We start from the raw sequence: 230686 nt of genomic DNA, 5'->3' as shown, positions 1-230686 counted from the left end.
CGGCCGCCCCCCGCGACCGCTACCGTTGGCTAGGTACGCTCGGGTATAATTTTTGGTTGACGCGAATCTATCTTGATTTCTCACCCTGGGGTCTTGAATGAGTGACCAGCAAAACGTGGACAAGGGTCGCCGCAATCTGTTGATTGCGACGTCCGTGGCTGGTGGTGTGGGAGGGGTTGCAGTTGCGGCCCCTTTCGTTTGCACATTCGCACCATCTGAAAAAGCCCGTGCAGCGGGCGCGCCCGTAGAGGCGGACGTGAGCGACCTGGCCCCGGGCCAGATGAAGGTGGTGGAATGGCGCGGCAAGCCCGTCTGGCTGCTCAAACGCACGCCCGACATGCTGGAGTCGCTCAAGAAGACCGATAACGAAGTCGCCGACCCCAAGTCCGACGTGCCCTTCACCATGAAGACGCCGGACTATTGCAAGAACGAAACCCGCTCCCGTGCCGAGCACAAGGACCTGCTGGTCGTGGTCGGCATCTGTTCCCATCTCGGCTGTTCCCCATCTGGTCCGTTTCCCGCAGGTGCCAACGTGCAGCTCGCGGGAGACCCCGGCTTCGTCTGCCCGTGCCACGGCTCCACGTTCGACCTGGCTGGCCGCGTGTTCAAGAACAAGCCGGCACCCCAGAACCTCGACGTTCCGCCGTACATGTTCCTGTCCGACACGAAGCTCGTGATCGGTAAAGACGAGAAAGGAGAGGCTTGATCATGGCCGAGAAGAAGGTGGAGACAACCGGGCTGCTGGGCTGGATCGATGCACGCTTCCCGGCATCGGACCTGTGGAAGGCGCATCTGTCGGAGTATTACGCGCCGAAGAATTTTAACTTCTGGTATTTCTTCGGATCGCTGGCGCTGCTGGTGCTGGTGATCCAGATCGCCACGGGCATTTTCCTGGTGATGAACTACAAGCCGGACGGCACGCTCAACGCGGCCGGTATCCCCGTCGCCTATGCGAGCGTGGAGTTCATCATGCGCGAGGTGCCGTGGGGCTGGCTGGTGCGCTACATGCACTCGACCGGCGCTTCGGCGTTCTTCATCGTCGTGTATCTGCACATGTTCCGCGGCATGCTGTACGGCTCGTACCGAAAGCCGCGCGAGCTGGTCTGGATCTTCGGCTGCCTGATCTTCCTGTGCCTGATGGCCGAGGCGTTCATGGGCTATCTGCTGCCGTGGGGCCAGATGTCGTACTGGGGCGCGCAGGTGATCGTCAACCTGTTCTCGGCCATTCCGCTGATCGGCCCGGACCTGTCGCTGTGGATTCGCGGCGACTACGTGGTGTCGGACGCGACGCTGAATCGCTTCTTCTCGTTCCACGTTATTGCGGTGCCGCTAGTGCTGCTGGGCCTGGTGGTGGCGCACATCATCGCTCTCCACGAAGTGGGTTCGAACAACCCGGACGGCGTCGAGATCAAGGCCAAGAAGGACGAACGCGGTATCCCGCTGGACGGCATTCCGTTCCACCCGTATTACTCGGTGCACGACATCGTGGGCGTGGCGGTGTTCCTGTTCATCTTCAGCGCGATCGTGTTCTTCGCGCCCGAAATGGGCGGCTACTTCCTCGAAGCCAACAACTTTATCCCGGCAGACTCGCTGAAGACGCCGCCGCACATTGCGCCGGTCTGGTACTTCACGCCGTTCTACTCGATGCTGCGCGCGACCACGTCGGACTTCCTGCCGTGGCTGTGGGGCTTCATCGCAATCATGCTGGGTCTGCTGTTCGTGCGTTCCAAGAGCATGAAGGTCAAGGGCGTGGCGGTGGCTGTTGCCGTGATTCTGGCGCTGGGCTTTGCCTTCATTGACGCGAAGTTCTGGGGCGTGGTCGTGATGGGCGGCTCGGTGGTGATCTTCTTCTTCCTGCCGTGGCTGGACCAGTCGCCGGTCAAGTCGATCCGCTATCGCCCGGGCTTCCACAAGACGCTGCTGATCGTCTTCGTGATCGCCTTCGCGGTGCTGGGTTACCTGGGTATCCAGCCGCCGAGCCCGGTTGGTTCGATCATCTCGCAGATCGGCACCATTCTGTACTTCGCGTTCTTCCTCGCGATGCCGATCTGGAGCCAGATCGGGACGTTCAAGCCAGTGCCTGAGCGCGTCACGTTCACGCCGCACTGATAGAGCCCGCGCACAAGGACCCATGAAGGACACAAGAATGAAAAAGCTGCTTGCGATTTTCGCCTTGGCCGGTCTCGTGTTTGCCGCGCCCGTGATGGCCAATGAGGGCGGCGTCCCGCTCGATCCGGCGCCCAACCAGTCCAGCGACACGTCTGCGCTGCAGCGCGGCGCCAAGCTGTTCGTCAACTATTGCCTCAACTGCCACGGCGCCAGCGCCATGCGCTACAACCGTCTGCGCGACATCGGTTTGACCGAGGAGCAGATCAAGCAGAACCTGCTGTTCTCGTCGGACAAGGTCGGCGACACGATGCACATCGCCATGGACCGCGAGGACGCCAAGAAGTGGTTTGGCGCCGTGCCGCCGGACCTGTCGGTGATTGCCCGGGCACGTGGCAGCGACTGGCTCTACACCTACCTGCGCACGTTCTACCGTGACGACACGCGTCCGACCGGCTGGAACAACCTTGTCTTCGACAAGGTCGGCATGCCGCATGTGCTGTGGGAGCTGCAGGGTCAGCAAGTGCCCAAATACGCCGAAGTGAAGTCCGAGCACGGCGAGGCCGAGAAGAAGCTGGTCGGCTTCGAGGTGTCGGTGCCGGGCAAGATGAACAAGGTCGAATATGACCAGGCAGTCGCTGATCTGGTCAGTTATCTGGACTGGATGGCTGAGCCCGCCGGCAACCTGCGCAAGCGTCTCGGCGTCTGGGTATTGTTGTTCATTGGCGTGTTCTTCGTGCTGGCCTGGCGCCTGAATGCGGCCTATTGGAAGGACATCAAGTAAAATCCGTGTTTTCCGGGCAAGGGCTAGGCCGGTGGGGAACTGGTCCTAGCCCTTTGCCTTTTCGCAGTTTGTGCCGCGGAGACGCCGTTTGTCGCCGCGGTTGTACCGTCATCGGGCCGCCCCCGGCCCATGCGCCAAGGAACTACAACCATGATGGTCTTGTACTCGGGCACCACTTGCCCGTTCTCGCAGCGTTGCCGCCTCGTCCTGTTCGAAAAGGGCATGGATTTCGAGATTCGCGACGTCGATCTCTTCAACAAGCCGGAAGATATCGCGGTGATGAACCCGTACGGCCAGGTGCCCATCCTGGTTGAACGCGATCTGATTCTGTACGAGTCGAACATCATCAACGAATACATCGACGAGCGCTTCCCGCACCCGCAGCTGATGCCAGCTGATCCGGTGCAGCGCGCCCGCGCCCGCCTCTTCCTGTTCAACTTCGAAAAGGAACTGTTCACGCACGTTTCCGTGCTTGAGAACGAGAAGGGCAAGGCTGCCGAAAAGAATCACGAGAAGGCCCGTGCGGCCATCCGTGACCGCCTCACGCAGCTCGCTCCGATCTTCCTCAAGAACAAGTACATGCTGGGCGAAGAGTTCTCGATGCTCGACGTGGCGATCGCGCCGCTGCTGTGGCGTCTGGACCACTACGGTATTGAGGTCTCGAAGAATGCCGCCCCGCTGATGAAGTACGCCGAGCGTATTTTCAGCCGTCCGGCGTATATTGAAGCGCTGACGCCGTCGGAAAAGGTCATGCGCCGCTGATCGCCGCCGGGTCGCTCCTTGTGCCAGGGCTCGGCCCGCGCACGGCCGCGCCCCACGGTCACTGATTTCATCATGTCGGAAACCTCCACCAAGCCCTATCTGATCCGTGCCATCTACGAATGGTGCACGGACAACGGATTCACGCCGTACATCGCTGTCTTCGTCGACAACAGCACCAACGTGCCGCGCGAATTCGTCAAGAACGACGAGATCGTGCTGAACGTGAGCTTTGACGCGACCAGCCAGCTCGACATGGGCAACGAGTGGATCACGTTCCACGCGCGGTTCTCGGGCGTGTCGCGCAAGATCGAGGTGCCAATCGAAAACGTGCTCGCCGTGTACGCGCGCGAGAACGGTCAAGGTATGGCATTCCCGGTGGAGCGCAGCAACCCGACGACACAGGCGGCGACCGAACGCGAGAACAACCCGCCGCCCAAGCTGGCTGCGGTGGATTCGGAATCGGCATCTGCATCCGTCCCTGCCGAAGCGGAAACGGGCCCGGAGGACGAGCCCACCCCGCCAAACGTGCCACGCATCGGTGGAAAGCCTGCGCTAAAGGTCGTCAAGTAACGCGTGTTAGGTTAGAATCGCGATTCTTTGCCGGCTTAGCTCATCTGGTAGAGCAGTTGATTTGTAATCATCAGGTGGCGGGTTCGAGTCCTGCAGCCGGCACCAAATACAGAAGCGGCTTCCGAAAGGAAGCCGCTTTTTCTTTGTCCGTTCACAATGCCTCGCGGCGGGGGGGGAAACCTCAACCCCGCCGCACCCAAATCACCTTGCCGTTCTGGATACCCAGATTCCGGCGTTCTTCCCGATAGTCCATCGTGCCCGGCAACGCGTTGCCGTCCCGTTCGCTGACGCGCCACAGGCAGCCGTTCAGCAGCGTCGATGCGTCCTGCTCGGATTTGCCGATGAGTGTGTCGTCTGGAACCGAGGCGGTCCGGCATGTGCCTGCCGGTGGGGTGTATTGAGCCATGGATGCCTCGCCTCCGTTCTCGATTTGTTCTCTGCCGGTCGACGAGCATCCGGCCAGGTTTGCAAGGGCGACAACCGCCATGAGCATCGATGCAATGCGCGTCATACAACCTCTCTTTCGATGTTTGAAGTGGTGTGCAGCCGAGTGTGATGCGTGAGCAGCGCGGTGCGCTCGGTTTGTCGCGGAAGCCGGTCTACAGGGTTAGTTAAGCAGGCGCGGCAGCCGGGTGCGAATGCCCACGACATTTGTTCAGTACATCCCAAAAAGGCACGTGCATTGTGTGGTTACGATCGTACTAGGGGGGAGTATTTTCTGATGTGACCAAGATGCTTGCAAATGGCGCGGGCAAGCCAATTCCGCGCCAGTCGTGGGTTTGCGGGGTATGCGCGTGTTGCCGGCGCGCAAAGCGCCTTTCACCCCCTCCAAAAAACGCTTGCCGAGTCCGAGAACACTTTGTTACTCTGCGCCCCGTCATCACTACGGAGATGTTCTCCATGGACAGTTGTTCTAGTCGATCTTCGATCGCACTCTGAACGGCTAGACAGTCTCGGCGCATGGTTTTCGCTTTGCGCCATCCACTGCCTAGCCGCATTGCACGGCGGGTAGTGGCACTTGTGCGGGTTCTCCGTATAAGCCCATTCCCACAATTCGATTGTTTTACCGACACGGCCATGTGGCTGCGTGCGCGTTCGCGTTCGTGGTCTCCTGGGAGGATCGTGGTCGGCTCATGCCTACGTTCGTCATAGAAACGAACGGGGGAGGTCTCATGCTGTTTCTCTCGATGCTGCAATACGTTTGGGTCGCAGTGCGTCCGCTCGTTCTGGTGCGTGCCGCAGCACTGCGTCCGTTCCGTCGTCCGGCCCTGCTGGCCGCGATGACCTCGTTCTCTGTTTTCACCCATGCAGCGCAAGCGCAAGAAGCCCCGGCTTCCGCGCCGGCTGCAGATGCACTGCCGATTGCTGGCGGTGAACTGGATGACCGCTTCGGTTTCCACGGTCAATCGACCTGGGTTTGGCAAGCCAAGCCCGCGTTCAAGTCTCCGTACAGTGGCGACAACAGCCTGACCGGCGACCGCGCGATCAGCTACTCGTTCAGCACCACGCTCGATCTGGGCATGCGGTTGTGGAAGGGCGCCGAGGTCCACTTCAATCCAGAAGTCGTGATGGGCAAGGCTTTCTCCGAACTGCACGGGCTTGGCGGCCCAACCAACGGGGAACTTGCCAAGGTCACCGGCACCGACCCGACGCTCTACCGCGCCCGCGTGTTCCTGCGCCAGACCTGGGGTCTGGGTGGCGACACCGAAAAGGTCGACGCCGATTTCAACCAGTTCGCCGACGTGGTGGACAAGCGTCGCGTGGTACTGACCGTGGGCAATTTGCCCGTGCTCGACGTGTTCGATGCGGTGGAGTACGCCCACGATCCGCGCACGCAGTTCCTGAACTGGTCGTTCATGACGCATCCGTCGTTCGACTATGCAGCGGATGCTCGCGGCTACAGCTGGGGGCTTGCACTCGAGTACATCGATAGCGAGCTTGGCTGGGCCGTGCGCGCGGGCCGCTTCCTCCAGCCGGTGGAGTCCAACGGCTTGCCGCTCGACACGCGTCTTCTGAAGCATTACGGCGACATGCTCGAACTGGAGAAGAGCTACACGCTGCTCGGCCAGGAGGGCAAAGTCCGCCTGCTCGGATGGCGAAACTTCGCCCGTATGGGCCGCTTTGACGATGCTCTTGCGCTCGGTCAAGCCACTGCGGGCCAGCCCGATTTGAGCCTGGTGCGGCGTGAGCACGCCAAGGTGGGCGTGGGTTTGTCCTTCGAGCAAAAGGTGGGTGAAAACTTGGGCCTCTTCACCCGATTGAACTGGTCGGACGATAAGACGGAGACCTATGCTTTTACCGAGGCGGGGCGCAACGTGTCGTTCGGCGGTCTGCTCAAGGGCACGGCCTGGGGTCGCCCCAATGATGTGGTGGGTGCGGCATTTTCGCTGAATATGCTAGGCCCGGATCACCGCGCCTACCTGGCGGCGGGCGGCAGTGGCGCGTTCCTGGGAGATGGCGCGTTGAACTACGGCCACGAGCGCGTACTCGAATTGTTTTACAGCTTTCAACCGGTCAAGGGCCTTATGCTCAGCCCCGATTTTCAATTGATCCAGAACCCTGGCTACAACCGGGACCGCGGCCCTGCCAAATTTTACGGCATGCGCGTCCACGCCGAGTTCTAAGACTTACGGAGGACCCATATGGACAGTCCGAGTCGACCTTATCCGACATTTCTTTCCTACTAGGCGAGTCCGCCGCACGGTTGTTCCCTGCTGCTGACTTGCCGCCCCGGCAAGGCAGCGGTGTCTGCATCGCTCCTTGATTGTCTGAATCTGCCGCCTTGGGTACGAAGCCCATGCGCGGCGATTGCCGCATGCCGCGCACGCGTCGCGCCCATGCGGTCAGGAGTTGTTATGCGCAAATTCACCATTCCCGCCCGTCGTTTCTCGGCCATTGCGCTGCCGTTCAGCTCGCCGTTCGTGCAGGTCCGCGCTGGTGCGCCGGAGCGTGCCAACACTGCGCCGGCCACGTCGGACCGCCGTGCTGATGACGGCGGCCAATCGCTCTCCAACCACGGCTACGCAGCAGCTGCCATCCGGCTGTCGCGCACCTACTGGTAATCCAACGACAGGTAATCCCTTACCCAATAACAAAGCGGAGGTCGATATGACCCAAATTGCTACTGGCATCGACGCACCACCACGTCATGCCGCGCTTGATGAGGCACATGTGGGCGACATTCGTGGCGCGCTCGGCACCATTGCGCACCACGATACCGGCGCGCGTGACGGCTGGCGGGCACGCTTGCGCACGTTGCTGGCCATCCTCGGCCCTGGCCTGATCGTGATGGTCGGCGACAACGACGCCGGCGCCTTCGGAACGTACACGCAAGCCGGGCAGAACTACGGCACCACGCTGTTGTGGACGCTCATGTTGCTCATCCCCGTGCTGTACGTGAACCAGGAGATGGTGCTGCGTCTGGGCGCCGTCACACGCGTCGGGCACGCGCGGCTGATCTTTGCGCGCTTCGGCAAGTTCTGGGGCAGCTTTTCCGTCATCGATCTGTTTCTGGTGAATGCGCTGACGCTCGTGACCGAGTTCATCGGCATCAGCCTGGCGCTGGAGTACCTCGGCATCCCACGACATTGGGGCGTTTGCGCAGCGGCGGCGCTGGTGATGTTGGCCGCGTCCACGGGTGACTTCCGACGGTTCGAGCGCTTTGCACTTGCGCTGGTGGCGGGCAGTCTCACGCTCATTCCGATCTTTCTGATGGTGCATCCGCCGATGGGGCAGGTGGCGCGCGATTTCTTCGTGCCTGCTCTACCGGCCGGTGCACCGCTGGCGGAAGTGATGCTGCTGATCATCGCCATCGTCGGGACGACCGTGGCGCCGTGGCAATTGTTCTTCCAGCAGAGCTACGTGATCGACAAGCGCATCACCGCGCGTTTCATCCGCTATGAACGCGCGGATCTGTGGCTGGGCATCGTCCTCGTGATTGCCGGCGCGGTGGCGATGATCGCCTTCAGCGCGCAGGCCTTTCACGGCACGCCGGAGTTCGGCAACTACACCGATGCGCTTGGCACGGCGCATGGCCTGGAGCGCCACTCGGGCCGCTGGGCCGGTGTCCTGTTTGCGATTGCGCTGCTGGACGCCAGCATCATCGGCGCCTGCGCGGTGTCGTTGTCGACCGCGTATGCGATTGGCGATGTGTTTGCCGTACGGCATTCGCTGCATCGCAAGCCGACGGAAGCGAAAGGCTTCTATGCCGTGTACTTCGGGCTGACGTTGCTGGCCGCGGGGCTCGTTCTGACGCCCGGCGTGCCGCTAGGTCTGTTGACCAATGCGGTGCAATCGCTGGCAGGTGTGCTGCTGCCGAGCGCCACAGTGTTCCTTCTGCTGTTGTGCAACGACAAGGCGGTGCTCGGCCCATGGACGAACGGCCGCGCAATGAACATCTTCACCGGTGGGGTGGTGGCTGTGTTGGTCATGCTCTCGGTCATCCTTACAGCCGCTGTGCTGTTTCCGGGCATCGGCGAGTTCGAGATCGGCGCGATCCTTATCGGTGGTTCGCTCGTCGCCATCGTGATGTCGCTGGTGCTATGGCGCATCGAGCGACGCAGTCATCGCCCCCAGCATCCGCTGCGCGTGAGCGTGCTGGATCGCAATCACTGGACGATGCCGCCGCTTGAGCAACTCACTCCTGCACGCTGGACGCCGCTCAAGCGCACCTGGATGTTCGTGCTGCGCGGCTACCTCGTGGTGGCCGCCGGGCTGGTGCTGGTGCGGATTGCCGGGCTGGTGACCCAATGACCGCATGAAGAGCCCTTCGACCGGGTCACCTCGTTGGCCCGGTCAACATAAGAATGGCGCTCATTGCCGATTGCATTAGCGCGCACATTCCGACGCAACCTCGGCTGCGCGCCACTGTGGCTGATTGTCGCAGTGCAACAACAGGCACTTTCGATTTGCTTACCCGCAAAGCCACGTAAACCCTAGGCGTACGGCCAGGGCATCATTTGTCAATCGACGTCGCTTTCTACCTGCCTGAGCAGATAGCGCGATCTGAAGCGCCGTCTGGCAGTAAGATCGCGCCCGCATTCCACTTCCAACCGCGCTCCCCAACGGGCGCATGACGTAGTGCCTGCTCCGACCTTTTACGCCCCCGATCTGTCGTCCGCCGCTTTGTGCGACGCGGCGGAGTTCGACTTCGCCCATGCCCGGCATGAGCGAAGTCCGCCTCGCGAACTGAGGGCGTTGGGTTCAGCTTCTCCCTGACCGGCGCCTGATGTGATCGAAGATCCGCTGCCGCACCCCCAGCCGTATTCGGGGCGCCGGTGGTTTGGTCTTCTCTCATTTCCCGCGTTTTTCCGCCTGTGGCTGCTGTTGGGCTGCTTGGCTCCCGTGATGTCCGGAAGCATCGCCGGCGCAATTGTGCAAGACATGAAGAACACACTCGTTCCACATATGAAGCGGCTCCTCGCCGCAAGCCTCCCGCTCATGCTGGCGGGCTGCAACCTGACGGTCCTGGACCCGAAGGGGATGATTGCGGCTGAAGAAAAGACGCTGATCCTGGTGGCGACCGGCCTGATGCTGCTGGTGGTCATCCCCGTGATCGTGTTGACGCTGGTGTTTGCGTGGAAGTACCGCGCGTCCAACACCAAGGCCCGCTACGAGCCGGACTGGTCGCACTCCAACGCCATCGAAGCCGTGGTGTGGCTGATTCCCTGCCTGATCATCATCGTGCTGGGCGTGATCACCTACAAGTCCACGCACGCGCTCGATCCGTACAAGCCGATCGAATCGGATGTGAAGCCCATCACCGTCGAGGCCGTGTCGCTCGACTGGAAGTGGCTGTTCATCTATCCGGAGCTGAAGATCGCGACGGTGAATCAGCTCGCTTTCCCGGCCAACACACCGATCAACTTCAAGATCACGTCCGACACGGTGATGAACGCGTTCTTCATCCCGCAGCTCGGCAGCCAGGTGTACGCCATGGCGGGCATGCAGACCAAGCTGCATCTGATCGCCAACGAGACCGGCGTGTTTGACGGCATGTCGTCGAACTACAGCGGCTCGGGCTTCACCGGCATGAAGTTCAAGGCCACGGCCATGACGAACGAAGAGTTCGACGCCTGGGTCAAGCAGGTACGCGCCTCGTCGCAGAACCTGACCAAGGAAGGCTACGCCGAGCTGTCTAAGCCGAGCGAAAAGGTGCCGCCGGCGGCGTATGCATCGGTCGACCCGACGCTGTATCACAGCATCCTGCACAAATACATGGACAAGATGGGCGAAGGGCAGAAAGTCCTGACGCTCGACGAGGCGCTCGAAGGCGCCAACTGCACGACGGCCACGGCTGAGGCGGCAACGCGTCCGCTGCCGGTGCAGTCCGCCCTGCCTGCGCCCAAGAGCGCGGCCAAGAATTCCTAGGAGTTGACGATGTTTGGCAAGTTGAGTCTGGAGGCCATTCCGCTGCACGAGCCCATCGTGGTCGTGACGGTGTCGGCCATTCTGCTGGGTGGCGCGGGCCTGTTCGGCCTGATCACCTATCTCAAGAAGTGGACCTACCTCTGGAATGAGTGGATCACCTCGGTCGATCACAAGAAGATCGGCGTGATGTACTGCATTCTGGCCATCGTGATGCTGCTGCGCGGCTTTGCCGACGCCATCATGATGCGCTCGCAACTGGCGGTTGCCTCGGGCGGCGGTGCCGGCTATCTGCCGCCCGAGCACTACGACCAGATCTTTACCGCGCACGGCGTGATCATGATCTTCTTCATGGCCATGCCGTTGATGACGGGCCTGATCAACCTGATCGTGCCGCTGCAGATTGGCGCGCGCGACGTGGCCTTCCCGTTCCTGAACACGCTGTCGTTCTGGTTGGCTGCTGCAGGTGTGGTGCTGATCAACGTGTCGCTGGGCGTGGGCGAATTCGCTCGCACCGGCTGGCTGGCGTACCCGCCGCTGTCGGAGCTGGCCTACAGCCCGGGCGTGGGGGTCGATTACTACATCTGGGCCTTGCAGATATCGGGCCTCGGGACATTGCTGACCGGCGTGAATTTCGTCGCGACCATCTTCAAGATGCGCGCGCCGGGCATGACGCTGATGCGCATGCCGATCTTCACCTGGACCGCCCTGTGCGCCAACATCCTGATCGTGGCGGCGTTTCCGGTGCTGACCGTTGCACTGGCGCTGCTGGGTGCCGACCGCTACCTGGACATGCACTTCTTCACGAACGACGGCGGCGGTAACGCCATGCTGTACGTGAACCTGATCTGGATCTGGGGCCACCCCGAGGTGTACATCCTGATCCTGCCGGCCTTCGGCATGTTCTCGGAAATCGTCTCGACGTTCTCGCGCAAGAAGCTGTTCGGCTACACATCGATGGTGTGGGCGACTGCCGCCATCACCGTGCTGTCGTTCCTGGTGTGGCTGCACCACTTCTTCACCATGGGCTCGGGGGCGAACGTCAACGCGTTCTTCGGCATCGCGACGATGATCATCTCGATCCCGACGGGCGTGAAGATCTTCAACTGGCTGTTCACGATGTACCGCGGCCGCGTCGAGCTGAACTCGATGATGCTGTGGACGATCGGCTTCATGATCACCTTCGTGATCGGCGGCATGACCGGTGTGCTGCTGGCTGTGCCGGGCGCCGACTTCCTGCTCCACAACAGCCTGTTCCTGATCGCTCACTTCCACAACACCATCATCGGTGGCGTGGTGTTCGGTTACCTCGCAGGTATCACGTACTGGTTCCCGAAGGCCTTCGGCTTCAAGCTGGACGAGAAGTGGGGCAAGCGCGCCTTCTGGTGCTGGTTCGTGGGCTTCTACACCGCCTTCATGCCGCTGTACGTGCTGGGCTTCATGGGCATGACGCGTCGTCTGAACCATACCGACAACCCGGCATGGCAGCCGTGGCTGATCGTCGCCGTGATCGGCGCCGCAATCATTGCCTGCGGTATCGCTTCGCAGCTCATCCAGATCTTCGTGAGCGTCCGCAACCGTCATGCGCTGGCTGATCTGACCGGTGATCCGTGGGGCGGCCGCACGCTGGAGTGGGCGACGTCGTCGCCGCCGGCGCACTACAACTTCGCTCGCGTGCCGGTCATCCGTGACATCGACGCCTTTGCCGACATGAAGGCGCGTGGGGAAGTGTCGACGCAGGTCGCACCGAGCTACGAGAAGATCCACATGCCGAAGAACACCGGCGCCGGCTTCTTCATCGGCATGTTCTCGATCGTGATGGGCTTCGCGCTGATCTGGCACATCTGGTGGATGGCCGTGCTGGGTCTGGTCGGCATGATCGGCAGCTTCATCCTCCGCAGCAACAACGACGACATCGATTACTACGTGCCCGCTCACGAGGTTCACGAGACCGAGTCGGCCTACTTCCAACGTATCGGTTCGCAGGCTTAAACCATGGCTTCCAATGTTCTAGACGGTCACGCCGCGCACGGTCACGCGCACGGCCACGACCACGCGCATGACCATGCGCACCACCACGATGCCGCAGACACCAAGGTCTTCGGCTTCTGGGTGTACCTGATGAGCGACTTGATCATCTTCGCGTCGCTGTTCGCCACGTTCTGCGTCCTGCGCGGTGCGACGGCGGGTGGCCCGACGGGCAAGGAGCTCTTTGACCTGTCGTACGTGGCGATCGAAACCGGCATCCTGCTGGTGTCGTCCATCACCTACGGCATGGTGATGATCAGCCTGCAGAACGGCCGCAAGGATCAAGTGATGCTCTGGCTGGGCATCACGCTGCTGCTGGGCGCCGCGTTCGTCGGCATGGAAATCAACGAGTTCCATCACCTGATTGCTGAAGGCGCAGGCCCGAGCCGCAGCGCATTCCTGTCGTCGTTCTTCCTGCTGGTCGGCACGCACGGCCTGCACGTGGCGAGCGGCATGCTGTGGATCATCGTCCTGATGTGGCAGATCAGCCGCAAGGGACTGACCCCGACCCAATCCACCCGCCTGTCGTGCCTGAGCTTGTTTTGGCACTTCTTGGACGTCGTGTGGATCGGTGTGTTTACGGTCGTGTATCTGCTGGGAGCGATGTAAATGGAACAGACCAACGTTTCGACGGGCATTGCCCACGATGATGCCCACGGTCATTCGGCCGGCGGCGCTGGCCATGCCACGGTCAAGGGCTACCTGATCGGCTTTGTGCTGGCGGTGATCCTGACGGCCATCCCGTTCAAGATGGTGATGGACGGCGGGTACTCGCACCAGACGGTGCTGGTGACGGTGATGGCCCTGGCGGTCGTGCAGATCGTTGTGCACCTGATCTATTTCCTGCACCTGGACGGCTCGTCGGCCCAGCGCTGGAACGTGATGGCTTTCCTGTTCACGCTGCTGATCCTGGCGATCGTCGTTGTCGGCTCGCTGTGGGTCATGCATAACATGAACGCCAACATGATGACGATGTAACGAGGCCCAGCCTCCACAGCATCGGAAGGGCGCCCCTGGTGGGCGCCTTTTTTATTGCCCGAAGCGGATGGTGTGCGCGGCGCAATCCGCTGCGGCAAAAGCCAGCAGTTGCGCGCCTTCCTCCTCCAATGCCTGCGTGTCGGATTTGGCGAGCTTTGAAAAAGGCCGCAGCGTGAGCGTGGCCTGCTCGCGGGCCACGTCCAGCTTCCAGGTGCCGGCAACAAAGCCGTCGATCAGTAGCGTCGGCGGCAAGATGCCGTTCTTGGTGTAGATCGCCTTGCGATGGCCATCGTCAAGAATGCGTGCCCGGTCGGCATGTGCCAGCAGCGCGCAGTCCAACTCGGGAAGAAAGCGCACCGGCGCCGGTGTGTCGGCGTCGGGCCGTGCGGCGCGCGGCAGGTCGAACAGCTCGACGCCATGTTGGTCGCGGAACGTCTTCAGCCGGGGGCGTAACGCCTCGAACACCGCCGACAACCGGGTGAGCCCCGACCACGCCTGCATATCGGCCACCGAGGCGGGGCCGTAGCCGGCGAGGTAGCGCAGCACCAAGGCCTCGGCCGTGGCGGCGGGTTCGATGGCCTCGCCCAGCCAGTCGGCGACGGTGGTCAGCGTCGCTTGCCCAGAGCCACGCCACAGGCCGCGTGGTGGTACCTGCACGAGCGGTTCCAGCAACGGAATGGCACGCGCGAGCGCGGTCGCATCATGCCTGGGCCACAGCGATTGCAGGCGTTCACCTAACTGCACGGCGGTCAGCGGGCCATCCGCCAACGCGGCCCGGCCCGCCGCACGCAATGCTGCGGGGTCGATATCGGCGATGCTCTTGCCCGCGTTGCTGAAGGCCATGCGCTGCATCTGCGGCTCCAGCAGCGGGCGCAGCGCATGGCAGTCGCGTGCGCTGGCCAGATGCAGCGTGCAGCGGATCATCGTGCCGCGCACGGCTTGGCGGCTGGTCAACAGCTTGTCGAGCGCCTCGGTGCGAAACCCCTCGAGCCGTGACCACAAACCGTAGTGCGGCGCCTGGGGAATTTGCGATTGCATCGCCACCAGCCGCTCGATCGCCGCCAACGGCGTCATGCGACCGCGACGCAGAAGCAACTGGCGGTCGAGTAGCGCACGGTTGAGCGCGCGGCGGGTCAGCAGCGGGGCGAGCGGCGATGAGCGAGGCATGCCGTTATCTTGCACCGGATCGCGCCGATTGTGCCGCAAACGCCGCGCCGCCTATCCGCGATTCGCACCCGGCGCGGGCTGTGCCTTTGCTACACTCCGCGGGTTCCCAATTTCACGCGCTTTCCCCCGCTTTTACGCCATGTCACAGTACGTTTTCACCATGAACCGCGTGGGCAAGATCGTTCCGCCCAAGCGCCAGATCCTCAAGGACATTTCGCTGTCCTTCTTCCCCGGCGCCAAGATCGGTGTGCTGGGCCTGAACGGCTCGGGCAAGTCGACCGTGCTCAAGATCATGGCCGGCCTCGACAAGGACATCGAAGGCGAAGCGACGCCGATGCCCAACCTGAATATCGGTTATCTCCCGCAGGAGCCGCAGCTCGATCCCGCCAAGACGGTGCGCGAAGAAGTCGAGAGCGGCCTGGGCGAAGTGATGGATGCGCAAAAGCAGCTCGAAGCCATCTACGCGGCATACGCCGAGGAAGGTGCCGACTTCGACAAGCTCGCCGAAGAACAGGCGCGCCTGGAAGCGATCATCGCCGCCGGTTCCGGTGACAACGTTGAGCTGCAGCTTGAAATTGCCGCCGACGCACTGCGCCTGCCGCCGTGGGACGCCAAGATCGAGCACCTCTCGGGCGGTGAAAAGCGCCGCGTTGCGCTGTGCAAGCTGCTGCTGTCGCGCCCAGACATGCTGCTGCTCGACGAGCCGACCAACCACCTGGATGCCGAATCGGTGGACTGGCTTGAACAGTTCCTCACGCGCTTCCCCGGCACCGTGGTGGCCGTGACCCACGACCGCTACTTCCTCGACAACGCCGCCGAGTGGATTCTCGAACTCGACCGTGGTCACGGCATCCCCTGGAAGGGCAATTACAGTTCCTGGCTCGATCAGAAAGAGACGCGCCTGAAGCAGGAAGAGTCGAGCGAATCGGCGCGCCAAAAGGCGCTGAAGAAAGAACTCGAATGGGTGCGCCAGAACCCGAAGGGCCGTCAGGCCAAGTCGAAGGCGCGTCTGGCCCGCTTTGACGAGCTGAACAGCCAGGAATACCAAAAGCGCAACGAAACGCAGGAAATCTTCATTCCGGCCGGCGAGCGCCTGGGCAATGAAGTGATCGAATTCACCAACGTCAGCAAGAGCTATGGCGATCGCCTGCTGATCGACAATCTCAGCTTTTCGATTCCGCCCGGTGCGATCGTCGGCATCATTGGCCCGAACGGCGCCGGCAAGTCGACGCTGTTCCGCATGATCACGGGCAAGGAGCAGCCGGATTCGGGCACCATCAAAATCGGCCCGACGGTGAAGCTGGCTTACGTTGACCAGAGCCGCGATGCCCTCTCCGCAGACAAGACCGTCTTTGAAGAGATTTCGAACGGCTCTGACATCCTGACGGTGGGCCGGTATGAGACGCCATCGCGCGCCTACATCGGCCGCTTCAATTTCAAGGGCGGCGATCAGCAGAAGCATGTTGGCACCCTGTCGGGCGGTGAGCGCGGGCGTCTGCATCTGGCCAAGACGTTGATCTCGGGCGGCAACGTGCTGCTGCTCGATGAGCCGTCAAACGACCTCGACGTCGAAACGCTGCGTGCGCTGGAAGATGCGCTGCTCGAGTTCGCCGGCTGCGTGATGGTGATCTCGCACGATCGCTGGTTCCTCGACCGCATCGCCACGCACATCATCGCGTTCGAAGGTGATTCGCACGTCGAATTCTTCCCGGGCAACTACCAGGAATACGAAGCCGACAAGAAGAAGCGTCTGGGCGAAGAAGGCGCGAAGCCCAAGCGTATCCGCTACAAGCCTGTCACGCGCTAAGCGGCGACGCGCGGGTCTTTCGGCCCGCGCTTCCGCTTACGGTGACCGGTCCGCCTCAATCGGGGCGGGCGCGTCGAGATTGCTGTCGAACTCGACGCGCTTGTGCGAGCCGTCACAGAACGGCTTGTTCAACGAGTGTCCGCAGCGGCACAGCCAGGCCTGGCTTTCCTCCACCGGCAATTCTCGTCCGCCCTGGGTGACGATCCGGAAGTTTCCCTTGATGTGACAAGGTCCGTTGTTGCGGACCGTGACGACGACATCGTCGGCCATGTCGGTCTCCTCAGAAGAGGATGCCCTGCATGCGATACGCGAAGTGCGCGGGCTTGGCGTCGCGCATCAAGGCCATGAACTGGTCCATGTCCATATGCACCACGTTTTCGTGGTCGCCGGCTTCGAAGTAGACGTCACCGTGGGCCATCAGGCTGCTGTCGATGTAAGTCGGCATGCCGTACGCCATGCCGACGGGCGGGACGGCGCCGGCGTCGCAGTCCCGGAAGACTTCGCGCAACTCCGATTCATCGGCCAGCGTGAGGTTCATGCGGCCCGACTCTTTTTGCAGCTCCGCCAGATGCAGGTGATATGTCGATGGCAACACGGCCGCGACATAGCCGAGCTTGTCTTCAAGCAGCAGCGTCTTGGCCAGGCGGTCGCCTGGGACGTGTGCTGCGCGCGCAGTTTCGGTGCTGGTATGGGTATGCGGATGACGAATCACCTCGTAGAGGCAACCTTTGCTGCGCAGGCAGCTGTCGAGGGTGCTGGAGATCGACATGGCGTCCTCCCATGGGCTGTACGGCCGGCGGCGGGATTGCAGGGGCCGCTACGTCAGCATAGGTCGGTTTGCGGATTGCGCAGGCATTCAAGCGTACAAAAGCAACGGCCGCTCGTCTGAGCGGCCGTTGCCGATGCAGCTGCCTCGTCAAGCGAGACGTTAGCGGTCCCAGCCGCGGTGCCAGCCGTGATCGTGATGTCCTTCGTGTTCGTGTTCGTGCCATTCACGTTCACGCCACTCGTGGCGACGCCATTCGCGCTCACGCCAGTCGTCGCGGTCGCGATAGTAGCCGTAGCCGCCATAAACCACCGGAGCCGGGGCATACACCGGGGCAGGGCGATACACCACGGGCGGCGGGGCATAGACAGGGGCCGGTGCGACATACACGGGTGCAGCAGGTACGCCGATCGCAACGCCGACATCCACATGCGCCAGCGCCGCCGTCGAGGCGCACAGCGCGGCGCCACCCAGAACGAATGCGAGCAATGTGCGTTTCATGTTGCTTCTCCTTACGGTTGCGAGGCCGGGGCCGAGGTGCCGGCGACTTCGTGTATCAAGTTCGTGATGCCATTCTATGAACCGCCGGACGCTTCAGGTGATACGTAAATCCTACGGATGTAACGGGAAGTAAAACGCCCCACCGGCAAGACGCGGGTGGGGCGCGGTATTTGAAGGCAGGCCTCTCCGCTCAGTGTTGAGCGGCCTCCCAGACCGCACGCTGTTCAGGGGACGACCACACCGCCAGATGCAACGCCGATAGCGAGAATGGGTCCGACAGCAATACCAGCTTCTGCTTGCCCGTGAGCCGGTCAGGGCCGACCTCAAGCGCGTGACGCACCTGTGCTTCACGGACGGCCAACAGGCGCCGGTCTTGCGGAAAGCGCGCCGTGCCAATGGCGCACATCAGCGCGTTGGTGACGGGATCGACGACGGCTTGGCGGAAGTCCGGCATCGGCGGCGCATTGCGCAGGTGTTTGCGCGTGGCACGCAGTTCGCGCGGCGGGCGCACTTCCTCCGGGATCATGAACAGGCGCAGCCGCCGCATGCCACGGCCCAGGCTCACGCGGCTGGAGAAGACCGACAGCGGGATGGACACGATCAGGGCCCCCACGACTGGCGAAAGCCACCAAAGGAAGCTCGGATTCAGCCAATACACGATTGCAGCCCAGACGAGGCCAATCACGGTGTGCAGGCCGTGGCGGCGTACGGCATCGCCCCAATGTGTTTGCGCGTCTTCGCGCGGCGGCGATTTCCAATGCACCTTCCAGCCGAGGAATGCCGCCGTTACAAAGCGCGTGTGGAACAGCATGCGCACAGGCGCTGCCAGCACCGAAAACGCCGCCTCGATCACCATCGACAGCGCCAGATGAATCGCCCCGCCAAAGCGCTTCGGCCCCTGGGCCCACAAGACGAGCACGCTCAGGATCTTCGGCAGGAACAGCACCGTGGCCGTGGCGGAAAACAGCGCCGCGGCCTTTTCGGGATGCCACTCCGGCCAGATCGGGAAGAGCTGGCGCGGCTGCGTGAAGTATTCGGGCGCGATCAGCGTGTGCTTGGCCAACAGGGCCGTCGACAGGAGCAGGAACAGGAACCACAGCGGCGCGGACAGATAGGCCATCACCCCGGTGATGAACACCGCGCGGTGCACACGGTGGAAGCCCGGTGCGCCGAACAGGCGGAAGTTCATCAGGTTGCCGTGGCACCAGCGGCGGTCGCGGCCCAGCTCGTCGAGCAGGTTGGGCGGCATTTCTTCGTAGCTGCCGTCGAGGTCGTAGGCGATCCACACGGCCCAGCCGGCGCGACGCATGAGTGCGGCTTCGACAAAGTCGTGCGACATGATCTCGCCGGAAAGCGAGCCCTTGCCCGGTATCGGCGCCAGCGCGCAGTGCTTGATGAACGGGTCCAGCCGGATGATGGCGTTGTGGCCCCAGTAGTGCGATTCGCCGAGTTGCCAGTAGTGCAGGCCGGCGGTGAACAGCGGCCCGTACACACGCGTGGCGAACTGCTGGATACGCGCATACAGCGTGTCGCGGCCGGCGGCGCGCGGTGCGGTCTGGATGATGCCCGCGCTGGGCGCGCCTTCCATCAACTGCACCAGGCGCGTCAGGCAATCGCCGCTCATCACGCTGTCTGCGTCGAGCACGATCATGTAGCGGTACCGGCCGCCCCAGCGCCGGCAGAAATCGTCGATGTTGCCGCTCTTGCGCTTCACGCGGTGGCGGCGCCAACGGTAGAAGATACGACCGAAACCATCGAGTGCGCGGCAGATGTGCAGCCAGGCATCGGCTTCTGCCGTGCGGATGTCCGGGTCGCCGGAGTCCGACAGTACGAAAAAGTCGAAGTGCTCCAGATGTCCCGTGCGCTGCAACGATTCGTACGTCGCGCGCAGCCCCGCGAAGACGCGCTGCACGTCTTCATTGCAGATCGGCATGACGATGGCCGTGCGTGCGTCGTCGGGAATCGTGGCGTCGGGCGTGGCGCGGCGCGAGATGACGAAGCGGTCGCCGTGGAAGGCCAGCAGCAGGAAGCCGGTGATGGCCGTCCAGAAGCCCGCCGACACCCAGCAGAACAGCACCGCAAACAGCACGATGATGATGGCTTCGAGCCAGTCGGCGCCGTGGTACGGCAGCACCGTGCTCATCGCCCAGGTGGCAGCCATGGTCTGCGCGATCATCAGTGCGAGCAGCGTCAGGCGGCGGCGCGCGCCGACGAAGCGCCAGATGCCTTTCGGGTCCGGCGAGTCAGGCGCTTCGTACGGAACCGGCTTCTTGCCGCCATGCATCCAGCGGTCGACGGCCTTGCGCGCGCGCCAGATCGGCCCGAGCACCCATGGCCACGGCACCATCGAACGGCGCGCAGGGGTGGGGCCGGTATCCAGGTGGATGCGGCCCTGGCTGTCGTGCTCAACGGGTGGGGCAGGTTGGGCGGAGAGCTCGGTCGATCCGGCACCGGCGCGCGTGGCGCCATAGGCGGCGTCCAGACGCGAGCCTACGGAGGCGTAGGCCGGCGCATCGGCATCCAGCGAGGTCGTTTGCGCCGGGTCAAGCCGGGCGAGCGCACGATGCAGCTTGGCAAGCGCTGCTGCATCGTCGTCGCCGGCCGTGATGCCCGCATTGCGCAGCAGCGCAGCACGCGCATCGGCCCCCAGCGGCAGCGCATCAAGGTAATGGTCGGCCACAGACTGCGCTGTGGCAGGGCTGGTGGAGGGGGCGGTGCCGGCAGCACCGACAGTCTGGGCTGTCGTCACGTTCAGCCCGGAGGTAACAGGTAGCTCCACGTCTCGGAGAGTCCGGTGCCGCCGCTGCGCAGGTAACCGCGCAGTTCAACGGGTTTATCGTCGTCGACCCGCTTGAGGCGCACGGTCACGCGCCAGCCGCCGGTCGCGGTGTTGGGTTGACCGAAGATCGATTCGATCTTGCCGTTGGCATCTGCCGAAAACACGGGCTCAACCGGTGCATTCGGCGCCAGCTTGGCCAGCGCCGGGCCTTCAAAGTCGACCACAAAGGCGATCGTATCGTCCGGCTTGCGCTCGTCGGGGCGCTTGGTGGTCCAGCCGTGCGAGCGGCGCGTCTGCGCAACCCAAGCCAGCGCCGGTTTCTTGTCGGCGTCCTTCTGCCACAGCAGGCGGTATTCGAGATTGAACGGCTGCTGCGGTTTGGGCGGATTCTCGGGCACCCAGTAGGCGACCACGTTGTCGTTGGTCTCATCGGGTGTCGGAATCTGCACAAGCTCCACGCGACCTGCACCCCATTTGCCGACGGGCTCGACCCACGCGCTCGGGCGCAGTTCGTAGCGGTCGCCGATTTCCTGGTAGCTCGAGAACGCGCGGTCACGCTGCATCAGGCCAAAGCCGCCGGGATTGGTCGTCCCGAACGAGCTGACCAGCAGGCGCTTGGGGTTCGTCAGCGGTCGCCAGATCCATTCGCCCGTGCCGGACAGCACCGACAGGCCGTCGGAGTCGTGCACCTCGGGGCGGAAATCCAGCGCAGGCGCCGGTTGGTTCTCGCCAAAGAAGAACATGCTGGTGAGCGGCGCAATGGCCAGCTTGCTCACGTTCTCGCGCATGTACACCTGCGCCTTCACGTCGACCGCCGTATCGCTGCCCGGCTTGATGACGAAGCGGTAGGCACCCGTGGCGCGGCGCGAGTTCAGCAGCGCGTAGATCGTCAACTCCTTGGCGTTGGCGGCGGGGCGTTCGATCCAGAAATCGGTGAAGCGGGGGAACTCCTCGCCCGAATTGAGCGCGGTGTCGATGGCGAGGCCGCGCGCGGACAGGCCGTAGACCTGCCCCTTGCCGATGCCGCGGAAGTACGACGCGCCCAGGAACACGATGACCTCGTCCTTGTATTTGGGCGTGTTCATCGGATAGTGCACGCGGAAGCCGGCAAAGCCGAGCTTCTGTACCTGTTTCGGATCGAGCTTGACCGGGCCGTAGTCGAACAGGCGTGGATCGAACCGGATTTCGCGCACGCCGGCGGGTGACACCTCGTTGATCTTCACAGGCTGGTCGTAGTACGAACCCTCGTGGAAGAAGCCGAGTTCGAACGGCAGCTTGTCGCGGCGCCAGTAAGCCTGGTCAGACTTGAAGCGGATTTCGCGGTACTGGTCGTAGCGCAGCTCACGCAGTTCGCGGGGCAGGGTATCGGCGGGCGCTTGGTACGGTTTCGCGGCCAGTTGCTTGGCGCGTGCGGCCACATCGTTGAAACCGAAGGCCAGCGCCGCATGCGCCGAAGCCAGCGCCAGCAGGCCGACGGCGAGCCGCGCATAGCCGGCTACCGAACGGGTGCGTGCCGCGCGAGCGGGTCCCGGCGTGCGGGAAGAAACAGCGGAGGGAATGTTCAAAATGAGATCGCGTCTATGCGGCGGGCCGAGGAACGTGACGCTTCGGTCCTGCCGGTCATTCGTCTGTGCCGCCGAGATTTTACCCGCCGTACCTTTACGAGATCAAAACCGGCAACATTTTGATAATGTTTCTGGCCGCATCGGGCTGGTAACCGCGTCAAATGGCGTGTAACCAGGCGGTTTCGAGGCGCTCAGCCATTCGGTTGACGGGAACGCGGGCCGCCTGCCGGCAGTCAGACCCCCTTTCCTGTGCGCCGGGATTCCCGCGTGGCACACTTTCGGCTCTTTTCTCACTGGAGTTCGCATGACCTGCTGGACGCGACGCGCCACTGCAACTGCTGCGCTTGCCATCTCGACCTCGTTGCTCGCGCCCGTGGCGTTTGCCGCACCCGCAGCCAAGGCTGCTCCCAAGGCCGCAGCACCCGCCAAGGCGGTGCGCGACCCTGGCGACGTGGCGGTGCTGCTCGATGCCTTTCCGCTTGGCAAGCCGCTGCGCAAGCTGCCGTCGTGCGAAGACGTACGCGCGAATGGCGGCAAGGACGTCGCCGAATACTGCTCCGACGCGCTGGAATCGCATGGCCGCACCCGATCGCTCGGGATACCGCAGGCATCGCGCCCGGAGCTGATGGATGGCCCGCAGGCCGTGGTGCTGATCGACCAGGACGGCAACATCGCCGGGATGTTCGTGCCCACGCGGGGCGTGGATACCGAGCAGCGCGTCTTCCAGGCCCTGTCCGACCGCTACGGCAAGCCCGCGCAGGAGGGCAAGGCGCCCCTCAAGCTCAAGTCTGGCAAGACGGTTGATTCGCTTCGCGCACGTTGGGCGGGCCATCAGACCATCATCACGATGTATGCGATTCCCGAAGAGCCGCAGAACGGCACGGTGGAATTCCTTTGGGCGCCGCGCGCCGGGGCGGTCATGGACCAGATGCGTGCGGAAGTCGATCCGAATGCGCCGATACCGGCTGCAGGCTCCGGTGAGGCTGCATCTGCGCCCGCCGCGATCGCCGTGCCAGCCCCGGGCAAGTCGAAGCCCAAGCAGTAAAGTTACGGACACACGCTCGTAGTCTTCGGTTACAACGCTTACACCCGCATGACGCCGACGTCGCCCGCGCCGGCTTATAACGTCCACACGGCCTCACTAGGCGAGGCCAAAGGACGCTAATCATGAAAATCGTGGCTCTGGCCTTGTTGGCCGCGACGCTTGGGGGTTGTGCCGTGTATCCGGCACCGGTGGCTGTGGCGCCTGCGCCGGTCTATGCGGCACCGGCTTATCCCGCCTACTACGGCGGCTATTGGGGTGGGCCGTCGGTGTACTTCAATTACCACCACCGCTGATCGGCGGGCGGCTGATCGGCGCCTAGTCCGTTGAACGCAAGCCTGGCCAGCCCGGCGCCAACGTCTGGGGCAAGCCGAGCAGATCCAACACGCGCCCGACCGTGTGGTCGACCAGATCGTCGATCGTTTTGGGACGCTGGTAAAAGCCTGGCACGGGTGGAAATACGATTCCGCCCATCTCCGTGACCGCCGTCATGTTGCGCAGATGCGCCAGATTCAACGGCGTTTCGCGCACCATCAGGATGAGGCGGCGTCGCTCCTTGAGCGTGACGTCGGCTGCGCGGGCAATGAGATTGTCCGACAGGCCATGCGCAACGGCCGCCAGCGTCTTCATCGAGCAGGGCGCCACCACCATTGCTTCCGCCGCAAACGAGCCGCTGGCGATGGTCGCGCCGACGTCGCGCACGTTATGCACGACGTGCGCGAGCGCTTCCACTTCTTCGCGTGCCATGTGCAGCTCGTGCTGCACGTTCATCAGCCCTGCGGGCGACATCAGCAGGTGCGATTCCACCCCCGCTGACTCACGCAGGCTCTGCAGAATCTGCAGCAGCCGCACGCCGTAGATTGCCCCCGACGCCCCCGTGATCGCCACGATGATGCGGCGCACAGGTGGCGTCTGGGTCGCTGCGTTCGAGGTTGAGGTCACGCTGAAATGAGAACGCGGCTCAGGCTGCCAACAGCGGCTGCAATTCGCCGCTCTGGTACATCTCCATCATGATGTCCGAGCCGCCAATGAATTCGCCGTTGATATACAGCTGCGGAATGGTCGGCCAGTTGGCGTAGTCCTTGATGCCCTGGCGGATTTCGTCGTCTTCCAGCACGTTGACGGTGTGCGGACGGTCCACGCCGCAGGCCTTCAGGATCTGGATGGCGCGGCCCGAGAAACCGCACATCGGGAATTGCGCCGTGCCTTTCATGAAGAGGACGACGGGGTGGCCTTTGACGATCTGGTCGATCTTTTCGTGCGTGGTGCTCATGGGGAGACTCGATTGGGTGAGGGATGGCAGCAGGGTTTCAGAGCTGCCGTCCACATTGGAAAACCAGACTATTTTAGCGAGGAACGCGCAGCGGCGTTTTCATCAGGCCATTGCCCGCCGCTGCACCGGTCGTGGCCGGCCAGGTCTTGTGCGGTGAAGACGTTGGCGAAGCCCCTGCCGCTCAGCAGCGCCCGCACCGGTTCACCCTGGTCGTAGCCGTGTTCGAGCAGCAGCCAACCGCCGTCGCCCAGCCATGCAGGCGCCCCTGCGACGATGCTGCGCACGTGGCGCAGGCCGTCGTCGTGGTCGGTGAGGGCGCCGGCGGGTTCGAAACGCAGGTCGCCCTGGTGGAGGTGCACGTCGGTGGCGGCGATGTACGGCGGGTTGCTGACGATCAGGTTGAAGGCGGGTGGCGCATCGGTTCCGGCCAGCGCGCCGTACCAGTCGCCCAGCACAGCCTGGACGTTGGTGGCACCGAGCGCCTTGGCGTTGTCGATCGCCACGGCCAGCGCATCGGCGGAGGCGTCGGTGGCCCACACGCGCGCGTCGCGCCGCGCCAGCGCAATGGTGATGGCGATGATGCCGCTGCCCGTGCCCATGTCGAGCACGGCGGGTGCATCGCGTTCTTCAAGGCGGTCCAGCGCCTGCTCCACCAGCAATTCGGTGTCGGGGCGCGGAATCAGCACGGCGGGCGTCACTTTGAACGTGCGGCCGAAGAATTCACGTTCGCCCAGCAGATAGGCCATCGGCTCTCCCGCCAGGCGGCGCGCCGCCAGTTCGCTGATTTGCATGCGAACAGGTACGGCGATGGCGCACGTGTCTTGCGTGATGAGTTGCACACGCGACAGGCCCGTCACATGCGAAACCAGCATGCGCGCTTCAAGCGCAGGCAAGCCGGCGCGTGCCAGCGCCGTCAGCGCGTCGGACACGCGAGCCAGGTTTTCGGGCGGAATGACGGGGGAAGACGACACGGCAACAGACCAGCAGCGAAGATCGGGCGCACAAAATAACACGGGCCCGGCCGATGTGGCGCGGGCCCGCGAGCGGGTCGGTGCGGTTAAGCAGCGCTTATTGCTTGGTTGCGTCCTTGACCTTGTTGGCTGCTTCCTTGGTGGCGTCAGCGGTTTTGTCTGCAGCAACCTTGGCGGCATCGGCCGTCTTGTCGGCTGCGGTCTTGGCAGCTTCCTTGGCCTGCGCCAGCGCGCCCGAAGCGGAGACCTGCGCATCTGAAGCCGCTTGCGAGAGTTCCACCTTGGCAGCGTCCGCGGCCTTGCTCACGGCGGTGCCGGCATTGTCGAGCGCTTGCTTCGCGGCGTCTTTCGATTGTTCCATTGCGCTCTTCGCGGCCTGGTCGGTGGCGTCGTCTTTCTTGCCGCAGGCGGCCAAGCCGAGTGCGAGGGTGGTAGCGACAGTGATGGCCAGCAGTTGGTTACGCATTGCGATTCTCCTAATCGTGATGTTGCCGCGCTTGTTGGTGAGTGCGCCCCCGATGCGACCGGCGACGCACTCGGCGTGATCGAGTTCGATTATAGGAACGCGAGGCCGGGCCGCCATCGCGCAAAGCTGTATCAAACGCAAGCGGATGTTACTAAGCGCGCGCCTTTTTAACGATTGAGAGAGTCAGGCGTCGTCACCCAGCGCCGCAAGCTGCTCGGCTTGGTGCTCGGCCGCCAATGCGCCGACGAGTTCGTCGAGGTCGCCATCCATGATCGCGTCGATCTTGTACAGCGTCAGGTTGATGCGGTGATCCGTCACGCGCCCCTGCGGGAAGTTGTACGTGCGGATGCGGTCGGAGCGGTCGCCCGAGCCGATCAGGCTCTTGCGTGCGCTGGCTTCCTTGGCTTGCGCCTCGCGCTCCTGGCGGTCCTTCAGGCGCGCAGCCAGGACTTGCATGGCGCGGTCCTTGTTGCGGTGCTGGCTGCGGTCGTCCTGGCACTCCACCACCAGGCCGGTCGGCAGGTGGGTGATGCGCACGGCCGAATCCGTCTTGTTGATGTGCTGGCCACCCGCGCCGGACGCGCGGAACGTGTCAATGCGCAAATCCGCCGGGTTGATTTGGATCTCGGCCAGCGCGTCGGCCTCGGGCATGATCGCCACGGTGCAGGCTGACGTGTGGATGCGCCCCTGTGCCTCCGTGGCCGGCACGCGCTGCACGCGGTGGCCGCCCGATTCGAACTTCAGGCGCGAGTACGCACCTTCGCCCACCAGCCGCGCGATCACTTCCTTGTAGCCGCCCAGGTCCGACGCCGATTCGCTGACGATCTCCACCTGCCAGCGCTGCCGTTCGGCGTAGCGTGTGTACATCCGCAGCAGGTCGCCGGCAAAGAGCGCGGACTCATCGCCGCCAGTACCGGCACGGATTTCCACGAAGATGTTGCGATGGTCGTTCGGGTCTTTCGGAAGCAGCAGGCGTTGCAGCTCGCCTTCGAGAGACTCCATGCGCTCACGCGCGGCGCGCAGTTCGTCTTCGGCAAACGCCTTCATGTCAGGATCGGCCGCTAACTCCTGCGCGGTGGTGATGTCTTCCTCCGCCTGCTTCCATGCGGCAAATTGCGCGACCACCGGCTCCAGCTCGGCATGTTCGCGCGTGAGCTTGCGGTATTGGTCGAGGTTGGCGGTGGCGTCTTCACGCGCAAGCAGCGCGTTGATTTCGACGATGCGCTCGGCCAGTTGGTCGAGCTTGGACAGCATGCTGGGCTTCATTCGGGCAGTCGCGGAGGGAAACGCTGGAAGCGAAGGCGGCGCATGATACCGCGCCAGAGGTTGCGTGCCGGAGTGAAAGCGGGCGGCGCGCGAGCGAAGCGCTGGCCGCTAGCGCTCGGAGTGGCTGGACTGGCGGAACAACGCCGGCAACAGGTCGATGAGCTGTTCGCGGCCTTCGCCCTGCGCATGGTTCAGGGCATGCGTCGGGCCGTGGAGGAATTTCTTGGTGAGCGCCTGCGACAGCGCTTCGAGCACCAGCGCCGGATCGTCGCCACGCGCGAGCATGCGCTGAGCGCGTTCCAGTTCACCTTGGCGCAGCGTTTCAGCCTGCGCGTGCAGATCTCGGATGATCGGCACCACGCTGCGCGCATCGAGCCAGTGCATGAAGTTCAGCACGCGCGTTTCGATGATGGCCTCGGCCTGCGCCACGGCGGCCTGCCGCAGCGCGTTGCCTTCGCGCACGATGGCGCCCAGGTCGTCCACGGTGTAGAGGAACACGTCGGACAGACGTGCGACTTCGGGTTCGATGTCGCGCGGCACCGCCAGGTCGACCATGAACATCGGGCGGTGGCGGCGCTGCTTGATGGCGCGCTCAACGGCGCCCAGGCCGATGATGGGCAGCGTGCTGGCGGTGCACGAGACAACGATGTCGAACTCGGCAAGCTTGGTCGGCAGTTCGGCCAGACGCACGGCGCGGGCGTTCAAGCCCTGGTTCGACAGCGATTCGGCCAGCTTCTCGCCGCGTTCCAGCGTGCGGTTGGCGATCACCACTTCGCGTGGCGTCTGCGCGGCGAAGTGGGTGGCGCACAGCTCGATCATCTCGCCGGCGCCAATGAACAGGACGCGCTGGTCCGCAATCGATTCGAAGATGCGTTGCGCCAGGCGCACGGCGGCGGCGGCCATCGACACGGAATGCGCGCCGATCTCCGTCGTGCCGCGCACTTCCTTGGCCACGGCAAAGGTGCGCTGGAACAGCTGATTCAGGTACGTGCCCAGGGCGCCCGCCTCGGTGGCGGTGCGCACGGCGTCTTTCATCTGCCCGAGGATCTGCGTTTCACCCAGCACCATCGAATCGAGCCCGCTGGCCACGCGAAACGCGTGGCGTACCGCCAGCGACTGGCCGAGCGAATACACATGGGGCGCAAGTTCGCCGGGGTCGATGTTGTGGTGCTGTGCCAACCAGCGAATCGCATGCTCGTGCGCTGTCTGCTCGGGCAGGTTGCCGTCGGTGGCGCAGTAGATTTCGGTGCGATTGCAGGTGGAGAGAATGGCGGCTTCTGCCGTGCTTCGGAGGTGCGGCAAATGCTGGCGCAGCGTGCCCAGCGCGGGCTTGAGCTGCTCGAGCGGAAACGCCACCTTCTCGCGCAGAGAAAGCGGCGCAGTGTGGTGGTTGATTCCGAGCGTCAGCAACTGCATGTGGGGCGGCCGGTTAAAGAACGGCACGAATTTTGAGCACTCTGGATTATAACGCCCGGCCCCCGGATGAGCAGGCGACAGGTCAAATCCGGTGATATGTATTGAGGAATGTCGATTATTCGTCACGCGCGACGTGCAGTGCGATCGTGGCCTTCTGCACCGTCCTGCGCTAAGGTACGCGTCCAGTTGAATCGCTCAAGGGCAATACGGAGAACAGGCATGGGGTGGATCGGGCCGTTTTGGATCGGGCTGGCGGTGGGCATCGCGGCGCGCTGGCTGCATCCCGCAGGCAAGCGCCTGGGATGGGTGGCTGCGCTGCTGACGGGCGGGATTGGCGCGTTGCTCGGTTACTACAGCGGCCAATTCGCCCACCTGTATGCCGATGGCCAGATCATGGCGTGGACGGCCGCCGTGGTGGGCGCCATGCTGCTGCCGGCGGCATGGGGTCTGTCGCGCCGCTAGGGCGACGACCGCCACTGCGGCATTCTGGCGCGGCTAGCTTGCGTCCACGCCCGCGGTCCGCGCGTCGCGCGCGGCCAGATAGCCGGCCAACAGCGTTTCCAACCGCTTGAAGTCCACCGGCTTGGTCAGGTGATCGGTAAAGCCCGCGTCCCGGCACCGGGCAATATCGTCTTCCATGCCGTAGCCGGTGATGGCAATCGATGGGGCAGCTTGCCGCTCGGCAAACACGCGCACCACGTCGAGGCCGCTGCCATCCGGCAGTCCAATATCGCTGATCAGCAGATCGAACGCGCCCGATTCCGCCGCTTGGATGGCCGTACGCGCGCCATTGGCCACGGCGACGCTGTGGCCCAGGATCTCCAGCATCTGCGACATGGCTTCAGCCGTATCGGCGTTGTCTTCGACCAGCAGCACATGCAGGCCGCGCGACGGTTGCTTGCGTGGAATGGGTGGGGCGGGCGGTGTCTCAGGTTGCGCCATCTCGGTGGCCAGCGGCAGGGTGAGGGTGAATGTGGCGCCCTCGTGGCGGCCGGCGCTTTCGGCAATCAGCGAGCCTTCATGCTTCTGCACCAGCGCATAGGCAATCGCCAAGCCCAGGCCTAGCCCGCCAAAGCGCTGCGTGATCGATGCATCGGCCTGCTCGAACGCCGAGAAGATGCGCGGCAGTGCATCGGGTTCGATACCGATGCCGTTGTCCTTCACGGCCACGGCCACGGTGGAGGCCGACGGGTTCCAGACGCGCACCTCGATGGCGCCGCCTTCGGGCGTGAATTTGACGGCATTGCGCACCAGATTCCAGATTACCTGCTGGATGCGTGCGCCGTCGGCGTACAGCCGGCTGCGTCCGGCCTCGAAGCGTGTTTTGAGCGAGAGCCGCTTGGCCTGCATGTCGTTGCGCGACATCTCCAGCGTGCTCTCCAGCAGCGGGTACAGGTCGACCAGCGCAAAGCTCACCGCCAGCTTGCCGCGCGCAATGCCGGTGATGTCGAGCAGGTCGTCGATCAGGCGCGCTTCCAGCTCGGCATTGCGGCGCACGACTTCGAGCTGCGCGACCACATACGCCGGCAGGTCCTGACGCAGTTCCAGCAGATGCACGGCGGTCAGGATGGGCGTGAGCGGCGTGCGCAGCTCATGCGAGAGCACCGCCAGGAAGTGGTCCTTGGCGTGGTTGGCAGTCTCGGCTTCTTCCTTGGCACGGCGCAGGGCGTCGGCCGCGATGCGCTCTTCCGTCGAGTCGCGGATGATCTTCGAGAAGCCGACCAGTTGCCCGGTCTCGTTGTGGATGGCGGTGACCACGCTTGATGCATAGAACGGCGTGCCGTCCTTGCGCAGCATCCAGCGGTCGTCGGTGAGGCTGCCTTCGCGGCGCACGCGTTCGAGCTTGCGCTGGAATTCACCGGCCTCGCGCGCGGCTTGCGGGTAGAGAATCTCGGCCGATTTGCCGAGGATGTCCTCGCGCGCATAGCCGAGAATGCTGCGCGACGCGGCGTTCCAGGTGCGTACGATGCCCTGCGGGTCAAGCGAGAGCACGGCGTGCTCCTTGAGCGCATTGATCAGCAATCGGAAGTGCGTTTCCGCTTCGCGCAGGGCAGCTTCCGCGGCGATGCGCTGGCGGCGTTCGGCTGCTTCGGCCAGCGCCCGCAGTAGCACCACGGGCAGGCGTTGCAGTCGCTGCTTGATGACGTAATCGGTGGCGCCACGCTTGAGCATGTCCACCGCGTGCTCCTCGCCCAGCGCGCCGGATACGAAGATGAACGGCGTTTGCGGCGCCATGCGGCGCGCAATGTCGAGCGCCTCAGCCCCCGTGAACTGCGGCAGCATGTAGTCGGCCAGGATGGCGTCGAAGGTCCGCGCGCTCAGTTGGGCGATGAAGTCGGTCTCGTTGTCGACCAGCGTGGTGTCGGCTTGCAGGTTGGCCGTTTCCAGCCGTGCGCGGGTCAACTCCGCGTCGAGCGGATTGTCTTCGACCAGCAGCAGTTGAAGATTGGGCATGAGGGCGAATGCTCCGGATGGGCGGCTAGTTCGCCGGGGGGGACGTGCGGCGTGCGCGGGTTGAACCGGGCGGTGGTTCATTGAGCACCGCCCAGAATACGCCCAGGTCGGCAATCGCATCGACAAAGGCGCGGAATTCCACCGGCTTGACGACATAGGCGTTGACGCCGAGTTCGTAGCTGCGCAGCAGGTCGGTTTCTTCGCGTGATGAGGTGAGCATGACCACCGGCAGGCTCTTGAGCGCGGGTGTGGCACGGATCTCGGCCAGGACTTCCAGCCCGTCCACCTTTGGCAGCTTCAAGTCGAGCAGCACCACGGCCGGGTTACCAGGCACGCGCTGCGCGTAGAGGTTGCGCGCGTGCAAGTAATCCAGCGCTTCTGCGCCGTCCCGGGTGACGACCACATCGTTGGCAAGCTGGCTGCGCTCCAGTGCCAGCAGGGTCAGCTCGAGGTCGTTCGGATTGTCTTCAACGAGCAGGATGGGTTTGAGCATGGTGACAATGAACGTGGAAAGAACAATCAGGCATCGCGGGTCACGGGCGTGCGGAGGCCTGCCCCGGATGCCGCCAGCGAGTGGGGCGCGCGCGGCAGCGCAAAGTAGAACGTGGCGCCGCGATCAAGCTCGCCCTCAGCCCAGGTGCGGCCGCCGTGGCGATCGATGATGCGCCGCACATTGGCCAATCCGATGCCGGTGCCCTCGAATTCGTCCATGCGATGCAGCCGCTGGAACACGCCGAACAGCTTGGCCACGTATTCCATCGAGAACCCCACGCCGTTGTCGGCAATGCGCACGATGGTTTCGGTGTCAGTCTGTTCGGCGTCGATATGGATGCGCGCCGGCTCGCGGCCGCGTGTGTATTTGATGGCGTTGGAGAGCAGGTTGCGCATCGCCAGTTGCAGGAACGCCGGGTCGGCGCGCACCACGGGCAAGGCGGCGATGTTCCATTCGATGTGGCGCCGCCCCTGGTCTACCGTCAGATCGCGCACCACGCCGCGCACCAGCAGGGCAAGGTCGACATCGGTCAGGTGAAGCGCGCCGCGGCCCATCTGCGAGAAGGTAAGCAGGTCGTCGACGAGCTTGCCCGCAAAACGCGACGACTCGGAAATCGTCTGCAGAAAGTGCCGCCCCCGCTCCGAGACGTGCTGGCCCTCCATCTCGTCGAGCAGTTCGGCGTAGCCGGCGATGTGGCGCAGCGGTGCGCGCAAGTCGTGCGATACGGAATACGAAAATGCTTCGAGTTCGTGGTTGGCGCGGCGCAGTTCGCTGGTCAGCTCCGCGGCTTCTTCAGCGCGGCGCAGCACGATGTTCAGCACGGCATAGCGGAACTCCGCTGCAGTTTCCACTTCGCTCGTGCGCCACGGCCGCGATGTGTGTGCGATGTGCTCCTGCCAATGGCGCGTGCGACCCAGAATGTGGTGGCTGTCGTCATTGATGCTCACGTGCGGTGCGTCGTCGCCCGCCCAGCGCACCGTGTGCGGGGTTTCGGGGCGGAACCACAGCACGTAGTGACGATGCAGCTGCGAAACCTGCACGGCCAGCACGCCGCTGGCCTGCGGCAGCAGCGCGGCGCCGTCCGGATAGGTACTGGCCAGCCGGTCGGTGTGGAACACCTCGCCGGGGTGCTCCTTGGCAAGCCATTCGGTGAGCCGCAGGATGCTGGCCTCATCAGGCGCTGCGCCGATGCGCACGCATTCGCCCTGGCGCACGATGGCCGCGCCGCTGGCGGAGGCAAAGCGCAGCAGATCGGCGGGATGCTCGATCAGGCCATCCTCGAAATGGTCGCGGTCGGACATCGCAGCCAGCAAGCGCACCAGGATGCGCCGCAGTTCCAGCCGGTGGGCGATTTCTGCGCGGTCTTCCTTCGCTTCGATCTGCAGCGACAGGATCTGTGCCAGGTGCTCACATGCCGTGCGCACTTCGAAGGAGAGCGAACAGGGCGTGGCATGGTGGCAGGCGATCAGGCCCCAGAGACTCCCGCGCACGGTCAGTGCCAGCGTGAGGGACGCCCTCGCGCCCATGCCGCGCATGGTTCCCCGCTGCGCTTCGGACGCGGCGCGCAGGGCTGCATAGGCCAGGTCGGTGGCCCGCCCGGTGGACGGATGCAGTGGCGGCACCAGACCTACGGGCGTGTCGTCCACGTCAGCCACCAGACGCAACGGGTTGTGGCTGTACAGGCTGCGCAGTTCGGGCGCCATGCCGTCGCCGCGCCAATGCGTCCCGACCAGCGTGTCGTAAGCGGCGTCACGCGCTTCCGCCAGCGCCTGCAAGGAGCCGTCGCTGTCGATCCGGTAGATCGTCACGCGGCCAAAGTTGGTGAGGCGGCGAACCTCGCGTGCAGCCAGGTCGGTCAGGGCATCGATCGTGCCTGCGGCTTGCAGGCTGCCGACGAACGTCCGGACCAGCGGGTACATCGACACAAACGCGCCGTCGGCGGCATGCACGGCAGGTTCGAGCTCAAGAATGAGCGTCCCTTTGTGACGGTGCACCACCGCGTCGAGCGCATGACCGTGCGGCGTCTGCAGCGTACCGATGTAGAGCGGGTGGCCGTCGATGCTCTGCGTGGCCAGCGCGCGCTCCAGCACCTCGCGGCCCGCGGCACCCGTCACATGGTCGACCGGCGCCTGCAGCGCGGCGTCCAGCGGTGTTCCCAGCGCGGTCTCGAGGTTTTCGCTGACCTGTTGGATGCGTAGATCGGGTTCGGACAGGCACAGCAACACTCCGCGCGGCTGGATGGCAGCGTTGCTGCCAATTCGGGGCGAGGCGTCGATGTCGTCAACTGCAGACAAGGGCGGGGGCGATTGCGAACTCATGGCGTCGGGCGAGTGCGCCGTCCCAAGCGCCTGATCCAATGCGCCAGGCGGGGGCGGCGGGCTGCCCCGGGCGTCGGGCCTGCCGGGGTTCAGCGTATCGGGTCTGGGCTACGCAACCGGCGTGCCAGAGGCGGCAAAATGGCTCGGCGGCGGGCGTTGGCGAGCGCCAGCGCCGTCCGGTCGATTGCGCCGGCGTGTAAAAAAGTGATGCGGAGTCGCCTCAACGTTACAAGCGCGGGGCGGCATCCGCGAGGCGCGGGGCCGCGTCTTCGGGATTCGGCCATGAAAAAAAAGCCCCGCGTCGCTTGCGGGGCTTTTCGGGCACTTCGTGCGGGGTCAGACGTTGAACAGGAAGTGCAGTACATCGCCGTCTTTGACAATGTATTCCTTGCCTTCCGCGCGCATCTTGCCGGCTTCCTTGGCACCCTGTTCGCCCTTGTACTGGATGTAATCATCGTACGAGATTGTCTGGGCGCGGATGAAGCCGCGTTCAAAGTCGGTGTGGATGGCCGCGGCTGCGCGAGGGGCTGTGTCGCCGATATGGATCGTCCAGGCGCGCACTTCCTTCACGCCGGCGGTGAAGTAGGTTTGCAGGCCGAGCAGCTTGAAGGCCGCGCGGATCACGCGGTTCAGGCCGGGTTCGTCCATGCCGATGTCGGCCAGGAATTCGGCCTTGTCGGCGTCATCCAGGTCTGCGATTTCGGCTTCGATGGCGGCGCACACGGCCACCACCGGCGAATTCGTCTGCGCAGCGTAGTTGCGCACGGCGTCCAGATGCGGGTTGTTTTCGAAACCGTCTTCGCGCACGTTGGCCACGTACATGGTCGGCTTGGCGGTGATCAGGCACAGCGGCTTGAGCGTCGCCCACTCGTCCTCGGTCAGGTTCAGGCCACGCACGGGTTTGGCTTCGTCCAGCACCTTCTGTGCTTTTTCCAGCACGGCGACCAGCTTGGCGGCTTCCTTGTCGTTGCCCGACTTGGCGGCCTTGGTGTAGCGCTGCAGCGCCTTGTCCACCGTACTCAGATCAGCAAGGGCCAGTTCGGTGTTGATGACTTCGATGTCAGCGATCGGGTCGACCTTGCCGGCAACGTGGATCACGTTTTCATCTTCGAAACAGCGCACCACGTGCGTGATGGCATCCGTCTCGCGGATGTTGGCCAGGAACTGGTTGCCGAGGCCTTCCCCTTTGGAGGCGCCCGCCACCAGGCCCGCAATATCGACGAACTCGACCACCGCCGGCAGCACCCGCTCGGGCTTGACGATGTCGGCCAGCGCCTGCAGGCGGGCGTCCGGCACTTCCACCACGCCGACGTTGGGCTCGATCGTGCAGAACGGGTAGTTCTCGGCGGCGATGCCGGCTTTGGTCAGGGCATTGAACAGGGTCGACTTACCGACGTTCGGCAGACCGACGATGCCGCATTGGAGGCTCATGGTGAAAAAGGCTCTGAATCAAGGGGTTGCGTGACGCGGGAGGCTGCAGCAGCACAGTGGAATCCGGGCTGGGCGCGTCGTTCACGGAAAGGCGTGATTGTAACCGCTCTGGGTGGGGTCCAGCCCTGCAATGCCTCCGTCGGCGGATAGTTGCGGGCCGGGGAGCTGCCGCCCGCCCAGAGAGCGTTACGACCCCGTTACGCGTTACGTTCCAGAAACGTAACAACTTCGACTCGCAAGGCTATGTTTCAGGCCTGCGTTGCCCGTTGCTGCACACCCTCCGTATTCTGTAAAACCAAGCCAGGAAAGGGTTTGGCGGCATTTCCGGGTGGCTGGGAAACGGCTGGGCATCCCCGGGCACGCCTATTGCACTGCTTGCCACAAACAACACATCTAATATCGGAGCACAGCATGTCCTGGACCGTCGCCACCGCCGCCCGCCCGATCCATACGGTTTCCGACAGCGCCGGCCTGTTCGCCTGCTACGAGGCCATCGCCAGCCTGTCCGAAGACATGGTGGATGCTGCAGAACGCGGCGACTGGGACGAAGTGAGCTTGCTGGAGCGCGAATGCGCGGCGCACATGGAGCGCTTGGGCCACGGTCTGCGCCCGGCCTTGTCGCACGAAGAAATACAGCGCAAGCGCGACCTGATGATGCGCATTCTGGCCAACGACGCCCGTGTGCGTGCGCTGGTCTGTCCGCGCCAGGATGAATTGATGCGCCTGGTCAGCGGGGAGCGCCGCGCCATCGGCGCACGTCAGGCCTACGCCGCCGTCTCGTACTACTGAGCGGCAGCCGGCTTCCGGGTCCGGACTCGATTCAGCGGTCGGCCCGCAATTCCCCCCACGACATCAGCACCCGCTGGATGCTGCGCGCATAGGCGTCGCGGTGGGCGGGCGTTTCGGAGTGATACGCGCCGATGGCCCGCCATGTGTTTCCGTGGCGAACCATTTTTTGCTTGAGCAGCCAGGCCGCCACGAATACGTTCACGCAAGCGTCGGTCAGCGCGTGGCGCGGCACGCCATAGCGCGCCAGCGTGCCGAAGTGGATCGAGTTGATCTGCGCCTGGCCGATGTCGACCGAGCCGTCAGCGTTGCGATGGATGGCGCCCGCATCGCCCTTCGATTCAAACCACACGATCGCGCGCAGCACCGTCGGGTTGACGCCCTGATAGGTCCCGGCCTGCTCGAAGCAATCACCCGAGGCGGCGTGCGCTGCAACGCTGGAAGCAGCTAGCAAAAGGGCTCCGGCAAGGCGGCACCAGTTCAAGCAAAGAAGGCGGGCGAGGGGCATGACGGCTCCGGCGGAGATCGTGGATTACTTCTGCAGGGCCACTTCAAGCTGTCGCTCGATACCGGCCAGATACGTGTGCGATGCCTCCGACACCACCATGCGCGGTACCGGCTCGGTCGCCTTGCGCCACTGCGTTGTCACAACCTTGCGCTTGCTGCCACGCGCGTGTGCGGCCGGCGCAGCCTCGATTTCGGCACCGCCGCTGGGCGGCAGCATCGCCAGCGAGGGCAGGGGCGGATAGACGCGGTCGGGCGCGGCGGCCGTCGCCGGCATCAGTGCATCGGGCGGCGCGGCAAAAGCCGAGGCGGCCGGTACCGTCAGCAGGCCGACGGTGAGCGGGAAGAGCAGATGGGTCATACGCATGACGTTCCTCTTAGTCCTGCATGCGGATCGTCACGCTGTAAGGCTGGCTGGCGCTGACGGTGAGGTTTTCCAGGCGGACAGAGCCGGCGCGCTGGGCCGGCACGCCGTTCCACAGCGCCTGGTTGAGATAGCGGAAATCCTGTGCCAATGCGGCCACCTGGATCGTCGCCGGGCGTTTTTGCGCTGCGGCCAACGCGCCGGCCTTGGTCAGCACAGCGGTCAATTGCGGATCGTGCGCGCCCAGCGCATCGGGCGGGATGACGAACGTCATGACTTCACCCGTGGGTGCGGAGCGGGCCACCGGGGCAGGCGTCTGGGCGGGCATTTGCGCACAGCCGGCCAGGGCCAGCAGCGCGGCCAGCGTCAAAGATGCGGCGGAGCGTTCGGAAAAAGTCCACATGGCGATGAGAAATGCGTGGATCGGACCCGCACTGTATCGGCGGCCCGAGCCCTTCAAAACGTCGAATTGCCCGGCTTTTATCGTCCATCCCGGCGTATGACTTGAGCGCGGGAAGCCGAGGTGAAAATGGCGTCACTTCGCGGGTTTGCAGATAGCGACGTCATTCGCACATATGCGGCGCACATGGCACATATGTGCAGCCGATATGCTTCGGACACGCGAAGGATTTGAAGTGACTTTCCCGCCTCTTCAGGGGCGAGATTCATCCACACCGAGCCCGTATGCGGCGGCGCCCCTATCTGTCGCGACACTTTTGCGCGCCCGCAAGGCTGCAACACCCCCCGCCGCTATAATCGGCCCACCATGAATACACCCGCGTTTTCCACTTCGAAGGCGGCTTCCCGGGAGGCAGCGCCTTACCACTTGGCCGTGGTGGGCGGCGGCATCGTCGGGCGCGCCTGCGCGCTGCGGCTGGCGCAGATCGGCTTGCGCATTGCGCATATCGCGCCACCCGCCCCAGCCGCCACACCCGCCGGGCCGGACGCGTGGGACGCGCGTGTTTACGCGTTCTCGTCCAGCTCCCAGGCGTTGCTCGAGCAATTGCGCATCTGGCCGGCGCTCGACATGACCCGCGTGCAGCCGGTGCTCGACATGCGGATCTTCGGCGACGATGCTGCCGCACGCGGCGAGCACGCCCACCCGGACCTGCATTTTTCCGCCTACGCGGCCGGCACGCCGCAGCTGGCATGGATTGCCGAATCTTCGCTCGTGGAGCGCGCGCTGGAAACTGCGCTGCGCTTTGCCCACACGGTGCAGTCGTTCCCGCATGCCGCCACCGGTTTCGAAATGGAAGCCGACGCCGTAAAGCTGACGCTGGCCGACGGCCAGACGGTCCGCGCGGAATGCGTGATCGGCGCCGACGGCAAGCATTCTTGGGTGCGCGAGCAGGCAGGCATTCAGGCTGAAGCGAAACCGTATCGGCAGCTTGGTGTGGTGGCCAACTTCCAGGCCGAGCACTGGCATCAGGACACCGCGTGGCAATGGTTCCTCGGTGCATCCGCCGAGCAGGCCGCAGCGCCGGGTGACGACCCCCCCGTACGCGGCGAGATCCTCGCGATGCTGCCGTTGCCCGATCGGCGTGTGTCGATGGTGTGGTCTGCCAGCGAAGAGCACGCCCGCGAATTGCTCGCGCTGTCGCCCGAGGCGCTGTGCCGTGCCGTGGAAGCCGCGGCGGGTGGCGCCGTCGCCGCACGCTTCGGGCGCTTGTCGAACATCACGCCTGCGCAGGGTTTCCCGCTCGTGCTGCAGCACGCCAGCCGGGCCGTCGCCCCGCGCGTGGCGCTGGTGGGCGATGCGGCCCATGTGATCCATCCGCTCGCCGGGCAGGGCATGAACCTCGGGCTTCGGGATGTGTCCGAAATCGGCCGGGTAATGGCGGAACGTGAAACCATGCGCGATCATGGCGATCTGAGGTTGCTGCGCCGTTACGAACGTGCCCGCCGCGAAGACCTGCTTTCGCTCACGGCCGCCACCGACGGTCTGCATAAACTGTTCGCCCTGCCGGGGGCGCTGCCGCGCACGGTACGCAACGCGGGGATGCGCATGGTGGGCATGACGCCATTTATCAAACGCTTGTTGATCAAGCACGCACTCGGCTGAGGCAATCTCAGCGGATTTGTGGTTTTTCGGGGTTCCAGGAGTCGTTATGTCGTTTCGTATTCGGGTGGCGGCCATCGCCTCTGCGGTGGCCGTGGCAGCCATTGGCGCGGGCTATGTCTTGAGCGCCGGTGCCGCCGAGCCCGCCTTGGACAAGGTCAAGGCCACCGTACAGAAGGCCCTGGGCCCGAACGTGGAGATCAAGAGCGTCGCCAAGTCGCCGCTCGCGGGCCTGTACGAGATCAACCTCGGCAGCCAGGTCGTCTACAGCGATGCCACCGGCCGTTACGTGCTCAACGGCGACCTGCTCGATACGCAGACCGCCACCAACCTCACACAGGAGCGCCTGGCCGAGCTGAACCGCGTGAAGTGGTCCGACTTGCCGCTGGACCGCGCCGTGAAGTGGGTCAAGGGCAACGGCGCGCGCAAGATCGCCGTGTTCTCCGACCCGAACTGCCCGTACTGCCACAAGCTGGAACAGATGCTGACGCAGGTCGACAACGTCACGGTCTACACCTTCCTGTTCCCGATCCTGTCGGAGGACTCGAACACCAAGGCCAAGCAGATCTGGTGCTCGGCCGACCGCGCCAAGGCTTGGCGCGACTGGATGACCGCCAAGACCGCCCCGGGCGGCGCCGGCACCTGCGATACACCGCTCGAGGCCAACCTGAAGCTCGGCCAGCAACTGAACGTGACCGGCACGCCGGCCATCATCTTCCCGGATGGCTCGCGGGCGCCGGGCCTGATCGATGCGGCCACGCTGGAGCGCAAGTTCGCCGCGCTCAAGAAGTCGTAATTCGCACGCAGGAAGCGCCGGTCGATCCGGCGCTTTTTCTTTGGGCGCTTGCATTGAACTCACCTTTGGAGACCTGGTATGTCGTTTCGCGCGCTGATGCTTGAAAAGCAGGATGGCGGCCCGCTGGCCCACATCGTCGACCTCGATGACGCGGCGTTGTCCACGTCCGAAGCGCTTGCCAACGACGTGACCGCTGGTGACGTGCTGATCCGCGTGGACTGGTCGACCATCAACTACAAGGACGGCCTGGCCATCACCGGCAAAGGCCCCGTTGTACGCAAGTGGCCGATGGTGGCCGGTATCGACGGCGCGGGCGTCGTGCTCGAATCCACGCACGCGGATTGGCGGACCGGCGATGCGGTCGTGCTCAACGGCTGGGGCGTCGGCGAGACGCATTGGGGGTGCCTCGCCCAGCAGGCGCGGCTTTCCGGCGATTGGCTGGTGGCATTGCCGGCGGGGCTCGATGCGCGGCAGGCCATGGCGATCGGCACGGCAGGCTACACGGCGATGCTTTCCGTGCTGGCCTTGGAGCGTGCCGGCGTGAAACCGGGCGACGGCGAGGTGCTGGTGACCGGCGCGTCGGGCGGCGTGGGCTCGATCGCCATTGCGCTGCTCGGCAAGCTGGGCTATCGCGTGGTGGCGTCGACCGGGAAGACCAATGAGGCCGATTTCCTGCAGGCGCTGGGCGCGACGGATGTCATTGACCGCGCCGAGCTTTCCGCCCCCGGCAAGCCGTTGCAGAAAGAGCGCTGGGCGGCGGTGGTCGATTCGGTGGGCTCGCACACGCTGGTCAACGCGTGCGCACAGGTGCGCTATGGCGGCGTGGTCACGGCTTGCGGGCTGGCGCAGGGCATGGATTTTCCGGCCACCGTCGCGCCGTTCATCCTGCGTGGCGTGACCCTGTGCGGGATCGACAGCGTGATGGCGCCGCGTGCGCTGCGCCAGACCGCGTGGCAGCGCCTCGCCGCCGATCTGCTGCCGGACCGCCTGGCCGCCATCACGCGTGAAGTGACGCTTTCCGAGGCCATCGACGCTGCACACGACATCGTGGCGGGCAAGATGCGCGGGCGGGTCGTGGTCGACGTCAACCGATAGGCTGGCAAGCCGGTTTGCGGACGATTTGCCTTCGGCAGCATGGGACGGCAACGCTACAATGTCCGCCATGAAGCCGATCCGCTACACCATCGCCCCCGCCGCGCCCGAGGCGCACGTTTTCACCGTCACCGTCACGGTTGACGCGCCCGACAGCCAAGGCCAGCGATTTTCGCTGCCGGCGTGGATTCCGGGCAGCTACATGATCCGCGAGTTCGCGCGCAACATCGTGCGGATCGAGGCGTCATCCGCCCACAGGCCGGTGCGCCTGACCAAGGTCGACAAGCACACGTGGTGGGCCGCGCCCTGCACCGGGCCGCTGACGATTTCCTACGACGTCTATGCGTGGGACTTGTCGGTGCGCGCCGCGCATCTGGATACCACGCACGGCTTCTTCAACGGCACGTCGGTGTTCCTGCGTGTCGAAGGCGCGGATGACCAGCGTTGCCTGGTCGACATCCAGCCGCCCGCCGGAGATGCCTACCGCGGCTGGCGCGTGGCCACCGCGCTGCGCGAGGCCACTGGGCGCATCGCGGGCAAGGCCGGCGCCAAGCGCTACGGCTTTGGCTGGTACGAAGCGGCCAATTACGATGAGCTGATCGACCACCCGGTGGAGATGGGCACGTTCGAGCTGGTGTCGTTCGAGGCCTGCGGTGCACAGCACGACGCCGTCTTTACGGGCCGCGTGCCGAATCTTGATCTGGAACGCATCGCCCGCGACTTCAAGCGCATCTGCGAAGCGCAGATCCGCCTGTTCGAGCCGCAGACCGCCACGGCGCCGTTCCTCGACAGCAACCGGCGCTATGTCTTCATGACGATGGCCACCACCGACGGCTACGGCGGCCTCGAGCACCGCGCCAGCACCGCATTGATGTGCGCGCGCGCCGATCTGCCCGTCACTGGCCGCGATGAGACCACCGAGGGCTATCGCACCTTCCTTGGCCTCGTCAGCCACGAGTATTTCCACACCTGGAACGTCAAGCGCATCAAGCCGGCCACCTTTGTGCCGTACGCGCTCGATCGCGAGGTCCACACGCCGCTGCTGTGGCTGTTTGAAGGCTTCACGAGCTATTACGACGATCTGATGCTGGTGCGCTCGGGGCTGATTTCCGAAGCGCAGTATCTGGAGATGCTCGGCAAGACGTGGAACGGCGTGCTGCGCGGCAGCGGCCGCCTGAAGCAGAGCGTGGCCGAAAGCTCGTTCGACGCCTGGACGAAGTACTACCGCCAGGACGAAAACGCCCCCAACGCCATCGTCAGCTACTACACCAAGGGCTCGCTCGTGGCGCTGGCGCTCGACCTCACGATCCGCACGCAGACCCACGGCGAACGCTCGCTCGACGACGTGATGCGCGCCCTGTGGGTGACGTACGGCCGCGATTTCTATGCCGCGGGCCACGCGCAGCGTGGCGTGACCGAAGCCGGGCTCATCACTCTGATGGAAGAGACCACCGGTGTGCGCCTGCGCACGCTGGTCCGCCAGTTGACCGAGGGGCGCGACGACCCGCCGCTGCCGGCGCTGTTCAAGGCGATGGGCGTCAGCGCCACGCGCAAGGCGGCAGACCCCGCGCTTGCCCTGGGCGTCAAGATCGGCGCCGAGAACGGCTACGTCAAGCTGCAGCAGGTCTTCGACGACAGCCCCGCGCAGCAAGGCGGTCTGTCTGCAGGCGACCTGGTCGTCGCGGTAGACGGCCTGCGTGTGCCGACCGGCCAGCTCGACAAGATGCTTGCGCGCCACCGCGCCGGCGACACCGTTCCCGTGCACGTGTTCCGTCGCGACGAATTGATGCAGCTTGACGTAACGCTCGCTGCCGACGCCACGCCGCAGTTCACGCTGGCGCTCGCGTCCGAGCCGTCGCCGCTGCGCTCGGCATGGCTGGGCAAACGGGCAGCCGCGCGCAGCACGCGCGCGGCACGCGGTAAGTCAGCCTGACGCGTCGCCCGATGGACTACGTCCACGATCCACGCACGTTCCTCTACAGCCATTACGTCTCGCGCGGCATCCGCACCGCCACCGGCGTGATCGGCCTGACGCTGCTCGCACTGCTGGTGATGGACCTGCAGGGCGCGATGGTGGTGTCCATCGGCGCGCTCTGCACGAGCCTCATGGACTTGCCCAGCCCACTGCGGCACAAGTTCAACGAGATGTTGGCCTGCGTGCTGCTGACGACGGCCGTCACGTTTCTCGTGGCGGTGGCGACGCCATACGCGATCCTGCCGGCGGTGATCGTGGTGGTGAGCTTCCTGGCGGGGCTCATGGTGGCGTACGGCAACAAGACGATGCCGCTGCAGTTCGCGGCGCTGTTCGTCATGACGCTTACGTTTACCGAGGAATTCGCCTTCCGCGAAGCCGTGGAGCACACGCTGCAGTTCTTCCTCGGCGCCATCGGCTACATGGCCTTTGCGATGGCGGTAGCGTGGGGCCAGCGCCGCCGCATCAAGGAGCAGGTGCTGGCCGAATGCCTGTACGAACTGGCCGTGTACGTGGAGTGCAAAGCCGGCTTCTACGACGCATCCAAGGATTTCGACGAGCAGTTCAATGCGCTCGTACGCCAGCAGATTTCGGTGGCGGACAAGCAGCAGGTGGCGCGCGATTTCGTTTTCCGGGACAACCGCACGGCCAGCGACGGCCGCCTCGTGCAGATCCACATGCGGATGCTCGACATCTACGAGTATCTGCTGTCGTCCAATACCGATTACCCGTTGCTGCGCCAGTGGCTGGCCGACGCCGAGGTGATGCGTCTGCTGCGCGACGTGATCGAACGCATGCGCATGGACATCGAAGGCGTCGCCTATGCCGTCGGCCGCGACCGTCCGTCGCCCACGCCGCTGTCATACGACCACGAGATCGCAGCCATTGAAGCCGCGCTGCACGAACTGCAGCACAACCATCACGGCGTGCCCATCGAGGCGATTGCCGCGCTCGAAGAGTCGGTGGCGACGGTACGGGGCGCGATTCGGCTCATGGCACAACTGCACGCGGCCACCGCCACGCCGATCGAGTTGTCGCAGGTGCTGCTGCGCCCCGACATGACGCCGTTTCTCACGCGTCAGAAGTACGAGCTGCGGCTGGTGCTCGAAGAGCTGACGTGGCGTTCACCGGTGCTGCGCTTTGCACTGCGTATTTCGATGGCCGTGGCGGCGGGGCTGTGGATTGCTGATCACCTCCCGTATAGCTCGCACGGCTACTGGGTGTTGCTGACCATTGTCGTGATCCTCAAGCCGACGTTCAGCTTGACGCGCCAGCGCAACCTCGACCGGGTGCTGGGTACGCTGATCGGCTGCGTCATTGCCGCCGTGATCCTGCGGTATACGCATTCGACGTGGATCCTGATGGGCGTGCTGTACCTGTCCACTGCCGCCAGCGCCGCGTTCGTTACCGTGCGCTACCGTTACACGGCCATTGCGGCGTGCGTGCAGGTGCTGATCCAGATCAACCTGCTGCTGCCTGGCAGCAAGGGCGCGATTGGTGAACGGCTGGTCGACACGCTGATCGGCGCGGCCATCGCCACCGCGTTCAGCTACGTCTTGCCGAGTTGGGAATACCGCAACCTGCCCAAGCTCGTGGACGATGTGCTGCGCACCAACTGCCGCTTCATCGAGGCCGCGCGGGACCTGCTGCTCGGCACACTCAAGGACGACTTCGCCTACCGCGTGCAGCGCAAGCAGTTCATGGAATCGCTCACAGGGCTCATCGCGGCGTTCGCGCGCATGCTGGACGAGCCCAAGAGCCGGCACCGCGCCGTCGACAACCTGAACCGCTTCATCGTGCAGAACTACCTCGTGGCTGCGCACGTCGCGGCGGTGCGCATTCTCGTGCGGCAACGGGCGCAGGAACTGGACGAGGCGGATACGCGGGCGCTGGTCGAGCAAACGGCTGCGGCCGCGCTGGAAAGCCTGACCCGCGCCAAGGAGCGCTTTGACCAGGCCGTGCACGAAGGCGGCTGGGGCGTACGCCCACGCGACACACAGGAGTTGGGCGCGGCCGACTTCGCCGATCAGTCGGCACGCTCGCGCATGGTCGATGCGGCCGCCGAATCCGAATCGCTGTCGGCGATGCACCTGCTAGAGCGGCGCCTGCAAGCGCTGCGGGCTGATACGTCCAAGATTGCATTGCGCTGTGGTGCGCTCGGACGCGCGCTGCGTATTTCGAAAGATTAGACGCGGCCGGCGGCTGAAAGGCTTCGCAGGGGCGGCGATCTTCCTCCGCAGCGCTGAGCCTTGGACCCTCGACGACGGGGCTCAAGGAGCCGACGTCCAGCGTCGGACCGTCGACTCCCAGTATCCGAGCGTCAAAGGTCAGCCTCTGAGGGCCGAAGCCGAGTCTCGGAGGGTCGAAGCCGAGCCTCGGAGGGTCGAAGCCGAGCCTCGGAGAGTCGAAGTCGAGTCTCGGAGAGTCGAAGTCGAGCCTCGGAGAGTCGAAGTCGAGCCTCGGAGAGTCGAAGCCTGGCCTCAATGATTCAACGTTGAGTCCTGGAGCACCGAACTCGTCTCTCAGACGGTCAAGGCCGACGCTTTGGGGCTCGTCGATCGGGCCGCCTGGCCCGCGCCGTTCAAGCGGCCTGCGGTTTCAGCCAATCGATGGTCGGCTGGTGCTGCGCCGCCAGCCAATCATTGGCCGTCTTGAAATGCCCGCATCCCAGGAACCCGCGATGCGCCGACAGCGGCGAGGGGTGCGGCGCCTCCAGCACGAGATGCCCGTCCGACAGCAGCGCCCGCTTGGCTTGCGCGTGGCTGCCCCACAGCATGAACACGCGCTTGTGGCCGACACGCGCCAGTTGCTCCAGCAGGCAATCGGTAATGCGTTCCCAGCCGCGCTTGGCGTGGCTGGCGGCCTGGCCTTGTTCGACGGTGAGCACCGTGTTGAGCAGCAGGACACCTTGCTGTGCCCAGCCCTCCAGGTTGCCGGAGGCGGCTGGCAGCTTGCAGCCGAATTCCTCTTCGATTTCCTTATAGATATTGCGCAGGCTTGGTGGGACGCGCACGCCTGCAGGCACCGAGAATGCCAGCCCGTGCGCCTGCGGAATCTCGCGGCCATCGACGTTGCCCGTGCCGTGATACGGATCCTGGCCGAGGATGACGACGCGCACATCATCCACCGAGGTCAGGTGCAGCGCACGGAAAACGTCCGTCGGGAAGATCGGCTTGCCAGCCGCGCGTTCGCCGTCGACAAAGGCACACAGCTCGGGCCAGTTGGTCTGCGCGATACACGGCGTGAGCAGCGTCTTCCAATCGGCGGGCAGGGCGTCGAACTGCTCGGCCAGCGGGGTGAAACCCACAGCGATCGTGTCCGTCGCCGGGTCATCGAAGAGAGCGGCTTGCGCCGGATTGGCGCGCCGCGTCACGGCTGGCCCCCAATGGTTTTCTCGCGCAAGCGGTAGCCGCGTTGCGCCTTGCTGATGTCGAGCGGCGTGAGACCGGCCACGGCGGCGCGCAGCTTTTTCGTCCAGGCGTGCAGACGCTCGGCAATCGTGTCTTCGCTGAGCGTGCTGCCGGCAGCGGGCTTCCACTCCAGTTCCAGCTCGTCGATCTGCTCGCGCGCCTGGGTGCCGGGGATGAGGATGGCGCCGGCATCCAATGCAATCTCGATCTCGCCGCCCTCGGACTTCACGTGCCACAGGCGGCGCGTGAAGTCCGTGCGGAACAGCGGGACGAGCGCCGCCGCGTGGGGCCGAACATAGTCGGCTGCTTCACTGGCGTTGTTGGCGACGAAGGCATCGACGGACAGCGCATCGTTCTGCAGCGGCACCTCCCATTCGTGGCGGGCGCTCAAACCGGACGTACTCACTGCTGCGGTCTTCAGCGTCTGCAGCCATTGGCTGCCTTGACGGCGCACGCGCAGCGCGGCGCGGTTGCGTGCCAGCGCCTGGTCGGGCGTGTCGTAGTAGACGTTTGCCAATTCCACCGAGCCGGCGCTCTGTGCGTGCGCATCCAGCCAGTGGACGAGGGCGTCGTGTGCGCCGGCCGATACGGCCAGCTTCAGTTCAATCTCGCGGGCCATGGTGTGGCGTTCAGGTAAACAGGCGGGCCAGTTCGGCGCCCGGGTCGTCTGCACGCATGAAGGCTTCGCCGACGAGGAACGCGTTGACCGCGGCGGCGCGCATCTTGCGCACGTCGTCCGGCGTGAGGATGCCGGATTCCGTGACGACGATGCGATCGTCCGGCATGTGCTTGAGCAGGCCGAGCGTGGTGTCGAGCGTGGTTTCGAACGTGCGCAGGTTGCGGTTGTTCACGCCCACCAGCGGTGTTTGCAGACGCAGCGCGCGGTCCAGCTCATGGCCGTCGTGCACTTCCACCAGCACGTCCATGCCGAGTTCCAGCGCGCACGCCTCGAGTTCTTCCATCAGGCCCTGATCCAGCGCGGCCACGATCAGCAGGATGCAGTCCGCGCCCCACGAGCGCGCTTCGTACACCTGGTACAAGTCGACCATGAAATCCTTGCGCAGCACCGGCAGCGTGCAGGCGGCGCGCGCCTCGCGCAGGTAGTCGGCGTGGCCTTGGAAGAACTGCTCGTCGGTCAGCACCGACAGGCACGCGGCGCCGTGTTCCGCATAGCTGCGGGCGATGTCGGCGGGCTTGAAGTTCGGGCGCAGCACGCCTTTGGACGGCGACGCCTTTTTCACTTCGGCGATGACCGCCGCGTTGCCGGCGGCGATCTTGTCGCGCATTGCCTTGGCAAAGCCGCGGGCGCCGAGCGTGCTGTCGGTGCGGTTGGCTTCGGCTTCGGCGCGCATGCTGGGCAGGTCGCGGTGCTTGCGCGCGACGGCCACTTCTTCGGCCTTCACGGCCAGGATTTTCTGCAGGATGTCGGACATATCAGGCTTTGAACTGGTTGGTGACGCGCACGAGTTCGTCGAGCTTGGCGCGCGCGGCGCCCGAGGCGATCGCTTCGCGGGCCAGCTTCATGCCGTCGCCGATCGAGCCGGCAATGTTGGCCGCGTACAGTGCCGCACCGGCGTTGAGCGAGACGATCTCGCGCGGCGTGCCCGGCTTGTTTTCCAGCGCTTCGATCAGCATGGTTTTGGATTCGTCGGCGTCGGCCACCTTCAGGCTGCGGTTGGAGACCATCTGCAGCCCAAAGTCTTCCGGATGGATTTCGTATTCGGTCACCACGCCGTCCTTCAGTTCCCCGACCAGCGTGGCGGCACCCAGTGACACCTCGTCCATGCCGTCCTTGCCGTAGACGACCACGGCGTGCTTCGCGCCCAGCCGCTGCATCACGCGCACCTGAATGCCGACCAGGTCCGGATGGAACACGCCCATCAGAATATTCGGCGCGCCGGCCGGGTTGGTCAGCGGCCCAAGGATGTTGAAGATCGTGCGCACGCCCAGCTCCTTGCGGATCGGGGCGACGTTCTTCATGGCCGGGTGGTGGTTGGGCGCGAACATGAAGCCGATGCCGACCGTTTCGATCGATTCGGCCACCTGCTCGGGCGTGAGCATGATGTTCACGCCCAGCGCTTCGAGCACATCGGCACTGCCCGACTTGGAGCTGACGCCGCGTCCGCCATGTTTGGCGATGCGCGCGCCCGCGGCCGCCGCCACGAACATCGAGGCGGTGGAGATGTTGAAGGTGTTGGCGCCGTCGCCGCCCGTGCCGACGATGTCGACAAAGTGGTCGGACACCTCAGCGGGCACGTCGACCTTGGTGGCGAATTCGCGCATGACGGTGGCAGCGGCCGCGATCTCGCCGATGGTCTCTTTCTTGACGCGCAGCCCCATGGTGAGGGCGGCAGCCATGACGGGCGACATCTCGCCGCGCATGATGAGCCGCATCAAGTGCAGCATCTCGTCGTGGAAGATTTCGCGGTGCTCGATGCAGCGCGTCAGCGCTTCTTGCGGTGTAATGGTCATGGTCGTTTCGTATTCAGTTGGGCGCTGCCGGAGCCGCAGCCGGGGTGGCCGGCTGTGCGGCGTCGCGCAAGGCGCCGATGCGCTCGCGCGACAGATCGGCCTCGCACGCGGCTTCAGCCAGGTCGGCATCAGGCGTGTTGCGGGCCAGGCGGCGGGACAGGTCGCATTCGGCCTGTCGATAGAGTTGGTGTGCGCGCACGGTGCGGTCGAATGCCATGGCGGCGCCGCGGTCCATGCTTTTGTTGGCAGCGATGCGGGCGCGTAACGCAGTGCGGCGTGTCGATTCGGCAGATGCCAGTTCCGTTTGCGCCGCCTTGCGTGCGGTCTGCACGCATTGGGCGACGTTGCCGACCTCGGGCTGGGCGGCGCGGCAGGCTTCGAGCGTGCCGGCCATCGCTGGCAGGCTTGCCATCAGCGCCAGCGCCAGCGGCATGGCAATCGCGCACGCGCCGCGCATCAGACGCGTTCCTTCAGGAAGTTGCCGAGCAGCGCGTGGCCGTGTTCCGACAGGATCGATTCCGGGTGGAACTGCACACCTTCCACCGGCAGCGTCTTGTGGCGCACGCCCATGATTTCGCCGTCTTCGGTCCAGGCGGTAATTTCCAGGCAGTCGGGCAGTGTCTCGCGCTCGATCGCGAGCGAGTGATAGCGCGTCACCTTGAAATGCCGCGGCAGGTTGGCGAACACGCCCACGCCGGTGTTCTCGATGGTGCTGACCTTGCCGTGCATCACCTTCTGCGCGCGGATCACCCGCCCGCCAAATGCATCGGCAATGGCCTGGTGCCCGAGGCACACGCCCAGGATGGGCATGCGTCCCGCAAAGTGCTTGAGCGCCGGAACCAGGATGCCGGCTTCCGTGGGCGTGCACGGGCCGGGCGACAGGCAGATGCGCTCCGGATTCAGCTTTTCGATCTCTTCGATCGTGATCTCGTCGTTGCGCACCGTGTGCACGTCCTGGCCGAGTTCGCCGAAGTACTGGACGATGTTGTAGGTAAAGGAGTCGTAGTTATCGAGCATCAGCAGCATGGTGTTCTCCTTGACCTCAGAAATCGGCGTCGAGGCCGTCTTGCACTTGCTCGGCCGCACGCAGCACGGCGCGCGCCTTGTGTTCGGTTTCTCTCCATTCGGCATCCGGGTCCGAGTCGGCCACCACGCCGGCGGCGGCTTGCACATAGAGATTGCCGTCCTTGATGATGCCGGTGCGGATGGCGATCGCCAGGTCCATCTCGCCCGAGAACGAAAGGTAGCCCACCGCGCCGCCGTAGATGCCACGCTTGACCGGCTCCAGCTCGTCGATGATCTCCATCGCGCGCACCTTGGGCGCACCCGAGAGTGTGCCCGCCGGGAAGGTCGCGCGCAGCACGTCCATGTTGGTCATGCCGGGTTTCAGGCGCCCCTCGACCGAGCTGACGATGTGCTGCACGTGCGAGTACTTCTCGATGACCATCTGGTCTGTCACCTTGACGGAGCCGATTTCGGCAATGCGGCCGATGTCGTTGCGCGCCAGGTCGATCAGCATGACGTGCTCGGCGATTTCCTTCGGGTCGTTGAGCAGTTCGGTGGCCAGTTCGGCATCGCGTTCCGGGGTGCTGCCGCGCGGGCGGGTGCCGGCCAGCGGGCGGATCGTGACGATGCGGGCGGATTCGTCGGTGCTGTTGCCATTGGTTTCAGCAGCCGGCACACGACGCTCTTCCTGACGCACCAGGATTTCCGGCGATGCCCCGACGATCTGCATGTCGCCGAAATTGTAGAAGTACATGTACGGCGACGGGTTCAGCGAGCGCAGCGCGCGGTACAGCGACAGCGGCGCGTCGCGGAACGGCTTGACCAGGCGCTGGCCGATCTGCACCTGCATCATGTCGCCGGCGGCGATGTATTCCTTGGCCTTGAGTACGGCGGTGATGTAGTCCGTCTTGTCAAACTCGCGGATGGTGTCGGTGCGCACCGACGGCGAAGTCACGGGCACATCCACCGGCTGGTGCAGCTTGGTGCGCAGCGCGCGCAGGCGCTGCTTGGCACGGGAATACGCCTCGGGCTTGGACGGATCGGCGTAGACGATCAGGTAAAGCTTGCCTGACAGGTTATCGATGACGGCCAACTCTTCGCAGAGCATGAGCTGGATGTCGGGCAGTTGCAGATCATCGGGCGGGGCGGTTTCAGCCAGGCGCGGCTCGATGAAGCGCACGGCGTCGTAGCCAAAATAACCGGCGAGGCCGCCGCAGAAGCGGGGCAGGCCCGGGCGCAGAGCCACTTTCTGGCGGCGCTCGAACGCCGCAATGAAGTCCAGCGGATTGCCTTCGTTCGTTTCCACCACCTTGCCGTCGGTGACCACTTCCGTGCGATTGCCCTTCACGCGCAGCAGCGTGTGCGCATGCAGGCCGATGAAGGAGTAACGCCCAAAGCGCTCGCCGCCCACCACCGATTCCAGCAGGAACGTATGCGTGCCGCGATCGTGCGATTGCGCCAGCTTCAGATACAGCGACAGCGGCGTCTCCAGGTCGGCCAATGCCTCGGCAATCAGCGGAATGCGGTTGTAGCCCTGGTCGGCCAGCGATTTGAATTCGAGTTCGGTCATGAGCGGTCGGGTCGATTTGCCGAGCGGGCAGGTGCGCGCCCGCCGGCATGCGTTCGCTCCACGGCAAACGCAAGAGCGTCAATGATGCCGTCGGAACGTTAGCAGAACATCAGGGATGGGAACGCGCGAACGTCGTAAAAGCGACTGTGCGATCCCGCAAGGGTCGCCCGCAGCCGATAGCGGGCCAGCGGAAGACCGGCGGGCGGTCAGCGTTTGGGGCGGGAGACGCGGGGGGTGGTTTGGGCGGCGCGCTCGTGACGCGCCGAAATGCCGAAACCGAGGAAGAACGATCAGCAGCCGTGCAAACGCTTACGCCCGGACGAGGGCGTGCCAGGGCCGCCAGGGCCAAGCCCCCCGGTCACCACCAGCGTCGACGCGTTTGCGATTCAGGAACATGGATCGTCAGTTGGAAGCGGCAGAGACGGCGTTGTGTGGCTCTGCATAGGGCCGGATCAACTCGGCTGCCGCAAAAAGTGTGTCGACTATAGCATCGGCTCCCGCGCCCTGTATAGGCTGGCCGTGGTTGTAGCCATACGGCACCGCCAGCACGCGCATGCCGGCGGCACGGGCCGCGCGGGCGTCGTTTTCGGAGTCGCCGATGGCCACGATTTCAGCCGGCGCCACGCCAAATGCCTCGGCCACCCGCAGCATGGGGTACGGATCGGGCTTGCGATATTGGAAGGCGTCGCCTGGGTAGACCAGGTCGAAATACGTGTCCAGGCCGAGTTGTGCCAGAAGCGGCTGCGTAAAATCGTGTGGCTTGTTCGTCACGCACGCGAGGGAGAGACCCATGTCGCACAGCGCAGCCAGCCCCTCGCGCACACCTTCATACACGTTCACGTATTGACCGTTGATGGCGATGTAGGCGCGTTGGTACGCGTCCAGCCCTTCGGCAAAGCGGCTGTTGGCCTGGGCGGGTGGCAGGCGCGCATCCAGCACGCGCCGCACCAGATTTTCCGAGCCCTTGCCGACGTAGCCGACCACTTCCTCGGCCGGCATGTCCGGGGTGGCGCCAAGCGCCTCGAGCATCGCATTGATGGCGGCGTGGAAGTCGCCCGCCGTGTCGACCATCGTCCCGTCGAGGTCGATGATGACGGCGCGAACGGGGCCGGCGGGTAGCACGCCCGTCGTCATGCCAGGGAGGCCAGCGCTTGGCGCAACGCCCCCACGGTGCCCCGGTAGCCGCCATCCGCATCCGGCTTGCCGAAGACGGCCGAACCCGCGACGAAGGTGTCGGCGCCGGCCTTGGCAATCTCGGCGATGTTGTCGGCCTTCACCCCGCCGTCAATCTCAAGCAGGATCTTTCGGCCGGTCTTGTCTTGGTATGCGTCAAGCTTCTGGCGAACGGCGCGCAGCTTGTTCAGCGCCTCCGGGATGAACGACTGGCCGCCAAAACCCGGGTTGACCGACATGATCAGCACCATGTCCAGGCGATCCATCACGTGGTCAAGATAGTGCAGCGGCGTGGCCGGGTTGAAGACGAGGCCGGCCTTGCAGCCGTTGTCGCGGATCAGCGCGAGCGAGCGGTCGATGTGCTCGGAAGCTTCCGGGTGGAACGTGATCAGGTCGGCGCCGGCCTTGGCAAAGTCCGGAATGATGCGATCAACCGGGCTGACCATCAGGTGCACGTCGATCGGCACCGGCTTGCCGTCCTTTTGCGCGTGTGGGCGGATCGCCTCGCAAACCAGCGGCCCGACAGTCAGGTTCGGCACATAGTGGTTGTCCATCACATCGAAGTGAATCCAGTCGGCGCCCGATTCGAGCACGCGGCGCACTTCTTCGCCCAGGCGGGCAAAGTCGGCGGACAGGATGGACGGGGCGATGCGGAAACCGGACGGATCGATGGCTGCGGACATGATGGGAGACGGATAAGGCGCGCGAACTTTCACGCGAATGCGCAAAGAAGGGCGCTATTTTAGCCGGATCGGCTGTCTGCCCGCGCCTTGCCGCTGCCACGGCCATGCCGCACAATGGGCGCCAATTCTGATTGTGGATCGACATGCCCAGCTACGAACTCACCGTCCAGGTCCGGACGCGCTATCTGCCGGAGCAATCCGAGCCCGAGCAGGGCAACTACGCCTTCGCCTACACCATCACCATCCGCAACACCGGCGACGTGCCGAGCCAGCTCATTTCCCGCCACTGGGTGATTACCGACGCCGACGAGCGGGTGCAGGAAGTGAACGGCCTGGGCGTGGTCGGCCACCAGCCGCTGCTGCCGCCGGGCGAGTCGTTCGAATACACGAGCTGGGCGACCATCAAGACGCCCGTGGGCACGATGCGCGGCGAATACTTCTGCGTGGCGGAAGACGGCCACCGTTTCGAGGCGCCCATCCCCGAATTTGCGCTGGTGATGCCGCGCATGCTGCACTGATCGGGAATCAGGGCGCGTCGGAATTGGCGGCTTGAGAATCTTTTGGCGCCGCTTCGGTCGATTGCGAAGGCTTGGCTGCGTCGCTGTGGCGCGACGGGTGGTCGGGAGGCGCACGCAGCGGGCGCGGATGCTTCTTGGCGCCCGACATGGTCCAGATCACGATGAAGATCAGCAGGAACAGCGCCACGCCGGCCTCCAGGCCGAACAGCATCATCGGATGGTTTTCAAAGAATTGGCTCATGGTCGACGGTGGGAAGCTCGGGTGCGAGGCATTGTAGCCAAGCCCGCAGCCGCACCGGACAGGATGAAACACGCATGACAGCAGCAACCTTGGACGCATTGACACCAGCCCGCAACGCTCTGCGCCGCCGATGGGCTGCCCGGTTTGGTTCCTTTGCCGCAGCCCTGGTCGCCGCAATGCTGGCAGCCTGCACGAGCGGGCCTCCGCCGCGCGTCGAAACGCCGCAAGCGCCCACCGGCACGCTCGGCGGGCATCTGGCCCCCGCCACCTGGGCCGATGTGGCCGGCTGGACCGCCGATGACCTCGCCTCTGCCTGGCCCGCGCTCCAATCCAACTGCCAGGCGATGAAGCGCCGCGCCGATTGGTCGCGCGTGTGCGCCGCTGGCCTGATGGTCGATGCCGGCGACCCGATCGCCATGCGAGTCTTCTTTGAAGACAACTTCACGCCGTATCGCGTGGTGAAAGAGGACGGCACCGACAGCGGCCTCATCACCGGTTACTACGAACCGCTGCTGCGCGGCTCGCGCACCCGCCACGGGGTCTATCAGACGCCGCTGTACCGCATGCCCGCTGCATGGCGCGGCAAGACGCTGCCGGCGCGCGCGCAATTGATCCGCAGTCCGGCGCTTCAGGGGCAAGAAATTGTCTGGGTGGACGATCCGGTCGAAGCGGCGTTCCTACAGATCCAGGGTTCGGGCCAGGTCCAGTTGGAAGAGGGCGGCATCATGCGCCTGGGCGTGGGTGGTACGAACAACCAGCCGTTCCGCTCATTTGCGCGCTGGCTGCTCGACATGGGTGAGATCACACCCGTACAGGCGACCATGCAGGGCATCAAGGCCTGGGCGCGCGCCAATCCAAGTCGTGTGGAAGAGATGCTCAACATCAATCCGCGCTACGTGTTCTTTGCCGAGACGCCCGGCAACACGGGCGGCCCGATCGGCAAGCTGGGCGTGCCGCTCACGGACGAACGCTCGATCGCCGTTGATCCGACCTACATTCCGCTGGGCTCGCCGGTATTCCTGTCGACGACCAAGCCGCTGTCGACCGATCCGATCCAGAAGCTCGTGTTTGCGCAGGACGTGGGATCGGCCATTCGCGGTGCCGTGCGAGCCGACTATTACTTTGGCCATGGCGATGCTGCCGGCGATCTGGCCGGGCGCATGAAGCAGGCGGGGCGCCTGTGGGTGCTCGTTCCGAAGGGCGGCAGCGTCGGCGTCGCCACCCGCTAGGACGGACACGGACTAACCGCGCCGCAAGTCCACCACGCGGCGCGCCTTGCCGACTGACCGCTCGATTCCGCCGCTGGCGAGCGTCTCGATCGCGGCGGTCACCCCAATCAACGATTTGATGTCGTGCGCCAGTTGGCTGCTCGCCGACTGGGCCGCGTCAGCCGGCACGCCCAGCGCCGCCTCGATCCGCACCGTCAGCGTATCCAGCGGTCCTTCCTTGCCGAGCACGCATTGATAGTGCGGTGACAGCGCCGCGTGCTTGAGGATCAATTCCTCGATCTGCGATGGGAACACGTTCACACCGCGCACGATCATCATGTCGTCGCAGCGGCCGGTGATTTTTTCCATGCGCCGGAAGCCCGGGCGGGCGGTGCCCGGCAATAGACGCGTCAGATCGCGCGTGCGATAGCGCACCACGGGCATCGCTTCCTTGGTCAGCGACGTGAAGACCAGTTCGCCGAATTCGCCGTCGGGCAGCACCTCGCCGGTTTCCGGATCGATGATCTCTGGATAGAAATGGTCTTCCCAGATGGTCGGGCCGTCCTTGGTTTCGGCGCATTCGCTGGCGACGCCGGGTCCCATCACTTCTGACAGGCCGTAGATATCGACCGCTGAAAGCCCCATGCGCGCTTCGATGGCGCTGCGCATCTCGGGTGTCCATGGTTCGGCGCCGAAGATGCCGATCTGCAGGCTTGACGCCGCCGGGTCCATCCCCTGGCGCTCGAACTCGTCGGCAATCGCCAGCATGTAGCTGGGCGTCACCATGATGATCTGCGGCTGAAAATCGTTGATGAGCTGCACTTGCCGCTCGGTCTGTCCGCCGCCGAACGGGATGGCTGTCAGCCCCGCACGCTCCACGCCGTAATGCGCGCCCAGGCCCCCGGTGAACAGGCCGTAGCCGTAGCTCACGTGAACCTTGTCGCCGCGCCGGGCGCCCGCCGCCCGGATCGAGCGCGCCACCAAGCCGGCCCATGTATCGATGTCCGCCAGCGTGTAGCCGACGACCGTGGGTTTGCCGGTCGTACCCGACGACGCGTGGATGCGTGCGATCCGGTCCTGCGGCACCGCAAACATGCCGAACGGATAGTTGTCGCGCAGATCGGTTTTGGTGGTGAACGGAAACCTCGCCAGATCGGCAAGCGATCGCAAGTCCGACGGATGCACGCCCGCCGCGTCGAACTTGGCCCGGTAGGCGGGCACGTTCTCGTACGCATGCGCGAGGCTGCGCTTCAGGCGTTCAAGCTGCAGAGCCTGGATGGCGTCGCGGCTGGCGGTCTCGATCGGATCGAGCGGCAGGTCGGTCGAGCGGGGGCGCATGTGGTCTCCTCGGGGCGCCGTCGTGCGAACCTGCTCACGATCTTACTGCGCGTCCCGATCTTGGCCCTGCGATGCTCACCGTACCCATGTACGGTTGCGCTTCTCGGGCCAACCTCGGGCCGCTCGCTACGGATCGTGAACAGGTTCTGAGGCGTCCTCTAATGGTGAATGCGGTTTTGTGGGAGGCTTTATATCGAAGTCGAACTAGGGTTCTGCGCTGCCAGTGACCGGAATGACTGGGCCGCGAATCTGCGCGGACTTCCCTCGAAACATGGCGACCACCTCGCCGGCTTGGTTTGTTACGCGTACGTCGTAGATACCATGGCGACCGGATAACACCTGCTCGGTTGCCTCGGCGACGAGCACATCGCCGCCATGTGCCGGGCGCAGGAATTCGACGCTGCAACCAGCCGCCACCGTGTTGTGGTTGTGGCTGTTGCAGGCAAACGCAAAAGCCGAGTCGGCGAGCGTGAAGATGAGCCCACCATGGCAGGTGCGATGCCCGTTGAGGAATTCAGGCCGCACCGCCATGGACAGCCGTGCATAGCCGGGCGCGACCGCCTCCACGCGCATGCCGAGCCAGCGGGTGCAGGCATCAGCGTCGAACATGCTTTTGCAGGCCGCTTCGGCCAGGGCCTGCGCATCGTGGAGGGTCGTTTCTGTCACGCTGATGTCCTTATTCGCCGGTGAAATGCGCCACGCGCTTGTTGAGGAACGCGTCGACCCCCTCTGCATAGTCGCGGGAATTGCCGAGTTCGCGCTGCAAGTCGCGCTCCAGATCAAGCTGGGCGTCCAGCGACTGTGTGGGCGCCGCATGCATGGCGCGCTTGATGGCGGCCAGCGCCCGTGTCGGCTGCTTGGCCAGGTGGTCGGCCATGCAGTTCACCTCAGTCATCAGAATTTTTGCGTCGTGATAGACGCCCCAGATCAGCCCCCAGGCGAGCGCGGTCTTGGCGTCGAGCTTCTCCCCCAGCATTGCCAGCCCCATCGCCCGTGCCACCCCGATGCGCTGCGGCAGGAACCACGTCCCGCCCGAATCCGGCAGCAGGCCGATCTTTACGAAGGCTTGTAGGAAGCACGCGTTCTCGGCCGCCATCACGATGTCGCACGCCAGTGCCAGGTTGGCGCCCGCGCCGGCGGCCACGCCATTCACGGCGGCAATCACGGGCAGGGGCATGGCGCGCAGACGGCGCACCAGTGGGTTGAATTGCTCGTCGATGAGCTGGCCCAGGTCGGTCATCTGCCCTGGCGTGACATTGAGTTCCGAGAGATCCTGCCCCGCGCAGAAGCCGCGGCCCGCACCGGTCAGGATCAAGGCGCGGGCGCGCTGGCGCTCCACCTTGTCCAGCGCGTCGCGCAGTTCCCGGTGCATGCCGGCCGTGAAGCTGTTGAGCTGATCGGGCCGGTTCAGCGTGATGGTGGCCACATGTTCATGCCAGTCAAGCAGAATGGTCGGGCTGGTCATCTTGTCTCCTCCTCGGTCATCGGTTCATTGATTAACCGACCGGTTGGTCGGCTAATATTACATCCATTCCAACTGGAGCTTCCATGTCCTACGAAAACATTCTGGTCGAAACGCGCGGTCGCGTCGGTCTTATTACGCTCAATCGTCCGAAGGCGCTCAATGCCCTCAACGATGCGCTGATGGATGAACTTGGCGCCGCGCTGCTTGCCTTCGATGCCGATGCCAATATCGGGGCGATCGTCATCACCGGCAGTGAAAAGGCGTTTGCCGCGGGCGCAGATATCGGCGCCATGGCCGACTACGACTTCGCCACCGTCTATAAGAACGAATACATCACGCGCAACTGGGAAACCATCCGCCGCATCCGCAAGCCGGTGATCGCCGCGGTGGCCGGCTACGCGCTCGGCGGCGGCTGCGAACTGGCCATGATGTGCGACATCATCCTCGCCGCCGATACCGCCAAGTTCGGCCAGCCGGAAATCAAGCTCGGCACCATGCCCGGCGCAGGCGGCACGCAGCGCCTGCCGCGCGCCGTCTCCAAAGCCAAGGCCATGGACCTCTGCTTGACGGCCCGCATGATGGGCGCCGAGGAAGCTGAGCGCGCGGGCCTGGTCTCGCGCGTCATCCCCGCCGACAAGCTGCTCGACGAAGCCATCCAGGCCGCAGAGACCATTGCCGGGTTCTCGCTGCCCACGGTCATGATGATCAAAGAGTCGATCAACGCGGCCTACGAGACTTCGCTTAGCGAGGGCGTGCATCTGGAGCGCCGACTGTTCCATGCCACGTTCGCCACGGAAGACCAGAAGGAAGGCATGCGCGCGTTCGTCGAGAAGCGTGCGGCCACGTTCAAGCACCAATAAGGACAGTCCAGCCGGGTGACCTCGGGAATACCCGAGTAATGACATCGGGTATCTCGGGCCGTGTGTTGCGAGTCTTTTGCGGCCGCAATCCCATGCGTAGACTGGGCTGGCGGCTATTCTTCATGAAGTCGTCATCAACCCGTCACGACAAAGGTGTTGCCAAGCAACGGGAACCCGCCTATAGTTCGCCCCTCGCTGCAAAACACAGCGCCGAAACGTAAGTGACGGTGGTGGTGTTGGGTGGTGGAGAAGCAGGAGTGGAGCGGGTTTGCGGTCGATTGGGTGGTTGGCGATTGGCTGGGGATTCGGTGGTGGTTGGCGGCGCGTTGGTGGATAAAAAATCTTCGACGAGTTGTTGACAGCGACGAAAAAGCTCTGCATAATCTCGTTTCTCTGCTGCAGACAACGCAGCGACGCGGTGAACAAAGTTGATCGCGAAGTTCTTTAACAAGCAAACAGCCGATAAGTGTGGGCGCTTAATACTGGGTGCGGCGGATTTCGATCCGCTAGCTAACAAGTAATGAAGTGCTCGCACAGAAGTAAGGTTTGAACGAAAGTTCAAGTCAGATTCTGAGAGTGAGCGACCGCTCGTAAAGAGCGAAAACAGCAGATTGAACTGAAGAGTTTGATCCTGGCTCAGATTGAACGCTGGCGGCATGCCTTACACATGCAAGTCGAACGGCAGCATGATCTAGCTTGCTAGATTGATGGCGAGTGGCGAACGGGTGAGTAATACATCGGAACGTGCCCTGTAGTGGGGGATAACTAGTCGAAAGATTAGCTAATACCGCATACGACCTGAGGGTGAAAGTGGGGGACCGCAAGGCCTCATGCTATAGGAGCGGCCGATGTCTGATTAGCTAGTTGGTGAGGTAAAGGCTCACCAAGGCGACGATCAGTAGCTGGTCTGAGAGGACGATCAGCCACACTGGGACTGAGACACGGCCCAGACTCCTACGGGAGGCAGCAGTGGGGAATTTTGGACAATGGGCGAAAGCCTGATCCAGCAATGCCGCGTGTGTGAAGAAGGCCTTCGGGTTGTAAAGCACTTTTGTCCGGAAAGAAATGGCTCTGGTTAATACCTGGGGTCGATGACGGTACCGGAAGAATAAGGACCGGCTAACTACGTGCCAGCAGCCGCGGTAATACGTAGGGTCCAAGCGTTAATCGGAATTACTGGGCGTAAAGCGTGCGCAGGCGGTTGTGCAAGACCGATGTGAAATCCCCGAGCTTAACTTGGGAATTGCATTGGTGACTGCACGGCTAGAGTGTGTCAGAGGGGGGTAGAATTCCACGTGTAGCAGTGAAATGCGTAGAGATGTGGAGGAATACCGATGGCGAAGGCAGCCCCCTGGGATAACACTGACGCTCATGCACGAAAGCGTGGGGAGCAAACAGGATTAGATACCCTGGTAGTCCACGCCCTAAACGATGTCAACTAGTTGTTGGGGATTCATTTCCTTAGTAACGTAGCTAACGCGTGAAGTTGACCGCCTGGGGAGTACGGTCGCAAGATTAAAACTCAAAGGAATTGACGGGGACCCGCACAAGCGGTGGATGATGTGGATTAATTCGATGCAACGCGAAAAACCTTACCTACCCTTGACATGCCACTAACGAAGCAGAGATGCATTAGGTGCTCGAAAGAGAAAGTGGACACAGGTGCTGCATGGCTGTCGTCAGCTCGTGTCGTGAGATGTTGGGTTAAGTCCCGCAACGAGCGCAACCCTTGTCTCTAGTTGCTACGAAAGGGCACTCTAGAGAGACTGCCGGTGACAAACCGGAGGAAGGTGGGGATGACGTCAAGTCCTCATGGCCCTTATGGGTAGGGCTTCACACGTCATACAATGGTGCATACAGAGGGTTGCCAAGCCGCGAGGTGGAGCTAATCCCAGAAAATGCATCGTAGTCCGGATCGTAGTCTGCAACTCGACTACGTGAAGCTGGAATCGCTAGTAATCGCGGATCAGCATGCCGCGGTGAATACGTTCCCGGGTCTTGTACACACCGCCCGTCACACCATGGGAGTGGGCTTTACCAGAAGTAGTTAGCCTAACCGCAAGGAGGGCGATTACCACGGTAGGGTTCATGACTGGGGTGAAGTCGTAACAAGGTAGCCGTATCGGAAGGTGCGGCTGGATCACCTCCTTTAAGAGCGTGCATCCGACGTTAGGCGTCCACACTTATCGGTTTGTTTGATGTTACAGCCAAGGGTCTGTAGCTCAGGTGGTTAGAGCACCGTCTTGATAAGGCGGGGGTCGTAGGTTCAAGTCCTACCAGACCCACCAAGTTACGGACGGTGGAAGAAGTTCTCTGCCGTGACTGGGGGATTAGCTCAGCTGGGAGAGCACCTGCTTTGCAAGCAGGGGGTCGTCGGTTCGATCCCGTCATCCTCCACCATTACCTTTTGGTTACCAAACGCAAGCATCGACGCGGTGTCGATGGTGTTTGCGTTTGGCCTAGCCAAGACGAGCGTAAAAGTTCGGCTGTTCTTTAACAATATGGAATGTAGTAAAGGTGTCGCGGTGCGTTGATGAGGCGCACATATAAAACGCGACACTGGGTTGTGATTGTATCAACCAGTATTACCAGAGCAATCGATGAGATTGTCTTGGAATACGGCACAACGCGAGAACTCAGCCTATAGCGAGACATACTCGTTATAGGGTCAAGCGAATAAGTGCATGTGGTGGATGCCTTGGCGATTACAGGCGATGAAGGACGTAGTAGCCTGCGAAAAGCTGCGGGGAGCTGGCAAACGAGCTTTGATCCGCAGATATCCGAATGGGGAAACCCGGCCCGTATGGGTCATCTGTTACTGAATACATAGGTAACAGAAGCGAACGCAGTGAACTGAAACATCTAAGTAGCTGCAGGAACAGAAATCAACCGAGATTCCCAAAGTAGTGGCGAGCGAAATGGGATCAGCCTTGTACTCTTTAGCAGTATTGTTAGCAAAGCGGAATGGAAAGTCCGGCCATAGTGGGTGATAGCCCCGTATGCGAAAACAGTATTGTGGAACTAGGTGTACGACAAGTAGGGCGGGACACGTGAAATCCTGTCTGAAGATGGGGGGACCATCCTCCAAGGCTAAATACTCGTAATCGACCGATAGTGAACCAGTACCGTGAGGGAAAGGCGAAAAGAACCCCGGGAGGGGAGTGAAATAGATCCTGAAACCGCATGCATACAAACAGTCGGAGCCTGGAAACGGGTGACGGCGTACCTTTTGTATAATGGGTCAGCGACTTACATTCAGTGGCAAGCTTAACCGATTAGGGAAGGCGTAGCGAAAGCGAGTCCGAATAGGGCGTTCAGTCGCTGGGTGTAGACCCGAAACCAAGTGATCTATCCATGGCCAGGTTGAAGGTGCGGTAACACGTACTGGAGGACCGAACCCACTAACGTTGAAAAGTTAGGGGATGAGCTGTGGATAGGGGTGAAAGGCTAAACAAACTTGGAAATAGCTGGTTCTCTCCGAAAACTATTTAGGTAGTGCCTCGTGTCTCACCTTCGGGGGTAGAGCACTGTCATGGTTGGGGGGTCTATTGCTGATTACCCCGCCATAGCAAACTCCGAATACCGAAGAGTGCAATCACGGGAGACAGACATCGGGTGCTAACGTCCGGTGTCAAGAGGGAAACAACCCAGACCGCCAGCTAAGGTCCCTAAATATTGCTAAGTGGGAAACGAAGTGGGAAGGCTAAAACAGTCAGGAGGTTGGCTTAGAAGCAGCCACCCTTTAAAGAAAGCGTAATAGCTCACTGATCGAGTCGTCCTGCGCGGAAGATGTAACGGGGCTAAGCAATATACCGAAGCTGCGGATGCACGTAAGTGCATGGTAGGAGAGCGTTCTGTAAGCCTGTGAAGGTGTCTTGTAAAGGATGCTGGAGGTATCAGAAGTGCGAATGCTGACATGAGTAGCGATAAAGGGGGTGAAAGGCCCCCTCGCCGTAAGCCCAAGGTTTCCTACGCAACGTTCATCGGCGTAGGGTGAGTCGGCCCCTAAGGCGAGGCAGAGATGCGTAGCTGATGGGAAGCAGGTTAATATTCCTGCACCGTCGTATGATGCGATGGGGGGACGGATCGCGGAAGGTTGTCCGGGTGTTGGATGTCCCGGTCCCTGCATTGGAGATGGCACTTAGGCAAATCCGGGTGCGTGATTCAAGGGTGTGGGGCGAGCGACTTTAGGTCGCGAAGCAATTGGAAGTGGTTCCAAGAAAAGCCTCTAAGCTTCAGTCATACGAGACCGTACCGCAAACCGACACAGGTGGGCGAGATGAGTATTCTAAGGCGCTTGAGAGAACTCGGGAGAAGGAACTCGGCAAATTGGTACCGTAACTTCGGGATAAGGTACGCCCTTGTAGTTTGACTGGCTCGCGCCAGAAGGACGAAGGGGTTGCAATAAAATGGTGGCTGCGACTGTTTAATAAAAACACAGCACTCTGCAAACACGAAAGTGGACGTATAGGGTGTGACGCCTGCCCGGTGCCGGAAGATTAAATGATGGGGTGCAAGCTCTTGATTGAAGTCCCGGTAAACGGCGGCCGTAACTATAACGGTCCTAAGGTAGCGAAATTCCTTGTCGGGTAAGTTCCGACCTGCACGAATGGCGTAACGATGGCCACACTGTCTCCTCCCGAGACTCAGCGAAGTTGAAGTGTTTGTGATGATGCAATCTCCCCGCGGCTAGACGGAAAGACCCCATGAACCTTTACTGTAGCTTTGCATTGGACTTTGAACCGATCTGTGTAGGATAGGTGGGAGGCTTTGAAACCGGGACGCTAGTTTCGGTGGAGCCGTCCTTGAAATACCACCCTGGTTTGTTTGAGGTTCTAACCTTGGCCCGTGAATCCGGGTCGGGGACAGTGCATGGTAGGCAGTTTGACTGGGGCGGTCTCCTCCCAAAGTGTAACGGAGGAGTTCGAAGGTACGCTTGGTACGGTCGGACATCGTACCTAAAGTGCAATGGCAAAAGCGTGCTTAACTGCGAGACCGACAAGTCGAGCAGGTGCGAAAGCAGGACATAGTGATCCGGTGGTTCTGTATGGAAGGGCCATCGCTCAACGGATAAAAGGTACTCTGGGGATAACAGGCTGATACCGCCCAAGAGTTCATATCGACGGCGGTGTTTGGCACCTCGATGTCGGCTCATCTCATCCTGGGGCTGTAGCCGGTCCCAAGGGTATGGCTGTTCGCCATTTAAAGAGGTACGTGAGCTGGGTTTAAAACGTCGTGAGACAGTTTGGTCCCTATCTGCCGTGGGCGTTGGAATCTTGACGGGGGCTGCTCCTAGTACGAGAGGACCGGAGTGGACGTACCGCTGGTGTACCTGTTGTCTCGCCAGAGGCATCGCAGGGTAGCTATGTACGGAAGAGATAACCGCTGAAAGCATCTAAGCGGGAAACTTGCCTGAAGATGAGGATTCCCTGGAGACTTGATCTCCCTGAAGGGTCGTTCGAGACCAGGACGTTGATAGGCTGGGTGTGGAAGCGCAGTAATGCGTTCAGCTAACCAGTACTAATTGCCCGTGCGGCTTGATCCTATAACCGGTATGTTTCCGGCTGGGTCCGCCTTGTGCCTGATACACATCACTCACAACCCCAAATCTACATTCCCATATTGGTCGCGTTGACCCCGTCAACGTGGCAACAAGTCATAGCCTGGTGACCATAGCGAGTCGGTACCACCCCTTCCCATCCCGAACAGGACCGTGAAACGACTCCGCGCCGATGATAGTGCGGATTCCCGTGTGAAAGTAGGTCATCGCCAGGCTCTCCCCATACAACACCCCAGCTCAATCTTTGCGCTGGGGTGTTTGTCTTTGCGCGCTCAGCTTCGATACCCGGCTTCTCCTGGCACATCTTGGTCCGGTGAACCAGATCGGCTCATTGCTGCGTGGAACGAGCCTCCGTTGCTCAATCGGTTCGTATTACTGATGCAAGCGGCTGACTAGCTACGTGCCAAAAATTTCTCGACAAGACGAACCCAATAGGTGGCGCCAAGCGGCAGCAATTCATCATTGAAATCGTAACTGGGGTTGTGCAGCATGCACGGCCCGAGCCCATGCCCTTGCTCGCGGTGGTCCCCATCGCCGTTGCCGATGAAGGCGAAGCAACCCGGCTTCTCGATCAGCATGAACGAGAAATCTTCAGCGCCCATGGTCGGGTCGATATTGGCGTCAACGTTATCTGCGCCCACGAGCTCGCGCATGACTGCCGCTGCGAACTGCGTTTCGGCTTCCGTGTTGACGGTCGGGGGATAGTTGCGATGGAAGATGAAGTCGACAGTGCAATCGTATGCGGAGGCGATGCCCTTCGAGACTTCTTCCATGCGACGTTCGATCAAGTCGAGGACCTCTGTCGAGAATGTGCGTACCGTACCGCCAATCCACGCTTCGTCCGGGATGATGTTGGTCGCATCGCCAGCGTGGAACTGGGTGACAGAAAGGACTGCCGTGTCGATCGGCCGCTTGTTGCGGGTGATGATGCCCTGTAGCGCAGAGACCACCTGAGCGCCCACAAACACCGGATCGTTGCCGTTGTGTGGCAGCGCGGCGTGCGCACCCTTTCCCTTGATCGTGATGCGGAATTCGTTGCTCGATGCCATCAGGGCACCAGCGCGTGTACCGAATGCGCCGACCGGCACGCCCGGCCAGTTATGCAGGCCGAAGACGGCATCGCACGGGAATCGATCGAACAGCCCGTCCTTGATCATCTCGCGTGCGCCGCCGCCGCCTTCTTCGGCGGGCTGGAAAATCAGATTCACGGTGCCGCTGAAATTGCGGTGCTTCGCCAAGTAATGTGCTGCGCCGAGCAGCATTGCCGTGTGGCCGTCGTGGCCGCACGCGTGCATCTTGCCGTCGTGCTTTGAGCGATGCTCGAACTGGTTGGCTTCCGCAAGCGGCAGGGCGTCCATATCGGCGCGCAGGCCGATGCTCTTGCCTTCACCGTTGCGGATCACACCGACCAGGCCGGTTTTGCCAAGGCCCCGATGCACTTCGATGCCCCATTCGGCGAGCTTTGCGGAGACCAGATCGGAGGTGCGCTGCTCTTCGAAGCAGAGTTCTGGGTGCGCGTGAATGTCGCGGCGCAGCGCCTGGATCTCAGGCTGCGCGGCTTGGATTTCTGGGATCAGCTTCATGGGATGCTCGTATTCAGGCTGAAAGTTCGGAGTCACGTCCGATGATACGCCGAAGGGCGATCTCCGACCGGCTGTCAGCCAATTGCTTGATCTGTCCATGCACCTGCGTATGGTTTCCTCACGCCGCAGTTCGAGCGCCCCCGCGTACCGATGAAGATATGCCACCGAAACGCCTACACTGGAGGTTCGCCCATTGACCGAGCGGCCGATGCCGGCTTCCCGCCGCGGTTTTGCCCGCTTTGTGAACGACTCTGAGCCCATCATGTCTGCTGACATTATCGCTGCTGCATCGCAGCCCTCCGATGAAGTCCAGCAATTGATCCGCACGCTGGTGGCATTCGACACCGTTAGCCGCAATTCGAACCTCGGATTGATCGAGTGGGTGCGCGATCGCCTGCGGGCGCAGGGCGCGGATTGCCGGCTCACATATGACGCGACGGGCGGCAAGGCGAATCTGTTTGCGACGCTGTCGCCGGGTCGCAAGCCGGGGCTCGTGCTGTCGGGGCATACCGATGTGGTGCCCGTCGATGGCCAACCCTGGGATACAGACCCATTCGACGCACAAATCCGCGATGGTCGCCTGTACGGGCGTGGCACGGCCGACATGAAGAGCTTCATTGCCGTTGCACTCGCAAATGTGCCGGCGTTCATGGCGGCGGAGGGCGACGCCAGTTTTCATCTTTCGCTATCGTACGACGAAGAGATCGGCTGCGTCGGCGTGCGCAGCCTGCTGCGTGACCTCGAGGCGGGCGGCATTCAGCCTGCCGGTTGCATCGTCGGCGAACCCACGTCGATGCGCGCCATCATTGCGCACAAGGGCAAGCGTGAATACCGATGCTGCGTGCGAGGCAAGGAAGCGCATTCCGCGTTGACGCCCCAGGGCGTGAACGCGATCGAGTTTGCTGCACTGCTGATCGCCCATATTCGTTCGCTGGCTGCGCGGCTGGCGGCAGAAGAGGCACGCGACGTTGATTTCGTCGTGCCGCACACGACGCTGAATACGGGCACGATCAAGGGCGGCATTGCCGCCAACGTGGTCCCGCGCGATTGCGAATTCACTTTCGATTTCCGCTATCTGCCGGGCACCGATCCGGACTGGCTTTTCGGCGAGGTGGAACGTTATGCGCACCAGACGCTGTTGCCGCAGATGCGCGAGATTTCTGCTGACGCCGACATCAGCTTCATGATGAAGGCCAACACGCCGGGGCTATCGAGCGCGCCGTCGCACGAGCTGGTGGCGCTTGCGCAAGCGTTGGCCGATAGCCGCGGCGCGGTTGGCAAGGTCGACTATGGGACGGAAGCGGGACTTTTCTCCCGCGCAGGCATTCCGAGCGTGGTCTGCGGCCCCGGCAACATCGAGCAGGCGCACAAGCCGAACGAGTACATCGAACTCGCGCAGATCGCGCAGTGTGAAGCGTTCATGCGGCGCCTCGCTCAGCAACAGCCACAAGTGCAGCCGGCCTAAACGAAAAAACCGGGCACAAGGCCCGGTTTCTTTTTGGTCGCGATGCCCGTTCAGCGGATGACTTGGCCGTTCGAGTTGATGATGGTCATCTCAACAAACTTGGAGCCCACGTGGTTGGAGGGCGAGAAGTTGACGTTGAACCCTCCGACGTCGTAATTGCCCATCGACTCCAGCGCCCCGATGAACTTCTCACGCGTCAGGTCGCGCCCAGCACGCTTGAGACCTTCAACGAAGACGCGCGCCGCGACGTAGCCTTCAATGCTTCCGTAGTCGAAATCGGTAATGCCGTCGGACTTGAGCAGCTTCTGGTAGTCGCGCACTAGTGGCGACGCACCGCTATACGGATACGGCATCACCTGCGAGATGATCACGCCGCCGCCGGCCTTGCCCAACGTATTGGCCAGCGCCTTGGTGCCAACGAACGACACGTTGTAGAACTGCCCCGCGTATCCCTGTTCCTGCGCCCCTTTCACCAGCGCAGCCACCGTCTGGTAAGCGCTGATGAGGACGATCGCGTCCGGTTTCTGCGCGAGCACGGTCCCGACAGCGCCTTTCACATCGGTGGTGTTGCGCACCACGCTCGCCTGTGCGGCCAGCGACACGCCCTGGTTGGCGGGAAGTTTCAGCGCGCGCTGCACGCCATCGAGCCCCGCCTTGCCGTACGCATCGTCGTTGTAGACCACGGCAATGCGCTTGAGGCCGGTCGTGCGGATCTGCTGGACGATGGCGGCGGTTTCGTCGTTGTATCCGGCGCGCACGTGGAACACGTTGCGCGCGAAGGGCTCTCGCAGTGCTGTTGCGCCCGAGTACGGTGCAAAGAACGGCACGCCTGCGGGGTTGGCGATCTTCAGCGCCGCCAGACTGGTCGGTGTGCCGACATAGCCGAACAGTGCAAAGACTTTTGTGTCGTCGATCAGTGTCTTGGTGTTGCGGGCCGTCGCATCGGGCTCGTAGAAATCGTCGAGCACCTTCAGCTCGATCTTGCGACCGTTGACGCCGCCTGCCGCATTGACGGCGTTGAAATAAAGCTGGGCGCCACGGTTCATCTGCTGGCCAAGCTGTGCTGCCGGGCCGCTCATCGGGGCCGATTGGCCGACGATGATTGCGTCGTTGGTCACGCCCGTTTCAGCGTGTGCGCCGCTCCAAGTCATGCCGATGATGCCCGCTGCGAACATGGCCAGCAGCGCGGTGATTCTGCGAGATTGCATTGCTCTCCCCCGAGAGTTGATTTGCCCGGCATCATAGCTAAACGGGCAGGGGAGGCAAACAGAATCGGGCGGGTTGCGTCGCTTTTGAGCGTTTTTGAGACAGAGAAGCCGCGCGATGTGCACGGCATTCTTCACAAGAGGGCCGTTTCAGGCCGCGTCAGCAACCCGGCGCTTCATCAGCGCGAGCAGCAAGGCGGTGACGACGGTGCCGGCAATCAGCGCCGCCACGTAGCCGCCGAGATGCGTTACCGCGTTCGGGATCGGCAGCACGAATGCCCCGCCGTGCGGCACGCGCAGTTCCACCCCGAACAACATTGACAGGGCACCCGCGCACGCGGAACCCGCCACCAGCGCGGGAATCACGCGGAACGGGTCGCGCGCGGCATACGGGATTGCCCCCTCGCTAATGAAGGCCAGGCCGAGCACGGCGGTGGCGCGCGCCGCCTGGCGCTCGTCCCGCGTGAATCGCGACGGGAAGAGCCATGCCGCCAGCGCGATACCCAACGGCGGCGTCATGCCTGCGGCCATCGTGGCCGCCATCGGCGTGTAGACCTGCGCGCCGATCAGCCCGGTGCTGAAGGCATACGCAGCCTTGTTGATGGGACCGCCCATGTCAAACGCCATCATGCCGCCCAGCAGCGCGCCCAGCGGGACCGCGTTGGCGCCTTGCATGCCGCGCAGCCAGGTCGTCAGGGATGCAAGCAGCGCGGCAACCGGCGCGCCCACCACATACAGCATCACCAAGCCCGTCAAAAGGCACCCGAGCACGGGCAGGATCAGCACCGGTTTCAGCCCTTCCAGGTTGCGCGGCAGCTTCAGCCAACGGTTGAGCGCCTCGGTGCCATAGCCAGCGACAAAGCCGGCCACGATGCCGCCAAGAAACCCGGCGCCCAGGCTGGCGGCCAACATGCCTCCGACCATCCCGGGTGCGATGCCCGGCCGGCTGGCGATCGAATACGCGATGTATCCGGCGAGCACGGGCACCATCAAGGCAAACGCTGACTTGGCACCGATCTGGAACAGCGCGCCGCCCAGCGTATGGCTGGCCGAGGCGTCGGTGACGTAGATGCCGCCGAGGGCAAACGCCAGCGCAATCAGGATGCCCCCCGCCACCACGAAAGGCAGCATGAACGACACGCCGGTCATCAGGTGCTTGTACGGGCCGGTGCGCTGCTGTTCAGCGGTGGCGGCCGCGGCGTGCGCGGATTGCGCCGTCGCGGCACCTTCCACGGCGGCCTCGTCGAAGGCGCGGCGGATCAGCGCCTGCCCGTCGTGGATGGCGGCCTTGGTGCCGGCGCGGAAGACGCGCTTGCCGGCAAAGCGCGACAGGTCCACCTGCGTGTCCGCGGCGATCAGCACGAGATCCGCACTGGCGATGGCGGCGGCCGACAGCGTGTTCTGTGCGCCTACGGAGCCTTGCGTCTCGACGTGGATCGTGTGGCCGAGCGCGCCGGCGGCCTGGGCGAGCGCCTCGGCGGCCATGAAGGTGTGCGCGATGCCGGTCGGGCACGACGTGATGGCGACAATGCGTTGAGCTTGCGTACCGGATTCTGGCGCGGGCGAGGCGCCATTCATCACGCGGGCCAGTACGGCGCGGGCGTCGGCGAGAACCTCGTCAAGTGTGACTTCAAGCGTACGCGGATTGGCGTCACGAGCCGCGGCATCTGGCGACAGGCCCGCCCAGACGACGGCTTTGGCGGTGGCCAGGGCCGCCGTGTCGACGACCGAGGCGGTGTCCGGGCTGCGCACGTCGACGTCGAGTTTGTAGCCGGATTCGCGCGCCGCGTGGCGCAGGGCCGCGCCGGCGAGCATCGCGCGGGTGGTGCGGCCGTCCGCACCGAGAATTGCCAGCAGGTTTGCCATGATCGGCTCCTTGAATGCGTTGAGCGTGTGGCGATGCGATGTGATGGTCGGGGCTTCAGGCCACGCGCTGCATCTGGACGGCGGCGGCGCGTTCGCGCACTTCGCCCGGGGCGGGGAGGTGAGGCCCCAGGCGCTGCAGCTTGCACGCGGCAAAGGCCACCGAAAGGCGCACGGTCTCTTCCGTGCCGGCACCGGCGTGCCAACCGGCCAGCACGCCGGCCACCATGGCGTCACCCGCGCCGACGGTGCTGGCGGCGCGCACCGGCGGCAGACTCGCCTGCCAAGTGCCGTCTGCCGTGACGAACAGCGCGCCTTCCTCGCCGAGCGACACGATGACCTGCGCCACGCCCCGCGCATGGATGGCGCGCGCCACGTCCGCCGTTTCAGCCAGCGTCGGCAGCGATGTACCCGCCCACAGTTCCAGTTCGTGCCGATTGGGCTTGATGGCCGTCGGCAGCTCGTCCCGCGGCGCGGCCAGGACCTGTGCGAGCGGGGCGCCGCTCGTGTCGACCAAGGTCGGTACGCCGCGGCGATTCAGCCGCGCCAGCAATCTCACGTAGGTATCCGGCGGCAAACCTCCCGCCAGGCTGCCGCACAGCGCAGCGCCGGCAATGTCGGCAAGCGCGTCAATGCGGTCGCACAGCGCGTCGAAGTCGGCGGGCGTGGCGTCAATGCCGGGCAGATTGATGTCGGTGGTCTGCCCGTCTGCCTGGTCGCTGATCTTGATGTTGGTGCGATTGGTGCCGGGCACGCGGCAGAAGCCGTCGACCACGCCCTTGCGCGCAAACAGCGCCTCGAACAGTTCGGCATTGGCGTCGCCGAGGAGCCCCGTGGCAATCACCGGCACCTCCCAGTCGGCGAGGCAGGCAGCGACGTTGACGCCCTTGCCGCCGGCCTGTTGGGCGACGCTGCTGCCGATGTTGACGCGGCCGCGTTCGAGGCGCTCCAGCCCGACGGTCATGTCGATGGCCGGGTTGAGCGTGACGGTGACGATGCGCGACGGGCGGCTCATGCGGCCTTCTCCTCGCCACCGCCTTGCATCGGCAATGAGGTTTCCAGGGCGCGCACTTCCTGGGCGGAAGCGCAGGCCAGCGCGCGTTCTGCGAGCTGCGACAGCGCGCGGAGGTGCGCCTCGCGCAGCCGCGCCTTGACCGGCGCAATATCGCGGGGGCTCATCGACAACTCGTGCACGCCAAGTCCCGTCAGCAGCAATGCTCCGAACGGGTCTCCGGCGAGCCCGCCGCATACGCCGACCCAGCGCCCGTGGCGCGCGGCGCCTTGCACCGTCTGCTGGATCAGACGCAGCACGCTCGGGTGCAGGCTGTCGGCCTCAGCGGCGAGGTCGGGATGCTGGCGATCGATCGCCAGTGTGTATTGCGTGAGGTCGTTCGTCCCGATGGAGAAGAAGTCGACATGCTCGGCCAGCCGATCGGCCAGCAGTGCGGCGGCCGGCACCTCCACCATGATGCCCAGCGGCACCGTGGGCGCGTCGAGTTCAGCGCGGATGCGTTCGCAGGCGGCGCGAAGGGCGGTCACCTCCTCCAGCGAGGTGATCATCGGAAACATGATCGACAGGGCGGCCGGCTCGCCGACATCGCGGGCGGCTCGATAAAGCGCGCGCAATTGCGGCTCCATGAGGTCGGGCCGGCGCAGCAGCAGCCGCGCACCGCGCACGCCGAGGAACGGGTTCTCTTCCGTCGGCAGATTCAGATGCGGGACCTGCTTGTCGCCGCCGATGTCCAGCGTGCGCACGATCAGCGGACGGCCGCCAAGGGCCTTGAGCATGGCGGCGTAGACCGCGTATTGCGTGTCTTCGTCGGGCGCATGATCGCGTTCGAGGAACAGGAATTCGGTGCGCATCAGGCCCACGCCTTCCGCGCCGAGCGAGAGCGCTTCGACCGCCTGTGCGGGCAGGTTGACGTTGGCGGCGATCTCCACCGTGTGGCCGTCACGCGTGCGGGCGGGCAAGCCGCGCTCCGCCTCCTCGCGCTGCGTGCGTGCGGCGTCTTCCTGCAGCCAGGCGCGGGCGCTCGCGATGCTGGCGTCGTCGGGATCGAGCACCAGACGGCCGCCCGTCCCGTCGATGATGGCCTGCGTGCCCGTCGCCACATCGAGCACGGCAGGGCCGGCGGCCACGACGGCCGGTATGCCGAGCGTGCGCGTCAGGATGGCCGTGTGCGAGGTCGGACCGCCTTGCGCCGTGACGATGCCGATGATGCGTCGCGTGTCGAGCGCCGCCGTATCCGAAGGCGACAGGTCCGCCGCCACCAGGATGCAGGGCGTGTCGGGCAGCGTTTGCGCTGCACTGCGCAGCGACGGATCGATATGGCCGAGCACGCGGCGCCCCACGTCGCGCAGATCTGCCGCGCGTGCTGCGAGCAGCGGGTTGCCAAGCGCGCCCAGTCGTTCGGCCAGACGCTCGACGGCCTGATGCCAGGACCACGCCACGCCGTGGCCTTCGACCATGGCTTGGCACGTCAGCGTCATGAGGTCGGTGTCGCCCAGCAGTTCGGCCTGCGCCTTGAAGATGCCTGATTCGGCTTCGCCCAGGCGAGCGGCGGTGTCGCGTGCCAGGGCTTCCAGCTCGGCGCGCGTGCGGGCCAGCGCCGCGTCTAGCAGATCGCCACCGGTGGTCAGTGCGATGGGATGGTCGGGGACGGTCGACGCACCGTGCTGCAACACGTGGATGGGGCCGATCGCCAAGCCAGGGCTCGCCGCAATGCCGCCGATGGCGGGCAACGCCGCGTCGGCTTGCCAACCGTGCGCGGTCTGTCGGGTGCGGGCTGCCTGCGTGTCGCGCGCCGCCTGGGCACGTTCCTGCGCCGTCAGACCTCGGATGGTCAGCAGCAGCGCGTCGAGCGCGGCCCCGGCGTCGGGGCCTTCCGCAGAGAGGCTGAGCTTGGCGCCGGCCGCCAGCCCCAATTGCAGCAACGCCACGAGATTCTTGGCATCGGCGGTTTCGTCGCCATGGCGGACTTGCACCCGCGCGGCAAAGCGACGCGCGGTTTCGACCCACTGCGCGGCCGGGCGGGCGTGCAGGCCACTCGGGTATTCCAGCGTCAAGGTGCGCTGCTCGGCGAGGTCGGTGCCAGGAGTGTCGGCGGCGGGCGCGGGTGCGTCGCTGGAGAGTGCGGCGACAAGTTCTTCAGCATTCTGCGTGGTGAAGAGATGCCGTAGGCGCGCGTCGTCATTCAGCAGCCGCGTCAGTCGGCGCAGCAGCGTGATGTGTTCGTCCGACTGCGCGGCAATGGCAAACACCAGGTGCGTCGTTTGGCCCGGGTGCCACTCCAGCCCGTCAGGAAACTGCAGCACCGCAATGCCCGTCTGGCGGATCAGGTGGCGGTCCTCGCCCATGCCGTGCGGAATGGCGACGCCGTGGCCGAGAAACGTGTTGGCCACGGTTTCGCGGCGCAGGAGGCTGTCGATATAGGCGGGATCGATGCAGCCGGCGTCGGCCAGCAACTGGCCGGCAGCGCGGATGGCGCTTTCCTTGTCGGTGGCGCGTTGCTGCAGACGGATGCGTTCGGCGCAGATCAGGGCGGAAGCCATGCGGCGGGGGTCTCCTGCGGCTGCCGTGCTCGAAGGCCCGGCATGCGTGTCGTCAATGATCGCGAATTGAAATCGATTACAGTGCGGGTGTCAATGTGCGGCGCGATACAAAGTGACGTCTGCCCCAGTATTCAAAGGGTTTTCCCTAGGTGGGCAAGACGTTGGTGACGATGCGGCCATTGGATATGATGGCAACTTTTATGGAAACGATTTCAGCATGACGGTTCGAATCAAGGACGTGGCGGCGGCAGCGGGTGTGTCGGTGGCAACCGTGTCGCGCGCGCTCGCGGGCGGCCCCGTCAGCGCGGAGCTGCGCCGACGCGTCGATGCGGCGGTGGCGGCGTCCGGGTATCGGCCGAACCTGTCAGCGCGGCGGCTGCGCTCGCAACAGGCGCAGACGGTCGGGCTGATCGTCTCAGACATCCGCAATCCGTTTTTCACCAGCGTCAGCCGGGCGGTGGAAGACGCGGCCTATGCCGCCGGCCTGCGCGTCATCCTGTGCAATTCCGATGAAGACCCGGAGAAGGAAGCGATGTACCTGCGCCTGATGGAAGAGGAGCGCGTGACCGGCGTGATCCTCTCGCCAACGCGCGGCATTGCCGAAGCGCAGCAACCCGTAGATCTCGGGTACCCGGTCGTGCTGATCGACCGTGCCGGCCCGACATGCGGCACCGATGCCGTCGTGCTCGACAACCAGCAGGCCGCGCAAGCGCTGGCCGAACACCTTGCAGCGCAGGGTTACCGGCGTATCGGTGGCCTGTTCGGGCGGACCAGCAGCACAGGCGCCGAGCGGCAGGCCGGATTCGCGACAGCGCTGGCACGCCACGGCATCACCGCCGAGGCACGCTTCATCCTGCCGACGGCCGAGGCGGCGGAGGCCGAGACGCTGGCGTGGCTGTCCGGCGCGGAACGTGATCGCCCCGACGCGCTGGTCGCGAGTAACGCGCAATCGCTGCTGGGCGTGCTGCGGGCGTTGCGGCGGCTGTCGCTCGATGTGCCGCGTGATATCGCCGTGGCGGGCTTTGACAACGAGCCCTGGACCGAACTCGCCGGCCCGGGCATCACCGTGATCGAGCAACCGGTCTACGACATCGGCCGCATGGCAATGGCGATGCTGCAGGAGCGCCTCGGGCAGCCCACCTTGCCGACGCGCCGTGTGCTGCTCACGGGGCGGCTCGTCCCGCGCGGCTCTACGCCGCTGCGAAGCCCCTAGCGGGCGATTACAATTTCCGGATACCCGCGGCGGTGCGTCGACACCGAATGCACCCGCCGCCCCCCCCACTCCGGAGCCCCCCTGATGTCCACCCAAGTCATCCGTGCCGCCTGCCCGCACGACTGCCCCGACACCTGCGCCTTGCTTGTCACCGTCGAAGATGGCCGTGCCACCCGCGTGCAGGGCGATCCGGACCACCCGACGACGGCCGGCGTGCTGTGCACCAAGGTCAATCGGTATGCCGAGCGCACGTACCACCCAAACCGCCTGTTGACGCCGATGAAGCGTGTGGGCGCCAAGGGCGAGGGCAAGTTCGAACCGATTTCGTGGGATGAGGCCATCGACACCATCGCCACGCGCCTGGGCGAGATTGCGGCACGCAACCCGGAGGCCATCCTCCCGTATAGCTACGCCGGCACGATGGGCCTGGTGCAGGGCGAAAGCATGGCGGCGCGCTTCTTCCACAAGCTGGGCGCGTCGCTGCTGGATCGCACAATCTGCGCATCGGCCGGCGCGACGGCGCTGCGCTACACGTATGGCGCGAGCCTCGGCATGGACATCGAGCACGTGCAGGACGCCAAGCTGATCCTGATCTGGGGCGCCAATCCGATCGCATCGAACCTGCATTTCTGGACGCGCGCACAGGAAGCCAAACGGCGCGGCGCCACGCTGGTTGCCATTGATCCGTATCGCTCGCTGACGGCCGAGAAGTGCCATCGCCACTTGGCGGTGCGCCCCGGTACCGATGCGGCGCTGGCATTGGCGATGATCCACGTGTTGATCCGCGATGACCTGCTCGACCACGACTACATCGCCAATCACACGCTCGGTTTCGAGGCGCTACGTGAGCGTGCGCAGCAATACACGCCGGAATATGCGGCCACGCTGTGCGGAGTAGACGCGGCGGATATCGAATGGCTCGCCAAACTGTATGGCACGACCGTCGTGCGCGATAGACAGCCGGCGGCCATTCGCCTGAACTACGGCATGCAACGCGCGCATGGCGGCGGGCAGGGCGTGCGCGCCGTCGCATGCCTCCCGTCGCTGGTGGGCGCGTGGCGCGATGCTGCGGGCGGCCTGCAACTGTCCACGTCAGGCTTCTTCCCCATCGACACCGCGAAGCTGCAGCGCCCGGATTTGCTCCCGACGTGGCCCCGCATGCCGCGCACGATCAACATGAGCACCATCGGCGATGCGCTGCTGCATGCGGGCGACGCATCGTTCGGCCCGAAGGTCGAGGCGGTGGTCGTCTACAACAGCAACCCCGTGGCGGTGGCACCGGATTCGCGCAAGGTCGCCGCAGGCTTTGCACGTGAAGACCTCTTCACCGTGGTGCTGGAACACTTCCAGACCGACACCGCCGACTACGCCGACATCCTCCTGCCCGCCACCACGCAGCTCGAACACGTCGATGTACACAAGGCGTATGGCCACACTTACGTGCTGGCCAATAACGCTGCCATTGCGCCGATGGGCCAGTCGCTGCCGAATACGGAGATCTTCCGTCGCATTGCCCGGCGCATGGGTTTTGACGACGCCTGCTTTGCCGACTCGGACGACGATATCGCCAGCCAGGCCGTGCGCCGTGATGATCCGGCCGCCGCGCACATCGATTGGGCCACGCTCAAGCGCGACGGTTGGCAGAAGCTGGCGCACCCGGCCGCGCCGCTGGCACGTGGCGGCTATCGCACGCCGTCAGGCCGCTGCGAGTTCTATTCCGAGCAGATGGCCAACGACGGACTCGACCCGCTGCCCGGCTATGTGCCGCCGTACGAATCGGCAATCAGCACGCCCGAGTTGGCCAAGCGTTATCCGCTGTCGATGATTTCGCCGCCGGCGCGCAACTTCCTCAACTCCACCTTCGTCAACGTCGACAGCCTGCGCAGCACCGAAGGCGAGCCGCATCTCGACATCCACCCCGACGACGCGAATGCACGCGGCGTCGTCGATGGCGAGCTGGTCCGCATCTTCAATGATCGCGGCACTATGCAGGCGCGCGCCCGCGTGACCGACCGTGCGCGGCGTGGGGTGGTCGTCGGCCTGTCGATCTGGTGGAAGAAGCTCGCGCCCGACGGCACCAACGCCAACGAGCTGACCAGCCAGCGCCTGACCGACATGGGCCGTGCGCCCACCTTCTACGATTGCCTGGTCGAGGTCGCGCCGTTGGCTCAGGCCGCCTGACGGAGCCATCATGCGTGCCGCACGCGCGCTGTGCCTTGCGCTGTCGCTTGCCGGTTCGGCGTTGCTGGCCGGCTGCGACACCGTCGGTTATTACTTCCAGTCGGTCAGCGGACATCTCTCGCTGATGGCGCAGCGTGAGTCGATCGACCAGGCCATCGACAATGCTCGGCAAGCCCACAACGACAAGCTCGCCAAGCGGTTGGAAGATGCGCGGAGCATTCGCATCTATGCCTCGCGCGAGCTGGGCCTGCCCGACAACGGCAGCTATCGCGTCTATGCCAATCTCAAGCGCCCCTTTGCGGTGTGGAATGTATTTGCCGCGCCTGAGTTGTCGGTCAAGCTCAAGGAATGGTGTTTCCTCGTCGTCGGCTGCGTGACGTATCGCGGGTACTACGACCGCAACGCCGCCATGGCCTATGCTGACACGCTGCGTGCCCAAGGCCTGGACGTGGATGTGGCCGGCATTCCTGCGTATTCCACACTGGGCTATTTCGACGACCCGCTGCTCAATACCTTCGTCGGCCTGCCGGAAGGCGAGTTGGCGCGGCTGATTTTTCATGAGCTGGCGCATCAGGTTGTCTACGCCAAGGGCGATACCGCGTTCAACGAATCGTTTGCCACCGCCGTCGAAACCATCGGCGTCGAACGCTGGCTGGCGGATGCCGCGACGCCCGAAATTCGCGCGGAATACGCCACGTACGACGCCCGCCGCGTACAATTCCGCGCCCTGCTGCTGGAGTACCGCAACCGGCTCGAGGCGCTGTATGCCAGCCCAGTGTCGGACGACGAGAAGCGCGCCGGAAAACGCGCCATCTTCGCGAGCCTGCAGGCCGATTACGCCAAACTGAAAGCAAGTTGGGGCGGTTATACCGGTTACGACCGCTGGTTTGCGCAGCCACTGTCGAACGCGCATCTGGGGGCCGTCGCGAGCTACCTGGAATGGGTGCCGGCGTTCACGGCGCTGTATCACCGTGATGGCGGCGACTGGGCGCGCTTCTATGCCGATGTCAAAGCCATGGCACGCGAATCCAGACCGCAGCGCGAGGCCGCTCTGCGATTGATGGCGCCTCCCGCGATGGCGACGTCGGCAAGCATCATGCAAAAGTGATGCCAACAGCGGTTTAGGCGTCCGTTTCAAGCAGGCCCGGCAGGCTGAGGGAACTGTCTAAGTTATTGTTTTGACACGCACATCCGCGTAGGATGCCGAAAAAAACGAACGACCATTCGAAAAAATCGACAATCGCCAGGAGACACACCCATGGATAAGCCGTGGCTGAAGCAGTATCCCGCCGGGGTGCCGGCCGAGATCGATGCATCGCAGTATCGATCGCTGGCCCATCTGCTTGAGGATTCCTTCCAGAAGAACCGTAACCGCCGTGCATTTGAATGCATGGGAAAGGTGCTGACCTACGGCGAGCTGGATACGCTTTCGCGCCAACTGGCGGCGTGGCTGCAATCGCGCGGCCTGGCCCCTGGCGCCCGTGTCGCGCTGATGATGCCGAACGTGTTGCAGTACCCCGTGGCGCTGGCCGCCGTGCTGCGTGCCGGCTATGTGGTCGTCAACGTCAATCCGCTTTACACCCCGCGCGAACTGGAACACCAGCTCAAGGACAGCGGCGCCGAAGCCATCATCATCCTTGAGAATTTCGCGACGACGCTGCAGCAGGTGCTGCCCAATACGCCGGTCAAGCACATCGTGGTGGCCAGCATGGGCGACATGCTCGGCGGGCTGAAGGGCATGCTGGTCAATTTCGTCGTGCGCAGCGTGAAGAAGATGGTGCCGGCGTGGGAACTGCCCAACTGCATCCGCTTCAACACCGCGCTGGAGGAGGGCGCCAAGCAGACGCTCAAGCCGACGTCCGTCGGCCCCGACGACGTGGCCTTCCTGCAATACACGGGCGGCACGACCGGCGTGTCGAAGGGTGCGACGCTGCTGCATCGGAACATCGTCGCGAACGTGTTGCAATCGGAAGCCTGGATGAACCCGGCGCTCACCAAGCCAGGCCGCGATGGCCGCATGCTGGGCGCCGACGAAGAGATCGTCACGATCACCGCGCTGCCGCTGTATCACATCTTCGCGCTGACGGTGTGTTGCCTGCTGTCGATGCGCAAGGGCGGGCTGGCGGTGCTGATCCCGAACCCGCGCGATATCCCGGGCTTCATCAAGGTGCTCAAGCAGTACCGCTTCCACATGTTCCCGGCCGTGAACACGCTCTACAACGCGCTGCTGAACAACCCCGAATTCAAGGATGTGGACTGCTCGAACCTGCGCGTGGCCAACGGTGGCGGCATGGCGGTGCAAGAGGCCGTGGCCAAGAAGTGGCTCGAGGTGACGGGGTGCCCGATCATCGAAGGCTATGGTTTGTCGGAAACCTCGCCGTCTGCCATCTGCAACCCAACGGATACCGATAAGTTCTCGGGTACCGTCGGCCTGCCGATTCCGGGCACGGAAATCGCCATCCGCGACGACGAAGGCCGCGACCTGCCGATCGGCCAGGCGGGCGAAATTTGCATCCGCGGCCCCCAGGTCATGGCTGGTTACTGGAAGCGCCCGGACGAGACCGCCAAGGTCATGTACGCCGACGGCTTCTTCAAGACCGGCGACGTCGGCGTGATGGACGAGCGCGGTTACACCAAGATCGTCGATCGCAAGAAGGACATGATTCTGGTGTCGGGCTTCAACGTGTACCCGAACGAGATCGAAGGCGTGGTGGCGATGTGCCCGGGCGTGCTGGAAGTGGCCGCCGTGGGTGTGCCGGACGTGCATTCGGGCGAGGTGGTGAAGCTGTTCGTGGTGCGTCGCGATCCGTCGCTCACGGAGCAGAAGCTGCAGGAGTTCTGCAAGGACCAGCTGACCGGCTACAAGCGCCCGAAGTTTATCGAGTTTCGCAACGAGCTGCCGAAGACCAACGTCGGCAAGATCCTGCGCCGTGAACTGCGCGACGAGGCGATGAAGAAGCGCGCCTGAGTCTGCGTCGCTGCAAAGAAAAGGCCGCGATTCGTCGCGGCTTTTTTTTGGCGCACCACAGGAACGTATGGCCGGGGTCAACCCACGTACAGGAGGATGCTGACGAACTGGCACGCACTGCCGGCCAATACGAACAGGTGCCAGATGCCGTGGAAGTGCCTCACCTTCTCGTCAAAGAGAAAGAAGGCGATACCGGCCGTATACAGCGCGCCACCGGCTACCACCCACCACAGGCCCGGTGCGGGCAGCGCTGCCGCCAGCGGCCCCATGGCAATCAGCATCAGCCAGCCCATCACCACGTAGATCAGCAGGGAAAACAGGCGCGTGCGGCGGCCGATCCAGAGTTCCTGCGCAATCCCGATGGCCGCCAGTGCCCAGTTGATGCCGAACAGCGCCCAACCCCAGGGGCCGCGCAGCGTGACCAGCGCAAACGGCGTGTAGCTCCCGGCGATCAGCAAATAGATGGCGCAATAGTCGAGGCGCTGGAACAGGCTCTTGGCCGGCCCGCGCAGGCTGTGATACAGCGTGGAGATCGTGTAGAGCAGGACGAGCGTCGTGCCGTAGACCACGGAACTGACGACCTTCCACGCGTCGTGGTGCAGGGCGGACGACGTCACCAGAACGGCCATGCCCCCGGCGGCAAGGATGGCCCCGGCCAGGTGGCTGAAGCCGTTGAAACGTTCTCCGCGATACATACGTTGATCTCCAGGAAAAGCCGGTTCTCCCTACAATGCTCCAATGCCCGGCACCGATCTCAAAATCACCCCCCAATTGTCTATTCCGGAGTCCGAGCTGGTCGAGCGCTTTGTGCGCGCAAGCGGAGCGGGTGGGCAGAACATCAACAAGGTATCGACGGCGGTGGAGTTGCGCTTTGACATCGCCCAATCGCCGTCGTTGCCGGAGGCATTGCGGGCTCGCTTGTTGGGAAAGCACGACCGCCGCTTGACCGACGAGGGCGTGATTGTGATTGATGCTCAGCGGTTTCGCACGCAAGACCGCAACCGCCAGGATGCCCGTGAACGTCTGATCGCGTTCATCGCGACGGGGCTTTCGGTGCCGAAGTCGCGGATCGCCACCAAGCCTACGCGCGCTTCCAAGACGCGCCGTCTGGAAGGCAAGCGCGCGCGCGGCGACGTCAAGCGTGGTCGCTCCGGCCGCCACTCGTGGGATTGAGCGCGTTGCTATGCGTGGTCCTTACATCAGCCGGGTATCCCGCGTTTCACGCATGCAAAGCACGCCGATCAGGCTGACCACCGCGGCCGCCGACACATACATGCCCACCCAGCTCAGGCCGCCTTGCTGAGCCAGCTTCTGCGCGATATACGGCGCAATCGACGCCCCCAGAATGCCGCCCAGGTTGTACGACACGCCGGCCCCGGTGTAGCGCACGTTGGTCGGGAACAGCTCCGGCAGCAGCGCGCCCATCGGAGCGAAGGTCACGCCCATCAGGAACAGTTCGATGATGAGGAACAGGGCCACCAGCGGTGTCTGCCCGCTCCCCAGCAGCGGCGCCATCGTGAAGCCCGACAAAATGGCGGCGATGATGCCGACGATCAGTACCGGCTTGCGCCCAAAACGGTCCGACGCCCATGCCGACAGCGGCGTCGCCAGCCCCATGAAGACCACGGCCAGGCACAGCAGACCCAGGAAGCTCGGGCGCGAGAAATGCAACGTGCCCACGCCGTACGACAGCGAAAATACCGTCGAGATATAAAACAGCGTGTAGCAGACGACCATCGCCAGTGCGCCCAGCAGCGTCGGCCACCAGTGGTGCGCCAGCAGCGTGGCGACCGGCACCTTCACGCGCTCCTGCCGATCGATGGCTGCCTGGAATGCGGGGGTCTCGGCGATCTTCAATCGCACATACAAGCCCAGCGCCACCAGCACTGCGCTGACCAGGAACGGCACGCGCCAGCCCCAGCTGCGGAACTGCTCATCGGACAGTGCGATCGCCAGCCCGAAGAAAAGACCGTTCGAAGCCAGGAAACCGACCGACGGGCCGAGCTGCGGAAACATGCCGAACCAGGCGCGTTTGCCCGCTGGTGCATTCTCCGTGGCCAGCAGCGCCGCGCCGCCCCATTCACCACCCAGGCCGATGCCCTGGCCGAAGCGCAGGATGCACAGCAGGATCGGTGCGAGCGTGCCGATGCTGTCGTACCCCGGCACGAGTCCGATCAGCGTGGTCGAAATGCCCATCACCAGCAGAGACGCCACCAGCGTCGACTTGCGCCCGATGCGATCACCAAAGTGGCCGAACAGAAACGAGCCGATCGGCCGCGCGATGAACGCGATGCCAAACGTGACGAACGCCGACAGCGCTTGTGCCGTGGCGGACCCATGCGGAAAGAACACGGGGCCGATGACCAGCGCCGCGGCTGTCGCATAGACGTAGAAATCGTAGAACTCGATAGCCGTGCCGATGAAGCTCGCAAAGACGATGCGCGAGCGGCTGGCGTCGGCGGTCCCATCCGAAGTGGCGGACGCCAGGGTTGGGGAAGTTGATGAGGACATGCTGGTCTCCGGTGAGGTTCGTGTTGTTGTCGTTATGAACCGCGTCGCGCGATGTGGTGCTGGGGCCTTGCGGTCCGGCGGCGGGTTCGATCGCAGGAGCATAGCGCGCGGCCATGCAAAAAGGCACCCGAAGGTGCCTTCCTGCGCCCGCCAAGGAGAGGGACGGCGGGCAAAACCGAAGCGTGCGTCAGAACTTGTGGCGCACACCCACTGCGACACCGACTTGGTTGTTCGAGTCAGGCGTGATGAAGTACGTCTGCGATGCGGCCGGCAGGTAGCCTACCGATGTCCCCGTCGGCGTGTAGCCAATCGAATCCCAGTTCAGCGAGCCATTGCGCGAGTACGCTGCTGTCAGGTACACGTCGGTGCGCTTCGAGAAGTTGTAGTCCGCGATGAAGTTCCACTGCTGCGGCTTGCGCGGGTTGACCGTGGTACCCGCGATCGTCGCTTCCTTGATGTTGTCGTAGTAGTACGACAGCGTCAGGCCCAGCGCAGTCGTGGCCTGGTAATTCACACCCAGCCAATAGAGATCGTCGCGGTGCGGTGTCAGGGCCGGCGTGCCAGTGCTCGGTGCGGCGGTATTGCCGTAGCGGTAACCGCCCATCACCTTGACGGGGCCGACGGTGTAGCTGGCGGCGACTGCGGCGCGCTTGTCGCGGCCGTAGTCGTTGCCCGGCGCACCACCGATCTCCTGTGCCGACAGCACCTTCACTTCGTCATATGCGACACCCAAGCCGAACGGGCCTGCGAAGTAGTTGGCGCCGATGCCGTATGCCGAGTTGGCGGTGTTGCTGCCTGCACGCTCGCCGAACGACCAGTGGCCTTCCACGGTCAGCGGGCCGAACGCACCCGTGTACTTGATCACGTTGTCTTCGCGGAAGTTCGCACCTAGCAGGCCCACCACCGGCTCCCACTGCGTGGCGTAACCGCTGGGCGAGAAGTTGGCCATCATGTCGAAGATTGTCGTGTACTGGCGGCCCAGGGTGATCTTGCCCCAGTCGCCTTGCAGCCCGACGAAGGCTTGCCGGCCGAACAGGCGGCCGCCTTGCTGCAACTTGCCGTCATCCATCGAGAAGCCCGACTCCAGAACGAACAGGCTCTTGAGCCCGCCGCCGAGGTCTTCGATGCCGCGCAAGCCCCAACGGTTGGAAGACAGGCCCCCTGCCTGCATCGCAAGGCGCGAACCGCTGCTGCCCGGAATAGCGGCACCAGCCGCCGTTACGTTCTGCTCATGGTTGACGTATTCGACGTTGGCGTCGACCACGCCGTACAGCGTCACACTCGACTGAGCCTGCGCGACACCTGCAAATGTGCCCAGCACTGCCAATGCCAGCAGCGATTTCTTCATCGGTCGGTCTCCAGATCTTTATTTATTGAGTTCAGTGGCGGGCAGACCCTCCGTTCTTGTCTTTCCGCCCCATGACTTTCAAACGAAGTCGCTGACTAATGTAGCAATGCGCTGCAGCAGTCGGTCGAAATTTGCGAACGAATGTTCGCAAACGCGCGTTTGCTGTCTGATCTCGGCAACAGGCTGTTTCCGAATTTGAAATAGATGGAGGTTGTCCGCCGTCGATTCCTTGCGGTTTCAGATGCGATCCCCGCCCTCGCAGGGTTATCCCGTACAGTACTGTTTGGTCGGCACTGTTCTGACGGTACGCAAAGTCCCGCGTCGTGTCGGCCTTACAATGGCAACTGCGCCGCACGCCACTGCCGACGGCGCCTGTACTCATGCTCGACCGTTTCCTCTCCGAATTTGACCGCGCCTTGCGCGCTGTGGCGGGCGTCACCCGCGCCAGCCGACCGAATCCTGCCGATGCCGTCATCGCCTCCGCCGCCTCCGCGGATACGGCCGATGCTATGGCCAAGCTTCCCGAGGCCGACCGCCGCCATGCCGCCGGCCTGATGCGCGTGAACCATGTCGGCGAGGTCTGCGCCCAGGCCCTGTATCAGGGGCAAGCCCTGTTTGCGCGGGATCCGGCCATCCGCGCCCAGCTTGACGAGGCCGCACGCGAAGAAGAAGACCACCTTGCTTGGTGCGCCCAGCGCTTGCAGGAACTGAACGACCGCCCCAGCCTGCTGAACCCCCTCTGGTATGCCGGCGCATTCGCGATCGGCGCGGTCGCGGGGCGCCTCGGCGACAAGATCAGCCTCGGTTTCGTTGCAGAGACCGAGCGCCAAGTCGAGCATCACCTGGACGGTCATCTCGACAAGTTGCCCGAACAGGACTCCCGCTCGCGTGCCATCGTCGCCCAGATGCGCGACGACGAAATCCGCCACGGCGATAACGCGCGCCAAGCCGGTGGCATCGACCTGCCTGCGCCCATCCGCCAGGCCATGCGCGCTGCATCGCGTGTGATGACCGCCACCGCCTACCGCATTTGACAGGCCTGTCGCGCCGCGCGGCCCGACGACAAACCGCACGCTCCTCCATTCGCCGGAGCATGACCATCAGCGCTCTGCCCGCCTCCAGCGAGGGCGCTGTTGCCTGCCGTTCTCTCACGTGGTTTCTGCATAAACCGCGCTATCTCCTTCATTTGATTGGGAAAAGTCGCGCACCGTTCTTGGGCGGGTGCGCTAAGTCATTGTTCTGATTGCAAATTTTCCGCCTCACAGGGCTGTGCAAGCCTTGACCGCCTAAAGTCGTTCCTCTAAAGTGGGAAACAGTGTCAGAAAGTGTAGTTTTGTGGTTTGAAAGGGCCGTTTGCGGGCCAGTTGACGACAAGGTGAGTGGCGAACAAGTCGCCGCGCGGAGAGAGAATCCAACGTGTTCCAGGGTGCGTCGGCGCTGACGCTGGATGCCAAAGGGCGGATGTCCATTCCGTCGCGGCACCGCGAAGCGCTTCAGCTGCAGGCCGAGGGCCGGGTGACTGTGACCAAGCACCCGGACGGTTGCCTCATGCTGTTTCCGCGCCCGGAGTGGGAGCGTTTTCGCGAGCGCATCGCTGCACTCCCGATGGAGGCCCACTGGTGGAAACGGATCTTCCTGGGTAGCGCCGCCGACGTCGAACTCGATACCGCCGGCCGCGTCCTCATCACCCCCGAACTGCGCGCGGCCGCCTCCCTTGAACGTGACGTGATGCTGCTCGGCATGGGCAGCCACTTTGAAGTCTGGGATGCCGCCACGTACACCGCGAAGGAGCAGGCCGCCATGGCGCAAGGCATGCCCGACGCCCTCAAGAATTTCTCCTTTTGATGACGCGCGATGACTACCCAAGCCAGTACGGCACTGCGCCATCAAACGGTGCTCTTAGAAGAAGCGGTCGATGCGCTTATCTGGCGCGACGACGGCATCTATATCGATGGAACCTTCGGGAGAGGCGGGCACAGCCGGCGCATCCTGGAACGGCTGGGGCCCGGCGGCAGACTTGTCGCCTTCGACAAGGACCCGGCAGCAATCACCGAAGCGGGCACCGTAGAGGATGCCCGCTTCGCTATTGAGCATGACAGCTTCGCGCAGATGGCCCAGTGCCTGGATGCGCGCGGCATTGAACGGGTGGCCGGCGTGCTGCTCGATCTCGGCATCAGTTCGCCGCAGATTGACGAAGGCGCACGTGGCTTCTCGTTCCGGATGGATGGCCCGCTCGACATGCGGATGGACACCACGCGCGGCATTACCGCAGCCCAATGGCTGGCCGAGGCTGATGAGCGCGACATTGCGAGGGTGATACGGGACTATGGGGAAGAACGGTTTGCTGTACAGATTGCAAAGGCGATTGTTGCTCGCCGGGGCCAATCCGGGGATCGAGGTCCTCTCGATCGCACATCCGAGCTTGCCGCGCTCGTGGCGCAAGCCGTCAAAACACGCGAGAAGGGCCAAGACCCTGCGACCCGCACCTTTCAAGCTTTACGGATTCACGTCAATCAAGAGCTTGCGGACCTCGAAACCGGTCTGAAGGCCGCCTTTGAACGTCTGGAACAGGGGGGACGTCTCGTCGTGATCAGCTTCCATTCGCTGGAAGACCGCATCGTCAAGCGCTTCATGCAGGCCCTGGCGCGTCCGGAGCAATCCGCCGCGCCGGAACTGCGTCGGGCGCCGCTGCGTGCGCATGAGCTGCCGACGCCGCAGTTGCGTCTGCTTGGCCGCGTGAAGCCGTCGGAGGCCGAAGTGTCGGCCAACCCACGCGCGCGCTCGGCCATCATGCGCGTGGCAGAGCGTTGCTGACGGCTGCCGACTCGCGGAGACCCACGCCATGAACCGCCTGAACATGTTCCTGCTGACTGCGCTGGTGCTGTGCGCGCTGTCACTGGTCAACGCACAGCATCAGGCGCGGCAACTGTTTGTCGCGCTGGATCGCGCGCAGGCGGAAGAAAAGCAACTGAACACCGACTGGTCGCGCCTGCAATATGAGCAGAGCGCGCTGGGCAAAAGTGCTCGCATTGCCGACATCGCGAGCAGGCAATTGAAGATGTCGCCCGCGCAGGCGGGTCGCACGCAGTATCTGCAGGGGTTTGCCGACTTGCCGGCGGGTGGAACGTCCTCCATGGCGTCTTCGGCCGCGGCCAGCGCGCCCACGGCTTCCGGAGTCCAGCCATGAGCGGCGCCCGCAAATCCAACGGCACCACGGCGCGCGCGCGCCTGGGCCAATTCTCCGCCAGCCCGGTGCTGGGCCTGCGCCTGCCGATGTGGCGCTCGAAACTGGTCGTGTTCTTGATGTTCGCGGCGTTTCTGGCGCTGATCGGCCGCGCGCTGTGGATTCAAGGCCCCGGCAACCGCTTCTACGAGGCTGAAGGCAAGAAGCGCTTCCAGCGCACGCTGGAATTGCCCGCCACGCGCGGCAAGATTCTGGACCGCAATGGTCTGGTGCTGGCCACGAGCCTGCCGGTGAAGGCCATCTGGGCCGTGCCCGAAGACGTGCCCAACAACGTGCCTGGCGAGGACATGATGAAGCTCGCCAAGCTGCTGGGCATGAGCAACAAGGAGCTTTCGGGCAAGCTCGGCGAAGACAAGGGGTTCGTTTACCTCAAGCGTCAGGTGCTGCCGGATGTGGCCGACCAGATTGCAGCACTCAAGATCGAAGGCATCTATCAGACGCGTGAGTACAAGCGCTTCTACCCGGAAGGCGAGGCGATGGCGCACATCGTCGGTTTCACGAATGTGGAAGACAAGGGCCAGGAAGGTATGGAACTGGCACGGGAGTCCGACCTTGCAGGTGCTGCCGGTCAGCGCCAGGTGATCAAGGATCGACTGGGTCGCGTGGTGGAAGACGTGGGCGTGCTCAAGGCGCCGCGTGACGGGCATGACCAGACGCTGTCGATCGACGCCAAGATCCAGTACCTAACCTTCAACGAACTGAAGGCCGCCATCGAGCGTACCCACGCCAAGGCGGCCAGCGCGATCGTGCTGGATGCTCAGACGGGCGAGGTCCTGGCGCTTGCCAACTACCCGACCTACAACCCGAACGACCGCAGCCGCCTGTCGGGCGAACAACTGCGCAACCGCGTGCTGACCGACACCTTCGAGCCGGGCTCGATGATGAAGCCGATCACCATCAGCTTGGCGCTGCAGCTCAAGCGTGTGACGCCCAACACGCTAGTGCAGACCAACGGCAAATACAGCTTCGAAGGCGCGACCATTTCCGACACCGGCAACTACGGTACGTTGACGGTCGCCCAGGTCATCCAGCACTCCAGCAACATCGGCACGACCAAGATTGCGATGACGCTCAAGCCACAGGAAATGTGGGACATGTTCACGAGCGTTGGACTGGGGCAGGCACCGAAGATCGGCTTCCCGGGCGCGGTGGCGGGGCGGCTGCGGCCGGCCAACAAATGGCGCCGCATTGAACAGGCGACGATGTCGTATGGATATGGCCTGTCGGTATCGCTGTTCCAGATCGCGCACGCCTACACCATCTTCGCGCACGATGGCGAGCTGATCCCGATCACGATGTACCGCACCAATGGGCAGCCGCCCCAGGGTGAGCGGGTGATCTCGCCGGAAGTGGCGCGGCAGGTTCGCCAGATGCTTGAGACAGTTACGGCGCCCGGGGGCACGGCCCCCCAGGCGCAAGTGATGGGCTATCGCGTCGGGGGCAAGACCGGTACGGCGTGGAAGCACACCGGACGTGGCTATGACCGTTCCAAATATCGCGCCTCGTTCATTGGTCTGGCGCCGATGTCGAACCCGCGCATCATCGTGGCGGTGAGCGTGGATGAGCCCACGGTGGGTAACCGCTATGGCGGTGGCGCGGCCGGCCCGGTGTTCTCGCAGATCGTGGGCGGCACTCTGCGCGCGTTGAACGTGCCGCCGGATTCGCCGGTGCGCCAGCTTGTGATGACGCCGGACGTGCCGGAAGAGCCCGTCGGGGGCCTGCAATGACGGTCCAGCCCACCTCCGATCGTCCGGCCATCGCGGCGCGCCTCGTGCCCGTGGTGGACTGGCTGCGCGTACAAGCGCCGGCTGGTGCCGACCTCACGAGCGACACCCGCAAGCTCAAGACCGGCGATGTGTTCGTGGCCTACGTGCTCGGCAATGTGCGTCAGCATGGCGATGGCCGTCCGCATATTCCGCAGGCGATCGAGGCTGGCGCTTCCGCCGTGCTGGCCGAAGCGCATGGCTACACGATGCCCGCAGACGCGCCCGTGCGCATCCTGCCCGTGGACGGCCTGGCGGAACTGGCCGGGCCTCTGGCCGCGCAGTGGTACGGCGTGCCGGGCCCGGAAGCGCTGCGTGTGATCGGTGTAACGGGCACCAACGGCAAGACGTCGTGTTCGCAATGGATCGCGCAGGCGCTGACCAAACACGGCGAGCGTTGCGCAGTGGTGGGTACGCTCGGCACGGGGTTTGTCGATGCGCTGGCCGTGACAGGCTTCACCACGCCGGACGCCATCCAGCTCCAGCGCAGCCTCGCCGATCTGCATCGCGCGGGCGCCCGCGCCATCGCCATGGAAGTCTCGTCGCACGGTTTGGAGCAGGGCCGCGTGGATGGCACGTGTTTCGACATCGCGGTGTTCACCAACCTGACGCAGGATCACCTCGACTACCACGGCACGATGGCCGAGTACGAACTTGCCAAGGCGCGTCTGTTCGGCTGGCCAGGCCTGCGTGCGGCGGTCATCAACCGCGACGATGCGGCCGGAGTGCGGTTGCTGCAGAACGCCCGCGCCGACATCGAGAGCATTGAATACGGCATCGACGGTGAAGCCGCTGCGCAGCACGGCGCCAAGCAATGGCTGCGCGCCAGTAACGTGCGCGCGCACCGCACGGGTACGACGTTCGACGTGGACGGCAGCTTCGGTCACGCGACCGTCCATGCACCGACTCTCGGCCTGTTCAACGTGTCGAATCTGCTGGCTGTGCTGGGCGCACTGCTGGCGGCTGGCGTGCCGTGGCCGGACGCCCTTGCGCACCTGGAAAAGCTGCAGCCGGTCAGCGGCCGCATGGAGCGTTTCGGCGGTGAAGATGGTCCGCTGGTGGTAGTGGATTACGCTCACACGCCCGACGCGCTGGAGCAGACGCTACGCGCGCTCGCACCGATTACCGAGGCGCGGGGCGGCAAGCTGTGGGCTGTGTTCGGCTGCGGCGGCGACCGCGACCCCGGCAAGCGGCCGCAGATGGGCGCCATCGCCGAGCGCCTGGCGCCGCACGTGGTGCTCACCTCCGACAACCCGCGCAGCGAAGATCCGCAGCACATTCTCGACGAGATCGCCGACGGCATGGACAACCCGCGCGCCGCCACCCAGATCGAAGACCGCGCCGCTGCCATCCTGCATGCCGTGCGGCACGCCGATGCGCTTGACGTGATCGTCGTGGCTGGCAAGGGACATGAATCGACCCAGGAGATAGCCGGTCGCAAGCGGCCGTTCTCCGACCAGGAACACGTGCGCCTGGCGCTCGCCGCCCGCGGGGTGATTGCATGAGCGCTGCGACCGTGATGATGCACGCCACCGACGCCGCCGCCTGGATGGCCGGCGCCCATCTTGCCGGCCCCGATGCAGCCATCCTGCGCGTGACGACCGACAGCCGCTCCGTGCAGCCCGGCGACCTGTTCGTCGCGCTCATCGGCGAGCGCTTCGATGCACACGACTTCCTGCCCGAAGTGGTGGCGCGTGGCGCTGCTGCCGTGCTGGTGTCACGCCCACCGGCCGCAACGCTGGATATGACCAACGTGGCCGTGCTGACCGTTGCCGATACGCGCATCGGGCTCGGGCAGCTTGCCGCCGGCTGGCGACGCCAGTTCCCGATCCCGGTCGTCGCCGTGACGGGCAGCAACGGCAAGACCACGGTCAAGGAGATGATCTCCGCGATCTTCGCGCAGGCTGTCGGCGAAGACGCCCGCCTGGCGACTGCCGGCAATTTCAACAACGACATCGGCCTGCCGCTCACGCTGTTCCGCCTGAACGCGCAACACAAGCTCGCCGTGCTCGAACTCGGCATGAACCATCCGGGCGAGACGGCCATATTGGCCGCCATTGCGCAGCCTACCGTCGCGATGATCAACAACGCCCAGCGCGAGCATCAGGAATTCATGGTCAGCGTGGAAGCCGTGGCTGAAGAACACGCCGCCGTGCTGGCCGCGTTGCCGGCCGATGGCGTAGCGGTGTATCCGCGCGACGCGGCCAACGGGGGCGAATACGCGCCGGTGTGGCAAGCCGCGGCCGGTTCGCGCCGCGTGCTCGACTTCGGCATCGAGGCCGGGGCCGTGACGGGCACTGTGGCGGACACCGCCGAGGGCCAACGCATCGACGTGCAGGCTCCGGGCCAGCGCTTCGCCATCACGCTGCCGCTGCTCGGGTTGCACAACGCACGCAATGCGCTCGCCGCGACGGCGTGCGCGCTCGCGGCCGGAGTCGCTCCTGAGGTGATCGCGCAAGCGCTGGGCAACTTTGCTCCGGTCAAGGGGCGGTTGCAGCGCAAGCAGGGCACGCACGGCGGCCTCGTCATCGACGACACGTACAACGCGAACCCGGACTCGATGCGCGCGGCGATCGATGCGCTCGCCACGCTGCCGGCGCCGCGCTGGCTGGTGCTGGGTGACATGGGCGAGGTCGGCTCGCAGGGTCCGGCATTCCACGAAGAAATCGGCGCCTATGCGCGCACGCGCGGCATCGATGCGGTGCTGGCAACCGGTGAGCTTGCGCGCCACACGGTCGACGCATTCGGCGCAGGCGCGCAGCATTTTGCGTCCGCGGAAGAGTTGATCGAACACGGCCTTGGCGCCATTGCGCCGGCCGCGACGGTATTGGTGAAGGGCTCGCGCTTCATGCGGATGGAACGCATTGTGGAAGCGCTGGTCTTGAAAGACCCGGTAGCGGATTTGCCGACCGGTTCCAACACACAACAGCAGCATTAAGGGAAGCAAGAACCCATGTTATTGGCATTGGCGCAATGGTTGCAGAACGACTACGGCTTCCTGCGCGTCTTCAACTATCTGACGTTCCGCGCCGTGATGGCATCGCTCACGGCGCTGGTGATCGGCCTCGGGTTCGGGCCGTGGGTGATCCGTCGCCTGACCGAGCTGAAGGTCGGCCAGGCTGTGCGCAGCTACGGTCCGCAAACGCATCTGGTCAAGGCCGGCACGCCCACCATGGGCGGCGTGCTGGTGCTCATCGGCATTGCCGTGTCGACGCTGCTGTGGGCCGACTGGGGCAACCGCTTCATCTGGATTGTGCTGCTCGTCACGCTCGGCTACGGCGCTGTTGGCTGGGTGGATGACTACCGCAAGGTCGTGCACCGTGACCCAAAGGGCATGTCTTCGCGTGAGAAGTTTTTCTGGCAGACCGTGATCGGTCTGTTCGCAGCGGCGTATCTGGCGTTCTCGGTGTCCGAGACGAGCAACATACGCGTGCTCGAGCTCTTCATGGAGTGGGTGCGCAGCGGCCTGTCGCTGAACCTGCCGGCCAAGTCGCACCTGATCGTGCCGTTCTTCAAAGAGATCAGCTACCCGCTCGGCGTGTTCGGTTTCATCATCCTGACGTACCTCGTGATCGTCGGCTCCAGCAATGCGGTGAACCTGACCGATGGCCTCGATGGCCTCGTCATCATGCCGGTCGTGCTGGTGGGCAGCGCGCTGGGCGTGTTCGCCTACGTGATGGGTAGCGCGGTCTACAGCAAGTACCTGCTGTTCCCGCACATTCCGGGCGCGGGTGAGCTGCTGATCTTCTGCTCGGCGATGGCCGGAGCGGGGCTTGCCTTCCTGTGGTTCAACGCGCATCCGGCGCAGGTGTTCATGGGTGATGTCGGCGCGCTGGCGCTGGGCGGGGCGCTGGGCACCATCGCCGTGATCGTGCGTCAGGAAATCGTGCTCTTCATCATGGGCGGCATCTTCGTGGCCGAAACCGTCTCGGTGATGCTGCAGGTGACGTGGTTCAAGTTCACCAAGAAGCGTTATGGCGAGGGCCGGCGCCTGTTCCGCATGGCGCCGCTGCATCACCATTTCGAGCTTTCCGGCTGGAAAGAAACGCAAGTGGTCGTGCGCTTCTGGGTCATCACCATGATGCTGGTGCTGATCGGCCTGTCGACCCTCAAGCTGCGGTGAGCACGGACATGATCGACGTGACCGAATCCATCGCCCCGGACGACGAGTTGGCAGCCACGCAGCCGGAAGCTGCCGTGGACGCCGTTGTCGCAACGCTCGATTCAGCCGAGCCGATGCCCGCCGCTGAAACCGCACAGGCGCCGCGCATGTTCGGCGAGTTCGAAGCGCCGGTGGTGCTGGTGCTCGGCCTCGGCGAATCCGGCCTCGCCATGGCACGCTGGTGTGCCCGTCATGGCGCGCGCGTGCGCGTGGCCGACACGCGCGAGGCACCGGCCAACCTGCCGGCGCTGCGCGCCCATGTGCCGGACGCAGAATTCGTGAGCGGCCCGTTTGCCGTGTCGCTGCTGGACGGTGTGACGCTGATCGCGATCAGCCCGGGCCTGTCGCCGCTGGATGGCAACGTTGCGGCGCTGCTGAACGCAGCCAATGCGCAAAGCGTGCCGGTGTGGGGCGAGATCGAATTGTTTGCCCGCGCGCTGGCCGGCCTCAAGGCCGCGCAAGGCTATGCGCCGCGCGTGCTCGCCATCACGGGGACGAACGGGAAGACCACCACCACGGCGCTCACGGGCGCCCTGGTCCAGCGCGCCGGCAAGACGGTCGGCGTGGCCGGCAACATCAGCCCGTCGGCGCTGGACAAGCTCAGCGAATGCGTCGACGCAGGCACGCTCCCTGACGTGTGGGTGCTCGAGCTTTCCAGCTTCCAGCTCGAAACCACGCACACGCTGGATGCCGATGCGGCCACCGTACTGAACATCACGCAGGACCACCTCGACTGGCACGGCACCATGGAGGCCTACGCTGCAGCGAAGGGCCGCATCTTCGGTGCCAACACCGTGCGCGTGCTGAATCGTCAGGACGCGGCCGTGATGGCATTCGCGAGCAAGAACGGCGGCGATATCACCTTCGGCATCGATGAGCCGGGCACGCCCGATGCGCTCGGGCTGCTGCGCGATGGCGGCATGCCGTGGATCGTCTTGGCCGAAGCCGATGAAGAAGATCTGCCGAAGCCCACGCGCCGCAAGAAGGGCGACAACGCGGCCGCCGCCCCGGTGCCGGTGCGCCTGAAGCGCCTGATGCCTGCCGACGCACTGCGCATCCGTGGCTTGCACAACGCGACCAACGCGATGGCTGCCCTGGCGCTGTGCCGTGCGATCGGCCTGCCCGTGAGCGCGCTGCTGCACGGCCTGCGCGACTACGCCGGCGAGCCGCATCGCGTCGAGCTGATCGCCGCGTTTGACGACATCGAATTCTTCGATGACAGCAAGGGCACCAACGTCGGCGCGACGGTGGCTGCGCTCTCGGGGTTGTCCAAGCACGTTGTGCTGATTGCCGGTGGCGATGGCAAGGGTCAGGACTTTTCGCCGCTGGCCGAGCCGGTCGCGCAGTACGCGCGCGCCGTGGTCCTCATCGGCCGCGACGCGCCGCTGATTCGTGAGGCGCTGGCCAATACCGGTGTCGCGCTGATCGATGCGCCGACGCTGGAAGCCGCCGTGCCGCAAGCTGCCGCGCAGGCGCAACCGGGCGATGCTGTGCTGCTGTCGCCGGCCTGCGCAAGCTTCGACATGTTCCGCAACTACGAACACCGCGCGCAGGTGTTCCACGAGGCCGTGGTGGCGTTGGCGGCAGACCGAGGAGTCCTCCTATGAGCGACACCCAGATCAAGCGCAGCGGCTTCATCGGCGCGACCATCGGCAATGCGTGGGGCGGGCTGCGTGATGCGGTTTCAGGCGTCAAGCCCACGCGCTCCAAGATGATGGAGTACGACCAGCCGCTGTTGTGGGTGGCGATCGTGCTGCTTGGCCTCGGGTTGGTGATGGTGTATTCGGCGTCGATCGCGTTGCCGGATTCGCCCAAGTACGCCAACTACAGCAACGGGCATTTCCTGATCCGACATATCTTCTCGCTGGTCATCGGGCTGATCGGTGCGATCGTCGCATTCCAGATTCCGGTCAAGTTCTGGGACAAATACGCACCGAAGCTCTTCATCATTGCGCTGGTCCTGCTGGTGATTGTGCTCGTGCCGCACCTCGGCAAGGGCGTGAATGGCGCGCGCCGCTGGCTGCCGCTGGGCGTCATGAATTTCCAGCCGTCCGAGCTGATGAAGCTGGCGGTGGTGCTGTACGCCGCCAACTACACCGTGCGCAAGCAGGACTGGATGCAGAGCGTGCGCAAGGGCTTCCTGCCCATGGGCGTGGCCGTGGCGTTTGTCGGCTCACTCCTGCTGTTGGAGCCGGATATGGGCGCGTTCCTGGTGATCGCGGCCGTGGCCATGGGCATCCTGTTCCTGGGCGGCGTGAACGGCAAGCTGTTCGGCGGCCTCGTGCTTACCGCGGTTTCAACCTTCTCGCTGCTGATCGTGGCGTCGCCCTGGCGGCGAGAGCGGATCTTCGCCTACCTGAACCCGTGGCAAGAGGAATACGCACAGGGGAAGGCATACCAGCTCACGCACTCGCTGATCGCTTTCGGCCGTGGCGAGTGGACCGGCGTTGGCCTGGGCGGCAGCATCGAAAAGCTGCACTACCTGCCCGAGGCGCATACCGACTTCATCCTGGCGGTGATCGGCGAAGAGCTGGGCTTCGTCGGCGTGCTGATCGTGATCCTGCTGTTCTACTGGATGGTGCGCCGCGCATTCGAGATCGGCCGCACTGCGCTGCAGCTCGACCGTACGTTCGCCGGCCTCGTTGCCAAGGGACTGGGAATCTGGATCGGCTGGCAGGCCTTCATCAACATGGGCGTGAACCTGGGCCTGCTGCCGACCAAGGGCCTGACGCTGCCGCTAGTCAGCTACGGCGGCTCCGGCATCCTGATGAACTGCGTGGCGATCGCGGTGCTGCTGCGTATCGACTATGAAAACCGCGTGCTGATGCGTGGGGGCAAGGTATGACGGCGGGCAATTCGGCCGGTCTGGCGCCGCGCACGCTCCTCGTCATGGCCGGCGGTACGGGCGGTCACATCTTCCCCGCGCTGTCGGTGGCCAAGCTGTTGGCCGCGCGTGGCTGGAAGGTGGTGTGGCTCGGCAATGCGAACGGCATGGAAGGCCAGCTTGTGCCCAAGCACGGTTTTCCGCTCGAGTCGGTGCAGTTCGGTGGTCTGCGCGGTAAGGGCCTCGTCACCAAGTTTCTGCTGCCGCTCAACCTGCTGCGTGCCTTCTGGCAGAGCCTCGGTGTGGTGCGCCGTGTGCGCCCGAACGTGGTGCTGGGCATGGGCGGCTATATCACCTTCCCGGGCGGCATGATGAGCGTGCTGCTGGGTCGCCCGCTGGTGCTGCACGAACAGAATTCGATTGCAGGGCTCGCCAACCGCGTGCTCGCGCGCGTGGCCGATCGCGTGCTGTGCGCATTTCCGAATGCGCTGGCCGGTGCTGAGTGGGTGGGCAATCCGATCCGCGCCGACCTCGCCACGCTGGCTTCGCCGCAAACGCGCTACGCCGAGCGAACCGGCCCGCTGCGCGTGCTTGTCGTGGGCGGCAGCCTGGGCGCAGCAGCGCTCAACGACGTGGTGCCCAAGGCGCTGGCGTTGCTGCCGGCCGATACGCGTCCCATCGTCATCCATCAGGCGGGCGCCAAGCAGATCGACACGCTGCGCGCCAACTATGCCGCTGCCGGTATTGACGATACGCACGCGCAGCCCGTGCCCTTTATCGACGATATGGCAGCTGCGTATGCGCACGCCGATCTCGTCATCTGCCGCGCTGGCGCCATGACCGTCTCAGAAGTGGCCGCGGCGGGTGTCGCGGCGCTGTTCGTGCCGTTCCCGCATGCCGTGGACGATCACCAGACCACCAATGCGCGCTTCCTCTCCGAACGCGGTGCGGCGCTGTTGGTGCCGCAGCAGGAACTGAGTCCGGCATCGCTGGCAGATACACTCGCGTCCCTGACGCGTGCGCAATTGGCCGATATGGCGGCTAAAGCACGTGAGCAGGCACGGCCCGAAGCGGCCGAGCGTGTCGCCGACGTGTGTGTAGCGGTGGCACGGGCATAGGGAACGAATCGATATGAAGCACATCGTCAAGAACATCCATTTTGTAGGCATCGGCGGCGCGGGCATGAGCGGCATCGCGGAGGTGCTGCTGAATCTGGGCTACCGCGTGACGGGCTCGGATCTGGGCAGCAGCGCGACCACGCAGCGTCTGGCAACGCTGGGCGCGACGATCATGCAGGGCCACGCGCCGGAACATGTGATCGGCGCCAATGCCGTGGTCGTCTCCACCGCCGTGCGCGGCGACAACCCGGAAGTGCTGGCCGCCCGCGCCAAGCGCATCCCCATCGTGCCGCGTGCAGTGATGCTGGCCGAGCTGATGCGCCTGAAGCAGGGCATTGCGATTGCCGGTACGCACGGCAAGACGACGACCACCAGTCTGGTCGCCTCCGTGCTGGCCGAGGGCGGCCTGGACCCGACGTTCGTGATCGGGGGTCGCCTCAATTCCGCGGGCGCCAACGCGCGCCTGGGCACGGGTGATTTCATCGTCGCCGAGGCCGACGAATCCGATGCGTCGTTCCTCAACCTGTTCCCCGTGATCGAAGTCATCACCAATATCGATGCCGATCACATGGACACCTACGGGCACGACTTCGCGCGCCTGAAGCAGGCGTTCATCGAATTCACGCAACGGCTGCCGTTCTACGGCATCGCCGTGCTGTGCGTGGACGACCCGAACGTGCGCGAAATCCTGCCGTTCGTCTCCAAGCCGGTCGTGCGCTACGGGTTTGCCGAAGACGCGCAGGTGCGTGCCGTCAATGCGCGCGCCGTCGATGGCCGCATGGAATTCACCGTGATCCGCCAGCTCAACGGCCATGCCGAGCCGCCGCTGTCGATCACGCTCAACCTGCCGGGCCTGCACAACGTGCAGAACGCGCTGGCCGCCATCGCCATCGCCACCGAACTGGAAGTGCCGGACGAAGCCATCGTCAAGGCGCTGGCCGAGTTCAACGGCGTGGGCCGCCGCTTCCAGCGCTACGGCGAAGTGCCGACCGCTGACGGTAAGGGTCGCTTCACGCTGATCGACGACTACGGCCATCACCCGGTCGAGATGGCGGCCACGCTGGCTGCGGCGCGCGGTGCGTTTCCCGGCCGCCGCCTCGTGCTGTCGTTCCAGCCGCACCGTTTTACCCGCACGCGCGATTGCTTCGAAGATTTCATCAAGGTGCTCGGGACCGTCGATGCGCTGTTGCTGGCCGAGGTGTATGCCGCTGGCGAGCCGCCCATCGTCGCCGCCGACGGCCGCGCCCTGACGCGTGCGCTCCGTGTGGCCAACAAGATCGAGCCGGTCTTCGTGGAACAGATTGAAGACATGCCGCAAGCGATCATCGATGCGGCGCAGGACGGCGACGTGGTGATCACCATGGGCGCCGGATCGATCGGGCAGGTGCCCGGTCAAGTTGTTGCGTTGCAGGCCCAGGCGCGCACCGGCAATGTCGTGGATCTGAACGGAGGTGCCGCAGCATGACGACCGGTCCGTTTGTTCCCAATCCGACGATCGATCCGAAGTCCCTCGGCAAGGTGGGCGTGCTCATGGGCGGTCGTTCGGCCGAGCGCGAAATCTCGCTGATGTCCGGCAACGGCGTGTTGGCTGCGCTGCGCGCGCGCGGCGTCGATGCGCACCCGTTCGACCCGGGGCTGCAGCCCGTGGCCGATCTAGCCAAGCAAGGGTTCGACCGCGTGGTGATCTCTTTGCACGGCCGCTTTGGCGAAGACGGCACGATCCAGGGCCTACTGGAGCAATTCGGCATTCCGTACACCGGCAGCGGCGTACTCGCATCTGCGCTGGCGATGGACAAGGAAGCCACCAAGCGCCAATGGCAGACCCACGGCCTGCCCACGCCCGATTTCGTGATGTTGCATGCCGGCGCCGACTGGCAAGCCGTGGCCGACCGCCTGGGCCTGCCGCTGATCGTCAAGCCCGCGCGTGAAGGTTCGTCGATCGGTCTGACCAAGGTCACGAGTGTTGGCGAGCTGCCCGCCGCCTACGAAAAGGCCGCGCGCCTGGACCGCGATGTGATGGCCGAGCAGTTCATCGAAGGCGACGAGCTGACCTGCCCGATCATCGGCGAAGGCGAAAGCGCAACCGCGCTGCCGCTCATCCGCATCGTCGCGCCGCAGGCCAACTACGACTACCAGAACAAGTACTTCACCGACGACACGCGCTACGAATGCCCGGCACCGATTGCCGTCGACGTGGCCGCGCGCGTGCAGGCGCTGGTGGTGCAGGCGTATCGCGGGCTGGGCTGCCGCGGCTGGGGTCGTGCCGACATCATGCTGCGCAAGTCCGACAACGCGCCGTTCCTGTTGGAGATGAACACGTCGCCGGGCATGACCGGCCATTCGCTGGTGCCGATGGGCGCGCGCGCCGCCGGCATCAGTTATGAAGATTTCGTGTTGCAACTGGCGGCGAGCGCGTCGCTGGAGCTGCACGCGAGCACCGATTGGAAACCCGAATAATCGACGCAACGTCAGCGAAACCGGACAACCCAACGTTATGTGGCACAACACCCGTCTCCTCAACGCCGTCGCGAGTGCGCTGTATGCGCTGCTCGCGCTTGGCGCGTTGGGCGTTGGGGCGGTCTGGCTGATGCAGCGACCGATGTTCCAGCTGCAACAGGTGCGGGTGATGCCGATGGCCGGCAGCGAGTTGCGCCACGTGAATGTGCCGAGTCTGCGCGCCAATGCGCTGCCCAAGCTGCGCGGCAATTTCTTCTCGCTGAATCTGGACGATGCACGCGCCGCGTTCGAATCGGTGCCGTGGGTGCGGCGCGCGAGCGTGCGCCGCGTGTGGCCCAACGGGCTGCTGGTGGAAGTGCAAGAGCACGAAGCGCTCGGCACCTGGGGCGGCAATGAGTCCGGCAAGCTGGTCAACACGTATGGCGAAGTCTTCGTGGCCAACCTGGCCGAAGCCGAGGACGACACGGATTTGGTGGCGCTGGCCGGCCCCGAGGGCACTGAGCAGGACGTGGTCGACAAGCTGGAGACCATGACCGAGTGGTTCAAGCCGATGAATGTCGAGCCGTTGAGCGTGACGCTCACCGACCGCTACGCCTGGCGCGCGCGGTTGTCCAACGGCACGGTCATCGAGTTGGGCCGCGAACTGAATGACGATGACCGCGCCGCGCTGGCCGCGCGTGCCCGCCGCTTTGTGCGTGCGTGGCCGGAGGTGACCAAGCGCTGGGGCGGTCAGATCGAATACGCCGATCTGCGGTATCCCAACGGATTTGCAGTTCGTGCGGCGGGTGTGCGCTTCCTGACCGATGCGCAGGCTGCGGTGCTGGCCAAGGGGGGCAAGTTACCCGGCACCGCGAGCGGCACCAGCGGTGCTGCAAAGCCGAAAGCCACGCTGGGGGGTAAGCCGGCGGCCAACAACAAAGCAACGCGAAGCACAGAGAAAACGCGATGAGCAAGGAATACAAGGATCTTCTGGTCGGGCTGGATATCGGCACCTCCAAGGTGGTGGCGGTGGTGGCCGAGCTACGCCCTGACGGCGCCTACGAGGTCATCGGTATGGGCCAGACCGAATCGAAGGGGCTCAAGAAGGGCGTAGTCGTCAATATCGAGGCGACCGTCCAGTCGATCCAGAAGGCGCTCGAAGAAGCGGAGCTGATGGCCGACTGCAAGATCGGCGAGGTCTTCACGGGCATTGCCGGCAGCCACATCCGCAGTTTCAATTCGAGCGGCATGGTGGCGATCAAGGACAAGGAGGTCACCTCCACCGATGTGGCGCGGGTGATCGAGACCGCCAAGGCCGTCAACATCCCGACCGATCAGCAAATCCTGCACATCCTGACGCAGGAATTCATCATCGACGGTCAGGAAGACGTGCGCGAGCCGATCGGCATGAGCGGTATCCGGCTCGAGGTGAAGGTGCATATCGTGACCGGCGCCGTAAGCGCGGCACAGAACATCGTCAAGTGCGTGCGGCGTTGCGGGCTGGAAGTGCACGACCTGATTCTGCAGCCGCTGGCATCAAGCCTGGCCGTGCTGACCGAAGACGAAAAGGAACTCGGCGTGGTGCTGGTGGACATCGGCAGCGGCACGACCGACATCGCCATCTTCAGCGAAGGTGCGATCCGCCACACGGCCGTGATCCCCATCGCCGGCGACCAGATCACCAACGACATCGCCATGGCCCTGCGCACGCCGACGCCGGACGCCGAGGACATCAAGATCCAGTACGGCATCGCCAAGCAGGTGCTGGCCGATCCGGACGAGATGATCGATGTGCCGGGCGTCGGCGACCGTGGCCCCCGCACATTGAGCCGTCAGGCGCTGGCCGCCGTAATCGAGCCGCGCGTGGAAGAACTCTTCTCGCTGGTGCATCAGGTGGTGCGCGAATCCGGTTACGAAGAACTGCTCTCCAGCGGCGTGGTCCTCACCGGCGGTACTGCAATGATGCCGGGCATGGTCGAGCTGGGCGAAGACATGTTCTTGAAGCCGGTGCGCGTGGGCGTACCGGAGTACCGCGGCAACCTGCACGAAGTGGTGAAGAGCCCGCGTTACGCCACGGTGATGGGCCTGCTGCAGGAGGGTCGCGTGCAGCGCGTGCGCGGCCGCAAGGTCGTGGTGCAGTCCGGATCGGCCAAACAGATCTGGACGCGCATGAAGGAATGGTTCATCGGCAACTTTTGAGCACGCATGTGCCGGGTGTTGAAGATGTGCTCCCTTGGGGGGAGCAAGTTGAGTTTCTTGTTTTGATGTTTTTTGTTCAGGAACCAGGAGTTGCGGCGGGGAGGCTGCATCGTCTGGGACTGATCACTTCTGGAGGCAATGATGGACTTCGACATGATTGAAACGGAAATGCAGGACGGCACCATCATCAAGGTGGTCGGCGTCGGCGGCGCGGGTGGGAATGCCGTGCAGCACATGATCAACCGCGGCGTGCAAGGCGTGGAATTCATCTGCATGAACACCGATGCGCAGGCGCTCAAGCGCTCGACCGCATCGCGCGTGCTGCAGCTCGGCAGCACGGGCCTGGGCGCTGGCGCCAAGCCGGAAGTCGGCAAGCACTGCGCAGAGGAAGCCCGTGAGCAGATCGCCGACGCACTGCGTGGCGCGCACATGGTCTTCATCACCGCCGGCATGGGCGGCGGTACGGGCACGGGCGCAGCACCGGTGGTTGCACAAGTCGCCAAGGAAATGGGCATCCTGACCGTGGGCGTGGTCTCCAAGCCGTTCGACTTCGAAGGCGCACGCCGCTCGAAGGTGGGTGAGCATGGCGCGAACGACCTGGAAGGGAACGTCGATTCGCTGATCGTCGTGCTGAACGAAAAGCTCTTCGAAGTCATGGGCGATGATGCCGAGATGGACAAGTGCTTCCAGTGCGCTGACGACGTGCTGCACAACGCGGTTGCCGGCATTGCGGAAATCATCAATGTCGATGGCCTGGTGAACGTCGACTTCGAAGACGTGAAGACGGTCATGGGCGAGCAAGGCAAGGCGATGATGGGCACGGCCACCGTGTCCGGCGTCGACCGTGCGCGTCTGGCCGCTGAGCAAGCCGTGGCCAGCCCGCTGCTGGAAGGCGTCGACCTGTCGGGCGCGCGTGGCGTGCTGGTCAACATCACGGCCAGCCGCTCGCTGAAGCTGTCTGAGACCAAGGAAGTGATGAACACCATCCGCAGCTATGCCGCGGAAGATGCGACCGTCATCTTCGGTACGGTCTACGACGACGCCATGGGCGACGCCCTGCGTGTGACCGTGGTGGCCACGGGTCTGGGCCGCGCTGCTCGCAACAAGCAACAACAGCCGCAGACGATGACGCTGCTGAAGACCGGCACCGACAACCAGCCGGTGGCGTTCGGCGGTGGCGCCGGTCACTCGGTGGCAGCTGCACCGGACTACAGCAACTTCGACACCCCGGCCGTGTGGCGCAGCTCGCGTGAGTCGGCGTCGGCTCACGTGGCGGCACTGCAAGAAAAGGGCGTCGACACGTACGACATTCCGGCATTCCTGCGCAAGCAGGCGGACTGATCGGGCCTGCGCAGGTTCGATAGCGCTCGCGCACGTCCGACTGCCTGGGGCACCGCACGCCGCGCGCGGTTCACGGCTCCCCTCCCGTGATCGCCGTTGTGTGATGGCCGGCCGCTCGTCAGTCGACAGCGCTCGACGAACCGGACACAGTCGTTGCCGCCGGGCAGGTTGGCCTCTGGCCGCCTCCCCGGAAGGGTTCACCCCGCCCGGCGGGTGTGTCCGTTCGTTGTGCCGCGCGCGGTGCGTTCCGAGCCAAGCGGCCTGATGGTGTTGTCTCCCAAGACCGCCCGCGTGATTCGTTCACGCGGGCGGTCTCGTTTTAAGAACCGGCTGCGCGCTCGCTCGCCAGGTTCTATGATCGCGATATCCACGCAACCGCCTCCTGACGATCATGATCCAGCCCGGTCAACCGCTTCCCGACGCAACGCTCTACGAGTTCTTTGAAGTGGAAAAGGACGGCTGCGCGCTGGGCCCCAATGCTTTCTCCGTCCAGCATCTGGCCGAGCGCAAGACGATCGTCATCTTCGGGCTGCCCGGTGCGTTCACGCCGACCTGCTCCGCGCGGCATGTGCCAGGCTACCTCGCCAACTACGACGCACTGCGCGCCAAGGGTGTCGACGAAATCTGGTGTGTGTCCGTCAACGACGCCTTTGTGATGGGCGCCTGGGCCCGCACGCAGGGCACCGACGACAAGATCCGCATGCTCGGCGACGGCAGCGCAGAGTTCACGAGCAAACTCGGCCTCGACCAGGATCTCTCCAAGCGCGGCATGGGCGTGCGTTCCCAGCGTTATGCGATGGTCGTGAAGGATGGTGTGGTAACAGCGCTACAGGTCGAAGCACCCGGACAGTTCTCCGTCAGCAGTGCCGAATCGATCCTCGCGGTACTCTGACGCCACGTCGCACACCCCACCAAATGGCGGAGTACCGCCGCCATCCCGCCCTGCTTCAAGGCTGAGGCGACGGTGGCGCCGAACCTGCGTGCCCTAACGTTGGGTCAATTCCGTGCACCCCTAACATCCCGATACAAAAGTCGTTTTGAAGGCAGGGATGTGAAAATGGTATGCTCAGGGTTATCACCTATGCGGACTGCATAGATAAAAACAATCGTACGACTTTTGTGAGTTGAGGGCGGCCATGTTGAAACAACGCACCATCAAGTCCCTCGTCAAGACCGTCGGCATCGGGCTGCACTCGGGCCGCAAGGTGACGTTGACGTTGCGCCCGGCACCCGCAGGCACCGGCATCGTGTTCACGCGTGTGGACCTCGACCCGGCCGTCGAGATTCCCGCTACCGCAAGCGCCATTGGCGACACGCGCTTGGCGTCCGTATTGCAAAAAGACGGCGCCCGCGTGTCCACCGTCGAACATTTGATGTCTGCGTGCGCGGGCTTGGGCATCGACAATCTCTATGTCGACGTCGACGCCGAAGAAATTCCGATCATGGACGGCAGCGCGGCTTCGTTCGTGTTTCTGCTGCAGTCGGCAGGCATCGAAGAGCAGGGGGCGGCCAAGCGGTTCATCCGCGTGATGAAGCCGGTGGAAATCCGCGAGGGCGACAAGCTTGCCCGGCTCGATCCCTACTTCGGCTTCAAGCTGTCGTTCACCATCGAATTCCGCCACCCGGCCGTCGATAAGACCGGCCAGACGTTCGAGATCGACTTTGCCGATACGAGCTACACGCGCGAAATCGCCCGCGCCCGTACGTTCGGTTTCGCCCACGAAGTCGAGATGCTGCGCGAGGTCGGCCTGGCGCGCGGCGGCAGCCTCGACAACGCCATCGTGCTCGACGAGCACCGCATGCTGAACAACGACGAACTGCGCTACGGCGATGAGTTCGTCCGTCACAAGATCCTCGACGCGATTGGCGACCTGTATGTGGTCGGCCACCCGCTGATCGCTGCATACACCGCGCACAAGTCGGGTCATGGCCTGAACAACGCGCTGCTGCGCGCGCTGCTGGCCGACGAAACGGCTTACGAGATGGTGACGTTCGACAAGGTGGAAGAAGCGCCGCGCGCGTTCCTGCCGCAGTTGCAACCGGCCTTCTCGTGATCGGCTGAGCGGTCGTTCGTATAAAAAAAGCGCCCTGCGGGGCGCTTTTTATTTGGGCTTCGCTGCCGGTGCAACGTGCCGCGCAACCATTTCGGCCAACGCTTGCCGAAGCGGCGAATCGGGCAGTTCATTGGCCAGGGCCGCCAGGCTGTTGACTCCAACTGCGGTCATCTTGGCGCGTTTAGGCGGCTTTTGGGTCTCTTGTGGCCATAAACTGTCATTGCCGCCCTGCGGTTGTACCCGTACACGAATTGCGGTAATCTGCGATCCCCGGCGCTGCAGACGTTCCAGCAAGGTGGGTACCACCTGCCGCAAGCGCGCCGCAGCCGCACTGTGTGCGGCGAGCAACACCAGAGTCGCTTCGCGGCTGTCGCGCGCATCGTTCTTGATGCCACCGACGGCCACCCCGCCGCCCAGACCGGGTGGCAACAGCGACAACACCTCCGCTTCCAACGACGCCAATTGCCTGGCCGCCTGCATCAGCGGGCCGACCGAACCGGCACCCGAGAGCCAATCCTGAACGGGTTTAGCCACAGGCGTCTTGAGAGCGGGATGAACAAAGATTCGCATGCCGGCATTGTAGGGCGCTTCATCGCGCTTTCGTGCCGGTGGGCAGCTTTTTTGTCCGGAAAACGAGCGATGCAGATCATCCTGATTCACCCGCGCAAGGCCGGCGCAACGCATCTGTCGAGACGCGGCGTCTTCGTGGCTATCGGCGCGGCACTGCTGGCCGTGGCGGCCCTGTCCGTCGGTGCGACGTGGCTGGCGGCCAAGCAGGGCCTGCTGCCGGGTGCAGCCGCTTCGGAAGTTGCCGGCGCGGACCCGCGTGTCACCCGCGAGAACCTCAACCTGATGGCCGCGCGCATCGGCGAAATGCAGGCGCAAATTGCGCGCCTGGATGCGCTGGGCGCCCGGGTCTCGGGCTTGGCGGGTGTGCCGCCCCGCGAGTTCGATTTCAAATCCCAGCCGAGCCGAGGCGGGCCGGCGGGTGCGTTTTCGCGGCCGATGTCGATGCCGGAAATTCAGTCCGAGCTGAATCGCCTGACGCGCTCTGCCGACCAGCGCACCGATTACCTCAGCGTGCTAGAGAGCACCCTGATGGACCGCCAGATCCACGCGAAGATGATGCCCACCGTGCGCCCGGTAGCGACGGGTTACGACTCCTCGGGGTTTGGCACGCGGATCGATCCCTTCACGGGCCGCCGCACGCAGCATGACGGCGTCGACTTTGTGGGCCCGGTTGGGACGCCCATCGTAGCGGCCGCCGGCGGCGTGGTCGTCGCCAGTGAATTCCACCACGAATACGGCAACATGATCGATATCGATCATGGCAATGGACTGAAGACGCGCTATGCCCACGCGTCCAAGGTTTTCGTGAAGGTCGGCGACATCGTGAAGGCCGGCGAGCGCATCGCCCTGATCGGCCGTACTGGCCGCGCCACAGGCCCGCACCTGCACTTCGAGGTGCACGTCAACGACGTCCCGCAGAATCCGGTGGCCTTCCTGGAGAACGCCGGCCAGCCCAAGATGGCAGCCAACAAGGCGCCGGCGAAGGTTGCAGCGGCCGATGTCGGCAAGAGCATGACCGCTGCGGGCCATTGAACCCGCCCGGGTTGCAATCAGTGGCGCCCGTCCCCAATTCAGCGTGAGTGTGTGCCTGCGCGCACGACGTTCCGCGCGGCTCTAAAGTGCGGCGTTCCTGCCACATCCCGCCGGTCTGCTGCCATCAAGCGGGTGTTTTGCACATGCTAAACTCCCGCCTTTGCGCCAACCCTTTCCGGGCCGTTGTGCTGCCTGTGTTTCGCGGTCTTTCTTGACGCGCTCCCCGGGTGGCTCGCCGGCCCTAGCCATCGATGATCACGGGCCTTCTCAAGAAGATTTTCGGCAGCCGTAACGAACGGCTGATCAAACAGTACCGCCGCAAGGTGGCGCAGATCAATGCGCTCGAGCCCAAGTTCGAAGCGCTCACGGATGCCGAGCTGCAGGCCAAGACCGAAGAATTCCGCCAACGCTTTGCCAAGGGCGAGACGCTCGACGCGCTCCTGCCCGAGGCGTTTGCCGTGTGCCGTGAGGCCAGCAAGCGTGTAATGAAGATGCGGCACTTCGACGTGCAGCTGATCGGTGGCATGGTGCTGCACGACGGCAAGATCGCCGAAATGCGCACGGGTGAAGGCAAGACGCTGACGGCTACGCTTGCTGTGTACCTGAACGCCATCTCTGGCCAGGGCGTGCACGTCGTGACGGTCAACGATTACCTGGCACAGCGCGACGCCGAATGGATGGGCCGCCTGTACAACTGGCTGGGCCTGTCGGTGGGGGTCAACCTGACCACCATGGACCACGACCAGAAGCAGGCCGCTTACGCATCGGACATCACCTACGGCACCAACAACGAGTTCGGCTTCGACTACCTGCGCGACAACATGGTGTACGACGCCGGCCAGCGCGTGCAGCGTCCGCTGAACTACGCGATCGTCGACGAGGTGGACTCCATCCTGATCGATGAAGCGCGTACCCCGCTGATTATCTCCGGCCAGGCGGAAGACCACACCGACCTCTACCGCCGCATGAACAGCATCCCGGCGCAGCTCACGCGCCAGATCGGCGAAGAGAAGTCGGATGGCACGGGCGTCGAGAAGCCGGGCGACTACTATGTCGACGAAAAATCGCACCAGGTCTATCTGACCGAATCCGGTCACGAGAAGGCCGAGCAGATCCTGCTGCAGGCCGGTTTGATCGGCGAGGGCGAATCGCTCTACGCGCCGCAGAACATCACGCTGATGCATCACCTGTACGCCGCCCTGCGCGCGCACAGCCTGTTCTTCCGCGATCAGCACTACGTGGTGCAGAACGGTGAGGTGGTGATCGTCGATGAATTCACAGGCCGGCTGATGGCGGGCCGTCGCTGGTCCGACGGTCTGCACCAGGCGGTGGAAGCCAAGGAAGGCGTGCAGATCCAGCAGGAAAACCAGACGCTGGCGACCATCACGTTCCAGAACTACTTCCGCATGTACAACAAGCTGTCGGGCATGACAGGTACGGCGGACACGGAGGCGTACGAATTCCAGGAGATCTACGGCCTGGAAACCGTGGTGATCCCGACCAACCGCACGCCGCAGCGCAAGGACTTGCAGGATCAGATCTACAAGACTTCGAAGGAGCGCTACGACGCCGTCATTCGCGACATTCGCGATTGCTACGAGCGCGGCCAGCCGGTGCTGGTGGGCACGACGTCCATCGAGAATTCCGAACTGCTGTCGAACCTGCTGAACCAAGGGAAGCTGCCGCATCAGGTGCTCAACGCCAAGCAGCACGAGCGCGAAGCCGCGATCATTGCGGAAGCAGGCCGCCCCAAGGCGATTACCATTGCGACGAACATGGCCGGCCGCGGTACCGACATCGTGCTGGGCGGCAACGTGGAGAAGCAAGCGGGCTTCGTAATGGCCGACGCGTCGCTCTCCGACGAAGAAAAGGCCGCGCGCGTGAAGCAGTTGCAGGACGAATGGCAATCGCTGCACGAGCAGGTGAAGGCGGCGGGCGGTCTGCACATCATCGGCACCGAGCGCCACGAGTCGCGCCGGATCGACAACCAGTTGCGCGGCCGTGCTGGCCGTCAGGGCGACCCCGGTTCGTCGCGCTTCTATCTGTCGCTGGACGATCAACTGCTGCGCATTTTCGCGGGTGACCGCGTGCGCGCGATCATGGATCGCCTGAAGATGCCCGAAGGCGAGCCGATCGAAGCCGGCATCGTCACACGCTCCATCGAATCGGCGCAGCGCAAGGTCGAAGGCCGCAACTTCGACATCCGCAAGCAGCTGCTGCAATACGACGACGTTTCCAACGACCAGCGCAAGGAACTCTACAAGCTGCGTAACGAGATTCTCGAAGCGCAGGATGTGGGCGATCTCGTCAAGAACCTGCGTGAATCCGTGTTCACCGAGCTGTTCCGCACGTACGTGCCGGCGGAGACCATGGAAGAGCAGTGGGATGTTGCCGGTCTGGAAAAGACGCTGCGTGAAGACTGGGGCGTGGATCAGCCGCTGGTGAAGACGCTGGAAGCCGCCCAGTCGATCGAAGACGAAGACCTGCTCAAGATGGTGCTGGACGCCGCTGAAGCGGTGTACGAAGGCAAGGTGGCGCAGGTTGGCCGTGAGTCCTTCGCCGGCTTCGAGCGTTCGGTGATGCTGCAAAGCCTCGACACGCACTGGCGTGAGCACCTGGCGGCGCTCGACATGCTGCGTCAGGGTATCCACCTGCGCGGCTATGCGCAGAAGGACCCGAAGCAGGAGTACAAGCGCGAGTCGTTCGAACTCTTCGGCCGCCTGCTCGACACCATCCGCAACGAGGTCACGCGTATTGTCTTCACGGTGCGCATCCAGTCGCAGGAAGAGCTGGAGCAAGCCTCCGAACAGATCGAAGAAGATCTTTCCGCGCTAAGCAACGTGCAGTACAAGCACGACGAGTTCAGCGAACTCGCCGAAGTGGCTGCCGGCGATGCCGAGATTCATGGCGCAACGCCGGCCATGGCCGCACCGCGATCGGTGGCATCGGCTGCTGCCGCCGCACTCGCCGGCGAAGTGCCGAAGGTTGGCCGCAACGACCCGTGCCCATGCGGTTCGGGCAAGAAGTACAAGCAGTGCCACGGCAAACTCGCCTGACGCTGCTTCGCTCCGTTTTCTGTTGATTCACGATGCCCGCACTGCGGGCATCCTCATTTGAAAGGTGTGCTCCATGGCTGTGAATCTCGTCGCCCCCGCCGCTGACTCCCTGTTGCCGATCGACGGCGTGGACCTCGGCTGGGCCGAGGCCGGTGTGCGCAAGGCCAATCGCAAGGACGTGCTGCTGGTTCGTATCGCCGAGGGCGCGACGGTGGCCGGTGTGTTCACGCAGAACCGTTTCTGCGCGGCACCAGTGCAGGTGTGCCGCGAGCATTTGGCGAGTGGCAAGGGCGCACGTGCGATCGTCGTGAACACGGGCAATGCGAACGCCGGTACCGGCGCACCTGGCCTCGCGCATGCGCGCCAGACCTGCGATGCCGTGGCCCAGCTGCTGGGCGTGTCGCCGGAGCAGGTGCTGCCGTTTTCCACGGGCGTGATCCTGGAGCCGCTGCCAGTCGACCGCATCATCGCCGGACTGCCTGCTGCTGAGGCGAACGCCAAGCCGGACAACTGGCTGGCCGCCGCCGAGGCCATCATGACCACCGACACCGTACCCAAGGCAGCGTCGGCCACGTGCACGTTGTCGGGCAAGACCGTGCGCATGTCGGGCATCAGCAAGGGTGCGGGCATGATCCGTCCGAACATGGCGACGATGCTCGGCTTCATCGCGACCGATGCCAATGTGGATGACGCGGTGCTTCAAGGGCTGGTGCGCCATGCCGCCGATCACTCGTTCAACAGCGTGACGGTGGACGGCGATACCTCGACCAACGACTCGTTCGTCGTCATCGCCACGGGCCGGGCGGGCACGCCGTGCATCGATTCGGAATCGCACCCCGACTACGCCGCGCTGCGCGATGCGCTGACGGGTCTTGCACAAGAGTTGGCGCAGAAGATCGTGCGCGACGGCGAAGGTGCGACGAAGTTCATGACCATCCAGGTCGAGGGCGGCCGCAACGTCGAGGAGTGCCGCTTGATCGCTTACGCGGTCGCGCACTCACCGTTGGTCAAGACCGCGTTCTATGCGTCGGATCCCAATTTGGGCCGCATCCTGGCGGCTGTCGGCTACGCCGGGGTGACGGATCTCGATGTGAACGGCGTCAACCTGTGGCTCGACGACGTATGGGTCGCGCGTGACGGTGGCCGCAATCCCGAGTACCGCGAAGAAGACGGTCAGCGCGTGATGAAGCAGGCGGAGATCACCGTGCGTATCGCGCTCGGTCGCGGCGACGCCAGCGCCACCGTGTGGACGTGCGATTTCTCGCACGACTACGTGTCGATCAACGCGGACTACCGTTCGTAATCCGGAGTCCGCTGCCATGTCGTCCGATCTTTCCGCACGGCTCGACCGCTTTCTCGGGCGGCTTGAGCAATGGCTGCCGCCTGAACTGACCGAAGCTGACTGGAACGAGGCTGTTGCCTTTCGCTGGCGCAAACGCCAGAGCTTGTTCGGCAACATCGGCTATCTCGCGCCGATCCGGCAACTGCCGCCGATCCATCTGAGCGATCTGCACAACATCGAGCGCCAGAAAGACGCCATCGTCGCCAACACGCGTCAGTTCGTGCGCAAGTTGCCGGCCAACAACGTGCTGCTGACGGGCGCGCGGGGCACCGGCAAGTCGTCGCTCATCAAGGCGTGCCTGAACGAGTTCGTGAAGGACGGCCTGCGCCTGGTCGAAGTCGACAAGGACGATCTGGCGGACCTGGGCGATATCGTCGAGCGCCTCTCGGCGCGCCCGGAGCGCTTCGCGATCTTCTGCGATGACCTCTCGTTTGAAGAGGGTGAATCCGGCTACAAGGCGCTGAAGTCTGCGCTGGACGGTTCGGTGGCGACGCAGTCGGACAACGTGCTGATCTACGCGACGTCCAACCGGCGCCATCTGTTGCCGGAATACATGAAGGACAACGAGACCTACCAGCACACATCGGATGGCGAAATCCATCCGGGCGAGGTCGTAGAAGAGAAGATCTCGCTGTCGGAGCGCTTCGGGCTGTGGCTGTCGTTCTACCCGCCCAAGCAGGACGAATACCTGACCATCGTCGGCCACTGGCTCAAGCATTTCGGCTGCAGCGACGAGGACATCGCCGCTGCGCGTGGCGACGCGCTGGTTTGGGCGCTCGAGCGTGGGTCGCGCTCTGGGCGGGTGGCATGGCAGTTCGCCCGCGACTGGGGCGGCAAGCATGGACGGCAGCATGTCGACTGACAATCTGGTGCAAGTGCCACCGACACACACGCCTGACGGCCGCAAGATCACCGAAGTGGCCGTCGGTGTGCTGGTGCAGCCAGACGGCCAGTTCTTGCTGGCGCAGCGTCCAGAGGGGAAGCCGTATGCGGGCTACTGGGAATTCCCGGGCGGCAAGCTTGAAGCGGGCGAATCGGTCGAGGCCGCGCTCACGCGTGAGCTGAAGGAAGAGCTGGACGTCACGTTGCGCACCTGCGTGCCGTGGCACACCATCGAGCACGACTACCCGCACGCATACGTGCGCCTGCACTTCTGCAAGGTCACGGCCTGGGACGGCACGTTGCGGGCGTTGGAAGGCCAGGATTTCGCTTGGCAGACGTTGCCGATCAGCGTGGATCCGGTGTTGCCGGCAACGTTGCCCGTCTTCGAATGGATGCGCGAGGAAGCGACGGCTAGTTGAGCCTGCCGCTCGTATCGTTGCCCGGCGCGTCGGGCAGATCGTCTTCTTCGACTACGGGGATGGTGTACTGCTCCGCGGCCCAGGCACCCAGGTCGATCTGCTTGCAGCGCTCAGAGCAGAAGGGGCGATAGCGGCTCTCCGGCACCCAAGGCACAGGCTTGCCGCAGCTGGGACATTTGACGGTCTTCACATTCATGATGCGGCTCAGAAATTACAGAGCTTCAGCTGGAACGGGATATCCGCATCGACCGGCTTGGGTCGCAGGTCGCCATCCTGCTGGGTAAAACGCACCCAGAGCATGTATTTGTTGGCGCTGATTTCGGGAATGAACCCCAGCGCCGACTCATCCAGGCGCACCTGCATCAGCTGGTACACGCGGCCCGACAGCATCTGCTGATAGCTCCCAGCGTTAGCAATCACCTTGCCACTCTGGCCCGACTCGCGCAGCAGCCGCAGCACGATCATCGTGGCGTCGCGCAGCGGTACCAGCGGTTGGGCCCATTTGACGATATCGGCACGGCGGCGCTCGGCGGGATGATGCTGCCATGCAAAATACGCTGGCAGATCAAATTCACATGTCCCACCTGGAATGATGGCGCGGCTGCGGATGCTCGTCAGCCACTCGTTGTCGGCAATCAGCTGGCCGGCCTTGCCATGAGTGGCAGTGAGATTGCCCGAGGCCGTTTCCAATTCGCTGATGACGGCATCGAGCGCGTCTTGGTCGATCTGCGGATTGGCGCGCAGGGCGGTGAGCGTCTGGCGCTGGCGATCGAGTTCTTTCAGCAGATCGGATTTGAGGTCGGCACGCCCGGCCACGTCGACCACTTCGAACAGCGTGGTCAGTGCCACGTGGTGTTGCAGCGGGTGCTCCTGCACGAGAAAGAAATCCAGCCGCTCGAACAGGTCTTCGAGGCGCAGCAGCGTCCGAATGCGTTCGTTGAAGGGATATTCGTACAGGATCAAAACTTGGGTGCCCAGTGTACTGGCCTGCTGGCATATGCGGCCCCGAAGCCCATTTGGCCTCGATCTGCCCGCATTCTATGCGAGACCCTCGTTCATCACAATGCAAAGGGATGTGACCGCAACTTTCAGTGTGTTTCAGTTCGACCGGTAGGTTGGGTCCAGACGGTCGATCTGCGGCAGGAGGTCGGCCAGCGTGCCGCTGTTGTCGATCACGTCGTCGGCGGCGGCGAGGCGGGCTTCGCGTGAAGCCTGGCGGGCGATGATGGCTTCCACCTGCGCGCGGGGCAGCCCGTTCCTTGCCATCACGCGGGCGATCTGCGTGTCAACGGGGCAGTCGACCACCAGAATGCGATCGACCAGCGAGCGCCAGCTGTGATGCCCGGCCAAGGATTCCACCAGCAGCGGGACGACGTAGACGAGGTACGGATGCGCGCCCGATGCCTGCGCAGCGGCCCCGCGCGACAGCGCAATCTCGCGGATGAGCGGATGCGTGATCTGCTCCAGTCGCGATTTGGCCGTAGCGTCCGAAAAGGCGAGGGCGCGCATGGCGTCGCGGTCCATGGCGCCGTCACTGCGTAAGATGCCGGCGCCGAACGTTTCGACCAGCTTGGGGATGGCGGCGCCGCCCGGTGCGGTGATCTCGTGGGCGATGGCGTCGGTGTCGACAATGGCGGCGCCGCGCTCCGCAAGGCGGTCTGCCACGTAGCTCTTGCCGCTGCCGATGCCGCCGGTCAGGCCGATCACGCGCATGCTGACGATGCTCTTATGGCGCTAGCAGCGGACCGAGGCCCGCCATCACCAGCAATTGCGGGCCGGCCAGCAGTGCGATCACGCCGGCCCCGGCAATGAACGGCCCGAACGAGAACGGCGATTCGCTCTTCGCGCCGCGCGCAATGCGCACGAGCCCAAACACCAGCCCCACGACCGACGACAGCAGCACCAGCAGCGGCAGCGCCTGCCAGCCGAACCACGCGCCGAGCGCCGCCATCAACTTGAAGTCGCCGTAGCCCATACCTTCACGGCCGCGCAAGAGCTTGTAGGCCCAATAGATCGACCACAGGAACAGGTAGCCGGCCATCGCGCCGATCACCGCATCCTGCAGGTGCGTGAACATGCCAAACAGGTTCACGCCCAGCCCCAGCCAGAGCAGCGGCTGGGTGATCGCGTCGGGCAACAGCTGCGTGTCGGCGTCGATCATTGTGCCGGCGATCAGGAACCACAGCAGCACCGCCGATGCGACCGCTACCCACGTGGGGCCGAAGTGCCAAAGGCAGGCCGCCGTCAGCAGACCGGTGACCAGTTCCACAGCGGGATAGCGCCAAGAGATGGGCGTTTTGCACGCGCTGCAACGGCCACGCAGCGCAAGCCAGCTCAGCACGGGGATGTTTTCGATCGCCTTGATCTGATGGCCGCACGACGGGCACGCCGAGCGCGGCACGATCAGGTTGTATGCCTCCGGGTGAGGCAACGGTTCTTCGCGCAACTCGGCAATATAGTTGGCTTCCTCCCGCTCGATCATGCGTGGCAGGCGGTGAATCACCACGTTGAGAAAGCTGCCGACCAGCAAGCCGACAAGCCCGCCGGTCGCAATCACAAACCACGCCGGTAATTGCGCCAGCGTGGGGATGACAAACAACTCCGGCATCAGACCACCTGACCCAGCTTGAAGATCGGCAAATACATCGCAACGACCATGCCACCGATCAGCACGCCCAGAATCACAATGATGATCGGCTCCATCAGCGTAGAAATGTTCGCCACCGCTTCATCCACTTCGCGCTCGTAAAACTCGGCCACCTTCAACAGCATGTTGTCCAACGCGCCGGATTCCTCGCCGATCTGCGTCATCTGCAGCACCATGTTGTCGAACACGTGCGTGGCCTGCATGGCGTTTGTCAGGCTGGTACCGATACGCACGGCTTGCTGAATTTCCAAGGTGGCATCGTGGTAGGTCCAGTTGCCTGCGGCACCCGCGACGGATTCCATCGATTCCACCAGCGGTGTGCCCGCGGCGAACATTGTCGCCAGCGTGCGCGTCCAACGCGCAATCGTTGCCTTGCGGATAATGTCACCAAAGATAGGAATCCGTAAAATCCATCGATGCGTGGAGCGCTGGACGTTTTCCGAGCGCTTGAACGCCCGGACGAAGAGCGTAATGGCAACGATGGGCGCGAAGACAATGATGTACCACCACTGCACGAAGAAGTCGGAGATGCCCATCACGAACAACGTCGGAGCGGGAAGCGTGGCGCCAAAGCTTGAAAACACGCTTTTGAACGAGGGCACTACGAATACCATCAGCACCACCGTCACAAGGAAGGCCACCGTCAGCACCGAAATCGGGTAAATCATCGCCGACTTGATCTGCGCCTTCAGCGCGATCGATTTTTCCATGTAAAGCGAAAGCCGCTCGAGCAGGGCGTCCAGAATACCGCCCTGTTCGCCCGCGTCGATCAGGTTGCAATACAGCGTGTCGAAGTACTTCGGGTGACGACGGAAGGCTTGCGCCATGCTGCTGCCCGATTCGATATCGACGCGGATTTCCGTCAGCAGCTGCGTGAAGTTCGGGTTGGCGTGGCCCTTTGCGATGATGTCGATCGACTGCAGCAGCGGCACGCCGGCCTTCAGCATGGTCGACAGCTGGCGCGTGAAGTAGGCGATGTCCTTCGGCGTGATCTTCTTGCCGCGGGCCGCGCGGCGGCGCTTGGATTTGGTGATCGACAGGCCTTGCTTGCGCAGGATGGCATTCACCTCGGTGATGCTCTCGGCGCGCATCTCGCCCTTGAAGATCTTGCCTTTCCGATCTTTGCCTTCCCACTCGAAGATGTACTGCGTGGGCGCCTTGGTCTTGGCGGTCTTTCGTGCCGGCGCGGCAGCGCGGTTTGCGGCAGGTGCTCGTGTGGCCATGGTTGGTTCCTACCCCCCGGTATGGGAACGATTGATCGAGAAGGTTATTGGTTCGTTGTGGCCAGCACTTCCTCTAGGGAAGTCAGCCCCTGCTTCACTTTTCGCAAGCCGGATTCGCGCAGCGACAGCACGCCTTCCTTGCGCGCTTGCTCGGCGATCTGCAGCGCCGTACCGTGTGTGAGAATGATTTCCTGGATCGCTTCCGTAATCGGCATGACCTGGTAGATGCCGACCCGTCCCTTGTAGCCGCTGCCGTTGCAGATCTCGCAGCCGACCGGGTGATACGGCTGCCATGAGCCGTCTAGATCGGCGTCGGTAAAGCCTGCATCGAGCAGCGTTTCCTTGGGCAGCGGACCGGGCTTCTTGCATTCCTTGCACAGCCGTCGCGCCAACCGCTGTGCCGTGATCAAGAGCACCGACGACGCGATGTTGAATGGCGCAACCCCCATGTTCATCAAGCGGGTCAGCGTGGTCGGCGCGTCGTTGGTGTGCAGCGTGGAAAACACCAAGTGACCGGTCTGCGCGGCCTTGATCGAGATATCGGCCGTTTCCAGATCCCGGATTTCGCCCACCATGATGATGTCCGGATCCTGCCGCAGGAACGACTTCAGCGCTGCCGCAAACGTCAGCCCCGCCTTGTCGTTCACGTTGACCTGGTTGATGCCGGGCAACTGGATTTCAGCGGGGTCTTCGGCGGTCGAGATATTGATGTCGCCCTGGTTCAGCCGGTTCAGGAAGGTGTACAGCGACACCGTTTTGCCTGAGCCCGTCGGGCCGGTCACCAGCACCATCCCGTACGGGCGCTTGATCACGTCGAGCAGCAGCTGCTTCTGCTCCGGCTCGTAGCCGAGCTGGTCGATATCGAGCCGCTCGGTTGACGACTCCAGAATCCGGATCACGATCTTCTCGCCGAACAGCGTCGGCAGCGTCGATACACGGAAGTCGATGGCGCGCTCGATGGTCTCTTTATTGTCCTTGTCCTTGCGGTCTTTCGGGACAGTGATCAGCAGCTTCATGCGGCCGTCTTGCGGCACACGCTTTTCCGAGATGTCGAGGCGCGACAGCACCTTGATGCGGGTCGCGATCTTGTCGCGGATGTCCAGCGGCGGTTGCGCGACCTGCGCGAGGATGCCGTCAATACGGAAGCGCACGCGGTAAAACGTTTCAAACGGCTCGAAATGCAAGTCCGACGCGCCGCGCAACAGGGCTTCGGTAAAGAGCTTCTGCAGGAAGCGCACCACGGGGGCATCGTCGATGCCGTCGGGCGTGGTACGACGGGTAGCAGCAGCGGCGCCCGGGTCGTACTCGATCTGCGTGGCTTCCTGCTTGGGGAAGAGCGACTTGATCTCGGCCGGCGCCTCGTTGGCGAGGCTCAGTTGGCGCACCAGCTTGTCGTGCTCGACGACGACCGTTTCAATGGCCACGTTCATCTTCTGACGCAGCTCTTCGATCGGCTTGGGATCGCTCGGGTCTGACGTGGCGAGGATGAGGCGGTTTTCGCGGCGGCCCAGCGGCAACAGGCGCAACTGGGCAAAGTGCTTGTTGGCTGACAGCACGGCCGGCACAGTGTCGAGCTTGTATTGCGCAAGGTCGAGCAGCGGCATCTGATACTTGCCGGCAACGAACACGGCAAGGTCGTGCGCACTCATGATCCCGCTGCCCACCAGTTCGTCGATCAGTTGCGTGCGCTTTTCACGCGCGCTCTGTTCGAGCTGAGTGAGTAGCGTCGGCGCGATCCGCCGGCTCTGCGCTAGAGCGAGTCCGAGTGTCATGAGTCCAGTCCGTCAGGCTGAAGCTGACCATTTCAGCGCGCGCCGGGCCCCACCGCCTCCAGCGCTCGCTCGCCCCCCAAGGCGATTGTTCTAGGTTCTGCAACCGGTACCCCACCCATTCGTGGGGGGTGGTGCCCGGAACCGGGGCAGTTTGCCGACCGCCCCTGCATTTGTAAAGCGCACATCAAAGCGCAGCTTGCATTTGTGCCACATCGGCAGAAAACCGCTCCAACTGTAGCGTCGGACGCGGGTGTGGCGTTAACTGCGCTTGGGTTGTTGCGGCTGATGCAGCCGTACCCTGCGAATCGACTGGTTGTCCATCTGGACGATATCCATCACGCAATTCGCGATCTTCACGCTGACTGTCGCCTCCGGAATCTCTTCCAGCACTTCCAATAACAGTCCGTTGAGCGTCTTCGGTCCGTCGGTCGGCAGGCTCAGGTCCAGGCGGCGGTTCAAATCACGCAACGACATCCCCGCGTCCGCAAGATAGGTGCCTTCCTTGTCCCAGGCCAGCTTGCCGGCATTGGGCAGCGTGGTGGTGAACTCGCCGATCATCTCTTCGATGATGTCTTCGAGGGTCACCAGCCCCAGCATGTCGCCGTATTCATTGACGATCAGGCCGAGGCGGCGGCGGTTCTCCTGAAAGTACTGTAGTTGGCGGAAAACGGGCGTGCCGCTCGGTACGAAATAGGGCTCGGCCAGCAAGCTGCGGAAATCGTCGTGCGTGAGGTCGGTGTGTCCGAGCAGCGACAGCGCCTTGCGCACGTGCAGGATGCCGATCACCTGATCGCTGTCCTGCTCGAACACCGGCAACTTGTTGTGATAGCAGGTCTCGAGCTGCTGGATGACCTCTTCGATCGGGCGCGACAGATCGAGCGATTCCACCCGCGCGCGCGGCGTCATCACGTCGTCCACGGTGATGGCGTCCAGGTCGAACAGGTTGAGCAGGATACTGCGGTGCTTGTGCGGGATGAAGTTGCCGGATTCCAGCACCAGCGTGCGCAGTTCCTCGGTCGACATGCGCTGTTCCGGCGCCTTGCGCGTATTGATGCGCACCAGCCGCAGAACCCCCATGGCAAACGCGTTGACCACCGCGACCAGCGGCGTCGAAACCTGCATCAGGGGCTTGATGATGAAGCTGGCGGGAAACGCAACGCGTTCGGGGTAAGTCGCGCCCACGATCTTCGGGGCGATCTCGGCGAACACGATGATCAAAAACGCGACGATGGCTGTGGCAATCGACAGCGTGGTTCCGTTGTTGCCGAAGTAGTGGATCGCCAAGGTGGTGATCAGCACCGGCACGGCGGTATTGATCAGGTTGTTGCCGATCAGGATGAGCGAGAGCAGCTTGTCGGTCTGACCAAGCAATTGCTGCGTATTGCGCGCGCCGGATACGTTGGACTTTGCAAGATGGCGCAGGCGATGGCGATTGAGCGCCATCATCGCGGTTTCGGAAATCGAGAAGAAGGCGGAGCAACACAACAGCAGCACGACGGCGCCGATTTGTGCCCAGAGCGGCCAAGAGTCCAAAGCGGGAGAGGGAGGACGGCGAAGCGCCCACTATAACAGAGGGGTTTGGCGCTTCTGCGCACGCGGCCGTTGGTTGCGCGGACAGCGCAACACCCCGCTGAACTGAGCGGTCGATGCCGAAAAAAGCTTGGAATTGCTGTGCGGCGATGCTGAAAACCGTGCCGCAGAAATGATTGGAATACGAGAAACTGGTCGGGGTGAGAGGATTCGAACCTCCGGCCTCTACGTCCCGAACGTAGCGCTCTACCAGGCTAAGCTACACCCCGATGCTTCTTCGCAGATCTCGTGCGTGTCAGGACTGACGTTGCAGCGAGAAAGCACACAAGTCTATCAGCGTCTGACGGAAAAGGGAAGGGGGTAATGCGTTTGCTGCAGCTTCGGCTGCTGCGGCTTCGCGCTCGGCGGCCTGACGCGTGTACTCCAGCGCGCCAGAAGCCTGGATCGCAGCGAAGATGGCGTCGAAATGTTCCGTGCCGCCTTGCTCGATGGCCTGGCGCACCAGCGCGCGCTGCTCTTCCGTGCCGTTCGATAGCAGATGGATCAGCGGCAGCGTCGGCTTGCCTTCGCGCAGGTCGTCACCGGCGTTCTTGCCCATCTGGTCGGCGGTGGAGGTGTAGTCGAGCAGGTCGTCGATGATCTGGAACGCGGTGCCGATGCGGCGGCCGTATTCAGCAGCGGCTTCTTCAATGGCGGCGCCCGCGCCCGAGAGCACCGCGCCGATCTGGGCGGCTGCCTCGAACAGTTTGGCGGTCTTGTAGCGGATGACCTGCAGGTAACGCTCTTCCGTCACGTCCGGGTCGTGCATGTTCAGCAGTTGCAGAACTTCGCCTTCGGAAATGATGTTGGTTGCGTCGGCCAGGATCTGCATGATGCGCATGCTGTTCGCCTGCACCATCATCTGGAAGGCGCGCGAGTACAGGAAGTCGCCCACCAGCACGCTGGCCGCATTGCCGAACACGGCGTTGGCGGTCTTGCGGCCGCGGCGCAGGTCCGATTCGTCAACCACGTCGTCGTGCAGCAGCGTGGCGGTGTGGATGAACTCGACCACGGCGGCCAGCTCATGCTGATGTTCACCCTTGTAGCCCAGCGCATTCGCCACCAGCAGCAGGATGACCGGACGCAGGCGCTTGCCACCCGCGCTGATGATGTACTCGCCAATCTGGTTGATCAGTACCACCTCCGAGCCAAGGCGGCGGCGGATCACGGCATCGACGGCGCGCATGTCTTCAGCGACAGGGGCGAGCAGGACGGAGGCGGAGGACTGGGTCAAGGCGAATTCCGACAGAAAACGTGTGGCTGATGGTCGACTTGCGCGCGGACAAACAGCGCAAAAAACCGCGAGATTATAGAGCAACAAGCCGGTTTGCCCGATGGTTGGGCGCCCCAGGCTTGACGTGGCGGGCCGTTGCGCAGGCGCAGCACACGTGCCAGGGTATTAGTCTTTGATTTGCTTGGGTTTTTCTTGTATAGTTGCGAGTTCTCTGTGTCCGTTGTCCGCGCATGTGGGCGGCGAGTGGCACAAGAGTCACGTTTTAGTTCTTTTATCGAGGTCCGACAATGTACGCGGTCGTAAAAACCGGCGGTAAGCAATACAAGGTTGCTGCTGGCGAAAAACTGAAAGTAGAACAGATACCGGCGGACGTTGGCGCAGAAATCACGCTTGACCAGGTGCTCGCAGTGGGCGCCGGCGACCAACTCAAGGTTGGTGCGCCGCTGGTGAGCGGGGCTGCCGTCAAAGCCACCGTCATCTCCCACGGTCGTCACGACAAAGTGCACATCTTCAAGATGCGCCGTCGTAAGCACTATCAAAAGCGCCAAGGGCATCGTCAAAATTACACCGAGTTGCGTATCGACTCGATCGTGGCCTAAGGCTGCGTCGTCTACGTAACCGGATAGGAGTTCAGTCATGGCACAGAAAAAAGGCGGCGGTTCCACACGGAACGGCCGCGATTCCGAGTCGAAGCGCCTGGGCGTGAAGGTGTACGGCGGTCAAGCCATCAACGCTGGCGGTATCATCGTCCGCCAACGCGGCACCCGCACGCACGCTGGCGTGAACGTGGGCATGGGCAAGGACCACACCCTCTTCGCGCTGGTCGATGGCCACGTGAAGTTCGCCACCCGCGGCGAAGGCAAGAAGCAGTTCGTCGACGTTGTTCCGGCGGCCTGATTCAGCCTTGTAGTAGAAAGGCCCCGCACCCGTGCGGGGCTTTTTCGTTTCTGGCTGCTAACAAAACGCGACCTTGATCCTGGGCGGTACGCAGCTTCTTGGTGCGTGTTTCCAGGCGCGTTCTGTTAGCAATGGCGCGAGTCGCGCCGATTTCTTTTTTTACCTGCCGTGCGCACGCCGCACGGGCGGAGACCTCCATGAAGTTCATCGACGAAGCCCGCATTGAAGTGATCGCTGGTGACGGCGGCAACGGCAGCGCCTCGATGCGCCGCGAGAAATTCGTCCCGTTCGGCGGGCCGGATGGCGGCGACGGCGGGCGGGGCGGCAGCGTGTGGGCCGTGGCTGACCGCAACATCAACACCCTCATCGACTACCGCTTCGCCAAGAAGCATCTGGCGCGCAACGGCGAAAACGGCCGGGGAGCCGACTGCTACGGCGCTGCAGGCGAGGACATCACGCTGCGCATGCCCGTGGGCACGGCCATTTACGATGCCGACACGGAGGAGCTGATCGCCGACCTGACCGTCGACGGCCAGCGCCTGTGCCTCGCGCAGGGCGGCGAAGGCGGCTGGGGCAACATCCACTTCAAGTCGAGCACCAACCGCGCGCCGCGCCAGAAGACCGACGGCAAGGCCGGTGAGCGTCGCAACCTGCGCCTGGAGTTGAAGGTGCTGGCCGACGTGGGTCTGCTTGGCATGCCGAATGCCGGCAAGTCGACGCTGATCACGGCCATCTCAAACGCGCGCCCGAAGATTGCCGACTACCCGTTCACGACGCTACACCCGAACCTGGGCGTGGTCCGGACGGGCCCGTCGAAATCGTTCGTGGTGGCGGACATTCCCGGCCTGATCGAAGGTGCCGCGGAAGGTGCGGGTCTGGGCCACCAGTTCCTGCGCCACCTGCAACGCACGCGCGTGCTGCTGCACGTCGTGGATCTTGCGCCGTTTGATGAGAGCGTCGATCCGGTGGCTGAAGCCAAGGCGATTGTCGGCGAGCTGAAGAAATACGACGCTGAACTGTTCGATAAGCCGCGCTGGCTCGTCCTGAACAAGCTCGACATGGTGCCCGAGGACGAACGCGAAGCGCGCGTGAAAGACTTCGTGAAGCGCTTCAAGTGGAAGGGCCCCGTGCACCGCATTTCTGCGTTGACGCACGATGGCACGCAGGCGCTTGTTCATGCGATTCAGGAATACCTCGACGAGCTGCGCGCCGAAGAGGATGCAGCCGCCGCCGCGCCCGACCAGCGTCTGGACCCGAGCCTGCACAACGTCGGCCACGACGATCAAGCGTAAACACAACAAACTTCCTTCGGAGACACGCCCACCATGGCCCTGCATTCGCTGATCGCCGATGCGCGCCGCCTTGTCGTCAAGGTCGGTTCCAGCCTGGTTACCAACGACGGCCGTGGCCTCGACCAGGCCGCCATTGCCCGCTGGGCTGCGCAGATCGCGGCGCTACGGGCGGCGGGCAAGGAAGTTGTGCTGGTCAGCTCCGGTGCCATCGCCGAGGGCATGCAGCGCTTGGGCTGGGCCAAGCGTCCGAAAGAAATTCATGAGTTGCAGGCCGCCGCCGCCGTCGGGCAGATGGGGCTGGCACAGGTGTACGAATCCGAGTTCGCGCGACACGGCATCCGCACGGCGCAGGTGCTGCTCACGCATGGCGACCTGGCTGATCGCGAGCGCTATCTCAATGCACGTTCCACACTGCTCACGCTGCTGAGCCTCGGTGTCGTGCCGATCATCAACGAGAACGACACCGTCGTCACCGATGAAATCAAGTTCGGCGACAACGACACGCTGGGAGCACTCGTCACCAACCTGATCGAGGGCGACGCGCTGATCATCCTGACGGACCAACGCGGCCTGTACACCGCCGACCCGCGCAAGGAGCCGGGCGCGCGCTTTGTCGACGAGGCGCAAGCCGGCACGCCGGACCTTGAGCAGATGGCCGGCGGTGCCGGTTCGAGCATCGGCAAGGGCGGCATGCTGACGAAGATTCTGGCGGCCAAGCGTGCTGCAAAATCGGGCGCGCACACCATCATCGCGTCGGGTCGCGAGGCTGACGTGCTCGCGCGGCTGGCAAGCGGCGAGGCCATCGGCACCCAGCTCCGCGCCCCCACCGGGCGAATGGCGGCGCGCAAGCAGTGGATGATCGACCACCTGCAGTTGCGCGGTCGCGTGGTGCTCGATGCCGGCGCGGTCGACAAGCTCACGGCCGGCGGGAAGTCGTTGCTGCCGATCGGCGTGACGGAAGTGCAAGGCGAATTTGCGCGCGGCGAAGTGATTTCCTGCGTGGACGCGGCGGGCCGCGAGGTGGCGCGTGGTCTGACGAACTATTCCTCCGCCGAGGCCCGGCTGATCGCGCGCAAGGCATCGTCCGAGATTGAGGCGGTGCTGGGCTACGTCAGCGCTGCCGAGCTGGTGCATCGGGATAACCTGGTGCTGCTCTGATCCAGCCGCTCGGCGTGCATGCAAACAAAAGGCCAACCTCGCGAGGTTGGCCTTTGTGTTTGGGGCGTGCATACAGCACGCCGGTATCTGCCGCTCAGGGCCCGTAATACCTTCCGCCCTGCCCGCCGAGCCGCCGCACCAGCGTCGAGGCTTTCCCGTCCCCCGCGACTGACCGGACGTCGCAGAAGTACGAGCGCATCAGTGCCGACGCATAGTCCGTCGGCCCGCCATTGCCAACGCGTTGCCAATCGGTCGCGGGCTTGTAGGCATTCATGCTTGCCGATTCGGCATTCGCTGTTTCGTTCATATCGACCGCGCGGTTGCCGACCCACTGGTTGGTGTCGTTGCGCAACGTCGCATAGATGCGTCGTTCCGCCGTGTCGCAGCGCAGGCCTTCATAGTTGACGTTGCGCGCGCCGGTCTTGCTGGTGATCAGCACCGTGTAGCGCACCACGTTGTCCTTGCCGATCGACACCGATTTCGGATCGATTGCAAAGCGCAGCGGCGATTCATCACGGCCGCCCACATCGAACGGCACGGCATCACGATCGACCGGCGGGGCCGGGAAAGTCACGGCGTCTTCCGTGAAGGGCTTGTCGATGAACGGGTCCATCAACAGCTTGTCTTCGAGGTCGCCGGTGCGGTTATGGCCACATGCCGTCAACGCCAGCGCAGCTGCCAGCGCGAGCGGCACGAGAGCGCCGCGCGCTCCACGTGTCGTCATCAGATTCACGAATTGTCCTTGGGAGACGTGTCGTCGGGGTTGGGAGAGGAAGGGGCCGGTGCGGATACGCTCGCCGTCTCGACGATGACCGTCGTAGTGGTGACGGCCAGGGCCGGCTGGGCATACTGCTCGTTCCGGCCGCCTTGGCCGCCGGATCGCTCACGGCTCTCGCGTCCATCGCGTCCATCGCGCTCGCGGTGCTGGCCGCCGCGCCCGTAGGGTGACAGCGGCGCACGGGTCTGACGCTGCACGAAGCGGGAAAGCTCCGACAGCGCCAGCTGATACACCTCGCGCTTGAACTCGATGACGGCTTCGAGCGGCACCCAGTACTGGCTCCACCGCCACGCATCGAATTCCGGATGCTCAGTGGCACGCAGCTGGATGTCGCAGTCGCGACCGACCATGCGCAGCAGGAACCAGATCTGTTTCTGGCCCCGATAGTGGCCGCGTATTTCGCGGCGGATGAACTTGTCCGGCACCTCATACCGCAGCCAGTCGCGCGTGCGACCGACGATCCGGACGTGTTCTGGCAACAGGCCGACTTCTTCGTGCAGTTCGCGGAACATCGCTTGTTCGGGCGTTTCGCCGTATTTGATGCCGCCTTGTGGAAACTGCCAGGAGTGCTCGCCAATGCGCTTGCCCCAGAACACCTCGTTTCTTGCGTTGATGAGGATGATGCCGACGTTCGGGCGGAAGCCTTCACGATCGAGCATGACTGCACCTCGAATACTTTAGAATTACGCCGATTATAGAGCGGCCCGTCGCTCGGCTGTCACAGAAGCCGAAATGTTGCCGCTCACTCGCGCCTCCTGGGGGAGGGGTGCCGATTGCGCGAATGTGCGCCTGGCGCCTCGTCTCATCTCCTGATTCCGGTGGCTTTTGCCCTTGTTTTCGCGGCTTTGATTGGCCGCGTCATCCCTTATTGTCAGTCGCATGAAAGCGTCCCAATTCTTCATTTCCACGCTCAAGGAAGCGCCCGCTGACGCGGAGATCGTCTCGCACAAGTTGATGATGCGTGCTGGCATGATCAAGAAGCTCGGCGCGGGCCTCTATACGTATATGCCCGTGGGTTTGCGCGTGATCCGCAAGGTCGAGCAGATCGTGCGTGAGGAAATGAATGCCGCCGGCGCGGTGGAAGTGTTGATGCCGGTGGTGCAGCCGGGCGAGCTGTGGCAGGAGACCGGCCGCTGGGACAAGATGGGCGACGAACTGCTGCGCTTCAAGGATCGCCACGAGCGCGATTTCGTCATGCAGCCGACGTCGGAGGAGGTGGTGACCGACATCGCCCGCACCGAAATCCGCTCGTACAAGCAGCTGCCGGTCAATTTCTACCAGATCCAGACCAAGTTCCGGGACGAGCGCCGGCCGCGTTTCGGCATCATGCGCGGCCGCGAGTTCACGATGAAGGATGCGTACTCCTTTGATCGCGACGCCGAAGGCCTGAAGCTGTCGTACCAGAAAATGTACAACGCCTACACGCGCATCTTCCAGCGTTTCGGCCTGGAATTCCGCGCCGTGGCGGCTGATAACGGCGCCATCGGCGGCTCGGGCTCCCACGAGTTCCACGTGATTGCCGATACGGGCGAAGACGCCATCATCTACTGCCCAGATTCCGACTACGCCGCCAACATCGAGGCTGCGGAAGCCGTTGCCCCGGCCGCGCCGCGTGCCGCTGCCACCGAGGCCCTCACCAAGACGCATACGCCTGGCCGCTCCAAGTGCGAGGCTGTGGCCGAGCAACTGGGTATTCCGCTGCAGCGCACGATCAAATCCATCGTGCTGGCCACCGAAGTCGAGGGCGGCGAGCCCCAGATCTGGCTGCTGCTGCTGCGCGGCGACCATGAACTCAACGAGGTCAAGGCATCGAAGGTGCCGGGTCTGGCCGACTTCCGCTTCGCAACCGAGGGCGAAATCCTCCGCGCGTTCGGCACGCGCCCTGGCTATCTCGGCCCGATCGGCACGAAGCTGCCCGTGAAGGTGGTGGCAGACCGCACGGCAGCCGCCATGAGCGATTTCGTGGTCGGCGCCAACGAAGAGGACTACCACTTCACCGGCGTGAACTGGGGCCGCGACCTGCCCGAGCCCGAGGTCTACGACCTGCGCAACGTGGTGGCCGGCGACCCCTCGCCGGATGGCAAGGGCACGCTGGCCGTCTGCCGCGGCATCGAAGTCGGTCACGTCTTCATGCTGGGCACGCGCTACTCCGAGGCGATGAATGCGACGTTCCTCGACGAGAACGGCAAGACGCAGCCGATGGTGATGGGCTGCTACGGCATCGGCATCACGCGGATCCTGGGTGCGGCCATCGAGCAGAACTACGATGCGCGCGGGATCATCTGGCCCGCATCGATCGCGCCGTTCCAGGTGGTGATCTGCCCCGTGGGCTACGACCGCTCCGACGCCGTGCGCGAAGAAGCCGATCGCCTGCACGCCGAGTTGGTTGCCGCCGGCATCGACGTGATGCTGGACGACCGCGGCGAGCGCCCCGGGGCGATGTTTGCCGACTGGGAGCTGATCGGCGTGCCGTTCCGCGTCGTGGTGGGCGACCGCGGCCTCAAGGAAGGAAAGCTGGAATTTCAAGGCCGCCGCGACGAAGCCGCGACCGCTGTGGCCCCGGCCGATGTGTTGGCCACGCTGAAGGCGCGTCTCGCGCAATAACGCAACAACAGGACCGACCCCGCATGCGCCGCTTGTATTCAGCCCGCCTGATCGCCACTGCGCTGTGCGCGGGGACGTTGCTCGCGGGCACGCAGGCGGCGTGGGCGGGCGCCCAGAAAGAGGAATATCTGGCGGACTCTGTGCGCAGCGCGCTGTCTGCCGCCGTGGCCGACAGCCGCCCGTTGCGCCCGGTATTTGCCAGCAACGACGAGCAACTCGGCTACCTGCGCTGGCTGGCCGAGATGTCTGTGCGCATGTCCGGCAAGATTCCGCAGGCGTCGGTACGTGTCGAACTGATCGAGACGGCGTATTACGAGGCCAAGCGCGCCGGCCTGGACCCGGCGCTGGTGCTCGGCCTCATCCAGGTGGAGAGCGGTTTCCGCAAGTACGCCATCAGCAGTGCCGGTGCGATGGGCCTCATGCAGGTGATGCCGTTCTGGACGCGCAGCATCGGCGACAACGACTCGCGCAAGCTCTTCCATCTGCAAAGCAACCTGCGGTATGGCTGCACGATCCTGCGTCATTACCTCGACATGGAAGGCGGCAATCTGTACCTGGCGCTAGGCCGTTACAACGGCAGCCGCGGCCAGCCCCAATATCCGAATGCCGTGCTGGCCGCCTGGAAGCGCTGGCAATATCAGGAGTCGAGCGCGATGACGGTATCGGCGCCGGTGCCTGCGGAATCCACTGCTCCCACGCCCCGTGCCAAAGCGCTGCCGGAAGTGCCGGCGCGCAATCCGTTCTCGCCGCTGCGTATTGCTGGCGGTCCGGCTGGCGGTTCGTGATCTTCCGTCGGCGAACCGTCGGCCTACAATAGGGCCATCTTTCCCTCGCCCGCATCTCCATCCCGCATGTCCACCACCCAACCGTACGCGACCATGTCTGACGCGCTGCGCGACTGGCTGCAGCGTCACGTGACCGAAGGTTTCGAGGCCGAATCCCTGGTGGCTTCGATGGTGCAATCCGGCTACGACCGCGCGTTCGCGCGCCGTGTCGTCGATGAGGCGCTGACTGCCCGCGCACCCGCCCCCGTCGTGGCGCCCGCGCCGACGCCTGCCGCCGACGAGGCGGTCGAAAACAGCAATGCCGTGCATACCGCCGATGGTGACATCCCGATCCTGTTCGCAATCGAGACGCCGCGCATCGTGCTGTTCCAGCACTTTCTGTCGGACCAGGAGTGTGACGAGCTGATCGCGATCGGGCGCAACCGCCTCAAGCGTTCGCCCGTCGTGAACCCCGATACGGGCGAGGAAAACCTGATCTCGGCCCGGACCAGCCAGGGCGGGATGTTCCAGGTCGGCGAGCATCCGCTGATCGCCAAGATCGAAGCGCGTATCGCGCAGGCCGTGGGCGTGCCGGTCGAACACGGCGAGGGCTTCCAGGTGCTGAACTACCAGCCCGGCGGCGAATACCAGCCGCACTTCGATTTCTTCAACCCGGGGCGCAGCGGCGAGGCGCGCCAGCTTGAAGTCGGCGGTCAGCGCGTGGCGACCATGGTCATCTACCTCAACAGCGTGCAGGCGGGCGGCGCGACGGGCTTTCCGAAGCTCGGGCTGGAGGTGGCACCCGTCAAGGGCAACGCCGTCTTCTTCGTCTACAAGCGGCCCGACGGCACGCTGGATGAAGACACGTTGCACGCCGGCCTGCCGGTCGAGCGCGGCGAGAAGTGGATCGCCACCAAATGGCTGCGGGAGCGCCCTTATCGTCGCGGCGCCTGATCGACGTCAGGCGATGGAATATACATTCCTCTCGGCGACCGTCCTGCTGGTGCTGATCACCGATCCGCTCGGCAACATTCCCATCTTCATCTCGGCGCTGCGGCCGGTGGCGCCCGAGCGCCGCAACCGCGTCGTGCTGCGCGAGGTCGGCATTGCGTTCGTGTTGCTGCTCGTCTTCATGTTCTTCGGCGAGAGCTTCCTGCGCATGATGAGCCTGACCGACATGTCGCTGCAGATCGCGGGCGGCATCGTGCTGTTCCTGATCGCCTTGCGGATGATCTTTCCGCGTGAAGGCGCTGCCGAGTCGCAGCCCACCGGCGAGCCCTTCATCGTGCCGCTGGCGATTCCGGCCATCGCGGGCCCGTCGGCGATGGCCACGGTGATGCTCCTTGTATCGCAGGCGCCGGGGCGCATGTGGACCTGGGTCGGCTCTTTATGCGCGACGATGGCCGTGTGCGCCGTGGTACTGCTGAGCGCCACGCACATTCAGCGCCTCGTCGGCGAACGCACGGTGATGGCGTTCGAGCGGCTGATGGGGCTAATTCTGGTGGCGATTTCGGTGGAGATGCTGCTCAAGGGCATCCGCACATTCGCGCATCAACTCTGAACCACGCGCGGGCAACAAAAAAGGGCGACTGAGGTGTCGCCCTTTTTGCTTGCCGCGGTGCTGCGTCAGGTGTTCTTGAGCGCGCGGATGGTCGGCAGGTTGCGCCAGTAGCCCTTGGCGTCCATGCCGCAGCCGAATACGTAGCGGTCGGGCACGTTGAACCCGCAGAAGTCGGGGTACAGAGGCTTGGACTTGCTGAGCGTCTTCTCGCACAGCACGGCGGAGTAGAACTCGGCGGCGCCCATGTCGATGATGCGCGAGCGGATGGCGGCCATCGTCTCGCCTTCGTCGAGGATGTCGTCGAGCACTAGCACCGTGCGGCCCTTGACCGACTCGCGCGGCGCCACGCGCCACTGCATCTCGCCGCCCACCGTCGTGTTGTTGTAGCGCGAGAGGTGGATGTAGTCGAACTCCAGCGGGAAGGCCAGCTTGGGCAGCAGCATGCCGGTAAAGACGGCCGCGCCGCCCATCACCGACAGCACCATCGGGAACGTGTCGCCGATCTTCTCGGTGATCTCTTCGGCCATGCGGTCCAGCGAGCCGCGCACGGCGTCTTCGCTGACGATTTCTTCGGAGTTGGCCCAGAGTTCGCGGGCCTGTTCTGCGCTCAGCATCGTGTCAGTTCGGTGAAACGGTTCGGTGTGTCGATCAAAGGTGCGATTCAGAAAGGAGGGTAGCCCGCTCAGCGGCCGCCGAACAGCCCCTTCATGCCGCCTTTCATGCCGCCCATGGCGCGCATCATCTTCATCATGCCGCCGCCTTTGAGCTTTTTCATCATGCCTTGCATCTGCTCGAATTGGTTGAGCAGACGGTTGACTTCCTGCACCTGCACGCCAGCCCCCGCGGCAATGCGGCGCTTGCGGCTTGCCTTGATGAGCTCAGGCTTGGCACGCTCGGCAGCCGTCATGCTGTTGATGATGCCTTCCATGCGGCGAACCTGCTTTTCAGCTTGGTCCATGTTGGCACCCTGCGCCTGTTGCGCCAGCTGGGCAGGGAGCTTGTCCATCAGGCTGCCCAGGCCGCCCATCTTTTTCATCTGGCCGATCTGGGCCTTGAAATCTTCGAGGTCGAAGCCGCCGGTCTTCTTGATCTTGGCCGCAAGTTTTTGCGCCTCTTCCATGTCGACACCGCGCTGGGCTTCTTCCACCAGCGCAAGGATGTCGCCCATGCCCAGAATCCGCTGGGCCATGCGATCGGGATAGAACGGCTCCAGCCCGTCGAGCTTTTCGGCCACACCGACGAACTTGATCGGCTTGCCAGTGATGTGACGCACCGACAGCGCCGCGCCACCGCGCGCATCACCGTCGAGCTTGGTCAGCACCACGCCGGTCAGCGGCAGGGCGTCGTTGAAGGCCTTGGCGGTGTTGACGGCATCCTGGCCGAGCATCGCATCGACCACAAACAACGTTTCGGCCGGCTTGAGGCGGGCGTGCAGCGCGGCGATCTCCTGCATCATCGCCTCGTCGATACCGAGGCGGCCGGCCGTATCGACGATCAGCACGTCGTGGTAGTGCTTCTTGGCCCAGTCGAGCGCCGCGGCGGCAATGTCTACCGGCTTCTGGTCGGGCTGCGAGGGGAAGAAGTCAGCGCCGACCTGCTCCGAAACGGTCTTCAGCTGCGCGATGGCGGCGGGGCGATACACGTCGCACGACACCGTCAGCACTTTCTTCTTCTTGTTCTCTTTGAGCCACTTGGCGAGCTTGCCGACCGTGGTGGTTTTACCCGCGCCCTGCAGACCGGCCATGAGGATGATCGCAGGCGGCGTGACGTTGAGATTCAGCTCCGCCGCCCGGCCACCCAGGATGTTGTTGCCGACGCCTTCCAGGGCTTCCTGGCCGCCGATGATGGCCGTCAGCTCGCGCTGGACGATGCCGACCAGCGCCTGGCCTGGCGACAGGCTCGTGATGACGTCTTCGCCGAGCGCTTTTTCTTTGACGCGGGCAATGAATTCGCGCACAACCGGCAGCGCCACGTCGGCTTCGAGCAGTGCCATGCGAACTTCGCGCAGCATCTCGGCGGTGTTGGCTTCGGTCAGGCGCGCTTCGCCGCGCATGGTCTTGACCACGCGCGCGAGCCGTTGGGTCAGGTTATCCAGCATGACAGTGACAGGGATCCGGAATTGGGGACGGGATGAAGATGAGACCGGCGCGCACGTGGCACGCACCGGCTGGAAATGTGCTTAATGCGCCCATGTTGCGTTGCCGCCCGACGAGGCTTTCGACGGGGGGCGTGCCCCAGCCAAAACCGGGGTGCGCTGCGGTAAACTGTGCAAATGGCAATTGTACTGTATGCGCTCACGGCGCTTCTCTACGGCATCCTCGCTTCGGTAGCGTGGGCGCGACGCGGTGGACTGGGTGCCCAGGCGCCGGCGGGCGCCATGGCGGCAGGTGGTCAATCGCCAGGCGCCACGGTGCTTGTCCCGCCGCCTCCAGGCGCCGCAGACACCGTCCCGGCCTGGTGGCGCTGGGCTTTGCTGGCCGCTTTGATCGCGCACGGGTTTCTGTTGCACGAGACGATTTTCCCGGCCAGCGCCATGGTGTTTGGCTTTGCCTATGCTCTCTCGGCCATGCTCTGGCTCGGCGTCGGCATTTTCTGGATCGAAAGCCTGTTCTTCTCGCTTGCAGGCCTTGGGCTTCTGGTGATGCCGGTGGCGCTGGTCGGCAGCCTGTTGCCCTTGGCCTTTCCGGGCACGCAGATTCTCGGCTATGCGGCCAGCGCGCTTTTTAAGCTGCACTTCGCCATTGCCAACGTCGCTTACGGACTGTTCACGCTGGCGGCATTCCACGCGATCCTCATGCTGGCCGCCGAGCGCCGCCTGCACACGATCAACCGCCCCGCCCAGGCAACCTGGTTCAGCCGATGGCTGGACCTGCTCCCGCCGCTGCTGACGCTTGAAAAACTGCTGTTTCGTCTGATCGGCGCGGGTTTTGTTCTGTTGACCCTGACCATTGCGTCGGGCGTGCTGTTCTCCGAACAGCTGTTCCACAGCGCCTTCCATTTCGATCACAAGAACATCTTTGCGGTGCTGTCGTGGGCCATGTTCGGCGGCATCCTGCTCGGTCGGCGTTTTCGCGGCTGGCGCGGCCGCGTGGCGCTGCGCTGGGTGATGGCGGCCTTTGCGGTTCTGCTGCTAGCTTACGTCGGCAGCCGGTTCGTGCTCGAGGTCATCCTGCACCGCGCCTAGCGCAATCCTGGCGCTTGCGCCGTTACTTGTCTCTGTCTGTTCTCCATGTCCCGTCCTGTTTTGCTGATTCTGATGCTGCTCGCCGGCTGGTGGTGGTTGAGCCGCCTTGGGACGCGCTCATCCCGCGCATCGGGGCAAGGGCAGGGCGCTTCGCGTTCACAGGGCACCGGCAAGCCCGCCGCCGAGTCCCAGGCGTCGCAGCCCATCGAGCAATGTGCCGTGTGCGGCGTGCACGCGCCCCGCACCGGCATGATCGCGCTGGCGGGCGGCCGCTACCGCTGCCCCGAGCATGCTGACCGGGGCAGCGCATGACGCCCGAAGCGTCGGGTGCCGCGCGGGCAACGCCGTCCGGCGCGCGGAGCGTGCTCTCGCGCCTGAACGCTTGGCGCGCCTTGCGATCGGTCTGGCTGGAGCCCGATCCGCCTGAATTCCAGTGGCGCCTGCTGCGCTACTTCGCTTTCAGCCGCGCCGCCGTGGCGCTGGTGCTGCTGCTCTTTGTGATGGTGCCGCGCGAACGCAATGAGGCCGTGGGCCTCCCCAATAGCGACACGCTGCTCAGCCTGACCCTGCCGTATCTGGCGATGGCCTTGCTGATCCTGGCAGCAGCCGGCTGGTGGCGCACGCGATTCCAATTCCGTGTGCGGCTGGACGTGGTGCTCGATCTGCTGTTCCTCGGGCTGGCGTATGCCACGCTCTCGCGCCTGTCGGCCAGCGTGGCGATGGTTCTGCTGATGCCGGTGCTGGCTGCCGGCGCGCTCACCAGCCTGCTGTTTGCGCTGTTCACGGCGGCTGTGGCATCGATCGTGGTGCTGGCCGATCCGTTCCTGCAGATGCTGAACGACGGCGTGATTGCGCCGGGCCTGGCATCTGCCGGGCTGTACGGCCTGGTGTACATGATGGCCGCGTCAATGATGTACGGCCTGTCGCACCGCCAGATCACGCAGGAACGATTGACGATGGCGCGCGAGCGCGAATTGCGCCTGCAGCAGCTCGTCAATCGCCTGATGGTCTACGACATGCAGGACGGTGTGATGCTGGTGCGTGCCGACGGTCGCGTCGTGGCTGCCAACCCGGCTGCCGCCATGCTGCTGGGCGTGCCGCAGAGCGCCTTTGTCAGCAGCGGCGCGATGCTGTTCGACTTGAAGGACGTGCCCCACCTGCGCCCGCTGCTCGAAACGCTGCGCCAGTGGCTGCGCCGCAAGAGCCGTCCCACCGACGGCACCGGTGACAACGATGCGCCGCGCATCCTCGACCTGCTTCCCATCAGCTCGAGCGGCCGGGCCGGCCGCGCCATGTTGAGCGCCCGCCTGCGCCTGCGCTTCATCCTGCCGAGCCTTGCCAATCTGCGCAGCGTCTATATGGATAGCCTCGTCAGCTCCATCGGCCTGGGCTTGCCGGGCGAGGGCGGCGAGATGCGTCAGCGCATGCCCTCGGCGGACGCCATCACGCAAGGCTGGTCGGCGGACGATGAAGCGTTTCTGCGTCACGAGTTGCATGACACCGTGCTGGTCCACGTGGAAAGCTGGGAGCGTGTGGCGGAGCAGGCGCAGCAGGAAAAGCTGGCCTCGATGGGGCGGCTGGTAGCCAGCGTCGCGCACCAGATCCGCAACCCGCTGGCCGCAATCAGCCAGGCCGCGGAACTGCTCGACGATCCAGGCGACGGCCACGATGACGGCGCCCACCCGCGCCCGGAAAGTTCCGGCGTGGAGACACGCCTGCTGCGCATCATCCGCGACAACGTGCGCCGGCTCGATCAGGTGGTTGCCGACGTGCTGATGCTTTCGCGCCGCCCGCGCGGCGAACGCGTGCGCGTGCAACTGGCGCAGGTGCTGCCGGAGGTCGTGGACCGCTGGCGTGCCGAGGCCGTGCGCCGCGCAGGCGAGGCCACCGAGATCAACCCGAACCTCGTGCGCGTGGCGGTCGACCTGGACAAGCCCGTGCTGTTCGACCCGGCGCAGTTGCAGCAGGTGGTGGGCAACATGCTCGACAACGCGTTGCGTTATTGCCGCCGCGTTCCCGGCTCGATCCAACTGGCCGCCTACGCGCTTGACGACGCCCACGCCGAACTCGTCATCTGGAACGACGGCCCCGAGGTGCCCACCGAGCAGCAGCGCAGCCTGTTCGAGCCGTTCTTCACGAATGACGCACAAGGCACTGGCCTCGGGCTCTACATGGCCCGCGAGTTGTGTAGCGCCAACGATGCGCAGATCCGTTACGGCGCCATCGCACTGGAATCCTTGCTCGATCGCACCGGAGCGTTGACCATGGAGGCGCGCGGCACCTTGCCACGCCGCGCCTTCGTCATCACCCTGATGTTTGACCAACCTGCCGGGCCGATCGCGGAATGATCCGCCGGCCGTGAATTTCCGCCGATCTTCTGCTGATCCATGCCTAAAGCCGCCATCGTTCGCGAACCCATTCTCGTCGTCGATGACGAAGCCGACCTGCGCGAGCTGCTGGAGATTTCCCTGCGCCGCATGGGGCACGACGTCGTGCTTGCCAGCGGGCTGGCCGAGGCCCGCGAAGCGCTTTCCCGCCAGCGCTTTGCGCTGGTGCTGACCGACATGCGCCTGGGCGATGGCCTGGGCATTGAACTCGTGCGCCAGCTGTCTGCTACGGCCGACCGCACGCCGGTTGCCGTCATCACCGCTTATGGCAGCGCAGAGAACGCGGTCGAGGCGCTCAAGGCGGGCGCGTTCGATTACATCGCCAAACCGCTCTCGCTCGACCAGCTTCGCAGCCTCGTGCTGAATGCGCTGGGCCGCCAGCAGCGCGATCCTGATCCCGGTAATGCCGACTTGGCCGAACGGACCAACGATCTGCTGCCCGGCCACTCCGCCGCGATGCAGGAAGTGCGCCGGTCGTTGATGCGCCTGGCGCGCAGCATGGCGCCGGTGGTGATCAGCGGCGAATCCGGCAGCGGCAAGGAGCGTGCGGCCCGCGCCATCCATGCGTTGTCGTCGCGCGCGGCGCGGCCGTTCGTGGCGGTCAACTGCGGCGCGATTCCCGAAAACCTGATGGAAGCCGAGTTTTTCGGCTACGTGAAGGGCGCCTTTACCGGCGCCGACAGCGATCGCCAAGGCTTCTTCCAAGCGGCCAACGGCGGCACGCTCATGCTCGACGAGGTGGCCGACCTGCCGCTCACGATGCAGGTGAAATTGCTGCGCGCGCTGCAGGAGCGCCGCGTGCGCAAGATCGGCGAGAGCCGCGAAGATCCCGTCGACGTGCGCGTCGTGTGTGCGAGCCACCAGAATCTCGCACGGCTGGTGGCCGCCGGCCGTTTCCGCGAAGACTTGTTCTACCGCCTGAACGTGCTCGAGTTGCGCATGCCCACACTGCGCGAGCGGGCCGAAGACGTGCCCGTGCTGGCCGGCGTGCTGCTCGAACAACTCGCCAGCCGCTACGGCGATCCGCGCCCAAAACGTCTGACGCGACCGGCGCTGCAGCAACTGTGCGCGTATCCGTTCCCGGGCAATGTGCGTGAGCTGGAGAACCTGCTGGAGCGTGCGTACGCATTTGCCGAAGGCGAGTCGATCGACGTGGATGACCTTGGCGCGCTGGGCGCCGAGATCGAGCGCTCGCCGCTGTTTCACCGCACGCGCGAGGCGCAGCAGGCCGCTGCGGCAGGCAATCACGCGTTGGCGCCGTCGCCAATGGCCGGCTGGCCTGATGCTGTCTACATGCCGGCCCCCGTGCCAAGCCCGATGGGGATGCCGCAACCGCTGGCACCGTCCGAGCCGGCACCGGTTGCGCGGCCGGCTGAACCCGCCTTGCCGAACGTTGCGCTGCCGATCGATCTGCCGGCTTACCTGGAGTCGGTCGAGCGCAACGTGATCCTCGCCGCGCTGGACCAGACGGGTTTCAACCGCACCGCAGCGGCCAAGTTGCTTGGGCTGTCATTCCGTCAGTTGCGCTATCGCATGCAGCAACTTGGCATTCGTGACCCGCGAGACATTGAAGCGCCCGGCAGCGTTGGTGAACCTGCCGGAAACGGGCTGAACGGCGATGCCTGAGCGGTTGCATATCGGAGCCGACGGATGGGTCGATGGCGGGCGTCGGCATCCGTCGCCGAATATCGACGCGCGGCCCGACGGCATGCCGATCGACCTGATCGTCCTGCACAACATCAGCCTGCCGCCCGCGCAATCCGGCGCGGACTTCGGCACCGACCACGTGCTCGACTTCTTCACCAACACGCTCGACTGCGACGCGCATCCGTATTTCGAGCAGCTGCGCGGCGTGCGCGTGTCGGCGCATTTCTTCATCCGTCGCACGGGCGAATGCGTGCAATTTGCATCGTGCGATGCGCGCGCCTGGCATGCCGGTGCGTCCGACTTCTTCGGCCGCACGCGCTGCAACGATTTCTCGGTCGGCATCGAAATCGAGGGCACGGACGATCTGCCTTTTACGCCCGAGCAGTACGCCACCACGGCATCGCTTGTGCGGGCGATCTGCGCGGCATACCCGATTGCAGCGATCGCCGGTCACTCGGACATTGCGCCGGGCCGCAAGACGGACCCCGGACCGCATTTCGACTGGGCGCATCTGCGTGCGCTGGGCGGATTCAATGCGGCGTTGTTTCCGTATCAGCACGCGCTCTGAAATGAAAACGGGCGGCCCGTTGCGAGGCCGCCCGTTTTCTTCCTGCCTGTCTTTCTAGTTCACCCCCTCAAGTCCCCATCGCCGGGTCGGACACGCTGTCCTTGCCCGTTTCCATGCGACCGGCAAAGCGCCGCGTGAAGCCGCCTTGCGGCACCGTCACCGTGAAGTCGTACCAGTTGCCCTGGCGCGCGATCGGCCAGTGCTGGTCGAGCTGCTTGCCGGCCGGAATGTCGAACGTCCAGGGGCCGTCATTTCGGTACGCGTTCGGCTTGACGGTGAACGTGCAGCCGGCGGTGCCGGTGTTCATCATCGTCACGTAGACCTCAGCGTTGGCCACGTCGTAGCACACGCGGATTTCCGGCGCGCTCGAACCCGCTGCCGACACGGCGCTCACGTCGCCCGAGAAGGCGCGGTGAAAGCCGTTGGGTCCGAGCACCCACAGGTCGTATTTGCCCTTGTCGGCGGTGAACACGTCCCAGGTGTCGTCGAGCATCTTGCCGGGCTCGACCGCATAGCGGCGCGGCACGCGGTCCAGATGCAGGCGGTCGTACACGTGGAAGACGGCAGCCGCCGTGCCGGTGTTGCTGAAGATCAGGCGCAGCGCGCGGTTGGTGGCGTCTTCGCGCGCGCTGACGTGCAGTTCGTACGGCAGGGCGCGCGAGGGGCGGGTGCCGGTGGCTTGTTTCGGCATCTGCTGCGCCGAGACGGCGGGCAGCGGCACCTGCGGCTTCAAGCCTTGCGCCGTGCGGATCGAGTCGGCCGTTGCCTTGTCGCGGCTGGGCAGCGTGGGCAGCGTTTCGGTGTTCGGGTTGACGAAGTTGAAGGCGCTGGTCAGGTCGCCCAGCACCGCGCGGCGGTACGCGCTGATGTTCGTCTCCTTGACGTTGAAGCGCAGCTCCAGGAAGCGCAGCACCGAGGTGTGATCGAACGCTTGCGAGTTGACCCAGCCACCCCGGCTCCACGGCGAGACGACGTACATCGGCACGCGCGGCCCGGGTCCGTACGGATTCTTGTCGGTGTGATACTCGCCGGCCGTGCTGATGGTCGATTTGCCAGCCAGCACGCCGTTGTCATAGGCAGGCGCCGCGGGCGGCGGCACGTGATCGAAGAATCCGTCGTTTTCATCGAAGTTGATGAACAGCACGGTCTTGCTCCACACGGCAGGGTTGGCGGTGAGCGCGTTGAGCACTTCCTGCGTGTACCACGCGCCCTGCACGGGGCTCGACGGGCCAGGGTGCTCGGAATACGTGGCCGGTGCGACGATCCACGACACCTGCGGCAGCTGGCCGGCGGCGATGTCGTCTTTCAACGCCTGCAGGAAGCCGCCGTCGGGCATGGTGTTGCCGACGCCCTTGATCAGCGGGCTGACGGTTTCGTCGGCCGGCGTGTACGGCGGGAACGGGCTGCCGTCGGCCAGGTTGCCGCGCGCGGCGTTGGCATCGCGGTAGGCCTTGAAGCCCGCGAGCGGGTTGTCGGTGAAGTTGTCCGGCATGTTCTGGTAGACCTTCCACGAGACACCGGCAGCCTGCAGGCGTTCCGGGTAGGTCTTCCAGCTGTATGTGACGCCGGCGTCGAGATGGTCGCCGCTGTTGTCGATGACGGGGCCGCCCGCCGCGCCGGTCGGGTCATTCGTGCCCGTCCAGTGGAACAGCCGGTTGGTGTTGGTGCCGCCGTGGAACGAGCAGTGGTATGCGTCGCACAGCGTGAAGGCGTTGGCCAGCGCGAACTGGAAGTCCAGCTCGGCCTGCTTGTAATAGCCCATCGACTGCGTCTGCTTGTAGGTCGGCCACTTGCTCATGCGGCCGAGGTCCCACGCGTTCTGCGCATCGGGGTAGCTGTGCGGCGTGCCAGACACGCGCTGCGCGTTGCCGGCGCTGCTGTCGAGGTAATACGGCAGCACCGTGCGGCTCGGCCCGCTGCTTGGCACGTAGGTCTGCTGCCAGACGTTCAAGCCACCGGCCAGCGGGATGGGGAAGCGGTCGCCAAAGCCGCGCACACCTTGCAGCGTGCCGAAGTAGTTGTCGAACGAGCGGTTCTCCTGCATCAGGATCACCACGTGTTCAACGTCGCGCATCGTGCCGGTGGCGTTGTTGGCGGGAATTGCCAGCGCACGGCGGATCGACGGCGGGAAGGCGGCGAGTGCAGCGGCGGAAATCGCGCCCGTGCTGGCCATCTTGAGGAAGTTGCGGCGGCTGCCGTTGTTGGCGTGGTTCGTGTCGGAAGTCATGTCGGTCTCAAGCGCAAGTCGAAGGGAGGCCGCGCGTTACGGAGCGCAGTGCAGGGTCGGCTTGTTGGCCGGCGGCTGGCCGGGTTGATCCGGCTGCGCGGTGCCGGGGCCGGTACCGGTGGCGGGCGTGCCGTCGTTCGAATCGCCGCCGCAGGCCGACAGCGACAAGGTGGCGGCGCACAGCAGCACGGCGGCCAGCCGGTGCGGCCGTGCGAGAGGGTGGATGCAAGGCTTCATGAGCGGTCTCGTTCGGGTTGGGGGAGGGGGTCAGGGGTTCAGCGACGACAGCGGCTGGTGCGAGCCGTTGATCGTCTTGAGTTCATCCAGCGTCAGCCGGCGCGTCCACATGGCGAGGTCGTCGTAGGCCATCACGCCCTTGAGCGAGCCCGGGTTGTTGGGCACGTAGTTGTGCGTGGCGTCGTCGTTCAGGCCCCAGACCTTGGTGGCCAGGCCACCCAGCTTGGTGACGTCGGTATTGGCGATGGCCTTGTCTTCCACCTTCTGCACGCCCAGTACCGGATCGAGGATGTAGGCGCTGAAGCGCTTGGCCTGCGTGTCGACCGAGAGGGCGAGATACGCCCACTGGTTGGCGCTGAACTTCATGCCCTGGATGTCGTCGCGCTTGCCGCCGCTGCCGAGGTTGAAGCGCACCTCGCAGCCGCCCCACAATCCGATCGCGATGCCGGCATTGGAGCCGGAGTAGTAGTCCTTGTTGGCGAGGATCGGCTCGCCGGTGCCGTTGCCCTGTGTGCAATCCGACCTGAACCAGAAACCGATGGTGAATTGCGGGCTCAGTGCGATGTCTGCGCCGTTCTGCGTGAGCTTGTAGGCGTCGATGCGCGAATCGACCGACAGGGCCGTGCCGCCAAACGGGTCGGCCGCAGCAGAGCCGCCGTCGGTGCCGGCCACCCACGGGCCGATCGTCGAATTGGCTTTACGGTCGGTCGGGGGCAGCGGATCGAAGCTGTAATACGTCGCCAGGCCGTTGGTGAGCGAGGTGGCCAGCGGCGTCGGCGCAACGTAGGCGATCTGCGCGAGCATCGACACCGGCACGTTGTTGCGCACCAGCGTGTAGTTGATGCGGTAAATGCCGCTGGCGGCAGCGATGTTGCTGTCGGTGTACTGCGTGGCCGTGGCGGGCAGCGTGGCAACCGGCTTGCCGTCGCGCAGCACGGTGATCGGGCCGCTGGCTGGGGTCGGGTTCTGCCAGTTCAGCACCAGCGAGGCGTTGTACGCGCCGACCGTGCTCTGGACGTTGCGCACGCCGACGGCACTGGCCGTGAGCGCTGCACCGTCGAGCTGATGCGCCGTCGCCGGCACAGCGGCGTTCAGTTGCGCCAGTACGGTCGGCACGATGTCGGCCTCGCTCGGCAGCGCGGCGAGCGTGGCTTCCGACGTGGGCGCCGCCATGCCGGTCTTGCCGAGCACGGCATTGACCGGCTTGTTCAGGGCGATGAAGGCGGAGCGGTTTTCCAGCGTCGGCGCCGACGTGGTGGCCCCCGTGGCGTCCAGGCCGTGGCTGGTGGTGACGACAACGAGCCAGTCTTCGTTGGGGTTGGCGGTGCGGCGCTGGGCGATGGCAGCCTGCAGCGTGCCGAGCGCCTGGTCGACGTTGGCCAGCGCAGCGGTGTATGCATCGCTTTGCAGGCCCGAAGCCAGCGCGGCGGCGGCCGGCGCGGTGTATTGCGCGAAGACGACGTCGTAGCCGGACTGCACGAGCTTCACGCTGTTCTGCGTCACGCAGGTGTCCACCTGGGCGCAGTCGACCAGCGTGTCGAGATTGCCGGCTTGCTGATCCGCCTTGAGCAGCGCGGGCAGCACGGCCGAGCTGACGGCGGCGCCAAGGCGTTGCGTGGTGCCCGCGGCCTTGGCGGCGCTGCGCGCGTAGCTGAACACGCTTGGGGCGGCCAGGGTGGTGATCGTGTCGTCGGTCACACCATGGCGGTTTTGCCAGGTGCCGGTCAGCACGGTGGCCCAGCTGGGTGTGTCCAGCGGCGGCTGGGCGGTGGTGGTGCCGAGCGTGCCGCCGGTCGATGCCGGCATCACCGCCAGCGCGCGCAAGTTCGGCAGGCTGCGCTGCAAGAGCGCGCTCTGTACCTGCGCATAGGTGGCGCCGTCCACGCCGACCATCAGCACCTTCTTGCTGGCGCTGGTGGAGGGCGCGTCCGTGCTGCCCTGGTTAGCGATGGGGCTGCTGTCGCCACCGCCGCATGCGGTCAATGTGGTCGCCAGCGTCGCTGCCACGGTCGTGCTCAGCGCGGCCCTCAGCGGGCGCCAGGCGGGGTGATTCCAAGCCATGTCGATTTCCTCGGTCGTTGTGCGCGGCGCTCGGTGTGTCGCCGCCGTGATTGCGCTCCCTGCAATGCGACCGAAGCGTAGGGTTGGGGCCTGTCGCTCAGGTGACAGCCGCGGCAAGAATGCTGATGCCGTTATTCGGATTTCTTGAGCGAGGGGAAGGTCGAAGTCGGCACGGCCCGCAGTACGCCTGCACCAGTGCAGTGCGCCGCACACATACCCCTACCGCAGATGAGGTGACGTCTATTGAACTTGCGGCGTCGATAGAAAGAATTATTCTGAAAAGATGGTCATTGCGACGCCGCACGTCAGTGCCGCCGACCCGTTGTGCTGCCTGGGGTGGCGGGTTTGCGGCACTGCATTTGGGTTGAGAAAACCCCCCTTCGCCGCCATCTGTCAAGACTGGTCTTGTTTGTTCGATCCACTATACTTAGGGCCAATCCCGGGGTAACACACTAGATATAGTGGTGACCTCCCGGGATTCTTATTTCGGCGCCACGCGGGGGGCGGGCGTACGGCAGGTCAAGCCGACGCTTGGGAGCTGAGAAAAGGCAAGGGCCTTTTCCGTCTCATTTCTCCGCATGGCGCAAGGGTGCGCCAAGGGTCTTCCACCCAGCGGCGAGCCAATAAAACGAACGGTTCAACAGGAGTCCACATGCAGACGGCCCAATCCGAAATCCACTCCGGCACCGCCAATCCTTCGCAATTTGCGCAAAGCGCTGGCGGCACGGCCGTGGCCCCCGGCACCGCTTCCGGCGTCAATCTTGCCGACTACAAAATCATTCGCCGCAACGGCGCCGTGGTGAGCTTCGAGCCTTCGAAGATCGCCGTGGCCATGACCAAGGCTTTCCTCGCCGTGAATGGCGGGCAGGGTGCTGCTTCCGCGCGTGTGCGCGAGCTGGTCGACCAACAAACGCAGAACGTCGTGCGCGCACTGCTGCGCAGCCGCCCGAACGGCGGCACGTTCCATATCGAAGACGTGCAGGATCAGGTGGAACTGGCCCTGATGCGTTCGGGCGAGCACGACGTGGCCCGCGCCTACGTGCTGTACCGCGAGCGCCGCGCCCAGGAGCGCGCACAAGCCGGTGAAACCCAGCAGCAACCTGCGTTCATCGGCCTGAACGTGACCGACGGCGGCATCACCCGCCCGCTCGACATGGCAGCGCTGCGCAATGTGATCGTCTCCGCCTGCGAAGGCCTGGGCGACGCGGTGGACCCGGAGCCGATCCTCAAGGAAACGGTCAAGAACCTGTATGAAGGCGTGCCGATGACGCAGGTGTACGACTCGGCCATCCTGGCCTCGCGTACCCTGATCGAAAAGGACCCGGCGTACAGCCAGGTCACGGCGCGCATCCTGCTGCACACGATCCGCCGCGAAATCCTCGGCGAAGAAGTCACGCAAGCCGAAATGAGCACGCGCTACGTCGACTACTTCCCGCAGTTCATCAAGCGCGGCATCAACGCCGAGCTGCTGGACGACAAGCTGGCCCAGTTCGACCTGGCCCGCCTGGGCGCGGCGCTGGACGCCTCGCGCGACTTCCAGTTCAACTACCTCGGCCTGCAGACGCTGTACGACCGCTACTTCCTGCACATCAACGAAACCCGCATTGAGATGCCGCAGGCGTTCTTCATGCGTGTGGCGATGGGCCTGGCGCTGAACGAAATCGACCGCGAAGCCCGCGCCATCGAGTTCTACCAGCTGCTGTCGTCGTTCGACTTCATGTCGAGCACGCCGACGCTGTTCAACTCGGGCACGCGCCGCTCGCAACTGTCGTCGTGCTACCTGACCACCGTGTCGGACGATCTGGACGGCATTTACGAAGCGCTGAAGGAAAACGCGCTGCTCTCCAAGTTTGCCGGCGGCCTGGGCAACGACTGGACCAACGTGCGCGCACTTGGCTCGCACATCAAGGGTACGAACGGCAAGAGCCAAGGCGTGGTGCCGTTCCTGAAGGTGGTCAACGACACGGCCGTGGCCGTGAACCAGGGCGGCAAGCGCAAGGGCGCCGTCTGCGCGTACCTGGAAACGTGGCACCTGGACATCGAAGAATTCCTGGAGCTGCGCAAGAACACCGGCGACGACCGCCGTCGCACGCACGACATGAACACGGCCAACTGGATTCCGGACCTGTTCATGAAGCGCGTGATGGAAGGTGGCGAGTGGACGCTGTTCTCGCCGTCCACCTGCCCGGACCTGCACGACAAGGTCGGCAAGGCATTCGAACAGGCCTACCTGGCCTACGAAGATAAGGTCGCGCGCGGCGAGATCAAGCTCTTCAAGAAGATGCCGGCACTGCAACTGTGGCGCAAGATGCTGGGCATGCTGTTCGAAACCGGCCACCCGTGGATCACGTTCAAGGATCCGTGCAACATCCGCAGCCCGCAGCAGCACGTGGGCGTGGTGCACAGCTCCAACCTGTGCACGGAAATCACGCTGAACACCAACGACAGCGAAATCGCCGTGTGCAACCTGGGTTCGGTCAACCTAGTTGCCCACCTGGTCAAGCAGGCCGACGGCAGCGTGGTGCTCGATCACGAGAAACTGAAGAAGACCGTGCGCACGGCCATGCGCATGCTCGACAACGTCATCGACATCAACTACTACGCCGTCAAGAAGGCGCGTGATTCGAACCTGCGCCACCGTCCGGTCGGCATGGGCATTATGGGCTTCCAGGACGCGCTGCACGTGCTGCGCGTGCCGTACGCCAGCGAGGCAGCGGTGCAGTTTGCCGACACGTCGATGGAAGCCGTGTGCTACTACGCCTACTGGGCGTCGACCGAACTGGCCGAAGAGCGTGGCCGCTACAGCAGCTACAAGGGCTCGCTGTGGGATCGCGGCATCCTGCCGCAAGACTCGCTCAAGCTGCTGGCCGAAGAGCGCGGCGGCTACCTGGAAGCCGACATGTCGTCGACGATGGACTGGGACAGCCTGCGCGGCCGCATCAAGCAGTACGGCATGCGCAACTCGAACTGCGTGGCGATCGCCCCGACGGCAACGATCTCCAACATCATCGGCGTGTCGGCCTGTATCGAGCCGACGTACCAGAACCTGTACGTCAAGTCGAACCTCTCGGGCGAGTTCACGGTGGTCAACGACTACCTGGTGCGCGACCTGAAGGCACGCGGCCTGTGGGACGAAGTGATGGTCGCCGACCTGAAGTACTTCGACGGCTCGCTGGCCCGCATCGACCGCATCCCGCAAGACCTGCGCGACCTGTACGCCACGGCCTTCGAAGTGGAACCGCAATGGCTGGTGGAAGCGGCATCGCGTCGCCAGAAGTGGATCGATCAGGCCCAGTCGCTGAACATCTACATGGCCGGCGCATCGGGCAAGAAGCTGGACGACACGTACAAGCTGGCGTGGTTGCGTGGCCTGAAGACCACGTATTACCTGCGCACGATCGGCGCCACGCACGTCGAGAAGTCGACCGTGTCGCGCGGCACGCTGAATGCGGTGTCGTCGGGTAGCGATGTGGGTGGTGTGTCGGCTGCAGGTGCGTCCGGCGTGACTTCAGCCGCGCCGACCAGCGCACTGGACGCCGCTGCTGCCACCGCCCAGGCCATGCCGGAAGCCGAAGGCGCCGTGTGCACGATGCGCCCGGGCGACCCCGGTTTCGAGGAATGCGAAGCCTGCCAATAAGTCAAAACAGTGTCTGAGGTTGCTCCCGCGCAAGCGGGGGCGCCCGGATCTGCACGACACTGGACTCGCGCTCCGAAAGAGCGGGAGCGACGAGCAAAGAATCAGGAGAAACACATATGCTGAGCTGGGACGACGACGTCAAACCTGCCGCACAACCTTCGGCTGCACCGCAGCCGGTGTATCAACCGCAGCCGCAACTGCAAACGGCCACCGCCGACCAGGGTGGCGTGCTGCCCCCGTCGGCCACGCAGGCCGCCGGCACGGGCATCCTCGGCAACAATCCGAACGCCGCTGCCGCACAGAACAACCGCCGCGTAAATGCCGCCGACAAGCGCGTCATCAACGGGGCCACCGACGTCAACCAGTTGGTGCCGTTCAAGTACAAGTGGGCCTGGGAAAAGTACCTCGCCGGCTGCGCGAACCACTGGATGCCGCAGGAAATCAACATGTCGCGCGACATCGCCTTGTGGAAAGACCCGAACGGTCTGACCGAAGACGAGCGCCGCATCATCAAGCGCAACCTGGGCTTTTTCGTGACGGCCGACTCGCTGGCCGCCAACAACATCGTGCTCGGCACGTACCGCCAGATCACCGCGCCGGAATGCCGTCAGTACCTGCTGCGCCAGGCGTTCGAAGAGGCGATCCACACGCACGCGTACCAGTACATCGTTGAATCGCTGGGCCTGAACGAGGCCGAGATCTTCAACGCGTACCACGAAGTGCAGTCGATCCGCGACAAGGACGAGTTCCTGATCCCGTTCATCGACACGCTGACCGATCCGTCGTTCAAGACCGGCACGCCTGAGAACGACCAGAAGCTGCTGAAGTCGCTCATCGTCTTCGCCTGCATCATGGAAGGCCTGTTCTTCTACGTCGGCTTCACGCAGATCCTGGCGATGGGCCGTCAGAACAAGATGACCGGCGCCGCCGAGCAGTACCAGTACATCCTGCGCGACGAGTCGCTGCACTGCAATTTCGGTATCGACCTGATCAACCAGATCAAGCTGGAGAACCCGCACCTGTGGACGGCCGAGTTCAAGGCCGAGATCACGGAGCTGTTCAAGAAGGCCGTCGACCTGGAATACCGCTACGCAGAAGACACCATGCCGCGCGGCGTGCTGGGCCTGAACGCGCCGATGTTCAAGGGCTACCTGCGCTTCATCTGCAACCGTCGCTGCCAGCAGATCGGCCTCGACGCGCTGTTCCCGAACGAAGAAAACCCGTTCCCGTGGATGAGCGAGATGATCGACCTGAAGAAGGAGCGCAACTTCTTCGAGACGCGCGTGATCGAGTACCAGACCGGCGGCGCGCTGTCCTGGGAGTGATCTGAGTGAGCTAGCCGCTCAACGCTCGTTCGACCCGGCATCAACGTAGACAGGCGACGCACCACGCGTCGCCTGTTTGCATTTGGGGCGATCGATTCACGTGCGTGCGATTGCGCCGCACCTGTCAGACATGGCAGGCTGCGGCAACCACTGCCCCGGGATTCCCGCCATGACGGTCGAAGCCTTCTTCTCGCAGACCTACGATGAAGCCCGCGGCAAGTTCCTCGCCGCTGCACAGGCCCGGGGGCTCCGCATCGAGCGTCATCTGCATCCGGATGCGGTCGGACCATCCGGCGAACAGCTTTCCATCGACACCGCGCTGCTCGCACCCGCGCAGGCGCAAACGCTGCTGATCGTCACCTCGGGCGTCCATGGCGTGGAGGGGTTCTGCGGCTCCGGTTGCCAGACCGGTTTGCTGCAAGACGACGAACTGTTCGCGCGGCTGGCAGGCGCCGACGTAGCGCTGCTGCTGGTGCACGCGGTCAACCCGTACGGGTTTGCGCACCTGCGGCGCGTGAATGAAGACAACGTTGACCTGAACCGCAACAGCGTCGACTTTGCGGAGGCCGCATCCGCCAACCTGGCCTACCTCGAAGTCGATCCGCTCCTGCTGCCGCACACGTGGCCGCCCAGCCAGGCCGACCAGGCAGCGCTGCAGCACTACATGGTCACCCGCGGTGAAAAAGCGCTGCAAGACGCCGCAACGAGCGGTCAATACCGCGTGCCGGACGGCATGTTCTACGGCGGCAGCGCTCCGTGCTGGAGCACGCTGCAGATGCGCGGGATCGTGTCGCGGCACGCGGCCGGCATGTCCCGCCTAGTGTGGATCGACCTGCATACCGGGCTCGGCCACTACGGCCACGGCGAGAAGATCTTCAACGGCCCAGATCCCGCCGAACTTGAGCGCGCCATGCGCACGTGGGGCGCCGATGTCCAACCGATTGCGGCGGCAGGTTCGGTATCGTCAGTCGTCAAGGGCGATCTGGTCGGCATCGCGTACGAACTGCTGCCCCGCATCGAGAAGACCTGCGTGACGCTGGAGTTCGGCACGCTCGCACCGTTGGCGGTGTTGCAGGCGCTGCGCGCCGATCATTGGCTGCATCGGCATCCGGAGCAGGGCGCCGGGCAGCGCACCGGCATTCGCCAGGCGCTGCGTGATGCGTTTTATTGCGATGTGCCCGAATGGAAGGGAATGGTCTACGCGCAGACACGCATGGCGGTTCTGCAAGCGCTGGCGCGGTTTTCCGGCTAGGCGTCAGGCGACGCCGGCAGGGTCCGGCGAAGGCTTGGGCGCCCGCACCGTGAGTGCACATCCTGCCGACGCGGCGATGATGGCCAGGATGGCCACCCACTGCCGCCCGGTCAGCTGCTCGTGCAGAACGATTGCGCCAGCCAGCGCGCCAATGGCAGGCTCCAGGCTGAGCAGCACGGAAAACGTCTTGCCCGGCAGGTGCTTGAGCGCCATCATTTCCAGCGAATACGGGATCGCGCTCGATAGAAGCCCGATGCCCAGCCCCGCCAAAATGAGCGACGGCGAGAGCAGCGCCGATCCGGCCTGCGCCACCCCAAACGGAATCGCAAACAACGCGCCCACGACCATGCCGAGCGACGTCGCCTGGCCCGCGTGCAGACCGCCGAGGTTCTTGCCGGTCAGGATATAGAGCGCCCAGCACACCCCGGCGGCGAGCGCATACACAGCGCCCAGGTGGTCAACCTGGCCGACCGACTTGTCCGCCACCGTCAGCATGAGCAAGCCGACCACCGCCAGCCCGATCCACACGAAATCCAACGCGCGGCGCGACAGCAGCACGGCCAGCACCAGCGGCCCTGTGAATTCGATGGCGATGGCAATGCCGATCGGCAACCGCCGCAGCGACAGATAGAACAGCAGGTTCATGCTCGCCAGGGTGACGCCGTACAGCGCAATGCGGCCGGCATCTGCGCGGCCCAGGTGCAGGCGCCAGGGCCGCCAGAACGCCAGCAGGATCGCCGCGCCGATCGTTACGCGATATGTGACCGTGCCCGCTGCGCCCAGCACCGGGAAGAGCGTCTTGGCAAACGAGTTACCGAGGCACACAGAGGCCATCGAACCCATCAGCGCAAGTATGGGCATCCAGGGGGAGGTTGTTGGCGTGGTAGTAGCGGGGGCGGGAGCAGCGGGAGACATAAGCGACAGCGGGGCGACGGCAGGAAGTGCGGCAGGGCAACGCCACAGCATAGCCGCGCACTGCCGAGAAATCGTTGCGTTCTCGGCGGCGCGGGCGTCGCTTTTTATCGGATTGACGAACTTACAGGGTGGCTGCGCTGGGGCGGATCACGTCGATCAGCAACACGCGCTGGCCTTCGCGTTCGCCATCGGGGCGCGGCGTCACACCGCGCTGCGGGCGCGGGGCGGCCAGCGGTGCCGGGTCTTCGGCGCTCATGCCGAAGACGGCCAGTTTGGAGGCTGCAATACGCTGCAGCGTGCCGCGCACGCCGGGCACATCGAGGTCTTCGGGGTCGAAGCCGGTGGTGGCGGTCCAGTCGTCGCGGGCGATGTCCTGCAGACCGTTCGCCATCTCGAACTGCAACGACGCGCCAAAGCCTTTCTGCAGCGAGTGCGAGCCGAGCAGGTATTCCGCCGTCAGGAAGCCGCGCAGCCGCGTCCAGAACGCCAGCGAGCTGATGTTGCCGCTCTTGAGCGCGTGGCTCGGGGCGACTTCCCAGCTGTGGTCGAGCAGCTTGTTGATGAGGCGGCCCCATGTCGGCACGTCGGTGCCGGCGGAACAGTCTTCGCCGGGACCTTCCGGCCGTGCGAGCTGGCGCAGCAGGCCGGTGAACGAACCAGAGGTGGCAGCGCCGCCCGCTTGAGGGCCGGAAGGCCAGCGCCATTGCAGTGGTGAAGCCGGACGGGCGCCGGGCCATTGCGCGTGCTGCTGCAGGCCTGTGCAGGGCGTCAGGTAGCGCCACTGGCGCTGGTCGCGGCCAACGCGGCGCAGCGGATCCAGCTCGGTCGAAAGGTCGAACTTGCCCAGGAACGTTGCATTGCGCGACTTGATCGGCGAACGCGCATAGACGTTGAAGTCGGGCCAGCCTTCGTACAGGTTGATCTGCGGCAGGGCGTGGTGCTTGTCGAGCGCGTCGTCGGGCTGGTCGATGCGGCGGCTGGTGAGGAACAGCGCCCGGCAATCGAGCGTCGGCACCGCGCCTCGCAGGCGCATCAGCACGAGCAGATCGCCGAATTCCGCTGGGCGTGATTCGGCACGCGCCGGATACGCGTGCGGTTGCTCGTCAGGCCAGAAAGTGGTCAGGCGCAGGGCCGACCCCGGGAACGCGCCGCGCAATCCTTGCCGGAGCAGGCGCAGGCCGTCGGGGTGACGCAGGATGCGCAGGACGGAAAGGTCGTCGCGCAAGGCGGCGTCGGGGTGGGGCGCGCGGCCGCCGTGCTCTGCGGACAGCGCAAAGCGCCACAGCGCGGTATCGCTGGCAAGATCGTGTGCAGCGACATCGCGCACCGCACTGGAGCGGCCGCCGGACATCGGCTCATGGGCGTCGCCGGCAGTGTCTCCTGCTGCGGCGTAGACGCTGGTGGTCGACCCGGCAATCGCGCCAAGAAGGCCCCTGAATGGCGGCCGGTTGCGCTCGGGCATGGCTATTCCAACTATGTTTTATCGGTTCTCTGGCGGGCAGCATAGCACCATGCGACACGTCCGAGAACGGCACAGCGCCCCTCCCCTGGTTGGGAACGGGGCGTGAAATCTTGGCGATCAGGCGGTACGGAACGACGCCACCGCGTCGCGCAGCACCTGCGCCTGCTCTTCCAGCGACAGCGCAGCGGCCGCAGCCTGCTCGACCAGCGCGGCGTTCTGCTGCGTCACCTCGTCCATCTGCGTGACGGCCTGGTTGACTTGCTCGATACCGGCGCTTTGTTCGTCGGAGGCCGAGCTGATCTCGCCCATGATGTCGGTCACGCGCTTCACGGCGATCACCACCTCATCGATCACGCTGCCCGCTTCGGCCACCAGCGTCGTGCCGTTTTCCACGCGGCCGACGGAATCGCCGATCAGCTCTTTGATCTCCTTGGCTGCAGTGCCTGAGCGCTGCGCGAGGTTTCGCACTTCGCCGGCCACCACGGCAAAGCCGCGGCCCTGTTCGCCGGCGCGCGCCGCTTCCACGGCAGCATTGAGCGCCAGGATATTCGTCTGGAACGCGATGCCTTCGATCACGCCGATGATGTCAGCAATCTTCTTGCTGCTTTCGTTGATGCCGGCCATGGTGTCGATCACACGGCCGACCACTTCGCCGCCCTTGGCAGCGATGTCCGACGCCTTGACCGCCAGCGTGCTGGCCTGACGGGCATTGTCGGCGTTCTGGCGCACGATGCTCGTCAGTTCTTCCATGCTCGACGCGGTTTCTTCCAGAGACGAAGCCTGCTCTTCCGTGCGCTGCGAGAGATCGGCATTGCCGGCTGCGATCTGCTTGGTGGCACTCGCAATCGAATCCGCCGATGTCTTGATATGGCCGATGGTGCCGGTCAGCTGCTGCTGCATCTGCGCCATGGCGACCAGCATGCTGTCACGGTCGCCGGCGCGGGTTTGGACCTGCACGGCCAGATCACCGCCGGCAATGCGCCGTGCGACCTCCGTGGCGTAGCCCGGCTCGCCGCCCAGTCCGCGCTGCACGTTGCGGATGATGAGCGACATGGCCAGCGACACCGCGCCGCCCACCAGCAGAATGACGATCAGGTTCGCGACGAGTGAATGGCGATATGCCGCGTCGACTTCCTGCAGGAAGACGGCGCTGGAGAGGTTCCAGTCCCACGGAGCAAAGTGCTTTACGTAGCCGATCTTGGGCAATGCCGTTTCGCTGCCGGGCAGGCGGCCCTGGTATTCGGCAAAGCCGAAGCCCTTGTCTTTGGCGGCGTTGACGATGGTGGGGTAGACCAGTTTGCCGGTCGGGTCCTTGAAGCCCGCGGTGCTCTTGCCGACCATGTCCGCCAGCGTCGGGTGCATCAGCAAAATGAACTGCGAGTCGACCACGAACAGATAGCCCGTGGTGCCGAACCGCATGGTCGCCAGCGTCGCCAGTGCGGCTTTCTTGGCATCGGCTTCGCTCATGGCGCCGGATTGCGCGCGGCCGTAATACAGCTTGGCGACGCCTTCCGCAGCGTCCACCAGGTTTTGCAGCCCGACCTTGCGCTCCTCGAGCATGGTGGCGCGGGTCTCCATCGCGCTCCAGATGCCGACGCCGATCAACCCCAGCCACATCACGGCCAGCGCGAGGCGCAGTTTCGCTTTGAGTGTCCACTGTCGCATGTCGCGTTTTCTCCACTTATTGTTTGACGACTCCGCATCGGTGTAACGGCGAGGGAGACGTCTTCTTTAATAGAGAGAGACCGCGCGCGCACTGTGCGGATTTCCGCAAAAAGAAGGCGCCGGCTTGCACCGGCGCCCGAAGAGACGGCGCCCACCCACAGGGAGGGGCACCGCCGCGCGTTGGGAAGTTCTGTTATCGGCAGGGGATCATTGCTCGCGAATCCAGGTCTGCGTGCGGCCCAGCAGGCTGATGCCCAGGAAGCCGCGCACATTGAGCTTCTGACCGTCTTCCGACAGCGACATCTTGGCGCTGTAGACCTTGCCGTTTTCCGGGTCCAGGATCTGACCGCCATCCCAGTTGTTGTTGCCGTTCGGCTTCAGGCCCGTCAGGATCGTCAGGCCCTTGATCGGCTGGTCCTTGCGGTCGTCCGTGCACTTGGTGCAGGTCTTGTTCTCGTCGCCGGGCACCAGGATCTTGGTGACCTTGCCCGTGAACGTGCCACCGTTGTCGACGATCGTCACTTCGCCTTTCTGTTTGCCCGTGTTGTCGTCAATGGTCTTCCAGGTGCCGGCGGGGGTGGCTTGCGCGAAGGCGCTGCCAGCTGCCAGTGCGAGGGCCAGTGCGCCAGCCAGGCGCGCGAGAGCATGGGGGGTATGTTGCATCGTGGAGTCTCCTTGTTGTCAGTCAAAAGAATTGGTGAGGGCTGATCGGTGATGCCGGCGCTGGGATCAATGCGCGCTCAACGCACCGGTCAGGGGTGACAGCGGATTGCTGCCGGAGCCGCCGGCGGCGTTTGTAACGCCACCCAGCGCATTCGTGATCGGGGCGAGCGGGTTGCCGCTGCCGGCAGCGCCGGTCAGTGCGCTCGTGACCGGCGCCAGCGGGTTGCTGCCGCCGCCCGACAGCGCACCCGTCACCGGGGCGAGCGGATTGCTGCCACCACCGAGGCCACCGCCAAGCGCGCTTGTGATCGGCGCCAGCGGATTTGTCGAGCCGCCGCCGCTGCCGCCGTTGACCAGGCCGCCGGCGCTGGCCACCGTGCCGCCGACGGCGCCGACCACACCGCCCACGTCACGCGTGAGCGGATTGCCGCCGGCCGCGCCGACTTGCGCACCGGCGCTCTGCAGGCCGCCGCCAACCGTATTCAGCGCACCGGCCAGGGGCCCGCCGAGCATCGTCGTGCTGCCGACCGTCTGCGTGCCGTTCACGAGCTGCGACGACAGTGGCACGATCGCGTTGCTCGTCTGCTGCGTGATCTGTTGCACCGGGCCGCTCGACGTGCCGATCGTGACGAGCCCGCCAGCACCCTGCATCACCTGACCCAGCGCCGACACACCGCTGCCCACTGGCGAGGTCACCGGATTCAGCGGCGCCAGCGGGCTGCCGGCGGCACCCAGATCCGAGACGGTCTGCCCTGCGTTGCCGACCGTCACCCCAGCGGAGCGGATCACGTCGCCCGAACTCTGCACCGTGGAGCCGACCGGGTCGGGCGTCGAGCCGATCTTGCCGAGCCCATTGCCGATACCGCCGCCCAATGTCTGGACCGTGTTGCCGGCGGAGGTGACCGTCGCGCCCAGATCCTTCTGCGCTGCCGTGCCGCCGACGACAGGCACCGGCGCCGTGCCGATGGTCGTGCCCAGGTCGCTGACGGTCTTGCCCGTCTGCGTGACGACGTTGCCGCCGCCGCCGGCGACGTTGCCGACCGGCACTGCGCCCGGATTGTTGTTGGCCGTCGATGAAGGTGTCGTATCCCCGTTCGGGTTGCCGCCCGAGGCGCAACCGGCCAGCGTCAGCACCGCCACCGCAGCCGCTGCCAGCAGCGTGCGCTGCGCTGAAACGATGGGGGACGAATCGGAAGAAGAAGCGTGGAGCGGGTTCTGAATCTTCATGGTGAGTCTCCTTGTAAGCGCGGCCCGTACCGCGTGTCACCGCTGGGCCAGAAGAACGCGCATCTGGCGTCCAGCGGGTAGCATTCGCCTGCGTTTGCCGTCGAATGCAAAGAAAGTTTTACAGAGCGGTGGCTAGTGATGCGCGCCGGATGCCACACCCGACAGCACACCGCCAACCAACCCGCCAACCGTCGTGCCGACGCCGCCCAATCCGCCCAGTGGACCCGTCGCAGCCGAACCGCCGCTGCTGACCGCGCCAACCGAACCGAGCGCACCAGCACCCGGCAATCCTGCAGTCAGCGAACCGACTGCCGTCGTGACCGGCGCAAGCACACCACCGAGGGCACCGGTCAGCGCACTACCCGGCGCACCACCCGACGCACTGCCGGCTGCAGACGGCGCCGTCGGCGAGACCATCGTCGACAACCCGGTGGTGAGCGAACCGAGCGCACCCACCGTGTTGCCCAACGTCGACACCAGCCCGTCACCCTTGCCGGCCGTCGTGATCGTGCGGCCCTCGCTGCCAAGCGCGCCGCCCAGCGTCGCCAGCACGTTGCTCACAGGTGCGCCCAGCCCAGTGGCAGCGCCCAGCGTTTGCGTGGCGGAAGTCAGCGTGCTGGTGAGCGGCACGATGGCGGTGATGGTGGTGGTCGTCACCTGCTCGACAGGGCCGGTCAGCGTCGCGATGGGCGTGCTGCCGGTCGACCCGGTGCCACCCGTTGCATTGCTGCCGTTGTTGTTCGACCACGTGGGCGATGTCGATGCAGTGATCGCCGGCTTGGATTGCGAATTGCCGCCGCCGCCAAGCGACGCTCCCATGTCGCCGCTGCCCGAATTCGCGCAACCGGCCAACATGGCGAGCGATGCCGTCGCCAGCACGCACCGCAGGAATACTCCGCGCTTCGGCGGATTCGATTTCGACAAGAACGCTCGATCGCGCATCTTGTGCCTCCACTACTCAGAACAGAACGCTCGTTGGACCCCTTCTGTCTTGCGCTCTTTGCTCGTCGGGTTTGTCGTCGTCAGCCATGTGGGGTTGGCGACGACCTCCCTGTCTTGTCACGGGCCACGCGCAGGCTCGTGCCACACCGCGCGATCGATGCCGTGCTGATGTGGTGAGCGGATCGTGAAGTGAAACCGAATGGCATGACAATCAGCGCCAACCTGACACCCGGATTTGCGCTCGCAGCAATTTGTGCAATCGGTCCGGAAAAAAGCGCCAACGCAAGCCTTTCTTCGGGCGATGGGGCCGCAGCAAAAATAGGCTCTGGATTGCCGTAGAACAATCCTTCTATCGTCGCAAAACAGCGTCGTTTCAAACGCGATCGCATGCACTTTTCAGCGAGGGGCTGAGCAGGGTTTTCCCGGGATGGCCCATCGCGAGAAGCGTGGAGCGAGTCGCGCTTTTCGATGTCGTGCGCGCACGCAGATCGGCATCGTCACGATCCGAGGTCGGCGTCGCGCGCGTCGACATCAATCGGGCACGCGCGGATTCGAGTCGCGCTCACGCACGCAGCGATGCTTCTGCTCCATCGCAATCCGCTCGCACGGGATGAGCGGCACGCGATTTGCGGTAGCTCCACGCATGCTGTTGGTCTTCGTAATGGCATCGATATCGCACGGTACCGATCGAAGGTGAGCGCGATGTATCGGCAGCGTCGAACGACATGCTCCGCACGTCGATATGCACGCGTCGATCGCACCGATCGCGTGCGCATCGACGTGTTGAGCGCGAAAAATTCGCACGCGCTGTCGCATCTACGCATCGTTTTTTTCGACACGCATCGCGCAGCGCGCGCGTCGTCGCGCACGATGTTGGCGAAAGCGCGCGATGCACGTGCATCTGATCATGAGGCGCGCGCGCGCAACATCGTGTGTTGCTGTAAACCGGCATAACCATTGGGTTTGCGGGACACGCGTGTCAACGTGGAGCAACGCCGCAACGTGATGTTACGACGCAAGAAAATGCGCCTTCTCGACATCGATCTGCGCGCATGCGCGATGCGAATCGCAGCGACGCACAGACGCAGCGCAATCCTTCACCAAAACTCACGGCGCTTTTTGCATAAATCTCTTAACATCACTGCGCAAACGAATTATGATTCGCCTTGACAAGACGTTGACTTCGATGCAAGGGACCTTCGCGCGATCAACGACGATGAAGTTCCAAGCGGCAAGTGAAAGGTAGTCGAGGAGCGTAACCACTTTGATGCACGCCACGCCGACAGGGCTGTTTGAACTCGGTGCCGTCTCTGCGATCCCCCCGTCGGGATGGGCGTACTACCCCCAAAAGAAAACGCGCGCTCTCCAGTTTTTCGCTGTCCGTAAAGTCACGCTGCAGGCGGCTTTGCGGTCTACGCAGCGATTCGCGCAAGATCAGATTTCGACCGGTGTGGCCACGATGCCCCGGTCCTCTCAATTGATGAAGACTCGCCGGATGCATTCTGTCTGGCCGACTGTGGCTGCGTTCGTGCGCGCGGCCGGGGCGTGTAACTTGCTGCGTGTGTTCACCGCGCAAGCTGCAGATCTTCCTACCGAATTCATTAGCGTGCGACTGCCGTTTGGTGGCGCGCCGATGAATCGCTCGCTCGGTTGGTCTGGCGGTGCCAATGCATCGTGGGATCGGGCCGGTCGGGTTGCTCAATCTCGATAGTTCGATACCCAATCTTGAAGGAGTTTCCCATGGCAACTGCTGCTAAGAAGAAACCGGCCGCCAAGGCCCCGGCCAAGAAGGCCGCTGCAAAGAAGGCTCCGGCCGCCAAGAAGGCTGCTGCAAAGAAGGCTGCTCCGGCCGCTAAGAAAGCCCCGGCCAAGAAGGTCGCAGCTAAGAAGGTCGCTGCCAAGAAGGCCCCCGCCAAGAAGGCCGCAGTGAAGAAGGTTGCAGCCAAGAAGGCCCCGGCCAAGAAAGCTGCAGTGAAGAAGGTTGCAGCCAAGAAGGCTCCGGCCAAGAAAGCCGCAGTGAAGAAGGTTGCAGCCAAGAAGGCTCCGGCCAAGAAAGCTGCAGTGAAGAAGGTTGCAGCCAAGAAGGCTCCGGCTGCCAAGAAGGCTGCTGCCAAGCCTGCTGCGAAGAAGGCTGCCGCCAAGAAGGCCCCGGCTGCCAAGAAGGCCGCTGCCAAGCCTGCAGCGAAGAAGGCTCCGGCCAAGAAGGCTGTTGCCAAGCCCGCTGCTGCTCCGGCCGCTGCACCTGCTGCACCCGCTGCCAAGACCGCGCTGAACCCGGCTGCGGCATGGCCGTTCCCGACCGGCAACCGTCCGTAAGTCATTCTGACGACGGTGATCCTCCGGGACCACAGCGGCGCGCAGGTCGCGCCCTCCTGATCGGATACCGCGTATCCGGTCCGCAAGGCCTTGGTGTCTTGCACCGCCCGCCGATCGGCTCACGCCCCGGCGGGCTTTTTCTTGCCCGCGCATCGCGCCTGCGTTTCGCGCGAACAAACAAAACCGCACCGGCGCAATGCCGATGCGGTATTTCCGGTGAACCCCTCGTGTATCGGCCGAGTATCGTCGATCAGTGCGTGACGCGCGTCACGCCACCCGATGAGAGCAGGCGCACGCGCTCACCAGGGCGGAACGCCTCGTCCGCGTCTTGCGTGATCGCACGGTACTCGCCGTTGTCGAGCTTGACGGTGATTTCCAGGCCCGGCCGCTTGTTCATCTGACCTTCGAGCGCGCTGCCTGCCACGCCGCCGAGAATCGCACCGAGCACACCCGCTGCGACCGAGCCGTTGCCGCGGCCGATGGCGGCAGCCGAACCGATGCCGCCGATCGCGCCCCCGGCAATGGTGCCAACGCCCGTCTGTTCACGGTCGATCACGACATTGCGCACGGAATCCACCGTACCGAAGCGCACGGTCTGCTCGCGCTGCGCCTGACCCGAGGTGTAAGCGCTGTTGGAATTGGTGCCCATGGCGCAGCCTTGCAGCCCAAGGGCGGCGACCAGCAGAGTCGCGGCGCCGATGCGATAGATGGGTTTCATGTTCGTTCCTTATTGATACCGGTACCCGAAAGCGGATTCAAAGCGCCGCGCAATTTCGTCGACGGGCAGGCCGTGATTCTGCGGGCCTTGGCAAGCAATCTTGAGTGAGCCCATCAGGCTGGCGAGGCGGCCGGTGGTGTCCCAGTCCAGGCCGTTCTCGATGCCGTAGAGCAGGCCGCCGCGGAATGCGTCGCCGCAACCGGTCGGGTCGACCACACGTTCGGCCGGCACGACCGGGATAGTGTACTGCTTGCCGCCGGCGTAAATCTCCGCCCCTTTCTCCCCGCGCGTGACGATGTAAGCCTCGACGCGCTGCGCAAGTTCTGCCGCACTGTAGCCCGTGCGTGACAGCATGACCTGCGCTTCGTAGTCATTGACCACGACGTAGCTGGCGAGTTCAACGAAGTGGCGCAGGTCGGCGCCGTCAAACAGCGGCATTGCCTGGCCCAAATCGAAGATGAAGGGCACGCCGGATTCGGCGAACTGGGTCGCGTGGTGCAGCATGCCTTCGCGGCTGTCGGGGCCCACCAGGCCAAGCCTTGCCGGCAGCGCGTTCTTGACCGAATTGATGCTCGAATGGCTCATCGCGCCGGGGTGGAACGCGGTGATCTGGTTGTTGTCGAGGTCGGTCGTGATCATTGCCTGCGCGGTGAACGTATCCGGAACCTCCGTGACATGCGCCGTCGAGATGCCGAGGTTTTTCAGGTAGTCCAGATACGGACCCGCATCCTGGCCGACCGTGCCCATGATGATGGGCTCGCCGCCCAGCATTTTCAGCGTGAAGGCGATGTTGCCTGCGCAGCCACCGAACTCCCGGCGCATGGTCGGTACCAGGAAGGAAACGTTCAGGATGTGAATTTTGTCGGGCAGGATGTGTTCGCGGAAGTGTCCGTCGAACGTCATGATGGTGTCGTAGGCAACCGAGCCGCAGATCACGCTGGCCATATTCAAGCACTCCAGATATGACACGGCCGCCCAGTGGACGGCCGTGCGATGAACGAGAGACCGGACGCCGGTCTCGATGCAGTCAGTTCAGCTTACTTCAGCGCAGCCAGGGCGGCGTCGTAGTTCGGCTCGTCCTTGATCTCGGGCACGAGTTGCGAGTACAGGACGGTGTCGTTGGCGTCGAGCACGACCACAGCGCGGGCGGTGACGCCAGCCAGCGGGCCCGACGTGATGTCGACGCCGTAAGCTTGCTTGAAACCCTTGTCGCGGAAGGTCGACAGGGGCTTCACATTCGCGATGCCTTCGGTGGTGCAGAAGCGGCCAGCTGCGAACGGCAGGTCGGCCGAGATGGACAACACGACCGTGTTATCCAGCTTGGCGGCGGCTTCGTTGAACTTGCGCGTAGAGGTGGCGCACACCGGGGTGTCCAGGCTCGGCACGATGTTCAGGACCTTGCGCTTGCCGGCAAAGTCAGCGAGCGAGACGTCCTTCAGGTCTGCGCCGACCAGCGTGAATGCCGGGGCCTTCGAGCCCGCGGTCGGGAATTGGCCGCCGACTTCGATCGGATTGCCGCCAAGGGTCACGTTTGCCATGGTGTTACTCCTTCCTTTGATGCGTGTTGGGGAAAAGCCGCTAACAAGACCGTGCCTGCACCGGGGTCGGCGCGCCACGCCGGCAGGACCTTGTTAGCGGCTCTAGGCCAGGGGTGAAAACTCAGGGGTAAAAAATCAGGACCCGGTAATTGGCCGTCGGGCGCTGGGACTGGAATCGTACCCGAATCGGTAGCTCGGCGCGGGCGGGCAGCCCTGACTTGCTGTATGCACTGTCGCTCGGGTTGAGGTAGTCGCTGGGTAGCAACGCGCGGCGCGAGAGCAACTGGTCTTGCAGGTCGGTCGTCACCAGCTCGATGGCCGGCAGGGCGATGGGGCCACCGGCGCGATTGCGCAACGTAGCCGTGAGCACGTACTGGTCGGAGGCATCGCCCTCTTGCCGCTGCAGTTGCGACGATTCGATCTGCAGTGCATCGAGGTCACGCGGTGGCGCAATCGTGCAATGCAACGCCTGGCACATCGCCTCCAGCATCGGCCGTGTCGAGGGCGCGCGACGGGCGATCTCGGCGCGGGCCAGGAAGAGCAGTTGCAGCACGGCCGCCACCGCGAGCAGGCCGATCACAATGCGCGCCAGTGCGCGGCGTCCGGTTGTTTTGCGCGTGTGCTCGCGGGCTTGCGCGGCACGCAAAAAATCAAGTGTCGCGGCAGAGACACCGTGGTTCGGCCCCCGCACCTTGCGCGGACGCGGTGCGCCGGTCAGCGTGCGCTGCGGCGTCGGGCCCGCCGGCTCGGCTTGCGTGCGTCGTGCGTGGCCTTGGCGGCGCGGCACCGGCGCAAACAGCGTGTGCGGATCGGTTTCGTGGCGCATCCAGACCGAATCGTGCTGTTCCGCCACTGGCTTCAGGGAGGCCACGGCTACCGGTGCAGATGCGGTCGCCACCGGAGCCGCCGGGGGCACGATGGCCGGCTCGACCGGCAGATCTGCCGACGGCTGCTTGGGCACAGCGGCGGCAAACGTGTCTTCCTCGTCTTCGAGGTCGCGGATGGGCGGCAGGCCGTGGAATGGATCGGCGGGCGGAGCGGAGGGTTCCGGCGGTCGTGTCTCCTGCGCTGGTTCAGCGGCTGGCTCGACAGCGGGCTCGATCTGCGCCTCATCGGGGAGTGGACGCGTGTCGGGTGCGGTGGATGGCACGTCCGCTGCCGGCGTGGCGCCTTCAACTTCGCCCAGATGAACTTCGGCGATGCCTTCGTCGGGAACATCTTCTTCCCAGATCAGCGTCATGCCGAAGCCGTGGTCGTCCTCTGGGGCAGACGGCACCGCGGGCGCTTCGGATTCGGAAGCGACCGGCGGCGAGAGTGGCGCTACGCGAGCGGTGGGTTTCGGCGATTGCGGAGGCTGCGGTGCTTCGGCCGCCGGCACCGCAGGCGTGGGTACGGCGCCCAGTTCGATCAGATGATCGCGGCCATCGAAGACGTGATTGCAGCGCCCGCAACGGACGAGTCCGCCGCGCAGCCGCAGCTGATCGGCGACAACGCGGAATGCGGTTTGACAGTTGGGACAGCGGGCGGCCAAACGTGGCGCAGCTTGTGGCGCAGTTGCCATGCGGGACGAGGAGAAAAAAGCCGACCGCGCGAGTATTGCAGACAGAGGCGCCAGCGTCGACCTTTGCAGGGGGCACTGGCGCGCAATGCAATGAAATTACGTCGGCTTCACACCATGCAGGCAGACCCAGCCGTCACGTGCACACCACACGGTAAGCGGAATGGCGGACGCGTACGCAGCGGCAACTTCTTCGGCTTGGCGCTCAAGCACGCCTGACAGAATCAGCCGGCCGCCCGGCCGCACGCGTGCGCACAGCATGGCTGCCATCAACTTGAGCGGGTTCGACAGGATGTTGGCGACGACCAGATCGAACGTGCCTTCCGGAGCATCGTCGGGCAGGGCAAACGTGGCTTCGACGTGGTTGCGCTCGGCGTTGTAGCGCGAGGCTTCGACGGCGTTCGGGTCGATGTCAACACCGACGGTTTCGCCGGCGCCGAGCTTTTTCGCGACGATGGCCAGGATGCCCGAGCCACAGCCGTAGTCGAGCGTGCGCTCGCCGGGTTGCACGTGCTGCTCCAGCCATTCCATGCACAAGCGCGTGGTCGGGTGGCTGCCGGTGCCGAAGGCAAGGCCGGGGTCCAACTCCAGCACCACGGCGTCGGGCTCTGGTGCGTCATGCCACGAGGGCACGACCCAGATGTGCTCGCCGATGTGGATGGGCTCGAACTGCGATTGCGTGACGCGCACCCAGTCCTGCTCTTCGACTTCGCGCACGGTGTACGCAGGCAGCGGCGCCAGGTTGATCTCGTTGGCTGCGGCGGCCACCAGCAATGCCGGATCGGCATCCTCTGCGAGCAGGGCAACCACGCGCGAGCGGTTCCAAGCCAGGCGTGTCGGTTCGTGGCCGGGCTCGCCAAAAAGCGGCTGCTCTTCGGGCGTGTCGGCATCGGCGTCTTCCACCGAGACCGACAGCGCGCCAAGATCAAACAGTGCTTCGGACAACGCTTCGGCGTCGTCACGCGCCACTTCGAGCACGCATTCCCGGTACGTCACTTGCCGCCACCCTTGGCCACTTCCTGTTGCGCCAAACGGTGCTCCAGGTAGTGGATGTCGGTGCCGCCTTCAACGAAGTTGGCGTCGAGCATCAGATCGCGGTGCAGCGGCACGTTGGTCTGGATGCCTTCCACCACCATTTCCGACAGGGCGATGCGCATGCGGGCGATGGCCTGCTCGCGTGTCGCGCCGTACGTGATGACCTTGCCGATCATCGAGTCGTAATTGGGCGGCACGAAGTAGCCGTTGTAGGCATGCGAATCCACGCGGACGCCCGGGCCCCCCGGCACATGCCACGACGTGATGCGGCCCGGCGACGGCGTGAACTTGAACGGATCTTCCGCGTTGATGCGGCACTCGATGGCGTGGCCCTTGAGCGTGATGTCCTTCTGGCGGAAGCGCAGCTTTTCGCCGGCCGCCACGCGGATCTGCTCCTGCACGATGTCAACGCCCGTGATCATTTCCGTGACCGGATGCTCGACCTGCACGCGCGTGTTCATTTCGATGAAGTAGAACTCGCCGTTCTCATACAGGAACTCGAACGTGCCGGCGCCGCGATAGCCGATCTTCTTGCAGGCCTCGGCGCAGCGGTCGCCAATGCGTTCGATCAGGCGACGCGGAATGTGCGGTGCCGGCGCTTCCTCGATCACCTTCTGGTGGCGGCGCTGCATGGAGCAATCGCGCTCGCCCAGCCAGACAGCGTTGCGGTGCTGGTCCGCCAGGACCTGGATTTCCACGTGGCGCGGATGCTCCAGGAACTTCTCCATATAGACTTCCGGATTGCCGAAGGCGCGGCCGGCTTCCTCGCGCGTCATGTTGACGGCGTTGATCAGCGCAGCCTCGGTGTGCACCACGCGCATGCCACGGCCACCGCCGCCGCCGGCTGCCTTGATGATCACCGGATAGCCGACCTTCTTGGCCGTTGCCAGAATTTCCTTCGGGTCTTCTGGCAGGGCGCCTTCCGAGCCCGGCACGCACGGTACGCCGGACTTGATCATCGCCTGCTTGGCCGAAACCTTGTCGCCCATCAGGCGAATCGATTCGGGCGTCGGGCCGATGAAAGTGAAGCCGGATTGCTCCACGCGCTCGGCAAAGTCGGCGTTTTCCGACAGGAAGCCGTAGCCCGGGTGGATGGCTTGCGCATCGGTCACCTCGGCGGCCGAGATGATCGCCGGCATGTTCAGGTACGACAGCGGCGACGGTGCCGGGCCGATACACACGGCTTCGTCGGCCAGCTTGACGTATTTGGCTTCCTTGTCCGCCTCGGAATAGACCACCACGGTCTTGATGCCGAGTTCGCGGCAGGCGCGCTGGATGCGAAGAGCGATCTCGCCGCGATTCGCGATCAGGATCTTGTCGAACATCGTGTTCTCGCTACAAAAAGGAGAGGCGAGGGCGCTGTGGCCGGGCCGCGCTCAGTGGCAGCCCTTGTGCGCCGGCTCGCGCTCGGATGCGGCACGCTGCGCGCCGCACGGTGAGGGTGGGATGCCGGAGGATCAGCCGATGACGAACAGCGGTTGGCCGTATTCCACAGCCTGACCGTTCTCGATCAGGATTTCCTTGATGACGCCGGCCTTGTCCGCTTCGATCTCGTTGAGCAGCTTCATCGCTTCGATGATGCAGATGGTCTGCCCTTCCTTGACGGTGTCGCCCACCTTGACGAACTCGGCTGCGCCCGGCGACGGCGAGCGGTAGAACGTGCCGACCATCGGTGACGTCACGATGTGTCCAGCCGGCAGGGCCGGGGCGGCAGCCTCGGCGCCGACGGCTGCCGGCGCCGCTGCGGCGGGTGCTCCCATAGCCGGTGCAGCCTGCATCGGCATCGGCGCATATTGCATCGGGGCCACCACTTGCGGTGCCGACTTGACGATGCGTACCTTGCCTTCACCCTCGGTCACTTCGAGTTCCGAAATGCCCGATTCGGCCACCAGGTCGATCAGCGTTTTCAGCTTGCGCAAATCCATGAACGTTCTCCTGCAGCGTCGGCGATCTGGGGCGGTGGATGCGTGCGAATGGCTCTTCAGCCGCGCATCGGTCAAAGGCGCTCCAGGCGCTGGCGTCGTTGCGTTGGTTAAGTGGTTGAAATAAAAGGAAGAAGACGGCCGGTTAGCCGCCGTGTCGATCGATTGCGAAGTCCAGCGCCGCCAGATAGCCGCGCCAGCCCAGCCCGCAAATGACCCCCACGGCCTGGTCCGCCAAGTACGAATGGTGGCGGAACGGCTCACGACGGTGGACGTTGGACAGATGGACTTCGATATACGGAATCACCACGCCGGCCAGCGCATCGCGTAGCGCCACACTTGTGTGCGTGTAGGCGGCCGGATTGATGATGATGAATTCAACGCCTTCGCTCTTGGCGGCGTGGATGCGATCCACCAACGCACCTTCGTGGTTCGACTGGAAGTGCGCCAGCGTCACGCCGCGTGCCGCGGCGCGTTCGGCCAAGGCGGCATTGATGTCGGCGAGGGTGGTTGCACCATAGACTTCCGGCTCGCGCGTTCCCAGCAAATTGAGATTCGGGCCGTGCAGCACGAGCACGTTGCGAAGCGCTTTGGCGATGGATTGATCAGCCACGGTTGGACCGGTTGAGCGAAGTTGGGCGCAATTTACAGCAACTTAGAATGCTTTGTCTAGTTTTTGCTGAAAAACTCACAACAAATCGGTGTTTTCCCCGATCTTGCGCGCGCTGTCGGCGCTTTTGCCGAAGAAGAAGGGGAGTTGCGTGCACATGAACGTCATATGACGCTTTTCCACATTCACGTGCGCTGCAGCGCTTCCCGTATTTCGTCCGCATGCACACGGCCCATCTTCCGGAACGTGATTTCTCCATGTGAATTGAGAATCACAGTAAACGGAAGGCCGCCGACTTCGTTGCCGAACTGACGACCCAACTCGGTCCCGCCAAAGCCCGCCACGGCAATCGGATATGTGACGTGCACCTTGCCCAGGAACGTCTGGATATTGGACGCAGAGTCGATGCCGATGCCGACAAACTTTGCGTTGGCCTTCTCTTCTTGCGCCAGCGCAGACAGTTCTGGCATTTCCTCGACGCAAGGACCGCACCACGGTGCCCAAAAATTGATCACCACGGGCTGCCCCCGAAAAGCGGTCAGATCAAGGGGCACCCCATTGGGGTCGGGCAGCTTGCTTCCGTAAAACGCCGCCACGGCGCTGTCAGCTGGGGTTTTGGGCTCGGTGGCGCGATGTCCGAAATAGACGCCCGCCGCCGCGGCGACCAGGGCGGCGATCAATAGGGCAATCAGTGGGGTGCGGCGCGACATGGTTTGCGGGGTCTCTATATATAGAGCGTGGCGAGGCGTGCCGGATTGTACTCCTGTCGGCGGATCACCCCTGCGACAGGAGGGCACGCACGGCCGCAGCGTCGCCCCGCTGGGTCTTGCCGGTGGCGTCAGCGCGCCGCGCACCGCGCACATCGTTCATGTCATACAGGGCGATATGGACGCCGACCGGCGTGCCTGTTTCGGCGCGCAGCTCGCGCGCCAGTTCGCGGGAATCGGCTCCTGCGGGCCATTGGCCGCGCCATAGGAAGCTGAGCGTTTCCACCTCATCGCGGCCGGCAAAGTGGGCGCTTTCCGTGGTGTCGAACTCCACGCCGGCGTTGAGCAGGAAGATTGCCACGTCCTTCGGGCTGTCGCAGAAGACCTGCAGGTGGATGTCAGAGTGCTCGCTTGCGGTCCCATTGAAGACGGCACCGGCCAGGTACGGGTTGTGGACAGCCAGCCCGTCCATGAGCAGCAGCGCTATGCGACGCAGCAATGCCAGTACGCGCGGCTGAGATTCGGCCTGGAACAGTGCCTGGTATTCGCGGACTTCCGTTTCGACCTGTTCGTTGTCCGGCAACCATTCGCCGGGCGCGCGGGATTCCGTCCCAAGCACTTGGCGGGCAGCCTTGCGCTTGGCGGTGGCGTAGTCGGCGCCGTCTTCCGCGATCATGCGGGCGGCGGTGACAGCAATTTCCTCCCGCACGCGGGCAGGATCGAGGGCGGAGCGTTTTGACATGGCTCTATTTTACTGAAGCGCGCGGGCCTGCCTGTAGCCGCAGGTACAATGCGGCGCAACGAAGTTGAGATGGCTCCCATGCATATCCACATCCTTGGAATCTGCGGCACCTTCATGGGCGGCATCGCCCTGATTGCCCGCCAGGCTGGCCACCGCGTCACCGGCTGCGACGCCAATGTCTACCCACCGATGAGCACCCAGCTCGAAGCGCAAGGCATCCAGCTGATCGAAGGCTTTGACCCCGAACAGCTGTCCATCGGCGCCGATCTCTATGTGATCGGCAACGTGATCTCCCGCGGCAATCCGCTGATGGAAGCCATCCTGGATCGAAATCTGCCCTACATTTCCGGCCCGCAATGGTTGGGTGACAACGTACTTCGCCAGAAATGGGTGCTTGCCGTGGCAGGCACGCACGGCAAGACGACCACCACGTCGATGCTCGCCTGGATTCTCCAGGACGCTGGCTACAACCCTGGCTTCCTGGTGGGCGGTGTACCGCGCAACTTCGGGCTGTCGGCGCGGCTGACCGAATCCGATTTCTTCGTCATTGAGGCCGACGAGTACGACACGGCCTTTTTTGATAAACGCAGCAAGTTCGTTCACTACCGTCCCCGTACGGCCATATTGAACAACCTGGAATTCGATCATGCCGATATCTTTCCCGATCTTGCGGCGATCGAAACGCAATTTCACCACCTCGTGCGCACGGTGCCCGGTCAAGGCCGCCTACTCGTCAATGGACGCGAAGACAGCTTGAAGCGTGTACTTGAGCGCGGATGCTGGTCGGAAGTCGAGCGATTCGGCGCCGAAGGTGGCCTCGGCTGGAAAATTGCAAACCTCGGTGGTGACGATAGCTTCGACGTGGTGTTCAACGGACAACCGCTAGGCCGTGTCCGCTGGGCGCTTCAAGGGGACCACAATCGCATGAATGCGGTGGCGGCCATCGCCGCCGCACGGCATGTCGGTGTGCCACCCGCTCAAGCCATTGAAAGCCTGGCCCGTTTCGAGAATGTGAAACGCCGCATGGAGGTACGCGGCACCGTCAACGATGTAACGGTCTACGATGATTTTGCCCATCACCCCACGGCCATTCGCACGACCATCGAAGGCCTGCGCCGCCGCGTTGGCGAAGGACGCATTCTGGCTGTGCTGGAGCCGCGATCCAACACCATGAAACTGGGTGTGATGAAGCAGGCGCTTCCGGACAGCCTCTCCGGAGCGGACCAAATCTTTGCTTACGGCGCCGCCAATGGGCGCGACGCGATCGGGTGGGATCTGGCGGGCGCGCTGGCGCCTCTCGGCCAGTGCGCGAAAGCATTCTCTGACTTGAACGCGCTAGTTGACGCCGTAACGGCTGCCGCCCGCCCAGGCGACCATGTGCTTGTCATGAGCAACGGCGGCTTCGGCGGTGTACATCAAAAGCTGCTCGACGCCCTGGCGCAACACGTGGGCTCCGCGAACTGATCCGGATATGCCGGCATCCATCGTCTATTTGCACGGATTCCGCTCGTCGCCGCGCTCGTTCAAAGCTCAGTTGATCGGCCAGCGCATGGCTTCCGTGGGACTGCCGGACAAGTACGTTTGCCCCGCGCTGCCCGTCTCGCCGCGGGAAGCCGTGGACGATACGGAGGCGGTGATCGCGGAGTTGAGTACGCGTGACGGCATCAAACCGGTACTGATCGGCTCCTCGTTGGGAGGCTTTTACGCGATCTGGCTGGCAGAGCGCCATGGACTGCGCGCGGCCATGCTGAATCCGGCCACGCGCCCCGAGCGGGATCTCGCCAAATATGTAGGAGAACAGCCGTTGTGGCATGGTGGCGGCACGATCCGCGTGGAGCGGCATCATCTGGATGAGCTGCGCGCGCTGGCCGTGCCCGCCATCACGCAGTCGGAGCGCTATTACCTGCTTGCCGCGACCGGCGATGAAGTGCTGGACTACCGCGAAATGCTCGGCCACTTTCCTGGCGCGGTCACCCGCATCATTGAAGGTGGCGACCACGGCATCAGTGATTTTGCGCAGTACATGGATGAAGTGCTCATTTTCTGTGGTGTTCCCGCCGATCTGTTGGCTGCGCATCCGTTTAGCGCCGCATGACCGAATCTCCGTCTTACCCGCGCAGCCTGTGGCGCAGCGCGCTGCCGCCTTGTGTCGTCTATGACCGGCACTGGGCGCGCTGGGCGGTGGGCGCGGATTCGCTGACCGCGCGGCTTCGCGCGGCATCTTCCCGCTTTCGGGTGCAATTGCTGGGCCAACAGCGCGCCATGCCGTTGCGCGATGAGTGGCGTTGTCTCGGCATGCCCGGGCCTGCCGAGACGCTGGTTCGCGAGGTTTTGCTGATCTGCGACGATACTCCAGTGGTTTATGCCCACACGATTGTGCATCCGCGCAGTGTGGCGCTGGACTGGCCGTTCCTGAAAGCGCTGGGGGCGCAGCCGTTGGGGCACTCGCTGTTTGCCGATCCACGTGTACAGCGAGGGGATTTCGAATTCGCTCTGCTGGACGCGCGCCACCCGCTGGTCCGCCGGGCACACGACGCGCTGGGCGATGCGCCGGTTGCCGGCACGGCCCGATTGCCGGCCCGCCGATCGGTGTTCCGGCGCGGCGCGAGCGCGATGCTGGTGACAGAGGTTTTCCTGCCGGCGCTGGCTGGTTTTCACCCGCCGCGGTAAGCGTATTTGGCGGTCCGAGCGCCCGGCCAGTGCGGTATCATCGCCCCCAACTTTTTATCGCCGCGCCTGGCGTGATGTCGTCAGGATGGGCGGCCATTCCACTTCATTCAAAGCGGTGCTCGCACGGGCGAGTGCTGCAATCCAGACAATTCCATGCAGTTGCTGTTCGAAGAAGGCGGCGAGATCCGCGCGGGCACCGTCTTGTCCCAACAGGGCGAGGCCTATCAGGTCGAGTTGCCGAGCGCCAAGCGCACCAAGGTCAAGTCGCGCGACGTGTTGCTGCAATTCGCGCAGCCGTCTGCCGGCGAGTTGTCGCAGGCAGCCCAGGCGCTGTCGGCGGAGATCGACCTCGATTTTCTGTGGGAATGCGCTTCGGCCGAAGAATTCGGCTTTACCGATCTGGCCGGCGAATACTTTGGCGCCGGCGCCAATGCCACGCAGCAGGCCGCGCTGGCCATCGCGCTGCATGGCTCGCCGATCTACTTCCGCCGCAAGGGCCGCGGCCGCTATCAGCGCGCGCCCGAAGACCAGCTGAAGGCCGCGCTTGCAGGTTTGGAGCGCAAGAAGCAGCAAGCCGCCCTGCAGGCCGAATACGAAGCCGAGCTGAAGGCGATGCGCCTGCCCGAGGCCTTCCGCGGCAAGACGCTGCAGCTGCTGTTCAAGCCGGACAAGAACAGTCTCGAATACAAGGCGCTCGACGCGGCGTGCACCGCGCTGGGCCTGTCGCCGATGCGCCTGATGGTGGCGGTCGGCGGCATCGCCAACGCCCGCGCGCTGCACGAGGCCCGCTTCCTCTCGGAATGTTTCCCGAAGGGCACCGGTTTTCCCGAAGTGACCGTGCCGGAACCGGCAATGGAACTGCCGGCCGCAGACGTGCGTGCCTTCTCGATCGACGACGTGACCACCACGGAAATCGACGACGCCATCTCTGTCACGCCCATTGATGACGCCACCGTGCGCATCGGCATCCATATTGCCGCGCCGGGCTTCGGTATCCAGCGCGGCGAACCGCTGGACGTGATTGCGCGCCAGCGTTTGTCGACCGTGTATTTCCCCGGCGACAAGATCACGATGTTGCCGGAGTCGGTGGTGGATCGCTACACGCTGCAGGAAGGGCGCGCGTGCCCAGCGCTGTCGCTGTATGTGACGGTCGACCGTGCAACGTGGGCGGTCACCGCGAGCGAGACGCGCTGCGAAACCGTGACCGTGGCGGCCAACCTGCGCCACAACCTGCTCGACGACGTGATCACCGCCGACGCGCTCGCCGATGGCTCGGGCGACTACCCGTTCAAGGCCGAACTGGCGGTGCTGTGGCCATTTGTGTGCGCGTTGTACGACGGCCGCCAGCAGGCCCGCATCGCCAGCGGCCTCAAGCCGGAGGGCGCGCAGAAGGGCGATTATTCGTTCTACATCGATCCCATTCCCGAGGCGGAAGGCGGTGGCGAGCGTGTGCGGATCGAACAGCGCAAGCGCGGCTCGCCGCTGGACAAGATCGTCGCCGAGCTGATGATCCTGGCCAACAGCACGTGGGGTCGCATGCTGGCCGACGCGGGGGTGCCCGGCATCTATCGCACGCAGAAAGCGTGGGGTATGCACCGCACGCGCATGCAGACGTATCCGGCGCCGCATGAAGGTCTGGGCGTGGCGCAGTATGCGTGGAGCACCTCGCCGCTGCGCCGCTATGTCGATCTGGTCAATCAATGGCAGATCGCAGCGGTGGCGCAGCATGGCGTGACGGCCAAGCTGATCGCGCCGTTCAAGCCGAAAGATGCCGACCTTCTGGCTGCCGTGGCCGACTTCGAAGCCACTTACGCTGCCTATGCCGACCACCAGTCGACCATGGAGCGCTACTGGTGCCTGCGCTGGCTCAAGCAGGAAAACCGCACGCGCATGCAGGCCGTGGTGCTCAAGGAAGGCGCCGTGCGCTTCGCCGACATTCCGCTGGTGACGAAGGTGCCGGAACTGGCGCAAACGCCACGCGGCACGCACGTCGTGCTCGATATCCTGGACACCGACGAGATCAGCCTTGAAGTGTCATGCCGCGTGGTCGAGATCCTCGCCCCCGCCGCGGACGCGCAATCGGAAGCCGAAGCCATCGAAGAAGAACTGGCCGAGGCAGAGAGCGAAGCCGATGTGCCGGCTGAACCACAACCGGCCGCCGATGGGGAAGAGGCACGCGCTGAAGCCGACGCCGCTGTGGCGCCGCCGCCGCAGGACGGCGAGACCGGTGGAACGCCCACCGCTGCCTAACTACAATCGCAGTCTGACCTTCACGCTTCGCGCATCGACCAGGAATCGCCCCATGGCCGCCCTCGCAAACCGTCCGGACTGGTCCGGCAGCAGCACGCTTACCAAGGCTCTGGTGGTGTCGTTGGCCGTGCATGTCTTGCTGCTGTTCGTGCGCGTGGTGGCCCCCGAGGCGTTCGATATCAAGCGCGAAGATCCGGGCCTCGATGTGGTGCTCGTCAACGCCAAGTCGTCGACGGCGCCGTCCAAGGCGACTGCCGTGGCGCAGGTCAACCTGAACGGCGGCGGCGAATACGACCAGCAGCGCGCCACCACGCCGCTGCCCGCCGACACCAACGAGCAGACCGGCGATGCCATCAAGCTCACGCAGCGCCGTGTCGAATATCTTGAGCAGGAGCAGCGTCGCCTGCTCACGCAATCGACCGAGCGTGCACCGCTGGTCAACGATCGGCAGGTCAAGCCGGGCGAGCGTCCGCAGCCATCGCCCAACAACGGCACCGACGACCGCACCACGCAGGATGAAATTGCGCGCCTGCAAGCCGAAATCGACCGCAACCTCGAGAACTACGCCAAGCGCCCGCGTCGCAATGTGCTGACAGCCGCGAGTGCCCGCCAGGTGGATTACGCCCGTTACTACGATGCCGTGCGCCGCAAGATCGAAGCGCGCGGCACCGCAAACTTTCCCAGCCAGAACGGCCGCCCGCTTTACGGCGAGCTGATCGTCGTGATCAGTATCAACCGCGATGGTCAGCTCGGCTACAACCAGGACGGCTACAAGATCGAAGGCATCGAGATCGCAAAAAGCTCGGGCAACCCCGCGCTGGATCGCCAGGCCGTTGCCATCGTGCGTTCGTCTTCACCATTTGGTGGCTTCCCGGCCGAGATGCGCAAGCGCGTGGACATCCAGGATGTCGTTGCCACGTTCAAGTTCACCCGCGCAGGTCTGGAAACCCACCTGCAGACCCGCTGATTTCGTCGCCCATGCCGTCGTCGTTTCAAGAGGCCATCCTCGCAGCCGCGAGCGCGCCACGCACAGATCGCTATGGCGTGATTGGCAACCCGATCGCGCACAGCAAGTCGCCCACCATCCATGCCGCATTTGCGCAGCAGACGGGGCAGCTCATCCGCTACGACCGCATCTACGCCGAGTTGATCGCGTTTGATGAAACCGTGATGACGTTCGTGCGCGAAGGCGGGCGGGGGCTCAACGTCACCGTGCCGTTCAAGCTCGATGCGTATGCCATGTCGACGTCGCTGTCGCTGCGGGCGGAATCGGCCGGTGCGGTCAACACGCTGAAGTTCGACGGCGAAGAAATTTTTGGCGACAACACCGACGGCGTTGGCCTGATGCGCGACATCACCCACAACATCGGCAATGCGCTGGAGGGCGAACGCGTGCTGCTGCTGGGCGCAGGCGGCGCAGCGCGTGGCGTGCTGCTGCCACTGCTGGAGCACAAGCCTGCGCGCGTGTTCCTGGCCAACCGCACAGCGGATCGCGCCAACAAGCTGGTCGATCGCTTCGAAGTTTCGGCCAAGCTGCACGAGGTCGAACTCGTGGGCGGCGGCTATGACGAACTGGCCGCGGACGACGTTTTCGACGTCATCATCAACGCCACGGCGAGCAGCCTGCAGGCCGAAGTGCCGCCCATCCCGACCACCGTGTTCGGCCCCAACGCGCTGGCCTACGACATGATGTACGGCCAGCGGCCGACGGTGTTCATGGAGTTTGCCCGGCGCAACGGCGCGCGCGCATGGGATGGCCTGGGCATGCTGGTGGAGCAGGCCGCGGAATCGTTCTTCGTCTGGCGCGACGTGCGCCCGGACACCGCCCCGGTACTGCTCGCCATGCGCGAGGCGCTGCAGGGCGAAGCCGCGGTTGCGGCGCGCGCGCCTCGCTGAACCTGGAGCGAAGGAAGCCCTGCAATGACGCGTTGGTTCGGCTACGTGATCGGTTGCTTCGTCGCGGGCGTGATCGCGCTCAACTTGTATTTCTTTGCTGCCATCGCGAGCTGGCAGGTGTTCGATCCGTCGTCGACCAGCTTCATGCGCGCCGAGCGCATGCGCCTGTGCGGCGCCAATGTCTTCACCTGCAAGGTGGATCACCGCTGGGTCAATTACGACCAGATCTCGCGCAACCTCAAGCGTGCGGTCATCGCCAGTGAAGACGCAGATTTCGTCTCGCACAGCGGCTGGGAAGTAGACGCCATGCTCGACGCGTGGGAGAAGAACAAGCGACGCGGCCACGTGGTCGCGGGCGGCTCGACCATCACGCAGCAACTCGCCAAAAACCTGTTCCTCTCGGGTGAGCGCCACTACGTGCGCAAGGGCGAAGAACTCGTCATCACGTGGATGCTTGAGTTCTGGCTCGACAAGGAGCGCATTCTCGAGATCTATCTGAACTCGGTGGAGTGGGGCGAGGGTGTGTTTGGTGCGGAAGCGGCGGCGCAGCATTACTTCAAACGCCCGGCCTCGCAACTTACGGTCGGTCAGGCAGCGCGACTGGCGGCGGCGCTACCCGCGCCGAAGTGCTTCGACAAGAAGAGCTATTGCGCCAACGTGCACGTCAACTTCACGCGCAAGGCCACGGTGATCGCCAACCGCATGGGCTCGGCCACGCTGCCGGATTGAACTCGCGGCGAGCTACTTCAGCCAGCCCTTGCGGCGGAAGTACACCAGCGGAATCGCCGCCGACACCACCATCATCACGATCGCGTACGGATAGCCTTCAGCCCAGTCCAGCTCCGGCATCACCTTGAAGTTCATGCCGTAGATCGAGGCGATCAGCGTGGGCGGCATCAGCGCCACCGACACAACCGAGAACAGCTTGATGATCTTGTTTTGGTTGATGTTGATGAAGCCGACTGTGGCATCCATCAGGAAGTTGACCTTGTCCGACAGGAACGCCGTGTGGTTCTCGATGGAATCGATGTCGCGCAGCACCTGGCGCGCTTCGTCTTGTTGGTCCGCCGAGAGCAACTGGCTGCGCAGCAGGAACGACACGGCGCGGCGCGTATCCATCACGTTGCGGCGGATCCGGCCGTTCAAGTCTTCCACGCGGGCGATGATTTCCAGCACATCGGCGGCGGCTGCGTCGGTCACCTCATCCGCCAGCACACGTTTGCTGGCATCTTCGAGGCGTTCGTAGACTTCTTCGATGGAGTCGGCCGAGTATTCCGCGTCGGTGGCGTACAGATCCATCAGCACATCCTTGGCGTTGCGTACCGAGCCGGGGCGAAGCCGCGCACGCATGCGCACCAGCCGGAATGCCGGCAAGTCTTCGTCGTGGATGGAGAAGAGCACATCCTTGGTCAGCACGAACGCCACGCGCACGTTGCGCGAAGTGGTTTCTTCGTCGAGCAGGAAATCCGTGCGGATGTGGATGTGGCCGTCTTCACCTTCGAAGTAGCGGGCCGAGGCTTCCAGGTCCCCCAGTTGCTCCAGCTCGGGCAGGACCACGCCATAGGTTTCCTTGATCCACGCCAGCTCTTCGTCGTCGGGGTCGATCACGTCGATCCAGATCGGCTTGTGCTGCAGCAGCTCGTTGCGTTCTTCGACCTGTTCCTGCGCGAGACGACCTTTTTGCACGACGAACAGGTTGATCATGGGGCGTTTCCTTGAAGCAGGCGTTGAACGGGCGGCGAAAAATCGCGCCGAGTGTAGCGTAAAGAGGCGATGGGTTCAGCCACAAACGGTGGCTTGGCGAGCACGCGTGGGGTCGATGCCACGTCCGGAAGATCCCGCCACCGGGCCGCCCGACGGGTAAAATGAAGGCAAGTCATGCGGCCGTCCGGCCGCCCTCACATTCCCGACACCATGCGATTTACCGAACAACTCGCTGCCGCCTGGCAACGCAACAATTCCTTGCTGTGCGTTGGCCTCGATCCTGACCCCGCGCGCTTGCCGGCATCGCTGACCGGCACGGGCGGGGCGATCTTTTCGTTCTGCCGCGCGATTGTGGACGCGACCGCCGATCTGGTCTGCGCTTTCAAACCGCAGATCGCCTACTTCGCCTCGCAGCGCGCCGAAGACCAGCTCGAGCAGCTGATCAATTACATCCACGAGGCGTATCCGGGCATCCCCGTCATTCTTGATGCCAAGCGCGGCGATATCGGCTCGACTGCCGAGCACTACGCCAAGGAAGCCTTCGAGCGCTATCAGGCCGACGCCATCACCGTCAGCCCGTACATGGGTTTCGACTCGATGCAGCCGTATCTGGCGCATGCCGACAAGGGCGTGATCGTGCTGTGCCGCACCTCCAACGCCGGCGGCAGCGACGTGCAGTTTCTGGAAACCGACGGCCGCCCGGTCTATCAGGTCGTGGCTGAACGCGCGCGCGATGTGTGGAATACCAGCGGCCAGATGGGCCTGGTGGTGGGCGCAACCTTCCCGGAAGAAATTGCCAAGGTGCGTGAAATTGTCGGCGACATGCCGTTGCTGATTCCGGGCGTGGGCGCCCAGGGCGGCGACATCGAAGCCACGGTGCGCGCTGGCCGCACGGCCGATGGCACGGGCATGATGATCAACTCGTCCCGGGCCATTCTTTACGCCAGCACCGACAGCGATTTCGCCGATGCCGCCCGCCGCGTGGCGGAGGCCACACGCAATCAGATCAACCAGTTCCGCACCTGATCGGCACTGTCGGTCCGGTTGCGGCGAGAGCGAGGACGCCATGACCACGCATCCGCACGGCCCCGTTGCCGGTACGCACCGGGAAGAGACTGGCAAGGACCCGGACCGCAAGGTCGAGAAAGAGCGCGACGACACCCACCAGCACGAGACGACGCGCCGCGATCACGATCGCGACCGTCGGCACGAGCACGACCACGAGCACCAGCCGGAACACGATCACGGAGATCGTCGCCGGCCCGACCATCCCAGCGAGATCTAGATCAGGACTCCGCCGAGTCGAGGAAGTCGAGCAGGCCGCGCAGCGCGTGCTCCGCTGCCTGCAGGCGAACCTGCTTGCGGTCACCCTTGAAGTGGCGCGTTTCCACGCGCGTCTGCAGCCGGTTGCTCCAGCCGAAGCAGACCATGCCGACGGGCTTGTCAGGCGTGCCGCCGGTCGGGCCCGCTACGCCGGTAATCGCCACCGCCACCTGCGCGCGGCTGTTGAGCACGGCGCCCTCGGCCATGGCATGCGCCACCGGCTCGCTCACGGCGCCATGTTCGCGGATCAGCGCTGCCGGCACGCCCAACATCTGCGATTTCGCTTCGTTGGAGTAGACGACGAAGCCGCGCTCGAACCACGCGGACGAGCCTGATACATCGGTGATGGCGGCAGACACCAGGCCGCCTGTGCACGACTCGGCGGACGCCATCATCAGGCTGCGCTTGTTCAACGTGTCAGCCACCAGTTCGGCCAGTTGGGCCAGCGCGCGGGATTCAGCCATTGCAGTACCTTCCAAGCTTCTGACGTCAGACGTCAAAACGAGCGCCACAGCGCAAACACGAGCAGCGTGTAGAACGCCGCGAGAATGTCATCGACCATCACGCCATAGCCGCCGCGCAGGCCAAAGCCCTTAAGCGTGCGATCGTAATAGCGGATGGGTGCCGGCTTGACCATGTCGAAGAAGCGGAACCAGAGGAACGCGGCAAACTGCCCGCCCAACGTGGTCGGCGTGACGAAAGCCAGCACGATCCAGAACGCGACCATCTCGTCCCACACCATGGCGCCGTGATCGGCCACACCCAGATCGCGTGCGGTGCGGGCGCATGCCCAGATGCCGATCACGAAGCCAACCGCCGCGATCAGCAGCCAAGTCGGTCCCGAAATCCAGCGCGCAAACACCACGTAGATCAGCCAAGCGTACAGCGTACCGACCGTACCCGGCAGGATGGGCGATAAGCCCGAGCCGAAGCCCAGCGCCAGGATGCGTGCCGGATGGCCGAACATGAAGCGCGCCGTAGGGCGCCGCACCTGCATGGTCTGGCCCGCTTCCAGAACGACAGTTTCAGGCTGGCCCGGTGGATTGGAGGGTGGGAAGGGGGCGGAAGACATCATGAGGCGGAAGAGAAATGGTCGAAGCTGCTGTGCGTGAACAGGACGGGGGCACCTTGGGCATCCACGAGCCGCAAGCCCGTTTCAGCATCGATGCGGCCGATGCGCGTGACGGCCACACCTGCACGCTGGCCCGCGGCAACCACAGCGTCGCGCGCATCGGCAGGCGCAGTGAAGCAAAGTTCGTAGTCGTCGCCGCCCGCCAGCGTGCATTGCAGCTGAAGCGCGGCGGATTGCGCCGCAAGCGTGGCTGAGCGCGGAACATCGTCGACCATGATTGTTGCCCCGACGCGGGACTGGGCGAGGATGTGGCCAAGGTCACCCAACAAGCCGTCCGAGACGTCGAGCGCCGCCCGGGCGACACCGCGCAATGCCACGCCGAGCGCAACGCGCGGCGTGGGCATGTCCATGCGCGGCTGCACCAGCGCGAGCGCCTCTGGCGCGAGCGTCCACTCGTTGCGCAGGGCGCCCAGCGCCAGCCGGGCGTCACCGACGGTGCCCGAGACCCAAAGGTCATCGCCCGGGCGGGCAGCGTCGCGGCGTAGTGCCGCAGCGGCGGGGACGTCGCCAAAGACGGTCAAACTGAGCGTGAGCGGCCCGCGCGTGGTGTCCCCCCCAATGAGTTCACAGTGAAAGGCATCGGCGAGGGCGAGCAGGCCTTCAGAAAAGGGTTTGAGCCAGACCGCGTTGGCTTCTGGCAGCGCCACGGCCAGCGTAAATGCGCGGGGCTCCGCACCCATGGCAGCCAGATCCGACAGGTTGACAGCCAGAGCCTTATGTCCAAGTGCACGCGGCTCCGCATTTGGAAAAAAGTGCCGCCCGGCGACCAGCATGTCGCTGGAGATCGCCAATTCGTGCCCGGGGCGGGGCGCGAGCAATGCGCAATCATCGCCGACGCCGAGTGTCGCTTTTGGCGTCGGACGCGTGAAATAGCGCCGAATGAGATCAAATTCGGATAATTTTGCGCCGGAATCAGCGGAATTACGTGGCTTGGCGGGCTCGGACACGGCAGCGGCGATGGAAAAATATGGGGCAAGCCCGATGGTGCCGTGACAGGACGGTGGAATATTGTAGCGAATGTGCATAGCACTCCCACCCAAAATCCCGTTGTGAGATCGCTTTTCACTATATAAAATGACGGGCCCAAGGAGGCGGACCGTATTCCCGTGGCGCTCGTGAGGGTATCCCGGTGGCCCGCTAGATGCGACGGCCGGCGCGCGCGCTGGCCACCCGATACGAGAGACCCATGACCACGGTGGATACCCAGCCTCAGCAGCCCGCCCGCACGGATGAAGAACTCAAGGCGCAGCAGCGCGCCGCCTTGCGCAAGGCCGCGCTGGAGTATCACGAGTTTCCCACCCCGGGCAAAATTTCGGTCACGCCGACCAAGCCGCTGTCGAACCAGCGCGATTTGGCCCTGGCCTACTCGCCTGGCGTGGCCGCAGCCTGCGAAGAGATCGTCGAAGACGTTGCCAACTCGTTCCGCTACACCGCTCGCGGCAACCTCGTCGGCGTGGTGACCAACGGCACGGCAGTGCTCGGCCTTGGCGACATTGGCCCGGAAGCATCGAAGCCGGTCATGGAAGGCAAGGCAGGGCTGTTCAAGAAATTTGCCGGTATCGATGTGTTTGACATCGAGATCAACGAAAAAGACCCCCAAAAGCTGGTCGATATCATCGCCTCGCTGGAGCCGACCTTCGGCGGGATCAACCTGGAAGACATCAAGGCCCCGGAGTGCTTCTTCGTCGAGCGCGAACTGCGCAAGCGCATGAAGATTCCCGTCTTCCACGACGACCAACATGGCACGGCCATCGTTGTGGGCGCGGGTATCACCAACGCGCTGAAGGTGGTCGGGAAGGACATCAAGAAAGTGAAGCTGGTGGCCTCGGGCGCGGGCGCTGCTGCGCTCGCTTGCCTCGACCTGCTGGTCGATCTGGGCCTGCCGCGCGAAAACATCTGGGTGACGGACCTGGCCGGCGTGGTCTACGAAGGCCGCACCGAACTGATGGACCCGGACAAGGCGCACTTCGCACAGAAGACCGACTTGCGCACACTGGCTGAAGTCATCGACGGCGCCGACATTTTCCTGGGCCTGTCCGCCGCTGGCGTGCTCAAGCAGGACATGGTCAAGCGCATGGCCGACAAGCCGATCATCTTCGCGCTGGCCAACCCGAACCCCGAAATCCTGCCGGAGCAGGCCAAGGAAGTGCGCCCCGATGTCATCATGGGCACCGGCCGTACGGACTACCCGAACCAGGTCAACAACGTCCTGTGCTTCCCGTTCATCTTCCGCGGTGCGCTGGACGTGGGCGCAACCACCATCACGCGTGAGATGGAAGTTGCCGCCGTGCACGCCGTGGCGGAACTGGCCCGCCAGGAGCAAAGCGACATCGTTGCGTCTGCCTATGGCATCCAGGACCTGTCGTTCGGCCCCGAATACCTGATCCCGAAGCCCTTCGACCCGCGCCTGATCGTCAAGATCGCGCCGGCCGTGGCGCAGGCGGCCATGCTCTCGGGCGTGGCACAGCGCCCGATCGAGGACATGGATGCGTACCGCCAGCATCTGCAGCAGTTCGTCTACCACTCCGGCACGCTGATGAAGCCGATCTTCTCGGCCGCCCGCAAGGTGCCGATGGAGAACAAGCGCATCGTCTTTGCCGAAGGCGAGGAAGAGCGCGTCCTGCGTGCCGTGCAGATCGTCGTGGACGAAACGCTCGCCAGCCCGATCCTGATCGGCCGCCCGAGCGTGATTGCCCACCGCATTGAGCGCTTTGGCCTGCGCCTGCGCGAGGGCGTGGACTTCACCGTGGTCAACCCCGAGCATGACGAGCGCTTCCGCGACTACTGGGAGACGTACTACAAGCTGATGGCACGCAAGGGCGTAACGCCGCAGTACGCCAAGCTGGAAATGCGTCGCCGCAACACGCTGATCGGCGCGCTCATGATCCAAAAGGGCGAAGCGGACGGCATGATCTGCGGCACGATCAGCAATACGGCTGCGCATCTGCGCTATATCGACCAGATTCTGGGCGGCACGAACTGCGTGTACGCGGCCATGAACGGGCTGGTTCTGCCCGGTCGCCAGGTGTTCCTGACGGATACGCATGTCAACGTCGACCCGACCGCCGAGCAGCTCGCTGAGATCACGATCATGGCTGCCGAGGAGTTGTGCCGGTTCGGTATCAAGCCGAAGGTTGCGCTGATGTCGCATTCGAACTTCGGCTCCTCCGAGGCGCCTTCCGCGGTCAAGATGCGTGAAACGCTGGCGATCCTGCGCGAACGTGCCCCGAACCTCGAAGTGGACGGCGAAATGCACGGTGACGCCGCGCTCGACGAGAAGCTGCGCGCATCGCTGGTGCCGGATTCGACGCTCAATGGCGAGGCGAACCTGTTGGTCATGCCGAACATCGACGCCGCGAACATCGCTTACAACCTCTTGAAGGCTGCTGCAGGCAACAACATCGCCATCGGCCCGATCCTACTGGGCGCTAAGAAGCCGGTACACATTCTTACGCCGTCGGCGACGGTGCGACGCATCCTCAACATGACGGCCTTGACCGTCGTGGATGCCGCTGCCCAAGCGCAACGCTGATCACGGAAGCGCCATGAGAGGGAGCGCACGATGCTGCGCTCCCTTTTTTATGTCTTAAGTTTGCGTGCGCTCACATTGACGCAAAGCTAATGGTTGTCTGGAAAAACCCTTCAGACTTTCACCGTCGGTTGATTGTTGTCATCGATGAGCGTACCCTTACGGGCTGAAGGGGTGCTTCTGGGCACATGAGGTCCGAACCGGGCCAGACGGGTTCAACAATGCGGTTTTCCGTACACACGTCTACCGGATCGCCTTATTCGGTGCGCGCAATGGATGGGTTTTTGCAGGCGGAAGGATTCCCCAAGTCTTCGGCAGTCGCCCGACTTGTCATTCCCTGCCAGGCCTCTCAGGCGTTGAGCCACTTCGCTTTCAGCTGCAAACCGGCTGTCCGGATCGTTATTGGACGGCCACCTGCGCTTGTGACCTGCGCCGGGCTCCGGTCGGCGCGATTCTCCCGTTAGGGCCTGCTGATGACAAAGCGACTTGGAGCGTGGATCGGCCGCTCCGTATCTCAGGCGATGGCACGTGGCGCGCTGGCGGCGACGCTTGCGATGTCACTGGCAGGCTTGCCGGCCGATGCGGTCGCCCGGGACAACTCCGGCATGGCGGCCGCCGTGGGAACCATTCGCGCGGCAGACCTGCCCAATGAGGCGCAGCGCACGCTGGCACTGATCGAGCAGGGCGGCCCGTTCCCCTATGCAAAAGATGGCATCACGTTCGGCAACTATGAGCGACGTTTGCCTGCGCAGCGGCGTGGCTATTACCACGAGTACACCGTGAAGACGCGGGGGGCTCGTAACCGCGGCGCCCGGCGCATTATCTGCGGCGGGGATCAGCAAGCGGCCAACGACTGCTACTACACGGAAGATCACTACAACAGTTTTCAACGGATACAGCGATGACGACCAACATGTTTGGGCTGGACGACTCGCTCACCGCACGCGATGAGCGCGTGGCCCGCGAGGCGTGGCACAAGGCGCAAAATCTGTACGACGGTGTGGTGGGGATGCAAGCCCTGGGCGCACGCGTCGGGGGGGCGGCCAAGTTGCCCCAAAGTGCACCGCAGAACATCATGACGCAGGACAACACCCAGACGGACGACGACGGAGGCCGCGAAGACGCCATGAACCTCTTCAAGACGGTGCGTCCGAATATCGTGCAGTCGATCCGCGCGTTTCGCGTAGCGGATCTGGCCGAATCGGCGGCCAGCCTGGGTCAGCATTTCCTGTACGCCAATTGCTCGGCCGCGACCACCAAGAGCGAAGTGCTCGACGTGATTGCACGCGAGTTTCTGTTCCCGAAGCATTTCGGCAAAAACTTCGACGCCCTGGCCGACTGCCTGACCGACATGATCTACAAGGCCGGCCCGCAGCCGGGTTTTGTCATCGTGCTCGAGGGCCTGCCGTGCCAGCCGAAGTTCGACAAGGAAGCCCGCGAAGTGCTGCTAGACGTGTTCCGTGACGCGGCCGAGTTCTGGGCAGAGCGTAAGGTACAGTTCCGCGTGTTCTATTCGTTCGCCTGAGCCAGGCCGCTTGGCCGGTTGTTCGGCCCGGAAATGAAGAAGCCCGCAAATGCGGGCTTTTTTGTTGCCTTGAAAACGTGCCACCACGCTTTTCAGCTGGCCCGCTTGTTGCGACGAATGCGGTCAAACCACACTGCGAGCAGCAGAATGCCGCCGCGGATCAGGTACTGATAGAACGTCGGCACGTTCATCAGGCTCATCGCGTTCTGCACCGACCCCATGATCAGAACGCCGACCAGCACACCGGACACGGTGGCCACCCCGCCCGTGAGCGAAACCCCGCCCAGCACGCAGGCCGAGATCACGCCCAGCTCAAGCCCGACCGACGTTTTGGGATCGCCCAGGCTCATGCGCGAGGCCAGCATCACGCCGGCGAAACCCGTCACCAGGCCCTGGAGGACGAATACGGCGATCTTGATGCGCGTTACCGGCAGGCCGGCAAGCAGCGCGGCTTCCTCATTGCCGCCGACGGCGAGCACGTTCTTGCCGAACACCGTCTTCTTGAGCAGGAAGCCGAACAAGGCGAAACCGACGATGTTGCTCCAGATGGGGTAGGAAATGCCGAGGAATGACCCGCCGCCCAGGTCGAAGAAGCGCTCTTCGGAAATCATTACCGCGTCGCCGTTGGAGGTGATGAAGGCGAGGCCGCGCACGACTTCCATCATGGCGAGCGTGACGATCAACGAGTTGATCTGGTAGCGCGCCACCAGCACGCCGTTGACGAGCCCGACCAGGCCGCCCGCCAGCACGCCGGCCCCGACGCCAAGCACCACGCTGTGCGTTGCGGTGATCAGAGTGGAGGCCACTACACCCGCGAACGCGACGATGGAGGCGACTGAAAGGTCGACCTCGCCCAGGGCGAGCACGAACATCATCGTGACCGAGATGGAGCCGATCAAGGTGACCGAGAGCAGCAGGCCCTGGATATTGCGGCTGCTGATGAAGCCCGGCACCGTGCACGCCAGCGCGGTGAACAGCAGGACGAACACCAAGACGATGCCAGATCGGTTGACCAGTTCCCACGTGAGGGCGGCGCGGCTGGGGATGCCCGGGGCCGCCATTGGGGGGCCGCCCGGCACGGATTCGGTGGATGGCGTTTGCATAGGATCGGTTTCCATGAGGGCGTGATGCGCACGCTAGCGTGGCAGCGCGAGTTTGATGAGGGTGTCGGGCGAGGCGTGCTCTCTGGGCAGGTCGCCGACGATGCGGCCCTGCTTCATGACGAGCACGCGGTCGGAAACGCCGATGACTTCCGCCAGATCGCTCGACACCACGATGACAGTGCGACCGGCCTGGGCGAGCCCATAAAGCAGGCTGTAGATTTCGCTGCGGGCGCCGACGTCGATGCCGCGCGTGGGTTCGTCCATCAGGAAGACGTCGATGTCATCCGCCAGCCAGCGCGAGAGGATCACCTTCTGCTGATTGCCGCCCGAGAGCTTGCCGATCGGCGATTCACCATTGCGTGTCTTGATGGCAAGCTTGTCGATGAAAGACTGGGTGGTCTGCGTTTCCTGCCGGTTGTTCAACACGCTGAAGCGGCTGAAGTGGCGCCGGCAACTGATATTCAGGTTATCCGAGACCGAGGCGATGGCGACGATGCCTTCCTGCTTGCGGTCTTCCGGGCAGAGCGCGACACCCGCGCGCACCGCATCGCGCGGCGTGTTGAACTGGACGCGCTTGCCGTTGAGGCGAATCTCGCCTGCGGCGGGTTTGACCGCGCCATAGAGCAGCTTCATCAGCTCCGAGCGCCCCGCGCCGACCAGCCCGAAGAAGCCGACGATTTCGCCTGCATGCGCCCGGAACGATGCGGGTTCGCTCAAGCCGGGTCCCATCAGGCCGCGCACGTCGACCTTCACGCCGCCGAGCGGGCGCGGCTTGTAGCCGTACACGTCCTGGATCGAGCGCCCGACCATGCAGCGGATCAGACGCTCGCGGTCGAGGTGGGCGCCGGCGTTGAACGTGTCGATGTGCCGGCCGTCGCGGAATACGGTTACGCGGTCGCACAGCTCGTACACCTCTTCCATGCGGTGCGTGACGTAGATGACCGCGCGGCCCTCGGCCTTGAGTGCGCGAATGATGCGGAACAACTGCGTCGTCTCGCGCGAGGAGAGCGAACTCGTGGGTTCGTCGAACGCGATCACGCGCGCGTCGCGCATCAGCGCCTTGCCGATCTCGATCATCTGGCGCTGGCCGATCGACAGGTGCTTGACGGGCTGGGCCGGATCGAGCCTTTCGCCCAGCCGTTCGAGTGCACGCAGCGCGCGGGCGATCAGCGTCTTCTCGTCGAGCACGCCAAAGCGGTTGGGCAGCGCGCCGAGCATCAGGTTTTCTGCCACCGTCAGTTCCGGCACGAGGTGCAGTTCCTGATAGATGATCGCGATGCCCGCCGCAATGGCCGCGCGCGTGTTCGTGAACTGCTGCGGCACGCCGTCCAGCGACAGCGTGCCGGCCTCCGGCTGGTTGACGCCCGACAACACCTTGAGCAGCGTCGACTTGCCTGCGCCGTTCTCGCCCATCAGGCCGTGAACCTCGCCGCGGCGGATGTCGAGCGATACATGGTCGAGCGCCAGCACGCCAGGAAAGCGCACGGTGATGCCGTCCAGCTTCAGATAAGCGGTAGGAGAAGCGTCGGGCGGACCGCTCGCATCAAGTGATTGGACTGTCATCGATTGCTCTTTGCGGATCGGCGTGGGGCGCGTGGGGCACGGGACGGGCCCGCGCCGCGCGTTGCATCAAATGCCCAGTTCCTTGCGCACTTCCTGCCAATTGCTGCGCACCATCAGCTTGCCGGTGGTTTGCGTATCGGCCGGCGGCTGCTTGCCGGTCTTGATCCAATCGACGAGGTTTGCAGCGCTCTCCTTGCCGTGGTTCGTCGAGCTGACGGCAATCGTGCCGAAGAAGCCGGTCTGCTCCTTCTTCTGGAATTCGGCAAACGCCTCGCCGGCACCGTTGATGCCGACGCCGATCACATCGGCTGCCGGAATGTGCAGCTGCTCGGTGGCGCGCACGCCGCCCAGCACGCTCTCTTCATTGAGCGCGAAGATCACCCACTTCTTGATGCCTGCATGCTGTGCCAGCACCGGCGACGCGGCATTGAAGCCACCTGCGTCGTCGGTGGTCTTTTGCGGCGCGTCGAAGATGTTTTCTTTTTTGAAGCCGCCGGCCAGCAGTGTCTGCGTCGCGCCGTCGGTACGCAGCTTGGCGGTCGGCAACTCATAGTTGGTGATGCGCAGCGCGCCCACTTCCTCGGGCTTCCAGCCGCGGCGCTTCATCTCGTCGGAAATCGCCTGGCCGACCTGGTTGCCGATCTTGAAGGCCGACATGCCCAGGTGCGGCACATTGGCCAGCGGCTTGCCGGACGAGTCGACGAGCTGATCGTCGACCGTGACGAACTTCATGTTGTAGTGCTTGGCGCGTGCCGAGATGGCCGGCCCCAGGCGCACGTCCGGCGCGCAAATGACGAAGCCCTTGGCACCCTGCGCACCAAGGTTGTCGATGGCGGACAGCACTTTTTCGCCATCGGGCGTGCCGATGTTCACCACCGAAAAGCCGTTCTTCTGACCAAGCTCGGTGGCGGCTTTCTGCTCGTTGATGAACCACGCCTGCTCGGGCATCTTGACCAGGAAGCCGATCTTGAGCGGCTCGTCGGCGTGGGCGGGCAGGCTGGCGGCCAGCGGCGCCAGGCACAGGGTGGCTGCCAGGGCGGACAGGGTCAGCCGGCGAAGTTTGCGTTGCATGCTTGTCTCCTCGTTGGAATGGCTCTTATGGCACTACGTGAGTCGGGCGTGCCTCATGGCACGAAGGGGTCAATCAGATGGCGCCGGCCGAGCAGCATGGCGTCGGCCACGTGCTGCAGCGGGCGGACATCGACATCGCTTCCGCCGCTTGCGATCAGCTCGAGAAAGCGCGCGTAGAGGCTCGGGTATTCGCGCTCGGGGCCGACGTCGATCTGCGCGCCGTCGATGGCCAATTGCTTGCCGCCTTGGGCGAGCCGCAGCGTGCCGTCGCGCGTGGTCACGTCGATTTGCCAGAGCTCGCCTGCGTCATGGCGCCAGTCGAATTCAGCGTGGATCGGCGTGCCGGCCGCATCGGTGAATGCCAGGTGGGCGGCAATCGGCGTCTGCTGATTGGCGGGCACCCACAGGTCGGCCCCCGTCAGAAAGAACGCATGCGGCAGGACGCGCGTCAGGATCGACAGCGCGTTGATGCCGGGGTCGAACACGCCCAGGCCGCCCGGTTCCCAGATCCATGCCTGGTTGGGGTGCCAGCGGCGCACATCTTCTTTCCATTGCACGTTGACGGAGACGATGGCCCGGCGTGCAAGCCACTCGCGGGCGGCTTCGACACCGGGCGCGTGGCGCGAATGCCAGGACGCGAACAACGTGCAGCGATGCTCCCGTGCCAGTTCGGCAAGGAGCGCCACTTCCGACACGCTCGCGCCGGGAGGCTTCTCGAGCATCACGTGCTTGCCTGCCGCGAGGGCCGCGCGGGCCTGTGCAAACCGCACCTGTGGCGGCGTGCACAGCGAGACCGCCTGCAGCGCGGGTTCGTCTGCGAGCATGGCGTCGAGCGTCGTGTAGTGCTGCAGGCCGTCGACGCGTGAATGCGGGCTGGCGCAAGCCGCGAGCCTGAACCCGGGCTGTGCGGCAAGCGCCGGCAGATGCTGATCGCGCGCGATCTTGCCAACGCCGACGATCCCGATCGAAACCGGATGGAGTTCACCGTGCATGGCTATCGCCCCCAACGCAAGACGAGCGGGTCAAGCCGCCGGGCAATGTCGACGAGGCCCCGGCGCGTGTCCGGATGCATCGGCGGCAACGGATGGCGCGGCGCCTCGCAGGCGATCACGCCGCCTTCCTTCATCAACGCCTTGGCGGCCAGGATGCCGGCCTGCCGGTTCTCGTGATTGATGAGTGGCAGCCAACGTTGATACAGATCGAACGCGAGATCGTGCTGCCCTTTGGCGTGCGCCTCGATGATCGGCCGGATGCCGTCGGGATACGCGCCGCCGGTCATGCTGCCCGTGGCGCCGGCATCGAGATCCGCCAGTAGCGTGATGGCTTCTTCGCCGTCCCACGGGCCTTCGATGGCGTCGCCCCCAAGGCGGATCAGCTCCCGCAGCTTGGCCGCCGCACCCGGCGTTTCGATCTTGAAGTAGGCCACCTGCTCGATCTCGCGGGCCATGCGCGCGAGAAACGCAGCGGACAACACCGTGCCGCTGGCCGGAGCATCCTGGATCATGATCGGAATACCGACGGCATCGGACACGCGCGCAAAGAATTCGTAGATCTGCGATTCGGGCACGCGGAAGGTGGCACCGTGGTAGGGCGGCATCACCATCAGCATGGCGGCGCCCATGTCCTGCGCGCGGCGGCTGCGTTGCGTGCAGACCTGCGTGCTGTAGTGCGACGTGGTCACGATCACCGGTACGCGGCCCGCCACGTGTTCCAGCGCGGTGCGGGTGAGCACTTCGCGTTCGTCGTCCGACAGCGAGAATTGCTCCGAGAAATTGGCCAGGATGCACAGGCCATCGGAGCCTGCATCGATCATGAAATCGATCGCACGCTTCTGGCTGGCAAGGTCGAGTTCGCCAGTTTCCGTGAACGTGGTGGGCACCACCGGGAAGATGCCGCGATAGCGCGGTGCGTGCGCGGCGGGTTGATCAATCGGCAAAGCCAGTCTCCTACGCGTGTGTCGATTCAGTGCGAATGGCGCGGCACGGCGGCGCCACGGCAGCCGACCAGGAAATCGAGGTCGCAGCCCTCGTCGGCCTGCAGTACGTGGTTGACGTACAGGCGCTGGTAGCCACCGCCTTCACCATGGGAGCGCGGCGCCTGATAGGCGGCCATGCGGCGCGCAAGTTCGGCGTCGTCGATGTCCAGGTGCAGCGTGCCCGCTTCGCAGTCGAGTTCGATCCAGTCGCCGTCCTGCACCGCGGCCAGCGGGCCGCCGGCCGCCGCTTCGGGCGCAACGTGCAGCACGACTGTTCCGTAGGCTGTGCCGCTCATGCGTGCGTCGGAAATGCGGACCATATCCTTCACGCCCTGGCGCAGCAGCTTGGGCGGCAGGCCCATGTTGCCGACCTCTGCCATGCCCGGGTAGCCCTTCGGCCCGCAGTTCTTCATCACCAGCACGGAGCTGGCATCCACGTCCAGCGCTTCATCGACGATGCGTTCCCTGTAGTGTTCAAGGTTTTCGAACACCACCGCTCGGCCGCGATGACGCAGCAATTCCGGACTGGCGGCCGATGGCTTGAGCACCGCACCGCGCGGCGCGAGGTTGCCGCGCAGCACGCGAATGCCGCCGTCGTCGATCAGCGGTTTGCTGAGCGGGCGGATGACTTCGTCGTCGGTGATGGGCGCGTCTTTGACGTTCTCCCACAGCGTCTTGCCGTTGACCGTCAGCGCATCGGGGTGCGGCAGCAGGTTTGCTTCACCGAGTCGACGCAGCACGGCGGGCAGGCCGCCGGCGTAATAGAACTCCTCCATCAGGAAGCGTCCCGAGGGCATCAGGTCGACGATGGTTGGTGTGTCCCGGCCGATGCGTGACCAGTCTTCCAGCTCCAGCGGCACGCCGATGCGACCCGCAATCGCCTTGAGGTGGATCACCGCATTGGTCGAGCCGCCAATGGCCGCGTTGACGCGGATGGCGTTCTCGAATGCAGCGCGCGTGAGGATCTTGGACAGCGTCAGCCCTTGCAGCGCCATCTCGACGATGCGGATGCCTGACATATGCGCAAGCACGTAGCGCCGCGCATCCACCGCCGGAATGGCCGCGTTGTGCGGCAGCGAGGTGCCGAGCGCTTCGGCCATGCATGCCATGGTGGACGCCGTGCCCATCGTGTTGCACGTGCCGGCCGAGCGTGACATCCCCGCCTCGGCGGACAGGAAGTGATGCAGGTCGATCTCGCCTGCCTTGAGCGATTCGTGCAGCTGCCACACCGCCGTGCCCGAGCCAATGTTTTTTCCGTCGAGCTTGCCGTTGAGCATCGGCCCGCCCGTCACGACGATGGCCGGCACGTCGCAGCTTGCCGCCCCCATCAGCAGGGCGGGCGTGGTCTTGTCGCAGCCGGTGAGCAGCACCACCGCGTCAATCGGGTTGCCGCGAATCGCCTCTTCCACATCCATGGCCGCAAGGTTGCGCGTGAGCATGGCGGTCGGGCGCAGGTTCGATTCGCCGTTGGAGAACACCGGAAACTCCACCGGAAAGCCGCCCGCCTCGTAGATGCCACGCTTGACGTGTTCGGCCAGCTTGCGGAAATGCGCGTTGCACGGCGTCAGTTCCGACCAGGTATTGCAGATACCGATGATCGGGCGGCCGTCGAATTCGTGGTCGGGGATGCCCTGGTTCTTCATCCAGCTTCGGTACATGAAGCCGTTCTTATCGGCGGTGCCGAACCATTGGGCCGAGCGCAGCTTGGGTTTCGATTCCGACATGGGTGCGTGTGTCACGGACGTGGTTGTCGATGCGCGCGCGTCAACCGGCAGCGCGGCACTTGCAGGGCGCGCGGCACGTCCGTTGTCTCCGGTGTGGTTGTGGTTTTTTGATCGGACCGAGTGTACGGAGCGCCCTGATATCCTTCCAATGAAATATTGGCCGTGACCGATATCCGATTTGATATCTCGAGGAAGACCCGATGTCGAACAGCCCCTGGTATGTCCGTGCGCGCCTGAAGACGCGACAACTGCTGTTGCTGATCGCCCTGGCGGAGGAGGGCAACATCCATCGGGCGGCCGCTGCGCTCAACATGACGCAGCCCGCCGCTTCCAAGCTGCTGCGCGAGCTGGAAGCCATGCTGGATGTGCAGCTGTTCGAGCGCATGCCGCGCGGCATGCGGCCCACGCGCTATGGCGACGCGCTGATCCGCCATGCGCGCGCAGTCGTCGGCAGCCTGGATCAGGCGCAGGAGGAAGTACTCGGCCTCAAGGCCGGCCACCTGGGGCACGTGGCGGTGGGCACCATCACCTCGCCGGGCGTGCGGCTGTTGCCGCCGGTGGTGGCGCAGATCACGCGCGAGCATCCGGGGTTGCGGGTATCGCTCGAAATCGAAAGCAGCAACGTGCTGCTCGAACGCCTGGCGCAGGACAAGCTCGACCTGGTGGTCGGCAGGCTGTTTGCCGAGCACGACAAACTGCACCTGCGCTACGAGCCGCTGGCCGACGAGCCGGTGGTTGCGGTGGCGCGGCCGGGGCATCCGCTGCTGTCAGAACCGTCGCTGACGCTGGCCGATGTGCAGACAGCCACCTGGGTGGTGCCGCCTATCGGCAGTGTGCTGCGTCACCGGTTCGATCTGATGTTTCAACGGGAGAGCCTGACAGCGCCGTCCAGCGTGGTGGAAACTTCCGCGTTGCTCTTCCTGACGCGCATCCTGGAGCAGAGCGACATGTTGGCCGTGATCGGCACCGATGTCGCGCAGTACTACGCGTCGTACCGCATGCTGGCGATGCTTCCGTTGCCGATGCCATGCCAGATGGACGATTTTGGCATCATCACGCGCACCGACCGGTTGCTGTCTCCGGCTGCGCTGCATGTGGTGCAGGCCCTGCGCGACGCGGGTCGAACAGCCTACGGCGCGGCTTGATGGCCCTCGTAAAAAGCCCGCAATTGCGGGCTTTTCTCTGTGCAGCGATGGCGTTCAGGCCGCCGGCACTGCGCCCTGCGGCGTGAGGTGGTTGACCGCTTCGGGCAGGCCTTCAGCGAGGTGGTTGGCGAGGTCGCCTTCGCTGATACCCAGGTGGGCGGCCAGTTTCGACACCTCCTCCAACGCACCTGTGCCGCTCAGTGCCTGCGTGATCTGCTCGCCCGACACCGGCAAGTTCTGACCATTGCCGATCCACGATTTCACCTGTTCGCCCAGACCGGCTTGTTCCAGGATCTGCTGCAGCGGCCCAATGCCACCCACCGCTGCCTGATCTGCATTACCGCTGCCGCCGCCCAGCAAGCCGCCGAGCAGACCGCCAAGGCCACCCGCTCCGCCAGCGCCGCCGAGCAGGCCGCCCAGCGCGCCGGCACCCCCTGCCGCACCCAGCAGGCCACCGAGCGAACCGAACAGGCCGCCGCCCTGTTCTTCCTGCCCCTGGGGCGCGGCCGCATCGCCCGCGCCTCGCGACTTGTGCTTCATCGCCAGATAGGCCAGCACGCCCACGGCCAGCAGCACCTTCTTGTTGCCCAGCAAGGACGATTGCGCGCCGCTGGCGTCGTTGCCGCCGCCGAGAATCGAATCGAGTAGACCCATGATGAAGCTCCTTTGGTCAATGGCGGGTATGGAGGGAAGGGCCCGCCGGTGGGATCAAACGGCCAGTAACGGTCAGTGTTTCGTCGTCAGAACTTAGAACTCGCCGAGCACGGCGTGCAGCGCGGAGACGGCCACAAGCGCCGCCGATTCCGTTCTCAGAATACGTCGCCCGAGTGTCAGTGGTAAGAAACCCGCAGATTCGGCAAGCGCTTCTTCGTCGGGCGAAAGACCGCCTTCGGGGCCGATCAGCAGGACGATGCCGCTGCCTTCGATGTGCGTGCGCGACTGCACCGCCCACTGCGTGAGCGACTGTGTGCCGCGCGGTGACAGCAACACGCGCAGCGCGTCGGTCGACTTGGCGGCGGCAAGCCATTCGCGCAGCGTGGCGACCGGTGCGACCACCGGCACGCGGGCGCGGCCGCATTGCTCGCAGGCGGCCTGCACCAGTGCCTGCCAGTGCTGCACGCGCTTGGCGGCACGCTCGCCGGAGAGGCGCACCACGGCGCGTTCGGTCTGTAGCGGGGTGACGGCATGCACGCCCAGCTCGACGGCCTTCTCGATCAGCCAATCCATCTTGTCGCCACCGGCAATGCCTTGTGCCAACGTGATGGCGTAGCGCGCCTCGGTGTCGGGCTGCGTGGCATCGGCAAGGTTGGCGGTGGCATCGCGCTTGTTGATGGCATCGAGCCGAGCGCGGAATTCGTGGCCCGAGCCATCGAACAGGCAGACGTCATCGCCAACGGCCAAGCGCAGCACGTGGATGTGGCGCGTGACAGCCTCGGGCAGTGTGATAGTGGTGTTGGGAGCGAGCGGCGTATCGACGAAAAAACGGGGAAGCCCCATTACAGCAATCCTTGTGGTGAATCGGGTAAGGCGATCAGGCCACGGCGCGATCAGGCCGCTGCGGGCCGGCAGGCGAGGCCCCAGCGATAGCCGTCGGGATCGCGCACGGCGGCATAGCGCTCGCCCCAGAAGGCATCGTGCGGCGCCATGATCGACGTGGCGCCCTGGTCGAGCGCGTGCTGGTACGCGGTGTCGACGTCGTCGCAATACAGATGGAAGCTCTGCGGGCATTCGAAGCCCGCGCCGGCCGGGGCTTTTGCGGTGGAGCCGAAGACACCTTCGGGCGCAAACATCAGCATGAGTTGGCCCTGGTAGGTCATCTCGACGTGGATGGGGCGGCCATGGTCGTGCACCTCATCCTGCACGCCAAAGCCGAACGCGTTGCGATAGAAGGCGATGGCGGCCGATGCGTCACGCACGGTCAGGTACGGGACGAGCCACGGCGTGTTGGCGGGGCGGGGAAAGCTCATGGCGGGCTCCTTCTTCGGCGCAAGGCAACCAGGGACGGGTAGTGTAGAGCGCCGGCCGCACCACAATCAAAAAGAAATCAAAACACCTCGCCTGCCGCTGACTGGTTGCGCGGCCGCCCGCCGCTACGTGCCACTTCATCGACGAGCCATTGGCGGAACGGTGCAAAGCCTGCGTGCTCGGCCGCCTGGTGCGGGTGGATCAGGTAGTACGACAGGCGCAGCGAGGCTTCAGTCGCCAGCGGCCGCATCAGGCGTCCAGCGGCGATGTCGTATTCGACGAGGATGCCCTGGCCGAGCGCCACGCCCTGGCCGTCAATGGCGGCTTGCAGGGCCATCAGCGCCTCGGAAAACGCTGGGCCGCGCGTGGCGTCGATGTGCGCGACGCCGACTTCATCCAGCCATTGCCGCCACGTCGGATGGTGCGCGAGGTGCCGTCCGCCGCGCTCGTGTAGCAGCGTCTGTGCGGCGAGGTCCTGCGGCATCCGAATCGCGGCTTGCAGCGTGGCGTTGCATACCGGAAAGAAATCGGTGGAGGTGAACCACTCGACGCGCAGGTTCGGCGCGTTGACTTGGCGGTCGTCGATGCACAGATCGAACTGGCCGTGGTCCTGCACATCGGCGGTCGATACCTCCACGCGCACGTGGGGGTGCTGGTTGAAGAAGCGATACAGCCGCGGCACCAGCCACTTGGCGCCGAAGGTTGGCGGCACGGCCACGCGCAGGGGCGCATCGGCGGTGTCCATCAACAGATCGGTGGCTTGTTCGAGCGCACGCAGCGCGTCCCGCACGCGGGGCAGGTAGTTGTCGCCCGCGTCCGTGAGCGTGAGCTGGTTGTTGCGGCGTGCGAAGAGCTTCTTGCCCAGATGATCTTCGAGCTGCTTGATCTGGTGGCTGACGGCGGCGTTCGTTACGCAGAGCTCATCTGCGGCCCGGCTGAAACTCAGGTGACGGCCCGCGACTTCAAAGACGCGCAATGCATTAAGGGGAGGGAGGCGCCGCGGCATGCGTTCTCGTTAAGAAAAATTTAACGTCCAACGAAGAATTTGTAGTTTGCCACGTTAAGGCGCCCCCGACTACAAATGCGCCTGGGGACGGTGACGATGCTTGGTGTGTGCCTCCAGCGATCTCAAACCGCGCGACGCACCGGACCCCGCCTACAAAAACATTTCAGGAGACGTCATGAATCGAACCACCGCTGTTCGCGGGATGTCGGCGTGCGCGCTTGGGCTCACCTTCGCGCTCGCTGGCTGGACCGCTCCCGCCCTCGCACAAACCAGCGTCACGCTGTACGGCCGCGTCGCCAGCGGCATCGACTATCAGAACAACGTCGCCCCCACCGCGACCGCGCCGGGCGGCAGCCTCTGGCGCGCCGCCGACAACCAGTGGGGGACCAGCATGTTCGGCTTCATGGGCAAGGAGGATCTCGGCGGTGGTCTGCAGGCGGTCTTCCGGCTCGAATCCGGCTTCGGCGCAGCCCAGGGCAAAACCAACGGCGATGCGCTCTTCAACCGCCGTTCGTACGTCGGCCTGTCCAGCCCGACCTGGGGCACGTTGACGGCCGGCAAGAACCTCTTCATCAGCAACGACGTCTGGTTCCTCGACCCGACCGGCCAGCAGTTCATCGGCTCGGCCACGCTCGTGCGCGGGCGCAACTGGCCGGGTGCCAACAACATCGTCGAATATCAAAGCCCGACCTGGGGCGGCTTCCAGATCGGTCTGCAGACCGGGCTGGGCGAGCAGCCGGGCTCCTTCACGAACAGCCGGCGCGATGGCGTATCCGCCGTCTACTCCGCCGGTCCGCTGGAAGTGCGCGCGATTTACGACGTAATCCGCGACGGCAATGGCAAGTTCAGCGACATCTTCAACTTCTCGAAGGAAGCGACCTTCGGCGGTACGTACACGATCGGCAAGGCGAAGCTGTTTGCGGTGTATGAAAACCTGTCGGCCCCGGATGCCGCAGCGGGCGCCCCGACCAAGGCCAACCATTATTGGCTGGGCATCAATTACGAAGTCACGCCTGCGTTGACGCTCATCGGCGCGGCCTATCGCGTGAACGTGAACCACGGCGGCGGCAACGCCAACCTGTTCATGGCCGGCGCGAACTACAACCTGTCCAAGCGCACGATGCTGTACGCGAGCGTGGGCACCGTGCAGAACAGCGCCACCGCCAACTTCTCGGTGGAAGCGACCAACAACAACCCGGCCCCGGGCAAGAACCAGCTGGGTGCCTATACGGGTATCGTTCACTCGTTCTAAAAAACCGCTCATGATCGTGGTACGCACCCCCAGCTTGACCCCGCGACGCTGCTGTTTCCGGACGACGTCCTCATGAGCGGCGGCAGTGATCAAGTCAACCTGGGGCCGCCCGCTGCGGCTCATGGATGGTTTTAACCCGGGCCGTGTCCCAAGTCACACCAAGCAATGCCACGCATGAACATCCTCACCATCGATACCGGTACCACCAACACACGCGTCACGGTCTGGCGCGATGACGTTGCGCTCTGCCAGGCTGCGCGCCAGGTTGGCGTGCGCGATACCGCCATCACGGGCAACCGGACGACGCTGCAGCGCGGCGTGCAGGACACCATTGACGCTGCACTGCAGAAGGCCGGGTTCGGCATGGGCCAGGTCGACCTGGTGCTGGCGTCCGGCATGATCACCTCCAACGTCGGTCTGCATGAGGTCCCGCACCTGATGGCGCCGGCCGGCCTGCGCGACCTGGCGGCCGGGATGGTGCAGGCGAGCATCCCCGAGGTGTGCGCCCAGCCGATCTGGTTTGTGCCGGGCGTGCGCAATCCGGTGGACAACCTCGGCCTGCACAACATCGAGTCGATGGACATGATGCGCGGCGAAGAGGTTGAGACCATGGGTTTGGTCTCGCGTCTGGGCATCACGGAGCCGGCGGTGATCGTGCTGCCCGGGTCGCACTCGAAGTTCGTGCATCTGGACGCCGACCAGCGCATCACCGGCTGTGTGACCACGCTGGCCGGCGAGCTGCTCCACGTGATCACGCACAACACCATCCTGGCCGACGCGCTCGACTCGGACTTCGCCACCGAGGTCGATCCGGAAATGTTGCTGTCCGGCGCGCGCAGCGCCAGCAGCATCGGGCTGGGGCGCGCCTGCTTCATGGTGCGCACGCTGGGCCAGTTCACGATCTACGAGCGCAATGCGCGGGCCAACTTCCTGCTGGGCGCGGTGCTGGGCGCGGATCTGCTCACGCTCAAGAACAGCAGCGCGATCCGCATGAATCCGGGCACGCAGTTCGTCATCACGGGCAAGCCGCTGCTGCGCGAAGCGCTGGCCGTGCTGGTGTCGGACGACGATTTCTTCTCGGGCAAGGTCACCGTCACCAGCAGTGAACAGCAGGAGCACCTGGCCGGCAGTGGCGCGATCGCCATCGCACGCGAGCGCGGCCTGGTCAAAACCTTGAAGGTGGCGTGAGCCCGGGGCACACGCCATCCCTCTTCCATCCAACGCAGAACAGATGCCGCAATGACGGCATCGCAAGGAGACAAACATGCAACAACAACGACGCGGAACATTCAAGGCCATTGCGGCTGCCACGCTGCTCGCCATGGCCGGCGGCCTTACAGTGTTTGCCCATGCAGCCGATGACGTGAAGATCGGCTTCCTGGTCAAGCAGCCCGAAGAGCCGTGGTTCCAGGATGAGTGGAAGTTCGCAGACCAGGCCGCCAAGGAGAAGGGCTTCAAGCTGGTGAAGATCGGCGTGCCCAGCGGCGGCGAAGTGCTGACGGCCATCGACAACCTGGGCGCGCAGCACGCGCAGGGTTTCGTGATCTGCGTGCCCGACGTGAAGCTCGGACCTGCAGTCGTGGCCAAGGCCAAGCAGAACAACCTCAAGCTGATGACGGTGGATGACCGTTTGGTGGATGGCGGCGGCAAGCCCATCGAAGCCGTGCCGCACATGGGCATCTCGGCCACGAAGATCGGCGAGCAGGTGGGCGATGCCATCGCGCAAGAGATGAAGAAGCGCGGCTGGAACCTGTCGGAGGTCGGCGCCATCCGCATCGCCTATGACCAGCTACCGACCGCCAAGGAACGCACCGACGGTGCAGTCGCCGCGCTCAGCAAGGCGGGCTTCCCGGCCGCTAACGTGCTGACCAGCCCGCAGGCCAAGACGGATACCGAAGCCGCCTTCAACGCCGCCAACATCACCCTGACCAAGAACCCGAAGTTCAAACACTGGATCGCCTTCGGCCTGAATGACGAAGCTGTGCTCGGTGCCGTGCGCGCAGCGGAAGGCCACGGCGTGAAGCCGGCGGACATCATCGGGGTAGGTATCGGCGGCAGCCAGTCGGCGCTCAACGAGTTCGCCAAGCCCGAGAAGACCGGCTTCTTCGGCACCGTGCTGATCAGCCCGAAGCGCCACGGCTATGAAACCTCGCTCAACATGTACGAGTGGATCAAGAACAACAAGGCGCCGGACCCGCTCATCCTGACCAGCGGCCGCCTGATGACGCGCGACAACGAAAAGGCCGTCCGCCAAGAGATGGGTCTGTGATCTTGCGGATGACGTTGTTGAAGGAGGCTTGCCATGTCGGCGTTTCTTGAGTTTCGTGGCATCAGCAAGGTGTTTCCGGGTGTGCGGGCGCTGTCCGATGTGTCGTTTGGCATCGAATGCGGTCGCGTGCACGGGTTGCTGGGCGAGAACGGCGCGGGCAAGTCGACGCTGTTGAAGATTCTGGGCGGCGACTACCAGCCCGATGGCGGGCAGATCGTCGTGGAGGGAAAGCCGACGGCGTTCCCGACCACGCGGGCGGCGCTGGATGCCGGCATTGCCGTCATCCACCAGGAGCTGCAGACGGTGCCCGAGCTGACGGTGATGGACAACCTGCTGCTGGGCCACCTGCCGGCGAGCGGCGGGTTCATCCGTCAGCGCGAGGCGATGGCCTGGACGCGCGAGCAGCTCGGCCGCATCGGCGTCGACCTGGACCCGCGCGCCAAGCTGAAGCACCTGTCGATCGGCCAGCGCCAGATGGTCGAGATCTGCAAGGCGATCCTGCGCGATGCGCGTGTGATTGCGCTGGACGAGCCGACGAGTTCGCTGTCGATCCGCGAGACCGACATCCTGTTCCGCCTCGTGAAAGACCTGCGCGCGCAGGGGCGTGCGCTGATCTACATCTCGCACCGGCTCGATGAGATTTTCGAGCTGTGCGATGGCTGCACGATCTTCCGCGACGGCCGCAAGGTGGCGGATTTCCCGTCGATGGCCAACGTCACGCGCGACGAACTGGTCGCGCAGATGGTCGGCCGCCAGATCGACGACATCTTCGATTACCGCGCACGGCCGCTGGGCGACGTGCGCCTGCAAGTGGATGGCCTGATGGGCCCGAAGCTGGCCGAGCCGGCAAGCCTGTCCGTACGCCGTGGCGAGATCGTCGGTCTGTTCGGGCTGGTGGGCGCGGGGCGTTCGGAACTCGCGCGATTGATTTACGGCGCTGATCGCAAGACGGGCGGCAGTCTTACGCTCGACGGCGCGCCAATCCGCATCCGCGACGTGGCCGATGCCATCCGCCAGGGCATCGTGCTGTGCCCGGAAGACCGCAAGGAAGAAGGCATCATCGGCTGCCGCTCGGTGTCGGAAAACATCAACATCAGCTGCCGGCGCAACCAGCGTCGCTTCGGACTGTTCGTCAACGACCGGCAGGAAGCGAAGACGGCCGATCACTACATCACGCGCCTGCGCATCAAGACACCCAACCGCGAGCAGCCGATCCGCCTGCTGTCGGGCGGCAACCAGCAGAAGGCGATCCTGGCGCGTTGGCTGGCGGAAGACGATATGCGCGTGCTCATCATCGACGAGCCGACGCGCGGTATCGACGTCGGCGCCAAGAACGAGATCTACCAGGTGCTGTATGAGCTGGCCGAACGCGGCGTGGCCGTGCTGATGATTTCCAGCGAGCTGCCGGAAATCCTCGGTGTGGCCGACCGCGTGCTCGTGATGAGCGAAGGCCGCATCGCCGGCGAATTGCCGCGCGAACAGGCCAATGAGCAGGCCGTGCTCAAGCTCGCACTGCGACCTGAATCTGCGCCGCTGCCATCTGCACCGCAGCCGCCGCTGGCTGCCTGAGAACCCCGGAGTTCAAGATGTCCCAGTCCCAACCCCTGCAACATTCCGATGCCGTCGCCGCATCGGCACCCACTAGCAAAACTGCGGCCATGAACAAGACGCGCCTGCTTCGCCTGCTGGACGATTTCAGCCTGCCGCTGATCTTCGCCATTCTCTTTGCCGCGCTGTCGTTCTCGGTCGAGTATTTCTTCTCGTGGCAGAACATGGTCGGCCTTGCGCTGTCGGTCTCGCAGATCGGCATGGTCGCCTGCACGATGATGTTCTGTCTGGCGTCGCGTGATTTCGATCTGTCCATCGGCTCCACGGTGGCGTTTGCCGGCGTGCTCTGCGCGATGATCATCAACGCGACCGGCAGCATTGCACTCGGCATTGGCGCCAGCCTGGTGGCAGGCGCGATCATCGGCGGCATCAATGGTTTCGTGATCGCCAAGCTGAAGATCAATGCGCTGATCACCACGCTGGCCACGATGGAAATCGTGCGCGGCCTCGCCTTCATCGCCTCGCATGGGCAGGCGGTGGGCGTGTCCGACATGGATTTCTTCGACCTCGGCAACACCATCTTTTTTGGTGTGCCGACGCCGGTGTGGGTCGCGGCGCTGTGCTTCGTCGTGTTTGGTGTCCTGCTCAACAAGACGATCTACGGCCGCAATACGCTGGCGATCGGCGGCAACCCTGAAGCGGCGCGGCTGGCCGGCGTGAACGTCAACATGACGCGCATCGTCATCTTCCTGATCCAAGGCGTGATTGCCGCGCTGGCCGGCGTGATTCTGGCGGCGCGCATCACCAGCGGCCAGCCGAATGCGGCGCAAGGCTTTGAGTTGAACGTGATCTCAGCCTGCGTGCTGGGCGGCGTGTCGCTCCTGGGCGGCCGCGCGACCATCAGCGGGGTGCTGGTCGGCGTGCTCATCATGGGCACCGTGCAGAACGCGATGAACCTGCTGAACATCGACGCGTTCTATCAGTATCTCGTGCGCGGCGCGATTCTGCTGGCGGCTGTGCTGGTCGACCAGTTGAAGAACCGCGGCGGCCGCGAGTGAGGCTGCGCCGATGACAACCGCAACTGCGCTCTCCGATCTGCGCTGTACGCTGGGCGAAGGCATTGTCTGGGACAACGCCCAACGCGTACTCTGGTGGACCGACATCCAGGAGTCTCTGCTGTGGCAGCACGATCCGGCAACGGGGCAGGAGCGTCAATGGCCGCTGCCGCAACGCATCGGCTCTTTCGTGCTGACGGACGAGCCCGGCGTGCTGATCCTGGGCCTTGCCAAAAACATCGCCCGCTTCGACACGCGCACCGGCGCGCTCACGCTGCTGGCTGACGTCGAGCCCGACAACCCGACCACGCGCGTCAATGACGGCCGTGCCGACCGCTCCGGAAACTACGTCTTCGGCACCATGCACGAAGGCGGCCCGGAACCGACCGGCAGCTTCTATCGGTTCACGCCCGTGGGCACGCTGCAACGCCTTGCGCTGCCGCACATCGCCATTGCCAACAGCATCGCCTTCAGCCCGGACGGTGCGACCCTGTATTGGTGCGATACGAGGAGCCGGCGCATCCACGCGTGCGATTACGACGGGCAGACCGGCCAAGTCGCCAATATCCGCGTCTTCGCCGATCTGCGCGACCAGGATGCCGATGGCGCCCACAAAGGCTCGCCCGATGGCTCGACTGTCGACGCAGACGGCTGCCTGTGGAACGCAGAGTGGGGCGGCAACCGACTGACGCGGTACGCACCCGATGGTCGCGTGCTGGCGCGCATGTCCGTGCCGGCATCGCAGCCCACGTGCCCGGCATTTGGCGGCGGGGCGCTCGACACGCTGTATCTGACGACGGCGCGCGATGGTTTGCCTCTGCATCGCCTCGCAGAAGACGTGAATGCAGGCGCGACCTTGCAGCTTGCCGTGGCCAACGTACGCGGATTGCCGGAGGGCCGGTTCGGCCATGCCTACGTTGCAGCTTGAAAACGGCACGCTACGCGCCGAGGTATTGCCAGAAGCCGGTGGCGGCTTGCTGCGTTTCGATCTGCTGCATGACGGCGATGTCGCGCCGATCTTCCGGCCGGGGACAGCAGAAGCCGCGCTGCACGATCCGAGAGCGCTCGCCTGTTTTCCGCTGGTGCCGTGGTCCAACCGCATCGGCGGCGGGCGGTTCCCGTTCCGGGGGCGGACCATCGAAGTGCCGCGCACGCTTGGCGACGAGCCGTTTCCGCTGCATGGTCACGGCTGGCTGATGCCGTGGCACCCAGTCTCGCAGACAGCCACGTCGGTTGAACTCGCTGCGATGGTCGATCACGGCCGCCCGTTCCGCTATCTCGCGTTGCAGCGCTACGCGCTTGCGGGCAACACGCTGAATATCGCGCTGACGGTACGCAACGAAGGCTCCCCGCTGCCATTCGGGCTGGGCGTGCATCCGTTTTTCCCCCGAACGCCCGATGTCCAGTTGCGCGCGGGAGCCACGGCCATGTGGCAATCCGCGCCGGACAATCTGCCGACGGTCCTGAATGCGCCATCTGCAGATGCAGACTTTCGCAAGCTGCGGAAGCTGGACCCCAGCGCCGCCATCAATCACAGCTTCGAAGGCTGGGATGGCCGCGCCGAGATCGTCTGGCCCAGCCGCCGCGTGTCTGTGAGCATCACCGCAGATACGTCGCGCTATGTGTTGTACACGCCGGTTGCGTACGACTTCTTCTGCTTCGAGCCGGTTGACCACGCCATCAATGCGCACAACCTGCCGGGCTTGCCGCAAGACCACGGCCTGACCATTCTCGGCACCGGGCAGAGCCTGCAGCGCAGCTATCAATTCACCGTGAATCGACCCGACGCATGACTGCTTTTCCGACGTCTTTTCCGCCACGCCTCGCTGGCAAGGTCGCGCTGGTAACCGGTGCCACGCAAGGCATTGGCGGCGCGATCGCCAAGCTGTTCGCCCAGCACGGCGCGCGCGTGATCGTCAACGCGCTGGTGCGTGACGCGCGCGCCGAAGCCTTTGCCGGCGAAATTGGCAGCAGCGTTGGCAACGGCGACAACATCCTCCTCGTGCAAGCCGACGTACGCGATCGCGCGCAGATCGACGCGATGGTCGCTGCCGGCGTCGAGCGCTTTGGCGGCATCGACGTGCTGGTCAACAACGCCGGCATCAACGTATTTTCCGATCCGCTCAAGTTGAGCGAGGACGACTGGGCGCGCTGCCTTTCCGTCGATCTGGAAGGCGCGTGGCACTGCGCGCGCGCCGTACTGCCGCACATGCTGGCGCGCGGGGCGGGCAGCATCGTGAACATTGCCTCGGTGCATGGGCACAAGATCATTCCCGGCGCGTTTCCGTATCCGGTGGCCAAGCATGGGCTGATCGGCCTCACGCGGGCGCTGGGCATCGAATATGCGGCGCGCGGAATCCGCGTCAATTCGATTTCGCCAGGATTGATCCTCACGCCGATTGCCGAGGCGGGCTTTGCCGCCGCTCCCGATCCGGAAGCGGAACGCCGCCGCCAGGCTGAACTGCTGCCGTGCAAGCGCATCGGCGAGCCCGAAGAAGTGGCCTACACCGCGCTGTTCCTCGCTTCCGACGAGGCGCGTTTCATCAACGCGACCGACATCCTCATCGATGGCGGGCGCTCGCAGCTTTATCACGAATGACCTGGACAACCCACCTTCCGCTGATCGCCATCCTGCGCGGCATCCGGCCTGACGAGGTGCTCGCGCACACGCAGGCGCTGGTCGATGCGGGTTTCGATGCCATCGAGATTCCGCTCAACTCGCCCGACTGGGCGCAGAGCGTGCAACTTGCCGCGCGCGCCTTCGGTGACCGCGCCTTGATCGGCGCAGGCACCGTGCTGCGCCCCGAAGACGTTGACCTGATGGTCGCGGCGGGCGGCAAGCTGGTCGTGACGCCCAATACGAATGCAGACGTGATCCGCGCCGCCGCTGCACGCAAGCTCGTCACCTGCATCGGGTGCATGACCGCCACCGAGGCTTTTGCCGCGCTCGACGCGGGCGCGCAGGCGCTGAAGATCTTCCCGGCGGGCGCGCTCGGCCCGGGCTACGTGCGCGCGCTCAAGGCCGTGCTGCCCGCCGAGGTGCCGGTGTTTGCCGTCGGTGGCATCACGCCGGAGAACCTCGTCGATTACCTTGCCGCCGGCTGCATCGGCGCCGGGCTTGGCAGCGACCTGTATCGCCCGGGCCAGCCCGTCGAGCGCACCGCCGAACGCGCGCGCGCCTTCGTCACCGCGTACCGCAGCGCCCAATCCGACCGCACCTGAACGCACCATCGATTCCATCCATGAAAATCACCCGCCTGACCACTTACCGCCTGCCGCCGCGCTGGATGTTCCTGAAAGTCGAGACCGACGAAGGCGTCACCGGCTGGGGCGAACCCGTCATCGAAGGCCGCGCGCGCACGGTGGAAGCGGCGGTGCACGAGCTGTCCGACTACCTCATCGGCCAAGACCCGAGCCGCATCAACGACCTCTGGCAGACCATGTACCGCGCGGGTTTCTACCGCGGCGGGCCGATCCTGATGAGCGCCATCGCCGGCATCGACCAGGCGCTGTGGGACATCAAGGGCAAGGTGCTGGGCGTGCCGGTGTACGAACTGCTTGGCGGCCTCGTGCGCGACAAGATGCGCACCTACAGCTGGGTGGGCGGCGATCGCCCGGCCGACGTGATTGCCGGCATGAAGGCGCTGCAGGCCGGCGGCTTCGACCACTTCAAGCTCAACGGCTGCGAAGAGATGGGCATCATCGACACCTCGCGCGCCGTGGATGCCGCGGTGGCGAAGGTGGCAGAGATTCGCTCGGCTTTCGGCAACACCGTCGAATTCGGGCTCGATTTTCACGGTCGCGTGTCTGCGCCGATGGCCAAGGTGCTGATCAAGGAGCTGGAGCCGTATCGCCCGCTGTTTATCGAAGAACCGGTGCTTGCCGAGCAGGCTGAAACCTACGCCCGGCTGGCCGCACACACGCATCTGCCCATCGCCGCGGGAGAGCGCATGTTCTCGCGCTTCGACTTCAAGCGCGTGCTGGAAGCGGGCGGGGTATCGATCCTGCAGCCGGACCTGTCTCACGCCGGCGGCATTACTGAATGCGTGAAGATCGCCGCAATGGCCGAGGCCTATGATGTGGCGCTGGCGCCGCATTGCCCGCTCGGCCCCATCGCGCTGGCCGCCTGCCTGCACGTGGATTTCGTCAGCTGGAACGCCACGTTGCAGGAGCAGAGCATGGGCATCCATTACAACAAGGGCGCCGAACTGCTCGATTACGTGCGAAACAAGGCCGATTTCGCTCTGGAAGGCGGCTACATCCGCCCGCCGCGCCTGCCCGGCCTGGGCGTGGACATCGACGAGGCGCTGGTCATCGAACGCAGCAAGGAAGCCCCCGATTGGCGCAACCCCGTGTGGCGCCACGCCGACGGTTCCGTGGCGGAGTGGTAAGCCGGGCGGGGGAGGGGACGTCGTAGCACGTTTTACTGACCGCGATCACCCCAGCCGGGTCATCCCCGTCTGGTAAAATCGCGGTTTTCCCGCCTATCTCCTGCCGCAGGTTCGCATGACCGCCCCCGCCCTCCACTCGAACACCACCCAGCCTACCCAGTTGATGGCCAACGCCATTCGCGTGCTCGCCATGGACGCCGTCCAGCAAGCCAATTCGGGCCACCCTGGCGCGCCGATGGGCATGGCGGATATTGCCGTGGCACTGTGGAGCCGCCACCTGCGCCACAACCCGCTGAACCCGCGCTGGCCTGATCGTGACCGTTTCGTGCTGTCCAACGGCCACGGCTCGATGCTGATCTACGCGCTGCTGCACCTCACCGGCTACGACCTGCCGATGTCGGAACTGAAGAATTTCCGCCAGCTGCACAGCAAGACCGCCGGCCACCCGGAATATGGCATCACCCCGGGCGTGGAAACCACCACCGGCCCGCTCGGCCAAGGCATCACCAACGCCGTCGGCATGGCCCTGGCTGAACGTCTGCTGGGTCAGGAATTCAATCGCCCGGGCTTTGACATCGTCAACCATCACACCTATGTCTTCCTGGGCGACGGCTGCCTGATGGAAGGCATCAGCCACGAAGCCTGCTCGCTGGCCGGCACGCTCAAGCTGAACAAGCTGATCGCGCTGTGGGACGACAACGGCATCTCGATCGATGGCGACGTCGTCCACTGGTTCAACGACGACACCCCGAAGCGCTTCGAAGCCTACGGCTGGAACGTGATCCGCGCCGTGGACGGCCACAACGTCGACGCCGTGGACGCCGCCATTGCCGAGGCCAAGAAGTCCGACAAGCCGACCCTGATCTGCTGCCGCACGCTCATCGGCAAGGGTGCGCCCAACAAGGAAGGCGGCCACGACGTGCATGGCGCCCCGCTGGGCGGCGTTGAAATCGCCGCTGCGCGCGAAGCGCTGGCTTGGCCGCACGCCCCGTTCGAAGTCCCGCAAGCCGTGTACGACGCCTGGGATGCCAAGGGACAGGGCCAGGCGCTGGAAAAGGCCTGGAACGCGCTGTTCGATGCATATTCCGACCGCTACCCCGCCGAAGCCGAACAATTCGAGCGCCGCATGCGCGGCGAACTGCCCGCCAGCTTCGAAAAGGCCGTCGACGAGTTCATCGAGAAGTGCGAACTCAAGGCCGAGACCATCGCCACCCGCAAGGCCAGCCAGAACACGCTTGAAGCCTACGCCCCGGTCCTGGGCGAGCTGCTGGGCGGCTCGGCCGACCTGACCGGTTCGAACCTGACCAACTGGAGCGGCAGCAAGGCCGTGCGCGTGGATGCCTGGGGCAACCACATCAACTACGGCGTGCGCGAGTTCGGCATGAGCGCCATCATGAACGGCATCGCGCTGCACGGCGGCTACATTCCGTACGGCGGCACGTTCCTCACGTTCTCCGACTACAGCCGCAACGCGCTGCGCATGGCCGCGCTGATGAAGATCCGCTCGATCTTCGTCTTCACGCACGATTCCATCGGCCTGGGCGAAGACGGCCCGACGCACCAATCCATCGAGCACGTTGCCAGCCTGCGTCTGATCCCGAACATGGATGTCTGGCGCACCGCTGACACGACCGAAACCGCCGTCGCCTGGGCCGCTGCCATCGAGCGCCAGAACGGCCCGAGCTGCCTGATCTTCAGCCGCCAGAACCTGCCGTTCCAGGCGCGCAACCCGGCCACGCGCGAAGCCATCGCCCGCGGCGGCTACGTGCTGCGCGATGCCGCCAACGGCAAGCCGGATGTGGTCATCATCGCCACCGGCTCGGAAGTCGGCCTGGCGGTCGGTGCAGCCGACCAGCTCGCCGCCGAGGGCATCCACGCGCGCGTGGTTTCCGTGCCCGCCACCACCGTGTTCGATAAACAGGACGCGGCCTACAAGGCGAGCGTGCTGCCGGCCGGTGTGCCGCGCATTGCCGTGGAAGCAGGCGTGACCGATTTCTGGTGGAAGTACCAGGTGCAAGCAGTGGTCGGTATCGACACGTTCGGTGAATCCGCCCCGGCAGGCGTGCTGTTCAAGCACTTCGGCTTCACGGTCGAGAACGTGGTGAACACCGCCAAGAGCGTCATTGCTTAACTGAATTTGCGTACGCGGCACCCACGAGGTGCCGCGCTGGTTTTATCGCATCGTCGATTTCTTTTCTGCTATCAGGAGACTGACCATGACCATCAAGATCGGCATCAACGGCTTCGGCCGCATCGGACGCATGGTGTTCCGCGCCGCCGCCGCCAACTTCAAGGACATCGAAGTTGTTGCCATCAACGACCTGCTCGAGCCCGACTACCTGGCGTACATGCTGAAGTACGACTCGGTGCACGGCCGCTTCGACGGTGAAGTGTCGGTCGACGGCAACACGCTCGTCGTCAACGGCAAGAAGATCCGCCTGACCGCCGTGAAGGATCCGTCCGAGCTGAAGTGGGGCGAGGTGGGCGCCGACGTGGTGATCGAATCGACCGGCATCTTCCTGACCAAGGAAGGCGCACAGAAGCACATCGATGCGGGCGCCAAGAAGGTGATCATGTCGGCCCCGTCGAAGGACGACACCCCGATGTTCGTGTACGGCGTGAACCACGAAACGTACAAGGGCGAGGCAATCATCTCCAACGCTTCGTGCACGACCAACTGCCTGGCACCGGTTGCCAAGGTGCTGAACGACAAGTGGGGCATCAAGCGCGGCCTGATGACGACCGTGCATGCTGCCACCGCCACGCAGAAGACCGTTGACGGCCCGTCCAACAAGGACTGGCGCGGCGGCCGCGGCATCCTGGAAAACATCATCCCGTCGTCGACCGGTGCCGCCAAGGCCGTGGGCGTGGTGATTCCGCAGCTGAACAAGAAGCTCACCGGCATGTCGTTCCGCGTGCCGACCTCGGATGTGTCGGTCGTCGACCTGACGGTTGAACTGGAAAGCGCTGCCACGTACGCTGAAATCTGCGCCGAAATGAAGGCACAGAGCGAAGGCGCACTGAAGGGCGTGCTCGGCTACACCGAAGACAAGGTCGTCGCTACGGATTTCCGCGGCGATGCCCGCACCTCGATCTTCGACGCCGAAGCCGGCATCGCACTGGACGGCACCTTCATCAAGGTCGTGAGCTGGTACGACAACGAGTGGGGCTATTCGAACAAGTGCCTGGAAATGGCACGTGTGGTGGGCAAGTAATCCAGCCCAGTACGCAGTCGAAAGAGAACGCGCCTTCTGGCGCGTTTTTTCATAGGCTGCGGTCCGGATGCGGTGTCTCCGCAAAACGTTGTCGGTTGGGTACAAATCGACGTTTGTTATGGACTGCAACGAAAACGTTTGCGAATTAGCAAATCTAGAATTTGGGCTACAGGAATTCGCTTTGAAAATTGAGTTGCAGTCCGTACACTGAACAAATACTACATTGTGATGTGGCGGGCATTATCGTCGCGTCCGGCCCGTTGCCTCGGCAATGGTTGCCTTTCCAGTTTTCCAACGTGTTCGAGCCAAGGCGTCCCATGGTCAACGTCGATACCAAGCTGCTGGTGATTTTTGTTGAGCTGCTCAGTAAGCGCAACGCCACCTACGTGGCCGAGAAGATGCACATGACCGCACCGGCTGTTTCGCATTCGCTGGGCCGTCTGCGTGAGATTTTTGACGATCCCCTCTTCATTCGTGTGCCGCACGGTCTGACGCACACGCCCAAGGCGCTTGAACTGGGCCCGAAGGTGCGCGAGATGCTCGACATGTGGGCCGCCATCAATGAAGGCGATATCGCCGCGTTTGACCCCGCCGAGGCTACCGGTACGTTCAACGTCAGCTTTGCCGGCACGCTGGGAGATGCGCTGTTCGATCGTTTCCTGCTGCGCATCAAGCGACTGGCGCCGGCATTGCAGGTGCGTCTGACCGAGTCTTCTTCGTGGGAAGCCGATGTGGCCGCCATGCGCGCCAATGAGTTGGATCTGGCGTTCTCGCCATTCCCCACGCGCCACCCAGAGATCATGGAAGAGGTCGTGACCTCCTTCAACCTGTGGGTCTGCGCGCGCAAGGACCACCCGATCCTTGGTGACCGGTGCACACTCGAGCAATACCTCGAGTGCGAGCATATCTTCATCGCGCAGGGTAGCCCCGGCAGCCGTGTCGCGCCGTCGCTGATCCCGCTCGACTACGCCTTGCAGCAGCGCGGCCTCAAGCGCAGTTCGACCATGACGGTGCATAGCTGGCGCACCCAGGGTGAAGTGGCGGCCCAGACCGACATGATCTTCACGGTCAATTCGCTGATGAAGGATATGGTCTGCAAGATGTACGACCTCAATGCATTCCCCCTGCCGACGGAACTGGAAACCGTGCTGGGCCTGAACATGCTGTGGCACCGCAGCCGCAACACGCATCCAATGCTGGTGTGGGCGCGTCAGCTCTTCAAGCAGGTCGTGGCCGAATACACCGGGCAAGCGTCCGGCGCACTGGCTCATTCGCCTGTGCAGGCGAATGAGCATGGCAAGGCCGAAAAGGGCGGCCAGGGCGACGCAGAAAAGGAGGACGAGACGCGGCTGTCCGCCTGACATCTGCCTTCTCGCCGCTCCAATGAAAAACGGCCGCAGACGATGCGGCCGTTTCCTTTTGGTGACAACGCTTCAGCGCTTTGGCCGATGCGGGCAGGCTTCCTTCGTGCAGTTGCCATAGAGCGAGAGCGCGTGCTCCTGCAACGCAAAGCCGCGCGCACGTGCGATGCTCTGCTGGCGCTGCTCGATCTCGGCATCGAAGAATTCTTCCACGCGGCCGCAATCGAGGCACACCAGGTGATCGTGGTGCTTGCCCTCGTTGAGTTCGTAGATCGCCTTGCCGGATTCGAAGTTGTTGCGTGACAGCAGCCCCGCTTGCTCGAACTGCGTCAGCACGCGATAGACGGTGGCCAGGCCAATGTCCATGTGCTCGGCGAGCAGGATGCGGTACACGTCTTCGGCGCTCATGTGGCGCTCTTCGCTGGTTTGAAAGATCTCGAGGATCTTCAACCGCGGCACCGTGGCTTTCAGACCGATGTTCTTGAGGTCTGCAGGACTCGGCATGCGCCAGGCTCCCTAGAGTACAATGTTCGGATATTCCAATCATAAGGGTTTTGGCGGCAAAAGTCCTATTGACCGGCCTGCACGATGTGTCTGGGTCGTCGCCGATTCCTCCCGTACCGGTTTGTCCGGAACCGTTTGAAGGCCGATCGCTCATGACCTTTTCTTTTGCGCGCAGTCCTGTCCGTTTTGCCCACGTTGCCCGCCGCGGCGGCTTGTTGGTGGGTGCGGTGCTCGCCGCGTCGGCGTTGCTGGCCGGATGCGGCACCTATGACAGCACCACGCGCAAGATCGCCAATGCCATCACGCCGTATCGCATCGATATCGTGCAAGGCAACTTCGTCTCGCGCGAACAGGCTGCGCAACTCAAGGAAGGCATGACGCGTGACCAGGTCCGCTTCGTGCTCGGTACCCCGCTGCTGACGGACATGTTCCACGCCAACCGCTGGGATTACATCTTCTCTTTCAAGCGTGGCAATACGTCAGTTGTGCAGGAGCGCCGGCTGACGGTGTGGTTTGATGGCGACCGCCTCGCCAAGTGGGTGGGCGCCGATGAGCTGCCGTCTGAGTCGGAGCTGATTTCCGAGATCGACGGCATCAAGCGCCCGAAGAAGGATGCCGCGCAGGCCGCTGCTGCTGCGGGCGCCGCGCCGGCAGCGCGTGCACCGTCGATCCCGTCGGCTGAGGTGACTGACCGCGTGCAATCGACCGCCGGCTCCAAAAACAGTGTTGACGTGACGCTGCCGGAGCGCCGTACGGGCGGTGGCGGCACCGACACCAGCGTTCCGCCGCCGGCTACGACGTCGCCCTGAGCGCCCAGGCTTCGGCACACCATCTTCGAGCGAGCGGCGGACGGGTTCCGCCGCTTGTGCGTTTTACAGACCGTTTTCCTTTTGCAGCTTTTCGCTACCACCGACATGAAAATCGCGATTGCAGGCGCCTCGGGCCGCATGGGCCAGATGCTGATCGACACCGTACTGCGCACGCCCGGCGTGACGCTGGGCGCCGCGCTGGACCGCCCGGGCAGCGACGCCGTGGGCCAGGATGCCGGCGTCAAGCTGGGCAAGACCACCGGCGTGATTGTGACCGACGACGTGCGCGCCGGCCTCTCGCAAGCCGATGTACTGATCGACTTCACGCGACCTGATGCAACGCTCAATCACTTGAACGTGGCCCGTGAGTTGGGCACTGCAGTGGTGATTGGCACGACTGGCTTCACGGCCGAGCAGAAGGCCAGCTTCAAGACCTACGGCGAATCGATCGGTGTGGTGTGGGCACCGAACATGAGCGTGGGCGTGAACGCGACGTTCAAGCTGATCGAAGTCGCCGCCAAGATCCTGGCGCAGGGCTACGACGTCGAAATCATCGAGGCGCATCACAAGCACAAGATCGACGCCCCGTCGGGCACCGCGCTCAAGATGGGCGAGATCGTGGCCGAAGCGCAGGGCACCAAGCTGGCCGATCGAGCGGTCTATGCGCGCGAAGGCGAGACCGGCCCGCGCCAGCTTGGCACCATTGGTTTTGCCACCGTGCGTGGTGGCGACATCGTGGGCGATCACACCGTGCTGTTTGCCGGCGACGGCGAGCGCATCGAAATCACGCATCGCTCCAATACGCGCCAGTCGTATGCCGAAGGTGCCGTGCGCGCTGCAGTGTACGTGGCTGGCAAGAAGGGCTTGTACGACATGAACGACGTGCTCGGCCTGTAATCAGGCTGGCGGCAGAAGGCGCTGGCAGGCCTGTCCGGCGCCTTTTTCACTGCTCGCGATCGCCCGGATGGGGCGGGTGGCGACGGTATAATCGGGCCTTTTCCGTTATTCAATCCGGCTGCGCGCGTTGGCGGCGCGGCTGCAATCGCCGGGGCATCCGGGCGACCCATCACCATGCAAGACAAATACTCCCCGTCCGACGTCGAACAGCAAGCGCAGCAACACTGGCAGGCCCTGGATGCCTACCGTGTGACCGAACACGCGCGCGCTGCTGACGGCTCGGACAAGCCCAAGTTCTATGCGTGCTCGATGCTGCCGTATCCGTCGGGCAAGCTGCACATGGGCCACGTGCGCAACTACACCATCAATGACGTGATGACGCGTCAGTTGCGCATGAAGGGATACAACGTGCTGATGCCGATGGGTTGGGACGCCTTCGGCATGCCGGCGGAAAACGCGGCGCTGAACAATGGCGTGGCGCCGGCTGCATGGACGTACGACAACATCGCTTACATGAAGAAGCAGATGCAGTCGATGGGCCTGGCGATCGACTGGTCGCGCGAAGTGGCGACCTGCAGCCCCGACTACTACCGCTGGAACCAGTGGCTGTTCCTGAAGATGCTCGAAAAGGGCATCGCCTACCGTAAGACCGGCACCGTGAACTGGGACCCGGTCGACCAGACCGTGCTCGCCAACGAGCAGGTGATCGACGGGCGCGGCTGGCGTTCGGGTGCGGTGGTGGAAAAGCGCGAGATCCCGATGTACTACCTGGGCATAACGAAGTATGCGCAGGAACTGCTCTCCGACCTTGACGCTCTGGGCTGGCCCGAGCGCGTCAAGCTGATGCAGCAGAACTGGATCGGCAAGAGCGAGGGTGTGCGCTTTGCCTTCCCGCACAACATTCCCGATGCCGACGGCAAGCTGATCAATGACGGCAAGCTGTACGTCTTCACCACGCGTGCCGACACGATCATGGGCGTGACGTTCTGCGCCGTGGCCGCGGAGCATCCGATTGCTACGCACGCCGCGCAGAGCAACCCGGCGCTCGCCGCGTTCATCGAAGAGTGCAAGCACGGCAGCGTCATGGAAGCCGACATGGCGACCATGGAAAAGAAGGGCATGCCGACCGGCCTGAACGTCACGCACCCGCTTACAGGCGAATCCGTGCCGGTGTGGGTCGGCAATTACGTGCTGATGACCTACGGCGACGGCGCCGTGATGGGCGTGCCCGCGCACGACGAGCGCGACTTTGCCTTCGCCAACAAGTACCACCTGCCCATCAAGCAGGTGATCGACGTGAAGGGGCAGCCGTACGACACGACCACCTGGGCCGACTGGTACGGCGACAAGGAACACGGCGTGCTGTTCCACAGCGGCAAGTACGACGGCCTGAACTATCAACAGGCCGTTGATGCCGTGGCAGCTGATCTCGCCGCACTAGGCTTGGGCGAGAAGAAGACGACCTGGCGCCTGCGCGACTGGGGTATCTCGCGGCAACGCTACTGGGGCACGCCGATCCCGCTGATCCATTGCGAGAGCTGCGGTGTCGTGCCGGTTCCCGAGCAGGACCTGCCGGTGCGCCTGCCCGAAGACCTCGTTCCGGATGGCACGGGCAACCCGCTCGCCAAGGACCCGCGCTTCCTGAATTGCACGTGCCCGTCGTGCGGCAAGCCCGCGCGCCGCGAGACCGACACGATGGACACGTTCATCGATTCGTGCTGGTACTACATGCGCTATACGTGCCCGGACGGCGAGACCATGGTCGATGCCCGCAACGATTACTGGATGCCGATGGACCAGTACATCGGCGGCATCGAGCACGCGATCCTGCACCTGCTGTACGCACGCTTCTGGACCAAGGTCATGCGTGACCTGGGCCTGGTCAAATTCGACGAGCCGTTCACCAACCTGCTCACGCAGGGCATGGTGCTCAACGAGACGTACTACCGCGAAGATGCGTCGGGCAAGAAGCAGTGGATCAACCCGGCCGACGTCGACGTGCAGACCGACGAACGCGGCCGCCCGGTGGGCGCCACGCTCAAGGCCGACGGCCAGCCGGTGGTGATCGGTGGCGTGGAAAAGATGTCGAAGTCGAAGAACAACGGCATCGACCCGCAAGCGCTGATCGACCAGTACGGAGCCGACACAGCGCGCCTGTTCACGATGTTCGCCGCGCCGCCCGAGCAACAGCTCGAGTGGAACGACGCCGGCGTGGAGGGCGCTTCGCGCTTCCTGCGCCGTCTGTGGAACTTTGGCGTGGCGCATGGTGACGCCATTCGTGCCGGTCACGGCAATGGCGTTGTGGCGGGTGCAACGGATGCTGATCGCGCGCTGCGCCGCGAGCTGTACACCGTGCTCAAGCAAGCCAACTACGACTACGAGCGTCTGCAGTACAACACCGTTGTCTCGGCGACGATGAAGATGCTCAACGCGCTGGAAGGCGCCAAGGATGCCGGTGCCGATGCGCGCCGCGAAGGTTTGGGGCTGCTGCTGCGCGTGCTGTATCCGGTGGTGCCGCACATCACGCACGTGCTGTGGACGGAACTGGGCTACGCCGGCGTGTATGGCGACTTGCTCGACGCCCCGTGGCCGCAGGTCGACGAAGGCGCCCTGGTGCAGAGCGAGATCGAACTTGTGCTGCAGGTCAACGGCAAGGTGCGCGGCAGCATCGTTGTGCCGGCCGATGCCGACCGCGCTGCCATCGAAGCGATTGCCGCCAAGGATGAAGCGGTTCAGAAATTTGCTGAAGGCAAACCGCCCAAGAAGATCATCGTAGTGCCGGGCCGTCTGGTGAACGTGGTGGCCTGATCGGCCACCCCACTCAAGGAACGCATGGTTATGTCGTTGTCCCGAGGTTTGTCCCGCCGTCGCTTTGGCCGCTCTGTCCTCGCGCTTGCGCTTGCGCTGCCGGCGCTGTCCGCTTGCGGTTTCCACATGCGGGGCAATACCGACTTCGCGTTCAAGCGGCTGTACATCAATTTGCCGCAGAACTCGCAGATGCGCGCGCAGTTGCGTCGGTTGATCGACAACGGCTCCGACACCGTCATCGTGTCGGACAAGAAAGACGCTGATGCGCTGCTCGACGTGCTGGCTGAAGACCGCGTGAAGACCATCTCGTCGCTCACGCCGCAGGGCGTGGTGCGCGAGTACCGCATCACGTATCGCTTCCGCTTCCAGCTGCGCGATGCGCACGACAACCTGCTGATCCCGCCGTCGGAAATCACGCAGTTCCGCGATCTCTCTTACAACGAGACGCAGGTGCTCGCCAAGGACTACGAAGAAGCGGCGCTCTATCGGGACATGCAGGGCGATACGATCAACCAGCTCGTGCGCCGTCTGGGCGCCGTGAAGCTGCCGTCGTAAGCGGCGGATCAGGTCAAGATTTGCCATGCAATTGCGGCTCGATGCGCTCGAAGGTCATCTGAAGCAAGCCACGGCCAAGGGGCTCGCGCCGCTGTACGTGGTGCATGGCGACGAGCACTTGCTCGCACTTGAGGCAGTGGATGCCTTGCGCCAAGCTGCGCGCGCGCAGGGATTTACCGAGCGCGAGGTGATGAGCGTCGAGCGCGGTTTCTCGTGGTCGCGCGTGACCGAGGCGCAGCAGTCGATGTCGCTGTTCGGAGATCGCAAGATCGTCGAGCTGCGCATTCCGTCGGGCAAGCCCGGCAAGGATGGCGGCGAGGCACTGCGCGCATTGGCTGCGGGCACGCCGTCCGGGCCGGCCGCCGATACCGTCACGCTGATCACGCTGCCGCGTCTGGATTTTGCGACCGCCAAGTCGGCGTGGTTTGCGGCGCTGGAGGGCGCCGGCGTGTCGATCAAGGTCGATTCGGTGGATCGCACCAAGCTGCCTGGTTGGATCGGCGAGCGCCTGGCGCGCCAGCAGCAGCGTGTGGAGCCTGGTGAGCCCGGCCGGCGTGCCCTCCAGTTCATTGCCGACCGTGTGGAGGGCAATCTGCTGGCCGCGCATCAGGAAATCCAGAAGCTCGGTCTGCTGCATCCGCCCGGTGTGCTGACGTTCGACGATGTGCACGATGCGGTGCTCAACGTGGCGCGCTACGACGTGTTCAAGCTGTCCGAAGCCATGTTGGCGGGGGATGTGCCGCGTCTGGTGCGCATGCTCGAAGGCCTGCGCGGCGAGGGCGAGGCCACCGTCCTGGTGCTCTGGACGTTGACGGAAGAAATTCGCGTATTATCAAAAATCGCCTCGGGCGCGGCCCAGGGCAAGCCAGTGGCGTCCATGCTGCGGGAACTTCGGGTGTGGGGCCCACGCGAGCGGCTGGTGCCGCAGGCTGCGCAGCGGTTGTCACAGCGCGAGCTGGAGGGAGCGCTCTCGATGGCTGCCAAGCTCGATCGGCAGGTCAAGGGATTGCGCGAACCATCGCTGCCCGCCGAGCCGTGGGATGGCCTGCTGCAACTGGCGATGCGCATCGCGCGGCCGGGCAGCCTTCCGGTGCCGGCTTGATCCGTCCCATCGGCGCAAGCCTCCGAATTGTCCTCACATTGAATTTGCCGGCAGCTCGCCGGTCGCGATCATCATGAAGCAGCTCGACGTGAACGAATACATGGCCCTGGTCGGCCGTCAGGCGCGCACCGCCTCGCGCGGCATGGCCCGCGCCGGCACCGCGCAAAAGAACCGCGCGCTGTTGCATATTGCGGCCGCTGTCCGTCGCGATGCCGCCAAGCTCAAAGAGATCAACGCGCGCGACGTCGAGCGTGCCCGCGCCAACGGCCAGGATGCTGCCTTTATCGACCGCCTCACGCTGACCGACCGCGCCATCGATACCATGGCTGCGGGCCTGGAGCAGATCGCTGCGCTGCCCGACCCGATCGGCGAGATCAGCAACATGAAGTTCCGCCCCACCGGCATCCAGGTCGGCCAGATGCGCGTGCCGCTTGGCGTGATCGGCATCATCTATGAGTCGCGGCCAAACGTGACGGTGGATGCCGCGGCGCTGTGCATCAAGTCGGGCAACGCGACCATTCTGCGCGGCGGTTCCGAAGCGATCGAATCGAACGGCGCGCTGGCGGCGCTCATCGAGGAAGGCCTGGCCGAGGCTGGCCTCCCCGCCAACGCCGTGCAGGTTGTGGCCACTACGGACCGCGCGGCCGTCGGCAAGCTGATCACCATGACGGAATATGTCGACGTGATCGTGCCACGCGGCGGCAAGAGCTTGATCGCGCGCCTGATCGAAGAAGCACGGGTGCCGATGATCAAGCACCTGGACGGCATCTGCCACGTCTATATCGACGCCGACGCGGACATCGAGAAGGCCGTGCGCGTGTGCGACAACGCCAAGACGCAGCGCTATGCGCCGTGCAACACGATGGAAACGCTGCTGGTGTCGCGCGATGTGGCCGCACGCGCGCTGCCGCCGCTGGCACGGATCTACCAGGACAAGGGCGTCGAACTCCGGGTGTGCCCGGCCACGCGCGCCACGCTGGAAGCGGCTGGTTTCGGCAATCTGAAGGATGCCGTTGAGGCCGACTGGCACACCGAATACCTCGCCCCGATCCTGTCGATACGCACCGTTGATGGCCTGGATGCCGCCATCGAGCACATCAATACCTACGGTTCCGCGCACACCGATTCGATCATCACGGAGAACTATTCGACCGGCATGCGCTTCCTGCGCGAGGTCGATTCGGCCAGCGTGATGATCAACGCGTCCACGCGATTTGCGGACGGCTTTGAGTACGGCCTGGGCGCCGAGATCGGGATCTCGAACGACAAGCTCCACGCGCGCGGCCCGGTCGGCCTGGAGGGGCTGACCTCGCTGAAGTACGTCGTGTTCGGGCACGGCGAGATTCGCACCTGATATTGACTGCTGCACGTTAAGCGCCGCCATGAGCGGCGCGACGTTTTTACCGATCGCGGTTCACGCCTTTTACGGGACGCTTCGCATGCTCTGGGTCAAAGCCTTTCACATCGTCTTCATTGCGTCGTGGTTTGCCGGGCTGTTCTATCTGCCGCGCATCTTCGTCAACCTGGCAATGGAAACCGAGCGCGCGGCCATCACGCGCCTGCTGATCATGGCGCGCAAGCTGTTCCGCTTTACGACCATCCTGGCAATTGTCGCGATCCTGCTGGGGCTGTGGCTGTTCCTGGGTTATCGCATTGGACTGTATCCGCCCAACGGCTGGATGCACGCAAAGCTCGCGCTGGTGCTCGTGACGATCGGATACCACCATGGCTGCGGCGTGCTGCTGCGCAAGTTCGAGGCGGGCGCCAACAAGCGCTCCCACAAGTTCTACCGCTGGTTCAATGAACTGCCGGTGCTGTTGTTGCTGGCGATTACGATCCTGGTGGTCGTGAAGCCATTCTGATTTTTTCTGATTTTCCGATGGCAACTGCTTACTTCGCGCCATGCCCCCGTGGGCTGGAACAGGCGCTGGCCGATGAACTGGCCGAAATCGCCATCCGCCCCGAGGTCGATGAGCTGGCCACGTTCGAGGTGGGCCGCACCGTACCGGGCGGCGTGCACTTCTTCGGCATGCAGGGCGCGGCATATGCTGTCAACCTGCACAGCCGCATTGCCAGCCGCGTGCTGATGCGCCTGGGGTCGCGCGGGTATCGCTCCGAGGACGATATCTACGCGCTGGCCGCAGCGCAGCGCTGGGAAGACTATTTCACGCCCGACGAGATGATCCGCGTGGACGTGACCGCGCACAAATCGCCGTTGCAGAGCCTGAAGTTTGTCGGCCTGCGCGTGAAGGACGGGGTGTGTGACCGCTTCCGCCAGCGCATGGGCGCGCGCCCCAGCGTGGATACCGTCTCGCCGGACGTGCGCATCTACGCATACCTGACCGAGACCGATTGCACGCTCTATCTCGATACCACCGGCGAGCCGCTCTTCAAGCGCGGCTGGCGCCAGGAAAAGGGCGAGGCGCCGCTGAAGGAGAACCTCGCCGCCGGCATCCTGCGCCTGACGGGCTGGACGGGTGCCCACGGCATGCCGTTCTACGATCCGATGTGCGGCAGCGGCACGTTCCTCGTCGAAGCTGCACAACGTGCACTGGGCATTGCACCGGGCGGGCAACGCGCCTTCGCCTGCGAGTGGTTGCAGGACCACGATGCCAAATGCTTCAAGCGTCTGCGCGAAGCCGCTGCGGATGCGGCCGCCGCGTCCATGCGCCGTACGCCGCCATTGGTGGCCGGCGCGGACATTTCCACCGATATGCTGGCCTATGCCGCCGCGAATTGGCAGCGCGCCGGTCTGCCCGGCGAGCCGGTGCTCAAGCAGGTCGATGCACGCTTCGGCAAGCCGCCGTTTGAGGTAGCCGGCGTGTTGTTGATGAACCCGCCGTACGGTGAGCGTATCGCCGTGCGCGGTGCACACGGTTCACGCCGCCGCCGGTCGGAAGGCGAGGGCGAGGAGGATGGCACCGTGTTCGAGCGTGCCAGCCGCGCCATGGGTGCCCCGCGCGACGATGGCCGCCGTCCGGTGCGCGAACTGCGCCAGCCCGAGCCACCGCCCCCGGTCGACCCGGAGGAAGAGGCCGCCGCCAACGAATTTGCGCAGGCCTTTGCCGGCACGCTCAAGCGTGAATTCGCCGGCTGGAAGGCATTCGTCTTCACTGGCGATCTCTCGATGCCGCGTCGGATGCGGCTCAAGGAATCGCAGCGTACGCCGCTGTACAACGGCAACATCGAGTGCCGCCTGTTCCGCTTCGACATGGTGAAGGGCGGCATGCGAGATCGACCGGAGCGGCCCGAGCGGCCTGCAAATGGCGATGCCTCAAACGACAACGCCGACGCGTAAGCATCGGCGTTGCGTGCCATCAGCGGGCCCGGTTCAGGCGGCCTGCTGACCTTGGAAATGCTCCATCCACGCCGCGAGTTGATCCGGCGTGAGCTGCGTCTGGTTGTCGAGCAGGCCCAGCCTGACCGTCTCGCCGTTGCGCTCGGCGGTCAGTGACCAACCCTTGCCATCGAGCCACAGCAGGAACGCCAGCCACTTGGCATGCGCCTCCGACACCTTGTGCGTGGACGCGGCTTCCAGGAATTCCGTCAGGGTGGTGAGATCGACCACCGCCGCAGCATCGCTGCCGGAGGGTGTGACCTTGCCGTCCAGCACCTCGGCCAACACCTCCAACGCCTGGGTCGCCGGCTTGCTGTCAAAGCGCGACGACAGGTCGAGATAGGCCTGCCGCACCGCGTTGCTGAATTCCCCGGTGCGCAGGCTTTCTTCGCCGACCAATTCGGTGTAGTCCTTCATCGCCCAGTCGGGCTGTGCCAGCGATTGCAGGCCCACCGCTGCGGCAGCACGCAGGTAATCGTTGACGGCGCTGAACGATGACAGCCCCGATACCGCTAGGTACAGCGTCTGCAGCGCCCCGATGCGATGCGTCAGCGTCTGGCTTTGGCGCACGGTCATCTTCTCGCGTAGCAGTGCGTCGCGCTCGCGACGCAGATCGGAGAACTCCAATGCCTGCTTCAACTCCACGCGCAGCGCGGTGATGTCCCACGGCTTCTTGATGTAGCGGTGAATCTGCCCCTGGTTGACAGCCTCCACCGTGTCTTCGATCTCGGAGTAAGCCGTCGTCAGAATGCGCACGAGGTGCGGATAGCGTTCGCGTGCATAGCGCAGCAGTTCGTTGCCGAGTTCACCGGGCATGCGCTGGTCCGACACGAGCACACCGAGTGTGGCGGCGTGCTGGTCGAGCATGCGCTTGCCTTCTTCGACCGAGGTGGCGGTGACGACCGGCGCCAGTGACCCGATGGCACGGCCGAAGTAAGTCAGCGCCAATGTCTCATCGTCCACATACAGGATCTTGGGCGGGTTAGTGGGCATGTGGCCCCCGGGATTGGTCATCCGTCACTCCTCATAGCAAATGCAGCCGATACGGCAAACGCGCGGAACACGTGCGGCTTGGTTCGTAAGTCTTGTGGTTTTGTCATGGGAACGTCAGAGTCACGCGCGTGCCTGCGCTGGGTGCAGAGTCAATCGCAATCGCTCCCCCGAACGATTGCATGATCCGCGTACAAAAAATCATGCCCATGCCGCTGCCGCCTTCTTCGGCGCGCGTCGTCACGGGGTCGATGGTCAGCCGTGCGAGAACGTCCGGCGCGATGCCGGGGCCGTTGTCCTCGATGCGGATCATGTGCTGCGTGTTGCCGGGATCCGGCCCACGGCCGGCGACGATTTCAAGCTTCGGCGCATTTGTCTGCCGCAGCGCCTGCAGGGCATTGCTCGTGAGCGACGAGAGCACCAGCATCACGCAGTTCGGCAGTGTCTGGATCGGGAAGTCGTCTTCCACGCGGTACGACACCCATTCGCGTTGCGCATTCGTGAACGGGTACGTATCGAACAACGCGCGGATCAGCCCGCCCGCGCTGTTGGGTGTGACGGCTGTGCCCGGCTTGCCGTAAGTGTTGCGCACGGAGTTCAGGAACGTGGCGATCACCGAGAGGCAGTAGCGAGCGTTGTCCTGCACGCGGTCGGCAGCGCGGCCGATTTCGGGAAGCGCACCCGGCGTCGGCTCCGTCTGGTCTACGCGCATGCGGATGCCGCGGGCAAAGTTCGAGATGGCCGCCAGCGGCGTATTCAACTCGTGCGCAAGAAAGGCCAGCGTTTCGTCGATTGCCATGAGGCGCTGGGTACGCAAGAGGCGATCCTGGCGCAGGGCCAGCGCCTCCTGCAGCGAGCGCCGGACGTCTTCGGGCTGATAGGGTTTCTCCAGGATCTTGAACACGCGCCCAGTGTTGACAGCCTGGATCAGCAGGTCCTTATCGGCATATGCGGTGACCAGAATGGTGGCGATATCGCCGTATTCCGCATCGATGAAGCGCAGCAGTTCGGTGCCGTCGGCGCCGGGCATGCGGAAGTCCGTCAACACCACACTGATGCGTTCGTGCGAATCGCGCAGCACGGTCTTGGCCTCTTCGACGCTGTTGGCCGTCAGCACCTCGTAACCGACGCCGATCGTGCGGGCAAACCATTTGCAGGCTTGCACTTCGTCGTCGACGTAGAGAATGGTGACGGTGTCCGGCGTGGTGTCCATGATGCGTCTACTCCGAGCGCGGCAGATCGAATGTGAAGCGCGCCCATTCGCCTTCCTTGCTCGTCACCGCCAGGGTGCCGCCGTGCCGCTGGATCACGCTGTAGCTGATCGACAGGCCGAGGCCCAGCCCCTTGCCGACGTCGCGCGTGGTGAAAAACGGCTCGAACACGCGCGACAGGTTCTTCTCGGAGATGCCGGGGCCGTTGTCGGTTACCACGACGTGCAGGCGATCGTCGATCCACTCACCAGCAATTTCGATGCGTGGGTTCTCGCGCTGCACCTTTTGCAGCGCAAGCGCGGCGTTCGACAGCAGGTTGATTAGCACGCCGATGATGGCCGCCTCGTCGCCGCGCACGAGCGTATCGGCCGGCAGCTTGCGTTCGAGCGCCACGCCGCGCAACTCGTGGCTCGTCAGGCGGATGGCCGAGTCGATGGCCTTCTCGGCCAGGAACGGCGCATTGGCTTCGCCTTTCTCGGGACTGCGGTAGGCGAAAGTCTTGAGGTCCGACACGATGTGCTGAACACGCTGCATGCCTTCCTTGGCATCGGTCAGACATTCGAGCAGCATCGGGCTGCTCTTTGCGGTCGGGTCTTCCTGCGCCACGGCAATCGCCATCAGGCAGAAATTGACGGGGTTGTTGATCTCATGCAGCAGGCCTGCAGACAGCGTGCCGATGGCGGCCATCTTTTCCTGCTGCAGGAGCTGGCCCTTGATATCGGTGAGGTTCTGATTGGTCTGCGCCAGCTGCTCGTTCTTCTGCGCCACTTCTTCCTTGAGCCGGAAGAGCTGGAAGCGTCCGCGCTCATTGAAGTATGTATATAGCGTGCTCGTTGCGATCGAGAACAGGATGAACAGCGAATGCACGATGAAGATTTCGCGCGACTGGATGCCGCCGGGATGCAGCGTGCAGGCGATCACCCAGAAGATGTACGTGCAGGTGCCGAACAGCACGGCCTGCAGAAAGCCGATCGGCATGACCATGCCCACCGCGTAGATCGCCAGGTTCAGCCCCGAGTAATAAGGAGAACTGGCGCCCTCGGTGTCGTAGATCATCCACGAGATCATGATCTGGGGGCAGATCAGCCAGAAGAACGTCAGGCTCTGCACATGCTCTTCGCCCCAGCGCGTGTAGAGCACAAGCAGCGCGGCGAACATGATGAGCGACGTGATGACCCGCAGCGAAGCGAACAGCCAGAGCTTGTCGACATACATGCCGTAGTCCAGCCCGACGCCTGCCAGCACCAGCACGATACCGGTGACGGCGGCCATGCGGCTGAAGACGAGCCGGAACTGCTTGAGCTCGGCTTGGTATCCGCGATGTGTAATGGGCTCCATGGTGTTCCTGGGCGGCGGATTATGCGGCGGATTTGGCAAGCCCGGCCACGCTGGCCTGGGCGAATACGTTGACGCCGGTCACGTCGGTATAGACACGCACGTCGTGCGAGCCTTCGGGCAGCAGCTCGGCCATCAGCGGTTCATCGCGATAGACGAGGTACCACTCCAGCACGTGCTCCATCACGAACCGCATCGGGTTGTTGCTGTGCACGTTGGTCGCAAGAATGGCGCCGCCCTGGCGGGTGCGCGAAGCAAAGTAGGCGAGCAGGCGCTGGCAGACCTTGTTCGACAGATAGTCAAACAGGCCGGCGCAATACACCGCATCGCAATCGCCGGCTTGCGGGCTGTCCGCCGTGATACGCCGCTTGAGCAGCTGGTGCACCGATTCATGCACGAAATCGACGTTGACAGTCTTGCGCGCGCGGTCCATCGCGCGGCGCATCTGCTCGCGGGTGTAGTCGAGCGTCTCCTCGCTGAAGTCCACCAGCTCGAACGCCAGCAACGACGGCTCGGGATGCTGCTGAATGAAGCGCTGAATCTCCACCGCCGGCCCGCAGCCCACGTTCAGCACCTTGAACGTTCGGCCGGCCGCCTTGGCTTGCGCGGCCAGGTCGCTCAGATACTGCACAAGAATGTCGATGCGATTGCGGTGCGCCTCAGCCACGTCGGTGCGCAGAAAAGCGGCGTTGACGATCTGGAAGTAGGTGTTCGGACCTTCACGCGGGTCGGAGAGGATCTGGTTGACCATTTCATAATCGCCCGCATAACCAAGAGGCTTTGTGTACGTGCGATAGATGAACGGCGCGCGCAACAGCAGCGGATGCAGCGCCGCTTGCGCGAACGTGCGGTGTGCAGGAGCGAGCTCGGCCTCGACCTTGCCCGCTTCCGACTCTAGCCCGTCCATGTAGCCCTTGAGCTTGAGCATGATCGGCTCGGCCAGCTCCTGGAAGACATCCATGCGCAGCTTGTTGTCTTCGCGCGGCAAGGTCTTCGACAGATCCACCTGTTCCACCCAGCGAGACACCTCGGCCAGGAACGCGCGCATCTCGTTGACGACGATCTGATAGTCACGATGGATGCGGAAGCGCTCCTGCCATTCCTGCACGAACGTTCGCGCTTCTTCGCCCACCGAGGCGGGCGTGTCGGCCACTTCCGACAGCTCGCGCCATTCGTCGATCAGCGTGAGCGAGACGACGGCGGTCAGGCCCGTGTTCACCAGGCTGATCACGACCGCCTTGCCGAGATAGGCTTGCCGCGTCCCCATCTTGATCGCGAGTTCGGACAGCACCTCGCTCACCTGCACGATCGAGTAGGGGTTGTAGATCTCCATCACCAGGGCACGCCGCTGCAGCGTGATGATGGTGCCGCGGACCTGCTGACCCTGTGAGTTGCGGAAGCTGACCGCGGGATCGATTTGGTTGGGTGAGTACACGGTGCGAATTTGCCGGAGACTTCAGGGAAAACGTCTGCCAAGCGGGACGCTCACTCCAACAACCGCGCACCCGGGGTCGCACCGCGAATCCGGGCACCGCGCACACGACGCGCCCCGCCGACACTGCCGGGCATGCCGCCGCATCAGTCGTGAAAGCGTGCTTGAAGCCGTCCGCTGGCTGTGCGCAATATGCGCCAGCCCGGGCGTCTCTCGCCCAAACCCGCTCCGAGAAGATCGGGGAAGACGATCGACTGCAGCCGGTGCCTTCGGTACTACGACGGCGGCACCTTTACTGCTCGTCGATCAACAGCGGGGCAACGGGAATCGTGCAACCGTGTACCGTGACCAGATTGGAACGATGCACTTCCCTGACATCCGCAACGCGCACTGCTTGAACGCGCGGCCCGCTGCTGCATCCCAAATCGTCTCTCAAGGAGAATCCCGCACAGTAATGAACTCGGGGGGCCGTACCGCATGTTGCATGCCGGCACCCGTGTTCGCCATGATGCCGCAGCTATGCCACGCATGCATCAAGGCGATTCAACCGCGCCATGCTCTGACGTCATGGCTGCCGAATGACCCAATCGATTGTACTTGTCCAATGTGACCCACACAATGCGGAAACCCGCAGTGCAGAGCAAAGCAAAACACCACCTCAGCGTGATTTGCGGCCGGTGAGCGTATCCGGGTCCTGCTTATAGTTGGTAAGGAACTGGGTGTAGCTGTAGACCTGCGCCGGCAGCAGATGGCTGGGCATGTCGAACAGCGCGTAGTAGTACGGCTCGCGGCCTTGGCACACCTCTGCAGGCAGGCAATATTGTTCCCATTCGACGCAGGCCGGGGTGTACATGCCGTCGCCGGGCCAGAAGAACGGGACGATCTGCTTGTCGTGCAGTCCCTTGAGCAGCGCGTCGGGCGCGTTGTAGGCCTCGGCGTTTTCAAGGTGCGTAAGCATGCTCGCGTTGGTCTCGATGACCATGAGTGTCGCCCGCCCATCGGCCGTGAGCAGCAGCACGCCGGCGGGGTGCGGATACAGGTAGTACTCGATGAAGCGGTACCGCGTGGACAGTTCGCGCACGAGCCGTGTGATCGCCGCGTCTGAGAGGAAGCTGAACGAGTGGCGCGACAGCAGATCGCGCAGTGTGCTCGACAGGTTGCTGAAGTAGCGAACCTGCAATGCCTCGATTTCGGCGCTGAGCCGCTCGGCCATCGCCGGATTGTCTTTCTTGATGTAGCGGTCGATCAGGCCGTCGTTGAAACCCTGCACGGCGATGTTCTCGTCGGCCATGCCGGTGAGCAGGATCGTCATGCATGGCAAATCTTTGAGCTTCGAGCAAAACTCCAGCCCGTTCATGCGCGGCATGGAGTAATCCACGACGATGACGGAAGGCTGCAGGAAGCGGTTGACCTCGTGGATCTGGCGGTAGACGCGGTCGACATCGAGCTGGATCGTGCGGCGCTCGGTCGAGAACGTCAGATCGTCGTGGGTGACGCGTACCGGCAGAAAACCCGGCATGCGCAGCGAATGCCACTGGCGCAGCCACGCCAGCGCCTCTTCCGGCTCATTGAAGGCCAGCAGCGCACGCGATGGGTCCATCTGGAACCCAAGGCTTTCCACGAACGATTGGCTGTCGTCGACCACCACCGTCAGGGTGGGGTGGAAATAGACCGGCAGGGCGCTGTCCTGTTGCATACGTCGGGAGAAGTCGGAAGAGGGCTGGGTGCAGCGCACGGTCGGTGTGGCCGGCGCTGCCCGTTTCCACTACGTTACTGTCTGCCGCCGCCGGGAGCAAGCGGAACCCACCTGACCTGACGGACCGTTGACGACCGTCAGTGCGCCGCTTTACTCGACGGATTTCACCATGTCCTCGACGACCTTCTTGGCGTCGCCGAACACCATCATGGTCTTGTCCATGTAGAACAGCTCGTTGTCGAGCCCGGCGTAGCCGGCGTTCATCGAGCGCTTGTTCACGATGATGGTTTTCGCCTTGTAGGCTTCCAAAATTGGCATGCCGGCAATGGGCGACTTCGGATCGTTCTTGGCTGCGGGGTTGACCACGTCATTGGCGCCCAGCACCAGCACCACGTCGGCCTGACCGAACTCACCGTTGATATCTTCCATCTCGAAGACCTGGTCGTACGGCACTTCGGCCTCGGCCAGCAGCACGTTCATGTGGCCCGGCATGCGGCCTGCGACCGGGTGGATTGCGTATTTGACCGTCACGCCCTTGTCCGACAGCTTTTCGGTCAGCTCCTTCAGGGCGTGCTGCGCGCGCGCCACGGCCAGGCCGTAGCCGGGAACAATGATGACCGTCTCGGCGTTGCCCATGAGGAAGGCGGCGTCATCCGGTGAGCCCGATTTGACCGGGCGTTGCTGCCCGCCACCGCCGGCTGCTGCGCCGGCCGAAGCCTCCGAGCCGAAGCCGCCCAGGATCACGTTGAAGAACGACCGGTTCATCGCCTTGCACATGATGTAAGACAGAATTGCACCGGATGAACCCACCAGCGAACCGGCGATGATCAGCATCGGGTTGTTGAGCGAAAAGCCGATGCCGGCCGCCGCCCAGCCCGAGTACGAGTTCAGCATCGACACCACGACCGGCATATCGGCGCCGCCGATCGGGATGATGATCAGCACGCCCAGCACAAAGGCGATGGCCGTCATGATGATGAACGGCAGCCAGCTCTGGCTCAGGAAGAACAGGATGCCGAAGCCGAGCATGGCCACCGCCAGCAGCAGGTTCAGCATGTGCTGGCCCGCAAACTGCACCGGCGCGCCCTGGAACAGGCGGAACTTGTATTTGCCCGACAGCTTGCCGAAGGCGATGACCGAACCCGAGAAGGTGATGGCGCCCACGAACGTGCCGATGAACAACTCCACGCGGTTGCCCAGCGGCAGCACGTTGTCACCGGCCATCGTGATGCCGAAGGCCGACGGCTCGGCCACGGCCGCCGTGGCGATGCACACCGCCGCCAAGCCGATCAGCGAGTGCATGGCGGCCACCAGCTCGGGCATCTTGGTCATCTCGACCGTGCGCGCCACGCAGGCGCCGATGCCCCCGCCCACCACCAGGCCCGCGAAGATCAGGATGAAACCCGTGGAGGTACCGCTCTCGGTGCCGGCAAACATCTCGGCCTTGAGCTTGTAGATGAGCGCAATGGTCGTGACGGCGGCGATGGCCATGCCGGTCATGCCGAATGCGTTGCCGCGCCGCGCCGTGGTCGGGTGAGAAAGCCCCTTGAGCGCCTGGATGAAGCAGACCGACGCCAGCAGATACAGCAGGGTAACGAGGTTCATGCTCATTGCTTGGCTCCCTCGCTCTGACCGCCCTTGGCCTTCGGCTCTTTCTTCTTGAACATCTCCAGCATGCGCTGGGTGACCAGGAAGCCGCCAAACACGTTCACTGCCGCCAATGCCACCGCCACCACGCCCATCGTGCGGCCCAGGCCCGTTTGCGTGAGGCCCGCCGCCAGCATGGCGCCGACGATGATGATGGCCGAGATGGCATTCGTCACGGCCATCAGCGGCGTATGCAGCGCCGGCGTGACCGTCCAGACCACGTGGTAGCCGACGTAGATCGCCAGCACGAAGATGATCAGATTGATCACCGTGTGATTGACCAGCTCCATTTGCTCCTCCTCGCTTCTTGGTCGATGTGCAAAGCGGCCAGGTCGCGCAGACCCGGCCGCCCGGCGCGTCAGGTTTCCTTGATGGCCTTGATCTTGTTGCCCTCGCCCAGCAGCACGACCTTGGGCTTGTAGCTGGCGACTTCTTCTTCGTTCATCGGCGCGTAAGTGCAGATGATCAGCAGATCACCCACGTGCGCGCGGCGCGCTGCGGCGCCGTTGAGCGAGATTTCGCCCGAGCCGCGCTTGCCCTTGATGATGTAGGTGGAGAAACGCTCGCCATTGTTGACGTTGTACAGCTCGATCTTTTCGTATTCCCGCATGTCAGCGGCGTCGAGGAGGTCCTCGTCAATACCGCATGAACCTTCGTAGTCCAGATCAGCCTGGGTGACCGTCGCGCGGTGCAGCTTGGCGCGAAGCATGTTGCGTTGCATGAAGCTTTCCTTGAAACAAAAATGAAATCGCCACTGGCGGCCACGCCGGGGTGTGACGCCCGGCAGGCCGCCGTCTCCGTTCTTATTTGGCTGCGCTCGTGGCTGCGGGAGCGCGCACCACCTGGCCGGCCTGGCTGAGCAGGCAGGCGGCCACGATGTCGTCTTCGCGGTTGATGTTCAGGCCGCCATCCTTGTCGATGATCAGCTTGAGGAAATCGAGCACGTTGCGGGCGTAGAGGGCAGAGGCGTCGGCCGCCACCATCGACGCGAGGTTGGTGTAACCCACCAGCGTGACGCCGTGCTTGACGACCACGCGGTCGGCTTCGGTCAGCGGGCAGTTGCCGCCCTGCGCAGCCGCCAGATCGACGACGACCGAGCCCGGCTTCATCGCCTGCACGGTCGCTTCCGATAGCAGCGTCGGCGCGCGACGGCCGGGGATCAGCGCCGTCGTGATGACGATGTCGGCCTGACTTGCGCGCGTGTGCACGAGTTCCGCCTGTCGGCGCATCCAGTCGGGCGGCATCGGCCGCGCGTAGCCGCCCACGCCCTGGGCAATCTCGCGCTCTTCGTCCGTCAGGAACGGAACGTCGAGGAATTTGGCGCCCAGCGATTCGATCTGCTCTTTCACGGCCGGGCGCACGTCGGATGCCTCAATGACGGCACCGAGGCGCTTGGCCGTGGCGATGGCCTGCAGCCCGGCCACACCCGCGCCCAGGATCAGCACGCGCGCGGCTTTTACGGTGCCGGCGGCCGTCATCAGCATCGGCATGAAGCGCTGGTAATGGTTGGCCGCCACCATCACGGCTTTGTAGCCTGCGATGTTGGCCTGGGAAGAGAGCACATCCATGCTTTGCGCACGCGTCGTGCGCGGCGCGGCCTCAAGCGCGAACGCGGTGACGTTGGCGGCGGCTAGGCGCGCCGTGTTTTCGTCATCGAACGGGTTGAGCATGCCGACCAGCACGGCGCCCGGCTGCATCTGCGCCAGTTCGGCCGCTTCCGGTGAGCGGACCTTGAGCACGATCTGCGCGCCAAGCGCTTCGGCGGCGGTGCCGATCCTGGCACCAGCGGCCACATAGGCTTCGTCAGGTTGGGCGGCAGCGACGCCAGCACCCGATTGCACCGTCACCTGATGGCCAAGCGCCACGTACTTTTTCACCGTTTCCGGGGTCGCGGCAACGCGCGTCTCGTCCGCCCGCGTCTCCTGCGGGATGCCGATGTGCATCGTGTTCTCTCCTCGCTGATTATGTTTAGGATGCGCGCGAAGTGAACGAAGGCGCGCTGGATCAGGATCGACGTGCAGCTTACCCGAACTTTTTGGCGCACGGACGCTCGTCGAATGCCATGTCGAATACCTAAACCGACATGGAATGCGGAGCGATCCTGCGCAAACGTGTGCTCAATTGCTCACAAATGCGAATGGACGTGCCATGCCCGTGTTCAACGCCCCGGGGCAAGCGGGGAGGGCGGCCTGCAGCTACAATAACGCCTTGTTTTTGTTGCCTTTTTGCCATGAACCAAGCTGTCCGCTGGAAACCCAGCGTAACCGTTGCCGCCGTCATTGAACAAGATGGGCGCTTTCTGCTGGTTGAGGAGCACACCGACGTCGGCTTGCGCCTGAACCAGCCTGCCGGCCATCTCGACCCGGACGAAAGCCTGGTCGATGCCGTCGCACGCGAGGCGCTGGAAGAAACCGCGTACAGCTTTGTGCCGACCGCCTTCCTGGGCTGCTACATGGCGCAGTTCCAACCGCCGCAAGGGGATCCGGTCACCTACGTCCGGATGGCATTTACCGGCGAGCTTGGCCCCCAAGATCCGCGCCGCAGCCTGGACGATGGCATCGTTCGCACTGTCTGGATGACGCCGGATGAAATCCGCGCCAGCCGCGAGCGCCATCGCAGCCCGTTGTTGCTCGCGTGCGTTGAAGACTACCTGGCCGGCAAGCGATACCCGCTCGACGTCATCCATACGCACGCCAGCGTGTACGGGCTGGGAGCGCAGCTATGAGCAAGAAGCGCATCGTCGTGGGGATGTCCGGCGGGGTGGATTCGTCCGTCACTGCGTGGCTACTCAAGCAGCAGGGCTATGACGTCGTCGGCCTGTTCATGAAGAACTGGGAAGACGATGACGACAGCGAATACTGCTCAACCCGGCAGGACTGGATCGACGTGGTCTCGGTGGCCGACCTGATCGGCGTTGACGTCGAAGCCGTC

205 protein-coding genes, 4 tRNA genes and 3 rRNA genes (1 of these 212 only partly in view) are annotated in these 230686 nt (G+C 64.3%); 114 read left to right on the top strand and 98 right to left on the bottom strand.

The genetic code is table 11. The features are described 5' to 3' along the window. The first annotated feature begins 97 nt into the window (after nt 1–97). The 6 genes from petA to N5B55_RS13840 all read left to right on the top strand — a co-directional run bounded on the left by petA (nt 98) and on the right by N5B55_RS13840 (nt 4327). Complete coding sequence (gene petA / locus N5B55_RS13865) at nt 98–706, top strand: ubiquinol-cytochrome c reductase iron-sulfur subunit (protein WP_009241960.1); 609 nt, start codon at nt 98–100, stop codon at nt 704–706. Further along, the gene (locus tag N5B55_RS13860; protein ID WP_065856292.1) at nt 706–2109 is read left to right on the top strand and encodes a cytochrome b; all 1404 of its coding nucleotides are present in this window, start codon (nt 706–708) and stop codon (nt 2107–2109) included. The genes petA and N5B55_RS13860 overlap by 1 nt, the downstream gene beginning before the upstream one ends. 37 nt (nt 2110–2146) lie before the next feature. Continuing rightward, a complete protein-coding gene (locus N5B55_RS13855) occupies nt 2147–2890 on the top strand; it encodes a cytochrome c1 (protein WP_065856201.1) in 744 nt (247 codons plus the stop codon). 150 nt (nt 2891–3040) lie between these two features. Beyond that, entirely contained in the window at nt 3041–3652 is a 612-nt protein-coding gene (locus tag N5B55_RS13850) for a glutathione S-transferase N-terminal domain-containing protein (protein WP_004634649.1), read from the top strand. Nucleotides 3653–3724: 72 nt separating this feature from the next. Further along, nucleotides 3725–4222, top strand: a complete 498-nt coding sequence (locus N5B55_RS13845) for a ClpXP protease specificity-enhancing factor (protein ID WP_304538465.1) — start codon at nt 3725–3727, stop codon at nt 4220–4222. Nucleotides 4223–4251: 29 nt separating this feature from the next. Next, nucleotides 4252–4327 (top strand) — tRNA-Thr (locus N5B55_RS13840). Between the two features lie 76 nt (nt 4328–4403). Here N5B55_RS13840 and N5B55_RS13835 read toward each other — a convergent pair. Beyond that, nucleotides 4404–4733 (bottom strand): hypothetical protein, encoded by a 330-nt coding sequence (locus tag N5B55_RS13835; RefSeq protein ID WP_304538464.1) that lies wholly within the window; start codon nt 4731–4733, stop codon nt 4404–4406. A 661-nt stretch (nt 4734–5394) separates the two neighbouring features. On the opposite strand from N5B55_RS13835, the gene N5B55_RS13830 reads away from it, so the two are divergent. The 7 genes from N5B55_RS13830 to N5B55_RS13800 all read left to right on the top strand — a co-directional run bounded on the left by N5B55_RS13830 (nt 5395) and on the right by N5B55_RS13800 (nt 13594). After that, on the top strand, nt 5395–6846 hold the full coding sequence (locus tag N5B55_RS13830) for a carbohydrate porin (protein ID WP_304539798.1): 1452 nt from the start codon (nt 5395–5397) through the stop codon (nt 6844–6846). 231 nt (nt 6847–7077) lie between these two features. After that, nucleotides 7078–7284: a hypothetical protein gene (locus N5B55_RS13825; protein WP_012763069.1), complete on the top strand. Its 207-nt coding sequence runs from the start codon at nt 7078–7080 to the stop codon at nt 7282–7284. A gap of 46 nt (nt 7285–7330) precedes the next feature. Further along, a complete protein-coding gene (locus N5B55_RS13820) occupies nt 7331–8974 on the top strand; it encodes an Nramp family divalent metal transporter (RefSeq protein ID WP_178960757.1) in 1644 nt (547 codons plus the stop codon). 654 nt (nt 8975–9628) lie between these two features. After that, entirely contained in the window at nt 9629–10591 is a 963-nt protein-coding gene (cyoA, locus tag N5B55_RS13815; RefSeq protein WP_304538463.1) for a ubiquinol oxidase subunit II, read from the top strand. A gap of 9 nt (nt 10592–10600) precedes the next feature. After that, complete coding sequence (gene cyoB, locus N5B55_RS13810) at nt 10601–12580, top strand: cytochrome o ubiquinol oxidase subunit I (RefSeq protein ID WP_304538462.1); 1980 nt, start codon at nt 10601–10603, stop codon at nt 12578–12580. Nucleotides 12581–12583: 3 nt separating this feature from the next. After that, nucleotides 12584–13225, top strand: a complete 642-nt coding sequence (gene cyoC, locus N5B55_RS13805; RefSeq protein WP_027680203.1) for a cytochrome o ubiquinol oxidase subunit III — start codon at nt 12584–12586, stop codon at nt 13223–13225. Beyond that, nucleotides 13226–13594: a cytochrome o ubiquinol oxidase subunit IV gene (locus tag N5B55_RS13800; protein ID WP_065856191.1), complete on the top strand. Its 369-nt coding sequence runs from the start codon at nt 13226–13228 to the stop codon at nt 13592–13594. 51 nt (nt 13595–13645) lie between these two features. Here N5B55_RS13800 and N5B55_RS13795 read toward each other — a convergent pair whose 3' ends face one another. Continuing rightward, on the bottom strand, nt 13646–14761 hold the full coding sequence (locus N5B55_RS13795) for a winged helix DNA-binding domain-containing protein (RefSeq protein WP_304538459.1): 1116 nt from the start codon (nt 14759–14761) through the stop codon (nt 13646–13648). A 139-nt stretch (nt 14762–14900) separates the two neighbouring features. Between N5B55_RS13795 and ettA the strand changes: the two genes are divergently transcribed. Then, nucleotides 14901–16568, top strand: a complete 1668-nt coding sequence (gene ettA, locus N5B55_RS13790; protein ID WP_304538458.1) for an energy-dependent translational throttle protein EttA — start codon at nt 14901–14903, stop codon at nt 16566–16568. A 36-nt stretch (nt 16569–16604) separates the two neighbouring features. Here ettA and N5B55_RS13785 read toward each other — a convergent pair whose 3' ends face one another. The 5 genes from N5B55_RS13785 to N5B55_RS13765 form a co-directional block, all read right to left on the bottom strand. Continuing rightward, nucleotides 16605–16838 (bottom strand): CDGSH iron-sulfur domain-containing protein, encoded by a 234-nt coding sequence (locus N5B55_RS13785; RefSeq protein WP_065856185.1) that lies wholly within the window; start codon nt 16836–16838, stop codon nt 16605–16607. Between the two features lie 10 nt (nt 16839–16848). Beyond that, nucleotides 16849–17337 carry an aminoacyl-tRNA deacylase gene (locus tag N5B55_RS13780; protein ID WP_065856183.1) on the bottom strand — a complete coding sequence of 163 codons (489 nt, stop codon included), beginning with the start codon at nt 17335–17337 and terminating at the stop codon, nt 16849–16851. A 159-nt stretch (nt 17338–17496) separates the two neighbouring features. Further along, entirely contained in the window at nt 17497–17835 is a 339-nt protein-coding gene (locus N5B55_RS13775; RefSeq protein WP_065856182.1) for a hypothetical protein, read from the bottom strand. A 190-nt stretch (nt 17836–18025) separates the two neighbouring features. Continuing rightward, entirely contained in the window at nt 18026–20614 is a 2589-nt protein-coding gene (gene mdoH / locus N5B55_RS13770) for a glucans biosynthesis glucosyltransferase MdoH (protein ID WP_304538457.1), read from the bottom strand. Further along, nucleotides 20587–22173 (bottom strand): glucan biosynthesis protein G, encoded by a 1587-nt coding sequence (locus tag N5B55_RS13765; RefSeq protein WP_304539797.1) that lies wholly within the window; start codon nt 22171–22173, stop codon nt 20587–20589. The genes mdoH and N5B55_RS13765 overlap by 28 nt, the downstream gene beginning before the upstream one ends. Before the next feature lie 310 nt (nt 22174–22483). Between N5B55_RS13765 and N5B55_RS13760 the strand changes: the two genes are divergently transcribed. Next, nucleotides 22484–23224 (top strand): hypothetical protein, encoded by a 741-nt coding sequence (locus tag N5B55_RS13760; RefSeq protein ID WP_178960752.1) that lies wholly within the window; start codon nt 22484–22486, stop codon nt 23222–23224. A gap of 122 nt (nt 23225–23346) precedes the next feature. After that, nucleotides 23347–23517 (top strand): hypothetical protein, encoded by a 171-nt coding sequence (locus tag N5B55_RS13755; protein ID WP_004634685.1) that lies wholly within the window; start codon nt 23347–23349, stop codon nt 23515–23517. A gap of 22 nt (nt 23518–23539) precedes the next feature. On the opposite strand, the gene N5B55_RS13750 is transcribed toward N5B55_RS13755, so the two are convergent. From N5B55_RS13750 to hemA, 6 genes are all read right to left on the bottom strand, one after another. After that, nucleotides 23540–24163 (bottom strand): UbiX family flavin prenyltransferase, encoded by a 624-nt coding sequence (locus tag N5B55_RS13750; protein ID WP_304538456.1) that lies wholly within the window; start codon nt 24161–24163, stop codon nt 23540–23542. A gap of 19 nt (nt 24164–24182) precedes the next feature. Then, complete coding sequence (grxD, locus tag N5B55_RS13745) at nt 24183–24494, bottom strand: Grx4 family monothiol glutaredoxin (protein WP_012763060.1); 312 nt, start codon at nt 24492–24494, stop codon at nt 24183–24185. A gap of 68 nt (nt 24495–24562) precedes the next feature. Beyond that, nucleotides 24563–25465, bottom strand: coding sequence for a peptide chain release factor N(5)-glutamine methyltransferase (prmC, locus tag N5B55_RS13740; RefSeq protein ID WP_304538455.1), 903 nt, complete (start codon nt 25463–25465; stop codon nt 24563–24565). 97 nt (nt 25466–25562) lie between these two features. Continuing rightward, nucleotides 25563–25931, bottom strand: coding sequence for a hypothetical protein (locus tag N5B55_RS13735; RefSeq protein ID WP_065856171.1), 369 nt, complete (start codon nt 25929–25931; stop codon nt 25563–25565). Between the two features lie 183 nt (nt 25932–26114). Continuing rightward, on the bottom strand, nt 26115–27197 hold the full coding sequence (prfA, locus tag N5B55_RS13730) for a peptide chain release factor 1 (RefSeq protein WP_304538454.1): 1083 nt from the start codon (nt 27195–27197) through the stop codon (nt 26115–26117). Between the two features lie 108 nt (nt 27198–27305). Beyond that, nucleotides 27306–28613 (bottom strand): glutamyl-tRNA reductase, encoded by a 1308-nt coding sequence (hemA, locus tag N5B55_RS13725; RefSeq protein ID WP_009241981.1) that lies wholly within the window; start codon nt 28611–28613, stop codon nt 27306–27308. Between the two features lie 219 nt (nt 28614–28832). Here hemA and N5B55_RS13720 point away from each other — a divergent pair, with 219 nt between their 5' ends. Next, a complete protein-coding gene (locus N5B55_RS13720; protein ID WP_304538453.1) occupies nt 28833–29075 on the top strand; it encodes a GlsB/YeaQ/YmgE family stress response membrane protein in 243 nt (80 codons plus the stop codon). A 33-nt stretch (nt 29076–29108) separates the two neighbouring features. Here N5B55_RS13720 and N5B55_RS13715 read toward each other — a convergent pair whose 3' ends face one another. From N5B55_RS13715 to ychF, 4 genes are all read right to left on the bottom strand, one after another. Continuing rightward, a complete protein-coding gene (locus N5B55_RS13715) occupies nt 29109–31067 on the bottom strand; it encodes a hybrid sensor histidine kinase/response regulator (protein WP_065856162.1) in 1959 nt (652 codons plus the stop codon). A 25-nt stretch (nt 31068–31092) separates the two neighbouring features. Beyond that, entirely contained in the window at nt 31093–31560 is a 468-nt protein-coding gene (locus tag N5B55_RS13710) for a response regulator (protein WP_065856160.1), read from the bottom strand. A gap of 26 nt (nt 31561–31586) precedes the next feature. Next, nucleotides 31587–33878, bottom strand: a complete 2292-nt coding sequence (locus N5B55_RS13705) for an ATP-binding protein (RefSeq protein WP_304538452.1) — start codon at nt 33876–33878, stop codon at nt 31587–31589. A 336-nt stretch (nt 33879–34214) separates the two neighbouring features. Beyond that, nucleotides 34215–35309 carry a redox-regulated ATPase YchF gene (ychF, locus tag N5B55_RS13700; RefSeq protein ID WP_304538451.1) on the bottom strand — a complete coding sequence of 365 codons (1095 nt, stop codon included), beginning with the start codon at nt 35307–35309 and terminating at the stop codon, nt 34215–34217. A 411-nt stretch (nt 35310–35720) separates the two neighbouring features. On the opposite strand from ychF, the gene N5B55_RS13695 reads away from it, so the two are divergent. After that, nucleotides 35721–36098, top strand: a complete 378-nt coding sequence (locus tag N5B55_RS13695) for a flagellar protein FliT (protein ID WP_004636652.1) — start codon at nt 35721–35723, stop codon at nt 36096–36098. 31 nt (nt 36099–36129) lie between these two features. Here the strand turns inward: N5B55_RS13695 and N5B55_RS13690 are convergent, their stop codons facing one another. The 3 genes from N5B55_RS13690 to N5B55_RS13680 are packed head-to-tail and all read right to left on the bottom strand — an operon-like array spanning nt 36130 to nt 37366. After that, a complete protein-coding gene (locus N5B55_RS13690) occupies nt 36130–36603 on the bottom strand; it encodes a lytic transglycosylase domain-containing protein (RefSeq protein ID WP_012763052.1) in 474 nt (157 codons plus the stop codon). Between the two features lie 24 nt (nt 36604–36627). After that, nucleotides 36628–36966 (bottom strand): hypothetical protein, encoded by a 339-nt coding sequence (locus N5B55_RS13685; RefSeq protein WP_065856154.1) that lies wholly within the window; start codon nt 36964–36966, stop codon nt 36628–36630. A 10-nt stretch (nt 36967–36976) separates the two neighbouring features. Continuing rightward, on the bottom strand, nt 36977–37366 hold the full coding sequence (locus tag N5B55_RS13680; RefSeq protein WP_012763050.1) for a hypothetical protein: 390 nt from the start codon (nt 37364–37366) through the stop codon (nt 36977–36979). Between the two features lie 363 nt (nt 37367–37729). On the opposite strand from N5B55_RS13680, the gene N5B55_RS13675 reads away from it, so the two are divergent. The 5 genes from N5B55_RS13675 to N5B55_RS13655 all read left to right on the top strand — a co-directional run bounded on the left by N5B55_RS13675 (nt 37730) and on the right by N5B55_RS13655 (nt 45071). Further along, the gene (locus N5B55_RS13675) at nt 37730–39025 is read left to right on the top strand and encodes a UbiH/UbiF family hydroxylase (RefSeq protein WP_304538450.1); all 1296 of its coding nucleotides are present in this window, start codon (nt 37730–37732) and stop codon (nt 39023–39025) included. Between the two features lie 46 nt (nt 39026–39071). Then, nucleotides 39072–39818 (top strand): DsbC family protein, encoded by a 747-nt coding sequence (locus N5B55_RS13670; protein ID WP_012763048.1) that lies wholly within the window; start codon nt 39072–39074, stop codon nt 39816–39818. A 78-nt stretch (nt 39819–39896) separates the two neighbouring features. After that, the gene (gene acuI / locus N5B55_RS13665; RefSeq protein ID WP_178960742.1) at nt 39897–40913 is read left to right on the top strand and encodes an acrylyl-CoA reductase (NADPH); all 1017 of its coding nucleotides are present in this window, start codon (nt 39897–39899) and stop codon (nt 40911–40913) included. A 67-nt stretch (nt 40914–40980) separates the two neighbouring features. Next, nucleotides 40981–42843: a M61 family metallopeptidase gene (locus N5B55_RS13660; RefSeq protein WP_065856284.1), complete on the top strand. Its 1863-nt coding sequence runs from the start codon at nt 40981–40983 to the stop codon at nt 42841–42843. 11 nt (nt 42844–42854) lie between these two features. Further along, nucleotides 42855–45071, top strand: coding sequence for an FUSC family protein (locus N5B55_RS13655; protein WP_304538449.1), 2217 nt, complete (start codon nt 42855–42857; stop codon nt 45069–45071). A 392-nt stretch (nt 45072–45463) separates the two neighbouring features. Here N5B55_RS13655 and N5B55_RS13650 read toward each other — a convergent pair whose 3' ends face one another. The 9 genes from N5B55_RS13650 to rpe all read right to left on the bottom strand — a co-directional run bounded on the left by N5B55_RS13650 (nt 45464) and on the right by rpe (nt 53195). After that, nucleotides 45464–46255, bottom strand: coding sequence for a uracil-DNA glycosylase (locus N5B55_RS13650; protein WP_304538448.1), 792 nt, complete (start codon nt 46253–46255; stop codon nt 45464–45466). Continuing rightward, on the bottom strand, nt 46252–46911 hold the full coding sequence (locus N5B55_RS13645) for a CYTH domain-containing protein (RefSeq protein WP_304538447.1): 660 nt from the start codon (nt 46909–46911) through the stop codon (nt 46252–46254). Before N5B55_RS13645 ends, N5B55_RS13650 begins: the two co-directional genes overlap by 4 nt. A gap of 10 nt (nt 46912–46921) precedes the next feature. Beyond that, a complete protein-coding gene (gene trpC / locus N5B55_RS13640) occupies nt 46922–47725 on the bottom strand; it encodes an indole-3-glycerol phosphate synthase TrpC (protein WP_304538446.1) in 804 nt (267 codons plus the stop codon). A 1-nt stretch (nt 47726) separates the two neighbouring features. After that, complete coding sequence (gene trpD, locus N5B55_RS13635) at nt 47727–48764, bottom strand: anthranilate phosphoribosyltransferase (protein WP_009241999.1); 1038 nt, start codon at nt 48762–48764, stop codon at nt 47727–47729. A gap of 13 nt (nt 48765–48777) precedes the next feature. After that, nucleotides 48778–49221: a lysozyme inhibitor LprI family protein gene (locus tag N5B55_RS13630; protein WP_304538445.1), complete on the bottom strand. Its 444-nt coding sequence runs from the start codon at nt 49219–49221 to the stop codon at nt 48778–48780. Next, the gene (locus N5B55_RS13625) at nt 49221–49790 is read right to left on the bottom strand and encodes an aminodeoxychorismate/anthranilate synthase component II (protein ID WP_009242001.1); all 570 of its coding nucleotides are present in this window, start codon (nt 49788–49790) and stop codon (nt 49221–49223) included. Before N5B55_RS13625 ends, N5B55_RS13630 begins: the two co-directional genes overlap by 1 nt. Before the next feature lie 16 nt (nt 49791–49806). Continuing rightward, entirely contained in the window at nt 49807–51339 is a 1533-nt protein-coding gene (gene trpE, locus N5B55_RS13620) for an anthranilate synthase component I (protein ID WP_304538444.1), read from the bottom strand. Between the two features lie 402 nt (nt 51340–51741). After that, nucleotides 51742–52473, bottom strand: coding sequence for a phosphoglycolate phosphatase (locus tag N5B55_RS13615; RefSeq protein WP_304538443.1), 732 nt, complete (start codon nt 52471–52473; stop codon nt 51742–51744). Further along, the gene (rpe, locus tag N5B55_RS13610; protein ID WP_009242004.1) at nt 52470–53195 is read right to left on the bottom strand and encodes a ribulose-phosphate 3-epimerase; all 726 of its coding nucleotides are present in this window, start codon (nt 53193–53195) and stop codon (nt 52470–52472) included. The genes N5B55_RS13615 and rpe overlap by 4 nt, the downstream gene beginning before the upstream one ends. A gap of 143 nt (nt 53196–53338) precedes the next feature. On the opposite strand from rpe, the gene apaG reads away from it, so the two are divergent. Next, nucleotides 53339–53713 carry a Co2+/Mg2+ efflux protein ApaG gene (gene apaG / locus N5B55_RS13605; protein WP_065856131.1) on the top strand — a complete coding sequence of 125 codons (375 nt, stop codon included), beginning with the start codon at nt 53339–53341 and terminating at the stop codon, nt 53711–53713. A gap of 7 nt (nt 53714–53720) precedes the next feature. On the opposite strand, the gene N5B55_RS13600 is transcribed toward apaG, so the two are convergent. Next, complete coding sequence (locus N5B55_RS13600) at nt 53721–53954, bottom strand: hypothetical protein (protein ID WP_012763037.1); 234 nt, start codon at nt 53952–53954, stop codon at nt 53721–53723. Nucleotides 53955–54028: 74 nt separating this feature from the next. Between N5B55_RS13600 and mltA the strand changes: the two genes are divergently transcribed. Next, complete coding sequence (gene mltA, locus N5B55_RS13595; RefSeq protein WP_178961206.1) at nt 54029–55183, top strand: murein transglycosylase A; 1155 nt, start codon at nt 54029–54031, stop codon at nt 55181–55183. A gap of 12 nt (nt 55184–55195) precedes the next feature. Here mltA and paaK read toward each other — a convergent pair whose 3' ends face one another. The 3 genes from paaK to paaG all read right to left on the bottom strand — a co-directional run bounded on the left by paaK (nt 55196) and on the right by paaG (nt 57965). After that, nucleotides 55196–56500 carry a phenylacetate--CoA ligase PaaK gene (gene paaK, locus N5B55_RS13590; protein ID WP_154209248.1) on the bottom strand — a complete coding sequence of 435 codons (1305 nt, stop codon included), beginning with the start codon at nt 56498–56500 and terminating at the stop codon, nt 55196–55198. A 204-nt stretch (nt 56501–56704) separates the two neighbouring features. Continuing rightward, nucleotides 56705–57172, bottom strand: a complete 468-nt coding sequence (paaI, locus tag N5B55_RS13585; protein ID WP_254659096.1) for a hydroxyphenylacetyl-CoA thioesterase PaaI — start codon at nt 57170–57172, stop codon at nt 56705–56707. A 4-nt stretch (nt 57173–57176) separates the two neighbouring features. Further along, nucleotides 57177–57965, bottom strand: a complete 789-nt coding sequence (gene paaG, locus N5B55_RS13580) for a 2-(1,2-epoxy-1,2-dihydrophenyl)acetyl-CoA isomerase PaaG (RefSeq protein WP_009242010.1) — start codon at nt 57963–57965, stop codon at nt 57177–57179. An 83-nt stretch (nt 57966–58048) separates the two neighbouring features. Between paaG and N5B55_RS13575 the strand changes: the two genes are divergently transcribed. The 6 genes from N5B55_RS13575 (at nt 58049) to rrf (ending at nt 64600) form a co-directional block, all read left to right on the top strand. Further along, a complete protein-coding gene (locus N5B55_RS13575) occupies nt 58049–58825 on the top strand; it encodes an enoyl-CoA hydratase (protein WP_206274010.1) in 777 nt (258 codons plus the stop codon). A 613-nt stretch (nt 58826–59438) separates the two neighbouring features. Next, nucleotides 59439–60976: ribosomal RNA gene (locus N5B55_RS13570) — 16S ribosomal RNA — on the top strand. A gap of 60 nt (nt 60977–61036) precedes the next feature. Then, nucleotides 61037–61113: transfer RNA gene (locus N5B55_RS13565), tRNA-Ile, on the top strand. 36 nt (nt 61114–61149) lie between these two features. Then, a tRNA-Ala gene (locus N5B55_RS13560) sits at nt 61150–61225 on the top strand. 266 nt (nt 61226–61491) lie between these two features. Next, nucleotides 61492–64370 (top strand): 23S ribosomal RNA (locus N5B55_RS13555). Between the two features lie 117 nt (nt 64371–64487). Continuing rightward, nucleotides 64488–64600, top strand: a 5S ribosomal RNA gene (rrf, locus tag N5B55_RS13550). The 16S, 23S and 5S rRNA genes sit together here with 2 tRNA genes alongside, the layout of an rRNA operon. A 177-nt stretch (nt 64601–64777) precedes the next feature. Here rrf and N5B55_RS13545 read toward each other — a convergent pair. Next, nucleotides 64778–65968 (bottom strand): M20 aminoacylase family protein, encoded by a 1191-nt coding sequence (locus N5B55_RS13545; protein ID WP_304538442.1) that lies wholly within the window; start codon nt 65966–65968, stop codon nt 64778–64780. A gap of 262 nt (nt 65969–66230) precedes the next feature. Between N5B55_RS13545 and argE the strand changes: the two genes are divergently transcribed. Next, on the top strand, nt 66231–67433 hold the full coding sequence (gene argE, locus N5B55_RS13540; protein ID WP_304538441.1) for an acetylornithine deacetylase: 1203 nt from the start codon (nt 66231–66233) through the stop codon (nt 67431–67433). Between the two features lie 50 nt (nt 67434–67483). Here argE and N5B55_RS13535 read toward each other — a convergent pair whose 3' ends face one another. From N5B55_RS13535 to ptsP, 4 genes are all read right to left on the bottom strand, one after another. Then, a complete protein-coding gene (locus tag N5B55_RS13535; RefSeq protein ID WP_065856117.1) occupies nt 67484–68641 on the bottom strand; it encodes an ABC transporter substrate-binding protein in 1158 nt (385 codons plus the stop codon). A gap of 147 nt (nt 68642–68788) precedes the next feature. Next, nucleotides 68789–70504: a PTS fructose transporter subunit IIC gene (locus N5B55_RS13530; RefSeq protein WP_304538440.1), complete on the bottom strand. Its 1716-nt coding sequence runs from the start codon at nt 70502–70504 to the stop codon at nt 68789–68791. 55 nt (nt 70505–70559) lie between these two features. Then, a complete protein-coding gene (gene pfkB, locus N5B55_RS13525) occupies nt 70560–71516 on the bottom strand; it encodes a 1-phosphofructokinase (protein WP_304538439.1) in 957 nt (318 codons plus the stop codon). Next, nucleotides 71513–74053 (bottom strand): phosphoenolpyruvate--protein phosphotransferase, encoded by a 2541-nt coding sequence (ptsP, locus tag N5B55_RS13520; RefSeq protein ID WP_304538438.1) that lies wholly within the window; start codon nt 74051–74053, stop codon nt 71513–71515. Before ptsP ends, pfkB begins: the two co-directional genes overlap by 4 nt. A gap of 217 nt (nt 74054–74270) precedes the next feature. Between ptsP and N5B55_RS13515 the strand changes: the two genes are divergently transcribed. The 4 genes from N5B55_RS13515 to N5B55_RS13500 all read left to right on the top strand — a co-directional run bounded on the left by N5B55_RS13515 (nt 74271) and on the right by N5B55_RS13500 (nt 80415). Continuing rightward, on the top strand, nt 74271–75266 hold the full coding sequence (locus N5B55_RS13515; protein ID WP_065856108.1) for a LacI family DNA-binding transcriptional regulator: 996 nt from the start codon (nt 74271–74273) through the stop codon (nt 75264–75266). An 84-nt stretch (nt 75267–75350) separates the two neighbouring features. Next, a complete protein-coding gene (locus N5B55_RS13510) occupies nt 75351–77447 on the top strand; it encodes a molybdopterin-containing oxidoreductase family protein (RefSeq protein WP_304538437.1) in 2097 nt (698 codons plus the stop codon). 10 nt (nt 77448–77457) lie between these two features. Continuing rightward, a complete protein-coding gene (locus tag N5B55_RS13505; RefSeq protein ID WP_304538436.1) occupies nt 77458–78555 on the top strand; it encodes an aminopeptidase in 1098 nt (365 codons plus the stop codon). Between the two features lie 150 nt (nt 78556–78705). Beyond that, nucleotides 78706–80415 carry a long-chain fatty acid--CoA ligase gene (locus N5B55_RS13500; RefSeq protein ID WP_304538435.1) on the top strand — a complete coding sequence of 570 codons (1710 nt, stop codon included), beginning with the start codon at nt 78706–78708 and terminating at the stop codon, nt 80413–80415. 77 nt (nt 80416–80492) lie between these two features. On the opposite strand, the gene trhA is transcribed toward N5B55_RS13500, so the two are convergent. After that, entirely contained in the window at nt 80493–81110 is a 618-nt protein-coding gene (gene trhA / locus N5B55_RS13495) for a PAQR family membrane homeostasis protein TrhA (RefSeq protein WP_304538434.1), read from the bottom strand. A 43-nt stretch (nt 81111–81153) separates the two neighbouring features. On the opposite strand from trhA, the gene arfB reads away from it, so the two are divergent. Next, complete coding sequence (gene arfB / locus N5B55_RS13490; RefSeq protein WP_304538433.1) at nt 81154–81588, top strand: alternative ribosome rescue aminoacyl-tRNA hydrolase ArfB; 435 nt, start codon at nt 81154–81156, stop codon at nt 81586–81588. Nucleotides 81589–81609: 21 nt separating this feature from the next. Here the strand turns inward: arfB and N5B55_RS13485 are convergent, their stop codons facing one another. Together N5B55_RS13485 and N5B55_RS13480 are read right to left on the bottom strand one after the other, a co-directional pair. Next, nucleotides 81610–82926, bottom strand: a complete 1317-nt coding sequence (locus N5B55_RS13485; protein WP_304538432.1) for an MFS transporter — start codon at nt 82924–82926, stop codon at nt 81610–81612. Between the two features lie 187 nt (nt 82927–83113). Continuing rightward, on the bottom strand, nt 83114–84274 hold the full coding sequence (locus N5B55_RS13480) for a porin (protein ID WP_178961066.1): 1161 nt from the start codon (nt 84272–84274) through the stop codon (nt 83114–83116). Between the two features lie 380 nt (nt 84275–84654). Between N5B55_RS13480 and coq7 the strand changes: the two genes are divergently transcribed. From coq7 to lpxC, 18 genes are all read left to right on the top strand, one after another. Further along, a complete protein-coding gene (gene coq7 / locus N5B55_RS13475) occupies nt 84655–85308 on the top strand; it encodes a 2-polyprenyl-3-methyl-6-methoxy-1,4-benzoquinone monooxygenase (protein WP_304538431.1) in 654 nt (217 codons plus the stop codon). A gap of 382 nt (nt 85309–85690) precedes the next feature. Further along, entirely contained in the window at nt 85691–86119 is a 429-nt protein-coding gene (mraZ, locus tag N5B55_RS13470; protein ID WP_004633088.1) for a division/cell wall cluster transcriptional repressor MraZ, read from the top strand. A 9-nt stretch (nt 86120–86128) separates the two neighbouring features. Next, the gene (gene rsmH / locus N5B55_RS13465) at nt 86129–87088 is read left to right on the top strand and encodes a 16S rRNA (cytosine(1402)-N(4))-methyltransferase RsmH (protein WP_009241615.1); all 960 of its coding nucleotides are present in this window, start codon (nt 86129–86131) and stop codon (nt 87086–87088) included. Nucleotides 87089–87116: 28 nt separating this feature from the next. Then, a complete protein-coding gene (gene ftsL, locus N5B55_RS13460) occupies nt 87117–87461 on the top strand; it encodes a cell division protein FtsL (protein ID WP_009241614.1) in 345 nt (114 codons plus the stop codon). Next, entirely contained in the window at nt 87458–89245 is a 1788-nt protein-coding gene (locus N5B55_RS13455; RefSeq protein WP_154208948.1) for a peptidoglycan D,D-transpeptidase FtsI family protein, read from the top strand. The genes ftsL and N5B55_RS13455 overlap by 4 nt, the downstream gene beginning before the upstream one ends. Beyond that, nucleotides 89242–90786, top strand: a complete 1545-nt coding sequence (locus N5B55_RS13450; protein ID WP_304538430.1) for a UDP-N-acetylmuramoyl-L-alanyl-D-glutamate--2,6-diaminopimelate ligase — start codon at nt 89242–89244, stop codon at nt 90784–90786. The genes N5B55_RS13455 and N5B55_RS13450 overlap by 4 nt, the downstream gene beginning before the upstream one ends. After that, a complete protein-coding gene (locus tag N5B55_RS13445) occupies nt 90783–92219 on the top strand; it encodes a UDP-N-acetylmuramoyl-tripeptide--D-alanyl-D-alanine ligase (RefSeq protein ID WP_178961062.1) in 1437 nt (478 codons plus the stop codon). The genes N5B55_RS13450 and N5B55_RS13445 overlap by 4 nt, the downstream gene beginning before the upstream one ends. 15 nt (nt 92220–92234) lie before the next feature. Further along, complete coding sequence (gene mraY / locus N5B55_RS13440; RefSeq protein WP_065856083.1) at nt 92235–93404, top strand: phospho-N-acetylmuramoyl-pentapeptide-transferase; 1170 nt, start codon at nt 92235–92237, stop codon at nt 93402–93404. A 146-nt stretch (nt 93405–93550) separates the two neighbouring features. After that, a complete protein-coding gene (gene murD, locus N5B55_RS13435) occupies nt 93551–95050 on the top strand; it encodes a UDP-N-acetylmuramoyl-L-alanine--D-glutamate ligase (protein ID WP_178961083.1) in 1500 nt (499 codons plus the stop codon). Further along, nucleotides 95047–96288 (top strand): putative lipid II flippase FtsW, encoded by a 1242-nt coding sequence (ftsW, locus tag N5B55_RS13430; protein WP_009241608.1) that lies wholly within the window; start codon nt 95047–95049, stop codon nt 96286–96288. The genes murD and ftsW overlap by 4 nt, the downstream gene beginning before the upstream one ends. Next, on the top strand, nt 96285–97385 hold the full coding sequence (murG, locus tag N5B55_RS13425; RefSeq protein ID WP_154208957.1) for an undecaprenyldiphospho-muramoylpentapeptide beta-N-acetylglucosaminyltransferase: 1101 nt from the start codon (nt 96285–96287) through the stop codon (nt 97383–97385). Before ftsW ends, murG begins: the two co-directional genes overlap by 4 nt. Nucleotides 97386–97398: 13 nt before the next feature. After that, a complete protein-coding gene (gene murC / locus N5B55_RS13420; protein ID WP_012763012.1) occupies nt 97399–98850 on the top strand; it encodes a UDP-N-acetylmuramate--L-alanine ligase in 1452 nt (483 codons plus the stop codon). After that, entirely contained in the window at nt 98847–99842 is a 996-nt protein-coding gene (locus N5B55_RS13415; RefSeq protein ID WP_304538429.1) for a D-alanine--D-alanine ligase, read from the top strand. The genes murC and N5B55_RS13415 overlap by 4 nt, the downstream gene beginning before the upstream one ends. A gap of 37 nt (nt 99843–99879) precedes the next feature. Beyond that, on the top strand, nt 99880–100791 hold the full coding sequence (locus N5B55_RS13410) for a cell division protein FtsQ/DivIB (protein ID WP_304538428.1): 912 nt from the start codon (nt 99880–99882) through the stop codon (nt 100789–100791). Continuing rightward, the gene (ftsA, locus tag N5B55_RS13405; RefSeq protein ID WP_004633059.1) at nt 100788–102020 is read left to right on the top strand and encodes a cell division protein FtsA; all 1233 of its coding nucleotides are present in this window, start codon (nt 100788–100790) and stop codon (nt 102018–102020) included. The genes N5B55_RS13410 and ftsA overlap by 4 nt, the downstream gene beginning before the upstream one ends. A gap of 141 nt (nt 102021–102161) precedes the next feature. Beyond that, complete coding sequence (gene ftsZ, locus N5B55_RS13400) at nt 102162–103361, top strand: cell division protein FtsZ (RefSeq protein ID WP_012763009.1); 1200 nt, start codon at nt 102162–102164, stop codon at nt 103359–103361. Between the two features lie 391 nt (nt 103362–103752). Beyond that, complete coding sequence (locus N5B55_RS13395; RefSeq protein ID WP_304538427.1) at nt 103753–104253, top strand: peroxiredoxin; 501 nt, start codon at nt 103753–103755, stop codon at nt 104251–104253. A gap of 244 nt (nt 104254–104497) precedes the next feature. Further along, entirely contained in the window at nt 104498–105415 is a 918-nt protein-coding gene (lpxC, locus tag N5B55_RS13390; protein WP_154208965.1) for a UDP-3-O-acyl-N-acetylglucosamine deacetylase, read from the top strand. Between the two features lie 48 nt (nt 105416–105463). On the opposite strand, the gene N5B55_RS13385 is transcribed toward lpxC, so the two are convergent. After that, nucleotides 105464–105985: a DciA family protein gene (locus N5B55_RS13385; RefSeq protein ID WP_304539796.1), complete on the bottom strand. Its 522-nt coding sequence runs from the start codon at nt 105983–105985 to the stop codon at nt 105464–105466. Between the two features lie 69 nt (nt 105986–106054). On the opposite strand from N5B55_RS13385, the gene N5B55_RS13380 reads away from it, so the two are divergent. The 5 genes from N5B55_RS13380 to N5B55_RS13360 all read left to right on the top strand — a co-directional run bounded on the left by N5B55_RS13380 (nt 106055) and on the right by N5B55_RS13360 (nt 112716). Beyond that, entirely contained in the window at nt 106055–107017 is a 963-nt protein-coding gene (locus N5B55_RS13380) for a M23 family metallopeptidase (RefSeq protein ID WP_304538425.1), read from the top strand. A 251-nt stretch (nt 107018–107268) separates the two neighbouring features. Next, nucleotides 107269–110073, top strand: a complete 2805-nt coding sequence (gene secA / locus N5B55_RS13375; protein WP_065856075.1) for a preprotein translocase subunit SecA — start codon at nt 107269–107271, stop codon at nt 110071–110073. A 73-nt stretch (nt 110074–110146) separates the two neighbouring features. After that, nucleotides 110147–111376 (top strand): bifunctional glutamate N-acetyltransferase/amino-acid acetyltransferase ArgJ, encoded by a 1230-nt coding sequence (argJ, locus tag N5B55_RS13370; RefSeq protein WP_304538424.1) that lies wholly within the window; start codon nt 110147–110149, stop codon nt 111374–111376. A gap of 16 nt (nt 111377–111392) precedes the next feature. Then, the gene (locus tag N5B55_RS13365) at nt 111393–112277 is read left to right on the top strand and encodes an ATP-binding protein (protein WP_009241596.1); all 885 of its coding nucleotides are present in this window, start codon (nt 111393–111395) and stop codon (nt 112275–112277) included. Continuing rightward, nucleotides 112255–112716, top strand: a complete 462-nt coding sequence (locus N5B55_RS13360) for an NUDIX domain-containing protein (RefSeq protein ID WP_369812407.1) — start codon at nt 112255–112257, stop codon at nt 112714–112716. Before N5B55_RS13365 ends, N5B55_RS13360 begins: the two co-directional genes overlap by 23 nt. On the opposite strand, the gene N5B55_RS13355 is transcribed toward N5B55_RS13360, so the two are convergent. From N5B55_RS13355 to ispB, 9 genes are all read right to left on the bottom strand, one after another. Further along, nucleotides 112709–112912 (bottom strand): DNA gyrase inhibitor YacG, encoded by a 204-nt coding sequence (locus tag N5B55_RS13355; RefSeq protein WP_024972078.1) that lies wholly within the window; start codon nt 112910–112912, stop codon nt 112709–112711. The genes N5B55_RS13360 and N5B55_RS13355 overlap by 8 nt on opposite strands. 8 nt (nt 112913–112920) lie before the next feature. Continuing rightward, nucleotides 112921–113679 carry a cell division protein ZapD gene (zapD, locus tag N5B55_RS13350; protein ID WP_009241593.1) on the bottom strand — a complete coding sequence of 253 codons (759 nt, stop codon included), beginning with the start codon at nt 113677–113679 and terminating at the stop codon, nt 112921–112923. 135 nt (nt 113680–113814) lie between these two features. Next, nucleotides 113815–114429: a dephospho-CoA kinase gene (gene coaE, locus N5B55_RS13345; protein ID WP_009241592.1), complete on the bottom strand. Its 615-nt coding sequence runs from the start codon at nt 114427–114429 to the stop codon at nt 113815–113817. 13 nt (nt 114430–114442) lie between these two features. Next, nucleotides 114443–115324 carry a prepilin peptidase gene (locus N5B55_RS13340; RefSeq protein ID WP_304538420.1) on the bottom strand — a complete coding sequence of 294 codons (882 nt, stop codon included), beginning with the start codon at nt 115322–115324 and terminating at the stop codon, nt 114443–114445. Beyond that, nucleotides 115324–116586, bottom strand: a complete 1263-nt coding sequence (locus tag N5B55_RS13335; protein WP_304538419.1) for a type II secretion system F family protein — start codon at nt 116584–116586, stop codon at nt 115324–115326. Before N5B55_RS13335 ends, N5B55_RS13340 begins: the two co-directional genes overlap by 1 nt. 44 nt (nt 116587–116630) lie before the next feature. Further along, the gene (gene pilB, locus N5B55_RS13330; protein ID WP_154208977.1) at nt 116631–118358 is read right to left on the bottom strand and encodes a type IV-A pilus assembly ATPase PilB; all 1728 of its coding nucleotides are present in this window, start codon (nt 118356–118358) and stop codon (nt 116631–116633) included. A gap of 258 nt (nt 118359–118616) precedes the next feature. Next, nucleotides 118617–119891 carry an HlyC/CorC family transporter gene (locus N5B55_RS13325; RefSeq protein WP_178961058.1) on the bottom strand — a complete coding sequence of 425 codons (1275 nt, stop codon included), beginning with the start codon at nt 119889–119891 and terminating at the stop codon, nt 118617–118619. Nucleotides 119892–120080: 189 nt separating this feature from the next. Further along, nucleotides 120081–120157: transfer RNA gene (locus tag N5B55_RS13320), tRNA-Pro, on the bottom strand. Between the two features lie 26 nt (nt 120158–120183). Next, nucleotides 120184–121113 carry an octaprenyl diphosphate synthase gene (ispB, locus tag N5B55_RS13315; protein WP_049779105.1) on the bottom strand — a complete coding sequence of 310 codons (930 nt, stop codon included), beginning with the start codon at nt 121111–121113 and terminating at the stop codon, nt 120184–120186. 335 nt (nt 121114–121448) lie between these two features. Here ispB and rplU point away from each other — a divergent pair, with 335 nt between their 5' ends. The 4 genes from rplU (at nt 121449) to proB (ending at nt 124508) form a co-directional block, all read left to right on the top strand. Further along, entirely contained in the window at nt 121449–121760 is a 312-nt protein-coding gene (rplU, locus tag N5B55_RS13310; protein WP_004633023.1) for a 50S ribosomal protein L21, read from the top strand. 37 nt (nt 121761–121797) lie between these two features. Further along, nucleotides 121798–122058: a 50S ribosomal protein L27 gene (rpmA, locus tag N5B55_RS13305; RefSeq protein WP_009241587.1), complete on the top strand. Its 261-nt coding sequence runs from the start codon at nt 121798–121800 to the stop codon at nt 122056–122058. A gap of 197 nt (nt 122059–122255) precedes the next feature. Further along, nucleotides 122256–123350, top strand: a complete 1095-nt coding sequence (gene obgE, locus N5B55_RS13300; RefSeq protein ID WP_009241586.1) for a GTPase ObgE — start codon at nt 122256–122258, stop codon at nt 123348–123350. Nucleotides 123351–123383: 33 nt separating this feature from the next. Then, nucleotides 123384–124508: a glutamate 5-kinase gene (proB, locus tag N5B55_RS13295; RefSeq protein ID WP_175402356.1), complete on the top strand. Its 1125-nt coding sequence runs from the start codon at nt 123384–123386 to the stop codon at nt 124506–124508. A gap of 94 nt (nt 124509–124602) precedes the next feature. Here proB and N5B55_RS13290 read toward each other — a convergent pair whose 3' ends face one another. Then, nucleotides 124603–125235, bottom strand: a complete 633-nt coding sequence (locus tag N5B55_RS13290) for a CNP1-like family protein (RefSeq protein WP_304539795.1) — start codon at nt 125233–125235, stop codon at nt 124603–124605. 2 nt (nt 125236–125237) lie between these two features. Continuing rightward, complete coding sequence (locus N5B55_RS13285; RefSeq protein ID WP_304538415.1) at nt 125238–125945, bottom strand: RNA pyrophosphohydrolase; 708 nt, start codon at nt 125943–125945, stop codon at nt 125238–125240. Between the two features lie 220 nt (nt 125946–126165). Between N5B55_RS13285 and N5B55_RS13280 the strand changes: the two genes are divergently transcribed. From N5B55_RS13280 to N5B55_RS13265, 4 genes are all read left to right on the top strand, one after another. Then, nucleotides 126166–127890, top strand: a complete 1725-nt coding sequence (locus tag N5B55_RS13280) for a proline--tRNA ligase (protein WP_304538414.1) — start codon at nt 126166–126168, stop codon at nt 127888–127890. A gap of 23 nt (nt 127891–127913) precedes the next feature. Beyond that, the gene (locus N5B55_RS13275; RefSeq protein ID WP_012762949.1) at nt 127914–128675 is read left to right on the top strand and encodes a lytic transglycosylase domain-containing protein; all 762 of its coding nucleotides are present in this window, start codon (nt 127914–127916) and stop codon (nt 128673–128675) included. Between the two features lie 66 nt (nt 128676–128741). Continuing rightward, on the top strand, nt 128742–129608 hold the full coding sequence (locus N5B55_RS13270) for a 2OG-Fe(II) oxygenase (protein ID WP_009241580.1): 867 nt from the start codon (nt 128742–128744) through the stop codon (nt 129606–129608). A gap of 13 nt (nt 129609–129621) precedes the next feature. Continuing rightward, nucleotides 129622–130215 (top strand): MarC family protein, encoded by a 594-nt coding sequence (locus N5B55_RS13265; protein WP_012436452.1) that lies wholly within the window; start codon nt 129622–129624, stop codon nt 130213–130215. Between the two features lie 65 nt (nt 130216–130280). Here the strand turns inward: N5B55_RS13265 and N5B55_RS13260 are convergent, their stop codons facing one another. Both N5B55_RS13260 and ffh read right to left on the bottom strand, forming a co-directional pair. After that, entirely contained in the window at nt 130281–130829 is a 549-nt protein-coding gene (locus N5B55_RS13260; RefSeq protein WP_012762948.1) for a hypoxanthine-guanine phosphoribosyltransferase, read from the bottom strand. A 68-nt stretch (nt 130830–130897) separates the two neighbouring features. After that, entirely contained in the window at nt 130898–132313 is a 1416-nt protein-coding gene (ffh, locus tag N5B55_RS13255; protein WP_154208803.1) for a signal recognition particle protein, read from the bottom strand. Between the two features lie 174 nt (nt 132314–132487). Here ffh and N5B55_RS13250 point away from each other — a divergent pair, with 174 nt between their 5' ends. The 5 genes from N5B55_RS13250 to ampD are packed head-to-tail and all read left to right on the top strand — an operon-like array spanning nt 132488 to nt 138001. After that, nucleotides 132488–133399: a cytochrome C assembly family protein gene (locus tag N5B55_RS13250; RefSeq protein ID WP_304538411.1), complete on the top strand. Its 912-nt coding sequence runs from the start codon at nt 132488–132490 to the stop codon at nt 133397–133399. Between the two features lie 45 nt (nt 133400–133444). Then, a complete protein-coding gene (locus N5B55_RS13245; protein ID WP_304538410.1) occupies nt 133445–133711 on the top strand; it encodes a hypothetical protein in 267 nt (88 codons plus the stop codon). After that, the gene (locus tag N5B55_RS13240) at nt 133708–135747 is read left to right on the top strand and encodes an ATP-binding protein (RefSeq protein ID WP_304538409.1); all 2040 of its coding nucleotides are present in this window, start codon (nt 133708–133710) and stop codon (nt 135745–135747) included. Before N5B55_RS13245 ends, N5B55_RS13240 begins: the two co-directional genes overlap by 4 nt. Nucleotides 135748–135786: 39 nt before the next feature. Beyond that, nucleotides 135787–137412: a sigma-54-dependent transcriptional regulator gene (locus tag N5B55_RS13235; protein WP_178961052.1), complete on the top strand. Its 1626-nt coding sequence runs from the start codon at nt 135787–135789 to the stop codon at nt 137410–137412. Beyond that, complete coding sequence (gene ampD, locus N5B55_RS13230; protein WP_304538407.1) at nt 137405–138001, top strand: 1,6-anhydro-N-acetylmuramyl-L-alanine amidase AmpD; 597 nt, start codon at nt 137405–137407, stop codon at nt 137999–138001. Before N5B55_RS13235 ends, ampD begins: the two co-directional genes overlap by 8 nt. Nucleotides 138002–138068: 67 nt before the next feature. Here the strand turns inward: ampD and N5B55_RS13225 are convergent, their stop codons facing one another. The 3 genes from N5B55_RS13225 to N5B55_RS13215 are packed head-to-tail and all read right to left on the bottom strand — an operon-like array spanning nt 138069 to nt 142526. Continuing rightward, complete coding sequence (locus N5B55_RS13225) at nt 138069–140228, bottom strand: phosphocholine-specific phospholipase C (protein WP_178961050.1); 2160 nt, start codon at nt 140226–140228, stop codon at nt 138069–138071. A gap of 36 nt (nt 140229–140264) precedes the next feature. Beyond that, entirely contained in the window at nt 140265–140465 is a 201-nt protein-coding gene (locus tag N5B55_RS13220) for a hypothetical protein (protein WP_116575552.1), read from the bottom strand. A 30-nt stretch (nt 140466–140495) separates the two neighbouring features. Continuing rightward, entirely contained in the window at nt 140496–142526 is a 2031-nt protein-coding gene (locus N5B55_RS13215) for an alkaline phosphatase family protein (protein WP_304538405.1), read from the bottom strand. 652 nt (nt 142527–143178) lie between these two features. Here N5B55_RS13215 and N5B55_RS13210 point away from each other — a divergent pair. From N5B55_RS13210 to N5B55_RS13200, 3 genes are all read left to right on the top strand, one after another. After that, on the top strand, nt 143179–146163 hold the full coding sequence (locus tag N5B55_RS13210; protein ID WP_065856030.1) for a ribonucleoside-diphosphate reductase subunit alpha: 2985 nt from the start codon (nt 143179–143181) through the stop codon (nt 146161–146163). Between the two features lie 116 nt (nt 146164–146279). Beyond that, nucleotides 146280–147488: a ribonucleotide-diphosphate reductase subunit beta gene (locus N5B55_RS13205; protein ID WP_009241567.1), complete on the top strand. Its 1209-nt coding sequence runs from the start codon at nt 146280–146282 to the stop codon at nt 147486–147488. A gap of 169 nt (nt 147489–147657) precedes the next feature. Continuing rightward, nucleotides 147658–148740: a M14 family metallopeptidase gene (locus tag N5B55_RS13200; RefSeq protein WP_304538404.1), complete on the top strand. Its 1083-nt coding sequence runs from the start codon at nt 147658–147660 to the stop codon at nt 148738–148740. A 3-nt stretch (nt 148741–148743) separates the two neighbouring features. Here N5B55_RS13200 and N5B55_RS13195 read toward each other — a convergent pair whose 3' ends face one another. The 6 genes from N5B55_RS13195 to N5B55_RS13170 form a co-directional block, all read right to left on the bottom strand. Then, a complete protein-coding gene (locus N5B55_RS13195; RefSeq protein WP_304538403.1) occupies nt 148744–149655 on the bottom strand; it encodes an EamA family transporter in 912 nt (303 codons plus the stop codon). 121 nt (nt 149656–149776) lie between these two features. Further along, complete coding sequence (locus tag N5B55_RS13190; RefSeq protein WP_304538402.1) at nt 149777–151117, bottom strand: peroxidase; 1341 nt, start codon at nt 151115–151117, stop codon at nt 149777–149779. 117 nt (nt 151118–151234) lie between these two features. Next, entirely contained in the window at nt 151235–152782 is a 1548-nt protein-coding gene (locus tag N5B55_RS13185; protein WP_065856021.1) for a methyl-accepting chemotaxis protein, read from the bottom strand. A 207-nt stretch (nt 152783–152989) separates the two neighbouring features. Next, entirely contained in the window at nt 152990–153445 is a 456-nt protein-coding gene (locus tag N5B55_RS13180; protein ID WP_065856019.1) for a DUF2147 domain-containing protein, read from the bottom strand. Nucleotides 153446–153511: 66 nt separating this feature from the next. Beyond that, the gene (locus N5B55_RS13175; protein ID WP_178961042.1) at nt 153512–154672 is read right to left on the bottom strand and encodes a collagen-like triple helix repeat-containing protein; all 1161 of its coding nucleotides are present in this window, start codon (nt 154670–154672) and stop codon (nt 153512–153514) included. A gap of 132 nt (nt 154673–154804) precedes the next feature. Then, nucleotides 154805–155614 (bottom strand): collagen-like triple helix repeat-containing protein, encoded by an 810-nt coding sequence (locus N5B55_RS13170; protein ID WP_178961041.1) that lies wholly within the window; start codon nt 155612–155614, stop codon nt 154805–154807. A gap of 768 nt (nt 155615–156382) precedes the next feature. Between N5B55_RS13170 and N5B55_RS13165 the strand changes: the two genes are divergently transcribed. Further along, the gene (locus N5B55_RS13165; RefSeq protein ID WP_139111010.1) at nt 156383–156568 is read left to right on the top strand and encodes a hypothetical protein; all 186 of its coding nucleotides are present in this window, start codon (nt 156383–156385) and stop codon (nt 156566–156568) included. A 786-nt stretch (nt 156569–157354) separates the two neighbouring features. After that, nucleotides 157355–157930 carry a histone H1-like DNA-binding protein gene (locus N5B55_RS13160; RefSeq protein ID WP_004632965.1) on the top strand — a complete coding sequence of 192 codons (576 nt, stop codon included), beginning with the start codon at nt 157355–157357 and terminating at the stop codon, nt 157928–157930. 250 nt (nt 157931–158180) lie between these two features. On the opposite strand, the gene N5B55_RS13155 is transcribed toward N5B55_RS13160, so the two are convergent. From N5B55_RS13155 to N5B55_RS13110, 10 genes are all read right to left on the bottom strand, one after another. Further along, nucleotides 158181–158648, bottom strand: a complete 468-nt coding sequence (locus tag N5B55_RS13155) for a membrane protein (RefSeq protein WP_009241557.1) — start codon at nt 158646–158648, stop codon at nt 158181–158183. A 9-nt stretch (nt 158649–158657) separates the two neighbouring features. Beyond that, on the bottom strand, nt 158658–159593 hold the full coding sequence (locus N5B55_RS13150; protein ID WP_178961038.1) for a carbohydrate kinase family protein: 936 nt from the start codon (nt 159591–159593) through the stop codon (nt 158658–158660). A gap of 92 nt (nt 159594–159685) precedes the next feature. Continuing rightward, the gene (tpx, locus tag N5B55_RS13145; RefSeq protein ID WP_027680357.1) at nt 159686–160186 is read right to left on the bottom strand and encodes a thiol peroxidase; all 501 of its coding nucleotides are present in this window, start codon (nt 160184–160186) and stop codon (nt 159686–159688) included. Nucleotides 160187–160307: 121 nt separating this feature from the next. Then, nucleotides 160308–161747, bottom strand: coding sequence for a DUF3426 domain-containing protein (locus N5B55_RS13140; RefSeq protein ID WP_304538399.1), 1440 nt, complete (start codon nt 161745–161747; stop codon nt 160308–160310). 96 nt (nt 161748–161843) lie between these two features. After that, nucleotides 161844–162740 carry a 50S ribosomal protein L11 methyltransferase gene (gene prmA / locus N5B55_RS13135; RefSeq protein ID WP_304538398.1) on the bottom strand — a complete coding sequence of 299 codons (897 nt, stop codon included), beginning with the start codon at nt 162738–162740 and terminating at the stop codon, nt 161844–161846. Further along, a complete protein-coding gene (accC, locus tag N5B55_RS13130) occupies nt 162737–164104 on the bottom strand; it encodes an acetyl-CoA carboxylase biotin carboxylase subunit (protein WP_009241553.1) in 1368 nt (455 codons plus the stop codon). Before accC ends, prmA begins: the two co-directional genes overlap by 4 nt. Before the next feature lie 132 nt (nt 164105–164236). Then, nucleotides 164237–164704, bottom strand: coding sequence for an acetyl-CoA carboxylase biotin carboxyl carrier protein (gene accB / locus N5B55_RS13125; protein WP_065859727.1), 468 nt, complete (start codon nt 164702–164704; stop codon nt 164237–164239). Between the two features lie 142 nt (nt 164705–164846). Next, nucleotides 164847–165314, bottom strand: a complete 468-nt coding sequence (gene aroQ, locus N5B55_RS13120) for a type II 3-dehydroquinate dehydratase (RefSeq protein ID WP_304538397.1) — start codon at nt 165312–165314, stop codon at nt 164847–164849. Between the two features lie 182 nt (nt 165315–165496). Further along, nucleotides 165497–166021 (bottom strand): TlpA family protein disulfide reductase, encoded by a 525-nt coding sequence (locus N5B55_RS13115; protein WP_304538396.1) that lies wholly within the window; start codon nt 166019–166021, stop codon nt 165497–165499. Nucleotides 166022–166085: 64 nt separating this feature from the next. Continuing rightward, nucleotides 166086–166760 carry a UDP-N-acetylmuramate--alanine ligase gene (locus N5B55_RS13110; protein ID WP_065859724.1) on the bottom strand — a complete coding sequence of 225 codons (675 nt, stop codon included), beginning with the start codon at nt 166758–166760 and terminating at the stop codon, nt 166086–166088. A gap of 78 nt (nt 166761–166838) precedes the next feature. Between N5B55_RS13110 and mpl the strand changes: the two genes are divergently transcribed. The 7 genes from mpl to mtgA all read left to right on the top strand — a co-directional run bounded on the left by mpl (nt 166839) and on the right by mtgA (nt 174305). Further along, complete coding sequence (mpl, locus tag N5B55_RS13105; protein ID WP_304539794.1) at nt 166839–168224, top strand: UDP-N-acetylmuramate:L-alanyl-gamma-D-glutamyl-meso-diaminopimelate ligase; 1386 nt, start codon at nt 166839–166841, stop codon at nt 168222–168224. Nucleotides 168225–168231: 7 nt separating this feature from the next. Then, nucleotides 168232–168855 (top strand): YqiA/YcfP family alpha/beta fold hydrolase, encoded by a 624-nt coding sequence (locus N5B55_RS13100; protein WP_304538395.1) that lies wholly within the window; start codon nt 168232–168234, stop codon nt 168853–168855. Beyond that, nucleotides 168852–169430 (top strand): chorismate--pyruvate lyase family protein, encoded by a 579-nt coding sequence (locus N5B55_RS13095; RefSeq protein WP_304538394.1) that lies wholly within the window; start codon nt 168852–168854, stop codon nt 169428–169430. Before N5B55_RS13100 ends, N5B55_RS13095 begins: the two co-directional genes overlap by 4 nt. Nucleotides 169431–169583: 153 nt before the next feature. Beyond that, a complete protein-coding gene (locus tag N5B55_RS13090) occupies nt 169584–171680 on the top strand; it encodes a ribonuclease catalytic domain-containing protein (protein WP_304538393.1) in 2097 nt (698 codons plus the stop codon). Nucleotides 171681–171732: 52 nt separating this feature from the next. Further along, entirely contained in the window at nt 171733–172647 is a 915-nt protein-coding gene (locus N5B55_RS13085) for an energy transducer TonB family protein (protein ID WP_178961031.1), read from the top strand. Nucleotides 172648–172658: 11 nt separating this feature from the next. Further along, nucleotides 172659–173576, top strand: coding sequence for a shikimate dehydrogenase (gene aroE / locus N5B55_RS13080; RefSeq protein ID WP_304538392.1), 918 nt, complete (start codon nt 172659–172661; stop codon nt 173574–173576). 24 nt (nt 173577–173600) lie between these two features. After that, a complete protein-coding gene (gene mtgA, locus N5B55_RS13075; RefSeq protein WP_154208761.1) occupies nt 173601–174305 on the top strand; it encodes a monofunctional biosynthetic peptidoglycan transglycosylase in 705 nt (234 codons plus the stop codon). 12 nt (nt 174306–174317) lie between these two features. On the opposite strand, the gene corA is transcribed toward mtgA, so the two are convergent. Further along, nucleotides 174318–175280, bottom strand: a complete 963-nt coding sequence (corA, locus tag N5B55_RS13070) for a magnesium/cobalt transporter CorA (RefSeq protein WP_065859717.1) — start codon at nt 175278–175280, stop codon at nt 174318–174320. A gap of 210 nt (nt 175281–175490) precedes the next feature. Here corA and pyrF point away from each other — a divergent pair, with 210 nt between their 5' ends. Together pyrF and N5B55_RS13060 are read left to right on the top strand one after the other, a co-directional pair. Beyond that, a complete protein-coding gene (gene pyrF / locus N5B55_RS13065; RefSeq protein ID WP_009277688.1) occupies nt 175491–176306 on the top strand; it encodes an orotidine-5'-phosphate decarboxylase in 816 nt (271 codons plus the stop codon). 40 nt (nt 176307–176346) lie between these two features. Further along, nucleotides 176347–176565 carry a metal transporter gene (locus tag N5B55_RS13060; protein ID WP_119440509.1) on the top strand — a complete coding sequence of 73 codons (219 nt, stop codon included), beginning with the start codon at nt 176347–176349 and terminating at the stop codon, nt 176563–176565. Nucleotide 176566: 1 nt separating this feature from the next. Here the strand turns inward: N5B55_RS13060 and N5B55_RS13055 are convergent, their stop codons facing one another. The 3 genes from N5B55_RS13055 to thiL are packed head-to-tail and all read right to left on the bottom strand — an operon-like array spanning nt 176567 to nt 178760. Next, complete coding sequence (locus N5B55_RS13055; RefSeq protein ID WP_065859715.1) at nt 176567–177067, bottom strand: CinA family protein; 501 nt, start codon at nt 177065–177067, stop codon at nt 176567–176569. Nucleotides 177068–177099: 32 nt separating this feature from the next. Beyond that, complete coding sequence (locus N5B55_RS13050; RefSeq protein ID WP_178961029.1) at nt 177100–177678, bottom strand: phosphatidylglycerophosphatase A family protein; 579 nt, start codon at nt 177676–177678, stop codon at nt 177100–177102. Then, nucleotides 177675–178760, bottom strand: a complete 1086-nt coding sequence (gene thiL, locus N5B55_RS13045) for a thiamine-phosphate kinase (protein ID WP_304538390.1) — start codon at nt 178758–178760, stop codon at nt 177675–177677. Before thiL ends, N5B55_RS13050 begins: the two co-directional genes overlap by 4 nt. A 161-nt stretch (nt 178761–178921) precedes the next feature. On the opposite strand from thiL, the gene N5B55_RS13040 reads away from it, so the two are divergent. The 3 genes from N5B55_RS13040 to N5B55_RS13030 all read left to right on the top strand — a co-directional run bounded on the left by N5B55_RS13040 (nt 178922) and on the right by N5B55_RS13030 (nt 182789). Then, entirely contained in the window at nt 178922–181267 is a 2346-nt protein-coding gene (locus N5B55_RS13040; protein WP_304538389.1) for an NADP-dependent malic enzyme, read from the top strand. A gap of 470 nt (nt 181268–181737) precedes the next feature. Beyond that, on the top strand, nt 181738–182169 hold the full coding sequence (locus tag N5B55_RS13035) for a ribonuclease (protein ID WP_304538388.1): 432 nt from the start codon (nt 181738–181740) through the stop codon (nt 182167–182169). Next, the gene (locus N5B55_RS13030) at nt 182166–182789 is read left to right on the top strand and encodes a barstar family protein (RefSeq protein WP_012762915.1); all 624 of its coding nucleotides are present in this window, start codon (nt 182166–182168) and stop codon (nt 182787–182789) included. Before N5B55_RS13035 ends, N5B55_RS13030 begins: the two co-directional genes overlap by 4 nt. Before the next feature lie 92 nt (nt 182790–182881). On the opposite strand, the gene araH (N5B55_RS13025) is transcribed toward N5B55_RS13030, so the two are convergent. The 6 genes from araH (N5B55_RS13025) to N5B55_RS13000 form a co-directional block, all read right to left on the bottom strand. Further along, nucleotides 182882–183892 carry an L-arabinose ABC transporter permease AraH gene (araH, locus tag N5B55_RS13025; protein ID WP_304538387.1) on the bottom strand — a complete coding sequence of 337 codons (1011 nt, stop codon included), beginning with the start codon at nt 183890–183892 and terminating at the stop codon, nt 182882–182884. Nucleotides 183893–183925: 33 nt separating this feature from the next. Then, nucleotides 183926–185455, bottom strand: coding sequence for an L-arabinose ABC transporter ATP-binding protein AraG (gene araG / locus N5B55_RS13020; protein ID WP_304538386.1), 1530 nt, complete (start codon nt 185453–185455; stop codon nt 183926–183928). Nucleotides 185456–185521: 66 nt separating this feature from the next. Then, nucleotides 185522–186526, bottom strand: a complete 1005-nt coding sequence (locus N5B55_RS13015) for an arabinose ABC transporter substrate-binding protein (RefSeq protein WP_304538385.1) — start codon at nt 186524–186526, stop codon at nt 185522–185524. A gap of 53 nt (nt 186527–186579) precedes the next feature. Next, nucleotides 186580–187518 (bottom strand): Gfo/Idh/MocA family protein, encoded by a 939-nt coding sequence (locus N5B55_RS13010; protein WP_304538384.1) that lies wholly within the window; start codon nt 187516–187518, stop codon nt 186580–186582. 2 nt (nt 187519–187520) lie between these two features. After that, complete coding sequence (locus N5B55_RS13005) at nt 187521–188462, bottom strand: dihydrodipicolinate synthase family protein (RefSeq protein ID WP_304538383.1); 942 nt, start codon at nt 188460–188462, stop codon at nt 187521–187523. Nucleotides 188463–188488: 26 nt separating this feature from the next. Further along, on the bottom strand, nt 188489–190225 hold the full coding sequence (locus tag N5B55_RS13000; RefSeq protein ID WP_304538382.1) for an IlvD/Edd family dehydratase: 1737 nt from the start codon (nt 190223–190225) through the stop codon (nt 188489–188491). A 200-nt stretch (nt 190226–190425) separates the two neighbouring features. On the opposite strand from N5B55_RS13000, the gene N5B55_RS12995 reads away from it, so the two are divergent. Next, entirely contained in the window at nt 190426–191370 is a 945-nt protein-coding gene (locus tag N5B55_RS12995; protein WP_012762908.1) for a LysR family transcriptional regulator, read from the top strand. Between the two features lie 54 nt (nt 191371–191424). Here N5B55_RS12995 and N5B55_RS12990 read toward each other — a convergent pair whose 3' ends face one another. From N5B55_RS12990 to gcvA, 4 genes are all read right to left on the bottom strand, one after another. Continuing rightward, nucleotides 191425–192024, bottom strand: a complete 600-nt coding sequence (locus N5B55_RS12990; protein ID WP_116575581.1) for a YidB family protein — start codon at nt 192022–192024, stop codon at nt 191425–191427. Nucleotides 192025–192117: 93 nt separating this feature from the next. After that, nucleotides 192118–192867: a 16S rRNA (uracil(1498)-N(3))-methyltransferase gene (locus N5B55_RS12985; protein ID WP_116575582.1), complete on the bottom strand. Its 750-nt coding sequence runs from the start codon at nt 192865–192867 to the stop codon at nt 192118–192120. Nucleotides 192868–192917: 50 nt separating this feature from the next. After that, nucleotides 192918–193337, bottom strand: coding sequence for a VOC family protein (locus N5B55_RS12980; RefSeq protein ID WP_012762905.1), 420 nt, complete (start codon nt 193335–193337; stop codon nt 192918–192920). Nucleotides 193338–193414: 77 nt separating this feature from the next. Then, a complete protein-coding gene (gcvA, locus tag N5B55_RS12975; RefSeq protein WP_009241523.1) occupies nt 193415–194341 on the bottom strand; it encodes a transcriptional regulator GcvA in 927 nt (308 codons plus the stop codon). 175 nt (nt 194342–194516) lie between these two features. Here gcvA and N5B55_RS12970 point away from each other — a divergent pair, with 175 nt between their 5' ends. The 13 genes from N5B55_RS12970 to N5B55_RS12910 all read left to right on the top strand — a co-directional run bounded on the left by N5B55_RS12970 (nt 194517) and on the right by N5B55_RS12910 (nt 209432). Next, entirely contained in the window at nt 194517–195593 is a 1077-nt protein-coding gene (locus tag N5B55_RS12970) for a porin (RefSeq protein WP_178961018.1), read from the top strand. A gap of 174 nt (nt 195594–195767) precedes the next feature. Next, nucleotides 195768–196781 carry a 2-dehydro-3-deoxygalactonokinase gene (locus tag N5B55_RS12965; protein WP_012762903.1) on the top strand — a complete coding sequence of 338 codons (1014 nt, stop codon included), beginning with the start codon at nt 195768–195770 and terminating at the stop codon, nt 196779–196781. A 76-nt stretch (nt 196782–196857) separates the two neighbouring features. Continuing rightward, complete coding sequence (locus tag N5B55_RS12960; RefSeq protein ID WP_369812406.1) at nt 196858–197862, top strand: arabinose ABC transporter substrate-binding protein; 1005 nt, start codon at nt 196858–196860, stop codon at nt 197860–197862. 33 nt (nt 197863–197895) lie between these two features. Next, on the top strand, nt 197896–199431 hold the full coding sequence (araG, locus tag N5B55_RS12955) for an L-arabinose ABC transporter ATP-binding protein AraG (RefSeq protein WP_178960680.1): 1536 nt from the start codon (nt 197896–197898) through the stop codon (nt 199429–199431). A gap of 17 nt (nt 199432–199448) precedes the next feature. Next, complete coding sequence (gene araH / locus N5B55_RS12950) at nt 199449–200468, top strand: L-arabinose ABC transporter permease AraH (protein WP_065859699.1); 1020 nt, start codon at nt 199449–199451, stop codon at nt 200466–200468. 10 nt (nt 200469–200478) lie between these two features. Then, entirely contained in the window at nt 200479–201393 is a 915-nt protein-coding gene (locus N5B55_RS12945; protein WP_304538381.1) for an SMP-30/gluconolactonase/LRE family protein, read from the top strand. Further along, nucleotides 201374–202258, top strand: a complete 885-nt coding sequence (locus N5B55_RS12940; protein WP_178960677.1) for an aldose 1-epimerase — start codon at nt 201374–201376, stop codon at nt 202256–202258. The genes N5B55_RS12945 and N5B55_RS12940 overlap by 20 nt, the downstream gene beginning before the upstream one ends. Next, on the top strand, nt 202255–203064 hold the full coding sequence (locus tag N5B55_RS12935; RefSeq protein ID WP_304538380.1) for an SDR family oxidoreductase: 810 nt from the start codon (nt 202255–202257) through the stop codon (nt 203062–203064). The genes N5B55_RS12940 and N5B55_RS12935 overlap by 4 nt, the downstream gene beginning before the upstream one ends. Beyond that, on the top strand, nt 203061–203687 hold the full coding sequence (locus N5B55_RS12930; protein ID WP_065859695.1) for a 2-dehydro-3-deoxy-6-phosphogalactonate aldolase: 627 nt from the start codon (nt 203061–203063) through the stop codon (nt 203685–203687). The genes N5B55_RS12935 and N5B55_RS12930 overlap by 4 nt, the downstream gene beginning before the upstream one ends. A 20-nt stretch (nt 203688–203707) precedes the next feature. After that, nucleotides 203708–204856, top strand: coding sequence for a galactonate dehydratase (dgoD, locus tag N5B55_RS12925; protein ID WP_012762895.1), 1149 nt, complete (start codon nt 203708–203710; stop codon nt 204854–204856). Nucleotides 204857–204971: 115 nt separating this feature from the next. Then, nucleotides 204972–206987 (top strand): transketolase, encoded by a 2016-nt coding sequence (tkt, locus tag N5B55_RS12920; RefSeq protein ID WP_304538379.1) that lies wholly within the window; start codon nt 204972–204974, stop codon nt 206985–206987. Between the two features lie 85 nt (nt 206988–207072). After that, complete coding sequence (gene gap / locus N5B55_RS12915) at nt 207073–208071, top strand: type I glyceraldehyde-3-phosphate dehydrogenase (RefSeq protein WP_009241512.1); 999 nt, start codon at nt 207073–207075, stop codon at nt 208069–208071. Between the two features lie 317 nt (nt 208072–208388). Next, nucleotides 208389–209432: a LysR family transcriptional regulator gene (locus tag N5B55_RS12910; RefSeq protein ID WP_304538378.1), complete on the top strand. Its 1044-nt coding sequence runs from the start codon at nt 208389–208391 to the stop codon at nt 209430–209432. Between the two features lie 72 nt (nt 209433–209504). Here N5B55_RS12910 and fur read toward each other — a convergent pair whose 3' ends face one another. Further along, a complete protein-coding gene (gene fur, locus N5B55_RS12905) occupies nt 209505–209936 on the bottom strand; it encodes a ferric iron uptake transcriptional regulator (protein WP_004632868.1) in 432 nt (143 codons plus the stop codon). Between the two features lie 152 nt (nt 209937–210088). Between fur and N5B55_RS12900 the strand changes: the two genes are divergently transcribed. The 8 genes from N5B55_RS12900 to N5B55_RS12865 all read left to right on the top strand — a co-directional run bounded on the left by N5B55_RS12900 (nt 210089) and on the right by N5B55_RS12865 (nt 219405). Continuing rightward, entirely contained in the window at nt 210089–210745 is a 657-nt protein-coding gene (locus N5B55_RS12900; RefSeq protein ID WP_009241507.1) for an outer membrane protein assembly factor BamE, read from the top strand. A 105-nt stretch (nt 210746–210850) separates the two neighbouring features. After that, nucleotides 210851–211642, top strand: a complete 792-nt coding sequence (dapB, locus tag N5B55_RS12895) for a 4-hydroxy-tetrahydrodipicolinate reductase (protein WP_012762891.1) — start codon at nt 210851–210853, stop codon at nt 211640–211642. A gap of 174 nt (nt 211643–211816) precedes the next feature. Further along, nucleotides 211817–214450: a leucine--tRNA ligase gene (gene leuS / locus N5B55_RS12890; RefSeq protein WP_304538377.1), complete on the top strand. Its 2634-nt coding sequence runs from the start codon at nt 211817–211819 to the stop codon at nt 214448–214450. A 30-nt stretch (nt 214451–214480) separates the two neighbouring features. Continuing rightward, entirely contained in the window at nt 214481–215005 is a 525-nt protein-coding gene (locus N5B55_RS12885; RefSeq protein WP_012762889.1) for an LPS-assembly lipoprotein LptE, read from the top strand. Between the two features lie 25 nt (nt 215006–215030). After that, nucleotides 215031–216107 (top strand): DNA polymerase III subunit delta, encoded by a 1077-nt coding sequence (holA, locus tag N5B55_RS12880; protein ID WP_012762888.1) that lies wholly within the window; start codon nt 215031–215033, stop codon nt 216105–216107. Nucleotides 216108–216180: 73 nt separating this feature from the next. Continuing rightward, nucleotides 216181–217461, top strand: coding sequence for a glutamate-5-semialdehyde dehydrogenase (locus N5B55_RS12875; protein ID WP_154209051.1), 1281 nt, complete (start codon nt 216181–216183; stop codon nt 217459–217461). Between the two features lie 85 nt (nt 217462–217546). Then, a complete protein-coding gene (locus N5B55_RS12870) occupies nt 217547–217969 on the top strand; it encodes a CopD family protein (protein ID WP_009277382.1) in 423 nt (140 codons plus the stop codon). 17 nt (nt 217970–217986) lie between these two features. Further along, complete coding sequence (locus N5B55_RS12865) at nt 217987–219405, top strand: THUMP domain-containing class I SAM-dependent RNA methyltransferase (RefSeq protein ID WP_304538376.1); 1419 nt, start codon at nt 217987–217989, stop codon at nt 219403–219405. Between the two features lie 33 nt (nt 219406–219438). Here the strand turns inward: N5B55_RS12865 and N5B55_RS12860 are convergent, their stop codons facing one another. The 9 genes from N5B55_RS12860 to N5B55_RS12820 form a co-directional block, all read right to left on the bottom strand. Beyond that, a complete protein-coding gene (locus N5B55_RS12860; protein ID WP_304538375.1) occupies nt 219439–220458 on the bottom strand; it encodes a response regulator in 1020 nt (339 codons plus the stop codon). Nucleotides 220459–220540: 82 nt separating this feature from the next. Further along, nucleotides 220541–221647 (bottom strand): two-component system hybrid sensor histidine kinase/response regulator PhcR, encoded by a 1107-nt coding sequence (phcR, locus tag N5B55_RS12855; protein WP_304538374.1) that lies wholly within the window; start codon nt 221645–221647, stop codon nt 220541–220543. Nucleotides 221648–221654: 7 nt separating this feature from the next. Continuing rightward, nucleotides 221655–222983, bottom strand: a complete 1329-nt coding sequence (locus tag N5B55_RS12850; RefSeq protein WP_065859687.1) for a sensor histidine kinase — start codon at nt 222981–222983, stop codon at nt 221655–221657. Nucleotides 222984–223002: 19 nt separating this feature from the next. Further along, the gene (phcB, locus tag N5B55_RS12845) at nt 223003–224415 is read right to left on the bottom strand and encodes a class I SAM-dependent methyltransferase PhcB (RefSeq protein WP_065859686.1); all 1413 of its coding nucleotides are present in this window, start codon (nt 224413–224415) and stop codon (nt 223003–223005) included. A 655-nt stretch (nt 224416–225070) separates the two neighbouring features. Beyond that, nucleotides 225071–226108: a response regulator gene (locus N5B55_RS12840; protein ID WP_304538373.1), complete on the bottom strand. Its 1038-nt coding sequence runs from the start codon at nt 226106–226108 to the stop codon at nt 225071–225073. Between the two features lie 150 nt (nt 226109–226258). Next, nucleotides 226259–227719 carry an NAD(P)(+) transhydrogenase (Re/Si-specific) subunit beta gene (locus tag N5B55_RS12835; protein WP_304538372.1) on the bottom strand — a complete coding sequence of 487 codons (1461 nt, stop codon included), beginning with the start codon at nt 227717–227719 and terminating at the stop codon, nt 226259–226261. Further along, nucleotides 227716–228045 carry an NAD(P) transhydrogenase subunit alpha gene (locus N5B55_RS12830; protein ID WP_024979075.1) on the bottom strand — a complete coding sequence of 110 codons (330 nt, stop codon included), beginning with the start codon at nt 228043–228045 and terminating at the stop codon, nt 227716–227718. Before N5B55_RS12830 ends, N5B55_RS12835 begins: the two co-directional genes overlap by 4 nt. 68 nt (nt 228046–228113) lie before the next feature. Further along, nucleotides 228114–228476, bottom strand: a complete 363-nt coding sequence (gene panD, locus N5B55_RS12825) for an aspartate 1-decarboxylase (protein WP_009241493.1) — start codon at nt 228474–228476, stop codon at nt 228114–228116. A gap of 82 nt (nt 228477–228558) precedes the next feature. After that, nucleotides 228559–229698, bottom strand: a complete 1140-nt coding sequence (locus N5B55_RS12820; protein ID WP_012762879.1) for a Re/Si-specific NAD(P)(+) transhydrogenase subunit alpha — start codon at nt 229696–229698, stop codon at nt 228559–228561. Nucleotides 229699–229985: 287 nt separating this feature from the next. On the opposite strand from N5B55_RS12820, the gene N5B55_RS12815 reads away from it, so the two are divergent. Together N5B55_RS12815 and mnmA are read left to right on the top strand one after the other, a co-directional pair. Further along, nucleotides 229986–230480 carry an NUDIX hydrolase gene (locus N5B55_RS12815; protein WP_304538371.1) on the top strand — a complete coding sequence of 165 codons (495 nt, stop codon included), beginning with the start codon at nt 229986–229988 and terminating at the stop codon, nt 230478–230480. Then, nucleotides 230477–230686: the beginning of a tRNA 2-thiouridine(34) synthase MnmA gene (mnmA, locus tag N5B55_RS12810; protein ID WP_304538370.1), read on the top strand. The gene runs 903 nt beyond the window's last position; 210 of the gene's 1113 nt are visible here — the first part of the coding sequence; it begins with the start codon at nt 230477–230479; its stop codon lies beyond the right edge, outside the window. Before N5B55_RS12815 ends, mnmA begins: the two co-directional genes overlap by 4 nt.

Source organism: Ralstonia pickettii (assembly GCF_030582395.1).
In the GTDB taxonomy this organism is placed as follows: domain Bacteria; phylum Pseudomonadota; class Gammaproteobacteria; order Burkholderiales; family Burkholderiaceae; genus Ralstonia; species Ralstonia pickettii_D.
Note: the sequence above shows the minus strand (reverse complement) of the source record. Positions and strands in the feature narration are given on the sequence as shown.

Coding starts and splice junctions, on each gene's coding strand:
- N5B55_RS13235 (WP_178961052.1), top strand. CDS start 135,787: ATGCCTAAAGCCGCCATCGTTCGCGAACCCATTCTCGTCGTCGATGAC.
- rpmA (WP_009241587.1), top strand. CDS start 121,798: ATGGCACAGAAAAAAGGCGGCGGTTCCACACGGAACGGCCGCGATTCC.
- phcR (WP_304538374.1), bottom strand. CDS start 221,647: ATGGACACCACGCCGGACACCGTCACCATTCTCTACGTCGACGACGAA.
- ftsA (WP_004633059.1), top strand. CDS start 100,788: ATGAGCAAGGAATACAAGGATCTTCTGGTCGGGCTGGATATCGGCACC.
- cyoC (WP_027680203.1), top strand. CDS start 12,584: ATGGCTTCCAATGTTCTAGACGGTCACGCCGCGCACGGTCACGCGCAC.
- cyoA (WP_304538463.1), top strand. CDS start 9,629: ATGAAGCGGCTCCTCGCCGCAAGCCTCCCGCTCATGCTGGCGGGCTGC.
- ychF (WP_304538451.1), bottom strand. CDS start 35,309: ATGAGCCTCCAATGCGGCATCGTCGGTCTGCCGAACGTCGGTAAGTCG.
- N5B55_RS12840 (WP_304538373.1), bottom strand. CDS start 226,108: ATGCAACAGGACAGCGCCCTGCCGGTCTATTTCCACCCCACCCTGACG.
- murG (WP_154208957.1), top strand. CDS start 96,285: ATGACGGCGGGCAATTCGGCCGGTCTGGCGCCGCGCACGCTCCTCGTC.
- N5B55_RS13855 (WP_065856201.1), top strand. CDS start 2,147: ATGAAAAAGCTGCTTGCGATTTTCGCCTTGGCCGGTCTCGTGTTTGCC.
- dapB (WP_012762891.1), top strand. CDS start 210,851: ATGAAAATCGCGATTGCAGGCGCCTCGGGCCGCATGGGCCAGATGCTG.
- gap (WP_009241512.1), top strand. CDS start 207,073: ATGACCATCAAGATCGGCATCAACGGCTTCGGCCGCATCGGACGCATG.
- N5B55_RS13155 (WP_009241557.1), bottom strand. CDS start 158,648: ATGAAACCCATCTATCGCATCGGCGCCGCGACTCTGCTGGTCGCCGCC.
- N5B55_RS13660 (WP_065856284.1), top strand. CDS start 40,981: ATGAAGCCGATCCGCTACACCATCGCCCCCGCCGCGCCCGAGGCGCAC.
- N5B55_RS13510 (WP_304538437.1), top strand. CDS start 75,351: ATGTCCACCCAAGTCATCCGTGCCGCCTGCCCGCACGACTGCCCCGAC.
- N5B55_RS13600 (WP_012763037.1), bottom strand. CDS start 53,954: ATGAGCCAATTCTTTGAAAACCATCCGATGATGCTGTTCGGCCTGGAG.
- N5B55_RS13360 (WP_369812407.1), top strand. CDS start 112,255: ATGGACGGCAGCATGTCGACTGACAATCTGGTGCAAGTGCCACCGACA.
- N5B55_RS13835 (WP_304538464.1), bottom strand. CDS start 4,733: ATGACGCGCATTGCATCGATGCTCATGGCGGTTGTCGCCCTTGCAAAC.
- gcvA (WP_009241523.1), bottom strand. CDS start 194,341: ATGCCGCGGCGCCTCCCTCCCCTTAATGCATTGCGCGTCTTTGAAGTC.
- N5B55_RS13275 (WP_012762949.1), top strand. CDS start 127,914: ATGCGCCGCTTGTATTCAGCCCGCCTGATCGCCACTGCGCTGTGCGCG.
- N5B55_RS13655 (WP_304538449.1), top strand. CDS start 42,855: ATGGACTACGTCCACGATCCACGCACGTTCCTCTACAGCCATTACGTC.
- cyoB (WP_304538462.1), top strand. CDS start 10,601: ATGTTTGGCAAGTTGAGTCTGGAGGCCATTCCGCTGCACGAGCCCATC.
- N5B55_RS13760 (WP_178960752.1), top strand. CDS start 22,484: ATGACCTGCTGGACGCGACGCGCCACTGCAACTGCTGCGCTTGCCATC.
- N5B55_RS13680 (WP_012763050.1), bottom strand. CDS start 37,366: ATGTGGACTTTTTCCGAACGCTCCGCCGCATCTTTGACGCTGGCCGCG.
- N5B55_RS13220 (WP_116575552.1), bottom strand. CDS start 140,465: ATGAAGCCTTGCATCCACCCTCTCGCACGGCCGCACCGGCTGGCCGCC.
- ptsP (WP_304538438.1), bottom strand. CDS start 74,053: ATGGCTTCCGCCCTGATCTGCGCCGAACGCATCCGTCTGCAGCAACGC.
- N5B55_RS13365 (WP_009241596.1), top strand. CDS start 111,393: ATGTCGTCCGATCTTTCCGCACGGCTCGACCGCTTTCTCGGGCGGCTT.
- panD (WP_009241493.1), bottom strand. CDS start 228,476: ATGCAACGCAACATGCTTCGCGCCAAGCTGCACCGCGCGACGGTCACC.
- N5B55_RS12970 (WP_178961018.1), top strand. CDS start 194,517: ATGAATCGAACCACCGCTGTTCGCGGGATGTCGGCGTGCGCGCTTGGG.
- pyrF (WP_009277688.1), top strand. CDS start 175,491: ATGCGATTTACCGAACAACTCGCTGCCGCCTGGCAACGCAACAATTCC.
- N5B55_RS13530 (WP_304538440.1), bottom strand. CDS start 70,504: ATGGCAAACCTGCTGGCAATTCTCGGTGCGGACGGCCGCACCACCCGC.
- argE (WP_304538441.1), top strand. CDS start 66,231: ATGTCTGCTGACATTATCGCTGCTGCATCGCAGCCCTCCGATGAAGTC.
- N5B55_RS12885 (WP_012762889.1), top strand. CDS start 214,481: ATGTCGTTGTCCCGAGGTTTGTCCCGCCGTCGCTTTGGCCGCTCTGTC.
- murD (WP_178961083.1), top strand. CDS start 93,551: ATGTTCGGCGAGTTCGAAGCGCCGGTGGTGCTGGTGCTCGGCCTCGGC.
- N5B55_RS13010 (WP_304538384.1), bottom strand. CDS start 187,518: ATGCACGGTGAACTCCATCCGGTTTCGATCGGGATCGTCGGCGTTGGC.
- N5B55_RS13720 (WP_304538453.1), top strand. CDS start 28,833: ATGGGGTGGATCGGGCCGTTTTGGATCGGGCTGGCGGTGGGCATCGCG.
- N5B55_RS12870 (WP_009277382.1), top strand. CDS start 217,547: ATGCTCTGGGTCAAAGCCTTTCACATCGTCTTCATTGCGTCGTGGTTT.
- rplU (WP_004633023.1), top strand. CDS start 121,449: ATGTACGCGGTCGTAAAAACCGGCGGTAAGCAATACAAGGTTGCTGCT.
- N5B55_RS12940 (WP_178960677.1), top strand. CDS start 201,374: ATGCCTACGTTGCAGCTTGAAAACGGCACGCTACGCGCCGAGGTATTG.
- araG (WP_304538386.1), bottom strand. CDS start 185,455: ATGACAGTCCAATCACTTGATGCGAGCGGTCCGCCCGACGCTTCTCCT.
- N5B55_RS13035 (WP_304538388.1), top strand. CDS start 181,738: ATGACAAAGCGACTTGGAGCGTGGATCGGCCGCTCCGTATCTCAGGCG.
- N5B55_RS12985 (WP_116575582.1), bottom strand. CDS start 192,867: ATGGGGCTTCCCCGTTTTTTCGTCGATACGCCGCTCGCTCCCAACACC.
- N5B55_RS13205 (WP_009241567.1), top strand. CDS start 146,280: ATGCTGAGCTGGGACGACGACGTCAAACCTGCCGCACAACCTTCGGCT.
- trpC (WP_304538446.1), bottom strand. CDS start 47,725: ATGTCCGACATCCTGCAGAAAATCCTGGCCGTGAAGGCCGAAGAAGTG.
- N5B55_RS13280 (WP_304538414.1), top strand. CDS start 126,166: ATGAAAGCGTCCCAATTCTTCATTTCCACGCTCAAGGAAGCGCCCGCT.
- N5B55_RS13795 (WP_304538459.1), bottom strand. CDS start 14,761: ATGCCTCGCTCATCGCCGCTCGCCCCGCTGCTGACCCGCCGCGCGCTC.
- trpE (WP_304538444.1), bottom strand. CDS start 51,339: ATGACCGAACTCGAATTCAAATCGCTGGCCGACCAGGGCTACAACCGC.
- N5B55_RS13690 (WP_012763052.1), bottom strand. CDS start 36,603: ATGCCCCTCGCCCGCCTTCTTTGCTTGAACTGGTGCCGCCTTGCCGGA.
- N5B55_RS13575 (WP_206274010.1), top strand. CDS start 58,049: ATGTCCTACGAAAACATTCTGGTCGAAACGCGCGGTCGCGTCGGTCTT.
- N5B55_RS12850 (WP_065859687.1), bottom strand. CDS start 222,983: ATGGAGCCCATTACACATCGCGGATACCAAGCCGAGCTCAAGCAGTTC.
- ftsW (WP_009241608.1), top strand. CDS start 95,047: ATGAGCGACACCCAGATCAAGCGCAGCGGCTTCATCGGCGCGACCATC.
- acuI (WP_178960742.1), top strand. CDS start 39,897: ATGTCGTTTCGCGCGCTGATGCTTGAAAAGCAGGATGGCGGCCCGCTG.
- N5B55_RS13645 (WP_304538447.1), bottom strand. CDS start 46,911: ATGGCCCGCGAGATTGAACTGAAGCTGGCCGTATCGGCCGGCGCACAC.
- N5B55_RS13240 (WP_304538409.1), top strand. CDS start 133,708: ATGACGCCCGAAGCGTCGGGTGCCGCGCGGGCAACGCCGTCCGGCGCG.
- N5B55_RS12865 (WP_304538376.1), top strand. CDS start 217,987: ATGGCAACTGCTTACTTCGCGCCATGCCCCCGTGGGCTGGAACAGGCG.
- N5B55_RS13335 (WP_304538419.1), bottom strand. CDS start 116,586: ATGGCCACACGAGCACCTGCCGCAAACCGCGCTGCCGCGCCGGCACGA.
- N5B55_RS13250 (WP_304538411.1), top strand. CDS start 132,488: ATGGCAATTGTACTGTATGCGCTCACGGCGCTTCTCTACGGCATCCTC.
- paaG (WP_009242010.1), bottom strand. CDS start 57,965: ATGACCAGCCCGACCATTCTGCTTGACTGGCATGAACATGTGGCCACC.
- N5B55_RS13160 (WP_004632965.1), top strand. CDS start 157,355: ATGGCAACTGCTGCTAAGAAGAAACCGGCCGCCAAGGCCCCGGCCAAG.
- apaG (WP_065856131.1), top strand. CDS start 53,339: ATGCCCAGCTACGAACTCACCGTCCAGGTCCGGACGCGCTATCTGCCG.
- fur (WP_004632868.1), bottom strand. CDS start 209,936: ATGCCGAGTCCTGCAGACCTCAAGAACATCGGTCTGAAAGCCACGGTG.
- N5B55_RS13195 (WP_304538403.1), bottom strand. CDS start 149,655: ATGTCTCCCGCTGCTCCCGCCCCCGCTACTACCACGCCAACAACCTCC.
- N5B55_RS12945 (WP_304538381.1), top strand. CDS start 200,479: ATGACAACCGCAACTGCGCTCTCCGATCTGCGCTGTACGCTGGGCGAA.
- thiL (WP_304538390.1), bottom strand. CDS start 178,760: ATGCACATTCGCTACAATATTCCACCGTCCTGTCACGGCACCATCGGG.
- N5B55_RS13000 (WP_304538382.1), bottom strand. CDS start 190,225: ATGTCGGAATCGAAACCCAAGCTGCGCTCGGCCCAATGGTTCGGCACC.
- mtgA (WP_154208761.1), top strand. CDS start 173,601: ATGACGCGTTGGTTCGGCTACGTGATCGGTTGCTTCGTCGCGGGCGTG.
- N5B55_RS13800 (WP_065856191.1), top strand. CDS start 13,226: ATGGAACAGACCAACGTTTCGACGGGCATTGCCCACGATGATGCCCAC.
- N5B55_RS13355 (WP_024972078.1), bottom strand. CDS start 112,912: ATGAATGTGAAGACCGTCAAATGTCCCAGCTGCGGCAAGCCTGTGCCT.
- N5B55_RS13485 (WP_304538432.1), bottom strand. CDS start 82,926: ATGTCCTCATCAACTTCCCCAACCCTGGCGTCCGCCACTTCGGATGGG.
- N5B55_RS13110 (WP_065859724.1), bottom strand. CDS start 166,760: ATGTCAAAACGCTCCGCCCTCGATCCTGCCCGCGTGCGGGAGGAAATT.
- N5B55_RS13340 (WP_304538420.1), bottom strand. CDS start 115,324: ATGCCGGAGTTGTTTGTCATCCCCACGCTGGCGCAATTACCGGCGTGG.
- N5B55_RS13215 (WP_304538405.1), bottom strand. CDS start 142,526: ATGGCTTGGAATCACCCCGCCTGGCGCCCGCTGAGGGCCGCGCTGAGC.
- N5B55_RS13755 (WP_004634685.1), top strand. CDS start 23,347: ATGAAAATCGTGGCTCTGGCCTTGTTGGCCGCGACGCTTGGGGGTTGT.
- paaK (WP_154209248.1), bottom strand. CDS start 56,500: ATGCGCCCCCGCTCGACCGACCTGCCGCTCGATCCGATCGAGACCGCC.
- trpD (WP_009241999.1), bottom strand. CDS start 48,764: ATGACCATTACACCGCAAGAAGCGCTGACGCGCTGCATCGAGCACCGC.
- araH (WP_065859699.1), top strand. CDS start 199,449: ATGTCCCAGTCCCAACCCCTGCAACATTCCGATGCCGTCGCCGCATCG.
- N5B55_RS12860 (WP_304538375.1), bottom strand. CDS start 220,458: ATGACCAATCCCGGGGGCCACATGCCCACTAACCCGCCCAAGATCCTG.
- N5B55_RS12830 (WP_024979075.1), bottom strand. CDS start 228,045: ATGGAGCTGGTCAATCACACGGTGATCAATCTGATCATCTTCGTGCTG.
- N5B55_RS13625 (WP_009242001.1), bottom strand. CDS start 49,790: ATGCTGCTGATGCTCGATAACTACGACTCCTTTACCTACAACATCGTC.
- N5B55_RS13270 (WP_009241580.1), top strand. CDS start 128,742: ATGTCCACCACCCAACCGTACGCGACCATGTCTGACGCGCTGCGCGAC.
- N5B55_RS13775 (WP_065856182.1), bottom strand. CDS start 17,835: ATGAAACGCACATTGCTCGCATTCGTTCTGGGTGGCGCCGCGCTGTGC.
- N5B55_RS13785 (WP_065856185.1), bottom strand. CDS start 16,838: ATGGCCGACGATGTCGTCGTCACGGTCCGCAACAACGGACCTTGTCAC.
- N5B55_RS12835 (WP_304538372.1), bottom strand. CDS start 227,719: ATGAGCATGAACCTCGTTACCCTGCTGTATCTGCTGGCGTCGGTCTGC.
- N5B55_RS12935 (WP_304538380.1), top strand. CDS start 202,255: ATGACTGCTTTTCCGACGTCTTTTCCGCCACGCCTCGCTGGCAAGGTC.
- dgoD (WP_012762895.1), top strand. CDS start 203,708: ATGAAAATCACCCGCCTGACCACTTACCGCCTGCCGCCGCGCTGGATG.
- ftsZ (WP_012763009.1), top strand. CDS start 102,162: ATGGACTTCGACATGATTGAAACGGAAATGCAGGACGGCACCATCATC.
- N5B55_RS13515 (WP_065856108.1), top strand. CDS start 74,271: ATGACGGTTCGAATCAAGGACGTGGCGGCGGCAGCGGGTGTGTCGGTG.
- N5B55_RS13410 (WP_304538428.1), top strand. CDS start 99,880: ATGTGGCACAACACCCGTCTCCTCAACGCCGTCGCGAGTGCGCTGTAT.
- N5B55_RS13175 (WP_178961042.1), bottom strand. CDS start 154,672: ATGAAGATTCAGAACCCGCTCCACGCTTCTTCTTCCGATTCGTCCCCC.
- N5B55_RS13395 (WP_304538427.1), top strand. CDS start 103,753: ATGATCCAGCCCGGTCAACCGCTTCCCGACGCAACGCTCTACGAGTTC.
- araH (WP_304538387.1), bottom strand. CDS start 183,892: ATGCAAACGCCATCCACCGAATCCGTGCCGGGCGGCCCCCCAATGGCG.
- N5B55_RS13085 (WP_178961031.1), top strand. CDS start 171,733: ATGGCCGCCCTCGCAAACCGTCCGGACTGGTCCGGCAGCAGCACGCTT.
- leuS (WP_304538377.1), top strand. CDS start 211,817: ATGCAAGACAAATACTCCCCGTCCGACGTCGAACAGCAAGCGCAGCAA.
- N5B55_RS13095 (WP_304538394.1), top strand. CDS start 168,852: ATGACCGAATCTCCGTCTTACCCGCGCAGCCTGTGGCGCAGCGCGCTG.
- N5B55_RS13150 (WP_178961038.1), bottom strand. CDS start 159,593: ATGGCCAGCGTGATCTGCGGCTCGGTTGCCTACGACACCATCATGACG.
- N5B55_RS13385 (WP_304539796.1), bottom strand. CDS start 105,985: ATGCGAATCTTTGTTCATCCCGCTCTCAAGACGCCTGTGGCTAAACCC.
- pilB (WP_154208977.1), bottom strand. CDS start 118,358: ATGACACTCGGACTCGCTCTAGCGCAGAGCCGGCGGATCGCGCCGACG.
- N5B55_RS13675 (WP_304538450.1), top strand. CDS start 37,730: ATGAATACACCCGCGTTTTCCACTTCGAAGGCGGCTTCCCGGGAGGCA.
- accB (WP_065859727.1), bottom strand. CDS start 164,704: ATGGATTTGCGCAAGCTGAAAACGCTGATCGACCTGGTGGCCGAATCG.
- N5B55_RS13535 (WP_065856117.1), bottom strand. CDS start 68,641: ATGCAATCTCGCAGAATCACCGCGCTGCTGGCCATGTTCGCAGCGGGC.
- N5B55_RS13685 (WP_065856154.1), bottom strand. CDS start 36,966: ATGCGTATGACCCATCTGCTCTTCCCGCTCACCGTCGGCCTGCTGACG.
- secA (WP_065856075.1), top strand. CDS start 107,269: ATGATCACGGGCCTTCTCAAGAAGATTTTCGGCAGCCGTAACGAACGG.
- N5B55_RS13200 (WP_304538404.1), top strand. CDS start 147,658: ATGACGGTCGAAGCCTTCTTCTCGCAGACCTACGATGAAGCCCGCGGC.
- ampD (WP_304538407.1), top strand. CDS start 137,405: ATGCCTGAGCGGTTGCATATCGGAGCCGACGGATGGGTCGATGGCGGG.
- araG (WP_178960680.1), top strand. CDS start 197,896: ATGTCGGCGTTTCTTGAGTTTCGTGGCATCAGCAAGGTGTTTCCGGGT.
- murC (WP_012763012.1), top strand. CDS start 97,399: ATGAAGCACATCGTCAAGAACATCCATTTTGTAGGCATCGGCGGCGCG.
- N5B55_RS13090 (WP_304538393.1), top strand. CDS start 169,584: ATGCAGTTGCTGTTCGAAGAAGGCGGCGAGATCCGCGCGGGCACCGTC.
- holA (WP_012762888.1), top strand. CDS start 215,031: ATGCAATTGCGGCTCGATGCGCTCGAAGGTCATCTGAAGCAAGCCACG.
- N5B55_RS13100 (WP_304538395.1), top strand. CDS start 168,232: ATGCCGGCATCCATCGTCTATTTGCACGGATTCCGCTCGTCGCCGCGC.
- N5B55_RS13780 (WP_065856183.1), bottom strand. CDS start 17,337: ATGTCGATCTCCAGCACCCTCGACAGCTGCCTGCGCAGCAAAGGTTGC.
- N5B55_RS12930 (WP_065859695.1), top strand. CDS start 203,061: ATGACCTGGACAACCCACCTTCCGCTGATCGCCATCCTGCGCGGCATC.
- lpxC (WP_154208965.1), top strand. CDS start 104,498: ATGTTGAAACAACGCACCATCAAGTCCCTCGTCAAGACCGTCGGCATC.
- N5B55_RS13480 (WP_178961066.1), bottom strand. CDS start 84,274: ATGAAGAAATCGCTGCTGGCATTGGCAGTGCTGGGCACATTTGCAGGT.
- N5B55_RS13450 (WP_304538430.1), top strand. CDS start 89,242: ATGACGGTCCAGCCCACCTCCGATCGTCCGGCCATCGCGGCGCGCCTC.
- N5B55_RS13735 (WP_065856171.1), bottom strand. CDS start 25,931: ATGCGTAACCAACTGCTGGCCATCACTGTCGCTACCACCCTCGCACTC.
- ettA (WP_304538458.1), top strand. CDS start 14,901: ATGTCACAGTACGTTTTCACCATGAACCGCGTGGGCAAGATCGTTCCG.
- N5B55_RS12965 (WP_012762903.1), top strand. CDS start 195,768: ATGAACATCCTCACCATCGATACCGGTACCACCAACACACGCGTCACG.
- N5B55_RS12900 (WP_009241507.1), top strand. CDS start 210,089: ATGACCTTTTCTTTTGCGCGCAGTCCTGTCCGTTTTGCCCACGTTGCC.
- N5B55_RS12960 (WP_369812406.1), top strand. CDS start 196,858: ATGCAACAACAACGACGCGGAACATTCAAGGCCATTGCGGCTGCCACG.
- N5B55_RS13055 (WP_065859715.1), bottom strand. CDS start 177,067: ATGGCTGAATCCCGCGCGCTGGCCCAACTGGCCGAACTGGTGGCTGAC.
- grxD (WP_012763060.1), bottom strand. CDS start 24,494: ATGAGCACCACGCACGAAAAGATCGACCAGATCGTCAAAGGCCACCCC.
- aroE (WP_304538392.1), top strand. CDS start 172,659: ATGCCGTCGTCGTTTCAAGAGGCCATCCTCGCAGCCGCGAGCGCGCCA.
- N5B55_RS13040 (WP_304538389.1), top strand. CDS start 178,922: ATGACCACGGTGGATACCCAGCCTCAGCAGCCCGCCCGCACGGATGAA.
- ffh (WP_154208803.1), bottom strand. CDS start 132,313: ATGCTGGATAACCTGACCCAACGGCTCGCGCGCGTGGTCAAGACCATG.
- N5B55_RS13695 (WP_004636652.1), top strand. CDS start 35,721: ATGTCCTGGACCGTCGCCACCGCCGCCCGCCCGATCCATACGGTTTCC.
- N5B55_RS13845 (WP_304538465.1), top strand. CDS start 3,725: ATGTCGGAAACCTCCACCAAGCCCTATCTGATCCGTGCCATCTACGAA.
- N5B55_RS13225 (WP_178961050.1), bottom strand. CDS start 140,228: ATGACTTCCGACACGAACCACGCCAACAACGGCAGCCGCCGCAACTTC.
- N5B55_RS13115 (WP_304538396.1), bottom strand. CDS start 166,021: ATGTCGCGCCGCACCCCACTGATTGCCCTATTGATCGCCGCCCTGGTC.
- N5B55_RS13140 (WP_304538399.1), bottom strand. CDS start 161,747: ATGGCAACTGCGCCACAAGCTGCGCCACGTTTGGCCGCCCGCTGTCCC.
- coq7 (WP_304538431.1), top strand. CDS start 84,655: ATGCTCGACCGTTTCCTCTCCGAATTTGACCGCGCCTTGCGCGCTGTG.
- rsmH (WP_009241615.1), top strand. CDS start 86,129: ATGACTACCCAAGCCAGTACGGCACTGCGCCATCAAACGGTGCTCTTA.
- N5B55_RS12990 (WP_116575581.1), bottom strand. CDS start 192,024: ATGGGTCTACTCGATTCGATTCTCGGCGGCGGCAACGACGCCAGCGGC.
- accC (WP_009241553.1), bottom strand. CDS start 164,104: ATGTTCGACAAGATCCTGATCGCGAATCGCGGCGAGATCGCTCTTCGC.
- N5B55_RS13380 (WP_304538425.1), top strand. CDS start 106,055: ATGCAGATCATCCTGATTCACCCGCGCAAGGCCGGCGCAACGCATCTG.
- N5B55_RS12980 (WP_012762905.1), bottom strand. CDS start 193,337: ATGAGCTTTCCCCGCCCCGCCAACACGCCGTGGCTCGTCCCGTACCTG.
- N5B55_RS13545 (WP_304538442.1), bottom strand. CDS start 65,968: ATGAAGCTGATCCCAGAAATCCAAGCCGCGCAGCCTGAGATCCAGGCG.
- prfA (WP_304538454.1), bottom strand. CDS start 27,197: ATGAAGCCCAGCATGCTGTCCAAGCTCGACCAACTGGCCGAGCGCATC.
- N5B55_RS13190 (WP_304538402.1), bottom strand. CDS start 151,117: ATGCCCGAGCGCAACCGGCCGCCATTCAGGGGCCTTCTTGGCGCGATT.
- N5B55_RS13445 (WP_178961062.1), top strand. CDS start 90,783: ATGAGCGCTGCGACCGTGATGATGCACGCCACCGACGCCGCCGCCTGG.
- N5B55_RS13265 (WP_012436452.1), top strand. CDS start 129,622: ATGGAATATACATTCCTCTCGGCGACCGTCCTGCTGGTGCTGATCACC.
- mltA (WP_178961206.1), top strand. CDS start 54,029: ATGACAGCAGCAACCTTGGACGCATTGACACCAGCCCGCAACGCTCTG.
- N5B55_RS12815 (WP_304538371.1), top strand. CDS start 229,986: ATGAACCAAGCTGTCCGCTGGAAACCCAGCGTAACCGTTGCCGCCGTC.
- N5B55_RS12875 (WP_154209051.1), top strand. CDS start 216,181: ATGAAGCAGCTCGACGTGAACGAATACATGGCCCTGGTCGGCCGTCAG.
- N5B55_RS13260 (WP_012762948.1), bottom strand. CDS start 130,829: ATGCTGAGCGCAGAACAGGCCCGCGAACTCTGGGCCAACTCCGAAGAA.
- obgE (WP_009241586.1), top strand. CDS start 122,256: ATGAAGTTCATCGACGAAGCCCGCATTGAAGTGATCGCTGGTGACGGC.
- arfB (WP_304538433.1), top strand. CDS start 81,154: ATGCCCGGCACCGATCTCAAAATCACCCCCCAATTGTCTATTCCGGAG.
- N5B55_RS13050 (WP_178961029.1), bottom strand. CDS start 177,678: ATGATGTCTTCCGCCCCCTTCCCACCCTCCAATCCACCGGGCCAGCCT.
- N5B55_RS13820 (WP_178960757.1), top strand. CDS start 7,331: ATGACCCAAATTGCTACTGGCATCGACGCACCACCACGTCATGCCGCG.
- N5B55_RS12910 (WP_304538378.1), top strand. CDS start 208,389: ATGGTCAACGTCGATACCAAGCTGCTGGTGATTTTTGTTGAGCTGCTC.
- ispB (WP_049779105.1), bottom strand. CDS start 121,113: ATGCGCGCCGTCGATGCCGTGATCCGCCGCCGCCTTGGCTCGGAGGTG.
- N5B55_RS13170 (WP_178961041.1), bottom strand. CDS start 155,614: ATGCGCGATCGAGCGTTCTTGTCGAAATCGAATCCGCCGAAGCGCGGA.
- mraY (WP_065856083.1), top strand. CDS start 92,235: ATGTTATTGGCATTGGCGCAATGGTTGCAGAACGACTACGGCTTCCTG.
- N5B55_RS13850 (WP_004634649.1), top strand. CDS start 3,041: ATGATGGTCTTGTACTCGGGCACCACTTGCCCGTTCTCGCAGCGTTGC.
- N5B55_RS12995 (WP_012762908.1), top strand. CDS start 190,426: ATGTCGAACAGCCCCTGGTATGTCCGTGCGCGCCTGAAGACGCGACAA.
- proB (WP_175402356.1), top strand. CDS start 123,384: ATGGCCCTGCATTCGCTGATCGCCGATGCGCGCCGCCTTGTCGTCAAG.
- ftsL (WP_009241614.1), top strand. CDS start 87,117: ATGAACCGCCTGAACATGTTCCTGCTGACTGCGCTGGTGCTGTGCGCG.
- N5B55_RS13210 (WP_065856030.1), top strand. CDS start 143,179: ATGCAGACGGCCCAATCCGAAATCCACTCCGGCACCGCCAATCCTTCG.
- N5B55_RS13455 (WP_154208948.1), top strand. CDS start 87,458: ATGAGCGGCGCCCGCAAATCCAACGGCACCACGGCGCGCGCGCGCCTG.
- N5B55_RS13245 (WP_304538410.1), top strand. CDS start 133,445: ATGTCCCGTCCTGTTTTGCTGATTCTGATGCTGCTCGCCGGCTGGTGG.
- N5B55_RS13630 (WP_304538445.1), bottom strand. CDS start 49,221: ATGCGCGGCGCGTGCGCGATTGCCATGCCGCTGGCGCTGGCGCTGATG.
- N5B55_RS12820 (WP_012762879.1), bottom strand. CDS start 229,698: ATGCACATCGGCATCCCGCAGGAGACGCGGGCGGACGAGACGCGCGTT.
- hemA (WP_009241981.1), bottom strand. CDS start 28,613: ATGCAGTTGCTGACGCTCGGAATCAACCACCACACTGCGCCGCTTTCT.
- trhA (WP_304538434.1), bottom strand. CDS start 81,110: ATGTATCGCGGAGAACGTTTCAACGGCTTCAGCCACCTGGCCGGGGCC.
- petA (WP_009241960.1), top strand. CDS start 98: ATGAGTGACCAGCAAAACGTGGACAAGGGTCGCCGCAATCTGTTGATT.
- N5B55_RS13505 (WP_304538436.1), top strand. CDS start 77,458: ATGCGTGCCGCACGCGCGCTGTGCCTTGCGCTGTCGCTTGCCGGTTCG.
- N5B55_RS13710 (WP_065856160.1), bottom strand. CDS start 31,560: ATGCTCAAACCCATCCTGCTCGTTGAAGACAATCCGAACGACCTCGAG.
- N5B55_RS13060 (WP_119440509.1), top strand. CDS start 176,347: ATGACCACGCATCCGCACGGCCCCGTTGCCGGTACGCACCGGGAAGAG.
- rpe (WP_009242004.1), bottom strand. CDS start 53,195: ATGTCCGCAGCCATCGATCCGTCCGGTTTCCGCATCGCCCCGTCCATC.
- N5B55_RS13415 (WP_304538429.1), top strand. CDS start 98,847: ATGACGACCGGTCCGTTTGTTCCCAATCCGACGATCGATCCGAAGTCC.
- N5B55_RS13705 (WP_304538452.1), bottom strand. CDS start 33,878: ATGAGTTCGCAATCGCCCCCGCCCTTGTCTGCAGTTGACGACATCGAC.
- N5B55_RS13670 (WP_012763048.1), top strand. CDS start 39,072: ATGTCGTTTCGTATTCGGGTGGCGGCCATCGCCTCTGCGGTGGCCGTG.
- mpl (WP_304539794.1), top strand. CDS start 166,839: ATGCATATCCACATCCTTGGAATCTGCGGCACCTTCATGGGCGGCATC.
- N5B55_RS13715 (WP_065856162.1), bottom strand. CDS start 31,067: ATGCCCAATCTTCAACTGCTGCTGGTCGAAGACAATCCGCTCGACGCG.
- tkt (WP_304538379.1), top strand. CDS start 204,972: ATGACCGCCCCCGCCCTCCACTCGAACACCACCCAGCCTACCCAGTTG.
- argJ (WP_304538424.1), top strand. CDS start 110,147: ATGGCTGTGAATCTCGTCGCCCCCGCCGCTGACTCCCTGTTGCCGATC.
- N5B55_RS13830 (WP_304539798.1), top strand. CDS start 5,395: ATGCTGTTTCTCTCGATGCTGCAATACGTTTGGGTCGCAGTGCGTCCG.
- N5B55_RS13185 (WP_065856021.1), bottom strand. CDS start 152,782: ATGCGACAGTGGACACTCAAAGCGAAACTGCGCCTCGCGCTGGCCGTG.
- corA (WP_065859717.1), bottom strand. CDS start 175,280: ATGATCAACCTGTTCGTCGTGCAAAAAGGTCGTCTCGCGCAGGAACAG.
- N5B55_RS13285 (WP_304538415.1), bottom strand. CDS start 125,945: ATGCTCGATCGTGAAGGCTTCCGCCCGAACGTCGGCATCATCCTCATC.
- coaE (WP_009241592.1), bottom strand. CDS start 114,429: ATGCGCGTGATCGGCCTGACCGGCGGCATCGGCAGCGGCAAGAGCTAC.
- N5B55_RS13500 (WP_304538435.1), top strand. CDS start 78,706: ATGGATAAGCCGTGGCTGAAGCAGTATCCCGCCGGGGTGCCGGCCGAG.
- N5B55_RS13825 (WP_012763069.1), top strand. CDS start 7,078: ATGCGCAAATTCACCATTCCCGCCCGTCGTTTCTCGGCCATTGCGCTG.
- pfkB (WP_304538439.1), bottom strand. CDS start 71,516: ATGAGCCGCCCGTCGCGCATCGTCACCGTCACGCTCAACCCGGCCATC.
- tpx (WP_027680357.1), bottom strand. CDS start 160,186: ATGGCAAACGTGACCCTTGGCGGCAATCCGATCGAAGTCGGCGGCCAA.
- N5B55_RS13030 (WP_012762915.1), top strand. CDS start 182,166: ATGACGACCAACATGTTTGGGCTGGACGACTCGCTCACCGCACGCGAT.
- N5B55_RS13015 (WP_304538385.1), bottom strand. CDS start 186,526: ATGCAACGCAAACTTCGCCGGCTGACCCTGTCCGCCCTGGCAGCCACC.
- N5B55_RS13615 (WP_304538443.1), bottom strand. CDS start 52,473: ATGACGACGGGCGTGCTACCCGCCGGCCCCGTTCGCGCCGTCATCATC.
- N5B55_RS13180 (WP_065856019.1), bottom strand. CDS start 153,445: ATGCAACATACCCCCCATGCTCTCGCGCGCCTGGCTGGCGCACTGGCC.